A 223594-nucleotide genomic window follows, 5' to 3' on the forward strand; every position below is an offset into this window, starting at 1 on the left:
ATGGGGCCGCGCTCCGGCCAGCACCATGCCCGTGGTGGCGAACACGAGCACCATCGCCAGACAGAGGCCGGTCCAGGTGGCCAGCCCCCAGCCGGCCACGGCCAGGGGCGCCACCACGGTGATCACACCACCGGCCAGAAAAGGCTGCAGCATCAGTTGCTTGATTGAAAAGGCCTGCAGGGCGCTGCTGCGGTCGAAGGGATCGGCCATGTGCAGCAGCACCAGGCCACTCGCCGCCACGCCGGTGGCCTGGCCGAACTCGATCACTGCCCGCTCAAACCAGTCGCGGGGCAGGATCCGCGGCGCCAGCAGCAGCACCACCGCCAGGTTCCAGACCAGGCCGGCACCGATCAGCACCGAGAGGGGCAGCCAGTCGGCACGGAGCAAGGCCAGGTCGAGTCCGGCGGTGGCGGCCGTGATCAGCAGGTCGGCGGAGAGGGTGCTGAGCCGCGTCTGCACCGGCGCCGAGGCCCGGCCGGCCTGGCCCGTGCGCTCCAGCAGCAGCCGCACCAGCAGCGATCCCAGGATGGCGAAGGGGAACACGGGCAGGTCTTCCACCACGGTGTCGACGCCGCCGCCCACCAGGGCGCCACCCAGCCGCAGCAGCGCCAGCAGGGCCAGCCCCACCAGCACCGCACAGCCCGAGAGGGCCAGATTCACCAGCCAGACGGAGGCGCCAGGGCGTGGCTTGGGTTCGAGGCCGCCGGTGCGGGGCAGCGCGCTGAGACTGGCGGCGTTGTCGATCGAGAGCCAGCCGCGCTGCCGGCCCAGCAGCACCACCAGGCCCCCCACCAGGGTGGAGGCCACCAGACCGGCGGAGGCCAGGGTGAGGCCCAGAGCCTGGCCTCCCGGGAAGCCGAGGGCCGCGTAACTCGGCCCCATGGCGGCGGCTGAGCCGTGCCCACCCTCGAAGGCCACCTCAATCAGGCAGGCCATCACCGGGCTCACCCCCAGCCGCGGTTCGAGGATCCACAGCACCACCAGGCCTCCCACCAGGTACTGGCCGAAGGCGAGCACCAGCGCCAGGGACACCTGCCCCGACACCGGCCGCCAAAGCCCGGCCAGGGTGGGCAGGGGCTTGCCCAGCATCAGGCAGGCGAACACCAGGGTGAGCAGCACCTGGGGCAGCTCTGCCCAGATGTCCATCACCGGCTGGGGCAACCAGGGCAGGACTCCCGCCGGCGCCAGCAGCAGGCCGAGCACCCCGGCCAGCAGCGCCTCGGGAATGCCCCACACCATCAGCGACAGGCGCCGCGCCACCCAGCCGGCCAGCAGCAGCAGCAGAGCCAGCAGGCCCAGGGCAAGCAGCAGCCAGGCGCCCCGTTCCAGCAGCACGGCACCCCCGGCCCCGAGCACAGCCGAACCCCGCGCGATCAGTTCCGAACTCACCAACGCCTGCAGGCCCATCACATCAGCCGGTTCTGGCTGACTTCGGGATCTTAGGGCTCGGTTTCGGGCCTGGAGGGGGCGTCAGATCTCGGCGGCGGCGCGCTCCACCAGCCTTCTGGCCACGGCCTGGGTGCCGGTGTGCTGGTAGGTGTCGGTGAAGGCATCCAGGAAGGTGGCCAGCTGCTCGAAGCGTCCCTGCCAGGGCCCGAGGCTGCCCTCCAGGGCCTGCACGGCCTTCTGGCCGCTGAGGCCGAGGCTGCTCACGAAGCCCCCGGCCCAGCCCAGCCAGGAGTCGACCCCGCTCCGCAGGAGCCCAGGTGGGCCTGCTCGCCGCGGCCGGGAATCAGCGGCGCCATGGCCCGGTAGCCCGGCAGCTGGTTCAGATCGCCGCTGCCCACCTGGCCGAGCAGACCGTCGAGGCGCTCCAGGGCCCGATCGCCCAGGGGCAGCAGGGCGTCGAAGCAGAGCATGGCCGCCATCCGCACCCGGGCCTCGCCGGCGTAGTCGGCCAGGGAGGCGCTGAAGTCACCGAAGCTGTCTCCCGGCAGGCCGTTCACCTGGGTGAAGGCCAGCAGTTCGGCCGACACCTTCAGGGCCAGGTCGGTGGCTTGCAGGGTGTCGCTGGCTGGGGTGAGGTTGGCCAGGCCCTTGACCAGGGGCAGGGCGGCGCCGATGTTGGCCGCCAGCCGCAGCCCACCGCTGGCCTTCTGGGAGCGGTTGACGGCGTCGTAGAGGCTGAGGGCGCGGCCATAGCCCTCATGGCGGGCGCGGCTGAGCGTGTCGGCGCGGGCACGCACCTGGGCGATCAGCTGGGGATCGCTGCTGCCCAGCACCTCGGCGATCAGCAGCTCGGGCTGGGTGGTGTTCCGCCAGGTTCCCGGCACCAGGGTGCTGATGCCCTTGAGGGCCAGCACGGTGAGGTTGCGCCGGGGCAGGCGCTCCAGTCGTTCCAGAACGGTGCGGCTCATGCGGGGTTAGGGGCGGGATCGAGCGCCGGCCGGGCCGGTTTGAGGGCCTGGCGGGTTCCCTTGGGCTGGGGCAGGGCGGCCAGGCCGGGCAGGTCGAAGGCTTCCAGCAGCTCATGGCGCTGGTTGAGGTCCAGCCCCTTCTCCTGGCCGATCACCTTCACCTGGAAGCGCTCGGCCACCAGCAGGGCACTGGCCTGCTGGCCCTGCTCCACCAGGGGCCAGCCCTTGAGGCTGTCGGCGCTGCTCCGGAACTTCTCACGCGCCTCAGGCGCCGTGGTGGTGTCGGAGATGGCCAGCAGGGCCAGGGCCTCACCACCCTGCTTGAGGCGGGCCTGGCTGAAGCCCCGCTTCTCCTGGGTGAACACCAGCTCCTCGCCGGGTCCGGGGGTGGGGAACAGGCGGTTGAAGGCGCTGCCGTTCACCACGGCGCTGGTGGGGATGTCGCCCACCGTGCCGCCGGGCATCCACTGCGAGAACGGCAGCAGCAGCAGGCCCGCGATCAGGAGTGCGGAGCCCAGGACCAGGGCAAGGCCCCAGCGCAGCAGGCGGGACATGGCGAGGAGTGATGAGGCTGAACTGTTGCTAGTCGTCGCCAGGCCACCTGTCGGGGTGCCGGCTGGAGTCGTCACGCAAAGTGACGCCTGAAGAAGGCCTCCGTGGCCTCCAGCACCTGCACCTGCACGCTGCCGCTGCGGAAACCATGGCCTTCGCCGGCGAAGCGGTGCACCTCCACCGGCACTCCCCGGGCTTCCAGGGCGGCGGCCATGCTGTCGGTCTGCTCGGGTGGCACCACGGTGTCCTCCAGGCCCTGAAAGAAGATCACCGGGCAGTGGATCTGCCCGGCGTGCTCCAGGGGCGACCTGGCGCGATAGGTGGCTTCGGCTGCGGGCCAGGGGCCGATCAGCCCATCGAGGTAGCGCGCCTCGAAGCGATGGCTCTGCCGGGCCAGGGCCGCCGGATCGGCAACGCCGTAACGGCTTGCCCCCGCCTGGAACACCTCGGTGAAACAGAGGGCTGCCAGGGCCGTGAAGCCACCGGCGCTGCCGCCCTCGATGGCAATCCGCTCGCCGCTGGCCACGGCTGCGGCCACGAGGGCCTCGGCGGCGGCGGCGCAGTCGGCCACATCCACCACGCCCCACTGGCCATCGAGCCGCTCCCGGTAGGCGCGGCCGAAACCGGTGGAGCCGCCGTAGTTCACATCCACCACCCCCCAGCCGCGGCTGGTCCAGAACTGGATGGCCAGCTGCAGGCCCCGGCGGGCCATGCCGGTGGGGCCGCTGTGGCCCTTCACCAGCAGGGGGGAAGCAGCTGTGGCGCCCCCCCTGGGCGGGTGGAACCAGGCATGGGTGCGGGCCCCGCCGTGGCCCTCGAACCAGAGGGCCTGGGGTGGCTCGATCTGCTCGGCCTTGAGGGGGGCGGGGGCCGCAGGGGTGTGGCGCCAGCTGCCGCTGGCCAGCTCCAGCTCCAGCAACCCCTGCGGGGTGGTGGGATTGGCAGCCAGGGCCAGCACGGAGCCAGCGGCGGCATCCAGGCCCGCCAGATCGTCAAACGGCATGGCCAGGGGCTGCCAGGCCGCGGCGCTGCCGGCCTTGGGGCCCTCGAGGGCCACCTGGCCCAGCTCCCAGCTGCCGGAGCGGCAGGCCGCCGCCACCAGCACGGACCCATCCCAGGCGCTGGTGCGCAGGCCGCTCACCCATTGCGGCAGGGCGAACTCGGCCTGCAGCGGCAGCAGCGGCTGCCAGCGCGGCGGCCCCGGCTGGGCGGTGTCGAGCCGCTGCAGGTTCCACCAGCCGCTCTCATCCGAGGCCACCACCAGCGCGTGGGGGCCGATCCAGAGGGGCTGGAACACCGAGATCCCCCGGGGATCGCCAGGTCCCGAACCCGCCACGACGCGCGGCGGCAGCAGCGTTCCCTGCCCATCCAGTTCCGCCAGCCACAGCTGGCTGCGCTGCCAGGGCATGAACGGCTGCTGCCACTCCACCCAGGCGAGCTGGCCCCCATCGGGACTCAGGCAGGGGTAGGCGCAGAAGTCCTCGGCCTGGTGGAGCGGCAGGGGCAGGTGGCCTCCTGGCTGGTCGCCAGCCAGGAGGCCCGGCAGGGGCACGCTCACCAGCTGGTCGCGGCCGTCCTGCTCCAGCACCCCGATCCAGCGCCGGCGCCCCTGGTCGATCAGACCATCGGCGAGGACGGCAGCTTCCGCTCCGGAGCCATCGCCCCGGTCAGGCGGGGTGAGGCGCCGTGGTTCCGCCAGGGGGCGTCCCGAGGCCGGATCGAGGGGCAGGTGCCAGAGGCAGCGATCCCCGTCGTGCACGAACACCAGATCCCCGCCAGCGATGGCATAGGCCCCGCCGCCGTAGCCATGCAGGCGGCTGCGCAGGTTCCAGGGCGGCGGGGTGAGCTCGCTCACCGGTCCCGCGTCGCCGCAACGCAGCATGAGAGTGGTGCGCCCCTGTTCCTGGGGCCGCTGCTCCAGCCAGAGCCGATGCGGGCCCCAGAGCCGGGGCTCCAGAAAACCGGCGGTGCGGCCCACTGCGGTTGCCGCCGGCAGGGAGTCAGGGACCTGGCGGGGGGTCAAGGGGCTTGCTCCGGACTGCAGGGCCTGTCGCCCTAAACTGACATCAACTTCACAGGAAGGGGCCTTGGCTCGCAGCTTCGCCCAGATGGCGCGCTCGGCGGAACGCAACAGCCGCACGGTCCAGGTGCCCAAGGAGGCCCTGGACGAACCTCCCCTGCAGATTCACACCCTGGGCGATGCCGTGCTGCGCACGCCGGCCAAGCGCATCAGCAAGGTGGATGAATCGGTGCGAGAGCTGGCCCGCAACATGCTGCGCAGCATGTACACCGCCAAGGGGATCGGCCTGGCTGCTCCCCAGGTGGGGGTGCACAGGCAGCTGCTGGTGATCGATCTCGATCCCGAAAACCCGGCCACGCCGCCGCTGGTGCTGATCAATCCCGAGATCCGCTCCTTCGGCGGTGCCATCGACACCTACGAGGAGGGCTGCCTGAGCATTCCAGGCGTCTATCTCAATGTGGTGCGCCCTGCCGCGGCGGAGGTGAGCTTCCGCGATGAGATGGGACGGCCCCAGAAGCTCAACACCGATGGGCTGCTGGCGCGCTGCATCCAGCACGAGATGGATCACCTCAACGGGGTGTTGTTCGTGGATCGCGTCACCGATGAGCTCAGCCTCACTGAGGAGCTCCAGCAGAAGGGCTTCGACCGCCAAGCCGTTCACCCGATCCGCTGACAGCCCATGCCGATGAAGCCCCTGGCCGGGATCTTTCTGGCCCTGGCCTGCCTGCTGGGCATTGCCGCAACAGGCTCCGTGTTCGAGCTGGCCTATGGCGATCCTGATCTGGGAATCACCCCCACCCGCTGGATTCTGGGCATGAGCGCCCCTGGCACCCTGGCCGCGCTGCTGGTGGCGATCCGCATCAATCGTCCGGCGCCCTGAACGGGTGGCTGTCGGCTCTAGCCTCTCCTGAGGGCCGAACAGCCTTCGCTCTGGCCCCCCGCCCCTGGTGCCTCGGGGCCTGGCTGCATACCATGACCATCGTTCTGGTCCGAGCTGTGATGGAGATGTCCGCACTGCCCCCTTTCCAGGCTCGTCTGCTGAGCAGCGCCCTGGCCCTGGTCGGTGCCGCGGCCCTCGGCCCGGTTGCCCCGCCGGCAGTTGCGGCGTCCCTGTTCGAGGCCACTGAGGTGAACCCCCAGAGTTTCGTGCTGGTGGCTGCGCCGATCGGCAACGGTGAGCGGGCCCAGCTCAACATCTACGAGCAGATCCGCGACACCCGCCCTTGCTTCGCCTTGAGCGGCTCCCAGCCGGCTCTGGTGGAACCTCTGCTGTCCACCTTCGACTTCACCGGCATCTGCGGCCGCTTCCTCGATGCCAATGGCTACTCCCTGCGGGTGGGTGGCTCCGATCTCGGCTCCGGCTACCGCCTCAGCGTGATTCGCAGCAATGGCGACAACCTGCTCCTGGCGGTGCCCACCAAGGCGGGGGTGGGGCCTGAAATGGTGGTGGCCCGCACCCAGGGCCCCGGCAGCGGCTTTCTGCAGCTCGTGTTTGAGCCAGGCTGGGGGCTGAAGCGCCGTGCTTTCCAGGGCCGCCGGCTCGGCCATCTCTACGTCTACCGCGACACCTGGCCGGGCGAGGTGGCCGACCAGCCGAGCGCTCCTGAAGTGCCTCCCCTTGAGGCCTTGCCTCCCGCCGATGGCTGACACCCCCCTGGGGGGGTGCTTGCTAGGCTCAACAAATCTGTGCCAGCGCTCCCGCTTCATGACCCAGGTCACCGTCGGCGAAAACGAAGGAATCGAATCGGCGCTGCGCCGGTTCAAGCGCCAGGTGTCCAAGGCGGGCATCTTTGCCGACCTCAAGCGGCTCCGCCACCACGAGACCCCCACCGAGAAGTACAAGCGCAAGGCCCAGCAGCGCCGCCGCCGCCGCTGATCGGCCCGGCCCGAAACGGGTACAAACACTGGTTTCGCTCAGCCCGCGCAGCGATCAGGCTGGGTTGATTCCCCCTGAGGTACCAGCCATGGCTGCTTCATTCCTGGTTCGGATGCGTGCCTTTGCCCTCTGGTTCGGCGACAGCCTGGGCCACGCCCTGGGCAACCCTGACGAGGAGCGCCGCTTCCAGCCCCCGCTGGTGGGCGTCCAGCCCTATGGCGATCGGCCCTGCCGCGCCGTTCGCTGAACCCTTGAGGGAGCCCTGGCCGGGGCCTCAGGCCCCGCCAAGCCCCTCAAAACTGCGGTAGGTCAGAGCTTCTGCCACGGCTGCCGCCGGGATGCGCTGCCGGGCCTCCAGATCGCAGATGGTCTGAGCCACCCGCAGCACCCGCTCGCCGCCTCGGGCGGTGAGCTTTCTGTGCGCCAGGGCGGCCTCCCAGAGGTCGAGGGCGGCGCTCTCCAGTTCCAGCACTTGGGGCAGCTGCTGGGCGGGCAGCCGGCCATTGCTGAGGCCCCCTGGATTGCGCAGTGTCATGCGCTGGCGCGCCGCCTCCACCCGTGCGGCCACCTGGTCACTGGCCTCGACCCCGTGGTTGCTGTGTCCTGCCGGGGCTGGGCCGCGGTAGGGCACCACCAGGCTTGAGGCCTCAGGGCGGCGCATCACCACCTGGAGGTCGAGGCGATCCAGCAGCGGTCCTGAGAGGCGCTGCCAGTAGCGCAGACGGGCCGCCTCGCCGCAGCTGCACTCCCGGTCGGGGTCGCCGAACCAACCGCAGCTGCAGGGATTGGTGGCCGCCACCAGGCTGATGGCGCAGGGGAAGCGGGTGCGCTGGCGCAGCCGGTGGATCCAGATCTCGCCCTCTTCAAGGGGCTGGCGCAGCAGGTCGAGCACCGAGCGCCTGAACTCGGTGAGCTCATCGAGAAAGAGCACCCCGTGGTGGGCCAGGGCCAGCTCGCCGGGGCGGGGGACGCTGCCGCCGCCCACCAGGGCCGCCCCTGAACAGCTGTGGTGCGGGCTGCGAAACGGCCGCTGCCGTATCAGGCCGTCCCCTTCCCCCAGCAGGCCAGCCACCGAATGGATGCGGGTGAGCTCCAGCGCTTCGGAGCGCTGCAGCGGTGGCAGCAACCCGGGCAGGCAGCGGGCCAGCATGGTCTTGCCACTGCCGGGTGGGCCCACCAGCAACAGATGGTGCCCGCCGGCGGCGGCGATCTCCAGGGCTCGGCGGCCATGGGGCTGGCCCTGCACCTGCGCCAGGTCGGTGCCGCCGCCGAGACGAGAGGCCTGGCCGGCACCGGGTGCCGCGGCTGGGGGGGCCTCGCCCCCCTGCACCAGGGCCACGGCGCTGCGCAGGTCGGTGGCCCCCCACACCGGCAGCCCGCTCACCAGGGCGGCCTCGCCGGCATTGGCGGCCGGCAGCAGCAGCCCCCGGGCTCCCGCCCGCCGGGCCTCCAGGGCCACGCAGAGCAGCCCCCGCACCGGCCGCAGGCCGCCGTCGAGGCCCAGTTCCCCCACACTCCACAGGCCCTCGAGCAGCCGGGCCTCCAGTTGGCCGCTGGCCAGCAGCAGCCCGAGGGCGATCGGCAGGTCGAGCCCCGGCCCCTGTTTCGGCAGATCGGCTGGCGCCAGGTTCACCACCACGCGGCTCAGGGGCACCCGAAAGCCGCTGTGGCGGAGGGCCGAACGCACCCGTTCCCGCGATTCCTGCACGGCGGCGTCGGCCAGGCCCACCATCTGGAGCGCCGGCAGCCCCGGCCCGATGTCCACCTCCACGGTCACCTGCCGGGCCTCCAGGCCCCGCAGCGCCGCGCTGCTGCAGCGTGCCAACATCGCCTTGGATCAACTGAACGGCAGTGCCACCGGTGTCACATCCGCCCTCCCAGAGCGCCAGTTCGGCCGAGCCCGTGGCCGACACGATCTTCGGCCGCATCCTGCGGGGCGAGATTCCCTGTGACGCCGTCTACGACGACGCCCAGTGCCTGGCCTTTCGCGACGTGTCCCCCCAGGCGCCCGTGCACGTGCTGGTGATTCCCCGCCAGCCGATCGTCTCGCTGGCCTCGGCTGAGGCCGAGGACGCCCCGCTGCTGGGGCACCTGTTGCTGGTGGCGGCCAGGGTGGCGCGGCAGCAGGGGCTCACGGGCTTTCGCACCGTGATCAACAGCGGGCCGGAAGCCGGCCAGACCGTGTTTCATCTCCATGTGCACGTGATCGGGGGGCGGCCCCTCGCCTGGCCTCCCGGCTGAGCCCGGGCACCAGGCACAATTCGGAGATCTGTGCACCTCCATGAAACCCTTCCAGGCTCTTCGCCTTCAGCTGGGCCGGCTGCAACGGTTGGCGCAGCCCTACTTCCTGCCGGTGGAGGAGACGCGCAGCTGGCAGTTTCTGCTGCTGGTGGTGGCCCTGGTCGCCGTGGTCGTCGGCCTCACCCTGCTGCTGCTCACCGGCACCGTGGCCCTCACGGGTGCCCTCATTCCCGACCTGCGCAGTCGCTTCCTGCCGGGCGTGCCCGAGCAGGTGGCGTCGCTGTGGCGCAGTCCCTTCGGTCCGGCCGTGATGGTGACCATGGCCGCCGGCCTGGGCTGCTTCGGCGCCTTCCGCAGCAAGCTGCGTCAGGGGCGCTGGTTGCCCTGGGTGCTGCTTGGCATCATCATCCTGTTGATCCTTGTGATCAATGGCATCAACGTTGGCATCAGCTTCATTGCCCGCAATGTGGACAATGCCCTGGTGGGCTATGACCAGGAAAACTTCTGGAAAATTGTTGGAATCTACGCCTTCTGCCTGGTGCTCGCCTTGCCGATCAGGGCGATGCAGAGCTATCTCATTCCCAGGCTTGGCCTGCTATGGCGTGAATGGCTGAGCGGCAGGCTGTTGAATCGTTATCTCTCGAATCGAGCCTATTACCTGCTCAATCCGAATCATGAGTCTGCTGAAGATATTGACAATCCTGACCAACGAATCTCCCAGGACACCGCCAGCTTCACCACCACCAGCCTGAGTGTGACGGTTGAGGTGATGTCGGCCCTGCTCACCTTCTTCAGCTTCATTGTGGTGCTGTGGAGCATCAGCTCCCAGCTGGCGCTGTGGTTGTTGATCTACTCGGTGGGTGGCACGGCGGTGATCGTGTTTGCCAGCCGAAAATTGGTGGCCTTGAACTTTCAGCAGTTGAAACTGGAGGCCGACTTCCGCTACGGCCTGGTTCACATTCGAGACAATGCCGAATCGATTGCCTTTTACCGCGGTGAGAAGCAGGAATCGAGGGAGGCCGAGCGACGGCTGGGTGGCGCCATTCGTAATTACAACCGCCTGATCATCTGGGAGGCACTCATCAGTGTGATCCAGCGCTCCTACGATTACTTCTCCCGCTTCCTCCCCTGGCTGGTGATCGCTCCGATCTACTTCGCCCGGGAGGTGGACTTCGGCGTGTTTGGCCAGGCGAGCATTGCCTTTTCGCAGGTGCTCTTCTCGGTCAGCTACATCGTCAACAACATCGACAGGCTGGCCTCCTTTTCCGCCTCGATCAGCCGGCTGGAGGGGTTCCAGGGCAAGGTGGAGGAGATCAGTGGTGCCATGGCGACCACCTTCACCGGGGAGTTCCTGACCGGGCAGGGCGTCCCTGGCGACTCCATCCTGGTGAGCCATGTGGACCTGGTGCCCCCCGGCACGGGCCGCACCCTGATCCACGACCTGAGCCTGGAGGTGGATCGCCATCAGCGCCTGCTGGTGGTGGGCCCTTCCGGCTGCGGCAAGACCTCCTTCCTGCGCCTGGTGAGTGGGCTGTGGCCCCCTGGGGCCGGCACGGTGCAGCGTCCTAAGGAAGGGGAGCTCCTGTTCATCCCCCAGAAGCCCTACATGCTGCTCGGCAGCCTGCGGGAGCAGCTCTGCTACCCCCTGCCGGCGAATCGCTTCAGCGACGAGCAGCTGCGGCATGTGCTCGATGAGGTGCGCCTGCCGGAGCTGGTGCACCGCTACCCCGACCTCGACATCAAGCAGGACTGGCCACGGCTGCTGTCCCTGGGTGAGCAGCAGCGGCTTGGCTTTGCCCGTCTGCTGCTGAACAGTCCGCGCTTCGTGGTGCTGGATGAGGCCACCAGCGCCCTGGATGTGGCCACCGAGCGCCACCTCTACGACCTGCTGCTGGAACGGGAGATGGCCTTCGTGAGTGTCGGTCACCGCCCCACGCTCACGGCCTTCCACGACACCGTGCTGGAGCTCGATGGCCAGGGCAACTGGCGGCTGTTGCCGGCGGCCGGCTATGACGTGGGCCAGCCTGCGAGCGGAGCCTGATGTCCGGCCCGCGTCGATGAGCACCTCAAAAGAAGGATGACCACCCCAGAAGACAGTGCCAGCGGCAGCGCCGCCAGCCCAGCCCCCAGCGCCGCCAACGCCCCCAGCGCCACCAGCTCCGATGTGCCCGCCTTCGGCTGGAGTGCCTACGCCGAGCGGGTCAACGGCCGCTTCGCCATGCTCGGCTTTGTGGCTGTCCTGATCATTGAGGCCCTCAGTGGCGACACCTTCCTGCACTGGGCCGGCCTGGTGCCCTGAGGGCCCAGCCGTTGCCGCCCCATCCCTGGCCCGTCAGGGCAGCTGGATCAGGTCCACCTGCCACAGCCCGCTGCGGCTCACCTGCACCGCCAGTTCACGGCCATCGGCACGGATCTGCACCTGGCGAGGCACCCCGGCGGGGGCCATGGCAATCAGCCGAAGGCTCTGGCTGGAGCGGCGGTAGAGCACCAGCTCGGTGCGGCCCTCCAGCTGGCGTACCAGGGCCAGCTGCTCGCCGCGGCCATCCACCGACACGCTGATCGGCTGGGTATCTGGCCGGTTGAGCCCCGGCAGAGGTACCGGACGCCGGTTGCGCAGGTCGATCAGGCTGACCCGTTCCCTGCCCCCGTCGCCGTTGATCAGGGCCAGCCAGGGGCCGCTCAGGGAGGGGTCACGGCTGGTGCCCAGTTGCTCGAGCTGGCGATTCAGGCTGTTGTCTGGCCGGGGCTGGGGCCCAAGGCAGCCCACCAGCACCACCGCCAGCAGCATCAGCAGGAGGCCGCGTGCCATGGGCTTAGCCGCCTCCGCTGGGGTTCTGCGAATCCGCCCCGCCCCCGACCGCCGGGCTGCCACCGGGGAGGTCTGGCTCAATCACACCGCCCAGCTCCAGCACTTCCACCTGCCAGCGCCCCTGCCGCACCAGCTGCAGGGCCAGGCGGCTGGCATCGGGGGCGAGGCTCAGTCGCACCGGCGCGGCGTTGGCCGGCAGCGGCAGCCGCACCAGCCGTCCGGTGAGGCGGTCTTCCAGCAGGGCCACCCGCCGCGGGCCCTGCTGCACCAGCACAGCCATGTAGCGGCCATTCCAGCTCAGCGAAGGGGAGCTGTGGGGTTCGCGGCCGCGCAGATGGCGCAGCGGCAGCACCCGGCCCCCGGGCTGCTCCTGCAGCACCACCCTGGCGCGACCCTGATGCTCCAGCACCGAGGCCAGATAGCGGCCATTGCCGCTCAGAGCTGGATCCAGGCGGTTGCCCTGGGCCCCGAAGCCGGTTGGGGAGGCCGGCCGGCGGCCGAACCAGCCACCGCTGCAGCCGCCCAGCCCAAAGTTGAGCACCACCACCAAGACCCCGACCCAGAGCTGGCGCACGGATTCAGTGATGGTGTCGGTAGGGGATCAGTCGTCAAATCGGGAGGCGTTGTCCCGTGGCCTGGAGTCGCTGGGTGCGCCTGCCCTGGGGCCCGCCGTCGGGGCCTGCCGGGAGCGCATCGGGCTGAAGTCGGCGTCGCTGATGTCACTGGCGGCCGGCCCGGCAGCGGCGCTGCTGGAGCGGATCGGCGAGCCTTGCGGAATCCCCGGCCGCTCAGATGCGGCGGCTGGGGCGGGGCTGGAGCCCCCCGCGGCGGGACGGCGGCTGGAGCGGAGCGAGGGCTCGGCTGTGGGTACGGGCCTGGAGCCCCGCCGGGGCTCGCTCATGGCGTCGCGATCGCGGCGGCGTGCCCCGAAATCGGTGGCGGGCCTGCCACCGCCGGCGCTGTAGCGGCTGCGCTCCCCGGCGGGTTCCCGGGTATCCCAGGCCTCGGGTTCGGAGCGGCCGGCTTCAGGGCGAGGGCCCTCGGAGCGGAGGCCTTCACCACGCCTGCTGGCCGCCCGTTCGGGGATGGCCGCCCGGCTGGAGCGGCGCATCTTGTAGAGGTCGTCCTCCGCCTCCCGGTTGGGGATGCGGCGGCGTACCGGCTCTGGTTCATCAAAGCGCTCAGCGTCGGGGTCGTCCCAGGGACGCCCTCCCATGCGGGGGCGGTAGGGCCCGGCCGGCACCGGAGGTTCGTCGTCGTCGAAATAGGAGGAGCGGCGGGCCTGTTCGGTGGTCACGCCGCGCAGCCTCACACTTTCGTAGGCGAAGAACACCGTGGTGCCGGCCAGCAGGAACTGGCCGAACTGCAGGATCGGATCCAGCCGCCAGCCCTGAAAGAAGAGGATGCCGCCGCAGAGCAGGCCCACGGCGGCGAAGAACACGTCGTAGTCGCGAGCGAGGGCCGGCTTGAAGCTGCGCATGAAATAGAGCAGCGCGCCACCCACCGCCAGCACAATGCCGACGATGCTGGCCCAGTTAAGGCTGGCATTGACCACGAAGTCTCACCCAGGTGCTGCGCATCACTCTAGGCAGTTGGCCAGGATCAGGCCCCCCCGGGGAGCATCTGCTTCGGCCAGGCGGGCCTCAGGAGCGACGATCGACCTGGTCGGTCTGGCTGATCAGCACCAGGGCAATCGAGATGGGCACCACCACGATCACCGCGCCCCAGGCGAGGCTGCTGAGGAAGTTGGCGAGGGAAGGGGTCATGGGGCGGGGCCGGGCAATGGCTTCGGGCGTTGCGGAATCCTAAGCAGTGACCGCAAGTTCCTACGCTCAGCTCACCGCTGCTTAGAGCTTTGTGACGGCCTTACCCGCTTCCCCTCTGGCCTGGGCCCACCTGCTGCTGGGCCTGTCGCTGGCGCTCTGGACGCTGCTGTTCCTGTTCCGCATCGTGCTCACCTGGTATCCCCAGGTGGACATCAGCCAGGGGGCGATGCGGCTGATCGGGGCCCCCACCGAGCCGCTGCTGGCGGCCACCAGGCGTCTGATCCAGCCGATTGGCGGGGTGGATGTGACGCCGGTGGTGTGGGTGGGTCTGATCAGCCTGGTGCGGGAGCTGCTGGTGGGTCAGCAGGGTCTGGTGACCCAGGCGATGCGCCATGCCAGCGCCGTGGCCTGAGCGGGCCTCAGACCATCGGCAGCATCTCCTGCTCCACGAACTTGGTGTGCACGTCACCGCTCTGGAACTCAGGCCGATCCAGCAGCTGCAGGTGAAACTCGATGGTGGTGGGGATGCCCGTGACGGCGCACTCTGAAAGGGCCCGGCGCAGGCGCCGCAGGGCGTGGTCGCGGTCGACCCCCCACACGATCAATTTGCCGATCAGGGAGTCGTAGAAGGGGGGGATCTCGTAGCCGGTGTAGACGTGGCTGTCGACCCGCACGCCAGGGCCTCCAGGCGGCAGCCAGCCGGTGATGCGCCCCGGAGCGGGCCGGAAGTTCTGGCGCGGGTCCTCGGCGTTGATGCGCACCTCAATGGCATGGCCCCGCAGGCTGATGTCTTCCTGTTTCACGGAGATCGGCTCCCCACCGGCGATGCGCAGCTGCTCGGCGATCAGATCCACGCCGGTCACCACTTCGGTGACGGGATGCTCCACCTGGATCCTGGTGTTCATCTCCATGAAATAGAAGCGGCCGGCGCGATCCACCAGGAACTCCACCGTGCCGGCCCCCTCGTAGCCGATGGTGCGGGCCGCATTCACGGCTGCCTCCCCCATCTCACGGCGCAGCTCGGCATCGATGGCCACGCTGGGCGACTCCTCCAGCAGCTTCTGGTGGCGGCGCTGGATCGAGCAGTCGCGCTCCCCCAGATGCACCACGTTGCCGTGGCGATCGGCCAGCACCTGCACCTCCACATGCCGGGGGCGGTCGATGAATTTCTCCATGTAGAGGCCCGGATTGCCGAAGGCGGCCTCCGCTTCCCCCTGGGCGGCCTTGAACAGGCTCTCGAGCTGATCGGCGTCCGGCACCAGGCGCATGCCCCGGCCGCCACCGCCGGCGGTGGCCTTGATCATCACCGGATAGCCCATGGCCTCGGCCAGCTCGGCGGCCTGGCGGGGGTGCTCCAGCAGGCCCTCACTGCCGGGGATGGTGGGCACCCCCACCCCCTGCATGGTGATCTTGGCGGTGGACTTATCGCCCATCGAGCGGATCGCTTCGGGGGAGGGGCCCACAAAGGTGAGGCCGTGGTCGGCGCAGATCTCGGCGAAGCGGTCGTTCTCGGCCAGAAAGCCGTAGCCGGGATGGATCGCATCGGCGCCGCGGGAGGTGGCGGCCGCCAGGATGTTCGGAATGTTCAGGTAGCTCTTGGAGCTCGGTGCCTCACCCACGCACACGGCCTCATCGGCCAGCTGCACGTGCAGGGCGTTGCGGTCCACGGTGCTGTACACCGCCACGGTGGCAATGCCGAGTTCCCGACAGCTGCGCAGGATGCGGAGGGCGATCTCGCCGCGGTTGGCGATCAGCACTTTGCCGATGGACATCCGCCGCCGCTCAGCTGGTACAGGCCAGGGCGGACTGTATCAGCGCTCACTGCGGCATTCCCTGGCGGGCGCGGGGAGGAGCGTTAGGTATTGTGCTGGGCCGATGGGCCGGCTCGGTTCGTCGCAGCACCGGGATGGGCCTGACCCAACCTTTGGTGGCATCAAGCGGATGTGGTGGAATTGGTAGACACGCACGTTTGAGGGGCGTGTGGCTTCGGCCTTGCGAGTTCAAGTCTCGCCATCCGCATTTTTCTTCTCCTGCCTGTGGCCAGGGCCACTGCGGCGCCCGTCACCCCCCCTGGGACTGCCGCCGCTGCCATCGTGCTGGTCAGCAACGGCCCCGGTGAGCTGAGCACCTGGGTGAGGCCCCTGGCCCAGCACCTGCACCGCCGCCTGGGCCTGGGCTCCGCGGGCCCCAAGCCTTTCTGCGGGCTTCACCTGGTGCTGGTGCCGTGTCCCAATGGCACCGGCACGGAGCACCGGGCCGCGGCCAGCTGGGGACTGTTTGAGCGCACGCTGCCGGCGCGGCGCTTCTGGAGCCTGCTGCTGCGGCCCCGGCGCTTCGGCCCCTGGCCCCGCCAGGGGGTGGTGGTGTTTCTGGGAGGGGATCAGTTCTGGAGCGTTCTGCTCTCGGCCCGCCTCGGTTATCGCCATCTCACCTATGCGGAGTGGGTGGCCCGCTGGCCCCGCTGGAACGACCGCATTGCCGCCATGGGCCCCCGCGCCGCGGACCGGCTGCCCAGGCGCTGGCGCTCCCGCTGCAGCGTGGTGGGGGACCTGATGGCGGACCTCTCCGAGAGTGCCCGCAGCGACGCTCCTCTGCCGCCGGGCCACTGGGTGGCCCTGCTGCCCGGTTCCAAGCCCGCCAAGCTGCAGGTGGGTGTGCCCTTCCTGCTGGACACGGCTGATCGCCTGGCGGCGCTGCAGCCCGACTGCCGCTTTCTGCTCCCCCTGGCCCCCACGACCGGCGTGGAGGGGCTGTTGCGCCATGCCAGCCCGGCCAATCCGATCGCGGCGGCCTACCGCGGCGGCCCGCCCAGCCTCAGCCTGGAGGGCGATGCCCTGATCACGGCCGCCGGCACCCGCATCCGCCTGGAGCGCCAGAGCCCGGCCCACACCAGCCTCAGCCAGTGCTGCCTGGCGCTCACCACGGTGGGGGCCAACACGGCGGAACTGGCTGCCCTGGCGGTGCCGATGCTGGTGCTGGTGCCCACCCAGCATCTCGGCGTGATGCAGGCCTGGGATGGCCTGGCGGGGCTGCTGGCACGGCTGCCGCTGCTGCGCCCGCTGCTGGGAACGCTGCTCAGCCTCTGGCGCCTGCGTCAGCGCGGCTTCCTGGCTTCCCCCAACATCGCGGCCGGGCGGCTGGTGGTGCCTGAGCGGGTGGGGCCGATCACGCCGGCGCAGATCGCTGCCGAGGCCGCCGACTGGCTGGCCTCCCCGGCGCGGCTGGCGGCCATGCGGCACGAGCTGGCCCAGCTGCGCGGACGCCCCGGGGCGGTGGCCTCCCTGGCCGACCTGGTGCTGGAGCTGTTGCCGCCGGGGCTGCCGGGCTCCCGGCCCGATTCCTAGGGTTGGGCTCCATTGCGTGGTTCCCATGGCGGCCATCCCTGATCCCCAGTCCTCCGCCTGCGGCGTGGAGAGTGGCCTGGCCCGCACCACCAGTGAGGAGGTGTGGCGCCAGAGCCTCACCCCCGAGCAGTTCCGGGTGGCGCGCCAGGGCGGCACCGAACGGCCCTTCAGCGGTGCCTACTGGAACCACAAGGGCCAGGGGATGTACCACTGCGTCTGCTGCGACGCCGAACTGTTCAGCAGCGCCAGCAAGTTCGATTCCGGCACCGGCTGGCCCAGCTTCTGGGATGGGGTGAAGCCCGGCGCGATCACCACCCTGATCGACCGCAGCCACGGCATGGTGCGCGCCGAGATCCGCTGCGCCAACTGCGATGCCCACCTGGGGCACGTGTTCGATGACGGGCCTGCCCCCACGGGTCAGCGCTACTGCGTCAACTCGGCCTCGCTCAGCTTCAAGGCCGACTGACTGACAGCAGGCCTCTCACCAAAGCAGCCGTCTCACCAAGGCAGGCGTCTCACCAGGGATCGTCGAGGTCTTCAGCATCCACGTCCAGGACCTCGGAACTGCTGGGTGGGGCCGGCCGGCGGCGGGGGGCGCCGTAGCCGCGCTCGCGGCGCGCCTCGCGCCCATAGGGGTCCTGCAGCGGTTCGGGATCGCGAGCCCCTGGATCGCGATCCAGGGGCTCGTCGAGCTCCCTTCTGGTGAGCGGCCTTCGCTCCGGTTCGGAATCGAGCAGGTCGTCGTCGAGGTAGCGACGCTGGCGCAGGGGGGCCCGATCGCGGCGCTGTTCCACTTCCACGTAATCCAGCTCGGCTTCGGGCACGAAGGCCTGGCTGCTGGCGGGCTGGATGCGGCGCTGCTCCTGGGCGGCGGGCACGCCTGGGGCCAGCTGGTTCTCCACGGGCACCATGGTGCCGCGGAAGCGCTCCCGCTCCTCCTGCTCCCAGCTGCTGCCGCCGATGCCGAGCTTCTCCAGCAGGCCGGTGCCGAGTTGCTTGAGCTTCTCTTCAGCGCCCTCGTAGACCACGATGCGGTCTGGACCGCTGCTGACCACCTCCACCACCGGCAGTTCCCAGGTGCTGAGCACCCCTTCGCCCAGCAGCGGCACGCCCAGGGCGCCCAGCACCAGGGTGGTGAGTTCGCCTGTTTCGATGTCGAAACTGAAGCCCAGCACCTTGCCCAGCTGCTGACCGGCCTCGGTCACCACATCGCAGTTGATCACCTTGCTGAAGCGATCGGCGCTGAAGCTCTCGGCCAGGGAATCGGCCGAATCCACCAGGATCACGTCGCCCACCTGGCGGATGCGATCCAGGGGCATCCAGCGGGGCAGTCCGGGCAGAAAGCGGGTGAGGGGGTTGTCCCGCAGGCCGAGGGCGATCACCTCACGGCGGTCGATGTCCACCACCACCTCACCCACCACGCCGAGCCGGCGGCCGGTGTCCCGGGTGATCACCTGGGTGCCCATCAGTTCTGAGCGCAGCCAGAGGCGATCGCTGGGGGCGGCGGCGGGGTCGCTGCCGGGCGGCGGGGTCGTCGTCATCGGCGCATTCTCACCCAGCACAGGCGGCGCTGACGATGCTCAGGCGGCGGGGGGCAGGCCCACCACCTGGGTGTGGGCGCCGCGGGCCTGGGTGACGCCGATCGTGCGGGTGGCCGCGGCGATCATCGGGCGCCGGTGGCTCACCACCATGAACTGGGCCTGATCGGCCTGGCGGGCGATCAATCCGGCCAGCCGCTCCACGTTCACGCCGTCGAGGAAGCTGTCCACCTCATCGAGGGCGTAGAAGGGCGAGGGCCGGAAGCGCTGCAGGGCGAACAGGAAGCTCAGGGCGGTGAGCGACTTCTCGCCACCACTCATGGCCGCCAGGCGCCGCACCGCCTTGCCCTTGGGATGGGCCACCAGGGTGAGGCCCCCCTCCAGCGGCGCTTCCGGGTTCTCGAGCTGTAGGTGGCCCTCGCCATCGGAGAGCTCCGCGAAGATCTCGCGGAAGTGGCCATCCACTGCCGTGAAGGCCTCCAGGAAGGCCTCCTGGCGCAGGGTGCCCACGGTTTCGATGCGCAGCAGCAGCTCCTCGCGCTCCTTGCTGAGCACGTCCAGCCGCTCCTGCAACTCCGCCAGGCGGGTTTCGAGGGCTTCGAGCTCTTCGATCGCCAGCATGTTCACCGGTTCGAGCGCCTCCATGCGCGCCTGCAGGCTGGCCAGCTCCCTGGCCAGGGCCTCCAGGCCTGCCTCCCGCAGCTCAGCGGGGATTTCTGGCAGGGGGTCGGGCAGCTGGCGCTCCAGCTGCTGCAGCCGCAGCTGATCGCCGCGCTGCTGCTCGGCCAGGGCCTCGAGCTCCTCGCCGAGCCGCTGCAGCTCCCACTGGCGTTGCTGCAGGGCCTGGCGCTGGCGGGCCAGCTCAGCTTCGGCGGCATCGCGGGCGCGGCGGCGCTCCCCGAAGCGGGTCTGCAGCTCGGCCTGCCGTTCCTCGAGGGCTGAGCGGCGCTCCTGGTCAGCCTGCTGACGCCCCTTCCACTCAGCCCGCTCGGCCACCAGGGCGTTCACGGCGGCGATCAGGCGTTGCTCGTCGCTGCCAAGGGCCTCGAGCTGGTTGCGCAAGCGCTCAGCGGCCAGGGCCCGTTCGCGGCGGGCGGCGAGCAGGCCATCGCGCTGCAGCCGCGCCGCGGCCAGGGCCTGGTCGGCGGCCTCGAGCTCCCCCTGCAGCCCCTGCCAGCGGGCGGCATCGCCCGAGGCCACGGCGCCGGCCTCCTCCTGCTGCAGTGATGCAAGGGCCTGCTGCAGGGGCGCCAGCTGCAGGGCGATCTCCTGCAGCCGGCCCTGGTCGCTGGCAAGGCTGAGGCGCAGTTGAGCGAGCCGTTCTTCCAGCTGCTGCTGGCGCTGCAGCTGGGGGGCCAGGGCCTGGCGGGTGCTGCGCCGCTCGGCCTCCAGGGCCGCCTGGCGCTGTTGCAGCTGCTGCAGCTGGGGGCGTTGCTCCTCCAGCTGGCGGGCCAGGTCGGCTTCGCGGTGGCGGCAGGCCAGCAGGGTTTCGCCCAGCTCCAGCAGCCGCCGGCGCAGGGGCTCGGCCTCGTCCCCCTCCTGGGAGCGGCCAAAGCTGAGCTGGTTGCCCCGCTGCTGCAGGCTGCCGCCGGTCATGGCGCCGCTCTTCTCCAGCAGCTCCCCCTCCAGGGTCACGGCCCGGCAGCGCCCCAGCTCCTGGCGGGCGCTGGCCAGGTCGGCGAACACCAGCGTGTCGCCGAACACGTAGCGGAACACCTCGGCGTAGACGGGCTCGTGCTGCACCAGGTCGACAGCCCGGCCCAGCAGGCCCCCCGGCCCGGCAGTGGCGCCCCGCTGCAGGGCCGCCGAGCCGCTCCCCCCCCTGCCCTGGCTGCCGCCAGCGCGGATCCTGTTGAGGGGCAGGAAGGTGAGGCGGCCGGCGCGGCGCTGCTTGAGCAGCTCGATCGCCCGGGCGGCGATGCGGTCGTCGTCCACCACCACCTGGGCCAGGCGGCCTCCGGCCGCCACCTCCAGGGCGGTGCGGTGGCGTTCCTCCACCTCCCCCAGCTGGGCCACGGGGCCATGGATACCCTCCAGTCCGGCCTCCAGCAGCACCCGCAGGGCGCCGGTGCCGCGGCTCTCCTGCAGGGTGTCGCGGCGGCTGTCGAGGCGGGCGATCTCCCGCTCCAGCTGGCCCTGTTCCTGCTCCAGACGGCTGCGGGTGCGCTGCTGCAGGGCGAAGGCCTCGGCGAGCTCCTGCAGCTGCTGCTGGCCGCTGGCCACCGAGCCGCTGAGGCCCTGCCACTCCTTTTCGGCCTGGTCCAGCTGCTGCTCGGCGCTCACCTGGGTGCTGCCCTCCTGCTGGCGCTGGGCCTCCAGCTCCGCCAGCCGCTCCTGGCTCTGGCGCAGGCGCTCACTGAGCTGCTGCTGCTCGGCCTCCAGGGGGCTGCTGGCCGCGCCCAGCTCCTGGCGCCGCAGGCTGCGCTGCTTCTGCTCCTCCATCCAGCTGCCGGAGCGGCCGGCCACCTCGCCGAGGCGGCGGCGCGAGAGCTCCACGGCGGCTTCGGCGGCGCGGCAGCCGGCCTCGGCGGCCTCCAGCTCGGCCTGGTCGGCGGCGCTGTCGAGCTGCAGCTGCTGATGGCGCAGCTCCCCCTGGCGCTGGCTGAGCTCCTGGCGCTGGCGCTGCAGAGCCTCGGCCTGCTGCTGGTGCTGGTCTGCCTGGCGGGCCAGCTCGCGGCTGCCGGCCTCCAGGCCCGCCAGCTCCGCCTGCACGGCCAGCAGCTGGTCTTCCCCGAGGGCCTTCACCTCAGCCTGCAGCGTCTCCAGGGCGGCGGCCGCCGCCTGCAGCACGGTTTCCGCCTCGGCGATGGCGAGGCGGTCGGCGGCCTGCTGGGTCGTGAGGGCCTGCTGGCGGCTCACCAGCTGCCGCAGGGCCGTGCGGGCGGCCTCCACCGCCAGCACCTGCTCCTGCAGCCGCCCCTCCTGCAGCCGCTGGCGCAGGGCCTGGTAGGTGCGGGCCCGGGTGCAGTCGCGCTCCAGCTTCTGGCGGCTGCTGAGCAGCTCCTGTTGCACGATGCCGCAGCGCTCCTGCCGTTCCTGCACGTCGTCGAGCTTGGTGCGGCTCTGCTCGATGCGGCTGTCGAACAGCGCCACGCCGGCCAGCTCGTCGATGATGCCGCGCCGGTCGCGGGCGCTCATCGACACGATGCGGGTCACATCGCCCTGCATCACCACGTTGCTGCCCTCGGGGTCCACCCGCAGGCGCCGCAGCTGGGTCTGCAGCTGCTGCAGGTTGCAGGGCACGCCATCGGCGCTGAAGCTGCTGGCGTAGGTGCCCCCGGGGGCCACCCGCAGGCGGCGGCTCACGGTCCAGCTGGTCTGGCCGGTGTGGATCCAGGGGCCCTCGGCGGGGGCCTCGAGGCCGGCTTCGGCACCATCGGGCTGCCAGTCGCCCAGGTCGAAGCGCACGCTCACCGAGGTTTCGGCGGCCCGCCCCGCCTTGAGCATGGCGCTGTTGATCAGATCGGGCAGCCGCTCGGCCCGCATGCCGCGGCTGTTGGCCAGGCCGAGGCAGAACAGCACCGCATCGAGGATGTTGCTCTTGCCGGAGCCGTTGGGCCCGGTGACCACCGTGAAGCCCTCTTCGAGCGGGATCGCCATCGATCCGCCGAACGACTTGAACTGGGTGAGCTCGACCTGATTGATGTGAACCAACAGGCCCGTGCGCCGAGCACGGGAAATGTAGCGGAGGGTTCCGGTTTCACAAGCCCGTCCTTAGCTTGAAGGCAACACTGGCCCGCTGCGCCCATGACCGGCACCCCACCGCTGAATCAGCTCTCCGAGCCCCAGACCCCTGAGCCCATTCTCCAGCAGCAGCCCGAAGCGGCAGGCCAGCCCGACGGCCACCAGGAGACCTTCCGCGAGCGCTTCGAGGCGCTGATGCCCACGATTCAGCGGGAGTGGCCCCAGGTGGCCCGCCAGACCCTGGAGGCCACCCGCGGCAGCTTTGACGAGGTGGCTGAGGTGATCTCCTCCCAGACCGGCCGTACCGCCACCGTGGTGCGGCGCCAGTTGCTGGAGCTGCTGGATGTGGCCGGCACCCAGACCGGCCGGCTGGCCGACAACCTGGCGCCCCTGGAGAAGCAGCTCGAAGGCCTGCTTGACGACCTCAACGACACCCTGCGGCCAAGGCTGGAGAAGCCGGTGCGGGAGCGTCCGCTGCTGGCGGTCGGCATCGCCGCCGGGGTGGGGGTGCTGGTGGGGATGCTCCTCTCCTCCGGACGGCGCTCGGCATGACGGAGGAACAGTTCGGCGAGCGCGAGCGGCGCAACGGCGGAGCCCGCGTGGCCATGGGCCGCATCGGCTCGCTGATGACCTCGGTGATGGACCTGCACGTGCGCATCGCGCTGCAGGAGGCCGACAGCGAAAAGCGGCGCCTGATCACCGGGGCCCTGCTGCTCAGCGGCGGGCTCACCTTGATGCTGCTGTCGCTGATCGGGGCGGAGCTGGCGCTGCTGCTGTGGCTGCACGAGGGACTGCGGCTCAGCTGGATCCACAGCGCCCTGGCCATGGCGGGCCTGAATGTGGTGCTGGCGGGGGTGTTCCTGCGCATCGGCGGTGGCCTGCTCAAGGGCCCCTACCTGCCCCAGACCACCGCCGGCCTCACCAAGACCACCCGGGCCCTGCTGGGCCGCTAGCGGATCGCGTAGTGCAGCCAGCGGCAGTCGATGCCGCCATTGCTGATCGGGATGCGGCGACTCGCCTTCATCTTCAGGCGCCGGTGAGTTCGGGATTGCCGCTCAGCAGCCACAGATCCCAGCCGCTGCAGCGCTCCTTGAGCATGCGGCCGAGATCGCCGTAAAGGCCTTCCAATGCATCGGTGTGGCCGAGGCGCTCGCCGTAGGGGGGGTTGCACACCAGCACGCCGGGCTGCTCGGGGGGGATGAAGTCGCGGCAGTCGCCGCCGCTGAGGCGGATCCAGGGCGCCACCCCCGCGGCCTCGGCATTGTCTTGGGCCTGGGCCAGCACGGCGGGATCCTGCTCCAGGCCGAGCACCGGGGCCAGGGGCTGCTGATCCGCCAGGCAGGAGCGGGCCAGGGCGCTGGCGGACCGCACCTCCTGTTGCCACAGGGCGCTCTGGGCATCGGGCCAGCGCTCCAGAGCGAAGGAGCGGGCACCCTCGGGGCCGAGGCCCGGCGCCCGGCCCAGGGCCATCCGCACCGCTTCGATCAGGAGGGTGCCGCTGCCACAGAGCGGATCGGCCAGGGGGCGGCGGCCATCCCAGCCGGTGAGGGCGATCAGCCCGGCGGCCAGGTTTTCCTTCAGGGGCGCCAGGCCCACGGCGGCGCGGTAACCGCGGCGGTGCAGGCTGCTGCCGCTGCCATCCACGCTGAGGCTGGCCAGGCCGCCGCCGAGGTGCAGGTGCAGGCTGAGGTCCGGGGCCTCGAGGTCGATCGAGGAGCGCTGGCCCCACTGCTGGCGCTGCAGGTCCACCAGGGCGTTCTTCACCTGCAGGGCGCTGTAGTGACTGTGGTTCAGGCCCGGGGCGGTGCCGCTCACGTCCACGCGGAAGCTGGCGCTGGGGGGCAGCCAGGTGGCCCAGTCCACGGCGCGCTGCACCCCGTCGTAGAGGTCGTCACGGCCGTGGCAGGGAAAGCTGGCCAGCTGGCGCAGCAGCCGGAAGGGCAGCCGGGCCTGCAGGTGCAGGCGGTAGTAGCCGGCCAGGTCACTGCGGAAGCGCACGGCCCGCCGCAGGGGCGCCACGGCCCGGCAGCCGAGGGCGATCAGCTCCTCCGCGGCCGGAGCCTCCAGGCCGGGGGGCACCACCGCGATGCCCGCGATGCTGTCGCCCCCTGGTTCGGTGATGCCCACCTCTGCACCGGCGCTTGGGTGCTGCCACAATGACCGAGTCCGGTTTCGGCCGGACTAGGTGGCTCACACCAGTGCTTCGGACAGCGGTTCGATTCCGCTCAGCTCCATTCCCGTTCAGGGTTCCGTCCCTGGGGCGGATCCATCAGGGGGCTGCAATGGTTTCGACGGGGTATAAGGAGGGTGACTGAAGCCTGCTCGGTAAGAGCAAACCCGTAACAGCGAACAACATCGTTCGTTTCTCCCGTCAGCCCGCCCCTGTGGCCGCCTGACATCTCTAAGGGAGATGGGGTGAGGTCAGCCTTATCACCCAAATGACCCATGGGGCCTGGAAGGGCCCCTTTTACGTGTCTGGGGCTGGGCTCCTGGCTGGCTCATTGGATTGGTGCCCGAACCTGACCATGGTCGAGACCTGGGACATCGCCTGATCAACGACTGTGGCCTCGGCCCGATCAGCAGGCCAGGCTGCTTTGCGCAGGTGTGTCGTGCCACCAGGTTGTTCCGGGTCGTTTCGTCCGGCTTCGCACGCCAGCAGCGCCCGTTTACGGGCGAGGCCCCAGCGGTAGCCGCGCAGGGAGCCGTCACTGCCGATCACGCGGTGGCAGGGGATGGCCAGGGCGATCGGGTTGGCGCCGCAGGCCTGGGCCACGGCCCGCACCGCCTGGGGGGCGCCCAGCCGGCGGGCGAGCTCGGCGTAGCTCACGGTGCTGCCGGTGGGGATCAGGCCCAGCTCCTGCCAGACGCGCCGGCGGAAAGGCGTGCCGCGCAGATCGAGTGGCGGGAGCGGTGGGACGGCCTCTGCTGCCAGGGCGTCGGTGGTGGCAAGCACCCCGGCCAGCCAGGCTTCAAGCAGGGGATCGTCGGTGACCGCTTCGGCTCCGGGATGGTGCTGCAGCAGGTCCTGGGCGAGCAGCTCGGGGCCATCGCCCAGGGCGATGGCCAGAACGCCCCGCGACGTAGCAGCCAGCAGGATCCAGCCCAGCCAGCAGGGCCGCAGGAGAAAGCGAACAGTGTGGGAGTCCATCTCGGGGCCCTGCGGCGGCGGGTGCAACCAGGCACCACTCTGGTGGGGCGGATCGGCCCCACCAGATTCAGCTTCAGAGTGGGGACTGGCTGCCCCTTACCGCCCCCGCTTCGGTACCACCGCTGTCTCCTGCGCCTCCTCTGATTCTCCACCATGTAGCCGAAGGTTTCTGCGAAGCAGTGATTGGAGCTCGATCTCGATGACAACCGTGAGCGCCGCGATTCACCATCTCCCCTGGGTCACCCCTCGGTTTCAGCCGCCTCGGCGCCGAAGCAATGGATCAGGGCATCGGCCCAGCTGTTGATCCCAGCCAGGGCATGATCCGGCGCTGCCGTGATGGCGCGGGCGTGCTCCCGCAGCAGCACCGTCTTGTCCACGGCATGGCCGTGGGCCGCAGCGATCGTCACGATGTCATCCACGCCGGCGGCGGCATGCACCTGGCTGCGGAGATCGTCATCGGCCGCGATGCTGGCGCAGAAGGCCTTGAGCGAAGCTACGGACATGGGATCGAACGTGGCGAACCCCCTTCGTAGCAAGCCGGGGTCAAGTTGGCCGGCGCTGCCCACACCTTGAGATCTGCGGCGCATCGCCGATGGCACCCGAAGGCCCTGCCTCGAACGCGACCCGCAGGGTGACACCGGCGGCCACTGATCGCCTCCATGACCGCTCAGGCCTTGAGCTGCTCGGTTGTGTTTGGTTCGACAAGCGTTGTTCATTCTGCGCGCGACCCTACTTTTCTGGGCTGCGTCGTAGAGAACCGGCTGGCATTCCTGCTGTTGCCCGTCTCCTGTGCAGCAGTGGGTGCTTGGTGGCTGCAAACTGTTGAGAACGAGGCGGGATTGGGCTCACCAACCAAGCAGCCATGGCAGCCTGCCAGAGGGCCAGTGCCGCATCCTTGAAATCTCTGATCATGGTTCTATCGGCATGAAGAGGGTTGGCCTTGCACTCGGCAGTGGTGGAGCCAGAGGGTGGGCCCATATCGGTGTGCTCAAGGCACTGCAGGAGGAGGGGATCGAGATCAACATGATCTCCGGCTCCAGCATCGGCGCTCTCGTTGGAGCCTTCCACTGCGCCGGAGAACTCAATGACCTCGAAGACTTGATTCGGGATCTCGACTGGAAAGACGTGCTCGCCTACTTCGACATGGTGCTTCCCACCAGTGGGCTCCTGGATGGCAACAAGATCTACGAATTGCTCTCGGAACACCTGCACGAGATGCGGATTGAAAACTCCGAAGTTCCCTTCTGCTGCGTGGCTACCGATCTGCTCAAGAGTGAAGAAGTGCACCTCCGCTCAGGATCCATGGTGGACGCGGTGCGTGCCAGTATTTCAGTGCCTGGCATCTTCACACCTTTCGGCGATGGGGATCGTTTTCTGGTCGATGGCGGCCTCGTCAATCCCATTCCTGTGGATGTGGCCAGGAGCCTGGGGGCGGAGCTGGTGATTGCGGTCAATCTGAACTGTCCGGACCACGGCGCAGACGTGGAGCCCAATGGTGATCCATCGGGGGTGAATGGCCCTGAGCAGGCACTGGCTGGCCCTGCACCCAGCTCCACCAGTGAGGCGTCAAAACGCCGCATCAAGTCGTCGCAGGGCAGTGCGGAGCGCTGGTTTCCCGATGGCGACCCCAGTCCGAACATTTTCGATGTGATCGGTCTGTCGCTGAATGTGATGGAGCAGCAGGTCACCCACAGCAGATTGAATGAGCACGCCCCCGACCTGTTGATTCAGCCGGCTCTGGCTGAGTTCGCCATCTTCGATTTCCACAAGGCCGATGCGATCATCGGCAAGGGCTACACGGCGATGAAGCGGCAACTGCCTGCACTCAAGGAGCTGCTTTGATGGCGCTCTCCGCGTGCAACAGCCTGCATGACGGGCTGGATCCAAGCGGCCGCGGCGGGTCCATTCTCCCCCGCACATCAGCCCACGGTTTCGCAGAAGCCTGGGGCTAGACGGCCTGGCTGTAGCGACGCGTTGGTCCTGTCCTCAGGCTTCTGGGTGTAGGGATGAGAGGGGTGACACCTTTCCTGAAACCGGGGGCGGGCACGGTATGCACGTGCCGTTCAATCTATTGAACCGCGTAATGTGTTGAGACGCTGACACTCTGCTTCGCTTCTTGGGGAATTGCCGCAGCAAGCGACCACCACTGCTTAAATCATTTCGAGTCTAATGCAACAGGTCTTGGAAAACATTCGACAGTGGCTTTCGCTTGCTCAAGAGGTTGGTGTGGAGTTGGGGCTGAATCTTCTCGCAGCCCTCGCCATTTTTGTGATTGGCCGCTGGCTGGCCAAATTGATCTCCCGAATTGTCAAGCGAAGCTTGACCCGCAATCCCAGGATCGATTCAATTCTGGTGGGTTTCCTGACAACATTCACCTATTATGCTTTGCTTGCCTTTGTTGTCATCGCTGCCCTGAACCGGCTGGGCATTCAAACGACATCCATCATTGCCGTTGTTGGCGCCGCGGGTCTGGCGATCGGCTTGGCGTTGCAGGGGTCATTGTCGAACTTTGCCGCAGGGGTGTTGATGGTTTTCTTCCGCCCCTTCCAGATCGGTGACTTTATCGAGGGAGCAGGCACGATGGGCACCGTCAAGGAGCTGACGCTCTTCACCACGACCCTGCAGAGCCCAGATAATAAAATTGTGATTATCCCCAACAGCAAGCTGAACAGTGACAACATCACCAATTTCAACGCCCTTGGCCGCAGGCGCCTCGACTTCGTATTTGGGGTCAGTTACCAGGCCGATATTGACATCGTGAAGGCCCTCCTTGCTGACGAAGTAAAGACCTATGGCCGTTTTCTTGTTGACCCCGAACCTGTGATTGGTGTTCTTGAACTTGCAGACAGCAGTGTCAACTTTGCTGTGCGTCCATGGGTCAATGTGGATGACTACTGGCCGGCCTTCTTCGGCTTCCAGGAACAAGTCAAGAAGCGGCTGGATTCAGAGGGTATCGCCATCCCGTTCCCCCAGCGCGATGTTCACTTGATCGGCAGCAACTGAACCTTCAACGATCCTGAGCCAGCAACTGTTCGACGACTGCACGAGCAGCCTGCAGGGTCAGGCTAACTGGCCTCCCAGACAGTGGCGCCCTGATCCGCGTGAGAGCGGCAGAAGCTCTTGTTGACTCTCAATAACGTTTGGCAATTGCGAGGTTGGGCCTGGCTGGCCCGCCTTGGTTGTTGGCCTGTCTCGATCCACTGGCCCGCCGAGATGGCTTTATTCGCAACTGATCTGAGCAGAACAGCTATCTCTGGATCCCACTGATCTCCAGCCGGGGTGTTGACAAGGAGGCTGTTAGTGGTACGTTGGAAATAACGGACGCCTCATCCGCTTCCAGTCCAAATCGACAATCTGTGCTTTCTAGCGGCTGTAGCAATGGCCGTGTGAGCGCTCGATCTGGATTTCAGATGCGGATCTCGGTGATGCCTTCACGCTTTCTAGTGATGACCTGGTGTTGCCTTTGGGGCACCCCGACACGCCATGTGCAGGGGCGTATCCGTCGTTGAACTACAGGAGGAACTCCCATGAACACCACCAACATCCATACCCCGATGCCCACTGCCCCCAGCGAACTGCAGCCGAGCTCCCCGAGCGAAGTGCATCAAGAAGTCGCCAAGGTCGATCAGACCCTCGCCAATGAGCAGCTCCGCCAAGCGATCCTCGATAAGAAACAGGCCCAGATCGAGGCCTGGTCTGCCCAGATCGAGCAGATGCAGCAGGGCATGCAGAGCGTTGCCGAAAACCTGCGCGATGAAACCGAGAAACGGCTGGAGGAGCTGCGCCAGGCCCGTGATCAGGCCCGTGTTCAGCTGGAAAGCCTCCAGCAGGCCACCCAGGACAGCTGGGAATCTCTGCTTCAGAAGAGCGATCACTTTTTTCAGGATCTGGCTGAGCGTTTCCACGCCTTTGTGAGCGCGGAGAACTGATCGCCATGGCTTGGATGACGCCGCCTTCCCATCAACTGACCTCTGTTTTTCGTCACCATGACTTTCGCCAAGACGTCTTCTCACGCCGCCTACGCGGATCGATACACCTCCACGTTTGATCTCTTCCGGGCTCTGCGTGACGACTCAACCCCGGACACTCCTGCGGCCCTCACCGAGGCCCTGCTGCCGGATGTCAAGGAGTCCTTCTGGTTGCTGGTTTCCAGCAGTGCCGTGATTGATCGCGACGACATCCAAGCCCTGCGCATGATCGTGGAGCGGGCTGTACCCAGTGGCGTCTCGGTGGCTCTCACGGTGGGCTGGCAGCCACAACGTTGGAGCCTGCCGCCCCAGTCCCCACCCAGCGGCGAGGTCTTGGACCGTGTCTGGCCGTTGGTATTGGCCGCTCAGCTCATTCGCTGCACCGGAGAGGAGGCTGAAACCTTCTTTGGAACGCGGGATCCGGTGCGGATGCACGACAGGCTCCCCCAGAAACCCGCGGTGCTGATCAGCGATGCAGCCGGAGGTCTCCACTGGTGCATCGGCGGCCGTCACGGCAGCCTCGATGCCTCAATGCTGCAGGACCACGAGCTGTTCTTGGCCCAGCTACTCGACAACCTCTCGACCCATCCCCAGCTGCTGGGCAATGCCGGCCCGAGCACAGACGCCATCGCTCACCCAGACGGCCTGGCCGAACAGCTACGCACAGCCGCTGCGGCTTCCGCCAGCCCACATCAGATGACGAACTGAAGATCATCAACTTATTGCTCGTAGGTATTTCTTGCTCGTACGTATTTCATTCCTCCCAAGGGGCGAAGGCCCCCAAGCTCTGGATTCTCTGCCGCAGGTTCGATGACAGCACCAAAGGTTGCCGCCCGTACGCCCATCGCCGTGAGCCTCGAGGAGGGCAAGGAGTACGTCTACTGCGCCTGCGGCCGCTCCTCGGATCAGCCGTTCTGTGACGGATCCCACCAGGGCAGCGGCTTCAGCCCCGTGGTCTTCGAGGCGAACAAGAGTGGCAAGGTGCAGCTCTGCCGCTGCAAACAAACCTCCACACCTCCCTACTGCGATGGCACCCATGCCCGGGTTCCGGCCGACCGGGTGGGCACCGAATTTGCCCTTGACGACGACCGTGGTGAGGGAGACAGGGATGACGAGGAGCCGGAGGATGGCGGTTCAACCAGCGGCGGGATGCCCCAGCCCCGGGCCACGCAGGAAGAGCCCAGCCTTGAGCTGATCCACCAGCTGGCCGAGCACGGTCTCGAGCGGCTGGGGGCCCAGGGGCCGGTGGTGTCGATGGGGGTGCCCCGCTCCCAGCTGCCCCTCTGGGACGACATCCAGATCCTCACGGCCCAGCTGGCGCAGCGTCCCCTGGCCGAAGCCGCCCCGGTGGGCACCGAGCTGGTGATCGGCCCGAGCGCCCGGCGCCCGTTGCGGCTGGAGATTCCTCTGCTGGTGTCGGACATGAGCTTCGGTGCCCTCTCCGAGGAGGCCAAGCGGGCTCTCGCCACGGGCGCGGAGCGTGCCGGCACGGGCATCTGCTCCGGCGAAGGCGGAATGCTGCCGCAAGAACAGGCCGCCAACCACCGCTACCTCTACGAGCTCGCGCCGGCCATGTTCGGCTATCGCGAGGATCTTCTCTCCCAGGTGCAGGCCTTTCACTTCAAGGCCGGCCAGGCGGCCAAGACCGGCACGGGCGGTCATCTGCCCGGCGCCAAGGTCACCGAGCGCATCGCCGAGGTGCGTGGCATCCCCGCAGGTGAATCCTCCTGTTCTCCGGCGCGCTTCGAGGACCTGTGCACCCCGGCTGATTTTCGCCGTTTCGGCGATCGGGTGCGGGAGCTCAGCGGCGGGATCCCTGTGGGCTTCAAGCTCAGCGCCCAGCACATTGAACAGGATCTCGATTTTGCCCTCGAGGCCGGGGCCGACTATCTGATTCTCGATGGCCGCGGTGGCGGCACCGGTGCGTCCCCGCAACTGCTGCGGGATCACATCGCTGTGCCCACCATTGCCGCCCTGGCCCGGGCCCGGGCCCATCTCGACCGCTGTGGGGCCAGTGGCAAGGTGAGCCTGATCATCACGGGTGGCCTGCGCACCCCGGCCGACTGCGTCAAGGCCCTGGCTCTCGGGGCCGACGGGATCGCCCTGGCCAATGCCGCGATCCAGGCGATCGGCTGCGTCGGCTCCCGGATCTGCCACACCAATCGCTGCCCCACGGGGGTGGCCAGCCAGGATCCCGAGCTGCGCCGCCGCCTGCAGGTGGAACCTGCCGCCCAGCGGCTGGATCGCTTCCTGCGGGCCACGGTGGCGCTGATGCAGGTGATGGCGCGGGCCTGCGGCCACAACCACCTGAACCGCTTGAACCGCAACGACCTGGCCAGCTGGCAGCGGCCCCTGGCGGAGCTGGCCCACATCGCCTGGAGCGGCGGCAGCGGCGGCATGCACGAAGCCGGGGGGCCTTGAGCCGACCCTGTGGTTCTTCCGTTGGCCCGTTTCTGCCACAGGAACGACCTGGAACGATGCAGTCAGGCTCGAGCCCAAGTCATTGCCGTATCCATGTTTCAGCCAGGGCATAGTCAGCACCCTCGAAGAAACGCGTCTCAGCGTTGACGAATTGCTTGACCAGCTTTTCCGCCAGAGCCTGCCAGGCCTGGTTGCCCACCACCACCACCCGCCGGACGGCCCGTCGATGGTCCCGGATCAGAGCCAGGTGACGCCCCAAGGCACCGAGGCCGGCCCAGCCATCGAATTGGCGCAAATCCAACAGCAGTCGCACCCCATCGAGCCCCTGAAGTTCAGCATCGATGTTGGCTTCGACCCGTTCATAGACAGAACTCTCCAGCGTGCCGATGAGCTGCACCTGGATCACATCGCCTTGACGCTCCAGATGCATCGTGCCCAGCGATTCCGATAACCAACGGCGGGCCTCCTCAACGGACGCGTTGGCGAAGACACGCACGGGGCAGGGCATCACCAGGCTGAAGGCCGCCACGGCTGTGCGCACCCAGGCCAAATCGGACACCAAAGCCAGCCGCTCAAAGCCATCCCAGTGCCGTAAGGCCTCACGGCCGTCCGCCCAGGCGGCGCCCAGGTCGTAACCCTCAAAGCTGGGACCAAGCTGGGCGAGCAGCTTGAGGCGATCGTGCTGCGCCAGGGCGGCATCCAGAGCTGGGGTGAGCACGTGGTCATAATCGTCCGCGCTGATCTTCCCCTGGAAGGAAAAACCGAGTGTGCCTTCAGGCAGCCCGCTCATGCATTCGATCATGGGGAACCTCCTCGTCGATGGTTCACTCAAACGGTAGCGAACACTACGCAATCTGACTGCAGCCGCAGGGCTGTGCTCAGCCGCTCAAGGGGGGTTGCGAGGAGCCAGCTCATCTGCAACAGCACCAGGCTGAGCAGCGATTGCAACGCCATCGGCAAGGCAGCGCACCGCCACATGGTCTGAATCCACTCCCGCCTGAATGCCCAGCGGCCCAAGGCGTAGCTTCCCTGGCGGCGGAGCTCGGCGAGGAGCTGGCCAAGCTTCTGTGCCGCAGTACGAGGACTGATCTCTAGCGGCAGAGGCAAGCCGAAAAAACGATGCAGCTGCGCGAGTGTTGTCGCCGCATTGAACATCAGTAGCTGTTCTATAGGCAACGCGGGTGCTTCCGGGTCGGGATCGAACAGGCGATCAATCAAGGGCTGCAGCTTGGTGCGCATGGCCACGAAGACATGGTCGCCGGGTTCCAGGGCCGTGCTGCCGCGGGGCATGACCACCTCCCGGCCCCGCAGGATCAGTGTGACGAGCACGCCATCGGGCAGGGCCAGGTCGCGCAGGCGCTGGCCGGCCACCTGTGCCTTGGCTTTGACGGTGTAGTCGACGATCTCACCATCGACCTTGCGCAGGGCGTTGATCTCCACCGACAGGGCCGGCGTGGGATCAGCGGGCCGGCCGATGTGCAGCCATCGCGCCACCAGCGGCAGCGACCAGCCCTGGGTGATCGCCGAGAGCAGCACCACGAAGAACACCGCGTTGAAGATCAGCTGGCTCTGGGGAACACCGGCCATCAAGGGGAAAGTGGCCAGGGTGATCGGCACGGCCCCCTTGAGGCCCACCCAGGAGAGGAAGGTGAGTTCCCGCCGCCGGAAGCGAAACGGCCAGGCCGCCACACAGACGGCGATCGGTCGTGCCACCAGGATCAGCACCAGGGCAATCAACAGACCGTCCCAGGCCACCGCCAGCAGCCGGCTGGGAAAGCTGAGCAGCCCCAGCATCACGAACAACACGATCTGTCCCAGCCAGGCAGTGGCGTCGTGGAAGGAGAAGATTCCCCGCCGAAACACCAGCGAGCTGCTGCCGAGCACGATTCCGGCGACGTACACCGCCAGGAAGCCGCTGCCCCCCAGCACGGCCGCCAGGCCGAAAGCCACCAGGCCGAAGGCGAGAGCCAGGAGGGGATAGAGGCCTGGGTAGTCGAGGTTGATGCGATTGATCACCCAGGTGGCCAGGCGGCCCACGCCAATTCCAGCAAGGCTTCCCACGCCGAACTGGGCGAGAAACAGAAGGGCCAGTTCCTGGCCAGAGTTGGTGCTGCCGGTGATCACCCCGATCAGCCCCAGTGTGAGGAAGATCGCCATGGGATCGTTGGAGCCGCTCTCCACCTCAAGGGTGGAGATGAGCCGCTCAGGCAGCTTCAGGCCGCTGCTGCGCAGCACCGAGAACACGGCGGCAGCATCGGTGGAGCCGACGATGCTGCCCAGCAGTAGCCCCTGCAGGAAGGGGAGCTTCAGCACCCAGGCCGCCGCAACACCCGTGAGCACGGAGGTGAGCAACACGCCGAGGGTGGAGAGCGCCAGGGCCGGCCGCCATACCCGTCGCACTGAGGCCAGGGACGTGCGCAGGCCGCCGTCGAACAGGATCAGGGCGAGGGCGACGCTGCCGATGCTGTTGGCCAGGTCGTAGTTCTCGAAGGGGATGCGGCCGATCCCTTCTGATCCGGCCAGCATCCCCACCGCGAGGAAGAGCACCAGCACCGGCATCCCCAGCCGGGCAGAGAACTTGCTGGAGGCAATGCCCAGCAGCAGCAACACGCCGGCCAACAGCACAGCCAGATTGATCCACACGCTCCCCATCCCCATGCCCTGCCGATCCGTCTGAGGATCGCGCAACCTGGCCAGGAACGTCTCTCATTGGGTTGGCCACCGGCAGCGCGGCACTCTCGGTGGCCTGCCAATCCAGTCCTCCCTCCGAGTCCGCCGCGACTCAGGCCAGGGGTGAGCCGGGTGGTGCTGATTCGCACTGACGACCGGGCGGCTGGAACCCATCAGGCACTTGACTTGCTGCAGCCCCCAGGGCTGGAGGGCAACAGCGTGTTCCTCAAGCCGAATTCCAACACGGCGGATCCAGCGCCGGCTGCCACCGATCCGATCCTTCTGGAGGCCCTGGTGCTTGATGAACTGGAACGCGACGAATGGAGGCATGTTGCCGCTGAGGGCACCCACTGGCCCCGGGGGTACGCCTTTGCCCGCCCGGCTCTCGACGCCGGCGCCGTGGTGAACACCTGCTGCCTGAAGACCCATCGCTTCGGAGGGCAGTTCACCCTGTCCCTGAAGAACACGGTGGGACTGGTGGCTAAAACCGTGCCCGTAGATTCCCACAACTACATGGCCGACCTCCACTCCTCTCCCCATCAGCGGCGCATGATCGCTGAGGTGAACCAGGCCTGCACGCCAGCTCTGGTGCTTCTCGATGCGGTGGAAGCCTTCGTGGACGGTGGCCCTGACCGGGGCACAATCGCCAGGCCCAACGTGATTCTTGCCGGCACGGATCGGGTGGCGGTGGATGTGGTGGGGATCGCACTTCTGCGCCTGATGGGTACCACAGCCGCGCTGTCTCGTGGCTCGATCTGGGATCTGGAGCAGATTCAACGCGCTGTGGAGCTGAATCTGGGCGTCGACTCGGCGGAGCGGATCGACATCGTGACGGCCGATATGCCGGGCCAGACCATGGCCGATCAGCTTCGCCGGCTTCTTGACAAAGCCCCGGAAGCCTGACGTGACCCCGGAGGTCAGGCTCGATGCGCTGACCAGCGCCTACATCCGGCCAGCTTTGATGCCTTTTTTCACTTGTTCGATGGCCTCATCGATTAACTCAATGGCCTTCACACGGTGGCCGCCTTTGCCCGAACTGGCTTTCTCCAGGCTCTGCTTGGCCTCATTGAGGCTCGCCAGTGCAGCCTTCATGTTGGGTTGATTGGCCTGGGCGGGCAGGGCCAGCATCAGCGCCGCCGCGGCGCTGATGCTGGCGGTTGTGAGGGTGCCGATCGCGATGCGTTTCATGCTGTCTGTTGTGCTGCAGGAACCAAGGGGCGCAAAGGCCCCGATTCAACGCTAACAGGATCCAGCGTTCGCGCTCCAGCCCTCGGTAGGACGCCTCACCTCAGGGCTGGCCGGGTTCCTCACACTCCACAGCGCGGGAGAGTTCAGCCCGCGCCGCCATCACCGGCTGGGCCTTGGCCTTGAGCTGGGCGGCGGCCTCCTCGAGGGTGGTGTCCTTGCTGCTGGCCACCTGGGCTACCTCGGAGCGGAAGGTTTTCAGCTGCTCTTGAAAGGCTTTGGTGCGCAGCTCCTCAAGTTTCTGCTCCGAGGCTTCAAGGTTGGTAATGGCTGTACCCAGGGCCCCTTCAGCCTCCTTGGCCTCTCCCACCGTGGAGGCGGGGGTCAGCTGGGCCACGGTGCTGAGGGCCTGGCTGACCTCAGTGAGCTGGGCGCAGATCTTGGCTTCGGTCTTCTCCTTGCGGGCGGCCATGTCCTGCTGTTGGCATGCGGTGGTGGCGAGGGCGAGCAGGCAGGCCGCAGCAAACAGGGAGGAGCGCATGGGATCAAAGATCGTTCATGGCGAACCTTAGCCCTGAGCGATGGAATGGTCTACCCGGCACTCTTGCCACGGCACTTGAGGGCCATGACATCGTTGACCACCTGAAGAGTCTTTCTGACGCTTGGCCCGGTTCACATGCCGTTATTGAGCTGTGTAACAGCAAAACAATCAGGTGCCTTGGATCTGTTGATTTAGAGTTCAGGGCTGATAGTTTGCACCTGGCCATAGATCATTGATTTCATGGGCCTGATGTTGTGCACTAAAGCGTTCCCAGGTAATACCATTCACGTCGGTATCCTTCGAGAATTCGAGTGCCGTAGAGTCTTCCCAGCCCAAATGCCTTAACGTTCCTGCCTCGTGATCATGGGCTTTTCGCGCCGAAATGTTTAAAGATTCCGTTCGCCACAGTGCGTATTCGCCAGGAATAGTTGAGCATGGCTGAATCCCCAGGCGAGAAGAATAGTCGGCAATGGTTTCTTCTATTCTGTTTGTAGAAATGGAGATGTGAAATTTCTTCATGACTTTCCTGTTTTAACGCTGGCCATCACCTGCCTGTAGAGAGCTATTGGTGAATGTTCTCAGAGCGCATAGTGACTCTGCGGTGGCGGGTTAGGTGCATGGCCGTGTTAGGGCCCCTCTGCATCGAAGCCGGAACGTGATTCGACATATTCGCGCAAGACGGCGTCCATCCTGGATTGCCAGCCTGCACCGGAAGACCGGAAATAGTCAAGTAGTTCACAACCGTATCGGATGGATACAAGCTACTTCTTATTGGCAAGCCTGGACCGCACTCGTAACGCTTTCAAGGGGACCATCTGACCCATCTGTTCCTCGGTGAGTGGCATTGCATCAGGATCGGCACTGGCAGCATTGGTTATCTCCTGATCCTCCTCAAGTGGCGGAACCCGAATGGAGGCTTTCTTAATTCGCTCTGACATAGTGATTGACCTCTCGGCGGTTGGCTCTGCGTAGACTGATAATTCTCCTAGCCTCATCCTGATCAACGGGGACAACAAAGAGAAGCCCTTCTCCAATCGGAGCTAGAGCAACGATTCTCAGCTATCCGTAATCAGCTCGATTATCGATCCATGCCAGTGCAGCATCCCAATCCAGCCGAGCAGCAGCAGCCAATGAGACTCCGTGCTTGCTGAGATGGGCAGCGTCCTGTTGTGGGTCGAAGACGATATGGACATCTTGGCGTAGCTACGCGAAACCACGACGTCAAGCTCGGGAGCGCTAGTTGCCTTGGGTGGAGCTAACGAACAAGGATAGATCGTGGCTGCGCACGATCTATCCTTGTTCGTTAGGCGCCTACCAGGTAATCGTATAGGCCCGAATTTTTGTACCGAGCCCATATATCGTCTCCAGGTTTCCAGTTTGCCGGCATCTTAGAAGCCAATCCTGTTTCGTGCAGCAACGAGTCTTCTGTGCGAGTTATGATTACAACCGCTGCGTAGTCATCAATGTATCTCTTGTAAACACCAAGAGATGTATTGCAGGGCGTGGTCAAGACAATTGAGCGAACAAGATAGTCGAGCGGAACGACATGCTCGTGTGCGAGTTGTTTGGTTGCCTTAGAGATGGCTCCATTGTGGGACTCTAGAACGTCTAATGCTCTCCTTGACCACACTGGATGGCCCTTGTACTTGCCCTTCCCTCTTGGAGATGATGCTCTGTCGTGCAGTTTGCGAAGTGCAATATTTACTTGAGTTGCAGAAAAGTCGGGATCATATTGCGTTGGGCCAGCGTCAACAAAGTGTTTCATTAAACGTGCGACAGAATCCAGCCAAGACACTTTGTAATTCGCTCGATGGTTAAGCATGGCTCCTAACGCTTACCGCAGCGGCGCCAGAACTGCGTAGCGGTTGAGGCGTCCGGCCCCGCAGGGGCGAATTGCCAGTTCTTGTTAGTTGCATTCATTTGCACCTAGCTTCCCAATTTTTACGCCAACCTCCCGAGCGGCGGCTTGTGACCAGCCTCGCGAAAGGTGTGAAATAGGAAGTACCTTTAATGGTTGACCAAGCACATTAGTACTTGTGATCTTATTCTCGGGCAATGCTATGCCTGCAAGCGATTCGATACATTTCCGGGCGTCTTTCCCGTGAGGAACTAGCAGTACAGGCGTCAGTTTCTGTACTAGGAACTCGAAAATATGAGTTGACCTTTGATTTGCGCCAAGTTCTGCCAGTGTTTCGGTAGCTTCAGAAAACACGTTGGTCTCTAAGCATGACACAGAACTGGCTTCTTCGATAATCCAGCCAAGCCGCTGCCTCGTGTTGCTTATTCGGTTTCGCCGTTTCTTTCCTGGCTTCAATGGTGCATTTGCACGCTCAGCGAGGTACTGACTAAACCATGTTTCTTTATCGAAACCAGACGTATCGCTCCAGAAATCCCAAAAGGATCGAGACATTTCAGTTGCGGGATTTGCGCCAACCAGGAAAACATTGCACTCCAGTGGTGATCCATCACAAACGAACGGTCTGCCCCTCGGGCTTACAAGTTTTCGTAGTTCATTTGAAAAGTCTTGGATCTTGCTCATAGTGGCACCTAACGCTGGCGCTCACCTGCTGCCGGAAGCGGGAGCGACGCAGGAGCGGACGCTGGAGGCAGTCAAGTGCAGTGCTATGTTAGACGGCCTCTGGGCCAAATTCCACGTTCCTACCAGAAAGTTCGTGCAGGCAAAGACGACTGCTAACGCCCGTCCAGATAACGGAAGACTTCCTCGACCGGGAGCACATCACCATACTTACTGCCTATATCAAAGAGATTGGCGTGGTGCGGTTCTTGCGCGCGATCCCCAACCCCTTCTAGGGGGATGATGGGCCGAAGACCATGAGAGGGCGGATTCAACCGATCAATGCAACACCTGTTGCATGGTTGAGAGTAGGTGATCATCAAGAGCTTCTGCTGGCGTTCTCCAATCCAATGTTTTCCGCGGACGGCTGTTGAGTGCCAGAGCAACGGCCTCAAGGTCTTCTTTAGAGTGCCTGCACAGGTCAGTGCCCTTGGGAAAGTACTGGCGTAGCAATCCATTCGTGTTTTCATTCGTCCCTCGCTGCCAAGGGCTTTGAGGATCACAGAAATAGACTTGTAGACCAGTGTCAATGCTCAGTTGGGCATGTTGAGACATCTCCGAGCCCTGATCCCAGGTGAGTGACCGACGTAGATGGTCTGGAAGGGTCGCAATGGTGACAGTGATGGCATCCCTCACAGCTTCTGCTCCATGGCCTGTCAGTGCTGGGCCATTCTTGGCTCGACTCCCCTTCTCATGACCAGGAAGTCGAGGAAGATGCAGCAGCATCGTGTATCGCGTCGAGCGCTCCACCAGTGTTCCGATTGCAGAGCTGCCAAGTCCCAGAATGAGGTCTCCCTCCCAATGGCCAGGAATGGCCCTGTCAGCGGCTTCCACAGGGCGCGCTGTGATCATGACTTCAGCCGACAAGAAGTGCTTGCCACTCGCCTGCCGGCGTGCTCGCGGTACCCTCAGCGCCCGTCCTGTTCGCAAGCAGGCCACCAGTTCACGCTTGAGTGCCCCGCGCCCCTGGATGTACAGCGCTTGGTAGATGGCCTCGTGAGAGATCCGCATCGACCCATCATGAGGAAAATCGACCTTCAGTCGATTGGCGATCTGTTCAGGACTCCAGGCAGACGCCCAGCGACGGTCCTGACGTCGTCCATGGCGACGACCAATCCATCGGGTTTGTGGACCTACGACGGCAGAGCCGTTCGGGTGGGCGATATGACCAGCAAGACGCTCCTGGACATAGTCCCTCAGTCGATCATTGCTCGCCAATTTCGAGGTTTTTGGGCGTGTGGCACGGCGCTCAGCGTGCCACTGAGCGGTTGAGCCGCGATATGACAGGTCGCTTGTCCGCGTTGAGGCATTCCGGCGGAGTTCTCGGCTGATTGTGGATGGAGCTCGGCCCAGTGCCCTGCCAATAGCCCGTACACCCAATTTCTGAGCGTGGAGAATGGCGATCTCCTCCCTCTCTTCCAAGGACAAAAAGCGACCCGATAGCTGAGAGAGATCGAGTGGTGGCATGCCGCCGGCGTTTCGGAACCATCGTGTGCCGATGGGATGTGGTACTCCGGCCCTATCTGCGGCACCACTGCTTGACAAGCCTTCAGCGATGGCAAGCCAGAACAGAACGCGTTGCTGACGCTGCGCAACGGGAGGCCTACCGGGCGAACGCATCAAGCCGCGTTGAGCCCGCAGCTCCATCTGTCTTTGGTGTTTGCTGGTCATCGCTGGTCAGCCCTAGAAAAAAGGGGTGTTGCGACAATCCCTTGAATCCGGGGAGATAGCATCAATCACTGTGGCGCGCACACAACCACTGGTCGTACAACCCGTGACAAGCAACGTGTCTATCCCTTGCGCAGTCAACGTTGGGGCTAAGGGCGTGCCAAAAAACGCCGACGCATACTGCTTGATGATGACCAGATCGTCAGCCTGGCGCTGCAGGCGAGGGTCAATCTCAACGTACATGCTTCCGCGTGTCATGTAACGCAGCGTTGGTATCTTTTTAACCCAGAGCCCGCCATCAGCTTGATGAATCGGCTCAAATCCTATGCCGGTAAAGATAATGGGGATCGCGTGCGGTCGGGCTGCGGCAATGAGGCGATTGATGATGATGACCTCTTGATCAAGGTTTCCAGCCAATGGCGACTGCTCAGGGTCCGTAAAACCAATCTGCATATCTACGATGACCAATGCCGGCGCCCGGCCAAAGCCCACGCGATGTGTTAAACCCGCCCGCTGATACACTTCCTGCTTATTCTCTTGTCTCATAAGCTTTCTTCAGTGTGTATGGCAATGTATCCGTATAACGATTAGCTGAGCCGCACCGCCGTTCTTGACGAACGTCGTTCGGCTAGCAGGCGGTGTCGGCTCGAGCTTGCTGTTGCTTAGCCGTGCAGATATCCTAGGCACCGAGAAAACCGTAAAAACACGGTCGAAGCAACGCTCAATGGATGGGTCCGTTATCCACCTGCAGGTGAGCCCTCTTGCCAGCATAAGCTCCTCGCCATGTTCTGCCCGCAAAGTCGATTCCTTGCCAAAGCAGGCTTTTGAGGCAGAAGCTTTAAAGCCCTGGCAGCTTATGCGGACCCGTTAACGCAATGTTCCTTTGGCTACCGATGGCTGGTGGACTGGCCGGTCAGCAACACAGGCTGAACGGCGCCACCGGCGCAATGCGAGGGTTATGCCCGCCCACCTGGTTCGCCCGCTGTACCAGGGCCGTGGCCCCCTGATTGAGGAACACCTTCAGCACCGACTCGCAGGCCAGGCGTGGCAGCAGCGAACGCCAGCTGCCGAGGCCCTGGAGCAGATCGTGCAGGGGCTGGTCGTCGAGGCTGCTGCCGAGCTGAAACGACCCCCGCTGCCAGTCGCCGCGCAGGGGCGGCACCGGCAGCAGCCGGCCCCGCAGGATGCGCTCCAGCTTCAGCAAGGCGTCCAGGCGTGCGGCCTGTTCGGGATGGCGCTGCTCCCACTCCTGCAGGCGCTTCGGCTCAGCGCCGCGGATGTCGCGGTCCAGATCGCGGATGGCGGCGAACAGGGCCAGGTTGGAATCCTGGGCGCAGTTGTGGGCCGGCCCCACGAAGCTGCCGCCGCTGCCGTCGCCGATGCGGTAGCGGGCCATCATTGCCGTGAGCTGGCGGCCGAAGGCCTCCAGTGGAGAGCGCTGTCGCTCGGCGCCCGCTGGCCCGAGGCTGTAGCTGCCGGTGAAGGGCGGAAAGCGCACCAGAATGTCGGCCACGGGCCGGTAGCCGAGCCAGCCCCACTGGCGCTCGCCGAGATAGCGCCAGCGGTCCTGGGCGCCGGCCACGACGCCATCGGGGTTGTGGGCATACACCTGGCGGTAGTCCACCGCCACGGAGAGCTCGCCGCCGGCCAGGGGATTGCGCAGCACCCTGCCGAAGCCGTAGGCGAAGTGGCCCGTGCAGAGGCCGCCGCGCAGGGCCTGCTCCCGTTGCTCGCCGCCGATACCGCCGAACACGTGCAGCACCAGCAGCCGGTCGCCTTCCTGCCACTCGGCTAGCAGGGCGTCCCCATCGGCCGCTTCAGCCCGGCGCCCCGCCAGCAGCACCGAGCTGGCGGCGCCGGCGGTGGTGTCGCCCCAGGCCTGGTGGCGCAGGTAGCGCCAGGCGGCGCGGCGCTGGGGGATCAGCCGCTGGGGGGCCAGCCGCCGCAGCCGCCGCGGCAGCAGCGCCTGCACCACGAAGGCGCCACTGCCGTCCGGCACTCCGCTCACCTCCCAGCCCTCCTGGTTGAGGTCTGCCTCCGCCAGCCCATCGGCGCTGGCGGGCAGGATGCCCTCCGCATTGGCCACCGGCTGGGGAAGCCTCAGCCGCAGGGGCGGCCCCGTGAAGGCGCCGCAGGCCGGATCAAACACCAGCGCCTCCCAGGCATCGCCCTCCAGGGGCCTCACGAACCGCACCAGGGCCCGGGCCAGGCCGGCGGTCTGCAGCGGTTCGGTGCTCACCTCCAGCTGCAGCGGCTCGCCCTCCGCCGCTGGCGTCCTGTCGTGCAGCACGGCCACCGGTTCGGGCAGCCGCACCAGCATGTCGTCGTGGGGATGGGCCCCGGCCAGCGACTCCAGCGGCGTCACCTGGGCCCAGCCATCCAGCCGCAGCGGGTGCAGGTTGCCGGAGCGGGCGCTGTCGCGGGCCTCATCGCTGAAGCACACGTCCATGGTTACCTGGGCCATGGCTGGATCCCGCCAGCGCAGGGCGGCGATACGGCCGCGGCAGTGGCCCCAGCCCGGCGGCGTCTGCAGCACCTCGAAGCCCACGGAGCCATCGCGCCTGGCCGCCTCCGGCAGGATCAGCCGGCCGATCCAGTGGGGCCGCCTCTGTAGACGCGGATCCGGCAGGGGGGCCAGGTCGCGGCGGGCATCAGGCCGGTGCCAGGGGTTGGTGATGAAGCGGCTGTAGTTGCCGCCGGCCGCCGCCAGGGCCGAAGGGCCGCCGTCCGGGGTGGCGAGGATGGCGCTCACCAGGTCCAAAGTCTGTTGCATGGGCGTGCGTCCATCGGGGAGGGTGAGCCGGGTTTCCATCACCCCGCCCGGCAGCTCATGGCCCACCGGCCCCAGCGGCACCAGGCTCACCCGGCCGCGTTGCAACGCCCGGTTCCAGGGGGATAACAGATAGATCGGCCAGCGACGCGGAAACAGGATCGAGCCCAGGGGTGCCACCCGGTCGCGCTCGCCCACCAGATGGAAGAGGTGCTCCGCCTGCAGCACCCGGTTGTTGCCCGCGAACACGCCGGCCAGGGAGATCACCTGCACCGGCGCGGCGAGCATCTGGCGCACATGGGGCAGGGCGCCGAGGGAGATCTGGCCGCCGCCGCTGAAGCCCAGCAGCGTCACCGGCGTGCCGCTGCCCGGGGCATAGCCGTTGACCAGCAGGGAGCCCACGATCAGCTCCGCCATGCCGGCGTTGTAGAGCGGGCCATAGCGGCCATCGGCCGACACCGCCACCACGGTGAGGTTGCGCAGGTTCACCAGCAGCCCCAGCCAGGCCAGGGGACGGCGCACCCGCCAGGCGTCGACCCAGCGCCAGAACCCGGCCAGCCAGCGCCCCTCGGTGAGCGGCTGGTTGGTGATCGAGTAGGGCATGATCCCGCGCAGGATGGCGATGTCACCCGGCAGGGCGGCCGCTAGCCGGCGCAGGAAGTCTTCCCCCTCCGGCAGGGCCTGCTGGGAGGCCTGGCCGATGCCGTCGAGATACACCACCCAGCGCCGCATGCTGCGGCCCTCGGCCACGGGCACCGCCAGCTGCCCCAGGCTGGAGGGGCCCTCCTCGGCGTCGCCGAACCAGCCGGCCCACCAGCCCAGGGCCTGCAGCGGTGCCAGCAGAGCGGCCACCAGAAACAGCACCAGGCCGATGCCCACCAGGTCCACCACCACCCCGAAGCTGCGCACCAGGGTGTGGCGGGCCAGGGCCAGCAGCAGGCCTGCGCCCGGCAGCAGCACCGCCAGGGCCAGCAGCAGGCCGCCCAGCAGCCAGCGGCGATGGCGACGCACCCACAGCCTCATCGCCGCTGCCGGGCGCGGGGGTCGGCATCCAGCAACATGCTCAGGGCGCGGCGGTCCTGCACCAGCTGCACCCCGGCGGTGCGATTCAGCAGGCCGCGTCCCAGACGCATCAGCGGCTGACCGGCGCGGCGCTGCAGCAGCAGCATCACCAGCCAGCCGCCCAGCAGGGCAATGAAGGCCTGCCAGGCCCCCAGGCCGGCCACCTCCACCATCGCCACCACGAAGGCGACCGCCGTCCACAGGGAGAGCAGCGTGAGCCAGGGCACGCCGAGATAGGGCAGGGCGCCGAGGAAGGCCAGCAGCTCCGGCGCATGGGCCACCCCCAGCGCCAGCACCACCGTGGTGGGGCTGATCGCCACGCCGAAGCCCAGGCGCGCCACCAGCCAGGTGCTCAGGGCCCAGAACAGAAAGCCCACCACCACCAGCACCGCCTCCACCACCAGGCTGAGGCCGAAACGCAGCGGCGACACCCGATTCACAAACAGGATGAAGCCGTGGCCGATCGCCTGAGACAACCCGGCCAGCAGGGCGATCAGCACCCCCCACCAGGCCGACAGCTCGCCGGCGCCGAGTAGCTGGAAGGCGTCGGGCTGGAGGCGCAGGGTGCGCCCCACCAGCTCAGTGAAGGTGTCGATCACCTCACGGATCCAGCTCAGAGGACACTCCCATCTCCAGGGACAGCAGCTGGCCGGCCTCATCGGCGGCAGGGGCGTCCGCGTTCTGGGTGGGATAGAGCTTGACCGCCGCGACCACCAGCAGCACCAGGGAGATGACGATGGTGAGCACGCCGAGGATGACCTGCCGCAGGTTGATCTCGGACATCATTCCAGGCCTGAACGGCGGCGCAGGGTCACCTTGGGAGGCTAGGTGCGGGCTGCGCCGTCAGCGCTGTGCGGAAGGCCTCGGCAGTCGGGATCGGGGTGTTGTGGTCGAGCTCGTTCACCACCAGCAGCTCCGCCACGTCGGGCCGGAAGGCGCGGTGCAGGGCCCGGGCCCGGGCCAGCGGCACCACCGCATCGAACTGGGCCGCCACGATCGTGGTGGGGGCCTCCACCAGGGGGGCTTCGGCCGCCGCCTCCCAGCGGTCGCGCAGCAGCAGGTCCACCGGCAGCCAGGGCATGGCACCGCGCGCCACCGCCAGCAGGCTGTCGAAGGGCACCAGCAGCACCAGCCGCTGCACCGGCTGGGTGGCGGCCAGGTGCACGGCGGGTCCGGTGCCCAGGCTCCGGCCCACCACGGTCACGGCGCTGTGGCGCCGGGCCACCTCGGCGTAGAGAGCCTGGGCATCTGCGCGCAGGGCCGCTTCGCTGGGGCTGCCCTCACTGCCGCCGTAGCCGCGGTAGTGGAGCAGGTAGAGGGCGGTGTCCGGCAGCAGGGCGGCCAGCTCGGCGCGGGTGAGCGACACATCCTCAGCGTTGCCGCCGAAGTAGATCAGCGCCCGGGGGCCGGCGTGGGGCCGATGGGCCACCAGCACTCGCTTGCCTTGCACCGGCAGCTCCAGCTGTCCGGTGGGGTCGGCGGCGGGCCGGGGCAGGTAGATGAAGGAGCGCTGGGCCACGGCCATCAGCAGGCAGATCCCGCCGTAGCCCAGCGCCAGCCAGCCGGCCCAGCCCAGCCAGCGCAGCAGAGGAGTGGCCAGGGGAACCTCCGACAGGTGTGACCAGCTTGGCGACTCACCGCCCCCCATGCTCCGCTCAATGGTGTGCTTGCGGATCAGCAGGGCCAACGGATCGGGCAGGGGTTCAGGGGCTGGGGCTCAGGCCCCGCCAGCGCCTGAGATAGCCGGCCCCATGCATCACGAAGTGACTGGGATCGATCAGCCTGTAGAGCCCCAGCTTCACCGCGTCGAACACCAGGAACCACACAAAGGCATAGCCCCAGCTGGCGGCGATCCAGGCCCAGTCGATCGGGGCCATCAGCCAGCCGAACCGGGCCAGCAGGGTGGACACCGCCACCGAGGCCCCCGTGGCCCAGAGCATCCGGGCGCTCGGCTTGATCGACCAGAACGGCCCCTGGACGCGGGTGGCGTAGATGGTCATCATTCCGCCCACCGCCAGGTGCAGATACACCAGGGTGTGCACGGTGCTGAGCGGAAGCCCCAGCTGCTGGGCGGTGAACAGATAGAGCAGGAAGGTTTCCACCACACCCACCAGCCCGATTGCCGAGGCCACCAGGATCAGATAGGGCATGTTCCAACGTTGCGGCAAGGCTGGGGTGAGCGTGTTGTCGTAGGCGATCGTCACCATCGATCCGTCATTGATCACGGCCAGCAGGATCAGCATCACCACGGTCACGGGATAGTCGTTCAGCCAGAGAATGGCTGCCGTGGTGAAGATCAGGATGCGCACCGTCTCCACCACCCGGTAGAGGCAGTAGCTGTTCATGCGCAGGAAGATCTTGCGGCTCAGCTGGATCGCATCCACGATCACCGACAACCCCGGTGTCGTCAGCACGATGCTGGCCGCGGCCCGGGCCGCATCGGTGGCTCCAGACACCGCGATCCCCGCATCGGCCTGCTTGAGCGCCGGAGCGTCGTTGACGCCGTCTCCGGTCATGGCCACCACGAAGCCGCTCTTCTGCAACGACTCCACGATGTGGAACTTGTCTTCGGGGTAGACCTGCGCGAAGCCATCGGCCGCCGTGATCTGCTGCCCCAGCTGCCCCAGCTGGGTGGCCGGGGTGTGGCGGAACAGGGAGGCATCGAGCACGTTGTCGCGCAGACCCAGCTGGCGGCAGGTTTCGCGGGCGATCAGCACCTGGTCGCCGGTGACCATCTTCAGCGGCACCCCCAGCTGCTCGGCCGCGGCGATGGTGTGGGCTGAATCCGGCCTGGGCGGATCGAACAGCGAGAGGATGCCCAGCATCTGCCAGGGCCCATCCCCCACTGCCTGCCCCACCCCCAGGGCCCGCAGGCCTTTGCCGGCCAGCTCCTTGATCCGGTCTTCGACGGTCTCCTGGATGGCCTGTGGCTCCTCCACCAGGGCCAGGATCGCCTGGGGCGCTCCCTTGCTGAAGCGCAGCTTCCTCCCCTGGGGATCGGTGACGGCCACCTCGGTGCGCTTGCTCACCGGGTCGAACGGCGTGAAGTGACCCCGCTGGTAGCGCGCCAGATCCTGGTTGGCGCCGAGGGCGTTGAGGATCGTCTGATCGATCGCATCCCCCTCCTGCTGTTCACTGGCCAGGCCCGCCGCCAGCAGGAGCTGGGCTGGGCTGATGCCATCAAGGGTGAAGGGATCGCCGAGGCTGAGCTGGTTGAGGGTGAGGGTGCCGGTCTTGTCGGAGCAGAGCATGTCGACGCTGGCGAGTTCGTCAATGGCGCCCAGCTGGGTCACCAGGGCCCCCTTGCGTGCCATGGCCTGGGCGCCGATCGCCATGGTCACCGCCAGCACGGTGGGGGTGGCCAGCGGAATCGAGGCCACCGTGAGCACCAGGCAGTACTTGAGCACCCGCAGCCAGTCGTCCCCGAGCTGGATCCGCACCACCAGAATCGTGCCCACCAGCACGAGATTCACCACGATCAGGTAGTCGGAAAGTTTCAGCACCGCCGCCTGCAGGTGATCGGTGCTGGTGGCCTCCGACACCAACGTGGCCGTCTTGCCGAAGAAGGTGTTGGCTCCTGTGGCGGCCACGATCCCCTCGGCGCGGCCACGCTTGAGGATCGAGCCGGAATAGATGAGCTCGCCGCTGCGATGCTCCACCGCCAGGGATTCCCCCGTGAGGGCGGATTGGTCCACCTCGATCGGATCCTCTGTGAGCAGCACCATGTCGGCGGGGATCACATCGCCGAGGGCAATGCGGAGGCGATCGCCGGGCACCACCTGGCTGGCGGGGATGGAGGTCCAGCAGCCGTCGCGCTTCGCCAGAGACTCCAGCGCCAGCTGGGCCTTGAGGGCGGCCACGGCATCGCCGGCGGAGGTTTCCTCCAGGTAGGCGATCGCCGTGTTGCCCAGCAGCAGGGCCGAGATGATCAGGAAATCCACCCAGTCGCCCACCAGGGCGCAGAGCAGGATCGCCACCTCGATCATCCAGGGCATCGGTCCCCACAGGTAGGAGAGCAGAATCTGCAGCCGGCTGCTGCTGCGCTCCTGGAGGGCATTCGGCCCGAAGCTCTGCAGGCGCTCGCCGGCCTCGCGGCTGCTCAGGCCCTGGCCATCGCTGTGAAGCCGCTCGAACAGGGCCGGCAAGGCCGGCGCAACCGGATCAGACATAGGCCCCTGGCGATGGGCCCATCCTTCACCATTGGATCGGTCTTTGGGGTTACGTTCAGGCCAGAGGGGCTCTCCCGAGGGGGTTTTGTGAGGGGCCGCCGCTGCCAGATGTGATGAAGGATGCATCGCCAGCTCAGAAACAGCTGGTACAGGAGTATTTCCCTGGGGGATGGGGTTCTCCGGGCTGAGAGGGCCGGCTGGCCAAGATCATTGAGCACAAAATGAAAACTACTCCGGACTCCTGGGTGCAAAGTGCTAGATCTCGGACATTATTCGGGTCGTTCGCATGGCTGATCTTTTCAGTCTTTCTTTGCCAACGGGAGAGATCGTGCCATCTCCAATGATGGCTGGACGTTGGCTGCTAACCGTACCGTGAATGCGAGATGCGGCAACGATCTCGCCCGCGGCACAGCTTTCACGGGGGACGACATTTCTAATTCTGGACATATTCTGACCAGCTAGGGAAAAGATAGAATTGAGGGCGCTTCTCCTGATAATGAAAGAACCGACAGCGATAGAGGTAGGGTGATCAGTCTGGGTGCCGGCAATGATCGTGTCGTCGGCAGGGCTCAGCCTTCAGGTATTCGCTGTGATGACGGATCTGGAATTCTGATGGGTTCTGGAAGTGGAATGGTGAATGATCTTTCAGTTAATAGCCGTAGTATTTTCGTTGAGTTTGGATCTTTGATCTAAGCTAGATCTGGTAATAATCGTGTCATTGGGCGCGCTACTAGTGCGTTATTGGGTATTTCCCATGGCATTGATAATGACGTGGACTCACACATCTAAACGGGCAACGGCAACGACAAAATTGCGGGCCAGAATACCGGTCCCGGAAGTGAGAATCATGGCAACTTCAACAATGGCTTGATTGACAGTGGCAAGGGCAAAGATCGGGTGAATGGCCTCAGGGGTGGCTCCGGTGGCTCGGGCTCCACCCTCATGGGCAAGGGCAAGGACACCTTGACGGGATTCGGCACCGGCAACTTTGATGGCGGTGGCGGCAAAAAAGACAAGATTGAGCTCGGCACGGGCACCTACAGCATCGACCGGGCCGCCGGAACGATCATCCTCGGTGGCGACACTATGAACATCCGGCGTTTCGAGCGCATCAGCGGCACCCGTGGCCGCTCCTTCGCGCTGCGCACCGGCACTCTCGATGTGAACGGGGCCGGGGTGGCCAGCTGCTTCTGAGATTTCCTCGCCGCAGAGCCAGCAGGGTCAGATCACCTTGTGGTGCCGTACCTGGAGTTCAGAGCCCACTTGGAGTTTTTGTTGTGGAGATCCAGGCCGCGCACCGAGGCCACCTCGCCCTGGAGGCCCTGGGCGGCCATCTGTTCCACAAGTTGCTTGATCAGCTCGATTTCCACCTTGCTCTGGTCGAAGCCGCTGGGGGTGAGATCAGCCAGGAATCGGCCAATGCGAGAAGCCACGACGTCGGAAGGATTGCTCACCTTGATGATGATCATCAGGCCCATGATGCAGGAACCTGATCGTAATCGGCCAGAGCTGCGAGGGGATCCCAGGTTGGCAGTTCAGCGCAGACCAACTGCTCTCAGCATGGCGCCATGGCACAGCGCACCATGGGAGCAGTAGGGCACCAGGCGGCCGTTGATGCGGGCGCCGCTGACGGCTGGTGCCGCTGCCGCTGCAGGGGCGCTGGCGGCGGTGGCCGGTGCGGGTGGGGGCTCAGGTGGGGGCACCATGTCACCGGAGGCTGATCCATTCAGCGCATTGAAGGCCGCTCTGTTCCGCTGCACCCGATTGAGAGTGGCTTGGGCGCCTGGCACAGGCACGGTGTTGAGGCTGCCCTGGATCGCGGCCGCTCCGGCGCTGCCCGCCAGGCCCTGGGATTGGGCTGCCGTGGGTGAGCACAGCGCTGCCAGCAGCACTAGTCGCGGCCAGGCTTGTGGGGAACAGAGGGCCATTCAGGTGGGAAGAACGAAGGGCAAGCAGGACATGGCAGGTCGCCCTGGGCCTTGGCTCCCATCCTGAACCAGATCAGGGCTGGGAGGCGCGGCTGGCACTGCCGTAGTCGCTCCAGGCCTTGAGCTCGTCGAGGCTCTGCACCCCCTCCAGCCGAGGTTTGCCCTCCAGATCCCAGGTGGGGAAGGCGCGCACCTCTGCGGCCTGGCAGCGCTGGCGACCCTCGTCGCTCTTGTCGCACTCCACATAGGGGAGGCTGTTGCCAGCCTCCTTGCCGAACAGGTTTTTCTGCTGGAAGCAGGCCGGACACCACCAGGCCCCATAGAAGATGGCTCCTTGGGCCGCCAGATGGGCGCTCAGCGAGCGCTGCTCCGCCGTGGACTTGTTCAGAGCTTCGCCCACATGGGGGGAAGTGGACCCTGAGTTCGCCACCGCGCTGCCTCGGGCATCGGCGCAGGCTGTCAGCACCCCCGCCAGCAAGCCCAGGGCCAGGCTGCCGAGCAGGGCCGAATGACGAGGAGGAGCGCTCACCTGAGGTGCAATGAATCAGGCAGCAAGCTAGACGGGCTGCCCTGCTGCTGGCTCGGCCCCGTTCGGGCTTCCGCCCCGTGCGCCGGCGCCGGATCGCCGCTGCGGCTGAGAGACTGAACGCACTGGTGGGCCGGATCCCGTCCATCTCCTCCGCCTTCCAGCCTGCCTTCGAGCCCCAGTTGATGACCGCCAACGGCTACCGCGACTACTTCAAGGTGCTGGGTGTGGAGCGGGGCGCCGATGCCGACGCGATCAAGCGTTCCTTCCGCAAGCTGGCCCGCCAGTACCACCCGGATGTGAATCCCGGCGACAAGAGCGCCGAGGCGCGCTTCAAGGAGATCAGCGAGGCCTACGAGGTGCTCTCTGACCCAGACAAGCGCCGTCGCTACGAGCAGTTCGGCCAGTACTGGAGCCAGGCCGGCGCTGGCGGCGGCATGGGCGGCATGGATGTGGACTTCGGCCGCTACGGCAACTTCGACGATTTCATCAACGACCTGCTCGGCCGCTTCGGGGCCAGCGGCGGGGCTGCCGGCGCGCCGGGGGGCTTTGGTTTCGGCAGTGGTTTCCCAGCCGGTTTCGGGGGCAGCGGCTTCGGTTCCGGTGGCTTCGCCGGCCCCGGCGGCCGCGCTGCGGCGGTGAACCTCGATGCCGAGGCCAATCTCTCGCTGGGCTTGTCTGATGCCTTCCGGGGCTGTGAGCGCACCCTGGCGGTGAACGATGAGCGGGTGCAGGTGCGCATCCCGGCCGGCGTCCGCCAGGGCAGCCGCCTGCGGCTCAAGGGCAAGGGCAACCTGCAGCCCGGCACCGGCCGTCGCGGCGACCTCTACCTCAACCTCCAGATCCAGAGTCACCCGGTGTGGAAGCTCGATGGCGACCAGTTGCGCTCCGAACTGCCCCTCAGCCTCGATGAACTGGCCCTCGGCGGTGAGGTGCGGGTGGCCACCCCCGATGGCGAGGCCTCCGTGCAGGTGCCGCCGGGCATGACCCTGGGCCGCAGCCTGCGGCTGAAGGGCAAGGGCTGGCCCCTCAAGGACGGCCGCGGCGACCTGCTGCTCACCCCCGTGCTGCGCCTGCCCGAGACCCTCAGCGAGGAGGAGCGGCAGCTGCTGCAGCAGCTGCGCAGCGCCCGCAGTGCCGACCCCCGGGCCGGCTGGATGGAGGCGGCCAGGCTCTGAGGGCGCTCAGCGGATTCTGCGCTGGAGCGGCGACCTGCCCCTCCCTAGGATCCGCCTCAGCACATCTGGTTCCATGGAGCTCAGCTACCGCCCCCGCCGACTGCGCCGCACGCCGGCCCTGCGGGCGATGGTGCGGGAGCACCAGCTCAGCGCTGCTGACTTCATCTACCCGCTGTTCGTGCATGAGGGAGCCACGAACGAGCCGATCGGCGCCATGCCCGGCTGCCAGCGCTGGAGCCTGGAGGGGCTGGTGGAGGAGGTGGGCCGCGCCTGGCAGCTGGGCATCCGCTGCGTGGTGCTCTTCCCCAAGGTGGCCGATGGCCTCAAGAGTGAAGACGGCGCCGAGTGCTTCAACGAGCACGGCCTGATTCCCCGCGCCATCCGCCGTCTCAAGGAGGTGCACCCGGAGATGGCGATCATGACCGACGTGGCCCTCGATCCCTACTCCTGCGACGGCCATGACGGCATCGTCAGCCCCGAGGGCGTGGTGCTCAACGACGACACCGTGGAGATCCTCTGCCGCCAGGCCGTGGCCCAGGCCCGCGCCGGTGCCGATCTGATCGGCCCCAGCGACATGATGGACGGCCGTGTCGGCGCCATCCGCGAGGCCCTCGATGAGGAGGGCTTCGAGCATGTGGGCATCATCAGCTACACGGCCAAGTACGCCTCCGCCTACTACGGCCCCTTCCGCGAAGCCCTCGATTCCGCCCCCCGGGCGGCCCCGGGCAAGCCGATCCCCAAGGACAAGAGCACCTATCAGATGGATCCGGCCAATGGCCGCGAGGCGATCCTGGAGGCCCAGCTCGATGAGGGTGAGGGGGCCGACATCCTGATGGTGAAGCCTGGGCTGGCCTATCTCGACATCATCCACCGGCTGCGCGCCGAGAGTGAGCAGCCGATCGCCGCCTACAACGTGAGCGGCGAATACGCCATGGTGAAGGCTGCCGCCGAGCGGGGCTGGATCGACGAGCGGGCCGTGGTGCTCGAAACCCTGCTCTGCTTCAAGCGGGCCGGAGCCGATCTGATCCTCACTTACCACGCCTGCGACGCCGCGGCCTGGCTGCGGCAGGCCTGAGGCCGCCACGGCGGGCCATCCGCTCTCGAGAGAATGGCGTCCACGTTCTCCGTTCCCACTCCGCATCCCACGGATCGTGTTGCTATGGCCGGCTCCCATCGAGCGCCCCTGCCCTCCGAGCGTTCCCCGGCGGCTGCCCCCAGGGATCCAGGCGGCGCTGCCGCTTCCCACCGCCTCGGCCATGTGGCCCTCAGGGTGCAGGACATGGAGCGGGCCACGGCCTTCTACGTGGGCCTCGGCCTGCGGCTCACCTGGCAGGCCGAGGATTGGGCCTACCTGCAATGGCCCGGCAGCGGCGAGGGCATCGCCCTGCTCAGCCCCACCTACACGGCTGCCGGTCCCCACATGGCGCTCCACTTCCGCGATCGCGCTGAGGTGGACGCCGTGCATGGCGCCCTCAGCGCTGCCGGCCACGCCTGCGGTCCGGTGCATGACCACCGCGACGGCACGGCCAGCTTCTACCTGCGCGATCCCGAGGGCAACTGGCTCGAGATGCTCTACGAACCCCCCGGCGGCATCCCCAGCAATGTGGCCGGCCAGGCGCCCATTCCGCCCCCTCTGCCGTGAACGGCAGAGGGCCTGAGCTGCTGAGAGGCATTGAGCAGGAGGCGCTTGAGCTGCTGGAGTGGCCGCGGCTGGCCGAGCAGCTGGCGGGGTTCGCCAGCACCGTGGCCGGTCGCAACCACTGCCTGGAGTTGCCCCTGGCGGCCAGCCTGCCGGAAAGCCGCGCCCTGCTGGCCGAAACCACGGAGCTGCTGGGCCTCGACGGCCTGCTGGAGGGGGGCCTCAGCTTCGAGGGCGTGGCTGACATCGCCTCCCTGGTGCTGCTCTGCGCCAAGGGCGGCTGCGCGGCGGGCGAGCCGTTGTTGCAGCTGGCGGCCACCCTGGCGGCGGCCCGTCGCCTGCGCCGCCAGCTCGCGACCCCCAGCTGCGCCCGGTGTGCGCGGCGCTGGTGGCCGAGCTGCGCACCCTGCCGGAGCTGGAGCAGCGGCTGCGGTTCTGCCTCGATGAGGGTGGCCGGGTGGCCGATCGCGCCAGCCCCGAGCTGGCGGGGCTGCGCCGCCAGCTGCAGGGGGTGCGCAGCGATCGCCGTGATCGCCTCGCCGAGCTGCTGCGTCGCTACGCGCCCCTGCTGCAGGACACGGTGGCGGCCGAGCGGGCCGGCCGGCCCGTGCTGGCCGTGAAGGCCGGGGCCGCGGCCCGGGTGCCGGGGCTGGTGCACGACAGCTCCGCCTCCGGCAGCACGGTGTTTGTGGAACCCCAGGCGGTGATTGGTCTGGGCAACCGGCTCAGGGAGCTGGAGGGGCAGGAGCGGGAGCTGGAGCAGGCCGTGCTCAGGGAGCTCAGTGGCCTGGTGGGCCAGGAGGCCGAGGCGCTGGCACAGCTGCAGCAGGTGCTGCGCCGCCTCGATGCCGGCCTGGCCAGGGCCCGCTACGGCGCCTGGCTCGGGGCCGTGCGGCCCGAACTGGAGGCCGACCCCCTGGCGCCCTTCTCCCTGGTAGACCTGCGCCACCCGCTGCTGCTCTGGCAACAGCGGCGCCAGGGAGGCCAGCCGGTGGTGCCCGTGACCCTCGCCGTGGCGCCGGAGCTGCGGGTGGTGGCGATCACCGGCCCCAACACCGGCGGCAAGACCGTGACCCTCAAGAGCCTGGGGCTGGCCGTGCTGATGGCCCGCGCCGGCCTGTTCCTGCCCTGCTCGGGCACGCCGCGGCTGCCTGGTGCGGCCAGGTGCTGGCCGACATCGGCGATGAGCAGTCGCTGCAGCAGAACCTCTCCACCTTCAGCGGCCACATCCGGCGCATCGCCAGGATCCTGGCCGCCCTCAGCAGCCCCGCTCCGGGCGCTTCGCTGGTGTTGCTCGACGAGGTGGGCGCCGGCACCGATCCGGTGGAGGGCTCAGCCCTGGCCGCCGCCCTGCTGCGCCACCTGGCCGAGCGGGCCCGGCTCACCCTGGCCACCACCCACTTCGGTGAGCTCAAGGCGCTCAAGTACGCCGATGCCCGCTTCGAGAACGCCTCGGTGGCCTTCGACGTGGAGACCCTCTCGCCCACCTACCGCCTGCAGTGGGGCATTCCCGGTCGCAGCAATGCCCTCGCCATTGCCCGCCGCCTCGGCCTCAGCGAGGCCGTGCTGGAGGAGGCCCAGAGCCAGCTCGGCTCCCTGGGTGAGGGGGAGGTGAACCAGGTGATCGTGGGCCTGGAGAGCCAGCGCCAGCGGCAGCAGGAGGCGGCTGAGGAGGCGGCCGCCCTGCTGGCCCGCACCGAGCTGCTGCACGAGGAACTGCTGCTGCGCTGGCAGCAGCAGCAGCAGCAGAGCGCCGAGCTGCAGCACCAGCGCCGCCGCGATCTGGAGCGCTCGATTCGCCAGGGACAGCAGGAGGTGCGCCGCATCATCGCCGCTGCGCCAGGGGGGGAGGCCAGCCGCCCGCTCGGCGAGACGGCCCGCCAGGCCGGCCAGCGGCTGCGGCAGCTGGAGCTGGAGCACCGGCCGGAGCCTGAGCGCCGCAACCATGGCGGCTGGATGCCGGGGGTGGGAGAGCGGGTGCGGGTGCTTTCGCTGGGCAAGGCCGGCGAGGTGCTGGCCCTGAGCGAGGCTGGCCGGGAGCTCAGCGTGCGCTGTGGCGTGATGCGCCTCAACGTGCCCCTGGAGGGCATCGAAGGCCTGAATGGCGAGAAGCCCTCGCCACCGCCGCCCCCCGAGGTGCAGGTGCGGGCCCGCTCGGGCCTCGGCGGCCGGGGCGCCGACGTGCGCACCGAGCGCAACACCGTGGACGTGCGCGGGCTGCGGGTGCATGAGGCGGAAGCCGCCGTGGAGGAGCAGCTGCGCCGGGCCAACGGGCCGGTGTGGGTGATCCACGGCATCGGCACCGGCAAACTCAAGCGCGGCCTGCGCGAGTGGCTGCGGGGCGTGGCCTACGTGGAGCGGGTGGACGATGCGGCCCAGGGCGACGGCGGCCCCGGCTGCAGCGTGATCCATCTGCGCTAGAGAGCCGCCGGCGCTAGAGATCCGGCAGGCTCAGGGCCGGCTGGCTCTCCGGCGCCAGGGCGTTGCCGGCGGCGTCGAACAGGCGCCAGCCCGCCGGCTCTGGATCGAGATGGATGGTGTGCCCCGCGGCCAGGCGCTCCTCCGGCGCCACCCGCACCTGCACCAGATGGTCGCCGGCCTCCAGCCGGCAGCTCAGCAGTTGCTCATTGCCCAGGGCCTCCACGTGCTGCACCTCCGCCGCCAGGTTGCGGTTCGTGGCCGGGGCCAGCCGCAGGTGCTCCGGCCGCAGCCCGGCGGTGAGCTCCTGGCCAGCCTTAGCAGCAAGCACCTCGGCCATGGGCCCCTCCACCGGCAGCTTGCGGCCCCCCAGCTGCAGCTGCCCCGCCGCCACGGCGGCGACCGGCAGCAGATTCATCGGCGGGCTGCCGATGAACTGGGCCACGAACAGGTTGGCGGGCCACTGGTAGAGCTCCAGCGGCGTGCCCAGCTGCTGCAGCCTGCCGCCATTGAGCACGGCGATGCGGTGGCCCATCGTCATCGCCTCCACCTGGTCGTGGGTCACGTAGAGGGTGGTGGTGCCCAGGGAGCGCTGCAGCTCCACAATCTGGGCGCGGGTGCCAGCGCGCAACTTGGCATCGAGGTTGCTGAGCGGTTCATCCATCAGGAACACGGCCGGCTGGCGCGCGATCGCCCGGCCCAGGGCCACCCGTTGCTTCTGCCCCCCGGAGAGTTCCTTGGGCAGGCGCTGCAGCAGCGAATCGAGTTCGAGGCTGCCGGCCACCTGGCGCACCCGGGCGGCGATCCGTTCCTCCCGGGGCGAGCGGACGCGCAGGGGGCGGGGCAGATGCTGGCTGGCCAGGTGCAGCCTGTCCTGCAGCTGCTGGATGGCGGTGCGGGGCCGGCTGCGCCGCAGCCCGAAGCTCAGGTTGCCGGCCACCGTCAGATGGGGATAGAGGGCATAGCTCTGGAACACCATGGCCACATCGCGCTGGGCCGGCCGCAGCCCCGTCACGTCGCGCTCCCCCACTGAGATAATGCCGGAAGTGGGCTGCTCCAGCCCGGCCAGCAGGCGCAGCAGGGTGCTCTTGCCGCAGCCGGAAGGGCCCACCAGCACCAGGAATTCGCCGTCGTGCACATGCAGTTCCAGCTGCCGCAGCACCTCCACCGGCGCTCCGCCCCGGCGGGGTGGATAGATCTTGCCGACGCCGTGGAACCGAACCTCCGCCAAACCTGCTCCCACGTGGCCCGCTTTCAGCTGGAATCCTAGGTTTGGGCCATGCAGTTCATCGATCAGGCCCGAATCGCCGTCAAGGCCGGCCGCGGTGGCGATGGCATCGTGGCTTTCCGACGGGAAAAATACGTTCCAGCCGGCGGCCCCTCCGGTGGCGATGGCGGCCGCGGCGGCGATGTGCTGCTGCAGGCCGACGCCAACCTCCAGACCCTGCTGGACTTCCGCTATCGGCGCCTGTTCCAGGCCATCGATGGCCGCCGCGGCGGGCCCAACCGCCGCAGCGGTGCCGGCGGCGATGTGCTGCGCATCAAGGTGCCCTGTGGCACCGAGGTGCGCGACTCCCGCACCGGCATCCTGTTCGGCGATCTGACGGCCCCGGGCGATGAGCTGCTGGTGGCCCTGGGCGGCCGCGGTGGCCTGGGCAATGCCCACTACCTCAGCAACCGCAACCGGGCGCCGGAGAAGTTCACCGAGGGCAAGGAGGGCGAGGAGTGGCTGCTGCAGCTCGAACTCAAGCTGCTGGCCGAGGTGGGGATCATCGGCCTGCCCAATGCCGGCAAGAGCACCCTGATCTCGGTGCTCTCAGCCGCCCGGCCGAAGGTCGCCGACTACCCCTTCACCACCCTGGTGCCCAACCTGGGGGTGGTGCGTCGCCCCAGTGGCGATGGCACCGTGTTTGCTGACATCCCGGGCCTGATCGCCGGGGCTGCCCAGGGCGCCGGGCTCGGCCACGACTTCCTGCGGCACATCGAGCGCACGCGGCTGCTGGTGCATCTGGTCGACGCCGCCTCAGCTTCGGTGCTCGAGGACCTCAAGGTGGTGGAAAGCGAGCTCAAGGCCTATGGCCACGGGCTCAGCGAGCGGCCTCGGCTGGTGGCGCTCAACAAGATTGAGCTGCTGGATCCGGAGATCCTGGCAGGCCTGAAGGAGGAGGTCTGCGAGCACTGCCGCCCAGATGGCACCACCTTCAAGGCTGGAATTCAGGAAGTACTCGCCATCTCCGGCGCCACATCCCAAAACCTGGACCAGCTGCTGGCTGTGGTGTGGCGAGAACTCGACGCCGCCGCTGCGGTCCGTAGGGATGAAGAGGCAGCCGCTACGGCTCTGGAGGCAGTGAAGCGGCCAGAAGCTCTGGCCCTGGCGGCTCCACCTTCAGCACGGTCTGAGTCCTGAGGGGCTCAGTCGTCGTAGACCCGGCACTCGGGGGCTTCGGGGTTCAGCTCGCAGTACACCTCGAGCGGTGAGGGATCGTGGCTGTCTTCGGGGTGGTGGGCCTTGTACTCCTGGAGCCCCTTGAGCTCATCCTCCAGATGGCGGGCCTTGCCGAGGTTGCCGGCAGCTTTCGCCGCTTCCATCTCGGTCTCGTCCTTCTGGATGTGCTCGTCGATGTTGTTCATGCAGTTGCCGGCCGGGTCGGTCCGAAGCGCATTGACGCCCACCTTACGGGCCATGCAAGCCCGGATGCCTGCTGACCGTGGCTCTGTGGTGGGCCGCTGATGGAGTCCTGGCGCCGTCAGCCGGCCAGCTCGCTGAGCTCGAGCCAGCGCTCCTCGGCCCTGGCGATGCGGCCGCTCAGCTCCGAGAGCTCCTGGGTCAGGGCCTCCAGGGCGGCGTAGTCGCTGCTCGCTTCGGCCATCCGCCGCTGCAGCACCCGGCAGTGCTCCTCCCACACGGGGAGATCGTGATCGATCTGGCTCAGCTCGCGGCTTTCCCGGAAGCTGCGCCGTCGCTTCTGCTCTGGGATGGCGCTGGTTGTGGTCTCGAGGGCCTTGGGCTCGGGCGCAGCGGTGCGGGGGCCGTCCTGTGCTGGTGGGCCGACCAGCGAGGCCTCCGGCTTCGTCCGCGAGCTGTCCCGGGCTCTGCTGCGCCGTTGCTGCTGCTGCTCCAGGTAGGCGCTGTAGTTGCCCTCGAAGCGCTCCAGCACGCCGTCGTGGAAGGCGAACAGCCGGTCCACGCTGCGATCGAGGAAGTACCGGTCGTGGGACACCACCACCACGCAGCCGCGGAAGTCCTCGAGGAAGTCTTCCAGCACCGTGAGGGTCTGGACGTCCAGATCGTTGGTGGGCTCATCCAGCAGCAGCACATTCGGGGCCTCGATCAGCAGCCGGCAGAGGTGCAGCCGCCGCCGCTCGCCGCCCGAGAGCCTGCTCACCGGCTGATGCTGCTGGGCCGGGGGGAACAGGAAGCGCTCCAGCAGCTGGGAGGCGCTGATCCGGCTGCCCTCCACCTCCACGCTGCTGGCCGCCTCGGTCACCACGTCGATCACCTTGCGCTCGCGGCCGGCCGCATCGCGCTCCTCCCCCAGCACGTCGCTGTGCTGGTCGAAATAGGCCAGCTTCACGGTGGAGCCCAGCTCCAGGCGGCCCTCCTGCACCGGACGCCGCCCGGCGATCAGGTCCAGCAGGGTGGATTTGCCCGAGCCGTTGGGGCCGATGATCCCCACCCGGTCTTCGGGGCTGAAGTCGTAGCTGAACTCCCGCAGCAGCGGGGGCTCGCCCCGCTGGCGGCAGGCCTCGTTGGCCCAGATGCTCAGGGCCTCCGCCTCGATCGCCCGCTTGCCCAGCCGGCGCTGGTTGCTGGCCAGGCTCAGCTGGCCGCGGCTCTGGCGGCGTGGCGCCTCCTGCATCGCCTCGATCCGCTGGATGCGGGCTTTCTGCTTGGTGCTGCGGGCCTGGGGACCGCGCCGCAGCCACTCCAGCTCCCGCCGCAGCACCCCCTTGAACTTGGCCTCGCTGGATGCGGCTGAGGCCTCGTCCTCGGCCTTGCGGGCCAGGTAGGTGGCGTAGTTGCCGCCGTAGCTCCTGGCCTCGCCGCGGTCCACCTCCACGATCCGATCGGCCACCTGGTCGAGCACGTAACGGTCGTGGGTGATCAGCACCAGGGCCCCGGGGAAGCGCCCCAGGTAGCCCTGCAGCCACTGGATGCAGTCGGCATCGAGGTGGTTGGTGGGCTCGTCGAGCAGCAGCACATCGGGTTCGGCCACCAGGGCGGAGGCCAGGGCGAGGCGCTTGCGGAAGCCCCCCGAGAGCTCCCCCACCCGGCGCCCCACGCCGTCGACGCCGAGACGATCCAGCACCTCCCGCACCTGCTGCTCGAGGCCCCAGGCCTGGCTCTGGTCCATGCGGCTGTTCAGCTCGCCCAGCTCCGCCAGCAGGGCCGTGGCGTCGTCGCCCCGGGCGTGGGCCAGAGCATCGCTCACCGCCGTGTAACGGCGCAGCAGGGCCAGTTTTTCGCCACTGCCCTCGAACACCTGGTCGAGCACGGTGCGCTCCGGATCGAGCACCGGGTCCTGGCTCACCAGCACGACGCGGGCCTGGGGCAGGGTGCGGCGCTGCCCGGCGCCGGGGGGCTCCTCGCCGGCCAGCAGCTTCAGCAGGGTGCTCTTGCCGGCGCCGTTGGGTCCGATCAGACCCAGGCGCTCGCGCCCGCCGATGTGCAGGGTGAGCTGCTCGAACAGGGTGCGGATGCCGAAGTCCTTGCGGACGTCCACCAGGCTGATCAGGCTCACGTCAGGCTCCGGCGCCCTGGCGGCGATCCTGCAGCGCGGCGAAGACGCTCTTGTCGCCCACATCCGCCGCGGCGGGCATGGGGAACTTGCGCAGGCAGAGCACCAGCAGCAGCGCCGCCTCGACGGCCAGCAGGCTGCCGCTGGCCGTCGGCGATAGCAGGCCGCTGAGCTGGCCGAGCAGGGCCAGGGGCAACAGCAGGGTCACGCCGATCGCCTCGGGCCGCTGGAAACAGAAGAACTCCTTGAAGCCGATCCCCGCCAGGGCCGCGAAGAAGGGCCCAACGGCCCAGATCCAGCGACCGTCGGCCTGCAGGGCCGCGGCCATCGCCCCAGGGCCGGCCTGGACCCCCAGGGCCAGGAAGCCCAGGCAGCCCAGCAGCCAGAAGGCCCGCAGGGCCTGATGCAGGGGTTTCAGATAGATGTGGATCCAGCGCAAGGCCAGCCCCAGGCCCGCTGCCATCGGCAGCAGCCAGGGCCAGAGCCAGCCATCCCCCAGCCAGCGCCACTGGGCCAGCAGGGCGATCTGACCCAGGGCCACCAGCAGCAGGCTGAGCCGGTAGCCCAGCACCTCGCGGCGGTCCTCGGCCGTGATCGTGAACGGGCCATAGACGCCCTGGAACACCGGCTCCGCTGCGGAAGGCCCGGTGGGATCAATGGCTGAGTCCGTCATGGCGCCCCAGGTGCGGGTGGATCTCCCACCAGTGTGGCCAGGGGCGGGCCGGCCGGGACGATCCCCGAGGGATGCAGCGGAAACAGGGCGCCGAAGTAGTCCTGTCGCCAGGCGTCCGGCCAGCAGGTGTCCGCCACCCCGGGCAGGGCGTGGAAGCGCGAGCGCCAGCGCCACAGCGCCGGCAGCTGGTTCAGGGGCAGCCGGCTCACCCCGAACAGGGGGGCGTACACCAGCTCCAGCCGGATCAGGGTGGGGAACAGCTGCACATCGGCCAGGCTGGGGTTGGGACCGCTCAGCCAGGGGCTGGTGGCCTCGCTCTCACCCAGCTGCCGCTCGGCCTCGGCGAGGGTGCTGAACAGGGCGGCTTCGGCGCGGTCGTAGGCCTCCTGGTTGCGGGCAAAGCCGCAGCGGTAGACGCCGTCGTTCACAGCGTGCTGGAGCCGCTGCCGCCAGGCCTGGCTCAGCTCCTGCTGGGCGGCAGGGTCGAGGTCGCAGTCGCCGGGGGAGGGCCAGCGGTTGAGCAGTTCGATCAGCCGGGCGCTCTCGCCCACCAGCACCTCGCCCCGCCGCGGCGACACCAGCACCGGCACCGTCGCCCGCACCCGGCCGGGGCCCCGCAAAGGCGGTAGAGCTCCTGCAGGCTGTCGCAGCCCAGGAACGGCTGCCGGAAGCGCCAGCGGCCCGCCTCCGGATCGGGCTCCGCCACCTGCAGGCTGATGCTGCCGCCGAGCTGGCGCAGGCTCCACACCAGCCAGGCCCGGTGCGCCCAGGGGCAGCTCCTGCCCACGATCAGCACATGGGCACCGGGTTCAGCGGCGTCCGGCGGCGGCGGGGGTGGGGAGGTGAACACCCCCTCAGGGCGGCGGTAGTTGCCGGCCGCATCGGCGGGCGCCAGGCCCCCCATCAGCTGCCGCCACTGCCACTGCCAGGCGCAGCGGGCGCTGCGCACCAGGATCGGTGCTGGTGCCATCGGCCTGCCCTCACTGCTGCTTCGACTCTGCGCCAGGCTGGGGCCAGACGCCAGGGAGAGGCCCGTGCAGGAGCGTTCAGGTCAGGCCGCCGGCGTGCTGGTGGTGGCGGGCACCCATGGCAATGAGCGCAATGCCCCCTGGCTGCTGGAGCACTGGCAGCAGCGCCCCGAAACCCTCGCCTCCGCAGGACTTCCCCTGCACCTGGTGCTCGGCAACCCCGCTGCCTACGCCTGCAACCGCCGCTATCTGGAGCGCGACCTGAACCGCTGCTTCCGTGAGGCCTTGCTGCAGGACCCCGCCGAGCAGGGCCTCGACGTGCGCCGCGCCCGCGAGCTGATCGCCAGCCATGGTCCCAAGGGCAGCGCGCCCTGTGGGGCGGTGATCGATCTGCACAGCACCACCAGCGCCATGGGCAACTGCCTGGTGGTCTACGGCCGGCGCCCCGCCGATCTGGCCCTGGCCGCCGGCATCCAGGGCCGTCTTGGCCTGCCCATCTACCTGCATGAGGGGGATGCCAGCCAGACGGGCTTTCTGCTGGAGCAGTGGCCCTGTGGGGTGGTGATCGAGGTGGGCCCCGTGCCCCAGGGGGTGCTCCAGGCCCGGATCTGCCGGCAGACCCAGCTGGGCCTGGAGGCGGCCCTGGCGGTGCTGGCGGCCGCCCGGGCCGGCACGCTGCGGCTGCCCCCCGAATTGGTGGTGCACTGCCATCTGGGCAGCCTCGATGTGCCCCGCCGCGCCGATGGGTCGCCCCGGGCCTGCATTCACCCGGCGCTTCAGTCGCGCGACTGGGTGCCGCTGCACGACGGCGATCCCCTCTTCCTCGATGCCGATGGCACGGTGTTGCGCTTTGAGGCCGAGCAGAGCGGCGAGCCGCCGGTGGCGGTGTTCATCAATGAGGCCGCCTATGGCGAGAAGGGCATTGCCCTGAGCCTCACCCGGCGGCAGCTCTGGAGTGTCGAGGAGTCCTGGGGTCAGGCCCTGGCGCAGGTGGCCGCTGGGCTGGGTTTGAGCTGAGCCGCGGCCGCCGCTGAGCCAGAGAATCAGAATGCAGGATTGCCGGCATCAGGAGCGGCCGCCTCAGGCGTGGGGGCAGGCTCTGGCCTGGGGAAGCCGTTGTAGAGGATCTGCACCACGCTGCGGCCGTCGGGGGAGATCACCAGCTCGGTTTCCACCGTGGCAGGAAGTTGCAGCTGCTCCCAGCCAGGGCTGCCCCCCAGGAAGCGGAAGGTGAATCCCGCCTCGGAGCGATCCACCAGGCAGGGGTTGTTGCTGACCCCCTGGAACATGCACACCGCTGGGCGGTAGGCGCTCAGGCCGCCGTTGAGTTTGGCGGCGGTGCCGCGGGCCAGGTTGATGCCCCGCTGCAGGCCCGCCGCCTCGCCCATGATCTGCTCGATCCGTTGCAGGGTCTGGCCCGTGAGGCTTCCCGGTGATGGCTCCTGGGCCCGGCCGAGGGGGGCCTCCAGCACGCTGACGGCCAGCACGAGGCCTGAGCTGAGCAGGCAGCGGGTCACCAGCCGCCCCGCGCGCCTCAGCAGCGGGCCGGTCATGGCCTGGGTGGCCCGACAGGACCTCTGGAGATGGCAGGTGATGGAGCGCCCCATGGAGGAAGGCCTGCGGCTCTTGGAATCACCAGAGGCTGGAGCCTTCGCCGCTCCTGCGGAAGCCTCGATCAGCCACAAACGAGGGTGGCCTGCTCCTCGGTGCAGGGCAGATCGCTCTTGGTGCCGTCGGCCCAGTAGATGCGCAGGCGGTCGTCACTGGTGCCGCTCCTGTAGGTGAGCGACTTCACCGGTCCGGCCGGGGGCTTGCCGCTGCTGTCGGCTGCTCCCCTGGGCGTCACCGCATTGAGCTTCTGCTCCAGCTGCTGGATCTTGAGGTCCTGCTGCTCGAGGCGCTGCTGCAGTTGCTGCAGCTCGGCGGAGGGCTTCTTCTCACAGGCGCCCAGGGCGAAGGCCGCCGCCAGCGTCAGCGCCAGGGCCAGCGGCAGGCGGACCTGAAAGCGGGCCGGGTGGGCTGGCATGGCCATGCCTTGATCGCAGGAGGGTGTCGCAGACATAGCGGAGAGGCCATCGCTGGGGGCCGATCGCCTCCCACCGCGACACTCCTCTTCACAAACCTGGACATCCCTCTTCACAAACCCCGCAACGTTCTGTTACGTTAGACAGCGACGGGGTTCCGTCCCGCGGCCGACTCTGCTTCTGGGCTTTGCCCATGAGAGCTTCTGCCGTCCTACTTACCTGCTCTTTCGAGCACCCATCACCTGTTCTCATGACCACCACTCTCCAGCAGCGCTCCGGCGCCAGCAGCTGGGCGCAGTTCTGCGAGTGGGTCACCTCCACCAACAACCGCCTCTACGTGGGCTGGTTCGGCGTGCTGATGATCCCCACCCTGCTGGCTGCGACCATCTGCTACATCGTGGCCTTCATCGCCGCTCCCCCTGTCGACATCGACGGCATCCGTGAGCCGGTCGCCGGTTCGCTGATCTACGGCAACAACATCATCTCCGGTGCTGTTGTGCCCTCCAGCAACGCCATCGGCCTGCACTTCTATCCCATCTGGGAAGCTGCCAGCCTCGATGAGTGGCTCTACAACGGCGGTCCTTACCAGCTGGTTGTCTTCCACTTCCTGATCGGCATCTTCTGCTACATGGGCCGCGAGTGGGAACTCTCCTACCGCCTGGGTATGCGCCCCTGGATCTGCGTCGCCTACAGCGCCCCCGTGGCTGCTGCTTCGGCTGTGTTCCTGGTGTACCCCTTCGGTCAGGGCTCCTTCTCCGACGGCATGCCCCTCGGCATCAGCGGCACCTTCAACTTCATGCTGGTGTTCCAGGCTGAGCACAACATTCTGATGCACCCCTTCCACATGCTGGGTGTGGCCGGTGTGTTCGGTGGCTCGCTGTTCTCCGCCATGCACGGTTCACTGGTGACCTCCTCGCTGGTGCGTGAAACCACCGAGAGCGAGAGCCAGAACTACGGCTACAAGTTCGGCCAAGAGGAAGAGACCTACAACATCGTGGCTGCCCACGGTTACTTCGGTCGCCTGATCTTCCAATACGCCAGCTTCAACAACAGCCGCAGCCTGCACTTCTTCCTGGCTGCCTGGCCGGTGATCGGCATCTGGTTCACCGCCCTGGGCGTGAGCACGATGGCCTTCAACCTGAACGGGTTCAACTTCAACCAGTCGATCCTCGACGGCCAGGGCCGTGTGGTGAACACCTGGGCCGACGTGCTGAACCGCGCCAACCTGGGTATGGAAGTGATGCACGAGCGCAATGCTCACAACTTCCCGCTCGACCTGGCGGCTGCTGAAGCCACCCCCGTGGCTCTGACCGCCCCGGCGATCGGCTGAGGCTTCAGCCCTCTTCAGCTCCAGACCTGACGGAATCCCCCCAGCCCCCCTCTCAGCAGGGGGGCTTTTTGATGGTTTCACCTGCAAGGCCCGAGCGGATGCATTCAGACCCTGAGATCGCTGCCCTGGTGGAGCAGCTCCAGCTCCAGGCCCACCCGGAGGGTGGCTGGTATCGCGAACTGCACCGCAGCAGCCTGGCGGTGAGGCGGCCCGATGGAGCCAGGCGCTGCGCGTTCACTCAGATCGTGTTTCTGCTCGCTGCAGGCGGGGTCAGCCGCTGGCACCGTGTCAGGCAGGCGGAAGAGTCGTGGCAGCATCTCGGCGGCGACCCCCTCGATCTCTGGCAGATGCCGCCCACGGGGGGACAAGCCAGCGTGTCGAGCCTCACGGCCCTGGCCCGGCCTGGCGCCACGAGCCCGCAAGCCAGCCCGCCCAACCCCGTGACTGTCGTGCCGGCCGACTGGTGGCAGGCCGCCTGCAGTTGTGGGGGCTGGAGCCTGGTGGTCTGCACCGTGAGCCCCGGTTTCGAGTTCGACGACTTCGAACTCCTTGCCGAGAGTTCGGAGCGCATCGACCTGCCCGCTGAGTGCGCCAGGTTTCTGTGAGCACTCCGCATGCCGGCGCTACTGGCCCGGTTGGCCACCCTGGCCAGCCACGACCCCTTTACAGTCTGTTACACTGGTTGCAACACTTCGTGATCTCCATGGACGACACCACCACCCGCTTTGGCTTCAGTGCCTTCGCAGAAACCTGGAACGGCCGCCTGGCCATGCTCGGCTTCGTGATCGGCCTAGGCACCGAGCTGCTCACCGGCCAGGGCATCCTTTCCCAGATCGGTCTGGGTTGATCGCCATGAGCACCGACTATTCCGCAGCCATCGCCGGGCTCACTGGCCTCGTGATCGTGCTCACCGCCATGGTGGGCTTCGTTCTCTCCCGCCCCAGCGATCTGGCTCCCCACAACCCCCGCTGATTGCATCCAGCGCCACTGATGCGCTGGAACTGCAAACGGCTGGTGCTCCCAGCCGATGCATCAAGATCAGACAGGCACTCCACGACAACAGCCCCCTGTAGAAGGGGTTAATGGAATGGTGGCTCATAGGGTTATCGGAGCGGTGCCTGGATGACTCTCTTCTGGAGCGATCAGGCCGTTTGCCTGCATCTATCCGTGATTGGATGGAGGATTGAAGCTCTACTATTACGGCTGACTGATCTGATGGCCTGTGATTAGTGTCCTCGAGCCATGCTGAGCCGTGGTTCAGGTGTTCAACAGGCTTCTTTTCTCCGTTGTGGTCATGATCTCAAGCGCGTCTCTTGCTCCCGGCGCTCTCCCTTAAGGCGCCCTGGATCAAGGGTGAAAGGTGAGCCGCCTTGGAGACGACTTCCACCCCAGCGCCTGTCACCATCAGGCTCCTGAAGCTGCTGAGCACGGTGCGTCTGATTCAAGCTGCTTGGGATGGCTGAAGCCGATGATCGGATTTGAACCGATGGCCTACTGATTACGAATCAGTTGCTCTACCGCTGAGCTACACCGGCACCGGATCGAAATTAGCATTGTGGGGTCCGCTCCAACCAGGCCGCCCATGGGGAACCAGCCACGCCCGATAGACCCAGAGCTCAGGGCTCGGTTGATGCAGGAACTGCGCACCCCCTGGCGCGGCCTACGCCGTGCCCTGTGGCTGGCTCTGGCGGCCTCCGGCGCCGTGGGCCTGGCCACGATGGCGATGCGCGGGGCCTCTGGAGCCGAGGTGGCCTCAGCTGACCTGCTCATCCAGATCAGTGCTCTCGTCCTGTTCGGGGGATTGCTCTGGTTCGATCGCAACCGCACTGTCGCCGCCGATCCCGACTGAAACCAGCGGGCCCAGCAGCAGCAGGGGCAAGCCCAGAGAGAGGCGTCGTTGCGCCAGCTCCGCGGCGCTGAGCGGCACCGCCTGCTCCAGTTGCTCCTTGCTGCGGCTCAGCAGCCAGAAGCCCTGGATCAGCTGATGCCACTGCCAGAGCAATACCGCCAGCAGCGGAACGCTCAGCAGCAGCACCACCAGGCGGTTGCTCTGGGCCAGGGGAGAGAAGCCCGAGACGGCAGCGGCCCTTGCGTCCAGTGTCCAGAGCAGCGGCAGCAGCCCCAGGGCACCCAGAGCACCGAGCAGCCTGGCCGGCAGAGCGTCCTGCAGGGCAGCGAGCCGGCTCTGCAGCGGGCTGCGTCCCCCCGGAGGCACCTGAACCAGCAACAGCGAACAGCAGTCGGCCGGCTGCCGCCAGAGCAGCAGCGAGGGGGCCAGAACGCCAAGACCCCAGACCAGAAGACGCTCCAGGGCAGGAGCCGGGCCCGGGTCGGCCCCCGCCAGTAGCAGGAGCAGCAGCACCAGCTCCAGGGGGATGGCCCCCAGGGCGATGAGCTGAAGCCAGAGCAGGGGCTCGCTGCGGGGGGTCAAGGCTGGAGGGCTCAGGAGAGGGCGGCGCTCAGGTGCTGAGCGTGCGTCGCTGGGTGACCAGTTTGTACGCCTCCACCCGATCCCCTTCCTGCCAGCCGGTGAAACGATCACAGCCGATGCCGCACTCGAAGCCGGTGGCCACCTCCTTCACATCGTCCTTGTTGCGGCGCAGGGAGTCGAGATCGCCCTCGTAGGCCACCTCGCGGCCACGGCGCACCCTGATCTTGCAGTTGCGCTGCAGCTTGCCCGTGGTCACGTAGCAGCCCGCCACGGCGCTCTTGCCGATGGTGAACACCGCCCGCACCTCGGCTTCGCCGAGGGCTTCCTCCACCAGCTCCGGCTCCAGCAGGCCCTCCATGGCCAGTTGGATGTCCTCCAGGAGCTTGTAGATCACGTCGTAGTCGCGCACGTCCACGCCGGTGGCGTCGGCAGAGCGCTTGGCACCGGGGGCCATCGAGGTGTTGAAGCCCACGATCACCGCGCCGGAAGCGGCGGCCAGATCCACGTCGGTTTCGGTGATCTCTCCTGGCGCCGAGAGCAGCACCCGCACCTGCACCTCGCCCTGGGGCAGCTGTTCGAGGGAGCCCAGAATCGCCTCCACCGAGCCCTGCACGTCGGCCTTGAGGATCAGGTTGAGTTCCTTGAGCTCGCCTTCGCTGGCCTGGCCGGACATCGAGGCCAGGGACACCCGCCTGGAGGCCATCTGTTGGGCCAGGCGCGTCGCCCGGGCCTCATTGGCCCGATCGCCCACCACGGCCCGGGCCGACTTCTCATCGGCGAACACCTCGAACTCATCGCCCGCGGTGGGCACTTCGCTGAAGCCCAGCGCCTCCACGGCATAGGAGGGGCCGGCTTCCTTGACCCGCTTGCCGGTGTCATCCACCATGGCCCGCACCTTGCCCAGGATCGGGCCAGCGGCGAGCACATTGCCGGGGCGGAGGGTGCCGTTCTGCACCAGCAGGGTGGCCACCGGACCCTTGGCCTTGTCCAGGTGGGCCTCGATCACGGTGCCCTTGGCGCGGCGATCGGGGTTGGCCTGAAGGTCCTCCACTTCGGACTGCAGCAGGATCATCTCCAGCAGCTTGTCCACGTTCTCGCCCTTGATGGCGCTCACGGGCACCATCACCACGTTGCCGCCCCAGTCTTCAGCCACCAGCTCGAGACCGGAGAGCTCCTGCTTCACCCGTTCCGGCGAAGCCCCTTCCTTGTCGATCTTGTTGATCGCCACCACGATCGGCACCTTGGCGGCCCGGGCATGGCTGATCGCTTCCAGGGTCTGGGGTCGCACGCCGTCGTCGGCGGCCACCACCAGCACGGCCACGTCGGTCACCTTGGTGCCCCGGGCCCGCATGGCCGTGAAGGCCTCGTGGCCTGGGGTGTCCAGGAAGGTGAGCTTGCGCGGCTCCCCCTCGTGCTCGATCTGCACCTGGTAGGCGCCGATGTGCTGGGTGATGCCCCCGGCCTCACCAGCGGCCACCCTGGTCTTGCGGATCGCATCGAGCAGGCTGGTTTTGCCGTGGTCCACGTGGCCCATCACCGTCACCACGGGGGGCCGCCGGATCAGGTGCTCAAGGTCGCTCGCCTCGATCATCTCCACCGTCTTGGCGGCGGCTTCCTCGGCGTCGTCCTGCAGCACAGGCACACCGAATTCCTCGGACACCGCCTCAATCGTGGAGAGATCCAGGCTCTGGGTCACCGTGGCGATGATGCCTTTGAAGAAGAGGCTCTTGATGATCTCGGAGCTCTCCAGACCGAGTTTTTCAGCCAGTTCCTGCACCGTGAGGTTGCCCTCCGGCACGATCAGCATCTCGGGCCGCTGCTGCTTGGCCTCGCGGGAAGCGCGCAGTTCCATGGCACGGCGTCGCTGGCGTTGACGGGTGGTTTCCTTCTTGCGTTTGCGCGCCGCCACCGTGGGCCTGGGCGCGGCTGCGGTGCGCACTCTGGCCTTGGAGGGGCGGGCCAGGCTGGCCTGCAGCACCACCGCCTCCTGTTCACCGGCGTAGCCGCCGGTTTCGGCCGTGAGGGCGTCGTCGTTGTCGCCAATGATGTGGACTTTGGGCCGTTGCCGCTGGGGTGCACGACTGCGCAGGGCCTCGAGCTTGGCGCTGTCATCCCAGTCGGGACGCCGCGGGCGCCCGGCGGGCACGGGGGCGCGGAAGCCGGGGCGGCGCGGGGCTGCTGCCGGCGCGGCGTTCGGGCGGACCAGATCGGGGGTGTTGCCGCTGCCAGTGCCGCTGTCCGCGGGGCGATCCCCGGGGCGGCGCGGTGGCGGAGCCGGGGTGCGTCCACCGGGCTTCTGGAGCTGCATCAGCTCGCCTGGGGCCACGGGCTTGCGCATGCCGGCCGGCATGCCGGGACGGCCGGGACCGGCGACCCTGGGGCCAGCGGGCCCGCTGCTGTCGCGGCGGATGGGCTTGCCCACCAGTTCCAGCGGGGTAGGGGCGGGACGCCCGCCACCGCCGCCTGGCCGGGGCGGATCGGGGCCGGCGCGCCGGCCCGCTGGGGTGGGGCGGGACGTTGGCCCTGGGGCGTCCTGCTGCCTGGAGGGGAGGGTCGCGTGCCCGGGCCCGGCGGCCTGCTGCTGCCGGCCGTGGGACTGATGGGCCTGCCGACCAGCTGAGGTCTGCCGCTGCCTGGACGGGCAGGAGCTTCCTGCTTGCGGCTGGGGGCTGGGGTGCTCGGCCGGGCCGGCCGTGAGGCAATCACCACAGGTGGTCGAGCCGGCGTACCCGGCCGACCTGGAGCGGCCGCCGGTCGCGATGGATTGGCTGCCGGCTTGGCGGCGGCAGGCCGGAGCGGCGCGGCCGCCGGGCGGGCGGGCTGGGCGGCTTGAGCCTTGGACCCAGCGGGCATGGCTGCCGGCTTGACCACCGGCTTGAGCGGGGCCTTGTCGGTTGAGCCGGAGGCGGAAGGCGGGGCGGCGGGCTTCACCACCGGCCTGGTGTCCGCTGTCACGGCGGGCTTCTGCAGGTTGGGCCGGGGCTGGCGCGACTCGGCGCCAGGTGGCTTCGGCGAGGCGGGCGGCTTGGCAGGAACTGCGGGCCGGGCCGGTGCTGCCGCGGCACGACTGGGAGCCGCTGCAGCGGGAGTCGCCGGGCGTGCAGGAGCGGCTGGTGCCGCCTTCTGCACAGCGAGGATGGCCTTGCCGGGTCGTGGGGCAGCTGCCGCGGCTGGCTGGGGAGCACCGTTGGTGCCCTGCTGGATCAGCCGGCGAATCTGGCTGCTTCGCCGTCACTGATCGAACTGCTGTGGCTCTTGGCCGCCACCCCCAGCTTCTCGGCAGCATCCAGCACGTCCTTGTTCTCCAGGCCCAGGTCCCGGGAAAGCTCATAGATTCTGACTTTGCCGCTGCTGGTCATTCAAGTCTCCAATGGTCCGGGCTCCGGCCTCTCGAGGGGGCCGTGGGCACGAGGCTGCACGCAAGCTGCAGCCAAGGTTCATCTTGCCTCAGAGCTGGCCCCGGGGGCTGGCTGAGGCGTCGCATCCAGACGCTCGCGCAGGACATCGAGCAGAGCGTCGGCCCCCTGGCAGCGCAGGGATCGCTGCAGACGCCGCCGCCGTCGGGCCTCCTCCAGGCAGTCGCTGCAGGGGCAGAGATAGGCCGAGCGGCCCATCCCCTGATCCAGCTGCAGGCCCCCGGAGGCCAGGCGGACCACTCGCCAGAGTCCACGCCGATCGGCGAGGACCCGGCAGGCCACGCAGCGCCGCAGCACCACTGGCGGGGCTGAGGAGGGGCTCACCGGGCTTCCGCCTCTGCGGGCTCCGCGTCTGCAGGTTGCGTGTCTGCGGGCTCGACGGCCTGGGGATCGGTGGCCCCAGCCTCGGCCTCGTCCAGGTTGCCCCCGCCATAGCCATAGGGGCCACCCTCTTCGTCCTCAGGCAAGGGGTAAAGCTCCCTGAGCCGAGCATCTTCCTCGGCGCGGGTGGCCTGCTCCACCGCCAGCCGGGCCTCGGCCTCGGCCTGCAGCGCCTCATCCTCTTCCCGCAGGGCAATCAGTTCGGCCACGGCCGCGTCCTCACCGGCCTGGTCGTACTCATGGGCATTCTTGATGTCGATCTTCCAGCCGGTGAGCCGGGCCGCCAGGCGGACATTCTGGCCCTCGCGGCCGATCGCCAGGCTGAGCTGATCGGGGGGGACCAGCACGTGGGCGTGTTGCCCGTCGGGGTCCACCAGACGCACGGCCTCCACCCGGGCCGGGCTGAGCGAATTGGCGATGTACTGCCCCGGATCGTGGGACCAGCGGATCACATCGATCTTTTCGCCGCGCAGCTCGTTGACCACCTGCTGAATACGCGAACCACGAGCGCCGATGCAGGCCCCCACGGGATCCACCTCCCGCTCCACTGAGTCAACGGCCACTTTGGTGCGTGGTCCAACCGAACGGCTGGGCGGATTGGCTTCCCGGGCCACGGCAACGATGCGCACGGAGCCCTCCTGGATCTCGGGCACTTCGTTTTCAAAGAGATAGACCACCAGCCCGGCATTGGAGCGGCTCACAAACAGCTGGGGGCCGCGTCTGGGCACCTCGCTCACTTCCTTCAGAAACACCTTGAAGGTGGCGTTGGCGCGGTAGTTGTCGTTAGGGAGCTGGTCACGGCGTGGCAGTTCGGCTTCCACCTCGGGGCGCCCGAGGCCGCTGCTCACGGCCATGATCACGCTCTGGCGCTCGAAGCGGATCACCCGGGAGGTCAGCACAGGGTCTTCCAGATCGGCGAACTCCTCCTGGATCATCCGCCGTTGCTGGTCGCGCAGCTTCTGGGCGAGCACCTGCTTGGTGGTGGCTGCGGCCATGCGCCCGAAGTCGTCTTTCTCCGGAGTTACATCCAGCACCACGGTGTCACCGATCTGGGCATCTTCAGCAACCTGCTGAACCTCAGAAAGGGCAATCTGGTGGTCTTCGCTCTCCACTTCCTCAACAATGATCTTGGAAGCCAGCACCCGGTAGCCTTCTTCGTCGAGGTCCAGCTGGACATCGAAATTGGAGAAGTAATCCTCTTCGAATGGATCTTCGCTGATGCCAAGATACAGGGTGCGGCGATAGCGCTCATAGCCCTTCAGCAGGGCCTCTCTGAGCGCCGCGTCGACCACCGAGGCAGCCAGCTTCTTTTCTTCGCTGATGTCCTCGATCAGATTGTTCAGGCCGGGAAGTAAGACCAGGGCCATGGTTTTTCGGTTGTGGGTGATTCAGTTGTTGGGGCTCAGCTCTCAACGGCCGGCGTGACCAGGAGCACCTGGGTCACGGCTTCGCGGGGGATCCGCCTGGTGCGGCCGCGCTGGTTGATCTGAAGCTCGCTCGCGGTGCGCTCCAGAAGAAGGCCCTCGCAGCGGCTTGCCGATCCCTTGGCGTCGCGGAAGTGCACGGCCACAGGGAAGCCGCGAAAGCTGCGGAAGTCCCGGTCGTCGTGCAGTTCCTCGCCGATGCCGGGGCTGCTGACCTCCAGAACATAGGCCTCGTCGGTCAGCAACCCCTCGGATTCAAGCGCCTCGGCAAGCGGTGGGGACAGCGCTGCACAGTTGTCGAGCGTGATCTCGCCGCCTGAAGCCCGCTGCACCAGCACCTGCAACGTCATCGGAATCCGATGGCTGAGCAGTGCCACCCCCCTGAGCTCACAGCCATGGGCGGCACAGGTCTGCCGCGCCACGGCTTCCAGTTTGGGCAGCAGGGGATGGGGCACCGAAGGGGAGACCGTGGGAGACCGGAACCAGGCCTGGCCCAAAGACCTCAGGGCCTACTTTTCACCCTAGGGGATCCCTGCCGCCATCAGAAGGGGCAGACAGGGCCCCCAGATCGATCACGGGGGCCTCGGCGTAATAGTCACTGCGCTGAACGCTGCCGCGCCGCTCCGCGTCGAGGTTCATGCATTGGGCTTTCTGCTCATCGCTGCGCAGGTACTGGCAGACCCTTGCCCAGAGCTTGGCGCGGGTGCCCGGCGCTCCCTGGCTGAAGTGCACCAGGTCGGCACCACCGGCCATGCCCTGGATCTCCACCTGACAGAGGCTGCAACGCTGCCGGGTGCCGGGGGGGATTGCTGCCATGGCGGCCTCGCTGTTCAGGGGGCAACTTAGGCCTAGGTGCTGGAGGTGTGAATGCGCGTGTTGCAGCTGAGCGATCTGCATCTGCTCGCCGATCCTGGCGGCGTCTATCGCGGTCGCCAGCCCCTCGCCTGCCTGACCCATGGGCTGCGGCAAGCCCTGGCGGTGGCCCCGGCCCCGCCGGACCTGCTGCTGCTCAGCGGCGACCTCTGCCAGGACGAAAGCCTGGCGGGCTATGTCCATCTCCACACATCGTTGCAGTTCCTGGGCCTCCCCCTGGCCCTGCTGCCAGGCAACCACGACCATCCCCAACTGCTGCGCTCCGTTCTGGGTCGCCACGGCCCGATCGCGCCGGCGTTGGTGGAGGGGCCTGGGGCCAGGCTGCTCCTGCTCGACAGCCACAAGGCCGGAGCTACCGCCGGTTGGCTCGGAGCCAGCCAGCTCGCCTGGCTGGCGGGCGTTCTCCAGCAGCTGGAGCAGGCCTTGCCCCGACCCCTGCTGGTGGCCGTGCACCATCCCCCCGGGGCGATCGGCGACCCCGAAATGGATGCCATCGGGCTGCTCGATGGGGCGGCCCTGCTGCAGCTGCTGGGACAGGCCAGGGACCTGGAGGCTGTGGTGTTCGGCCACATCCACCAGCACTGGCGCGGCAGCCTGCCCGGCCGTCCGCAGGTGCCCCTGCTCGGTTGCCCTTCCACCCTCTGCGGCTTCGGACCGGTGCAGCCCTGCCCCTTGGGCCGCCCTGACGACCCCGGCGGCCGCTGGCTGGAGATCGGTGCACCGGGCGGTTTTCAGGAGTCCCTGCTGCGCTGGTCCCCTCCCTAGCGTCAGCACAGCAGTGCTGGCCCGCCCGTGCCCCCTGATCTGAAGCCCTCTTCCGCTGATTTTCTGGTCATGCTGCGCCGCTGGCTCCGCCGGTGCCGCCCTGCCGCTGCCGGGCTGCTGGCCCTCTCCCTGGTGGCGATCCACCTGGTTGGTGCCCCCACCGCCTGGGCCCTTGAGGCGACCGCCCCTGACCAGGCGGCCCACAGTTTTGTGGCTGAGGCGGCCCGCTCGGTGGCCCCGGCCGTGGTGCGGATCGACATCGAACGGGACGTGGAGCGGCAGGCCTTCGATCCGGCCCTGCTGGATCCGCTGCTGCGCGATCTGTTCGGCGACCCTTCCGGCAGCAGGCGTGAGCGCGGCCAGGGCTCGGGGGTGGTGATCGATGCCCGCAGGGGGCTGGTGCTCACCAATGCCCACGTGGTGGATCAGGTGGATCGGGTGGAAGTCACCCTGGCCGATGGTCGCCAGCGCGATGCCACCGTGGTGGGCAGTGATTCCGTCACCGATCTGGCCTGGTGCGGATTCGCGGTGTCGACGATCTGCAGGCGGCCTCCCTCGGCGATTCCGAGGCTCTTGAGGTGGGCGACTGGGCCATCGCCCTGGGCAGCCCCTATGGCCTGCAGCGCACGGTCACCCTGGGCATCGTCAGCAGCCTGCACCGCGACATCAACAGCCTCGGCTTCTCCGACAAGCGCCTGGATCTGATCCAGACCGATGCCGCGATCAACCCCGGTAACTCCGGCGGACCGCTCATCAACGCCGCCGGTGACGTGATCGGCATCAACACCCTGGTGCGCTCCGGTCCGGGAGCGGGGCTCGGCTTCGCCATCCCGATCAACCTGGCCAGGCAGGTGGCCGGCCAGCTGGCCGAAGGCGGCCAGGTGGTGCACCCCTATCTCGGCCTGCAGCTGGTGCCGCTCACCGCCCGCCGCGCCCGGGACAACAACCGTGATCCCGATGCGGTGCTGCAGCTGCCCGAGCGCGACGGTGCCCTGGTGCAGCGGGTGCTGCCGGAGAGTCCCGCCGAGCAGGCCGGCATGCGCCGCGGCGACCTGGTGGTGGCCGCGGCCGATCAGCTGGTGGCTGATCCCGCCAGCCTGCTGCGCCAGGTGGAGCACGCTGCGGTGGGCGAACCCCTGGCCATCACGGTGGTGCGCGGCCGCCGCGAGCTGAGCCTCTCGATCCGGCCGGCGGCCCTGCCCAGCGCCGGCTGAGGCCGCTGCTACGGTCGCGGCCCGCGTGAGGGGTTGGTGCCGATGGCCGAGCTGCAGGACCGGATGAAGCAGGCGGTGGCCCTGGCGGCCACCGACCAGATCCGCAGTGGCATGGTGGTGGGGCTGGGATCGGGCTCCACGGCCGCGCTGATGATCCAGGCCCTGGGCGCGCGGCTGCAAAGCGGCGAGCTCAGCAACATCACCGGCGTGACCACCTCCTTCCAGGGCGAGGTGCTCGCGGCTGAGCTGGGCATCCCCCTCGCCAGCCTCAATGCCATCAGCCGCATCGACCTGGCCATTGACGGAGCCGATGAGGTGGATCCCTCGTTCCAGCTGATCAAGGGGGGTGGCGCCTGCCATGTGCAGGAAAAGCTGGTGGCCCGCCGCGCCGACCGCTTTGTGGTGGTGGTGGACAGCACCAAGCTGGTGGACACCCTCAACCTCGACTTCCTGTTGCCGGTGGAGGTGCTGCCGGGCGCCTGGCGCCAGGTGCAGGCGGAGCTCCAGGCCCTGGGCGGCGCAGCCAGCTGCGTATGGCCGTGCGCAAGGCCGGACCGGTGGTCACGGATCAGGGCAATCTGGTGCTGGATGTGCGCTTTGCCGGCGGCATCGCCGATCCAGAGGGGCTGGAACGGCAGATCAACAACCTTCCCGGGGTGCTGGAGAACGGCCTGTTCGTGAACCTGGCCGATCAGGTGCTGGTGGGCCAGATCGAGGCGGACATCCCGGGCGTCCGAGATCTCGACAAACGCTGAGCCCCCGCCAGACACATCGACCCCGGGGGCTTTCAGCCGAGTCGCCGCCGCACCGACTCGGCGTGGCTGTGCAGACCCTCACTCTCGGCCAGGGTGATCACGGCCTGGCCCGTGGCCTCGAGGGCGGCCCGGTTGAAGTGGATCAGCGAGGTGTGACGCAGGAACGTTTCGACGCTCAGGGCACCGGCGAAGCGGGCCGTGCCGGAAGTGGGCAGGGTGTGGTTGGGGCCGGCCAGATAGTCGCCCACCGCCTCCGGGCTGTGGGGGCCCATGAAGATCGCGCCGGCGTTCTGGATCTGCTCCGCCAGCGCCTGCGGCTCTTCCACCAGCAGCTCGAGGTGTTCCGGGGCAAAGCGATCGCTGAGGGCGGCGGCACTGCTGAGATCGCGGCAGATCACCACCAGGCCCCAGTCCTGCAGGGCCGAGCGGGTGATGGCGGCGCGCGGGTGACCCTGGAGCTGGGCTTCCAGAGCCTGGGGCAGCGCGCTGGCCAGCTCCTCGCTGGTGGTGAGCAGGATGGCGGCCGCCAGGGGGTCATGTTCGGCCTGGGCCAGCAGGTCGGCGGCCACCTGCTCCACCCGGGCGGTGTGATCGGCGATCACCAGCACCTCGCTCGGCCCGGCCAGGGAATCGATCGCCACCTGGCCGTACACCGCCTTCTTGGCCAGGGTCACGTAGAGGTTGCCGGGGCCGCTGATCACATCCACGCGGGGAATGGATGCGGTGCCGTAGGCGAGGGCAGCGATCGCCTGGGCGCCGCCCACCCGGTAGACCTCGTTGATGCCGGCCAGATGGGCCGCGGCCAGCACGGTGGGGTTCGGCTCACCGCAGGGGCCAGGCGGCGTGACCATCACCAGCCGCTCCACCCCCGCCACCACGGCAGGCACGGCGTTCATCAGCACCGTGCTCGGGTAGGAGGCCCGGCCGCCAGGCACGTACAGCCCGGCGCGTTGCACCGGCCGCCAGCGCCGGCCCAGGCTTTCGCCATGGGGACCGGTGACGCTCAGGTCGGCCGGCAGCTGGCGCCGATGAAAATCCAGGATCCGTCTGTGGGCCAGGCCCAGGGCCTGCTGCAGGGGCGGCGGGCACTGCTCCCAGGCGCTGGCCAGCCGCTCCGGCGGAATCCGCAGCGGATCAGGGCGCACCCCATCAAAGCGCTCCGTGAGGCGGAGCAGGGCGGTATCGCCCTCGCGCCGTACCTGCTGGAGGATGTCGTCCACCAGGGCTGCAGCCTGCTCGCTGGCCCCGCCCTGGGTCCGCGCGGCGATGGCCTCAAGCCGTTCGGCTGCGGCAGCCGGATCCCGCAGGCAGGGGAGGAGCAACGCTGTGGAGGGGGCGGCCACGGAAGTCACGCGAGGCAGAACCTCAACCTAGAGGGCCACAGCAGGGCTCCCCGGCCCGGGGCCTTGGGGGAGCCTGGAAGGCGCCGAGGTAAGATCATCGATCGCTGAACCAGTCCTCCACCGCCTGTGGCCAATAACAAGTCTTCGAAGAAGCGCATCGAGATCGCCGAGCGCAACCGGCTGCGCAACCGCACCTACAAGTCGTCCCTGCGCACCCTGATGAAGCGCTGTTTCACGGCTTGCACGGCCTACAGCCAGGGTCCCGATGCCACCGCCAAGGAGGCGGTGCAGCTGTCCATGCGGGCTGCCTTCAGCAAGATCGACAAGGCCGTGAAGGTGGGTGTGCTGCATCGCAACACCGGTGCCCACCAGAAATCGCGCCTGAGCACAGCGGTGCGCCAGGCCGTGGAGCCTGAAACCGCCAGCAGCTGAGTCTCCAGCCCGGATCGGGTGGCTGCTGAGCCAAGCCTTCAGCCTGGCCGCTTCTGAGCCAGCATGCCCACGGCCCTGAAGCCCCATCGCCATGACGCCGCCGTCTGCCGTCCAGAAGGCCGCCACTGTCCAGACTGGCCATCCAGCCGAGCCCCTGGACCATGGCGGGCTGGTCGACTCCCATTGCCACATCGTCTTTCGCCAGTTTGACGAGGATCTCGATGAGGTGATTGCGCGCTGGCGGCAGGCCGGGGTGGTGGCCCTGGTGCATGCCTGCGTGGAGCCTGCCGAAATCCCGGCGATTCGGGCCCTCGCCGATCGCCTGCCCGAGTTGCGTTACTCGGTGGGGGTTCACCCGCTCGATACCGAGCACTGGAGCAGCGACACCGCCGCCGTGCTCGAGCAGGCGGCCGTGGATGACCCCAGGGTTGTGGCCATCGGCGAACTGGGCCTGGACCTGTTCCGTGAGCAGAACCTGCAGGCGCAGCTGGCCGTGCTGCGTCCCCAGCTCGACCTGGCCTGCCGGCTGGATCTGCCGGTGATCGTGCACTGCCGCGATGCCGCCGAGCCGATGCTCGCCGAGCTGCGTCAGCGTCGCAGCGAGGGCCTCTGCCCCCGGGGGGTGATGCACTGCTGGGGCGGCACGCCCGAGGAGATGGAGGCGTTCCTCGAGCTCGGTTTCTACATCAGTTTCAGCGGAGTGGTCACCTTCGCCAAGGCCGAGGCCACCCACGCCTGCGCCCGGGCCGTGCCTGCCGATCGCTACCTGGTGGAGACAGACTGTCCCTTCCTGGCTCCGGTGCCGCGCCGGGGCAAGCGCAATGAGCCGTCCTATGTGGCCGCTGTGGCGGAGCGGGTGGCGCTCCTGCGCGGCGAGAGCCTCGACATGGTGGCCCGCACCAGCACGGCCAATGCCCGAACCCTGTTCAGGCTTCTGGGTGACGGTGTATGATCCTTTATTGGCCTGGATGCGAAAGCGCTCCTTGTTGTCGACGTCTGCAGCCTTGATGCGATCTCGTTAGATGCCTCCTCCTGGGCAGCCGTTCCCCTCTGGGGAGCGGCTGTTCGCGTGGGCGGCCGCGAGCGATCAGCCGGCTGATGGACCGACAGGCCACCTCGTCAATTATCGATCCTGCAGGTTCACCGCATGAGCAGCGCGATCCAGGTCGCCAAGACCGTCACTTACCTGCCCGATCTCGTGGAGGTACAGAGGGCGAGCTTCAAATGGTTCCTGGAGAAGGGCCTGATCGAAGAGCTGGAGAGCTTTTCGCCGATCACCGATTACACGGGCAAGCTTGAGCTGCACTTCATCGGCAGTGAGTACCGGCTGAAGCGGCCACGCCACGACGTGGAGGAAGCGAAGCGGCGTGATGCCACCTTCGCTTCACAGATGTATGTCACCTGCAGACTGGTCAACAAGGAAACCGGTGAGATCAAGGAACAGGAAGTTTTCATCGGCGAACTGCCATTGATGACCGAGCGCGGTACCTTCATCATCAATGGTGCAGAGCGTGTGATCGTGAATCAGATCGTTCGCTCCCCGGGTGTCTATTTCAAGGAGGAGCCCGATCCCAAGACCGGCCGCAAGACCTACAACGCCAGTGTGATCCCCAACCGGGGAGCATGGCTGAAGTTCGAAACCGATAAGCACGAGCTGATGCATGTGCGGGTCGACAAGACCCGCAAGATCAACGCCCACGTGCTGATGCGCGCCATGGGCCTCTCCGATGTGGACGTGCTCGACAAGCTGCGCCACCCCGAGTACTACTCCAAGACGATCGAGTCCGCCACCAGTGTGGATGGAATCACCTCCCAGGATCAGGCTCTGCTGGAGCTCTACAAGAAGCTGCGTCCGGGTGAACCGCCCTCAGTGAGTGGCGGCCAGAGCTTGCTGGATTCCCGCTTCTTCGACGCGAAGCGCTACGACCTCGGTCGCGTCGGCCGCTACAAGATCAACAAGAAACTGCGGCTCACCGTGCCGGATGAGACGCGGGTGCTCACCAAGGAGGAGCTGCTCGCCACTCTCGATTACCTGATCGGCCTGCAGCTCGGCCAGCCCGGCTATGAGATCGACGACATCGATCACCTGGGTAACCGTCGCGTCCGCTCCGTGGGCGAGCTGCTGCAGAACCAGGTGCGCGTGGGTCTCAACCGGCTCGAGCGGATCATCAGGGAACGGATGACCGTCGGCGAGACCGAGTCACTCACCCCGGCCCAGTTGGTGAACCCCAAGCCCCTGGTGGCGGCGATCAAGGAGTTCTTCGGCTCCAGCCAGCTGAGCCAGTTCATGGATCAGACCAACCCCCTGGCTGAGCTCACCCACAAGCGCCGCATCAGCGCGCTCGGCCCTGGCGGCCTCACCCGGGAGCGGGCCGGTTTCGCCGTGCGCGACATCCACCCCTCCCACTACGGCCGCATCTGCCCGATCGAAACCCCGGAAGGTCCTAACGCCGGCCTGATCGGTTCGCTCGCCACCCACGCCCGGGTGAACGAATACGGCTTCATCGAGACCCCCTTCTGGAAGGTGGAGGAGGGGATCGTGATCAAGCAGGGCGACCCCATCTACCTCTCCGCCGATCTGGAAGACGAGTGCCGCGTCGCCCCCGGCGACGTGCCGACCGACTCCGACGGCCGCATCACGGCTGACCTTGTGCCCGTGCGCTACCGCCAGGATTTTGAAAAGGTGCCACCCGAGCAGGTGGATTACGTGCAGCTCTCGCCGGTGCAGGTGATCTCCGTGGCCACCTCTCTGATCCCCTTCCTGGAGCACGACGACGCCAACCGCGCCCTGATGGGCTCCAACATGCAGCGCCAGGCCGTGCCGCTGTTGCGTCCGGAGCGGCCCCTGGTGGGCACGGGCCTCGAGACCCAGGTCGCCCGCGACTCCGGCATGGTGCCGATCACCCGGGTCAATGGCACGGTCACCTATGTGGACGCCACGGCGATCGTGATCCGCGATGAAGACGGCTTGGACCACACCCACTACCTGCAGAAGTATCAGCGCTCCAACCAGGACACCTGCCTGAACCAGCGCCCGATCGTGCGCCAGGGAGACCCGGTGATCGCCGGCCAGGTGCTGGCGAATGGATCGGCCTGTGAAGGCGGTGAAATCGCCCTGGGTCAGAATGTACTGATCGCCTACATGCCTTGGGAGGGATACAACTACGAGGACGCCATCCTCGTTAGCGAGCGGCTCGTCACCGACGATCTCTACACCTCCGTTCATATCGAGAAGTACGAGATTGAGGCCCGGCAGACCAAGCTCGGCCCTGAGGAGATCACTCGTGAGATCCCTAACGTGGCTGAAGAAAGCTGGGTAATCTCGATGAGATGGGCATCATCCGTGTCGGTGCCTTTGTGGAAAGCGGTGACATCCTGGTGGGCAAGGTGACTCCCAAGGGGGAGTCCGACCAGCCGCCTGAGGAAAAGCTCCTGCGTGCCATCTTCGGCGAGAAGGCCCGCGACGTGCGTGATAACTCCCTGCGGGTCCCCAGCACAGAGCGTGGCCGCGTGGTGGATGTGCGGATCTACACCCGCGAACAGGGTGACGAGCTGCCGCCGGGCGCCAACATGGTGGTGCGGGTGTATGTGGCCAAGCGCCTGAAGATTCAGGTGGGCGACAAGATGGCCGGTCGCCACGGCAACAAGGGCATCATCAGCCGCATCCTCCCCCGTGAGGACATGCCCTATCTCCCGGACGGCACACCCATCGACATCGTGCTCAATCCGCTGGGCGTGCCCAGCCGGATGAATGTGGGCCAGGTGTTCGAGTGCCTGATGGGCTGGGCTTCGTCCCACCTGGACTGCCGCGTCAAGGTGGTGCCCTTCGATGAGATGCACGGCGCCGAGAAATCGAAGCAAACCGTGCAGGCCTTCCTGGAGGAAGCCGCCAGCCAGCCCGGCAAGGACTGGGTCTATGACCCTGGGAACCCCGGCAAGATCCAGCTGATCGATGGCCGCAGTGGCGAGGCTTTCGACCAGCCGGTCACCGTGGGCTATGCCCACATTCTCAAGCTGGTGCACCTGGTGGACGACAAGATCCACGCCCGCTCCACCGGTCCCTACTCCCTGGTCACCCAGCAGCCCCTGGGCGGCAAGGCCCAGCAGGGTGGTCAGCGCCTCGGTGAGATGGAAGTCTGGGCCCTGGAGGCCTACGGCGCGGCCTACACCCTGCAGGAGCTGCTCACCGTCAAGTCCGACGACATGCAGGGCCGCAACGAGGCCCTCAACGCCATCGTCAAGGGCAAGCCCATCCCCCGCCCCGGCACGCCGGAGTCGTTCAAGGTGCTGATGCGCGAGCTGCAGTCCCTGGGCCTCGACATCGCTGTGTACACCGATGCGGGCGAAGAGGTGGATCTGATGCAGGACGTCAACCCCCGCCGCAGCACGCCAAGCCGGCCCACTTACGAGTCCCTCGGCGTTGCGGATTACGACGACGACTGAATCGACCCTGTGTCGCTGCTCCCCAGTCGATGCCTCCCCGTTGAAGCCACCCCTTTCGATCTCCGCGCGTTAGTCACCCCCATGTCCAACAGCAATCTCCGCACCGAAAACCACTTCGACTACGTCAAGATCACGCTGGCTTCGCCGGATCGGATCATGCAGTGGGGGCAGCGCACGTTGCCCAACGGTCAGGTTGTGGGTGAGGTCACCAAGCCCGAAACCATCAACTACCGCACGCTCAAGCCGGAGATGGACGGCCTGTTCTGCGAGAAGATCTTCGGACCGTCCAAGGACTGGGAGTGCCATTGCGGTAAGTACAAACGGGTGCGGCACCGCGGCATCGTCTGCGAGCGCTGTGGCGTGGAGGTCACCGAGAGCAGGGTGCGCCGTCACCGCATGGGCTTCATCAAGCTGGCCGCCCCGGTGAGCCACGTCTGGTACCTGAAGGGGATTCCCAGCTACGTGGCGATCCTGCTCGACATGCCCCTGCGGGATGTGGAGCAGATCGTTTACTTCAACTGCTACGTGGTTCTCGATCCGGGCGACCACAAAACCCTCTCCTACAAGCAGCTGCTCACGGAAGACGAATGGCTTGAGATTGAGGATGAAATCTACGCCGAAGATTCCGAGATCGAGAATGAGCCCATCGTCGGTATCGGTGCCGAGGCGCTCAAGAGCCTGCTGCAGGACATCAACCTGAGCGAAACGGCCGAGCAGCTGCGTGAGGACATCGCCGCCAGCAAGGGTCAGAAGCGGGCCAAACTGATCAAGCGTCTGCGGGTGATCGACAACTTCGTGGCCACCGGTGCAAGTCCGGATTGGATGGTGCTGGATGTGATTCCGGTGATCCCGCCTGATCTGCGTCCCATGGTGCAGCTCGATGGCGGCCGTTTTGCCACGAGCGATCTCAACGACCTCTACCGCCGGGTGATCAACCGCAACAACCGCCTGGCCAGACTGCAGGAGATCCTGGCGCCGGAGATCATCGTCCGCAACGAGAAGCGGATGCTGCAGGAGGCTGTCGATGCCTTGATCGACAACGGCCGCCGCGGCCGCACGGTGGTGGGCGCCAACAACAGGGCCCTCAAGTCGCTCAGCGACATCATTGAGGGTAAGCAGGGGCGTTTCCGTCAGAACCTGCTCGGCAAGCGCGTCGACTACTCCGGTCGCTCAGTGATCGTGGTGGGCCCGAAGCTGAAAATGCACCAGTGCGGGCTCCCCAAGGAGATGGCCATTGAGCTGTTTCAGCCCTTTGTGATCAACCGGCTGATTCGTCAGAACATCGTCAACAACATCAAGGCCGCCAAGAAGTTGATTCAGCGGGCCGATGACGAGGTGATGCAGGTGTTGCAGGAGGTGATCGAGGGACACCCGATCATGCTCAACCGGGCTCCGACATTGCACCGCCTTGGCATTCAGGCCTTCGAGCCCAAGTTGGTCGATGGTCGAGCCATTCAGCTCCACCCGCTCGTCTGCCCCGCCTTCAACGCTGACTTCGACGGCGACCAGATGGCCGTGCATGTGCCCCTGGCGATTGAAGCTCAGACGGAAGCCCGCATGCTCATGCTGGCCAGCAACAACATTCTCTCGCCGGCCACAGGCGAGCCGATCATCACCCCCTCCCAGGACATGGTGCTCGGCGCCTACTACCTCAGTGCTGAGCAACCTGGGGCCAGCAAGCCCGACTTCGGTGACCGCTCCCGCACCTTCGCCGGCCTTGAGGATGTGATCGCCGCCTTTGAGGAGAAGCACATCGGCCTGCACCACTGGGTGTGGGTGCGGTTCTCCGGCGATGTGGACTGTGACGACGAGGAGAGCACGCCGCTGGAGCAGAACACGCTCAGCGATGGCACCCGCATCGAGCAGTGGAACTACCGCCGTGACCGCTTCGATGAGGACGGCGCCCTGATCAGCCGCTACCTGCTCACCACTGTGGGTCGGGTCGTGATCAACCACACCATCATCGACGCCGTGGCTGCGGTCTGAACAGGCTTCTGACCGGTCCAACGTCTCCACCTTCGTTTCGCCTTCTCACCAGCGCCCAGCCGCCCCATGACCGCCACTCCCGCCAAGAAGTCCAAGTCGTCCAAGAAAGCCGCTGAGCCAAGCGTGGACACCACGTCTGCCGTGGTCACCCCGCCCCTCAGCCGCGAGGCGCCGCTGTTCCGCAACCGCGTGATCGACAAGAAAGCGCTCCGCAACCTGGTGGCCTGGGCCTACAAGCATCACGGCACGGCGGCCACGGCCGCCATGGCGGATGATCTCAAGGATCTCGGCTTCCACTACGCCACCCAGGCGGCCGTGTCGATCTCCGTCGACGACCTGCGCATCCCCGGGGACAAGGCCGCCCTGCTGGCGGAGGCCGAGGAGCAGATCACGCAAACCGAAGAGCGCTATCGCCTCGGTGAGATCACCGAAGTGGAACGCCACACCAAGGTGATCGATACCTGGACGGAAACCAACGAACGCCTCGTTGCTGCTGTGCGCCGCAACTTCAACGAGAACGATCCACTCAATTCCGTCTGGATGATGGCCAACTCAGGCGCCCGGGGCAACATGTCTCAGGTGCGCCAGCTGGTGGGCATGCGCGGCCTGATGGCCAACCCCCAGGGGGAGATCATCGACCTGCCGATCCGCACCAACTTCCGTGAGGGGCTCACGGTCACCGAGTACGTGATCTCGTCCTACGGCGCCCGCAAGGGCCTGGTGGACACCGCCCTGCGCACGGCGGACTCCGGCTACCTCACCCGGCGCCTGGTGGACGTGGCCCAGGATGTGATCGTCCGCGAGGACGATTGCGGCACCACCCGCTTCATCCCGATTGATGCTGACGAGCGCGGTCGCTTTGCCAGCAAGCTGGTGGGTCGCCTGGCCGCCCAGCCCGTGGTCGACGCCGCTGGCGTTGTGCTGGTCGACCGCGATGGCGAAATCGACATGCCTCTCTCACGCCGGATCGAAGCCGCTGGTGTGCGCACGGTGAATGTGCGCTCGCCCCTCACCTGTGAGGCCTCCCGTTCGGTCTGCCGTAAGTGCTACGGCTGGGCCCTGGCCCACAACCAGCTGGTGGATCTCGGCGAGGCCGTCGGCATCGTGGCGGCCCAGTCGATCGGTGAGCCCGGAACCCAGCTCACCATGCGCACCTTCCACACCGGCGGTGTGTCCACCGCCGAAACCGGCGTGGTGCGCTCCCTGGTGGATGGCACGGTCGAGTTCGGTCCGAAGTCCCGGGTCAGGGCATTCCGCACCTCCCACGGCGTGAATGCCCAGATCGCGGAGACCGACTTCCTGCTCACCCTCAAGCCCACCGGAAAGGGCAAGATCCAGAAGCTGGACATCACCACCGGTTCGATCCTGTTTGTCGCCGACGGTGACATCGTGCCTGGAGACATCATCCTTGCCCAGATCTCGGCTGGTGCCACAGTCAAGAAGAGCGTTGAAAAGGCCACGAAGGATGTGATCTGCGACCTGGCGGGCCAGGTGCGCTACGAGGATGGCATTCAGCCCAAGGAGGTCACTGACCGCCAGGGCAACATCACCCACAAGGCCACTCGCCTGGGCCGCCTCTGGGTGTTTGCGGGGGATGTCTACAACCTCCCCCCCAACGCCCTCCCTGTGGTTGAAGGAAACAAGGCCGTCACCACCGGTGAGGTGCTGGCCGAGAGCCGCCTGGTCTCGGAGTACGGAGGCGCCGTGCGCCTGCGCGAGAGCGCCGGAGCTCCCGGGAGGTTCAGATTGTCACCACCAGCCTCACGCTCAAGGACTGCAAGCTCCTGGGTGAATCCACCCATTCAGGTGAGCTTTGGCACCTGGAGGGCAAGGAGGGCAACCGCTACCGCCTCAACACAGCTCCGGGCAGCAAGATCGGTAACGGCGAGGTGATCGCCGAGCTCGCCGATGACCGCTTCCGCACCCAGACAGGTGGCCTCGTCAAGTTTGCCCCCGGCCTGGCGATCAAGAAGGCGCGCAGTGCCAAGAACGGTTATGAGGTGAGCAAGGGCGGCACCCTGCTGTGGATCCCCCAGGAAACCCACGAGATCAACAAGGACATCTCCCTGTTGATGATCGAGGATGGCCAGTGGATTGAAGCCGGCACTGAGGTGGTCAAGGATATCTTCAGCCAGACGGCTGGGATCGTGACGGTCACCCAGAAAAATGACATCCTTCGGGAGATCATTGTGCGCTCAGGTGTGCTGCACCTGGTGCCCGACAGCAAGGTGATCAGCAAGTTTGCCGATGGCCGCATGGTCATGCCCGGCGAAGAGATCAGCAAGGGCCTCAAGGCTGAGGCGATGGTCTATGTGGAAACGGCCGAGACCCCTGAGGGCAGCGCCCTGCTGCTGCGGCCGGTGGAGGAATACGCCATTCCCGATGCGGCTCACCTGCCGGAGCTCACCACGGTGAAACAGTCTGGGGGCCCGTACATGGGCCTCAAGGCCACCCAGAGGCTGGCCTTCAAGGATGGCGAGCTGATCAAGAGTGTCGAGGGCGTCGAGCTGCTGCGCACGCAGTTGATTCTTGAAACCTTCGATACCACGCCCCAGATGACCGTGGATGTGGAGGCCCTGCCGGACAAGCGGGCCAAGACGATCGAGCGCCTTCAACTCACCATCCTTGAAACGCTCCTGGTCAGGCGCGACACCCTCTCCGACGCCAGCCATGGCTCCACCCACACGGACCTGCAGGTGCAGGACGGCACCTCGGTCAAGAAGGGCGAGGTCGTCGCCACCACCCAGATTCTCTGCAAGGAGGACGGTGTGGTTCAGCTCCCGACTCCGATTGATGGGGAGCCGATCCGGCGCCTGATCGTGGAGCGGGACCTCGATACCCGCAGCATTGATCTCGGTTCGGCAACCCCGCTTGTTCGCGTGGATCAGCGCCTGGTGGATGGCGATCTGCTGGCCGAGGGCATGCCCTCCCCCTGCTGTGGTGAGGTGGAAGCGATCGAGGGCTCCAACCTGATCATGCGCCTGGGCCGCCCCTACATGGTGTCCCCCGATTCTGTGCTGCATGTCCGGGACGGTGAACTCGTGCAGCGCGGCGATGGTCTGGCCCTGCTGGTGTTCGAGCGCCAGAAGACCGGCGATATCGTGCAGGGTCTGCCTCGAATCGAGGAGCTCCTGGAGGCCCGGCGCCCCCGCGATTCCGCTGTGCTCTGCCGCAAGGCCGGCACCGTGGACATCAAGCAGGGTGACGACGACGACTCGATCACCGTCACCGTGATCGAGTCTGATGACGCGATCACTGAGTACCCGATCCTGCTCGGCCGCACTGTGATGGTCAGCAATTCCCAGCAGGTCAAGGCCGGTGAATCGCTCACCGATGGCCCGATCAATCCCCACGAGCTGCTGGAGTGCTACTTCGAGGATCTGCGCAGCCGCAAGCCCACCCTGGAGGCTGCCCAGGAATCGATTTCCAAGCTCCAGTTCCGCATGGTGCAGGAGGTGCAGAACGTCTACAAGAGTCAGGGCGTCTCCATCGACGACAAGCACATCGAAGTGATCGTCCGTCAGATGACCAGCAAGGTCCGCATTGAAGATGCCGGCGACACCACCTTCCTGCCCGGTGAGCTGATCGAGCTGCGCCAGGTTGAGCAGGTGAATGGCGCCATGGCCATCACTGGCGGTGCCCCTGCGGAGTTCACCCCGGTGTTGCTCGGCATCACCAAGGCCTCGCTGAACACCGACAGCTTCATCTCGGCGGCCTCCTTCCAGGAGACCACCCGGGTGCTCACCGAGGCGGCGATCGAGGGCAAGAGCGATTGGCTGCGGGGCCTCAAGGAGAACGTGATCATCGGCCGCCTGATTCCGGCCGGCACAGGCTTCAGTGGCTTCGAAGAGGAGCTGAGGTCGGAGGCCGGCCCCCATCCCGACATCCTTGAGGAGGACGGCATGGGCTACCGCCGCATGCAGAATCTGCGTCCGGACTACACGGTGGAGACCCCCGCTCCGCCGGCTGCCACCGCCGTGCTCGACGACCCTTCTGAGGAAGACCTGGAGGCCACCCGCAGCCGCCATGGCCTGGAGGCCACCGCCAGCACCACGGCTGCCTTCACCCGGCCGGCAGTGGAGGAGGGGCTCGAAGAGGAACTGGTTGCCGATCCCGCTGCCCTCGAAGGGCTGCAGGAAGAAGGGCTGCTCAGTGAGGAGTGAGCCCTGGCCAGGAGTCCTGGGGCTCCTGGCATGTCACCTTCCCCCGCCATGATGGCCCGATGCCCACACCAGTCCCGATCACAGCCAGTGCCACCAGCCCTCGGGCCGGGGGCAACGGTGCCGCCGCAGAGCGGCCGCTGACCGCCCTGGGCACACCGGTGCCCCAGCGCAGGCTGCCCCGCTTCGGCTTCCATACCCATACCGAGCGGCTCAATGGCAGGGCCGCAATGCTGGGCTTCATGGCCCTGCTGGCGGTGGAGTGGTGGCTGGGCCATGGCCTGTTGATCTGGCCTTGACCCCCTGATGACGGCCCCCCCCGCCTCCCCTGCCCACCTTCTGGGCCGCAGCCTGAGCGAGCTGGAAGCCTGGGCAGAGCAACAGGGTGAGAAACCATTCCGCGGCCGCCAGCTCCATGACTGGATCTATGCGAAGGGGGCCCGCAGCCTTGATGGCATCACCGTGCTGCCCAAGGCCTGGCGCCAGCGCCTGCTGAGCTCGCCTCCGGCCGGATCCCCCGACTGGATCGGCCGCTCCCAGGAGTTGCATCGCAGCATCGCCCGTGATGGCACCACCAAGCTGTTGCTGGCCACGGCCGATGGCCTCAGCCTGGAAACCGTGGGCATCCCGGCTAAGGGACGCCTCACGGCCTGCGTCAGCAGCCAGGTGGGCTGTTCGATGGCCTGCCGCTTCTGCGCCACCGGCAAGGGAGGGCTGCAGCGCTCCCTGGCAGTGCACGAAATCGTGGATCAGGTGCTGGCTGTGCGCGAGGCCATGGATGAGCGCCCCACCCACGTGGTGTTCATGGGGATGGGTGAGCCGCTGCTCAATCGTGATGCGGTGCTGGCCGCCATCCGCTGCCTCTGCGCTGATCTCGGCATGGCCCAGCGTCAGATCACGGTCAGCACGGTGGGTGTGCCGCGCACCCTGCCCACCCTGGCGGAGCGGGCCCTGGCGGAGCTGGGCCGCGCCCAGTTCACCCTGGCCGTGAGCCTGCACGCGCCGGATCAGCGGCTGAGGGAGGAGCTGATCCCCACGGCCCATGCCTATCCGATTGAGGCACTGCTGGACGACTGCCGCCGTTACGTGGCGATCACGGGCCGGCGGGTGAGCTTCGAGTACATCCTGCTGGGTGGGCTCAACGACCAGCCCCACCACGCCGAGGCCCTGGCACGGCTGATCCGGGGCTTCCAGAGCCATGTGAACCTGATTCCCTACAACCCGATTGAGGAAGAGGAGTTTCATCGCCCTGCCCCGGCAGCAGTGGAGGCCTTCCGCCGCATCCTCGAGGCCCGCCATGGTGCGGTGAGCGTGAGGGCCAGTCGAGGACTGGATGCCGATGCGGCCTGCGGTCAGTTGCGGCGGCGCCTGTCGCCCGGCATCACGCTCACGCCTGAATCTGGAGCGGCCCCAGCCTCCTGGACTTGATCCGCTGCCGCCAAGGGGTGCCACGGTCCTGCTGTTGGCTGCGTGGATTGGCTGACTTCAGTGGCTGTAAAGTCAGGCTTGGCTGATTAGGCGGTTGCCTTGCTGTTTGTTGCTGGTTGTCACCGCTCAGGCACATCCTTTCTGTCTGGCCTTCTGCATGAGATGGCCAATCAGCTAGGCCTTGTCAACCCCCTGTTTGCCGACTCTGCTGCCCTGCCTGCCACGTTCGAGAACTCCAAGGGATATTTTGAATCCCGTTCTCTGCTGCAGGCGAACGATCGCATTCTTTCGTTTTTTGAATGCTCCTGGGATTTTCCCTGGTTAGGTCAGCCTGATTTCGCCGCGGCCCAGAGCCGTGCCTTCCTGGCCGGACTGCGTGCCGATCTGCCGATTCATACCCGTGATCACTTCTGGATCGACAAGGACCCACGTCTCTGCCTCACCAGCGAGGCCTACCGTCATGTGCTGTTACGGCAGATTCCCCTGATCGCCATCGTGCGGCACCCCATTGAGGTGGCCGCCTCGCTGCAGGCCCGGGATGGCATCCCCCCCGACCGTGGCCTTGCCCTCTGGGCCGCTTACAATCTGGCCCTGCTCGGCCAGGAGAGCGGAGCTCCTCGGCTGTGTCTGTCCTTCGAGAGTTTCGCCTCTCCGGCCACCTGGCCGCTGCAGCGACTCAGCAGTGTCCTGTCCGCGCTCTGGGACGAATGGCTGGAGCCGGCCCAGTTGGAGCGGCTTTCCCCCGCTCTGGTCGAGCAGGTGATCGGCCGTTCCTATGCGGACGGCCAGGTCCGTCAGCGAGCTGTGCTGCAGACCCGACTGACCCTGCCACCTGGGGTGCTCCTGGTCGAGACAGCCGTGGAGGCCTGGCAGGGGTTGCAGACACGGCTGCTCGCGGGCGACCTCACCCCAGGGGTGGCCCAGGCCCTGCTCGGTCCTCTGGTCGCGCGGGTGCTGGCCTGCCCAGGGGCGATTCCGGGCTGGCGTTCGGGTACCGATCAGCTGGGCGCCCTGCGCGCCGAGTGCAGGCAACGTGAACTCGAACTGGAGGCCGCAAGGTCAAGCCTCAGAAGCCAGACCCAGGTGCTCAGCGAGCTCAACGCCGCCCAAACCAGGCTGCAACAGGAACGGGATGCCCTGGAGGGGCGGCACAGCGCCCTGTCTCAGCAGCAAGAGCACACCAAGGAGCGGCTTGCGGCCCGACGGGAGCGCAACGCCGCTCTCCAGCTGAAGCTCGATCGCAAGCGGCAGCTGATCAGGCAGCTGCGGCATCAGCGAGATCACGCCCTGGCGCTGCTGGGCGCTCTGCGGCAGCTGATCGCTCGGGCGATCCGCCAGATCTGATCAGGGTTTTTCTCGCCCTCGGAGATCAGCATCACCACACGTTTTCAATCACATTCATGGCGCGGAGATAGGCCGGAATCTCCTCGCTGGAGCTGCCGTCATCGGCGTTGCCGTCGTCGGGAATGGCCCGCCGGGCGTTGTCGGCCACCACGGCATTCGCGAGCAGATCGAGGCTTTCGGGGCGCTCCAGGCTCTGCAGTGCCTCCGAGTAGCGCCGGCTGTGGGAAGGGCGCACCGACTCCTGACAATAGTTGGAGAGTTCGCGGCTTTCAGTCATCACCCGAAAGGCAATGGCCTTGGTGTCGCTCTTGCCGAAGATGGCCATGTAAAGGAGGTTCACCATCGATGCGTCGTGCACCTGTATGCCGTAGTTCACCAGAATCTGAGGCCAGTAGCGCAGCGCCTTCAGACCCTCGAGGCCGCCTTTCTTGACGCCCGATTGCTCACACCACTGCTCGAACTCGTCCACATCCACGGGACAACGGCCCAGTTTGCGCATGCCCTCAGCCAGGATCTGCCCAGCCTGAAAGTTCCGCGTGGGCTTGCCGCACACTGGCAGCATCATGCTGCCGCGCACATCCGCCACCATCGCCGTGAGCTGGGTGAAGGTGTGATCGCGCACCTTCTCCATTTCGCCTCCGCGGCTGAGGGTGGCTTCGATCCGCTGCACCCCGTAGCCCAGTTCGGTGAGCGGAAAGGGCTGCCTGCCGTAGAGGCGCTGCCGGTCGCGGCGCCGCATGGATACCGAGGAGGCCTGGTCCAGGCACTGGTCGAGCAACAGCGTCAGCAGGGTGGGCAGGATTCCGGTGTTCTCGGCGTGGAAGGTGTAGCCGAATCCGGCGAAAATCGAGGAGATGTTCTTGGCGGCCTTGATGTACTGAGCCTCGACGTTATGGACTCCAGGTGAGACCTGAATGTTGGGGGAGAGCCGATCCATCAGCCGCGCGCCGATCATCGCGGTGATGCCGTTGGGATGGCAGAAGTTGGCTGTGAAGCTGTCCACGGGATCGCGCAGGGCACCGTGCCGGTGGAAGCCTGAGAAGAAGGCCAAGTTGGGCTGCCGTTCACACAGCACGTAGGAATCGTTGCGGAGCGGGTCGTGGCTGAAGGAACCCGCCAGGCAGGCCATCACCACCTGTTCACGCCCCAGCTCCCGGCGCAGTTCACAGGCCTCGTGCAGGTCCTGTTCGATGTGGTTGCTGTTGGCGGTGAGCACCACCAGATCGCAGCGCTCGATCAGGGTGCGCAGGCTGTTGGGCCGCAGCTGGCCATCGTGCTCGTGCTGGAGCATCTTCTCCATCGTGGCCACATGGAGAGGGTCCATGCCGGAGAGATCCCGCGGGGTGAAGGCTCCGAACAAGGAGCGGCCCGGCCGGGGGGCCAGCAGCAGGCGGTCGCCGCCGCCGTGCATGGCGCTGTTGTAGGCCAGTGATGCCGGGTAGAGCCCGATGCTGTAAAAGCCCACCCGGCCGTCCTCCAGATCCAGGATCCGCCTGCGCACGGTGTCCTGGTCGAGCGAGTCGGCAAAGAAGCTGTTCAGCATCGGGCAGGTCGCAGCGGCCGGCAGAGATCACGCCTTCATACTGCGCCCACCAGCGCCGCTCGCCGTGCACACGATCGACTGGCTGATCCTGATCGGCTATCTGGTATCCAGTCTGCTGCTGGGCCTCTGGCTGGCCCGTCGCAACCGCGACCAGTCGGATTACTTCGTGGCCGGACGCAGCCTCAAGGGCTGGCTGGCCGGCGCCTCCATGGCCGCCACCACCTTCTCGGTGGACACCCCCCTCTACGTGGCCGGGCTCGTGGGGGTGCGCGGTCTGGCCGGCAACTGGGAGTGGTGGAGCTTCGGAGTGGCGCACGTGGCGATGGCCGTGGTGTTCGCGCCCCTCTGGCGCCGCAGCGGCGTGCTCACCGATGCTGCCTTCACGGAATTGCGCTATGGCGGAGCCACGGCCGCCTGGCTGCGAGGCATCAAGGCCTTCCTGTTCGCCCTGCCGATCAATTGCATCGGCATCGGCTACGCCTTCCTGGCCATGGCCAAGGTGAGTGAGGCTCTCGGGCTGGCCCCTACGCCTGAGGCCCGTCTCACCCTGCTGGGGATCGTGGGGGTGCTGGTGCTGATCTACACGGCGGCAGGCGGCCTCTGGGCCGTGGTGGTGACGGACATGGTGCAGCTGGTGCTGGCCCTGGCCGGTGCCACGGCGGTGGCCGTGGCGGCCGTGCACGCCGCCGGGGGCATGGATGCCCTGCTGGCCAGCCTGCGGGCCCTCGAACGCCCTGAGTTGCTGTCGATGGTGCCCTGGCAGGTCGAGGGCGGCCGCATCCGCTGGCTGGAGGGGGCCGGCATCTCTGTGCCCACCTTCACGGCCTACATCGCCCTGCAGTGGTGGAGCTTCCGCCGCAGCGACGGTGGCGGCGAGTTCATCCAGCGGCTGCTGGCCACCCGCAACGAGCGCGAAGCCCGGGTGGCGGGATGGGTGTTCCTGGGGGTCAACTATCTCCTGCGCAGCTGGCCCTGGATCCTGGTGGCCCTGGCGGCGGTGGTGCTCCTGCCCGACCAGACCGACTGGGAACAGAGCTATCCCCTGCTGGCGGTGCGGCTGCTGCCACCAGTGGCTCTGGGGCTGGTGGTGGTGTCCCTGGTGGCGGCGTTCATGAGCACGGTGAGCACAGCGGTGAACTGGGGGGCCAGCTACCTCACCCACGACCTCTACCAGCGCTTCATGCGCCCCCGTGCCAGCGAGCGCGAGCTGTTGCTGATCGCCCAGCTGGCCTCGGTGTTGCTGGTGGTGCTGGGGGTGATCACGGCCCTGCTCAGCAACAACATCGGCACGGTGTTCCGGTTGGTGATCGCCATCGGCACCGGTCCCGGGGTGGTGCTGGTGCTGCGCTGGTTCTGGTGGCGGGTCAATGCCGCCGCCGAGCTGGCGGCGATGGTGGGAGGCTTTCTGGTGGGCTTCGCCACGTCGGTGGTGCCGTTGCTGCGCATCGACGACTACGGCGAGCGGTTGCTGGTCACCACCGCCGTAACTGGAGTGGTGTGGATCGGGGTGATGGTCTCCACGCCGCCGGAGTCTGCAGAGGTGCTGGAGCACTTCGTGCGCCAGGTGCGGCCGGCGGGGCCCGGCTGGCGAGGCTGGAGGCAGCGCACCGGCGTTGAACCCGAAGAAACGCTGCTGCAGCTGCTCACCCAGCTGGTCAGCAGCTGTGCCGTGCTGTTCGGCGCCCTGCTCGGCATCGGCGGCTTCCTGCTCAAGCTGCCCCTCTGGGGTTGGGGTGGCCTGGCGGTGGCCGTGCTGGGGGCCCTGGCGCTGCAGCAGGGACGTCGGCTTCAGGGCCAGTTGCGCGGACTGCTGGGGCAGACCCCACAGGGGTGATGATGGCCTCGGTGGTGGGCCTTCTGCCCCCAGTCCCTGCCGGATCCCAGTGCAATTCCTCCGCTCCACCCTGCTGCCCGCCGCCATCGTGGTGCTGTTCGGCCTGGCGCTGTTTGCCGTCAGCGCCCGCATCTGGCTGCCGGGCGACATGGCCGCCCCCGCTCCGGTGGGTTGAGCAAGATCCGTGAGTGTGTCCCCGTCCGATCCCTGGCCCGAGCTGCCAGCCACACCGGGCCCCTATCCGGAGAGCCCCCAGGAGCTGTATCTCGACCCTGACGTGCTGGCCCAGGAGCTGGCCCAGGAGTTGCTCGGCGATCCCCTCGATGAGCTCGATGGCGCCGAGGACAGCACGGTGGACGTGGTGGCCGAATGCCAGCTGGGCCTGACCCTGCTCGCCGGGGCCCACGAGCAGCGCATGCAGGGCCTGCGCATCTTCTGCGAGCACCGCGACCCCCGCTCGGTGCCCCTGCTGCTGCCCTTGCTGGAGGCCTCCTGCCCGATCCTGAGGATGAGCGCGGTCTACGCCCTGGGCCGCAACCCCAGCCCCCAGGCCGTGGCTCCGCTGCTGGCCCTGCTGGCCAGCGACGACAACGGCTATGTGCGCAAGGCCGTGGCCTGGAGCCTCGGCAACTACCCCGAGGCCCCGGTGCTCAACCCCCTGATCCGGGCCCTGCAGGTGGATATTGCGGCGGTGCGCCTCTGGGCCGCCAGTTCCCTGGCGGATGCCGGCAGCACCGGGCCGGCCAAGGCGGATCCGGCGGCCGCCCAGCTGCTGCTGAGTCTGCGCATCGATAGTGAGCCCGCGGTGCGCAGCAACAGTGCCTGGGGCCTGGGCCGCCTCTTCCCGGATCTGGTGCAGCCGCGCCAGCAGGAGCTGGTGGAGTGTCTGCTCCACACCATGCTTCACGACGCCGAGTCGGGCGTGCGCGATGAAGCGCGGCTCGCCCTCGAGCAACTGGAGCAGCCCGAGGTGCTGGAGCGGCTCCAGACCCTGGTGGATGAGGGGCTGCTGGCCTGATCCCAGCCAGCCTCAGATCACGGTTAACATCGCCCCATTCCGAACCGTCACGGGATGGCGCAACTCACCATCCGCTTCCGCATCCGGCCTGACGGCCGGGTCGAAGAGCTGGTGGAGGGCGTTCAGGGTCAGGGCTGCGAGCAGCTCACCGAGCGCATCGAAGCCCGGTTGGGCAGCGTCCAGCAGCGAAGCAGCACCGCGGAGGCCTACCAGCCGTCCCGGCAGCTCCAGAACGAATCCCAGACCACCCAGCTCACCTGAGGCCATGTCCCACTTCAGCACCGTCAAGACCGAGCTCCGTGACCGCGGCGCCCTGCTCGAAGCCTCAGCGACCTGGGCCACGATCCCCGCGAAGGGGAGTTGTCGGTGCGGGGTTACCGCGGCCAGAGCGAACTGGCCCAGGTGGCGATCAGCCAGTCCAATGGCGCCGACATCGGTTTCCGCTTCAATGCCAGTCAGGGGCGCTACGAACTGGTCACCGACCTCGACCTCTGGAAGCAGCAGGTTCCCGTGGAGCGCTTCCTGGCCCAGCTCACCCAGCGCTACGCCCTGCGCACCGTGCTCTCTGCCAGCCTCAACGAGGGCTTCCAGGTGAGCGAACAGGCCAACCAGGCCGATGGCAGCATCGAACTGGTGGTGACCCGCTGGAGCTGACCATGACCACCGGCATCGATCCAGCCCTGGCCTTCACGGCCCCGAGTCAGCGCGAGCAGCCAGCCGCCACGGGGCATGAGCCCGTTCTCGGCGGTGCCCTGCGCCAGCAGGCCGTGTGGGTGGATGAGGCCGTCTGCATCGGCTGCCGCTACTGCGCCCACGTGGCCGGCAACACCTTTCTGGTGGAGGAAACCTGGGGACGCTCCAGGGCGATTCGCCAGGACGGTGACAGCACCGACAGGATCCAGGAGGCCATCGACACCTGCCCCGTGGACTGCATCCACTGGGTGGCCTATGAGGCGCTCCCCTCGCTTGCCGAGCAGCTCTCCCAGCAGGACATCCAGCCCCTCGGTTTCCCCAACCCTTCCCGGGTCCGGCGCACCCTGCCCCGTCGGGAAGCCCGTCCATCGGCCTAGGGCTCGCCCTTCAAGCCGCTTCCCCGATGATTCCCACCCGTCGCTTCGGCCGCACCGAGCTGGCCATGCCGGTGCTCTCCCTGGGGGGCATGCGTTTCCAGCAGAGCTGGACAGACCTTCCCGCCGAGCAGATCAGCGCTGAGAGCCAGGCCAATCTGGCCGCGACCCTGGATCAGGCCAGGTCGAGGGGGTTGCACCACATCGAGACCGCCCGCCATTACGGCAGCTCCGAGCGCCAGCTGGGCTGGTTGCTGGGCCAGCGGCCCGATCCCTGCCGCATCCTCCAGACCAAGGTGCCCCCCCAGGAGGATCCGGCCGCCTTCGAGGCCGATCTCAGCCTCAGCTTTGAGCGGCTCGCGGTGGAGCGGGTCGATCTGCTGGCCATCCATGGCGTCAACCTGCCGGAGCATCTGCACCACACCCTGCGCCCGGGCGGTTGCATGGAGGTGGCGCGGCGCTGGCAGCGCCAGGGGCGCATCGGCCATGTGGGCTTCTCCACCCACGCCAGCCTGGAGCTGATTCTCGAGGCCATCGCCAGCGACGCCTTCGACTACATCAATCTGCACTGGTATTTCATCCGCCAGGACAACCAGCCCGCGCTGGAGCTGGCCACCCGCCACGACATGGGCGTGTTCGTGATCAGCCCCACGGACAAGGGAGGCCATCTGCACACCCCCTCCTCGCGGATGCAGGAGCTGTGTACGCCCCTGCATCCGATCGTGTTCAACGACCTGTTCTGCCTCTCGGCCGCTGGGATCCACACGATCAGCGTGGGGGCCTCCTGCCCGGCAGACCTGGAGCTGCATCTGGAGGCCGTGGGTCTGCTGGATCAGGCCGAGCGCCTGCTGCCGCCTGTGCTGGAGCGGCTTGAGCAGGCCCGCCGCGAGGCGCTTGGGCCGCGCTGGTTGGAGAGTTGGCAGGAGGGACTGCCGGACTGGTCTGAGGCACCCGGAGCGATCAACCTGCCGGTGCTCCTGTGGCTCCACAACCTGCTGGAGGCCTGGGATCTCGAAGGCTTCGCCAGGGCCCGCTACGGCCTGCTGGGCAGCGGTGGCCACTGGTTTCCTGGCGCCAATGCCGATGCTCTCGACACCACCGTCAGCGCACAGGCCCTGGATAGGGCCCTGGCCGGCAGCCCCTGGAGAGAGGAGATCCCGCCGCTGCTGCGCCGCCTGCGGCAACGCCTCGGCGGCGCCCCGGTGCAGCGGCTCAGCTCGGCCGCCTGAGGCCCGAAGCTCCCGCTGGTTCAGCTGCTGCCCAGGGGGTGCCGGCTGGGTACCCCCACGGCCCTGGGATAGGCCTGCGGGCATGGGGCCGCAGGGCTGAGCCACACCGCATGGCGGATGCCCCGCCCAGCGGGCAGATCGCAGGACGTCACGGCGCTGACTTCCGCCTTGAGGGCTCTAGCGGCCCGTTCCAGTGGCTCCTGGTCGGTCCCGCTCCACTGGCCGCGGTACAGCAGGGCCTGGCCCCCCGGAGCCAGCAATGGCACCAGGTATTCCGCCACCACCGGGGCTGCCGCCACCGCCCTGGCCATGGCCAGGGCAAAGCGGCCGCGGCACTCCACGGCCCGGCCGCTGAGCTCGACCCGCTCCAGACGTACGGACACCCTGGAATCCAGTCCCAGGGCCGCAACCATGGCTGTCACGGCCTCCAGCTTGCGTCCCACGGAGTCCACCAGGGTGAGACGGGCCCGGGGCAGGGCCAGGGCGATGGCCAGGCCGGGAAAGCCGCAGCCGGTGCCCACGTCGATCATCTCCAGGGGCTCAGCGGCGTGAGGGCTCTGCAGCAGGGCTCGCAGGGGCCAGAGGCTGTCGAACACCTGCGAGATCCAGTAGTCGTCACCCTCCACCAGCCGGGTGAGGTTGCGGCGCCCGTTCCAGAGCCGCAGCTCGTCCTGGAGGTGCTCAAAACCCCTGAGCTGGTCAGGGTCGGGCCGCCAGCCCAGCCGGCTCCAGAGGGCCTCAGGCTGCAGGCTCCCGGCAGCCTGGAGTCCGGGGGCAGTGGGCATGGGCGATCAACGGGTGCAAGATTCCTAGGATCTCCCATCCTGGGTTTCCTGTCGTTGCCGCCCTCCGGCTCGCGTTCCAGCCATTACGCCCTGCTGCAGCTGCCCTCCACAGCCACGCCGGAGCAGCTGCGGCAGGCCTTCCGCAGCCTGAGCAAGCTGTACCACCCGGATACCACCGCCCTGCCCAAGGATCAGGCCGCTGAGTCCTTTCTGCAGCTGCGCCAGGCCTATGCGGTCCTCAGCAACCCCGAGAGCCGTCGCCAGTACGACGCCGAGCTGCGTCAGGAGCTGCTGCTGGCAAGCCGCAGCGTCGCTCCCCCCGCATTGCGGCTGCAGCAGCCCGGACGGCCCCTGCCCGTGCGACGCGCCCTCTCCGGCGGTGAATGGCTGGCCCTGCTGCTGTTGGCGCTGGCCCTGGCGCTGAGCCTCCTGCTGGGGGTCGGCCTGGCCCTGGCCCGCGGGGTGGAGCTCGCTCGCCTCCCCAGCTGGTGGCCTCCGGCCTGAGGGTTGCTCCACCACCTGTTGCCGTTTCCATCCCCGCTTCGCATGCCCGAGCTCCCTGCCGACCACACCCCCCTGTACCACCATCCGCTGCCGGATCTGGAGGCCTGGCTCCGCCATCTCGGTGCCGTACAGAGCCCCTCCAACACCTGCCTCTGGGATCTGCACCGGCCCGCCTGGAGTGCCCAGATCGAATTGGAGGTGGAGGATCTCAAGGTGAGCTGGCAGGCCGATGGCCGCGACTGCGTGCGCCAGTTCCCCTATGGGCTCTCGCGCGCCGACGTGGAGGCGGCGATCCTGGCCGGCCCCTGAAGCGAGCCGGGGCCGAGCCAGGCCGGCCGCTTCCCGGCGCTCACTGGCAGCGGTCGCTGCGACGGCTCTCCTCAGCGGCCAGCGGCCCGCAGTTGACCCAGCGCACCAGCGTCAGCTCCACGTCGGTGAACAGGGCCAGGATGGCACCGCACACCACCACCAGGGCCAGGCTCACCAGGGCATCGCGGCGGATCCTGGTGTTCGTCAGCGGCATCACGGCCCCTCCGGTGGGATGGCTGGGGTATGGCTGCGCAATCTATGGCCCACCTGCTGGCGGTGCCATTCGGCTGCCAGGGCCTCCCGGGTCAGTTGCGTGAGAGCGGGCAGTTGAGCGATCACCGGGATGCCGCCCAGCTGTTCGAGGGTGCGGGGGTTGTCCTGGTGCTCCGGGCCGTTGAGGATCAGTCCCAGCACCGGAATCCGGCGCCGGCCCAGGGCCTCCAGCGACAGCAGGGTGTGGTTGAGGGTGCCCAGGCCGCTGCGGGCCACGAGCACCACCGGCAGTTGCCACTGCAGCAGCTGCTCGATCTGGAGCCAGTCGCGCCGCAGCGGCACCAGCAGCCCCCCCGCGGTTTCCACCACCAGCGCCCCCGCCACCGCAGGCAGGGCAAGGCGCTGCGGATCGATCTGCACAGCCTGCTGCTCGGCGGCCCAGTGGGGAGACACCGGCGCGTCCAGGCGGTAGGCCTCCGGCAGGAAGCGACTGTCGGGCAGCTGCAGCAGGGCCTGCACCCGGCCGCGGTCGCTGCCCCCCTCCAGGCCGCTCTGAATGGGCTTCCAGTAGCGGGCGCCCAGGCCCTGCATCAGCCAGGCACTCACCACCGTCTTGCCCACGTCGGTGTCGGTGCCGCACACCACGAGCTGCAGAGCTTCGGTCATGGTCTCTGACCCACCAGGATCAGCACATTCCACGTCACCACGCCTTGGTCGGGCCACTGCCGCAGCAGCCGTCGCAGCTGACCGGTGGCCAGCGGCGTGCCGCTGACCAGGCCGGCGCCCAGCTGCTGCAGGTGGCGCAGAAAGCCCAGACCACTGCCGTAGGAGCGGCTGAAGCGCAGCTGGTCGCGCCGCTCCAGCTGCAGGTGCCGCGCTGCCGCAGCCTCCAGCACCGCGGCATCGGGCAGGGGCCAGCGGCTGTGGGGCACCGCTGCTCTGGTGGCGGCCTGTTCCCACTGGGGGAAGCTGCCTGCCGTTGGCACCGCCAGGGCCAGCCAGCCCCCGGGCGCCAGGCTCCGGCACCACAGTTCGAGCTGCCCCGGCGGGTCCTGCAGCCACTGCAGCGCAAAGCTGGAGGTGAGCAGGCCGCACCCGTTCAGATTCCGGGGCAGCCCTTGGTCAAGGTTCCAGATGAGCTGGCCATGGCTGGCTGCCAGGGGGTTGTGCGCCAGCAGGGCGCGGCAGCCATCCAGCTGTTGCAGGCTGCCCCGGAAGCCCTGCTGTTCGAGAGCCCGCCCCAGCAGTCCGCTGCCTGCCCCCAGATCAGCCATCGGGCCCGGGGGCAGGGCCAGGCTCAGGCAGTGCCTGGCCAGCCGCCAGGCGACCGCCCGCTGCAGCTGGGCATGCCGGTCGTAGCTCGAGGCCTGGCGGGCGAAGCCCTGCGCTGCCCTGGCGTCCGCCACGCTCTCATCTCCCATGCTCAGAGCTCCCGGAGCCAGCCGATCACCATCTCCAACCAGGACGGCACCAGCAGGGCATGGCCTGCCCCCTCCACGCTGATCCGCTCGGCTGCGGGCAGGGAACGCTGCAGCCAGGCCCTGGCCTCGGGGACCACGATCTGATCCTGTTCAGCCTCCACCACGAGGCAGCGGGCCTGGGTGGGGAACCCCTCGGGCAGCGCCTCGCAGTGCTGGAGCAGGATCAGATCGTGCAGCAGCCGCTCGCGCCCCTCGGCGCTCAGCGGGCTGTCGAGGATCGACACCGGCAGAGCGCTGAGCGGCTGCGGTGCCGCCGCCTTCTCCAGAAAGCGGCGCAGCATGGCTTGGGCCTCCGGCCCTTGCAGCTGCTGGGCCATGGCCCTGAGGGCGCTGATCAGGGGCCGTCCGGCGGCACCGGAGGGCACGAAGCGCCCGAAGCTGGCCAGCAGCACCACGGCATCGGCCTGGCGCAGCAGGTCCGCCGGCAGCAGGTGGGGCCCGAGCGAATGTCCCACCACCACCCGCGGCCCCTCCGCGTCCAGCCACTGCGGCTGCACGGGTGCGCTGGGGCCGTAGCCCCGATCAGCGCTCTGCCACGGCCAGCCCTCGCGACGGGCCGCTGCTGCCAGGGGGGCCCAGCCGCGGCTGTCCCCCAGCCAGCCGTGCATGGCGATCACTTGCATGGACCGTCGGGGGATGGAGGACCAAGGGCCTGGAGCAGCCGCGGCAGGCTGCCGCGGGGAAGATCGTGGCGCAGCACCAGCCGCAGCCTGGCGGTGCCCCGGGGCACCGTGGGGGGCGGATCGCCACCGTGAGCAGGCCGGCCGCCTCCAGCCGGGTCTGCAGGGCCAGGGCAGCGCCGTCCTCACCCACCAGCAGCGAGAGGATCGGCCCCTCCCCAGCCGGCCGGGGCCAGCCCGCCGCCTCCAGAGCCTGCCGCCAGCGCTGGGCGCGAGCCAGCAGGGCTGGCCCTCGATCCCGCTGCTGGATCTCGTCCAGGGCGGCCAGCGCCGCAGCGGCCAGCGGCGGGGCCAGGGCGGTGGTGTAGCGAAAGGCGCCACTGCTCTGCAGCAGCCATTCGATCGTGAGCTCGTCGCCGGCCAGGAAGGCCCCGCCGCTGCCGAAGGCCTTGCCCAAGGTGCCGCTGATCAGGGCGATGGATGGCAGGCCATGGCCCAGACCCCGTCCTGTCTGCCCCAGCACCCCCAGGGCGTGGGCCTCATCCAGCACCAAGGCTGCGCCGTGGGCGGCGCAGAGCGCGGCCAGGTCCGCCACGGCTGGGCTGGTGCCCTGCATCGAGTACAGGCTCTCACTGAGCACCACCAGGCGTTGAGCGGGATCGATCCGACGCGCTCCGGCCAACCGTCGCTCCAGATCGCTGAGGTCGTTGTGGCGGAAGCGTCTCAGCTGGGCTCCGCTGGCCCTGACGCCCATCAGCAGCGAGTGGTGGATCAGCCGATCGGCCAGCACCAGGCTGTGCCGATCGGCCAGGGCCGTCACCGCGGCCAGGTTGGCCTGGAAGCCACTCGGGAAGAGCAGCGCCCGCTCACGACCGAGCCAGGTGGCCAGCTGCTGTTCGAGGGCCGTGTGCACGGGCCGGGTGCCACTCACCAGGCGCGAGCCGCCTGCACCGACACCCTGCTCGTCCATGACCTGCCTTGCCGCTGCCACGACCGCGTCATGCTGGGCCAGGCCCAGGTAGTCGTTGCTGGCCAGGTCCAGCAGGGGTGGGCCCTGGTCTGGCGTCAGGCGGGCTGCACCCCGTGCCGAGAGGCTGCGCAAACGACGCAGGCCGTCAGCAGGGATGGCGGCCAACGCCTGGTGGAGCTCCTCCTGCCAGCTCGACGCGCCGGCCTGAAGCGCCCCCTCAACCTGATTGGCCATCACTGCAGATTAAGGTTCCGACCCCACTGTTCCGGCATTCCCCTGGAGCGCTTCACCGTTCTCTTTCCCGTCTGGACCCTGCTGGCTGTGCTGCTGGCCCTGCCGTTCCCGGGGCTGTTCAGCTGGCTGCAGGGTGGCTGGATCGTGGCCGCCCTGGCCCTGATCATGCTCGGCATGGGCCTCGATCTGGAGCCGGCTGATTTCCGTCGGGTGCTGCTGAGGCCGCTTCCGGCGCTGATCGGCGTGGCCGCCCAGTTCCTGGTGATGCCCCTGCTGGCCGCCCTGGTGGCCTGGTGGTTGCAGCTCCAGCCCCCCCTCGCCGTGGGATTGATCCTGGTGGGGTGCTGCCCCGGCGGCACGGCCAGCAATGTGGTGGCCCTGATCGCCCGGGCCGATGTGGCCCTCTCGGTGGTGATGACCACGGTGAGCACCCTGCTGGCCGTGCTGCTCACGCCGCTGCTCACCAGCGGATTGGCCGGCCGCTACGTACCGGTGGACGGCTGGAGGCTGCTGCTGGATGTGCTGCAGGTGGTCTTGCTGCCGGTGGTTCTGGGGGTGCTGCTCAAGCGGATCAGCCCACCGCTGGCCAGGCGGATCGCACCGGCGATGCCCCCTCTGGCGGTGCTGGCCATCGTGTTGATCGTGGCCAGCATCGTCGGCAGCCAGCGCGATGCACTGGTGGAGCAGGGCCGCCTGTTGCTGCTGGCCACCCTCCTGCTCCACGCCGGTGGTTTTCTGCTGGGCTGGTTGATCCCGGCGTTGCTGCGTCAGCCGCAAGCTGTGAGGCGCACGGTCAGCCTTGAGGTGGGGATGCAGAACTCTGGATTGGCTGTGGTTCTGGCCCGCTCCGGCTTCGCCATCTCACCGCTCACCGCCCTGCCCGGTGCGATTTCTGCCGTCGTCCATGCGGTGCTGGGCAGTGTGCTGGCCGTGATCTGGCGCAAGACGCTCTGCAGGGCAGGGAGATGTGCCGATGATGCTCAGTCCATCACACGCAACTGTGGCAATGTAGGGCAATCTCCTGACAAAAATCCACACAACTAAAGCAACGGCTTGATCATCAACGAGATGGCCATCAGGGCAATGATAATCATTTGGATGATCTCGCAGCTCCAGTAAAGCTGAAGCAAGTGGGCAGTGGCGAGATGAGTGGTAAAATAGATGAGATTAAGGACGGGATGGGTCAAGCCTCCGCCTTTCTAGACCTAATCCCCTAGGCTCAATGCGTAGACTATTCAAGATCATTCAAAAGCTCTATAGGGGAATGGTGCTACGATTGAGTGTTCGTGGCCACAGAGAAAGCAAAAATTTGCGGCGTGGTGAACTGGCCACTGAATCCAAGATCATTGGTCTTGACAAGCTTGCCACATCCTTGTCAACAGTGACGGTACTATTTATTCACTATCATCACAGGGGATTGATCTCTGCAGGATACCTGAAAGTCATTTCCTCCGCCATCGAATGTGGCTACCGAGTGGTGTTAGTCTCCACAAAGCTATCGGACCTTTGGTGTGAAAAGCTTGTATCGATGTCGGTGGCTGTCATTCAAAGAGGAAATAGTGGTTATGACTTTGGCTCTCTTCAAGCGGCTCGAAAGATTTTGATGGAGCACGGTCTTTTTGGCTCCAAGCGATATGTTGTGATCAATAGCAGTATGCTGAATATCGCCAGCCATGGCTTCCATGGCGATCCTTTCCTTGACGCCTTGGTGGATCCACCGGATGAGGCTGATCTAGTAGGAATCACAAGCTCCTATGAGGATCGCACCTTTCACATTCAGACGTTCTTCTTCAGCATGTCGCAACGTATGTTTGAGGCAAAAACCTTTGGCAGGTTCCTTGGTGACTATCTTCGTGGCCTGAGCTCAACGAAAGAAGCGTCTCGCACATATGCAATCAAAAACGGAGAATTGAAGCTAACGAGATTTGCCCTTTCACAAGGTTTGCTAGCCAGATCCTTGCTATTTCATCATGGCCTTCCCGATGTGGCTGCTTTTGAAGAGATGAAGGTACTATCACGTAAAATGGTGGGCATTCTTGAAGATGAAGATGGGCTGGTCTGTGCGAATAATATTAAATCATTGATTAATGATTTTTCATCTGAGTGGATTCCCAAGGCAGGTCTGCAATACAATCCATCCCAGGCCTGCTGGGCTTTATTGATGTCGCGAGGCTTTCTTTTTCTCAAGCGTGAGGTTTTAGAGCTCAGTGAAACCCGCTCTATCCATGCTCCTTCAGTGTGTGCACTGCTCATGCCATTGCTGAGTTTATTGACCATTGATATTCCCGAATGGTCAGACTTGAATCAACTTCCAGAGATAATCTATGCTCCACCCCTAAGATCGAGTAAGCGATGATCAAGACATGAGATCTGAGCCAAGCAAGAGCCATCCATTGTTGCCATCTGAGTTTGATGCTCAGTTCTATCTTTCGACGTGTTCCAAGGATTTGCAGTCGTTGGATCCAGATGCGGCCTATCAGCACTTTCGATCGCGCCGTGACGATCAAAACGTCTTCCCATCGGCTTCAGCATTCCTTAAGGATAAGCTATCGGATTCAAAGTTTCGAGGAGATGCAAAAAGAATCTGTGTATCATTTAACTGGAGAGACTATCGAGATCTGAATGAAGACTTGCGCTCCTTGAGCCCTCTTGAGGTTGTCAAGCATTATCTCGCAAATGGAATCTATGAGCCAAGGCAAATCCTAAGCTCGGCAAGATTGTTGGATCGGCGATTTGCAGTGCAAGCAAAGTTAGATCGGGTTGCCCCTGATGTTTCCATTCAAGTTGTCGTTCACTGCTATTATTATGACATTCTTTGCGGTTTGCATCTCTATCTCCGAACGCTGGCTCGGCTTGGAGCGAAGATTCTTGTCTTGGTTGTGAATGATCGTATTCAAGATTCAGTTATGGATGACTTCCTCGGCTCTCTCTGTACGGGGGGGCCTAATCATGAGTGGTTTCGCATGACGAATTATGGCGAGGACTGGTCGTCATTTCATTTGGCATTCCAGCAGGGCCTGCTCATCAAGTCTGGCGTAATTTACAAGATTCAGACTAAGAAGTCTGCCAATCTTGGCCCAGATGGCGGTGTTGCATGGACAGACGAAGCCCTTCAGCCAATCTGTGGCTCGTATTCAAATGTATTTGATACAACTGAGCTGCTGACACATGGTATGCGGTCCATTGTCGCGAGTTCCCTTTGCAGGCAAACAGGTTTTGGAGCCAATAAGAACATGCTTTATGACTATTTGGAGCAACTTGACTTGTCTGTGGATGCGGCCCGCAATGATTCTTTCTGCATGGGCTCCATGTTCGCGGCGGATGCAGGCTTTCTCCATCGCTACTTCTCAAGGCTTGGCCAAGTTGATTATAAGCAGGAGTCTGCCGGCGGAACAAAATTCTGCGGGCGCTATGTTGGCCATGCCATTGAGCGAACAATCTACTATTTCGCTAGTCAGGTAGATGGCAGTCAGGCCGTGGCTTGGGTGGATTGATCCATTTTGGATTGAAGTAACCTGGGCTTTGGTTGGTAATGCATTAGGCCCTCCTCAAACCCAATGGCAATGCTGGGAGGCAGCAACGAATCGGTTAGGATAGGTGAGCATCGATTGCGGTTTGCTTTGAACGCAGGACCTTTAGGCGCATTCAGCGATGGTCTTGTTCTGGATGACTTCCAGATGGCTGCAGTTGAAGCCTTGAATAATGGCCTTTCCGTTGTTGTCAGTGCTCCCACTGGAAGCGGCAAAACCCTGATTGGGGAATACGCCATTCATCGGGCACTCTCCCATAGTCATCGGGTGTTCTACACTACCCCCCTGAAGGCCCTATCAAATCAGAAGCTTCGGGATTTCAAGGAACAATTTGGTGATGATCGAGTTGGTCTGCTCACAGGTGATCTCAGTCTCAATCGAGATGCGCCAATTGTCGTGATGACAACCGAGATCTTTCGTAATATGCTCTATGCCGAAATTGATCATCCTGATGATGACCCGTTGCGGGATGTAGAAGCTGTTGTTCTGGATGAATGTCACTACATGAATGACACCCAGCGGGGCACCGTCTGGGAAGAGTCGATCATTCATTGCCCCCCATCGATTCAACTTGTGGCCCTCTCCGCCACAGTCGCCAACGCTGATCAACTCACTGATTGGCTCTGCCGCGTGCATGGTCCTACCCAATTGGTCATCAGCACCCACCGTCCTGTGCCATTGCACTTCAGCTTCTGCAGCGCCAAAGGCCTGCATCCTCTGCTCAATGATGCAGGTACGGATCTGCACCCGAACAGCAAAGTTTGGCGGGCCCCCAAGGGTGCTCGCCGCAAGGGCCCTGGCGCTGCCAGGTCTCCGCAGCCGGAGCCTGCACCGCTGGCTTTTGTGGTTCAGAAGTTGGCTGAGCGAGACATGTTGCCCGCGATCTACTTTATTTTCAGCCGACGCGGCTGCGATAAGGGAGTGCGTGATCTGGCCAGGCTGAATCTTGTGTCAGATGAAGAGCGCTTGCGTCTTCAGCAGCAATTGGATTCCTTCGCTGCCTCCAGCCCAGAGGCTGTTCGGGATGGCTATGCCGAGCCCCTCTTGCGGGGCATTGCCTCTCACCATGCTGGAGTGCTGCCGGCCTGGAAGGAATTGATTGAGGCTCTGTTCCAGCAGGGACTTATCAAGGTTGTCTTTGCCACGGAAACCTTGGCTGCAGGCATCAACATGCCGGCCCGAACCACAGTGGTGTCTTCACTCTCCAAGCGCACGGAGCGTGGCCATCGCTCACTGACGGGCAGCGAGTTTCTGCAGATGGCAGGACGGGCAGGTCGCCGAGGTCTCGACGTGCAGGGGTACGTGGTGACAGTGCAGAGCCGCTATGAGGGCGTGCGCGAGGCTGGTCAGCTGGCCACCGCACCAGCCGATCCACTGGTGAGCCAGTTCACGCCCAGCTACGGCATGGTCCTGAACCTGTTGCAGCGCTATGACCTCGCCAAGGCGAAGGAGTTGGTTGAACGTAGCTTTGGCCGCTATCTCGCCACGCTTGATCTGGTGGAGGATGAGGCTCGCATCAACGAGTTGATGCTCCAGCTCAGCGCCCTTGAAACCAATGCTGACGATGTGCCGTGGGAGGCTTTTGAGGACTACGAAAAGCAGCGGGGCAGGCTCAGAGAGGAGAGGCGCCTGCTGCGTACCTTGCAACATCAGGCCGAGGAGACCCTGGTCCATGAGCTTACGGCAGCGCTGCAGTTTGCCAGCGTGGGCACGCTGGTCAGCCTCAAGGCACCGCCGCTTCGGGGTCGAATCACCCCGGCGGTGATTGTGCGCAAGCCACCCGGGCCTGGCCAGTTCCCCTTGTTGCTTTGTCTGACGGACGACAACGTTTGGATTCTGGTACCTTGCAGTGCCGTTGTCAGCCTTCATGCCGAACTGAGCTGCCTTCAGGTGAGCGACCTTGAGACCACGCAACTCGTCCATACCGGCGAGATTCGCCATGGTGATCAGCAGAGTGGGGGGCTTGCCTTGGCCGTGGCCTCCATGGCGCGCCGGCACGACATGACCACTCCCCACTACGACCTGGCGGCCGAGGTGCGCAATCAGGCTGAGTGTGTTGAGGCTTTGGAGCGTTCCCTGACGACCCACGCCGCCCACCGTTGGGGGGATCGCAAGCAACTCAAGCGCCATCGCCGTCGCATGGAGGAGCTGAACGAGGAGATCGCGGAGCGCCAGAGGCTTTTGCACTTCCGCTCCAACCGCCATTGGGACACGTTCCTGGCACTGATTGAGATTCTTCGCTTTTTCGGTGCGCTGGCCGGTTCAGACGGGTTGCAACCTACGGATGTGGGGCTCACCGTGGCTGCATTGCGGGGCGACAATGAGCTCTGGCTGGGCCTGGCCCTGATCAGCGGCCATTGTGACGAGCTCGATCCAGCCGAGCTGGCCGCCACGCTTGAGGCCATTTCCACCGAGGTCAACCGGCCTGATCTGTGGTGCTCCTGGGGGCCACCGCCTGCGGTGGAGGAGGCCCTCCACAGCCTGCGTGGGATGCGCCGTGAGCTCGGTCGACTGCAGGAGCAGGCCGGGGTCGTGGTTCCGATCTGGTGGGAACCTGAGCTCACCGGACTTGTCCATGCCTGGGCGTCTGGAACCCCCTGGGCCGACTTGATGGCCAACACGTCACTCGATGAGGGCGATGTGGTGAGGGTGTTGCGCCGCACGGTGGACCTGTTGGCCCAGATTCCCTATGGGGTCGCCGTCAGCCAGCGGCTCCGTGACAATTCCCGCTCCGCCCTGAAGGCCATCAATCGCTTCCCGGTCTGTGAGCTTGAAGACCTGCTCCCTACGCTGCCATGAGCCGTGAACTGCTCCGGCTGAGTGAGTCGCGTCACTGTCTGGTCGACCTGTTCGGTGCGGCGCCGTTGGCGCAGCAACGCCCTCAGGCAAGCGATGCCCTCCTGCGTGCCTACCTGAGCCACCCTGGTCGGGTGTTGACGGCCCTGCTCAGCCGTCAGCGACTGAAGAGGCTGTCCGCGGGGCGTTTCCACTACTCCTCCAAAGCCATTGTGGCGGGTCCATGGCAGCTCCAGCCCCAGTTCTGGTTTAACGCCAGTTGGAGCGGTGACAGCGTGCAGATCCAACTCGTGGACTGTCAGCTCCAAGGCCTGCCCGATTCGGGCCCCGGGCAGGGAGTACGCCTCGAACTTGAGGCTTGCCTGCGGGCTGAGAACGCCATGCTGGTGGCCTCAGCCACGGCAGCCCTTGAGTTGCAACCGGGGCCGCTCACCGGCTGGCTGCCCAGGCCGCTGTTCGCGCTGTTGGGCAGGCAGGCCCTGCTGGCCTGCCTGTCAAGGCTTGAATCCCGCTGCCAGAGGCGGCTACCATTAAGCGCCCTTGCCTGGATGGACCGTGGCGAGCTCGCAGTTCAAGGCATTGCGGCTCCTGCCAACCAGGAGCCCTTCCGATCTCGAACAGGGCACTGTCGTCTTTGACCAGGTCAGCAAGCGGGTTTCTCTGGGCGGTGGCCGCACGCTTACAGTGCTGGATGATCTCTCCCTCACGATCGAGGCAGGAAGCAAAATCGCCCTTTTTGCGGCCTCAGTGGAGACCAGTCGTGCCTTTCTGAACTGCCTGGCGGGGCATGAAATGGTCAACGGCGGCGACCTTCTGGTGGGAGGTTCGTCGTCCTGGTTGATCGGCTCCAGAATGCCTCTGATGCCTGTACTCACGGGCCGGGCTAATGCAGAATTTCTCGTTTCTGTTTATGGGGTCTATGAAGACGATGAGCGAGAGGTTGATTTCATAAGGAAGCTTTGTGGCTTGGGTAGTTCTTTTGATGAGCCCCTTGAAAAGTATACCTCGGGCATGAAAGATAGGTTGAAGCTGGCGTTGTCTTTGGCTTTTCAGTTTGATGTCTATCCCGTGATGCGATGGGATGGTTGGAATTGTCGGGCTGATGTCCCTTTCATGAATCAAGTCAGGCGACTGGTTGATCGCCGCTTGGAGGGGAGAACATTGGTTGCAGAGGCATCAAACTCTCAAAACTTTGCATTGGACTACTGCAATGAAGGCATTGTACTGAAGGATGGAGCTATCATTTACAGGGGATCACTTGATGATTGTGCTGTCTTGGCAAAAGAAGCCCAGGCAGCGCGAAAGGAGAGATCACTGTCTCGGCATTTAAGGCAGCATTCAGATGTTGAAGAGGATCTTCAGGGCACCATGGATGATCTGCTTGAGGCACCGATCTTTGATGGACTACAATCTCCGCAGCCGAGTCAGACAGTGCGGCAACCTGCTCGGGAGGTTGGCTGACTGATGATTATTCAGAAACTACTTCTTCAAGTTCGGATTGTCAACGCGATTGCCAGGCGCGAACTGCAAATGAGAGCGGCAAAAGGTCCGATGGGTGTACTGGGAGTGTTTGTAGAGCCACTTCTCTTTATCGCTATCTTCATGTCATTTCGCCTTTTTGGTAGTCAAGCGAGTCTCCAGCCAGACTATATCAACCCCGTGCTATGGATGGCCATTGGGTTTGTCGGATTTTTTATGTTTTCGGAAGTGGCGCTGAAAGCTCTTGGAGGAGTCAAAAAGAGCACAAAACTCACCTATTACAGCCGAATTCGCCCTATCGACTACCTACTTGGCTCTGCCATTCTTGATACCCAGGTCTTCTCGCTTTTGTTGCTTGCATTTATATTTTCCTCATTTGTGTACGAATGGAAGCCAATCGTTGAGGAGCCAGGACTTGCAGTATTTTACTTTATCATGCTCTCGTTACTTGCCTTTGGCGTTGGCTTGGTCACACTGATCATCGGACATCGTTTGCCATTTGTTGCCAGTATTGCCAGGACGGCGGTGAGGCGTCTACTCCTATTCACGTCTTGCATCTTCTTTTCGATCAGCACCATCCCCAACATCTTCCGAGGCTGGATTCTCTGGAATCCGTTGGCCCATGGCATTGAACTACTGCGACATTCGTTCAATAGTGACTATCCCATACCTGGCGTTTCAGCCGTTTATCTGATAGGCTCTACATTGTTTTTGCTGGGGCTTGGATTCTTTATCTATGGCAACAATGAAACTCTTTTGCTGGCAGACGAGGAGTAGATTCCGTGTCCAGTTCTTCTAAATATTCTGCACTTCATTTTACCTTGAGTCTCTCTCTTCCCTCTTGCCTGTGGCCTATGTACTTGCCCTCAGGTTTAACCGCCAGAGGGATGAATGTGCCAAGCTTTGCTGCTGATTCTTTTGTGATACAGTATTTGGAATGATCTACGATCGCTCTCCCAATTCTGCACCTCTCCCTAGGCCGGTGCGCGCCAGGCGAGAGCGTCGGCTCAGCTGGCGCGATCGTAGCGAGATGCGTGCCATGGAGATCGGCATGGTGGCGGGAGGTCTGGCCAGTCGTGTCGGCCACTCCCTGTCAGGCATCATGCGTGCCATCGGTTTTGCCGAAGACGAGCTTCCCAATGTGGGCCGCCCCCCACGCCATGAACCGTCCGGGTCTCCCGTCGATTCTGCCCAGGATGAAGGGCGACGTTGGAAAGGGCTGACTCCCGAGCAGCGTCGCTGGTTGATCCCTGGGCCAAAGCGGATTGCCGCCTTGGTTCTGGCGGGCGGGGTTCTCTACTTTGGAGTGATCGGCCGCAATCGCTATCAGGTCACGTCGGATTTCATTGTCCGATTACCACAAGCCCCTAACAACGTTACTCCCTCCCTGCTGGGTACCGTTCTTGCCGGTCCCACGATGCTGGGTTCCCTCGAGGATGGCCGATTCCTCTCTGTCTATCTCACATCGCCAGAAGTGATGGAGAGAGTCTTCCTGAGCTTGAAGCCTGAGCAGACTTACGCCAGAAATGGCACTGATCCTTTTGCAGGCCTTCCCAAGAACGCAGCCTTTGACCAGCAGCTGGCATTCTTCCGTCGTCAAGTGAGTGTGGTGCCGCAGGATCTGACGGGCGTCATTCAGATGACGACCACCGGCTTGAACCCAACGACGGCCTTCAAGCTTAACCGCTTACTTCTGGATGAGGCGGAAAATTTTCTCAACACCTCCAACCAGAACATCAGCCGGAATCAGCAGACGTTTGCTGAACAGGAACTTGAAAATGCCCGTGAGCGGCTTGCCAAGGCGCAGCAGGCTTTGGCTGCTTTCAATGACCGTCAAGGCGAGATCAATCCCGAGGCTGCTGCTGAAGCCACCAGCCGCTTCATTGCTGCCATGGAAGCCAGGTTGATTGATCTTCAGGTGGAAGAAGGTCGCCTGAAGCGACAGTTTCTTGATCCAAATGGCCCCGAAGTATCCTTTGTTGCTGACCAGATTGCTGAGCTGAGGCAACAAATAGATGTAGAGCGCTCCAAGCTCGTTGGCTCTGATGCGAAGAACTTCAACCAGAAGTTGGTCGAGTCTAGAAATCTCACCACCGAGGTTGAGTTTGCAGAGGCTTCTGTCAAGGCCGCCCAGCTTGCTGCTGACAACAGTCGTCTTGAAAGTCAGCGCCAGCTGAAGTTCCTGGTCCTGCTCAGTAATCCGGAAACTCCATCGGGGCAGTCCCTTGATTGGCGGTGGAAGGGGTTGCTCTCCCTCGTGGGTCTGCTGCTCGTGGGTTGGGGTGTGGCCAGCTTTGTGCTTGGTATCTCCCGGCGTCAGTAACAGCGCTTGTTTGGTCGCCGCCGCAGCCAGCAGGATTTTGATCGTCTGCGCGATCAGAGGGATCTGGCACGTCGCCAGAGGGACCGACTGGCGCAACGTCTTAAGCGTGTCTCCAAGCAACTGTCAGAGGAAAAGGCGAAAGCCCTTCTCCCTCCCTACGCACGCCTGGATCTGCTCACCTACCGCGATGATGGCCCGCAGCGGTATTGGCCGCAGAGAGACTCGGTTCTGACCCTTGCTGTAGACCCCGGTTCCCACGTGGCCTTTGCCACTGTAGCCAATGACCGCTTCCTGCCAGGTCTGCGCGGTTTGCTGTTGTCCTTGCTGTCGGTCTATCCGGATCTGTCCAGTCCATTTGTGGTGTTTCACGATGGCTCACTGAATCAGCTGGATCAGGCTGAACTGCTTGAGCTTTATCCCCGTATCAGCTTTGAGGCGCCGGATCCGAGCTGGGTCTCCGTCCTGCCGCGAGACTCCGCAAACCGCGAGCGGATTGGTGTCCTCGGCTATCTCAACACCTATGCCCTGAGCCTTCGCGGTTATGAGCGCGTCATTGTGCTCGATTCCGATGTTCTGGTGTTCGGATCGCTGGATCGCCTCTGGGCTCCAGGCTCGGCCTTCCGGGTAGTGATTGATTGTGGTGCCAACCCATATGGCGTTGTCAGTGGTCATACCGGCCGGCCTGTGATCAATTCGGGGCTGATCTCGATTCCGGGATCTGCTCTGACCGACACCATGTTCACCCGCATGCAGGCCCTGATTCGATCGAGTGCTGATTCCGTCTGCCCTCATCTGGATTTGTTTGCCGACCAGAAAGTGTGGAATCAGTTGCTGATGGATCAGCCGGTTGAACTGCTGCCGATCAATTTCAACTGCAACATCAAATATGTTGTTCAGTTTCTCGAAGGCTGCATTGAAGGCCTGGCGCTGGTGCACTTTGCCGGGCCCAAGCCCTGGCTGCGGCATGAGCAGCTCCGCGGCCGTTCCAAGTCGGTCACCGATCACTGGCTGTGGATCAGAACCACCCGCCGGCTCACGTGGGCCTGGCGCCTGCGCCAGTTTCAGGCCTGCAGCGGAGGGCTGACTGACTGGGCTGACTCAGGCGACTGGAAGGGCACGACCCGCCCCGCTGTGGCTGCTTTCCACCCGCAGGCTCTGCTTGATTCGGGTCAGCAAGCCGCCTCCTGGCACCTTGTGATCCACAGTGCGGAGCAGCTCTGCCCTGCCTGTGGCGGCCAGCCCCGGTGGCCAGCGGACTGGATACCAGGCCTGAACAGCCTGGCGCAACAGCAGCCGCTGACGCTCTGGGCGCCGTTTAGTCTTCGCCACCTGCTCCAGGTTGCAGGGATGCCCGCTGGCGCCGAGTGCCGCTTCATCCTGATGGAGTTGCCCTTCAGCGCTGTCGACCTCACCGCGTCAGCGCAGCCAGGCTTTGCTCCCTGGTCGGGCTCAGCCGAAGCCTCTATGCGCCGGGCCGTCAGCCAACAGCTGGGCGCCTCGAACCTGCACTGGCTGGTTTGAGGGACGACCCGCTCGGCTGGCCCTGCTTGCCGCTGAGGGGGTAGATGCTCGCATCCATCAGTCGCTCGAGTACGGCGTCATTGCCGCCCCGCTTGTTGATCGTCAGAAACAGGCTGTGGGGCGCCTGGCTGTTGCGGTGAGGGCGGATGCGCCGACCGGCAGCGGTGAGTTCAGGAAATTCGAGGCTGAGGGAGGCATTCAACAAGGCGCTCGGCACCCCCAGCAACAGGGTGTGGTGCTTGAACCAGAGGTCGTCGGCATGGCCCGCCAACTGCAGGGCCTGGCGCCAGTTCAGCACGTCGCGATGCAGCTGGCTCAGTCGATAGCAGATGCCGTCCTTGCCCGTGGGCACGGTGAGCGGGTGGGGCTCGGTGAGCGTGGGATCGTGTTTGATCCAGCGGTGGTACGGGGCAATCCTCCCCTCTTCCACCACCATGCGGCGGCCCCGGAAGCCCACCACGCAGTTCAGCCTGTCCTGGGCATTCAGCAGCCGGCGCAGCCAGTTCCGGGGATACAGGGTGTCATCGTCGGCCGTGATCAGGTAGGGATCCAGGGCTTTTATTCGATCGTCGAGCAGGCCGATCAGGGGCAGCAGTTTGCGATAGGAGCCGGTGTTCTCCACAAAGTGGCAGTGCAGCTTGATCCCCCGCTGGCGCGACTGGCGTTGGCGGTCTTGGAGGAAGCGTGGAAGCGCTGTGAAGCCCAGATCCAGCAGGTAGGGGTCATGGGAGAGGAACAGATGCAGGGAGACGGGCCTGGCGTCAGGGGGCAGGGACTGCCGCAGCAAGCTGTCCAAGGTGCGTTTCAGCGCCCTTTCCCGGCCCCGGATCGAGGTGAGTCCGATCAGCACGGGTGCGGTGCTGCGGCTCCCTGCGGCATCGCCCCTGGCTGCGGCGTTCCGCATCGCTGCTGCTGAGGGTGTCACACCAGGTGCTCCCGTCTGATCAGCCGACGCCAGGTGGACATCCGCAGGCTGCAGCCGTATTCAAAGCCAGAGGAGATTGTGTCGGCTCCACCGCGCATCAGATAGAGCGGTTGGCCCAGCCGGGCGATGGCCCCCTCGCCGAACTGGCGTTGCAACCTGCTGCGGAACTCCACATCGCCGCGGGAGCGTACGGGGTAGAACCCCCCCAGGGCCACCGCCGTGTCCCGTCGCACCATCAGGGAGGTGATGCCATCGCCGATGGCACGGAAGCCGTCGCCATCGGGTTGGGGCTGGCCACTGAGCTCCTCGAAGCGCACATGCTGGCTATAGCAAGCCAGGGCCCCCTGTGCCAGGGCCCTCGCCTGGTGGTCCAGGCGCAGGGGGTGAGAGAGGTCGTCGTCGTCCTGAATGGCGAGCACCTCCGAGCGGCAGGCGGCAAGGGCCAGGTTGCGGCAGGCGTACTGGCCCTGGTTACGTTCCTGCCGCAGCAGGAGCACCGGCAGCCCGTGGCCGTAGCGGAAAAGATCCAGGAGCTGCTCCAGGGCTTCACCCTCCCCCGCCGGCGAGCCGTCATCCACCACCAGCACCTCGGCTGGGGGAAGGGTCTGGAGGCGCAGGGCCTCCAGGCTTGCCTCAGCCGACCCAGATCCGGGCGGAAGGTGGTGATCACCACGGCAATCCGCACGGCTCCGGGCGCGGCGGATCCGGGTTGGGGGCCGTGGCGCCGCCAGTGCTCCAGGATCCGATCAAAGGCCTGAGCCACCCCCTCGCCTGGGGGGAGCAGCGGCATCAGATCGGGCACCCCGCAGGCCTCGCCATAGAGGCGCAGCAACGAGGTGGTGTACGTGCCGAAGCCCGAGCAGGCCGCCGCCAGAAGCGGCTCCTCAGCCCCAGCCAGCCAGCAGCGGCTCGTGTCGCCGGGGTTCATCTCCTGCACCCGCCGCAGCAGATTCGTGCGGTCCCTGACTCCGCTGGTGAGGCGCAGCAAGGCCAGAAGCTGCAGCCGCAGCAGTTCCTTGCCCTGCGCTTCCGAATCCGCGCCTGGCTGACCGGCCGTCTCGGTCGGTGGCACGAGGTAGCGATGCAGGCGCATGGTGCCGGCCAGCACGGCACCGCCATGGCTGGACAGCCAGCTGACATCGAGTCGAAACCGGCGCAGGTCTCGTAGCAGGGCTTCCAGCAGATCGGCCTGCCACCACACGCGCGGCAGCAGTCGCTCGAACAGCTGCACCAGGGCCTGCTGCCGCTCCAGCGGCAGCAGGGTCACAGCGGCGCCGTCCAGCAGCAGCAGGCCCTTGAGCAACAGCAGACAGGCTGAGGGTGGCTGCCGCTGGGGTAGTTGACTGCAACTCTCCAGACTGAGTTGCAGCACCAGCTCGCGCAGCAGCTGCAGGTTGCTGCCGGCTCCCCGCACTGCTTCGGCCAGTTGACGTTGCAGCAGGCGTCGCCGCTTGCCATCGCCGCGGCTTGAGGCCAGATCAATCTCCTGGACCACGCTGTCGATGGCTGCGGCCAGCGTCGGCACGGCGGTGGTGGCTTCGCTGCTGCAGGTCTCACTGTCGATGCAGCGGATCAACCTGGCAGCTCGCTGAACCGGGTCTGGGAGCTGCAGAGCCCGCTCCAGCATCCGCCCCCGCAGTTTGCAGGCGATGGCGCTCAGCTCGGGGTCGCGGCTGTTGAGGGCGCCGACCAGCGTTTCGGCCAGGTCCCAGACCCAGTCGAGCCTGCAGGCCTGCTCTGGTGCAGTCGCTTCAGGGCCAGCCTGCCTGAGCAGTGCCTCCAGGTCTGAGGCGAGCGCGGCCGTGAACGCCGCCTGCTCGTGCTGGGGGAGCAGGTGCACCAGGGCCGCAAGTTGATCGGCCTGTTCCGGGCTGAGGGGAACGTCGGTCCGGATCCAGCCGGCGGCGTCAACCGGCGGGCGCCAGGGGGGCGTGGGCCAGCTGCGCGGGGCGATCTGGCGCAGCAGGCGACGCTCGCTCTGCAGCAGGGCCAGGGCGGTGGGGATCACCTCGGCTGTTGGCGGTGCCAAGGGCCCATCAGGCTCGTGCAGCAGCGGCTCCAGCAGGTTCAGCCAGAGATCCAGCTGGGCGCGGTAGGCCAGGAGCTCCTCCTCCAGATGGGACCGTCGCTCGGCGGTGGCTGTTGCGGCAGACCAGCTCAGCGCGTTCAGGGTCAGGCAGGTTCCACCGGCAGCCACCAGAAGCTCTTCCAGGCTGGGGACCAGCTCGGCCTCCGCCAGCCCACGAGCCCAGCTCAGGGGCAGCAGGGCGATCAGAGACGGGGAGGAGGGGCCGGCGTCAGCCCCGGGGCCAGGCGGCAGGGTCAGCTCCAGGCTGCGGGCGGGCTGCTCCGGCCCCAGGGCTGCCCCTGGGAGCAACAGCACCGCGTCGAGGCCTGAGCAGAAGCGGTACCTGCTCACCCCAGGCAAGGCATGGAGCCGCTGGATCAGTCCTTGCAGGTTCAGGCGTGTGTGAACGTCCAGAACGGGGGCGGGAGAGGATGGCAATCCATCTTCGCGCCCCGATTGAGGTCCCTCGACCTGCTGATCGCCGCCCCGAGCGACCCCGCCGGCCTGGCGGGCTGGGGGGATGTGGCCTTCGCCCAGAGCCTGCAGCGGGCCCTGCGCGGCTGTGGCCTTGCCACACGCCTGCTGTTTCGCGACACCTACGAAAGCGCCACCCCCCCTCCCGCCGGCACCGGGCTGCTGCTGCTGCGGGGCAAGTTCCGTCCCCGCCCCGAGTGGCTCAGCGAGGCCACCTACTGCACCCGGCTGCTCTGGCAGATCAGCTGGCCGCTGGACATCAGCGCCGCGGAACTGGCCAGTTACGACAGGCTGTTCGTGGCTTCAGCCCAGGACCGGCAGCGCCTGGCCTACCTGAGCGGCAAGCCCACCCATGTGCTGCCCCAGGCCACGGACTTCCGGATGGCCGGTTCCCCGCGGCTGCCCAGCCGGGGGTTGCTGTTCGTGGGCAACACCCGTGGCTTGGTCCGGCCCCTGGTGCTGGGCTTCGGCCGCAGCGGGCTGCCGCTCACCCTGATCGGCAGCGGCTGGGAGGCCTACGGCCTGAGGGCGGAGCGGCAGAGCATCAGCAACCACGCCCTCCCGGCTCTCTACGGCGAGAGCCTGGCGGTGCTCAACGACCACCACGGCGCCATGCGTGATTTCGGCTATCTCAACAACCGGGTCTTCGATGTGCTGGCCTGCGGGGTGCCCGTGATCACCGACATGGCGCCAGGCTGCCCTGAAGCGCTGCTGCCGGGGATCGTCGTGCATGGCCCCGATGACGACCCCCAGGCCACGCTGGCTGAGGTGATGCGCCGCCGCTCCAAGCCTGGACTGCTGCAACGGGTCAGCCGGGTCGTGGCCCGTGAGCACAGCTTTCAGGCCCGGGCCGAGGCGTTGCTGGCGGCCTGCGGCCTTGGCTCAGGATTGGTTGACGCTGGCGGCTGGACGCGAGGGGCTGCCCTGGCTGCCCCCGCCGATCTCTGGCCCTGAGGGAAAGCCGGCCTGTTGGAGCAGCTGCTCCACTTCGGCGATGTAGAGCTGAAACCCCTCCAGCTGCAGGGCCTGGGCCCGTAGCTCTTCGGGGAATTCGACAATTGGATCAGGCTGGCCAGCCTTGACGTCCCGGCGCAGTTTGAGGCTGGCGGCCTCGGCCATGAGCTCGTCAAACCTGGGGAAGTCCGGGTCCTGAAGCAGGGCTCGGCTCAGCTCCCTGGCCGCGACCACGCCCTTTCTGTTGGCCAGAAGCTCCTGAACGCGGGTCAGCTTGGCCTTGCGCCAGCTGCGCCAGGCTTCAGGCGCACGCCGCTCAGGATGCTCCAGAAGGATCGCCAGCCGTTGGTGGGGCGTAAGGGGTCGCAAGAGCCTGAGCCGCCGAGCGATCTTCTTCAGTGGCCAAAAAAAGCCGCGTCGGCGCGATGCCTCTGGTGTGGCTCTAGCCATGGTCTTTAGGGATGGCATTTCAGCCGACTCAGGCTACCGAGAACATGTGATGGCTACCTGGCCCGCCAGAAACTCCCTACCCAGCCTTTCGGCCCGGTCCCGACATCCCCACCGTTTGTATGGTCACCGCAGGCTGGTTGATGAGCAATCTGCCAGCGGCGGCCACCTGCACCTGTAGGAATCCTGCCCTCTATGGCTCCCCACCAGCATGGGTTGCACAACAACGCCATGAGCTGAGGGCCTAACCCCTGGCATCGCTACTCCTAACTGCCGGTGAATCTCCTGATCAGTTCTATGCTGTGTTGATCATCAAGTGGTCCAGATGACTATTGTCTGGTTCGCCTATCGCTTTCTCTTCTGTAAAACAATGAAGACGGCGGGCGCTGCGCTCGAGGTGTCCAGTGCCTCACGTCTGCCTGCCACGGATGTGGTGACACCACTGGTACCCCTTGAGCCATCGGCCCAGAAACTTCAGGCACCAAGGCGTCAGATTGCGTAACCATGTTCCCTTTGCCAGAAGCAGAGATGTCTTCGGCAATGATGTTGAAGGCTTTTCAGTCTTTTGCATTGAGCGTCATCCGGTGAAAAATGTCTTTCTCACTATGCCATGGTTCGGCATTCGCCCAAGCATCTGAAACGCAGTGAGTTCCAGGGGATGTCTTGGTCGGATTATATGCAACACGGTGTTTTCCCGATTGATTTGGCGCGGTATGCTTCGCCGGATCAGTCTGGTGGCTGAGTCCCAGATATGTTTGTGATAATCAATTTTACCAAGCTGTAAAATGGCGTTGCCAAATTTCTGCTGGAGTGCGGATTGCGTGATTCTAAGATGATTCCTAAGGCGAAATCGGGATTGAGGAAAAGGGCGGGGGCCCTCGGTTGCAAGATGTTTCAGGGGCACAGGTAGAGACCATCATGCGGAAGTTTCAGGTCTCCAACGATTTCTTGGCCAAGCACTTTGGAATTGTTTATGGCGCCTGCCCCGGTTAGGTCTCATGCCGGCTGGCCAGCATGTTGGAGGGCCTTTTTCAGCTTGCTGTTTTCCGCTGCTTTCTGGGCCATTCTGTGAAGCACATGAAGACTGAGAGCATGGTAGGCCTCGGTCGAAATATTTTCCACAAGATAGGCAACTTCTTGAAGGGCGCCGGTGAGATCACTGGCAGGAGGGGAAGGGACTCGCGGTGGTGAGAGAAGGGCTTGCCTGAGGCGATCATAGTCAATCTGTTGATAGTTCAATCCAAACTCCGTGGACAGTTGGAGAAGCTCCTGAGCGTGACAATCTTCAATGAAGTGGCGCCACTCCTGGTGAAGGCGAGGCGGTTCAAACCGGTCCATGCCACTGCACTCCTGCAAGATAAGAATGAGCTGACGGGTGTCAGGAGTAAAGATATTTGCTTTCTCCCTGTGAAACATTCGTCGATAGTTCAGCAGCAGGGCCATTCCCTCGGCAGTCATCGACAGATTTCGGTTGCTCTTGGTTGTTGTCGCAGGGTTCTTCTCGCGGCTTTGATCAGCATCAAGGCCAAAAATTGATTGCAGGAAATCATCCACCACAGAACTCTGAACAAGGCTGCTGCGCTCGTAGGCGCGGTACAGAGTGCAGCCGGGGAATACGGAATTCCAAGTTCTCAGTACATGGGAAAAATGTTGCTTCCAGCCTATGGGTGATGGCAGCTCATGATGGGCTTTAATAGATTGTTGAGCGCTGGATAGAAACAAAGAGCCTGGATCTCTGACGTAGGCGAGGACTAGGAACTGTGTGACGCCGTGGCACTCCAGAAATTGTCTTAGCTCTTGAACACTTGCGGCATCAAGCCGAGTGAGGTATTCATCACTGAAGATCAGGGTGTTACAGGAGTCGTGGCAAGCAATCTCTTGGGCGAGTAGTTGTTGTTGTAGTCGGCGATGGTGATCGTACTCAGTATCCGAATGAAAGCGCATGCGATCCACGCGACTGATGCTGCCCCGATGGAATGAGAAATACAGCGTGCGGTGGTTGAGGCCAGTTTTGGCACCGGTCATCCCTAGGCTCAGGATGCCGTGATCTTGCCACCGCTCGTAGTGAGCTTTGAGGAAGGTCTGGATTGAGGATGATCCAGCCTTGGGGGCACCTATATGGATGATGGCCCTGCGTTCCTGCTGCATACTCGCTGATCACCTGCCTATGGTTCGACCAGTCAGGACGGCTCTCTTGTCGGTGTCTTGAGATGTATGCCGGCCGGAGAGAAGCTGTTGGCTGGTTAGCCTTGGGACTATATCATTTAGACGGCATCATGATCATGCCTTGGAGTCGTCCCTGGCTTGTCTACGGCTGTGAAGCCCATCGCCTTGAGCCTTTCTGTACGGTTCAGCGCCGAGGCTTTCAACATGTTACATTGCGAAATCTCTTCTAAAAGCAGCGCTTCTGATGAGATCTCTTGAGAGATCAGTAGGATAGGTAGGGTTAGTCCATTTCTACGGTCTGTAGAGTGTTCCCCTCATGAATGCCCCAGTCCAATGACAGTGTTTGTGCTGCGTCCAGCCCGGCAGGGACAGAAAGTGACGCGACGCATTCTGAAGAGTCTCGGCTTGGCTGTCACGGAGGCATCTCCTGGGGCAGAGGGTGTGGCGGACTACGACGTGTTCATGGGGGCGGGGCTTGTAGGACAGTATCAAGACCTCGCCGAGCGCTTCCCCTCCGCTCGGTTCATTCTTCTGTGCCACTTCGGCGGTGATGCTCAAGACAGGCCTATCAGCCAGCGCGTCAGTGCATTCTGTGACGATGTTAAGTCCTTTTTTGCGGCTGAGCCCGAGCGCTTGCTGACCGTGGATTTACCGAGTCCTGAGGCAAAGGCGGCCCTCAAGCAGTTCCTGCACCTGCCAGAGCCCAACCCCGTCGTGCTGCCGCCCCAGAGTCGGGCCGCCAGGCGTCTGCGGCAGCAACGCCGTCGCCGCACGAGCACGAAGGTGTTCTGCATCGGCTTCCATAAGACCGGCACGACCAGTCTGGAGCGGGCTCTTGAGTATCTAGGCTATCGGGTGATTGGACGCAAGCGGCTCAAGGGGCTTTACAGCCATGCCGACTTGTTTGAGGCATGTTGTGATCTCGTCCCTCGCTATAATGCCTTTCAGGATAATCCTTGGCCGTTATTCTATCGAGAGCTGGATCAAAGATTTCCAGGCAGTAAATTCATTCTTACCGTTCGTCCCCCTGAGGCGTGGTTGCGTAGTCAGGTGAAGCACTTTGGCGTAAAGATGTCACGAATGCGCCAATGGATCTATGGAAAGGGATGCCCTGAGGGTAATGAGGCGGTTTACCTCACCCGCTACAACAACCACAATGCCGCGGTCGTTGACTATTTTCGCGAGCGCCCAAGAGACCTTCTTGTGATTGATCTCACAGCCGGAGCTGGCTGGACGGAAATCTGTAGGTTTCTGGGCCATTCGCTGCCAAATGTTCCCTTTCCTCGCTCCAACACGGCGGCTGATCGGAAAGAGCGCAGCACATTTACAGACGCGTGGATTCCCCCTGGGCAAATTCCTTAGCCACCTGCTGGATTCCCAGTGGCAGTGACACCTTGGCCTGCCAGCCGAGGCCCTTCAGTCGCGTTACATCCAGAAGTTTGCGAGGAGTCCCATCCGGTTTGCTCGTGTCCCACTCAATGTCTCCCTGAAATCCCACTGCATCGGCCACCATCTCTGCCAACTCCTTGATCGGCTGGTCTTCACCGGTGCCCACATTCAGGAAGCTAAGCAACTGCCCATCGCTTCGCTGTGGAGCCTCTTCCGCTGAGGGATTCCAATGCTCAAGGCAGTACACACAGGCATCGGCCAGATCGTCCACATGCAGAAACTCTCGGCGCGGCTGGCCTGTGCCCCAACAGGTCACGGAGTCGGCGCCGCTGATGCGAGCCTCATGAAACCGACGAATCAGGGCTGGCAGAACATGGCTGTTCTGCGGGTGATAATTATCGCCTGGGCCATAGAGATTGGTAGGCATCAAGCTGATGGCATCAAAGCCATGCTGAAGCCGCAGTGCTTCGCATAACTTGATGCCGGTGATCTTGGCAATAGCGTACCACTCATTGGTGGGTTCAAGTGGGCCATTCAGCAATTCCTCCTCTCTGATGGGCTGGGTGGCAAACTTTGGATAGATGCAACTGCTGCCGAGAAACAACAGGCGACGCACACCGTGTTGCCAGGCAGCCTCAATCACATTGAGCTGAATCTTGAGATTGTCCAGCAGGAAGTCGGCGGGATAAGTGGAGTTGGCCACAATGCCGCCAACCTTGGCGGCGGCGACTACCACCACATTCGGCTTCTTCTGCTGAAACCATGACTTGACGGCCTCGCCGTCGCTGAGGTCGAGGCTGGAGCGATCAGCGGTGAGCAGATTGGTGAAACCCTGCCGCTCAAGGGCCCGGCAGACGGCGCTGCCGGCCATGCCCCGGTGTCCTGCCACAAAAACTTTGTCCTGTCGATGGAGCAACCCACCGGATGCCTGGCCGGTGCTGGTGCTCATGCCTTCACCTTCGGACTCACGGCATTGGGGTTGGTTGGGGGGTTCTCCATCGACCCCACCACGGTGAACCCTTCCCGCTTCAGGGTGGCTTCCTTGGAGGCCTCCAGCTTGTCGCAGGCGACCATTTCCTCCACCAACTCCTCGAGGCTTGTGGTCGGAGTCCAGCCGAGTCTTTCATGGGCCCGGCTTGGATCTCCCAGCAGGGTTTCCACCTCTGCAGGCCTGAAGTAGCGGGGGTCGATCCGCACCACGGTGGCACCGGTGTCGGTGCGGCGGCCCACTTCTTCGAGACCTTCCCCCTGCCAATCGATGGCCGGGCCACCGGCTGAACCCTGCCAGCCCACCGCTGCTGCGGCCAATTCGATGAATCGGCGCACACTCTCCTGCCTTCCGGTGGCGATCACGAAGTCTTCAGGAGGGCCTTCCTGTTGCAGCATTCGCCACTGCATCTCGACATAGTCGCGGGCATGCCCCCAGTCCCGCAGGGAGTCGAGGTTGCCCATGTAGAGGCATTGATCCAGGCCTGCATCAATTCTTGCCAGCCCCCTCGTGATCTTGCGTGTCACAAATGTCTCACCCCTGCGCGGCGACTCATGGTTGAACAGAATGCCATTACAGGCATACATGCCATAGGCCTCCCGATAATTGACCGTGATCCAGTAGGCATAGAGCTTGGCGACTCCATAGGGACTTCTGGGGTAGAATGGTGTGCTCTCCTTCTGGGGAATCTCCTGCACCAATCCGTAGAGTTCGCTTGTGCTCGCCTGGTAGATTCGGGTGCGTTCAGAGAGCCCGAGAATCCTCACGGCTTCGAGAATTCTGAGCGTGCCCAGGCCGTCGCTGTTGGCAGTGTACTCGGGCGCTTCAAAACTCACTTGAACGTGGCTCTGGGCCCCCAGGTTGTAGATCTCATCAGGCTGAACCTGCTGGATAATCCTAATCAGGTTGGTGCTGTCAGTGAGATCGCCATAGTGCAGCACCAGGCGCGGATCACCGACATGGGGATCTTGGTAAAGATGGTCGATCCGGCTAGTGTTGAAACTGCTAGATCGGCGCTTGATGCCATGCACTTCGTAGCTCTTATCAAGCAGCAATTCGGCCAGATAACTTCCATCCTGGCCTGTGATCCCGGTAATCAAGGCTGTCTTGCTCATGCCGTTGCTGGGGCCTCAGTGATCCTCTGCCCGCCATTGTGGACTGTGCATGGCCAGCCTCCAGACAATGCGGAACAGCGGCCTTGTGTTGGTGATGGCCGGGGTGGGGAGCAAGATAGGTCGGTGAGCCTGGGTGGCCTGTGAGTGCACTTCGGATTGCCCCCCCTCCCGGGGCTGCGGATCCCGTGCTGGAGCCGGTCCTGCAACGGGTGCTGAACGTGCTGCTTGCCGCCGACCTGCCTGTGGAGCAACTGGAGTCCTGGGAGGCCGTGGAATTGGGCCTGGGCCCCGTGGCCGTGCTCTACCCCACCCCCGACCAGGCCCTCTGCGCCGACCTGCTGCAGTCCGAGGGCGGCCTGGCCGGCCACTACGCCCGTCTGGCCGCTCTGGCCTCGACCTGGGCGTCGACAGAGCCGCAGCTGCGTCTAGTCAACCTGGCCCTTAGCTCCGTGCCCCAGCTGGTTGGCTGGGCGGTGGCGGCGCTGCAGGGGGGACCGCTGACGGACCCCCCACCGGCATGTCGCGACGGCTATGGGGCTGACCTGTTCGGCCAGGATCTGTGGTTTCGACCTCAGCCCGAAGCCCTCAACGCCGTGATTGCTCTGGACCTGCTCCAGAGCCAGCCGCAGATCCTGCCGACCTACCTCAGGCTGGACGGCCATTCCCTCGCTGCTGGTGCTGAACGGCGCCCACCCGACCATGACTGCCTCTCGCGCCTGGAGGCGTCGGCCCAGCCAGAGCGGTTGCTGGAGCAATGCCAACGCTTGGCCCGCTTTGAGGCTGACCTGCACGATCTCGGCCTGGAGCTCGGAGCAGCTCGCGCCGAGCTGATTGATGCCGCCTGGATCCGGGAGCAGCTGGCGGAGCAGCTGCAACAGATGGAGGCCGCCCTGGCGGATCTGGCGACGTGCCAAAGCGACCGTCTCCACCTCAGGCAACAGTTGGAGGCCGAGCAGCTCAACCAGGCGGAGCTGCTGGCCAACCAGCAGCAGATCCAGGCCGCCCTGGAGCAGGCGGTTCAGTTCTCCCGCAGCCAGGACGCTCTGCACGACTCGGCCCTGAAGGTGATCAGGGGGTTGCAGCGTCAGCAGAGCTTGATCGGCAGGGCCTGACCACCGGACGCGGCGAGCGCAGCCAAGCGGGCCGGTCCGGCCGGTCGTTGTCCAGATAGCCCACCAGTTCCAGAGCATCGGCGGCAGCAGCACTGGCCAGGGAGCCCTGCTCGGGGTGGGGCCAGCGGGCGATCAGCCTGCTGCGGTTGGCCTCGATGAAGCGATAGCGGCCCGGACTCGACCCTTCCGGGTGGATGACCAGGCTGCCCGGCTCCACACTGAAGTCACCACCAAAGCGCTGCCTGAGCCGGTGGCAGAGATCGGTGTCTTCCTGGCCGTTGAGATAGCCCACATCGAAGCCCTGCACGGCGGCGAACTCCCGAGCACGCAGCAGTAGACAGGCTGCTGTGGCGGCCGGGGTGCGGCGACGCTGCAAGAGGGGCGCTGCGGCGGCGCTGCATGCAGGGCCAGGCCCAGGGGGCTGGCCTGGCCGAAGACGATGCCCAGGCACTGCACCTGGCCTGCGGGGGTGAGCAGGGCCGGTTGGACGCCGCGGCACCGCGGGTCCTCCAGGGCACTCAGCAGCGGGGGCAGGGCCCCAGCTGCCATGCGGGCATCGCTGTTCAGGAACAGCACCCTGCTGCCGCGGCTGGCCGCGAAGCCGAGGTTGCATCCCAGCGCGAAGCCGAAATTGCTGGGCTGCCGCAGCACCCGCACGCGGCGATCGAGCCTGGGTGCCTCATCCAGAACGGCGCAGGTGCCTGCATCGCCGTTGCCGTTGTCCACCAGCAGGATCTCCAGCTTCTGGGAGCCCTGCATTTGCCCCAGGTGCTTCAGGCAGTGGCCTAGTTCCGTCCCCGCGCCCCACACGGGAATCACCACGGACACCAGCTCGTCATCTCGGCTCTGCTCCTGGACTGAGCTCCAGCAGAGCCGCCGCCGTTCCTGCAGCAGGTTCTCGTGGCAGCGGCGCCGGGCCTCCTGCCAGTGGCGGGGATGCTCGGTGGGCTCCAGGGGGGCCTCGAGCTCGATGGCCAGGCCGGGCAGCCATGGCCAGCGGTGCCAGCTGAGCAGCCAGTCGCGCCCCAGGGCCAGGCGAATCCCCCGCTCCAGGCGGGCCTGGGGTTCTTCGCGGCCGTTGAGGGGGTGGTACCGGCCATGGCCATCGGCGATCAGCTGGCCATCGAGCCAGAGCAGGGCGGGATGCGGGTCTTCGCCAGGGGCCTCGCCATCGAGCACCGCCACCACGGTGCTGTCCCAGACCAGCAGATGCAGCAGGCCCAGCCGCAGGGTCGACGGGCTGGCCGCCGAGAGCTCCAGCTGGTGGGCCGGATGGGCCAGCACCCAGGCCAGCAGGGCCTCGGGGGTTTCCGGCAGGGGCCCCTGGGTGCGCAGCCGTTCCACGCCGTCACGCTCAAGCTGGGCGATGAGGGCCTGGCGGGCCTTCCGGGTGCACAGGGGCCGCAACCCCGGCGACGCTTCGGCCACCTGCAAGAGCTGCTGCAGGGCCCTGCCCGGCTCACCTGAGCCCATCAGCCGCGAGGCCTGCAGCAACCGGCGGCTGGCCTCGGGCAGCCAGACGAGATCGGGAGGGGCAGCAGCCATGGCTTCAGGCGCGGCGGGGGGCAGAGGTGTTCAGCCGCGGGCATCGGAGCCGTGGCCACCACGGCTTAAAGTGCCACCACGCCTGGGTTGCCGCATGAAAGCTGTCATCCTCGCAGGCGGTTTGGGCACCCGCTTCTCCGAGGAGACCCAGGTGCGTCCTAAGCCCATGGTGGAGGTGGGCGGACGGCCGATCCTGTGGCACATCCTCAAGATCTACAGCGCCTTTGGCATCAACGACTTTGTCGTGTGTTGTGGCTACAAGGGCTACATGATCAAGGAATACTTCGCGAATTATTTTCTTCACACCAGCGATGTCACGTTCCACATGGATGAGGGCAATCGCATGGAGGTGCACCACCAGAAGACCGAGCCCTGGAAAGTGACCCTGGTGGATACGGGAGAGAGCACCCAGACCGGCGGGCGGCTGGCCAGGGTGCGTCCCTATCTGGGGGATCAGTCGTTCTGCTTCACCTATGGCGATGGTCTCGCCGATGTGGATGTGGAGGCCCTGGTGCAGCACCACGCCAGCCAGGGCCTGCAGGCCACGCTCACGGCCGTTCAGCCACCAGGGCGCTATGGCGCCCTCCATCTCGAAGACCAGCGGGTGCGCCAGTTCCAGGAGAAGCCTGATGGCGACAATGCCTGGATCAACGGTGGTTTCTTTGTGCTGGAGCCCTCGGTGTGTGATCTGATCGGCGATGACGCCAGCGTGTTCGAGGCCGACGTGCTGCCGCGTCTGGCGGCGGCTGGCCAGCTCTCGGCCTTCCGCCACAGCGGCTTCTGGCAGCCGATGGACACCCTCAGGGAGCGCAACCGTCTCGAAGCGCTCTGGCAGGGCGGGCAGGCTCCCTGGAAGCGCTGGCCATGAGCATCGATCCGGCCTTCTGGGCCGGCCGGCGGGTGCTGCTCACCGGCCACACCGGTTTCAAGGGGGCCTGGCTGGCCCTCTGGCTGCTGCAGCTCGGGGCGAGGGTCGAAGGGCTGGCCCTGCCGCCTGAAGCCACCACCAGCCTCTATGGCGCTCTGGAACTCGAGCACCGCTTCCCGGAGCAGCTCCAATCCCACCTGCTCGACCTGCGCGATGCCGAGGCCGTGGCTGCAGCGGTGCGGCACGCCCGCCCCCAGGTGGTGCTCCATCTGGCGGCCCAGGCCCTGGTGCGGCGGGGCTACGCCGATCCCCTCGGCACCTGGGCCACAAACGTGCAGGGCAGCCTGCATCTGCTGGAAGCCCTCAGGTGCCTGCCCCATCCCTGCGCTGTGGTCATGGTGACCACCGACAAGGTGTATGAGAACCGGGAGTGGCTGCATGGCTACCGGGAGCCCGACCGGCTCGGAGGCCATGACCCCTACAGCGCCAGCAAGGCGGCCGCCGAGCTGGCCATTGCCTCCTGGCGCAGCAGTTTCTGCGGGTCGGGCGCCCATCAGACCCCCCATCTCGCGATCGCCACGGCCAGGGCTGGCAACGTGATCGGCGGGGGCGACTGGGCTCCCGATCGGATCGTGCCCGATGCGATGCGCGCCTGGGCTGCAGCGGAGACCCTGGACCTGCGCCACCCCCGGGCCACCCGTCCATGGCAGCACGTGCTCGAACCCCTGGGCGGCTACCTGCAGCTGGCGGAAGCGCTGAGCCGGCATCCGGCGGCTTTCGCCGAGGCCTGGAACTTCGGACCGGGGCTGGAGTCGAACCGCACGGTGCAGGAGCTGGTGCTGGCCCTGCAGCCCCACTGGCCTGGCCGCTGGCGCGATTGCAGCGGCCCTGGGGCTCCCCATGAAGCCGGCCTGCTGCACCTGGCTATCGACAAGGCCGTCAGCCGGCTGCTCTGGCAGCCCCGCTGGGACTTCGCCACCACCGTGGCCCGCACGGCCGGCTGGTACCGACAGGTGTATGAAGGGGCGTCACCCCTGGCGTGCTGCCAGGCCGACCTGGAGGCCTATGGGGCGGGCTGAGCCATGAATGACCACGTTCAGAGTGTCTTTGCCGAACGCCATCAGCTCGACCTGCTGATGATGCGTGGGAACAGGATTCCCTCCCCCACCGCCCATCGCCGGCGCAGCGATCCCTATGGGGTTCATCTGGGCACGGGAGCCACCCCGGAGGCGTTCGATGGCAGGGTCGACGCCCTGCGCATCCACCGCCTGGAGCGCTTCTCCAACAGCCTCGCCCAGCTCTGCCATGCCTCTCACCTCGCCCGTCGGATCGGTGCCAGGGTGCTGGAGGTTCCGGATGCCTGGTACCTCCGCCGAGGCTCCACGCGTCTGGCCAATGGCCTGGAGGTGATCAATGGCCTCAGCCATTTCCCCCCCGAGCACACCCGGCTGGAGGGGCGCTTCTTCTACTGCCATACCCTCGGCGCCCTGGCCCATCCGATGCCCGGCTTCCGCAGCCTGCTGCAGCAGTTACGCCCCGCCATGACCCTGGCGCTGGAAGGGCAGGCTCTGCCGGACGACCACCTGGTGGTGCACATCCGCTGCGGTGACATCTTCGATCGCCACCCCCATCCAGGCTACTACCAGCCACCGCTGGCCTTCTACACCCTGGTGCTGCAGCAGCGGGCCTGGGCCCATGTGCACCTGGTGTTCGAAGACTTCGGCAATCCCGTGGTGCTGGCTCTGCAACAGCACTGCCGCTCCCTGGGCCTGGAGGTGACTCTGCACAGCTGGGGCCTGGAGCGTGACATCGCCTTTCTGGTGCGCGGGCGGCATTTCGTGGCGGGACGGGGGACCTTCATGCAGGGGGTGGTCGCCCTCTCCCCCCATGCGCGAACCGTCTACAGCTTCTGGCCCTTCGATCCCGACCATGGCTGGGGACTCGACGGCGTGACCAATGTGCTGATCGAAGACCGCAAGGGTCGCTACCTGCGCAAGCTGCGGCCATGGCGCAACTCCCGCCTGCAGCGGGCCTTCATGCTGGCTTACCCCGAGCGTCTGCTGGATCAGCGAACGGCCTGATCAGCGGACCTGATCAGCGGGCTGGCTCAGCCGACGACAGATTGATCGACCGCCTCCTCTCGACGACGCAGGGCCTGGAGGGAAGCACGGCCTGGAGGCTTGCAGAAGCGGTGCCGTGAGAGGGCCAGGGGGAGAGCCGCCGGCGTGATCGGCCCCTGGGCCGGCCAATCCATACCCCAGACCCTCAGCCCAAACCGTTGCTGGGCCTCGGCGAACTCGGCGGCGAGGGAGGGCGCGTCGAACAGGTCGGCCCAGCTGGTCTTCGGCGCCTCATCCAGGCTCGATCCCGCGAGCTGGGCCTTGAGCTTCCGGCGCAACTGCTGACGCCGTTCGCCTCGGGGGGGTTGATTGAGGCCCTGGAGGCATTGCTGAGCGAGTGCCACAGCGCGCGGCGAGAGATCTGGGGAGATCGGCAGTCCGGCCTGCCATGGCGGCGGGGCTGTCATGGACTCACCGCCGGATGCAGGCAGGTCGGAGCAGCCGGCACCTCCAAACAGGCTCAGGGTGGTCCAGGTGCTGGCCAGGCGGTGACCCCCGCCAGGCGGGTGCAGGACAAAGCGCAGCCCTCGGGCGCCGCACCATTCCAGCAGCGGTTCGAACAGGCGATCCAGCCGGTAGCGCTGGGGATGGCGCTCCAGTTGGCGTGCGGCGAAGGCGTCATAGGAGCCTGCACAGCGGAAGGCCATCAGACAACGGGCGAAGTCGCGCGCCAGTTGTTCGCGGCCGTCAAAGAGATGCACCACGATGGCCAGCTGGAAGCCCCGTTCGTCCACCTGCTGCCGCAGGCGGCCGAAGCGGCGTTCCTGAAGCAGCGACGGCACCAGGCCGGGGGCTACAGCCCACAGGTGTTCATGGCGCCGCCAGGGCTTCCACAGGCGCCCTCGCTCGAGGCGGTTCCAGGCGCTCCAGTCGTTGCGCAGCACCGCCGGCAGCAGCGCCTCGCCCGGGTGGGCCCAGATGCCGTGCTGCCGCAGCTGCCGGCGGTTGGCCGCGACATCCGCGGCCAGCTCGGCCATCAGGCCGCCATCCAGACCGGTGTGAAGCAGCAGCTCGCGGGGAGCCTTGTAGTCACGTCCTGCCCCGGACTTCACCATGTGCACCACCCAGGCCCCTGCACCCTACGGGTGAGGGTCTCTGGCAGGCTGTCACCGCCGCAGCGGCACCTTCTCCATGGCGCAGCGATTGGCCCAGGCCCACCCCACGGCCATCGAGGGGCTGGTGGAGCTGGCTTCATCGCCGTTTCTCGATGACCGCGGCAGTTTCCTGAATGCCTTCCGCCGTGAAGACCTGGCGCCCTGGTGGGGGGATCGGCCTGTGCACCAGATCAACGTGAGCCGCACGGAGCGGATCGGCGCCCTGCGTGGTCTGCACGTGCAGCGGGGAGTGACTCCGGAAGCCAAGCTCGTCCGCTGCCTGCGGGGCAGGGTGTTTGACGTCGCCCTGGACGGTCGACAGGGTTCCCCCACCCGGGGGCAGTGGCTGGCCCTGGAACTGAGTGCTGAGGCGGGCAATGCCTGGTTGATCCCCGAGGGTTGCCTGCACGGCTTTCAAGTGTTGGAGGCTGGCAGCGAGCTCCTCTACGTGCATTCCGCTCCCTACCGGCCTGCTGATCAGGTGGGTGTGGTGTGGAATGATCCAGACCTCGGCATCGCCTGGCCTCTGCCAGTGGTGGATCTCAGCCCACGCGACCAGCAGCTTCCGCGCCTGGCCGACCTTTGAGCCTCCTCTGAATCGTTTGTTCCCGTCCCGTGATCCAGCACCGCTGCCGCCACTGCCAAGCGCCGCTGGAGCAGGAGGTGATCGATCTGGGCCATCAGCCCCCCAGCAACGCCTACCTCACCGCCGAGCAACTGCTGCAGCCTGAGATCACCTATCCGCTGAAGGTGTCGGTGTGCACCAGCTGCTGGCTTGTGCAGTTGCCGGCCCACGCGGCGGCCACGCAGCTGTTCACCCCTGACTACGCCTATTTCTCCAGCACCTCAACGAGTTGGTGCGCTCATGCCGAGCGCTTTGTGGCAGCTGCCTGCGAGCGCCTTGGTCTTGGGGTTGAGACACTGGTGGTGGAGCTGGCCAGCAACGACGGCTACCTTCTCCAGTACGTGCAGGAGCGCGGCATCCCCTGCCTCGGGATCGAGCCCACGGCGGCCACCGCAGAGGCGGCGCGGCAGAAGGGCATCGCCACGATCGAACGTTTTTTCGGCGTCAGCCTGGCCGAGGAACTGGCCTCCGAGGGGCGTCGGGCCGATCTGATCGTGGCCAATAACGTGTTGGCTCACGTGCCTGTCCGACGACAATCTGGTTGAGGGGTCGCGCCAAACAGGTTGACCGCTCTGGAGTGGATCAGCTGAATCCGGTTGCCATGCGCAGGGCACCGGGCCATGCCTGCTCCCCTCAACGCTCACCAGATTGCGCTGTACATGTCCAAACGACGAGCCGGCAGCCGCCAGGAGGTGGCTGCCGCAGCGGCGGGCATCTCGGTGAGCAGTGCTCACCGGATCGACTCAGGCCGCCTCCAACCCCAAGCTGCCAAGCCCCGCAGTAGGCGCCGACCAGATCCTCTGGCTGAGGTGTGGGAGCCTTTGCTGCTGCCGCTGCTGGAGCGGCATCCAGCCCTGACGCCCACCACCTTGCTGGAGCACCTGCAGGAGCAAAGCCAGATCAGGACTTGAGTTCGGTGAAACGCACCCTGCAGCGGCGGGTGCAGCAGTGGAAGGCGCTGCATGGCCCGACGCCGGAGGTGATGTTTCCGCTGGCGTATCAGCCGGAGAGATCGGCTTCTGCGACTTCACCAAGGTCAAACGGGTCGTCATCACCTTGAGAGGAGAGCCCTTTCCCCATCTGCTGTTCCACTACCGCCTGGCCTGGAGCGGCTGGGCCTATGGCCAGGTGATCCACGGCGGCGAGAGCTTTGTGGCCCTCTCAGAGGGGCTGCAGAACGCCCTGGCCGCCTGTGGTGGTGTGCCGCGGGAACTGCGTACCGATCGGCTCTCGGCCGCCAGCCGCAACCGTGACGGCAGCTATGCCCTCGACATCACCCCCCGCTACCAGGCGCTTTGCGCCCACTACGGCCTGAGCCCCAGCCGCAACAACCGGGGGGTGGCCCATGAGAACGGCATCGTCGAGGCACCGCACGGCCATGTGAAACGGCGGCTGGAGCAGAAGCTGCTGCTGCGCGGCAGCTGCAATTTCGACGAGCCGGCCGAATACGGCGAACTGCTGGCCGAGGTGTTCAGCGCCCTCACGCCCCCAGGCAGCGGCGCTACGAGCAGGAACTCGAGCATCTCGGTGCTTTGGCGGCCTTCCGTTTTGCGGACTACGAGCTGCTCAACGTTCGGGTGCGCAGCACCAGCACGATCGAGGTGCGGCAGGTGATCTACTCGGTGCCGCCCACCCTGATCGGCCGCCAGGTCACGGTGCGGCTGCACCATGACCGGCTGATCGTCTACCTCGGCAGCGATTGGGTCTGCCAGCTGCCCCGTGCCTATGGCACCGGCAGCCATGGCCCGAGGGCCTGGTGCATCGATCTGGAGCACCTGATCGATGGCCTGCGCGCCAAGCCACGGGCCCTGCTCCATTGCCGCTACCAGCGCCACCTCTTCCCCGACCAGCACTGGTGGAACTTCTGGCAGCGCCTGCTTGCCAGCGGTGACCGTGACGCGGCAGCCCGGCTCATGGTTGAGGCCCTCTATGTCGCCGTACGGGTGGCCTCATTTGCGCTGGTGCTCGCCTTCCTACAGCAGGCGCAGCAGCGTCAAATCCTGTCTCTCTCGCTCTTGCAGCAGCGATTCCGCGTACCGCCTCGCCCCAGCGCCCTGCCTGATCCCGTCATTCCCCAACACCTGCTGGCCTCCTATGACCACCTCCTCCCCGGTGCCCCGCTCAGCAGCTGTGGAAGCGGCGCTGCCGCTGCTGCTCAAACAGCTCAAGCTCGCCCGCTTCCGCAGCCATTGGCAGCGGCTCGCTCAGCAGGCTGAGGCCGAGGGCTGGAGCCCTGGGCAATTCCTCTATGCACTCTGCGAGCAGGAAGTGGATCACCGTCAGGTGGCACGGCGCCAACGGCTGCTGCGGGATGCCCACCTGCCCTGGCAGAAGGGGATCGACGGGTTTGATCAGCAGCAGATCGAGGCCAAGCACTGGCAGGAGCTGCAGGTGCTCTCCCGCAGCCACACCTGGCTGCTGCAGGCCGAGAACCTGCTGCTGTTTGGCCCCAGCGGCGTGGGCAAGACCCACCTGGCCATTGCCATCACGATGGCGATGATTGAGCAGGACCAGGCCTGCCGCTTCTTCCCGGCCACCGCCCTGGTGCAGCTGCTGCAGAAGGCCAAGGCCAGCTTTGAGCTCCCAGCCCTAATCCAGAAGCTGGATCGCTACGCCCTGCTGGTGATCGACGACATCAGTACGTACGGCGCAGCGAGCTGGAAACCTCAGTGCTGTTTGAGCTGATCTGCCACCGCTACGAGCGCCGCTCCCTGCTGGTGACCTCCAACCAGCCGTTCCGGGAGTGGGACACGATTTTCCAAGTGGATCGATGACCGTGGCGGCAGTGGACCGGCTGGTGCACCATTGCCACATCGTGGGTATCAAGGGCGAGAGCTACCGGCAGAAGCAAGCGGCCGCAAGGGTTTCCAGCGTCTCCAGCCACCCACCTACGTAATTGACGCGGACGTCATGGCCGTCACGATCGAGGCCAGCAACCACTCTGCCCAAAAGAAGCATTGCGGCGACACGAAAACTGGCCCACCCGCCTTGAGATGGCCGCCGGAACCACAACTTGATTGACGCGCCGCGACAGCCTGGTCACGATCCCGATCCCCGCTGCGATCTCAGGCTCCAGCGGGCTTCCGAACAACCACTCTCTACCGGTCAACCAGATTGACGCCACCCGTCAACCTGATTGACACGGGACACGTGCCTGACATCAATGACTTTCTGGCCGGCATGGCCATCTTGCTGAAACCCAGCGGCCATGTGTCAATCGAGTTTCCCCATCTGCTGGAGTTGCTGCTGGGCAACCAGTTCGACACCATCTATCACGAGCACTACAGCTACATCGGCCTGGCCACCCTGCAGCTGATCGCAGGCCAGGCCGGCCTCCAGCTGATGGACGTGGAGAAACTTCCCACCCATGGCGGCAGCCTCAGGGTCTGGCTGGCTCGCCGCGACGTGGACCAACAGCCGTCAACCCAGGCTCAGGCCAGGATCGACACCGTGCTCGCGGCCGAGGCCGCCGCAGGACTCTGGTCTGTGCAGGCCTTTCGAGGTTTCCAGCAGCGAGCCGAAGCGACCAAGCATGCCCTGCTGAGGTTCCTGCTGGAGGCCCGGCAGCGGGGCGAGACGGTGCTGGGCTATGGAGCGGCGGCCAAGGGCAATACCCTGCTGAACTACGCCGGCGTGCGTGCCGATCTCCTGCCCGTGGTGGCGGATAAGGCAACCAGCAAGATCGGTCGCTTTCTGCCAGGCAGCCACATTCCGGTGCTCTCGCCAGAGCAGTGGCTGGCTCTGCAGCCGAGCCAGGTGCTGGTGCTGCCCTGGAACCTGGCGGCTGAGGTCAAGGCCAGTTTTCAGGCCAACCCGGAGATGCTGTTCTACCGGGCAATCCCTACCCTCGAGAGCATCTGAAGCTCCGAGGCCTCAAGCCAGTTCTCAAGCGAGCCAGTTGTCTCATGACAACGGTCACCCCTGGGGGGGATCGGTGTACATGGCCTTGCGAAAGCACAGGGGATAGTTCTTCTGGCGCAGCCAGTCGCGGGCAGCCTGTTCAGAGGCGATGGCTTCCTCCACGGAGAGGGTTTCTTTCCAGGCGCCAAAGCGGCCATCGGTGATGTGATTGGTGGTGATGAATGTTTCCAACCGCACCGATTGATCGCCTGTGCTCACCCGCTGGGAGCGCTGCCGCTGCTTATCTGGCGCAGCCTCTTCCACCAATTCCTGTTTGAGGGCAGTGGAGACGGATAAGTCCAGAAAACTTTCCAGATCATTCACGAGGCTGGGGATGTCATTAACAATGGTTTCGTAACGCCCTATCCAGCAGTGATGACGATCTTCGAATACCGCCCCGATCTCGATCTCCTCGCGAACGAACTTGGCTGCAATCGTTGGACCACGATCTTCGCTGCCAAACAGGAAGCGATTCTTGCGCCAGGCTGAGGCCAAGGCATCCCGGACATCGCGGTAGGTGTAGAGGTAGAGAGCACCTTGATCGGGAAGCGCACGGCGCAGCTCCCGCCGCGGGATATGAACCTTTGCGAGCCAAGTGTGAGCAGGATCACTGGCTCTGGCATGCATCTGCTCCACTGAGCTGCCGAGACCATTACTGCTGACGGTCAGCTCACAACTAGCGCTCAGCAGGCCCTTGGCCAACTGAGCTACCAAGGTTGAGCCAGATCGGTGCATCCCACAAACCACGACCAGCATGACTCGCATCCAAAACCATCTGTAGACTCTAGAATGCAGAGTCACCAGCCCCCTGACAAATCTGTCAGGCAACTGGTGAGAGAGGGTGAGGGTTTGGAGTTGAGCTCAAGGCTATGTTGTCATGGCATAGCCATAGCCATGAAAATCAAGCCCATAGAGTTTGTTGATGCGCTCTACTGAGCGCCGATCAACGCGTAAAGCAGGATCTACTCCATACTTTGCAGCCATTGCATGTTGCAGCTGAGGAACTGGAAGCAAAAGCCTGTAGGCAATGTCTTCCACGGCAGCGTCGAGGTCTTCGAACTTATAGATCGCATTGAGCTCCTCAGTTAGGATATTCCCGTAAACGCAATTGGGACGGTAAGCACGTGTACACTTTGATTCGAGAGCTAGTAGGTCCGAAACCGCATGAAAGCGAGTGTCATGCTCCAGCGTGATAGGAAATCCAAACTTCTGCTTGTACCGGCAAAAGTTAATGCAATGGTTCTTGGTGCCCACTCCGTAATATCGACTGAATTTGGAGAGAAATGAGAACGATTTACAGTATGGATCGCGGACAATCGTAAATTCAAAATAGTCTCTCCAGAACTCGGAATAGATTGTTTTTGCTTGGATGGTCGTTAGACGTTTCTCGTTGGGACTACAAAGGAATTGTGGATTAGTCTCAAGCTATGATTCGATGCTGGTCCCTGCGGTGCGTGGAATATGAATAAAAATACAACGATGTTCATGGGAGATCATAGGTTGAATAGGGTCTTCTAGTCGGCAGCTAGCTTTTCTATGGACTGAACCACAGTATTTATATTAAAATTGTTGCTGCGTTGAAAGCCTTCGTCGGCATTGAGACGCATGGAGATGTCCGGATGGCAGTCCACATAAAAATCTTCGAACTTGCAAGCTGCATCAATATTCACCCAGTTGGTGCTGAGGGTTTTCGCCCCTGCTAGGAACATGACCTGCCTAGCAGGAGGATGGCCTTCTGTCTGCGGCACAAAGACCTTGAGATTCATGCAAGCTTGGGGAAAACCGATCACCCACTCGTACTCGCGATAGACGGCAAGCTTCTGCTCAAAGCTCAACTCTTCGGGACAAATCACATCAACTTGACGTAGTCTCCCGATGCGGTCTACCACATCAGCTTCTCCTGGAAACTTGGTTGTTCCTGCGCTCAGTTTGTGGCGGGAAAGATAAGCAATCTTCTGTTTGTGTTTAGTATGGATTAGCTTTTCGCGCAGCTGGGGGCACAAGGCAGCAAGGCAAGCGTGGTGAAAGTCGCTGGTGACAAAGCAGCGATCCCTGTAAAGCACGCTGCTTGATACCAGTGTTTTAGCTCTGATCGGTCTGCGGACAAGCCTTGCCCTCTCCCGGATGCCCAGGCACTCCAGCCACTGGGTGAGCAAAGGCTCATTCGCAAGGGTTTTCCCCTTACGCAGTCGGTGATAGTGAAACCAGATAGGAGCATCAAGATCTCGAAACAACCGTAATAACTGATAGGTTCGGGTTAGATCCAGAAGTAAGTGACCGAAATGATCAAATAGAGTGCCACCATAAAGTACCAATTCTTTATCCATGGGTTGGGCGCCGATACCCCGGCCTTGGCTGATCTCCCGAAGCCGGTCTTCTTGGGGGTAATTAAAGTGTCGTGCACCGCGTTTGTCGTTCAAGGCTTCAATGAGTGCCCCATCTTTGTTCACCACGCCATGACTCATATTGAGCCACCAACGTTTTGAATAATGCTGGTGACGACTAATATCGAGAACCAAAGCATCACTTTCAACGATCATCTGACTTGGTTGCCCGACTGAAGCCCTTCCCCACCATGAGGGATGGCGTTTCGTAACGGTGCCAATCAGGTTAAGGGCTGGTTGCATGATTCAAGTCAGAGAGGCCAGCCAGCCAGGTGGGCAGCACATCATCATAATTTCCAGTAGTCGGCTGGTTTGTCGATGTAGCCCAGGAATTTCCTAGTGTCCGCTTTGAGGCGACGGGCTACACGCCATTTCATTAGCCATGGCCACTCAGGCTTGTCAACGTAGCGACGACCCTGCTGGCCCGCTTCATTGACCAGGGGCAAGTGGGTGCCATCATTGAGAAGTTGCCCTGCTTCACCTGGAATGGCTAAAAAATCAAGCACAGTCTGGAGGGTATGTTGGGGTGATGTCAGCAGATCTTCAAAGGTCAGACACAAAATCTGTTCATCAGGAAAGTATCTTCTGAAACTGCTGATGCGCTGATAGTAAAGCGAGCATCCGATCAGAAAATGTTGCAACCTCGAGGTTTCAAGTAGTTGGTAAAACTCCCTGGTAGCAGGATGCTTCCCTTTGATGTGACGCCATTGCGATACCAGACGATCTAGAGGGTGTCTGGTCATGTAAATGATCTTGGTGGCCGGTAGATAGGTTTGCATCAAGGCGGCTGTGTGCTCAAAGCTGGGCAGGGTGCTGCTGTACATTGTGCTGCCTTCTCCGCGTAACCTGGCCTGGCTGCCGTCCTCGAAGAGCTTCGCGTACCAGTTCCAGCCTTTGTCATAACGTCTACCGAAGAACTTCGGTTCCTTTGGCTTGGCCATGAAAATGTCGGGATGTCTGCCTAGCACTCTGGTCAGCGTGGTGGTGGCTGACTTGGCTGCCCCAATCACGATGAAGTTGGGAAGTGTGTTGACTGGAATCCGGGCCACAGTGTCATGGTCGGCGCCATCCAGCCCGCGCGCGATCGACGCGAGCAGCTCCTCCATGTCAGGTTCAGCGGCTGCGCTAGATCCAGCCCACAGTGCGGATGGTTGCGGCATCAGTTCAGCAGGGAAGCTTGGGCACCAAGCGTGCGTTCCGCTGCGGCCAAGCCGGAGGGCACCGCGGAGCTCTTGGGTTGGTCATGACGTTCAAGACGCTCGAGTGCAATCCAGGCTCCCTCCCCCTGGTTCTTGTGGCCTTGCCAGATCTCGGGGATGAACGAGGCTGCGGGTGCGTGGTGCCGTAGCATTCGAAACAACAAAGGCCAGTCGATTTCGCCTTCGTCGATTTGAAGGCCTTCCCCGTCCACGCCACTGGCATCGGCCAGATGCAGGTGGGCCGTGAACGGCAGAATCCGTTCCAGAAAGCCATGAAATGACTGGCCAAGGTGGTTGCAGGCCAGTTTCGAGTGGGAGGCATCCAGGCAAACCCGATAGTGATGCTCTTTGCAGAACGACTCAATAAAGTCAGGGTCAACAAACAAATTGTGGAATCGTTGCCCGCCGAAATGCCAGGGGAAAGGAGGCATGGTCTGTGGGATGATTTCCACACCATCACAGCGCAGGGCTGACAGACTCGCCTCAAGCGCATCCAGCATCGGCTGCCTGGCTTCTGGCAGCAGGTGCTGATGAGCTGAAAACCCTCCCATGTTGGTCACCAGCAACACGTCTTCTGGACAGTTGAAGCGTTCGCGCAAGTCCTTCGCCAGATCCAGCACCCGTTGCAATTGCTTGATCGAATGCTGCCTGTAGTCGCTGTCGATGTTGCAAAGATCCAATGTGTGATCCCCAGCGAACAATTCAGGGGCATGAACCACGAGGCCCAAGGGGATGTGGTTCGGAATGGCTTTGGTAATAGGGATTTCGAGGTCTTTGTAGCTGAGGTGAATCTCCACCAGGTCTAGATTGCTAGCCTTGCTGAATAGATCGAGATCGTGATAGCGAACAGGCACTCCAAATCGATTGCCGAACTGATAGTGACGTGCCTGGACGGCATCCTGCCCTAGGTCAGACTCGAAGAAGAAGTCGCCGGGATTCTTGTCGCTACTGAGCGTGTGCCCCAGCAGATCATTGAGCCGGTAGGGCTGCAGGCCTTGGCCAGGGCTCTGAACCCGCACCATGGAAGCCTCGATCACCGTGCCACGGGGGATCGGGCAGGCTGCCACCAGGCTTTTGGCCAACACTTCGCGGTTCATCAGCTCTCCCTGGCTGATGGCGCGCTCGGCATCGCTGCCCATGGAGTCTTCCACAGCTCGAATAGCCTCCACCATCCGACGAAACTCATCTGGCAGCAGGCTCACTTTGTGATCGTTGCCCTCCATGCCCGGATCAAGGGTGATGTGTTTTTCCACCACGGTGGCTCCCAGAGCCACTGCGGCGATGGGCACCTCAATGCCACGTTCGTGGCCCGAATAGCCCACCGGCCCGCCGGAGAGTTCGCGCAAGCGCGCGAGATAGCGCAGATTCACATCCTTGTAGGGAGTGGGATAGGTGGAATTGCAGTGGAGCAGGGCAAACGGGGCGCCTTGCTGGCGCAGGTGTCGAATGCCGCTGCTGATCTCCAGCTCCGTGGCCATGCCGGTGGAGCAGATCAGGGGCTTGCCCGTGGCGGCGATGGCCGTGAGCAGGTCGTGATTGGTGAAGTCCGCCGAGGCCACCTTGAAGGCCTCCATACCCCAGCGCTGCAACTTTTCGAGGCTGCTGACATCCCACGGTGTGCACAGGGGAATCATGCCCTTGCGGGCCGTGTAGTCAAAGCAGCGGTAGAGCTCGTCGTCTTTCAGCTGGAATCGCTCCAGCAGATCGAGGGTGTACTGGGTACCCAGATCAGAGGCCATGTCATTGCTGTCGCCAGCATTGACATAGAGATTCCTCATTTCCCGCATCTGGAACTTGGCACAGTCCACGCCTGCTGCGGCCGCCGCATCGATCAGCTTCAGGGCCAGCTCGAAGCAGCCATTGTGGTTATTGCCGATTTCCGCAATCAGGAAGCTTGCACTGCCATCCCCGATCACACGACCTGCGAGTCGCAGTTCACGGGCTCCTTCAATGGCCACGGCGGTGATGCGTCCGTGGCTGTCGAGCAGTGGCACCAACTGGATCTGGGGGCTGAACAGCGGTGCCAGATCGGCTGGGCTCATGCCGACCAGTCCGGAGCGGCACTGGGGATTCATGGCCCGCGTCACCGGCGCGTTCAGATCGATTGGGCTGCAGTCCGCCACCCAGCGGCGAAAGTCACCGTCGCTGAGCACGCCCTGAAGGATGCCACTTTCCGAGACGACAAAAATCAGCCGTGACTTATTGGCCGTGATTTTGGCTAGGGCCGACAGAACAGTGTCTTCTGCGAAGACCACAAACTGAGTAAAATTCTGCTCGATCTGCATGGCCTTACCCCTCTAACAACAGCATCGACGATTCAAGCGTTTTGGAATCCCAGTCTGCTGACCCAGTTGCTCAGCCCAGTTTGTCATCCAAGCGGGCCAACTCAGCTGCTGTACTCTCGTCCGCTTTGCGAGAGAACAGTGTTTAATCCTCATAGCAGTGGCCAGCTTACAGGCTGAACCTGGGGCTGGCCAGCAGCAGCAAGCGCCGCCCGAGGCGACTGGGGCAACGCACCGCCTTCAGTCTGCGCTGGATGTTGCCATTGTCAGGCCGCTGCAGGGCGGCCATTTCCAGCAGCTTCCCCGCCTCGGCGTAGTCGTGGGCCGCGATGGCCGTCTCTGCTGCGCGCCGCAGCTGGTTGCTGGAGATGTCGGCGGAATTCACCACATAGCCCCGATGCTCCAGTTCCACTGGGTCTTGAGCAGGGGCGCCAGCCTGTTGGAGCCGGTGGCGCTTGATGGCGTCGAACAGCCGGCTCGGGCTGCAGCCCTCGTCGTAGCCCACCCAGTGGAGCCAGGCCGAATCCCCCTGGAGTCCTACCAGGCGTCGAGGTCGCCGATGGCTGCCAGGCTGCGCACCAGTCCCGAGCCCCCGAAGAAGTCGCTGCCCAGGTCGCCGCGCAGGCCGAAGTCGCCCATCACCAGCGCTGAGCAGCCATGGTCGAGGGCGTCGAACAACGCCGTGGAGGACAGCGTGGCGAACAGGCGGCTCTCCGCCAGCAGTGCGGCCAGGGGGGCGTAGGAGACCGTCAGGTTGGCCGGACGACGACGGCACGCCTGCTCGAGGGTGGTGGTGATGTGCTCGCCGATCTCATGGAAGGTGGCCTCATGGGGCGCCACCCGGGGCTTCAGCACCACCTGCCAGTCGCTGAACCGCTGGGCCAGGTCCACCACCAGCCTGGCCAGCTGGCGCCGCTCCTCCAGGCTCGCGGGCATGGCCACCTGTTCGGCGAACACCAGCTGCCGTGGACGTTCGGCCAGGGGCCTCACCTCAGCCACCCTGGCTCGCCGCAGCCCGGTGAGCACCGTGCGCTGGCTCCGGAAGGGCGTGTGACGCAGGAAGCGCTCGAAGCGCGCCTGGTCGCGCGGGCCGTTGAGACAGATCAGGTCGTAGCCCAGGCGCCAGGTGACGGCCTCCTCGAAGCGCTCCAGCACCACGCCGTTGAACCCGCAGAAGAGCAGGGCCCTGGGTTGGAGATCGTGCTGACGTGAGCGGAGGTAGGCGCTGCGGAAGCCGGCGATCTTGCTGCCGGTGAGGAACACCCCGATCGCTGCGAAGCGGCTGAGACCCGGGTCCTGCAGCAGCGTGCTCAAGCTGCCCTGTTGCACCGTGCCCAGCTGTTCCATCCGCCGCTTCACCGCCTCCGGGGTGCCGTCCCGGGGGATCAGGTGGATGGTGAGCTCAAGGCCGGCGGCGCGGTGCCCCCGGGCCAGGGCCTCGCAGTACAGCATCTGGCTGTCCGAGTCGGCGATCAGCAGGACGGCGCTCATGCCTGCTCCGCCAGGTCGGTTGCCTGCGTTGCCCCGCCCGCCAGCCACTGGATCAGGGCACTGGGACCGGTGCCGATCTCCCAGCCCAGCTCCCTCAGCCAGCCGGGATTGGGGGACGGCAGATGCAGCAGCTCCTCGAGGTTCTCGCAGCTGGTGATCCGGCCCATCACCCCGGAGCCGAACAGCAGGGGCCCCTGCATGTCGGAGCGGATGCCGTAGTCGCCCAGCAGCAGCAGCGGCAGCTCACGGCCCAGCACCTCCCAGAGCAGGGGACTGCTGATCGTGGCGCAGACGCCGGCCCGATCGAGGCTTCGGGCCCAGTCCGAGGGCGGGGCCAGGCGCAGGTTGGCCAGGGGGGAGCGCTGCTCCAGCAACGCGCCCAGGCTGGGTTCGCTGTCTTCGACCGCGGCGGAACCGGCATGGTTCCCTGCATGGCCCAGCCCATCCTGTAAGGGATCGCTCTGAAGGATCACCTCCCAGTCCGGAGAGCTGGAGCAGAGGCGCTCCAGCACCTCCAGCAGCCGCAGACGCGCCCCTGGGGCGGGCGGCAGCATCGCCTGCTCCAGGAACACCAGGCGCCGCGGCCGGGATCCTGGGGCTGCGGCAGGGAGCTTCGGCGCCAGCCCCCACAACCCCAGCAAGGCCGTCGGCGGGGGCGATTGCCCGCACGTGCGCACCAGGTCTGCCAGCTCCTCCTGCTGACGCGGGCCCTGCAGGCAGAGCAGGTCGACTCCGAGCCGTGGCAGCAGATCCATGGCCAGGTCATCGCCCACCAGGGGCGTGGACGGTCCACTGAACACGGCCACCGGCGTACGGCCCCTCAGGGCGGCAGCCTGCCGCAGCCGTTGCAGGAAGGGGGGCACCTGCAGGGGGTTGATGAACAGCCCCACGCCGTCAAGATTGAGCAGCAGATCGCTGCAGCTCAGGGCCTCCAGCCCCAGGGGCGCATCCATCAGCACCTCCGCTCCTGCCGACTCCAGCGCGGTGGCGAGGGCCCCGCAGGCGGAGCGGGTCGCCGGGCTGTCGCTCACCAGCAGCACCCTCATCGGCCGCGGACGAAGTTCTCAACCCAGTGGAGACCGAGCACGAGGTCGCGCAGATAGCGCATCACATTTTTGCCGCGGTGGCTGGTCTTGAGGCGTGAACGGTTGCCAGCGCTGCTCAGCATCCGCCGGCCGCCGTGGCGGAGGGCGTACTGCTGCCAGGGCTCGGCCCCCCAGCCCGGCGGGCCCGGGGAGCTGGAGGGCCTGCTGGGCTGGGAGGCCTCCCTGCCCCGTTCGAGCAGCTGGGCCATGGCCTCGATGAAGCGTTCGCGGCCGTCCTGACAGCGGCCGTGGCTGTCGAGCCAGGCCTCGTCGTGGATCGGCGTGAACGGATCGGCGATGATCGCCTCGAAGCTGCGCACCGTGTTCGAGGCCACGAAGTAGTGGTTGCCAAGCGTTTCGTTCACCCCCAGGTCGGCCACGATGCGGGTGCTGATGCCCAGGGCCATCGCCTCCATGGCCGCCGTTGACGACACGGTGATGGCGCAGCCGCACTGGCGCAGCAGGGCAAGGCTCGGCTTGTAGTTGATCTGCAGGTTCGGTGATTTGCGCATCAGCTTCTCGATGCGGCTGGCCATCTCCCCGTGGCGCCTGTGCAGGGTGCGCTCCACTCCGGAGGTGCGCGGCTTGAAGATCACCGTGTGGTCTGGCCAGCGCTTGGCGAGGTCGTTGAGCCGGTTGCAGACGTAGTGGCGCTGCAGAGGATTGCCGGGCACCGAAGGCTGCTCAAAGAAGACGATGCTCGGCTTCTCCACGGGGCCGCGGCGGCCTGGGTGCAGGCTCCAGAGGATCGGCAGGCCCGTCACCACGGCATTGCTGGCCGAGATTCCCAGAGCCTGGCAGGCGTGGCTGTAGAGCGCCAGGTCCACCGGGGAGTTGAGGCAGAGCAGATCGGCACCGGAGCGATCCATCATCCCCTCGATCTGGTGGCGGAAGAGGATGCCGGGGTAGGCGCTCACCGTCAGGGGCCAGCGCCCATCAGGCATCTCCGATCGCAGCAGCATCTGCAGCTCACGGGTGCGCTGGCCGTCCAGGCCCAGCACCAGGGCATCGAGCTCGGCGAGGGTGGCGCGGATCTGGCGGAGGGTCTGCCAGTCCTGGCGCACGATTGTCACCTTGGCGTCGATCCGCTGGATTTCAATCAGCTGCCGCCGCGACAGACGGCGGCCCTGGATTTCCAGCAGGAACAGGGTGGTCGTTGCCCCCTGCTTGCGGCACACCGACAACATCGCCATGGCGGTCTTGCCAAAGGAGTCGAAGCTCGCGATGGCGGCGATCTGTCGGTCCTGCAGGCGGCTCATCCGCCCAATCCTCCGGGAACGGCGCCCTCCAGCAGCGGGGCCAGCTGGCGGCAGAGGGCGAGATCGGCCGGGGTGTCAATCTCTGGGGAGAGCGCCTCGATCTGTACCGGCAGCAGAGGTGGCACGAAGCGGCTGCCGGCACTCAGGAAGGCCTGGGTACGCAGGGCATAGATGGAGCCTGTCTCGAGAAAGCAGGGCTCCAGATCCTGGCGCCTCTGGCGGGGGCGGCTGGCGTCGTGGTTGAGGCCCACCCCCCAGCCGTCAGCATCGCGGCCCCACAGGAAGCCGTGCCACGGCGTCACGGCAAAGGCCAGGTTGGCCTCCGACCCCTGCAGACTCCGCACCACCTGGTCAATCTGCTCGCCGGTGGTGAATGGTGAGGTGCACTGCAGAAAGACGAACACGGGGGGGAGGGCCCCCTGCAGGCCCAGGTCGCGCAATGCGTGCACCAGGGCCGACTCCGACGACGCCCCGTCGCCTGCCAGCTCCGCAGGCCGGCTCACCAGCTCGGCGCCTGCTGCGGCGGCGGCCTCAGCGATCGCCCCATCGTCGGTGCTGACCACCACCCTGCCGATGCACGTGGCGGCGAGGGCGCACTGAACCGTGCGACCCACCAGGGGTAGCCCACCCAGGGGCTGGAGGTTCTTGTGGGGTATGCCCTTGGACCCGCCCCTTGCCGGAATCAGGGCCAGGGGCGGGAGAGCGGGATCGATCAGCGGTTCGGACCAGTCGTGGCGCGGGATCGGCAGTTCCATCCCCAGGACTCCGGGGTCCGCACTGAGCCCGAACCTAGCAGCGCCCATCGGGGCTCCAGGCACGCAGCCGCGCTCGGATCTGGGCCAGCCGGAAGTGCAGCTTCGGCGGTGGATTCAGCCCCAGCAGCTCCAGCCAGCGGGGCAAGGGGGTGGGGAAGGTGCCGGGATCGCGGCGCAGCAGCCCCAGCTCCTCCACGACCCGCTCCGGTGTGGTGAAGGCGCCTGAAGCCTGGCTCAGATAGATCGGGTAGTGGATCAGGGCGCCGTAGACAAGCTCATCGAGCTCCAGATCCCGGCCCCGCCGCTCGCACTGCAGCTGGTCGCGGCTGAGCCCCCAGCCGGCATAGAAGGGCAGGCCCCAGGTCTCCACCGGGATGCCCCGCAGCAGGGCTTCGAAGCCGGTGATTGAGGTGCGCACGTGCACGCTGTCCACCTCCTGGAGCAGATGGTCCATCGGCGCCTCGGCAAGCACCAGATCGCAGTGGCGGTGAGCCTCCGCTTCCCCTGGGCCGGGTTTCTGACGCCCGGAAACCACATCCGGATGGGGCTTGTAAATCAGGAAATCGTCCGGATAGGCCGCGCGCACCGCCTGCAGCAGCTGCAGATTGCTGCGCACGCTGGCCTGCTCCGGCACGCCATAGCGGATCGAGAGGTCCACCTCCACCTGGCCGGGCACCAGGCGCACCTGCCTGCGCCCCAGGTCTGAGGGACGGCTCCACAGGGGCGCGCGCAGGTTGTATTTCGTCACCCCCGCCGCCACGATCCGCTGCCGCAGGGCCGCGGCCCGCTGTCGCTGGGCAGCCGTGAAGCGGTGTTGGGCCAGGAAGGTCTCCAGGTCGCAGGCGCAGGAGGCGTCGTAGTAGATGCCGGAGTGGTCCACCACCCAGGACACCGGCGGCACCCAGCGCAGCCACCATCCCTGCCCCACCGACCGCAGAAAGCCGTCTTCGGCGTGGATCAGGGGGCTGCCGGCCTTCCGCAGACCCAGCCCCACCCGGTTGCCCCACACCAGGGATCTCCAACCGGCCTCCCGGGTCGGCCTGGCATGGAAGGGGCGAAAGCGCAGCCGTCCGGGGCTGAGGGAGCGCTGAAAGCGCCGCACGGCCTGGCGTTTCCAGCCGGCGATCCCAAACACCTCCAGGGCCGGTGGCACCGCGGCCCGCTGGCGCCGCTGCAGTCCGACATGGGCGATCAGTGCCTCGGGACTGGTGAGCTGGCGGGTTTCGGGATTGAGGTAGCGGGCGTACCCCACCAGGCAGGCATGCACCAGATCCTCCAGCTGTGCACCTCCTGCGCGGGCTTCCCTTGCCCGGGCCGGGTGATCCGTGGCTGGCAGCCGGTCGTGGGTGAGCCCCCAGCCGGCATAGAAGGGCATGCCGAAGCAGTGCACGGGCCTGCCCCAGATCAGGGCCTCGAAACCCATCTGGGAGGTCACCACATACACGGCGCTGGCGGCTTCCAGCAGGGCCGCAGGATGGCCGCCATCAGCACAGGCCAGCACCCTGGGGTGCTGGAAGACCGCCGCCGGGACATGCCCCCGGCGCCGCCCGCTCACCACCTCGGGGTGGGTCTTCAGCACGACCTGGTGCCCGGGGAAGTCCTGCAGCGCGGCCTCGAGCATCGCCAGGAAGCTGGCTGCGGAGGCGGCGCCGTGGCGGATGGAGACATCGCCCGCCACCTGATCCACCACAAGCACGAACGGGCCATCGGGGGGCGGCGACTCCCGGGCCCCGTTCAGCTTGCTGACCCGGTGCTGCCGCCAGGCCGCCGCCAGCTGCCGGGCCCGCTGCTGCTGGGCGGGATCCAGGCCCGAGGCGATCAGCCCCTCCAGCCTGCTCGGCCGGGAGGCGTCGTAATGGATCCCCCGATCGTCCAGCAGGATGCCAAGCGGCGGTGAGCCCGGTCCTGGATCCACCGAGCGCAGGAAGGCGTCCTCGACCCGCCACAGGGGCAGGCCCCTGCGCACGGCCTCCCGTTCGCCCCAGAGCCCGCTGCGGCGCCGTCCCCACACCAGCAACGCGTCGGGGTCAAGGCGCCTGCAGGCACGGCGTCCCACCACAACCTGCGCTGGAGCCAGCAGCGCCTCGAGAGTGGTGTGGGCCAGCACAAGGGGATCGGGAAGGCCGATCAGAGGTTCCGGCCCGCCCAGGGCGGCGGTGGTTGCGGAGGTGCCTCCTGCAGGGGCGGGACTGGGGCTGGGCAGGAGCGGGAAAGCGGCCGGCTGCGGGCTGGTCGCCATCCTTTGTGCCGGAGGTTGGTGAGGCAATCTTACGCCTTGCTCCCTGGATCCATCACCTGTCTCAGTGCCTGTCTGCACTGGGTTTCAGCCCGACCTAGCCGCTGCAGCATGGGAGAATCGCCTCGTCCGGCCGCAGGGGTGGCATTGGCCAGCGTTCAGATTCAGATCGAAGGCCCGGTGCTGCTCCTGATGGGCCCGATCGGTCTGTTCTTCTCGCGCCTCTGGCGGTATCTGCACGACTGCGGCGTGCCGGTCTACAAGATTTCCTATCCGCTGCACGAATTCGGATTTCCTCGGCAGGCCAGGATTCCGTTTTCAGGTTCCATGGAGGAATGGCCAGCATTCCTGCGGGAGGTGATCCAGGAAAAGGGGATCCGCCACCTGTTCATGTATGGCGACTTCATTGATCCGCATCGCCTGGCCATTGAAGTGGCCCAAAGCCTGAACGTTGATGCCTATGTGTTTGAGCTGGGTTACGTCAGGCCGAACTATGTCACTCTGGAGCGTGATCGCGTCAACTGCCGCTCCAATCTCAACCAGCCGGTGAGCTTCTATGAGGCCCTGCCAGCGGTGGCCCATCTGCCCCAGGCACGCCTGGATCCTGGTTGGCGCTGGCGCAAGATCTGGAAAGCACCCACCTTCATCCAACACGCCTTCACGCGCTACAGGATCATTGAAGGGGAGCACAAGTTGCAGCCCTCGCCAGCCTTTCTCTGGTGCCAGGTGCGGGGCTCCGTGCGCTACTGGATGTATCGGCTGCAGGAACGCAAGCTCAAGCACCTGTTGGTCGAAAACCTGTCGTTCTTCCTGGCGATTCTTCAGGTCTCCAGTGACTCCCAGATCACCACAGGGTCAGGATTCCGCGGCATGCACGATTTCATTGAAACGGTGATCGTGTCATTTGCAGCCCATGCCCATCCCTCAGATCATCTGGCTTTCAAGCACCATCCCCGCGATCGTGGTTACAACAACTATAAATCACTGATTCACCTGCTGGCCGAGAGGGAAGGTGTCGCTGGCCGGGTTCATTACTTCCACGATGGTCCCCTCAGCGCCTTTATTCGAACCTGTCGCGGCGTGGTCACCGTGAACAGCACCGTGGGGCTGCAGTCTCTTTTCCATGCGGCAGCCACCAAAGTGATGGGGCAGACGTTCTATAACCTGCCGGGCCTGACGGATCAACAGCCATTGGATGGGTTTTGGGCCGCGCCCCAAACCAGCAGTCGGCCTTTGTTTTACCGCTTCTACAACCACCTCGTCACCACCACCCAGATCAACGGCAACTTTGATGGTGAATTCCCTTTCCGCGAGACCTTGCCGGTAGCCCTTTCGGCGCGCTCCAGTCCAGCGCAGCTGGGGCGGGCTCAGGCCACCAGCCTGGGCTGGGTGGTGCCGCTGCGGGTGATCTATCGCCTGTTCTGCTTCTGGGCCATGTATGTGGCCTATGCCTTGGAGCTGATCGCTCTCACCCTGAGGCTGCGGCGACTGGCCCGACATTTGCTCACCGCGGTCGCCCGCTTCGGCCTGCGCGCCGTGGGCATCGATGTGATTGTGGACGACAGCCTGTTGCTGCAGGATGATCAGTGCCGACGCATCCATATCTGGAATCACAACAGCCCCTTTGATGTGTTCGCCATCCAGGGCTATCTGCAGATTCCCGCGGTCACCACCTCCGGGTTGCATCTGAACCGGTTGCTGCCGTTCTTTGATCGTTCCGCCACCAATGCCGGCCATGTGCTCCTGGATCATCGTCAACCCGATCAGCGACGCAGCACGCTCTGGAAGTCGTCGCAGGTGCTGGAGCGCCACGGCCAGTTGATGATTGCGCCCAACGGTTCCCTGAAGACGTCGATCCTGCAGCGCGCTTCCGCCAGTGCCTATCTGCTGGCCCGCCGCCATCGGGCCACGGTGGTGCCCTGGTGGTTTGAGTACAGAGGGCTGGAGGGCATCGAGGCTGGGGTGCTCTACAGACCACTGCGCCTGCTGGCCCAGCGACTCACGGCCCCACGGGTTGTGCTCCACTGTCGCCAGGGTCGTCCCGAGGATCTCGGCTTGCCGGTTGAGGAGAACCATCGGGAGGGTTTCTCCCGCCGCGTGATGGCGTACTACTCCCAGGATGCGGCCGGCTGGGCTGAGCGCCATCACCATCGGGCCAGTTGATCAGGCCCCCTGCAGCACCAGGGAAATGTTGTGCCCACCAAAGCCAAACGCATTTTTGAGCACATAGCGTTGCTCAACCGGCACCGTGAGCCGGGTTGGTTCCCCCCGCACTAAGTGGAGCTGAACGGCGGGATCCTGGGGCTGACTGTTGGCGCTCACAGGAACCTGCCCGCTGGCCAGGGACCTGATGGCCATGATGGTTTCCACCGCGCCGGCCCCGCCGAGCATGTGGCCGAACTGTCCTTTCGGTGCCGTCACCGCTAGAGCCGCGTTGGCTTCTCCCAGAAGCCCACCGATCGCCTGGCTTCCGCCAGATCACCCATGGCGGTACCCGTGGCATGGGCCTGGATGAAACTCAGATCGGCCACGGCCAGACCGCTGCGCTGCAGGGCCTGCTGCATGGCGGCCCGGGCCTGGGTGCCATGGGGTTCGGGCGACACCATGTGATGGGCATCGGCGGTGCTGCCCGCATCCAGCAGGTACGCCTCACAGAGGGCGCCGCGGGCGTTGGCATCGGCCTCGCGCTCCAGAACCAGAATGCCGGCCCCCTCAGCGATCACGAAGCCATCCCGATCCAGGCCATAGGGGCTGGAGGCCAGTTCCGGAGTGCTGTTACGGGTGGAGAGGGCGCGCATGGCACTGAAGCCGGCCAGACCCAGTTGGTTCACGGGGGCCTCCGAGCCCCCCGCCACCACCACATCGGCGCGGTCATCGCGCAGCAGCATCAGGGCCCAGAGCAGGGCTTCGGCGGAGGAAGCACAGGCCGAAACGGGAGTGTGGGCGCCGCCGTGGGCACCGAGGGCAATGCTGATCTGGCCTGCCCCCGCATTGGGAATCAGCATCGGCACCGTCACCGGATTCACCCGCGAGGGGCCCCGTTCCAGCAGGATCCGGTACTGCTGTCCCATGGTCTCCAAACCGCCGATGCCGCAGCCCACCACCACCGCAACCCGGCGTTCGGACAGACCACCAGGAGCGTCGAGGCCCGCCCCCTGCCAGGCCTCCCTGGCCGCGAGCAGGGCCAACTGGGAGCAGCGATCGAGGCGGCGCCTGAGCAGGGGCTCCAACTGGGCCGTGGGCTCGTCTGGGATCATCCCCGCCACCCGGGATGGCAAGTCCTGAGCCCACCCGTCCGCCAGAAGGCTGATGCCTGATCGGCCTGCGAGGTAGGCCTGCCAGCAGCTCTCTACCCCGGCACCCAGAGGCGAGAGGGCTCCCATGCCCGTGATGGCGATCCTCTCCTTGGCCACGGCTGGGTTCAGCGCTGTGCGCGAAACATGGCCAAACCTACGTGGTGGGGCCTGCGCCTACGGAGCCCCAACCGTGCTCAGTCCCCGGCCCTGGGGCATTCAGCGAGGGGCTGGCTGGGTCGCGGTGAGTGCACGGGCAGTGACGTAATCAACGATGTCGCGCACAGTCGTGAAGGTAAGGAGATCCTTTTCTTCGATTTTGATGCCCATGGTTTCATCGGCCTCAATCAGAATCTCATAGAAACCAAGGGAGTCAACACCGACATCATCAATGATGAGGGCATCCAGCTCAATACCCGCGGGATCCACCCCGGCGATCCGGGCCAGAATATCTTTCAAACCGGCCAGAATCTCTGCCTCGGTGAGCACGGGGCTGGGCTCTGATTGCAGGTGGCCTGCGCAGGATGGCAGCCCTTCGTTGGATTCTGGGGTGACTGAATCTGTCAAGAGTTTGCGACTACGACGAGCTGGAGCGGGGTCTGACCGGATGCTCTATGAAGATTATTTTATCACTGACTCAAGGGTTTGCCAGCACGGCCTGGACCACTGGGGTCAATCTCAGAAGGACCACGGAACCAGGGAAACTGCCGGTACACCGGCGCGTGGGAAAAGCCAATGAAATGCTGCAGCCGTCGGCGGGGTACCTTTGTGAGGTCGGCTGTCATTAAAATCTCGGTGATCTGGTTGAAGTCTTTGGCCACTGAGATATCATGACTTTTGGCACCCATGAGATTGATGTATTGTCGTAACAACACCGGGAGCTTGAAGCTGCCCAGCTGTTTCTGGGTTTCACCTTCCAGTCTCTGGATGGATTGGCAGCTGCCACCCGCGTGGCGTTCATCACCGCGGAAGCCCCTTGGGTAGCGGGCCGGGGGGATGTCAGTGTTGTCGTCCCTGAACGGAGAGAGCATCAGGGAACGAAGAAAGTAATCATTCACACTGCCTGGATATTGGAAGTGATTATAGGATACTAATCCATAGATAGCAGTGTAACCTGAGGCAATGGCTGCTTGAAGGCCTCCTCGGAATAGGGTCATCAGCGAAGCAGGTTGCCTCTGAAATGCTGGCGAAATTGCGACCCTGCCGATCTCAAGATGGCTGCCACGGGTGATCAGAAAATTTTTGATTCCTGGGTAGACGTGCTCAAGATATGATGTTGCAGAGCTGTGGGCAAGACCGCAGGGGCTGGGGTCAGTAGAAGGGGTTTCAACAGGCACAAACTGGAGGCGGGCTGTCCCTGCAAGGGCAAATGTTGCATCGTCAACCAAAATAAAGTGATCGTAGAATGGATCTCTGCCATCCAAGTCTTTGTTGTTCCCGGAGCCGGAAAGCTTCTGTCTGTAGGTCAGCTCTCGCAATAGGCCGACTTCATCTGAAAAGTTTTCGAACGTGTTGCCAGGAATAAGAAAGAGGGTTAATCCGTAGTTGGAAAAGAAATAAAATGGCTTGATGTCGTCAATCAGTGCACGGCTCAGGGGGATCATCGGTCGCTGGGGCTGAGCGCGGTGGACGGTCGTGCTGCCCATGAAACCACCTTGGCAGGCTCAGAACCAAGGCCCAGGCTGAGGCCCTGAGGCCCCGCCGGTTCTGAGGCTGTCACCTGGATCCGAACGGACTCTGCCCTTACAGTGAGCGACCAATGCTGAACCGCCAGTAGCGGCCGGAGGTCAGCGTGTTTGTCGAGGTTTCGATGCTGCTCTCCGTCCGTGTCCATTTGACAGCCGCCGCCCAGGCACCGCTGCGGATTGGAGCTGCGGGGCTGCTGCTCGCCAGTCCTGGACTGATGGTTCTCGGCATCCCTGCTCAGGCAGGCCAGCGGCAGCCTTTCGCCCCGCAGGCCGCTTCCGGTGCTTGGCTGGCCCAGCGCCAGGCTTACCCGATGACTGGGGAGAAAGCTGCGCCCCAGTCAGATCCCTCGGTTCCCAGCGCCTTCCCGGGTCAACCCGAGGTGCAACAGCAGCGGCAGACCAGGCAGGCCCGCGCGCGCCGGGCCACCTTCAGCCCGGAAACCAGCAATTTCCGCTACCGCCTGGCGCCCGGAGATCGGGTGAGGATTTCTGTTTTCAAGGTTGAAGGCTATGCCGCAGAAACGGAAGTTCTCAGCGACGGCACGGTGAACCTGCCTCGGATCGGGTCAGTCAATGTGTGGGGTTTGACGCTGGATGAATCCAACCAGCGCATCACAAGTCTCTACTCCACGATCCTGCGTCGACCCCTGGTCTACATCGACCTGATCGCGCCCAGGCCGGTGCGGGTGTCGTTGGTGGGTCAGCTGGAGCGGCCAGGCTTTTATACCCTCAGCCGTGATCCATCGACGTCAACGTTGCGAGCGGCAGGCCCAGGTGTGGAGGGCACGGTGGTGGCAACCTCTGGTTGGCCCACCATGGTGGATGCGATCCAGCGGGCAGGCGGCATCACGGCCATGGGGGATCTCTCCAATCTGGTGCTTGTGCGCCAGGGCAATGTTCCTGGAGAGGCGCCGCGTGAATATCACTTCGACTATCTCAGCGTCCTGATGAACAATGTACAGGTGGTTAATCCCCTGATTAATGACGGTGACATGATCAGGGTCGGCAAGTTGGAAGGCGCTCGATCCAATGAAGCCTTGATTGCTACTGGTGCTTCCAACTTCGCTCCCGATGCCATCTCGGTGAATGTCGTTGGTGAAGTAGAGGTTCCTGGTATCAAGCAGGTGAAGTCAAATAGCCCCCTGACCAATGCGGTGATGGCCGCCGGCGGACTTGACCCCCAGCGCGCCAGGGTCTCCAACGTCCGCCTGCTGCGGTTGGAGGCCGATGGTTCGATCCTTTCCCAGGAGGTGGCCTTTGACCCTTCAGCCGAACTGGGTTCGGAGGCCAATCCCCCCCTGCGGAATGGTGATGTGATCGTGGTGTCCCGTAACAACTGGACCCGTTTCAATGACACTCTGTCGCAGGCGGTGGCGCCCCTCGGTCCCCTGTTGAATGCCGCCTCCCTTTACAACATCCTGACTCGCTGAGGCGTAGTGTTGAATGCTGGGATCGCTCAGATCCCCAGTCGCTGCCAGATCACATTCAGATTCTCCCGGTGCAGTTCCGTGGAGAAACAGTCCGCCAAAGCCTCTGCCTTCAGGAGCTCTGTGACCGCCGGGTCGCCCTCGAGGTTGTCTCGGAAGTTACCGGTTTCGGAATTCCAGGCTGCGTGGGCATGAGTCTGAACAATGTGGTAGGCCTCTTCGCGGCTGAGACCCGATTCCACTAGGGCAAGCAACACACGCTGACTGAACACAACGCCGCCATAGATGTTCATGTTGCGGGTCATGTTTTCGGGGTAGATCCCCAGACCCCCTACCACCTCAGTCATCTCCCTCAGCATGAACTGCAGGGTGGCTGAACAATCGGGCAACATCATGCGCTCTACCGAGCTGTGGCTGATGTCGCGTTCATGCCAGAGGGCGCAGTTTTCCAGGGCCGCCACGGTGTAGCTGCGCAGCACCCTGGCCAGACCGCTGATCCGTTCGCTGCGGATTGGATTGCGCTTGTGGGGCATGGCCGAGCTGCCCTTCTGGCCCTTGGCGAAGTTCTCTTCCACCTCCAGCACGTCAGTGCGCTGCAGATTGCGGATCTCGGTGGAGAAGCGCTCCAGTGCGGTTCCCACCAGGGCCAGGGTCTGAACGTATTCCGCATGGCGATCGCGGGCGATCACCTGGGTGCTGGCCGTGTCCGGCACCAGGCCCAGCTGCCTGCAGGCGATGGCCTCCACCTCAGGGTCGGTGTTGGCGTAGGTGCCCATGGCGCCACTGATCTGACCCACGCTCACCACCTGCTCGAGCCGCTCGAGCCGCTCCTGGTTGCGCAGCGTCTCGGCCAGCCAGCCGGCCACCTTGAAGCCGAAGGTGATCGGTTCGCCGTGAATCGCATGGGAGCGGCCGATCATCACCGTGTCCTTGTGCTGTCGGGCCAGGTTGCGCAGCGCCTTGGCCAGCTGATCCAGTTCCTGGCGCAGCACCTGCACGGAGGCCTTCATCTGCAGCGCCAGCCCCGTGTCGAGCACGTCGGAGCTGGTCATGCCCACGTGGATGTAGCGCCCCGCATCGCCCACGTGTTCATTCACATTGGTGAGGAAGGCGATCACGTCATGGCGTACCTCGGCCTCGATGCTGAGGATCCGCTCCACGCTGAAGCTGGCCTTGTCCCTGATCTGGGCCAGAGCCTCGGCGGGCACCCGACCCAGCTCGCTATTGGCGGCTGTGGCGGCGATTTCCACGTCAAGCCAGCTCTGGAACTTGGCCTGCTCGCTCCAGATGGCGCCCATCTCAGGCAGGGTGTAACGCTCGATCAAGGCCCAGCGGGTGGGAACGGCCCATCCAATGTATGGGTCGGTATGGATGGGGCCGTCCAGGACGCGGCTGTAAGGCCCACCGGGATCAGGCCAGGACCCTGAGCTGACGGTGGGCCACCTCCCACTGCACCATCGCCCCCCAGCTCTGTTGGCGTACCCAGCAGCGCCCACCCCGGCACTGGATCAGCTGGAAGGGGGGGAGGTCGGGGGGCTGGTTGCGCAGCGTGACAAAGCTGCCAGGGCTCAGGGCCTCGATGAGCTGGGCCGACTGACGGTGGCGTTCCAGGTCGGCCACCTGGGCTGTGGCTGGAATGCTGGCTGCGCTGGACTGCATACTGCCGCTCGGGGGCTGGGGCCATCTTCAGGCGGCTGAGGGCGCCGCCGTGGACAATCACGCAATCTGTTCCGTTTGCTTTGTGGTTTGATCAGGGAACGGCAACACCTGTCCGCTCCCGGAGTCGTGGCTTCGAAACAGCGCCTGGATCTAGAACTGGTGGCCCGCGGCTTGGTGGAGACACGCCAACAGGCCCAGGTGCTGATCCGCGCCGGCCGCGTGCGCAGCGGCGAGCGCATCCTTGACAAACCCGGCACTGAGGTGGCGCCTGCGTTGCCGTTGAAAGTGCTGCAGCTGCCCCGTTACGTGTCCCGCGGTGGCGAGAAGCTGGAGCTGGCCCTGGCCAGCTTCCCGATCCCTGTGAGCGGTCGGGTGTGTCTTGATGGCGGCATCTCGACGGGCGGCTTCACCGACTGCCTGCTGCAGCACGGGGCTGCGCGAGTGTACGGCATTGATGTGGGTTACGGCCAGACGGCCTGGCGGCTGCGCTGTGACCCGCGGGTGGTGCTCAAGGAGCGCACGAACCTGCGCCATCTCACCCCTGAAGCGCTGTTCGGCGCGAGCGACCCCAGACCGGATCTGGCCGTCGCCGACGTGTCGTTCATCTCCCTGGCCCTGGTGCTGCCGGCTTTGCTGGCGCTGCTGAGAGGATCATCAGCCACTGCAGGGCGCGATCTGATCCTGCTGGTCAAACCCCAGTTCGAGGTGGGGAAGGGCCAGGTGGGCAAAGGCGGTGTGGTCCGCAGTCCGCAGGCCCATCTCGGGGCGATCACGGCGGTGCTGGCGGCTGCTGAACAGCTGGGCCTTCAGGCCTCAGGCCTTGTGGCCTCTCCGATCACAGGCCCTGCCGGCAACCACGAGTACCTGCTCTGGCTGCGTTCGGCGGCATTGGAGAGCGTTCCAGCGCTGGCGAACTGGGCCTTGCCGCAGCATCCGAAGGACAGGATTGCAGCGATCAAAGCGTGCGTTGACCTCGCCCTGGCTATCCCCTGAGCCGGCGTCGTGGGAAAGGGGGCCGCACTGGCCCCCTTGTGGTCTGGTGGTGGAGGGGGCAGAACTGAGCTGGCGTGCTCAGGGAAGAGAGGTCAGAGCCTGATGGGCTCAGATCGCGCCGCTGTCGCGATCACCGGTGCGGATGCGGATCACGCCGTCGATGGTGCCCACAAAAATCTTGCCATCGCCAATTTCGCCGGTGCGGGCAGCGTCCTGGATGGCATCGACCACGGTGTCCACCTTGTCGTCATCTACCACAATTTCGAGCTTGAGCTTCTGGAGGAATTCCACCGTGAATTCGGAACCCCGATAGCGCTCCACCTGACCTTTCTGACGACCAAAGCCGCGAACCTCGCTGACGGTCATGCCCACGATGCCGGCATTGACCAGCGCAATCTTGACGTCTTCAAGCTTGAAGGGCCGAATGATGGCCTCGACTTTTTTCATGGATACCGGTGGGCTGGACGATCAGGGTCTCATGGCTCGCCGCTTTTGGCGGAGAGGGGTCCATTAGGCCTGAGCCAAGGGGGTGTTGTCGTAGCCAATGTTACTTGGCCAGCGCCTCGACAGGATCCCCGCTTCTGGGCCGGAGCGGGCCCCAGGCCCTCAGATGCTTTCAGCCATCATGGTCGTGACCCGCTCAGTGCCCTGCCGTGTCCACGCCATCTGCCACGCCCGAGGCGAGTGCCGGCTCCGCCCCGGGCCGCACCCAGACCCCCCTCTACGGCGAACGGGCCATCGCAGAATCCCGGTTGATCTGCTTTGACAATCCCCGGCCGGGGCGTCCTTACGACATCGCCATCACCCTGCCGGAATTCACCTGCCTTTGCCCCTTTTCGGGCTATCCCGATTTCGCGACTCTGCGCCTGCTCTACCAGCCTGGTCCCCGGGTGATGGAGCTCAAGGCGATCAAGCTCTACGTGAACAGTTACCGCAATCGCAGCATCTCCCATGAGGAGGTGGCCAACCGGATCCTGGACGACTTCGTGGTGGCCTGCGAGCCGACATGGATGCAGCTGGAAGCTGATTTCAATCCGCGCGGCAACGTCCACACGGTGGTCACGGTTCGCCACGGCAGTCGTCAGGCCTGCTGAGGCGGGTTGAGCAACTCCGGCAGCTCCCGTGCGAAGGCCGTGAGATTGCGGTTGCAGAGGCCGGCCACGTGCAGCCTCCCGGCCTCGCTGATCGCCCAGAGCTGGCGCGTGGCCAGCAGGCTCAGGCCACCGCCGGCCAGGGCGATGGCAAAACCCGCGTACACCAGGGGCACTCCCGGATCACGCTTCAGCAGGATGCCGCTGGCCGGCAGCACCGAAGCCACCCGCACCGGCAGGCCGTTGACCTCCAGTGGGGAGGCGCCGATACCCAGCTGCCCGAGCCTGGCGCCATCAGCCCCGAACACCTCCACCGGACCCTGCTCGCTGCTGAGGCTGAGCAGGACAGGATCGGAGCCATCGGGTCGGGTGGGCAGCACCAGGCCCCACACCTGCTCCCCCAGCTCAGGGAAGCTCTGCAGGGGAAGTTGCAGCAGCGGGCTGCGGCCCAGTTGAACAGTGATAGCGGCCAGCCCCCAGTCGGCCTGGTAGAGGGTGACGCCCTGGAAGCGCAAGGGGTGGTTTACGCTGATCTGGGAAGCCTTCAGCAGCGTGCCGGTCTCGCCGTCGCCTTCCAGCAGCCGCAGGTCGGAGCGGAACTGTTCCGGCCGCCCGGCGGGATCGCGCTCCACGGCGAAGCTGTCGAGGGCGAGGGTGAGGGTGCTGTGGCCGCGGCTGTCCACCAGCTCCAGGCTGCGCCCAGGTGCCAGGAATTGCTCAGCCCGCTGGCCCCCGAGGGCTCCCCAGGCGGCCCCCAGCATCAGCACCACCATGCCGGCATGCACCAGCAGGGGGCCCACCCGCCCCAGCACGCCCCGCCGGGCGGCGAGGCGATCGGGCTGGCGCTGCACCTGCCAGCCCTCGGCCCGCAGCCGATCCTCCAGGCGTTGCAGATCGGCGCTGGCATCGTCGCAGGCCCGCGTTTCGGCCACGTTCAGCTTGCTGAGCTGACGCGGGCTGCGGTAGTCGACCCAGCGCAGCGAGGCCCGCAGGGCGGGCCACTGACGCCTCCAGCTGCAGAGCAGAAGCGAGAGGGCCAGCCAGGCCAGCAGGGCCAGGAACCAGTGGCTGGAATACACATGGTCGAGTTCCAGGGCGAGCACCCTGTCGGCATTGAGTACCCCCAGCCAGGGCTGGGGGTCGTAGAGCTGGTGGTAAAGGCCCTCCGGCTCCTTCTGCGGAATGGCCGTGCCGACACCGCTGGCGATGGCGATCACGATCAACAGACCGATGGCCAGACGGAGATCGGCAATCCAGCCAGCCAGGCGTTGCAGGGCACTCATGGGGTCAGGTCCAGTTGGCGACCAGCATCACCAGACCCGTGGCCAGCAGCACGGCGCCGCTCAGGGGCGGCACCCATTGGCCCAGGCGCCGCAGTCTGAGCAGACCCTGCAGGCTGGCGGCCACAGTGCCGGCCAGCAGCAGGGGCACCACCTGCCCGGCCCCGAAGCTGGTGAGCAGGAGCATGCCCACCAGGGGCTTGCCCACCTGGGCCATCCAGGCCAGCAGCACCGCCAGCACGGGCGTGGTGCAGGGCGTGGCGGCCAGGCCAAAGGCCAGGCCCGCGGCCAGGGGGGCCAGGGGTGCTGGAACATGCTGGCGCCAGCGTTCGGGATCCGGGCCGGCAGGAAGCTGCAAAGGCAGCCAACCCAGCAGGTTGAGGCCCATGGCCAGGGCGATCAGGGCCACGACGGTGGGAATCAGGCCGGGAATCTGGCCGTAGATCCTGCCGAGCAGCCCGCTGGCCAGGCCCAGCAGCACCAGGGCGGCAACGATTCCGGCAGCGAAGCTGGCACTGCGCAGCCAGGGCCGGCCTGCCTCGCTCTGGTCGCTGAACCCGGCCAGGTAGGCCAGGGTCACCGGCAGCAGGGAGAGGGAGCAGGGGCCGAGGCTGGTGAGAACCCCGCCGCCGAACACCACAAGCAGGGTGGCGGGCCCGGGATGCTGGAGCGAGTTCTGGAGCAGCAGCTCACTGTTGCGGGCCCAATCGGCCAGTGCTGGGCCAGCTTCGATCATGGAACCAGCCTATCGGGCCGGCTGGGGGCGACGCCGGCGGGGTTCGGGGGCGAGGCCTCCTGATTCCAGCGAGCAGCGAATCAGCAGGCCGCAGATCAGCAGGCTGGCGAGCAGGGAATTGCCCCCATAGCTGATCAGGGGCAGCGGCAGCCCCGTGGTGGGCATGGCCCCGCTGGCCACGGCAATGTTGAGAATCGACTGCCCCACCAGCAGGGTGGTGGCGCCCATGGCCACGAGTCGCTGCTGGTTGCTGCGGCAGCTGAGCGCCACCCGCACCCCCACAAAGCCGAACAGGAGCAGGAACAACAGCAATGCCACCGAGCCCACGTAGCCGAATTCCTCGGCATACACGGCAAAGATGAAGTCGGTGGTCTGGATCGGCAGGTACTGGAGCTTCTGGGTCGAGAGGCCGAATCCCTCTCCGAGCAGCCCACCGGAGCCGATGGCCAGCAGGCTCTGCACAAGCTGGTAGCCGTCGCCCTGAGCGTCCCGCCAGGGGTCCAGGAACGAGATCACCCGCAGGCGTTGGTAGTCGTTGATCAGAATGCTGACCGAGCCCACCAGGCCCCCCGCGGTGGCGGCCCCCAGCAGCAGGGGCAGTCCAACCCCGGCAGCCAGGGCCATCAGCCAGAGCAGGAGTCCGGTGAGGGCGGCGGTGCTGAGGTTGGGCTGTTTGAGCACCAGCAGGATCAGGGTTCCGAACACGCCCAGCCACAGGAGCTTCTGGTCGAGGCTGATGCGGCGCCAGTGGGCGAACAGGGCGGCCCCCTGCAGCACCACGAAGGGCTTCACCAGCTCGGAAGGCTGGATCTGGATGGGGCCGAGCACCAACCAGCGACTGGCGCCATTCACGGTGCTGCCCACCACCAGGGTGGCGGCCACCAACAGGGTGCCGATCAACAGGGCGAGGGGAGCCAGATGCAGCCAGCGCCGCAGACTGGTGCGCACGGCCATCCAGAGCAGTCCCCAGCTGGCCACCGTCCAGATCAGTTGGCGCTTGAGATAGAAAGCGCCATCGCCCATCTCCCGCTCGGCCACCCACCAGCTGGCGGAGGCGAGCACCAGCAAGCCCATCAGGCTCCACAGGGCCACCAGGGCCAGCAGCAGCCTCGCTTCCGCAGGCCACTCGGCCCATGGCCAAGGCCGAAGGGGCCGCCCAGGTTGAACGGTGTGGGGCCGGCGGCCCGGCCGTCGTGGCCGTGCGGCTTTGGTCGCAGCAGTGGAGGTCACGGAGTGGGCAACGGTGCCTGGCAGGACCAGGAAGGACTCCTATTGAGACGTGTCTCACCCCTGCTTGTCGAGTCTTGAGGCCGCCCATGCAGCTGTCCTGTCATGGATCGCTGCGCGTTGGTGAGCATGAAAAAGCCCGGCACGTGGCCGGGCTGGTGAGGTGCTGGGTGAAGCGAGAAGACAGAATGAACCAGGATTCACTCAGTTGCCGACGTTCACTTGACGGCCGCCGGTAGCCAGTTCAACTTTGAGAATCTTGCCGCCCTGCTTCATGATTCGCTGCTGTTCAGCAAACCAGCTCTCGTAGGGCACCCACTTGGTGAAGTAGGTGTTTTGAAGTTCGCGCTGGGTGCGCGACTTCTCTGGGCAAGGGATGCAGGCAGTGATTTTGAACAGGCGCATGGAGTGATCCGCAGGGATAGACGGAAACTCTGGATCAGTTGCCCAGACCCGAGCAGATGTAGTCGAAGTAGACGGCCATTTCACGGCCGGCATCGGGGCCCACCAAGGAAGCGGTGACTTCCTTCATGGCCTGAATTGACTGCACCGTGGCGCCGATGGGCACACCCAGGGAGTTGTAGGTTTCCTTGAGGCCGTTGAGAACCCGCTCATCCAGGATGGAAGTGTCACCCGCGAGCATGGCGTAGGTGGCGTAGCGCAGGTAGTAGTCGAGGTCGCGAATGCAGGCCGCATAACGACGGCAGGTGTACATGTTGCCGCCCGGACGGGTGATGTCCGAATACAACAGCGACTTGGCTACAGCCTCTTTGATGATGCCGGAAGCATTGGCGCTGATCGTGGCGGCGGCACGGACGCGCAGCTCACCGCTGGCGAAGTACTGCTCCAGACGACCCATGGCGGAGCCGTCGAGATACAGGCCTTGAACGTCGGCCTGATTGATGACGTTGGTGATGGCGTCTTGCATGAATCCTGCTGAAGGCGTAGGAGGAAAAGGGAAAGAGCAGCCTCAGGAGAGGGCGCCGATGACGTAGTCGAAGTAGAAACCAGCTTCTTCGGCGTCACCACCCGTGAGCATGCCGGTGGCCACGTTCTTCATCTCGCGCACAGCCTCGGCCATGGCATCGAGAGGCGTGCCCAGGGAGCGGTACATCTCCTTGGCACCGATGATCCCGATTTCCTCAATGGGTGTCACATCACCGGCCACAACGCCGTAGGTGACCAGGCGCAGGTAATAGTCCATGTCCCGCAGGCAAGACGCGGTCATCTCCTCGCCATAGGCGTTGCCGCCAGGGGAGATGACGTCGGGACGCCGCTGGAACAGCGCACCCCCGGCCGTTTTGACGATGCGTTCGCGGCTCTCGCTCAGGACCTGGGCCACGCGCACACGGCGCTGGCCTGCGGTCACGAAGGATTTGATCTGGTCGAGTTCGCCAGGGCTGAGATAGCGGGCTTCGGCGTCCGCGTTGATGATCGAGTTGGAGACGATGCTCATGCAGTTCTGCCTCGAAACAAGCGGCCGCCTTGACGGAGACCGGTATCCGGTGGGTAAGGGAGTGATCGACTCGCGCCGATCGCCGAATCATTCTGCGCCAAGGCCCCGCCATGGCTCCTGCTCCGGTAACAGTTCTTCATGGCCTGACGTTGAAGGAAAAGCACTGGGGCGCAAGGGGTTTGGTGGATGTTTCCAATAGTGAATAAACCCTGCGACGCTCCTGGCTGGGGTCGTCTGCAGGGGTGGGTGTTGCCTCCATCGGCTCCAGCAAAGGTTGGTGTGCAGGCATAGTTTTGCTGCGATCAATCACCTCTCTTTGAAGTTCTAACCAGCAGAGGATGTTGCGCTCATGGGTGTTATCGCCTCAGCCCCTCATCCAGCAAGGATCGACGGATGTGGGACGCAAGGCTTGCTGCGGCAATCTGATGGCTACCGTTCAGCCGATTGATCAATGGCTGCCTCAGTGGCGGTGATGTGGCCCGGAGCCTGGGGCATCTGGCCCTGGCGTGCTCATGGGTCCAGGCTCCTCCAGAGCCTTGGCCCCAGCTCAGGAAGGGTCTGAGGCCTCCGCTAAATGGCTCCGCCCGGGGCTGGGTTCAGCCCTCCGTTGCCACCATAGAGAGCCGCCGTGCGGTTCACGGTGCTGAGGGGAATGCCATCAGCTGTGTCCAGACCGCGCACGTAGGGAACCGTGTCCTGGCCAAAGGCCTCGGCGTATTCCTGGCTGTTCAGCAGCTCCTGCACGGCAGCAACCTGACCGGCGGCGCCCCTCGTGGCCAGATAACGGCTCACTTCCTGGGGCTGGGCCGCCCGTCCCAGCAGCGCCAGGTAGGCCGCTGAAGCCGCCCGCAGCGGTGCCATGCGGTTGAGCCGCTGCTGGAACAACTCACCGGTGGCCACCTGGGCCACGAATTCGGCAGCTGTCAGCTGAACGTTGCGGAACTGGGACTCGGCATCCTTGAGGCGCTCGACCCCCAGGGGAATGCGGTTGAGCAGTTGGCGGTAGGTGGTGGTGACGGCTTCCTGCACCTGGGCCTCGCTGGCGGTGCGGCCCACGCGCACCGGACGCCCGAGGCTCTGGCGCCGGCGGAAGCCCTGGGGCTGGCCGGGACGCAGGGCCCGTTGCATGGCCGCTCCAGGTTGCAGGGCGGGCGCTGCCGCCAGGTTGCCAGCAACGGCCTTGCTCCAGCCACCGGCGACCGGGGCCTGGGCCGCAGAGGGGCTCTCAAAGCCCTGGCCACCGGGGGTGCTCCAGAAGGCATTGACTCCAGGGGCACGCCAGGTGCGTTGCGGCGCAGGCTGCTGGCGGACACTGGCGCTGGAGGTCTGGGGGCCGGCTGGCCGGTTGACCTCGCCACCGACAAGCTTGGCGGTCCAGACACCGCGGATGACCTCGATGCGCTGCGGCAGGTTGCGCGGGGTGATGTCGCCCACGGTGCGCACGGCCAGGGGCGGAGCCACCTCGGGGCGCTTGGTGGGCGTGAGGTCCGGGTAGGCGGCCGCGTTGAAGGGCCGGTTCAGACCAGGCACCTTGCGGGCGGTGCGATCGGCCGGGGTGACGAAGCGCTCAAAGGGAACCGTGTCCTCGCCGAAGCAGTCGTTGTACTCCCGGCTGTTGAGCATGGCGTCGATGACGCCATAGAAGCCCTGGCGAGCTGCCGTGTCGAAGTAGGCATCGATTTCCCAGCGGCCGAAGCTGGGGCGGCCCAACAGGCGCCGATGCATCACTTCAATGGCCTTGGTGATGTAGAGGCCGCTCCAGTAGCGCCGGCGGAAGGCGTTGGAGCGGGCCACCTGGCGCACGAACTCCCTCAGGCTGATGTCGCCGTTCTCCAGCTTGATCTCTTCCACCTTGTTGCGCTCGCCGGCATAGCCGCTGTTGCCGAGCACCTGCACATACACCGCATTGATCACGGCCTGGGTGCTGGCTTCGGTGCCGCGGATACTGGGCTGGCCGCCGCGGCGGGGCACGGAGTTGCCACCGGTGGCGATCTGCTGCAGGCGCACCACCTTGGGGCCGACCCGCCGGGGAACGGCCTTGCGGAACTGGCGGCTGTCCATCTGGCCGGGCTGGTTCAGGCCGTTGCCGATCAGGATGCGTCGGCTGTCATAGCCGAACGGGGCGGGACGGGTGGCCACCTTGGCGGTGCTGGAGGGGAAGATGGCGCCGTAGGTGAGGCCCAGCGGATCGTTGCTGCCGCCGTAGGGGTGCTGATCGGGATAGGGCTGGCGGTAGGAGGCGTAGAGGGTGACGTACTGGGGGGCTCCCTCAAAGGGTGCGCTGAAGCGGAAGAGCTTGCGGTTCGAACCCCAGCCGGCGCTTTCCTGGGCTTCCTCGCCGAGGTCACGCAGGTAGGGAACGGTCTCTTCACCGAAGACCCGGGCGTACTCCATCGAGTTCACCAGGCAGTCGACCAGACCGGGCAGGCCCTGGGCGCTGACGATGTCGAAGTAGGCAGTGAACTCTTCTCTTGAGCTGAGGCCCCGGCCAAGGAAGTGGCGGAAGGCCAGCTCCACGGCCCGGCTGTTGGAAAAGCGGCCGTAAAACTGCTTCTGGTAGTCGCGGCTGCGGCCGAGAGCGCGGATGAACTCGCGCATCGAGAGCTGGCCCTGGCGCGTCTGGGTGGCCTCCACGGAGCAGACCTCCTGGCCGTAGCCCTTGACGATGTCGCGCTCGAAGACCTGGCGGTAGGCCGCCCGGATCACCTCGGCCTTCTGGGCACCGGTCATGGCCGGCTTCATCACGAAGCGCAGGGCCTTGCCCTGGGCGCCGAGGGCGTAGGTGGCGGGGAGCTGCAGCCCCTGGGTCACGGAGCTGCCCAGCCGTTGGCGAGCCGAGGGCGTGGGAATCGCCAGCTCGGCGATGAGCACATTGAAATACTGGATCACCAGCTGGCGGCTGCCAGGCTCGGCCTTGAACAGGCCGGCAGAGGCCGCCCGCATTTCCTGCAGGGCCACGTTGGTGGCCGTCAGGGAGCAGGCCTTCTCCAGCACATCGCGGAGGCCGCGGGTGTTGACGGCCAGGATGCTGGGGTCGCCGGCCACCAGGGCGTAGCCACGTAGCGCAGGAACCAGGCCAGGTCGCGGATCGATTTCCGCATCCTGGCGGTGCCGTACAGGCCCACCGAAATTGGCGAAAAGCCGGTCGGCAGCACCACGCGCACGTCGGCGTCGCCACCAGCTCCCTCCAGCAGGCGGCTGATCAGGTTGCCGCGGCCGGTGCTGCCGCTGGCCCCTGCGTAGGTTTCGACCGAACGGCGAAAGGCGGCCTGATCAGCGGCCAGCACGGCGGTCTGGCTGCCCGAGCGGGCCCCAGGACTGAGGGGCGCATCCAGGTAGGAGAGCGGCGTTCCACCCGAGAAGATCCTGTTGGCCGCCTTGGCCACGATGAAGTCGGCATTGTCCGAAATGCGACGGGCTGCCTCCACCCGCCTCTGGCCGCTCTGAAAGAACGTGACCAGGTTGTTCAGCTCACCCCCATCCGGGAAGCGGTCTTCCTGCTCCGCCTGACGGACGCTGGACAGCGGCAGGGTGTCGTAGCGCTGGGGAGCAACCCTGGTGCTGCCGCTGCTGGCGGTCACGGTCATTGACGAGAGCGAACCGGGCCGCGCCAACCTACGGCTCGTTGCCAGGAGCAACGGGAGCTGTTGAACAAATGTTTGCAGCCCCGGCAGCTCCGGCCGTCCCCCCGGTGCGGCCCTGCGGCTGGGGCCGCCGTGAAATGCTCGCCCCCAGATCGCCCTGCTGCCGTGTCCGCCACTGATGCCGCCACCCCTGTGGTGAGCGCCTTCTACGACCGCTTCCCCTACCCCGCCGACCCGCTCCAGGACGGCCCTCCGCCTGGGTACAACTGGCGCTGGTGCGTCGACAGCGCCTGGGTGGCGGCCACCGGTGCCCTGCCGCCGCCCGGCGCCTCAGGCAGGCGGGCCTGGCGGATCCTGGACGCCGGCTGCGGCACCGGGGTGAGCACCGACTACCTCTGCCATCTCAACCCGGGCTCGTCGGTGCTGGCTGTTGACATCAGTGCCGGTGCCCTGGACGTGGCCCGGGAGCGCACCCGCCGCTCCGGCGCTGCCCAGCAGGTCGGGGAACTGCGCATCGAGCAGCGCAGCCTGCTCGACCTGGCCGGCGAGGGACCCTTCGACTACATCAACTCGGTGGGTGTGCTCCATCACCTGCGTCAGCCGGAGGCCGGGCTGAAGGCCCTGGCGGGCCTGCTCAGGCCCGGCGGCCTCCTGCACCTCTTCCTCTATGCCGATGGGGGACGCTGGGAAGTCCACCGCATCCAGCGCAGCCTCGGCCGTCTGGGGGTGGGCAGCGGCAGCGAGGGGATGCGGCTGGGGCGCCAGCTCTTCGCCGACCTGCCCGAGACCAACCGGCTGCGGCGGCACCACGAGCAGCGCTGGGCCCTCGACACCGCGGCCGAGGCCAACTTCGCCGACATGTACCTCCATCCCCAGGAGACCAGCTACAACCTGGAGCGATTGATGGCCTTCGTGCAGAGCGCGGAGCTCTCGTTTGCCGGCTTTTCCAATCCGGGCGTCTGGGACCCGGCCCGGTTGCTGGGCGGCGAGCTGCTGGAGAGGGCCCAGGCCCTGCCGGACCGGGAGCGCTGGGCTCTGGTGGAGGATCTGGACCCTGAGATCAGCCACTTCGAGTTCTTTCTCTCCCGGGGGCCCCTGCAGCGGCGAGGCTGGGAGGACGATGGTGCACTGCTTGCGGCCGGCGGCATCCGCAACCGCTGCCTCTGGGGCTGGCCCTCCACGGAGCTGCTCGATCCGGATCTGATGCCCCTGAGCCTCAGCAGCGAGGCTCTGGCCCTGATGCAGGCCCTGGAGGCCGCCCCCCCGGGCACGGCGATCGGTGCTCTGCCTGCTGAGAGCTCGACAGCCAGCGCGACTGACGACACAATCGACGCATCGAGCCAGCGCAGGCTGTGCGCCGCCCGGGAGCTCTTGGCCGCCCGGGTCTTGCTGCCACTGGCTTCTGGGGCTGCGTGATAGATTCCGCGCGCCTTCTAGGGTTGGCTCGGTTGTCGGTTTCTCCACCTTGCCTGCCTGGGCAGCCCTTGGCTGATCAGGTGACAGGACCGGTCGACGCCGTCCAGCCGGCAGCGGACGTGGACCCTGCTGCCGAGCCTGACAACGGCATGGCCGAGTACTACCGGCTCCAACGGAAGCTGCAGCAGTTCACCCTGGTTCTCAGCGGTGTGGCCGTTCTGGTCACCGCTCTGCTGTTGAGCTCGAGCGCAGCGTTCGCTGTGCTGGTGGGGGCTACCGCGGCCCTGCTCTATCTGCGCCTGCTCGGGCGCAGCGTCAGCCGGCTGGGTGGTGAGCGACGCGGCATGGGCAAGGCCCAGCTGCTCGTGCCCATTCTCCTCGTGCTGGCAGCCTGCCGCCTGCCCCAGCTTGATCTGCTGCCTGCTTTCCTGGGGTTCCTGCTCTACAAGCCCGCAGTGATCCTGCAGGCCGTGCTCGACGCCTGACTTTCCCGTTCCCCTGATCTCCCCGATGCTTGCGCTGCCCTCCAGTCTTCCTTTCGCCGAGCTTGAGGTGGGTCAACACCTCTACTGGCAGCTGGGCAACTTCAAGATCCATGGCCAGGTGTTCCTGAGCTCCTGGGTCGTGATCGGTGCCCTGTTGGCTCTGGTGATCGCCGGAACCCGCAAGCTCGAGCGAGACCCGCGCGGCACCCAGAACCTGCTCGAGTTTCTGTGGGATTACATCCGCGACCTCTCGCGGGAGCAGATCGGTGAACGGGCCTATCGAGACTGGATGCCCTTCATCGGCACGCTGTTCCTGTTCATCTTCGTGAGCAACTGGGGTGGAGCGCTTGTCCCCTGGAAGCTGATCCACCTGCCCAGTGGGGAGCTTGGCGCCCCGACAGCCGACATCAACACCACCATTGCCCTGGCACTGCTGGTATCGCTTGCTTACTTCTACGCTGGCCTGAGTCGGAAAGGACTGCGTTACTTCGAGTATTACGTGGAGCCCACGCCGATCATGCTCCCGTTCAAGATCGTTGAGGATTTCACCAAGCCACTTTCGCTCTCCTTCCGACTTTTCGGCAATATCCTTGCTGATGAATTGGTGGTGGCCGTGCTGGCTTTCCTTGTGCCCCTGCTGGTGCCACTTCCGGCCATGTTCCTGGGCCTGTTCACCAGCGCGATCCAGGCTCTGATTTTCGCCACCCTTGCCGCTTACTACATCGGTGAGGCGGTCCACGAGGAGCACCACTGAGGCTCCACCGCTGGCCCGGTCCGCCGGTCTGCCAAACTCACTGCGCGCAGGTCCGGTAGCCACCGGGCCCGTTGCCAACCCCAGGCAACGTCCCAGGCGCAGGAGACTTTCATCCCTCCGTCCACTCAGCGCTGTTCCAGCGCATCCATCTTTTCTTCCCCCATGGATTCCATCACTTCCGCAGCTTCCGTTGTGGCCGCTGGTCTGGCCGTCGGCCTGGGCGCCATCGGCCCTGGCATCGGTCAGGGCACCGCTGCCGGCGGCGCCGTTGAAGGCATCGCCCGCCAGCCCGAAGCCGAGGGCAAGATCCGCGGCACCCTGCTGCTCTCGCTGGCCTTCATGGAGGCACTCACCATCTACGGCCTCGTGGTCGCCCTGGTGTTGCTGTTCGCCAACCCCTTCGCTGGTTGATCGGCTTCTGAGTGGACGGTTGGTGGGGGCATCACGCCCCTGCCATCTGGCAGCTCGGCCCCCCTTTCCATCCCGATCCTTCCAGCGCATCGATTCCCATGACCAGCTGGCTTCTGCTCGCCGAAGCAGGCGCACCCGAGGGAGGTCTCTTCGACCTCGACGCCACCTTGCCGCTGATGGCTGTGCAGGTGGTTCTCCTCACCTTCATCCTCAACTCGCTGTTCTTCCGTCCCGTCGGCGGGCCGTTGAGGAGCGCGAGGGCTTCATCAGCACCAGTCGCGCCGACGCCAAGCAGAAGCTGGCCCAGGTGGAGCGGCTGGAGGGCGACCTGCGCGAGCAGCTCAAGGAGGCCCGCCAGCAGGCCCAGAAGCTGATCGTGGAAGCCGAGCAGGAAATGGATCAGCTCTACCGCTCTGTGCTGGCTGCAGCGTCCGCAGAGGCCAACGCTCAGCGGGAAGAGGCCCGGCGTCAGATCGATGTCCAACGGGATCAGGCCCTCGTCCGCCTCAGCGGAGAGGCCGATGGCCTGGCCGATCTGATCGTCTCCCGTCTGCTGGCCCCAGCGCCATGATCCCCATGTTCCCTCTTTTCGCCAGCCACGGCAGCTTTGGTCTGAACCTCGATCTGTTCGAGACCAACATCATCAACCTGGTGATCGTGATCGCCGCCCTCTGGAAGTTCCTTCCCAGTTTTCTGGGCGGAATCCTGGAGCGCCGCAGGGCCGCCATCCTCGGCGATCTCGACGATGCCGAGCAGCGCCTGAGTCAGGCCAATGCCAGTCTGTCCGAGGCTCAGGCGGCCCTGGCCTCAGCCCAGCAGAAGGCCGAGCAGATCCGGGTGGATGGCAAGGCCCGGGCCGCCGCCATCCGAGCTGAGAGCGAGGCCCGCACCGTCGATGAGATGGCCCGCCTCAAGCAGGGCGCCATGGCCGATCTCGATGCGGAGGCCGCAAGGGTCACCGAGGGCCTGCGCCGGGAAGCCGCCAGGCAGGCGATCGACAAGGTGCTCGCCAGCCTTTCTGGGAAGCTCGATGCTGCAGCCCAGGCCCGTCTGATCGATCAGTCCATCCAGAATCTGGGGAACGTCTGATGCCTCTGCTCAACAGTCTTGCCAGCCCTTACGCCGAGGCCCTGCTTCAGGTCACCGAGGCTCGCCAGGAAACTGACGATGTGGCCGAACAGGTCCGTGACCTGCTCGGCATCTGGAAGTCCTCTCCCCAGCTGCGGGAGGCCATGGGCTCTCCGGTGCTGGAGCCTGAGGCCAAGAAAGCTGCCCTTGACGCCCTGTTTCAGGACCAGACAGCCGCGTCCCTCCAGAATCTGCTCAAGGTTCTCGCTGATCGCCAGCGGATCGCTGCCCTTGATTCGGTGCTGATGCGCTTTCTCGAGCTCTACCGCGAGCTCCGCAACATCGCCATGGCCACCGTCACCTCAGCCACGCCCCTGAGCGAGGAGCAGCAGCAGCAGCTCACCGCCAAGGTGCAAGGCCTGGCTGGCACCGAGGCCGTGGAGGTTGATCTGCAGATCGACCCCGCCCTGATCGGCGGTTTCATCGTCAGCGTGGGCTCCCAGGTGGTAGACGCCAGCCTCTCCGGCCAGGTCCGTCGCCTCGGTCTGGCCCTGGCCAAGGTCGGCTAACAACCCAGAACCTGCGCTTCGGGAGTCTCCCCTCCCGCTCCCTTCACTCCCCCCCAGTTCCCTCCATTCCCCCTGCGGGGATTTCTCCCATGGTTTCCATCCGTCCTGACGAGATCAGCGCCATCCTCAAGCAGCAGATTGAGGACTACGACAAGTCGGTGGCCGTCAGCAACGTCGGCACCGTGCTGCAGATCGGCGACGGCATCGCCCGTGTCTACGGCCTGCAGCAGGCCATGGCCGGTGAACTGGTCGAATTCGAGGACGGCACCGAGGGGATCGCCCTCAACCTCGAAGACGACAACGTCGGCGTGGTGCTGATGGGTGAGGGCCGGGGAATCCAGGAGGGCAGCACTGTCAAGGCCACCGGCAAGATCGCCTCCGTGCCTGTGGGCGACGCCATGCTCGGCCGGGTGGTGAACTCCCTGGGTCAGCCGATCGATGGCAAGGGCGACATCGCCACCACCGACACGCGCCTGATCGAATCGATGGCGCCTGGCATCATTCAGCGCAAGTCGGTGCACGAGCCGATGCAGACGGGCATCACCGCCATCGACGCCATGATCCCGATCGGCCGGGGACAGCGGGAGCTGATCATTGGCGACCGGCAGACCGGCAAGACGGCCATCGCCATCGACACGATCATCAATCAGCGTGGCGAAGACGTGGTCTGCGTCTACGTGGCGGTGGGCCAGAAGGCCGCCTCGGTGGCCAACGTGGTGGAGGTGCTGCGTGAAAAGGGCGCTCTCGACTACACCATCGTGGTGGCGGCCAGCGCCTCCGAATCGGCGGCCCTGCAGTACCTCGCCCCCTACACCGGCGCAGCCCTGGCTGAATCGTTCATGTACAAGGGCAAGGCCACCCTGGTGATCTATGACGACCTCACCAAGCAGGCCCAGGCCTACCGCCAGATGTCCTTGCTGCTGCGTCGTCCTCCCGGGCGGGAGGCCTATCCCGGCGACGTCTTCTACTGCCACAGCCGCCTGCTTGAGCGTGCCGCCAAGCTCTCCGATGCCATGGGCAAGGGGTCGATGACGGCCCTGCCGATCATCGAAACCCAGGCTGGTGACGTGTCGGCCTACATCCCCACCAACGTGATCTCGATCACCGATGGTCAGGTGTTCCTCAGCTCCGACCTGTTCAATTCCGGCCTGCGGCCTGCCATCAATGTGGGCATCTCGGTGAGCAGGGTGGGTGGTGCCGCCCAGACCAAGGCGATCAAGAAGATCGCCGGCACCCTGAAGCTGGAGCTGGCCCAGTTCGATGAACTGGCGGCCTTCTCGCAGTTCGCCTCGGATCTCGATGCTGCAACCCAGGCCCAGCTGGGACGCGGCAAGCGTCTTCGCGAAATCCTGAAGCAACCCCAGTTCAGTCCCCTGATCCTTGCCGAGCAGGTGGCCGTTGTCTATGCGGGCGTCAAGGGCCTGATCGATGAGGTTCCCGCCGATGCGGTGGCCCAGTTCTGCCGTGAGCTGCGGGAGTATCTGAAATCCAACAAGCCTGACTACATCTCGAAAGTGCAGACCGAGAAGGTTCTCAGCGAGGAAGCTGAAGCCATGCTCAAGGAGGCCATCGCTGAAGTGAAGTCCACCATGCTCGCCTCGATCTGAGCAGGAGAGAACGAACCGATGGCCAACCTCAAAGAAATCCGGGACCGGATCAGTTCGGTCAAGAACACCCGCAAGATCACTGAGGCGATGCGCCTTGTGGCTGCGGCCAAGGTGCGCCGCGCCCAGGATCAGGTGCTGCGCAGTCGCCCCTTTGCCGATCGCCTGGCTCGCGTGCTGGAAAACCTTCAGTCGCGCATGGGCTTTGAAGATGTGGACGCTCCTCTGCTGGAGTCCCGCCCGGTTGATCAGATCACCCTGCTCGCTGTCACGGGTGATCGTGGTCTCTGCGGCGGCTACAACGCCAACATCATCAAGCGCACAGAGCAGCGCCACGCTGAGCTTGTGGGCCAGGGCTTCAAGGTGGACCTGGTGCTGATCGGCCGCAAGGCCATCAGCTACTTCCAGAATCGCGCCAGCATCTACACCATCCGCGCCACATTCACAGGCCTTGAGCAGGTGCCCAGTGCGGAGGAAGCCAGGGCCATCTCCAATGAGATCCTGGCTGAATTCCTCTCGGCCTCCACCGACCGCGTGGAGATCATCTTCACCAAGTTCATCAACCTGGTGAGCTCCAGGCCTGTCATCCAGACACTCCTGCCCCTGGACCCCCAGGGCATCGCCACCCCCGAGGATGAGATCTTCCGGCTCACCACCCGCGAAGGTCGCCTGGTGGTGGAAGCCGGCAACTCCGGCAACGTGCCCCTGCTCTGCCTTCAGACATCATCTTTGACCAGAGTCCGGAGCAGCTGCTGAACGCCCTGCTGCCGCTCTACATGCAGAACCAGTTGCTGCGTTCCCTGCAGGAGGCGGCCGCCTCGGAACTGGCCAGCCGGATGACGGCCATGAACAATGCCAGCGACAACGCTAAGGCTCTCGCCAAAACGCTGACGCTGGACTACAACAAGGCCCGCCAGGCTGCCATCACCCAGGAGATCCTGGAGGTTGTGGGCGGTTCTGTCGCCATGGCCTAGGCCCGCCAGGCCTCAGCTGCTGAATCCTCCCCTTGGATTGTCCAGGCTCAGAGCTCCATCTCAGGCCGCTGTTCCCGGTGGCCATCGCCGAGGTGCAGCGACGCCCTGATCCGCTTGAGCTGGCCATCCAGCTGCAGGATCTGCTGGCCCTGCGCGGTGACGCCTGCAGCAATCCTGACCCCGGATGCGCCTGGACCGGCGATCTGCAGGGGGTGTGGCAGCTGCATCGCCACGCCACCTTTGCGCCCCTGGTGCGACAGCTGTGTGGCCATGCCGCAGAGTTTCTGGAGCAACTTGGTTTCGCGCCAGAGCGGGTGGCCCTGCAGGTGCAGCGCTGCTGGCCGGTGCTCAGCGAGTTCGGCCAGGTGGTGGGCCGCCACCACCACCCCAATGCCCATCTCAGCGCGGTCTATTACTTCACCGGCGATGGTGGCGGCGAGCAGGGCAGCCTGCGCCTGTTTGCGCCGACCACGGGCAATGAGTTGGTGCCTGGCATGGCCGTGGGCCATGACGGACCCTTGCGGGCCTCGGCCTGGACCCAGCCGTGGGTGGATGTGGCTCCCCGCGCCGGCCTGCTGCTGCTGTTCCCAGCCAGCCTCGATCATGCGGTGCTGCCGAACCGCGATCCCGACAGCCTTCGCTGCTCCCTGAGCCTGGACCTCGTGCTCAGCGCTCCCGCCGGAACCGCCCCACCGGAATACCTCGCACCCCATCCAAGCCACTGGCAGGATCTCGGTTCCGGACCGATCGGCTGGGAGGATGGACAGCACCAGCCCGACGACGGACGCCTCCGTGACTGACGCGCCCCAGACTTTCACGATCACAGCTGAGATCGACGGCACCAGCCACACCTTCCCCTGCCGGGCCGACCAGACCGTGCTGGCGGCGGCCGAGCTGGCCGGAGTGCCCCTGCCCAGTTCCTGCTGTTCCGGGGTCTGCACCACCTGTGCGGCTCTGATCGGCTCGGGCCAGGTGCGCCAGCCCGACGCCATGGGGGTGAAGCCGGAGCTGCAGGAGAAGGGCTATGCGCTGCTGTGCGTGTCCTTCCCCACCAGTGACCTGACCCTCAAGGCCTGCATGGAGGACGCTCTGTACGACCTCCAGTTCGGCCAGTACCAGAAGTGAGCGCCCCATCCAGCGCCGAGTTCCTCACCCCCGGCTCGCTTGAGCTCAGATCTGTCGAGCTGCGGTTGCAGCGCTGTCCGGGGGCCCTGCTCCCCCAGGTGCTGGCGGCCCTGGCCTTGCACGGCCGGCCGCTGCGCTGGGCCATCACTGGAGTGTGCGGCGATGGCCTCACCCTTGAAGCTGTCGTGATCGGCCCGTCCGGCCGGCCGTGATCGCCCCTGAAGCGGTGCTGTCGCCACCGCTGCCCACCCTGTTGGTGGTGCCCACGGGCATCGGCTGCGCCCTCGGGGGCTATGCCGGCGATGCCCTGCCTGCCGCCCGACTGCTGGCAGCGGCCAGCGGCTGTCTCATCACCCATCCCAATGTGATGAACGGGGCGGCGCTCTATTGGCGGGACCCCCGCATCCACTATGTGGAGGGCGCGGCCCTGGATCGCTTCGCTGGCGGCAGCCTGGCCCTGCGACCGGTGCGGAGCCAGCGGCTCGGGGTCCTGTTCGACGACGGCATTGAACAGCCCCTGCTGCAGCGCCATCTCCAGGTGGTGGACGCTTGCAGGGCCACCCTGGGGCTCACGGTCGGCCCGGTGCTGGGCACCGCTGGGCCGCTGCAGGTTCGCCTGGAGCGGGGCCCCAGTGGGGCCAGCTGGGGCGGCCTGGGCCGGCCTGATCTGCTGCTGCAGGGGGCGGAACGGCTGCGGGCCGCCGGAGCAACGGCCATCGCCGTGGTGGCGCGCTTCCCGGACGATGCCGATGCTGAGGCCCTGGTGGCCTACCGGGGCGGCTCCGGCGTCGACGCCCTGGCCGGTGCCGAGGCGGTGATCAGCCACCTGCTCACCGATCAGCTGGGGCTGCCCTGTGCCCATGCCCCCGCCTTGGCTGGCCTGCCCCTGAACCCGGCCCTCGACCCCAGGGCTGCCGCCGAAGAGCTCGGCCACACCTTCCTCCCCTGTGTGCTGGTGGGCCTCAGCCGGGCCCCCGACCTGGTGCCGCTCTGCAACGGCCGCCCGGCCTGGGCCGATCCGGGCCTGCTGCTGCCCGAGCAGATCGGAGCGGTGGTGGCTCCGGCCGGTGCCCTGGGGGGAGCGGCGGTGCTGGCCTGCGCCGAGCGGGGTGTGCCCCTGATCGCCGTGGAGAACCCCTGCGTGCTGCAGGTGGATGGGGCGGCCCTGGGGCTGGAGGTGCTGCCGGCGCGCAGCTACAGCGAGGCCGCCGGCCTGGTGCTGGCCCTGCGGGAGGGGATCTGCCCCACGGCCCTGAGTCGGCCCCTGCCGCCCCTCAACCCGGGGGGGTGAACCTCTGGGGCCTCACTCCCGGTGGTAGGGCCCGCCCTGGAGGATGGTCTGGGCCCTGTAGAGCTGCTCCACCAGCAGCAGCCGGGCCAGCTCATGGGGGAAGGTGAGGGCCGAGAGGCTCAGCTGCCAGCTGCCTCGGTCTTGAGCTGGGCATGCAGACCATCGGCACCACCGATCGCGAAGGCCAGCCTGAGGGAGCCGCGCTGCAGCAGCTGAGTGGCCAGTTGGCGCGACGGCAGGACCTGGCCCTCCTCGCTGAGGGCGATCAGCTGCTCATCGTGGCGCAGCTGGGCGCGGATCGCCTCCGCCTCGCGCAGGGGATCGCTGTCCTTGAGCTCCACGATCGTGAGCCCCGGCAGGCGCTTGGCGTAGTGCGCCAGTCCATCCCGCACCCAGCTCCTGCGCAGCTTGCCCACTGCGAGGATCCGGATCCGGCTCGGATTCAGCATGCGGGGGGCTCGCCGCTCAGCGCAGACAGGCCATCGGGTGCCGCGGCGACACGCCGAGGGCCCTGGCGACGCCGGGATGGCAGACAGCCCCATCCACCGTGTTCAGCCCGGAGAGCAGCTCCGGCCGGTCGGTGACGGCCTCCGCCAGCCCCCGGCCCGCCATCACCAGGATGTAGGGCAGGGTGACACTCATCAGGGCCTCGGTGGAGGTGAAGGGCACCGCCCCGGGCATGTTGCCCACGGCGTAGTGCTGCACGCCGTGCACGGCATGCACGGGTTCGGTGTGGGTGGTCTCCCGGCTGGTGGCGATGCAGCCCCCCTGGTCGATGGCCACATCCACGATCACCGAACCCGGCTTCATCCGCTGCACCAGCTCCTCCTCCACCAGGGTGGGGGCCCGCCCCCCCGGGGTGAGCACGGCCCCGATCACCAGGTCGGCACCGGGCACCAGGCGCTCCACCAGGCTGCGGCTGCTGACCAGATTCACCAGCCGGCCGCGGCGGTCGGCCTCCAGCTGGCGCAGGCGCTGGGGCGAACGGTCCAGCAGGAACACTTCGGCGTCCATGGCGGCGGCGATGCGAGCGGCGTTCCAGCCCACGGTGCCGGCCCCCAGCACCACCACCCGGGCCGGCCGCACACCGGTGCAGCCGCCCATCAGGATGCCGCGGCCGCCGTGGGGCTTCTCCAGCAGATGGGCGCCCACCTGGGCCGCCAGCCGACCGGCGATCTCGCTCATCGGCGCCAGCAGGGGCAGGCTGGTGTCTTCCAGCTGCACCGTCTCGTAGGCCACGGAGGTGGTGCCCGCCTCCAGCAGGGCCCGGCCCACGGCCGGGTAGGCGGCGAGGTGCAGATAGGTGAACAGCACCAGGTCGCTGCGCAGGTAGACGAATTCCTCGGGCTGGGGTTCCTTCACCTTCACCACCAGGTGGGCGGCCCAGGCCTCCTCGCAGCTCACCAGCCGGGCGCCGGCGGCACTGAAGTCGGCATCCTCCATGCCGGCGCCGAGGCCGGCGCCCTGCTGCACCCGTACCTCCATGCCCTGGCCCACCAGCTCCCGCACCCCATCGGGGGTGAGGGCCACGCGCCGCTCGTCGCGCTTGATTTCCGTGGGCACACCGATGCTCGCCATCGGCGCTGTGAGGGGAAGGGACGAAGCCTGGGCAGCCATGCAGACGCGGTAGGCGTGTCCCCAGACTGGCTCAGCCAGCGGCGATCGGCATCCGCCAGCCGCTGCCGAAGGCGTGACCGCTCACTTTGAGCACCGGTGCCGCCTGGCGGCGCTTGAACTCCGCCCGCTGCAGCAGCCCATGCACACGGGCGGCCAGGGCGGGGTCGCTGCCCTGGGCCACCAGCTCCTCGGGGCTGCGGTGCTCCTCCACCAGGGCCTGGAGCAGGGGGTCGAGCTGGCCGTAGTCGGGGAGCGAGTCGCTGTCGCGCTGGTCGGGGCGCAGTTCAGCGCTGGGGGGCTTCTGGCGGATGGCCGCCCCGACCAGCTCCCCCTCGGCCGGCAAGCCCAGGGCCGCGCGGCAGGCGGACGATTCCGGGCTGTCGAGCCAGGCGCACAGGGCAAAGACGGTGCTCTTGTAGAGATCGCCGATCACGGCCAGGCCCCCGTTCATGTCGCCGTAGAGGGTGCAGTAGCCCACGGCGAGTTCGGATTTGTTGCCCGTGGAGAGCAGCAGCGGGCCGTCCTGGTTGGCCACCGCCATCAGCAGGGTGCCGCGGATGCGCGATTGCAGATTCTCGGCTGTCAGCCCCGCCGGCTCCTGCCCCAGGGCTGGTGCCAGAGCTGCATCGAAGCCGCCCATCAGCTCGGCGATCGGCACCGTGTCGGTGTCCAGGCCCAGGCGGCTGGCCAGGGCCAGAGCATCGGCCAGCGAACCCTCGGAGCTCCAGGGGGAGGGCATCAACAGGGCCCGCACCTGGCCCCCCCCCAGGGCCGCCACCGCCAGGACCGCCACCAGGGCGGAGTCGATGCCGCCGCTGAGGCCGAGCAGCGCCCGCCCAAAGCCGCACTTGGCCGCGTAGTCGCGCACCCCCAGCACCAGCGCCCGAAACAGCTGCTCGATCGGTTCAGGCAGAGCCCTGACCAAGCCAGTGCTGTGCAGGGGGTTCCAGGGCTCCAGGGCCTCCTGGCAGCTCGGCAGCTGACACACCACGGCCCCCGCCCGGTCCACCACAAAGCTGGCCCCATCGAAGACCAGCTCGTCGTTCCCTCCCACCTGGTTCACGTACACCACCGGACAGCCCAGCCGCCGGGCCGCCCGGGCCCCCAGGGCATGGCGCAGGGCGGCCTTGCCTGGGTTGAAGGGGGAGGCCGAGAGGTTGATCAGCAGGTCGAGCTCCTGGTGCTCCAGGGCCGCCAGTGGATCCGGTCCCGCCAGACGGTGACCCTGGAGCTCCTCCTCGACCCACAGGTCTTCGCAGATGGTGAGCCCCAGCCGCAGGCGACCAGCCTGGCCGTTCAGTTGCAGCACGGCCGGCGCCGCCCCCGGGCGGAAGTAGCGCTGTTCATCGAACACGTCGTAGGTGGGCAGCAGCTGTTTGCGCGCCACCACCCGCCAGCTCCCCGCCTGCACCAGGGCCAGGGCATTGAACAGGCTGGGCAGGGCTGAGCTGCCACTCGGCTCGGCGATGCCCACCAGCACAGCCACCCCCGGGCAGTGGGCAGCCAGGTCTGCCGCCAGCTGCCCCAGCACCCGGGCCTGGCTGGCCAGGCGCGACCCTTGCAGCAGCAGGTCCCGCGGCGGATAGCCCCAGAGCGAGAGCTCGGGGGTGAGCACCAGCTCAGCCCCGCCGCTGGCCGCTTCGCGGCAGGCCCGCAGGATGCGCTCGCCATTGCCCCGCAGATCTCCCACGAGGGGATTGAGCTGGGCGAGGGCGAGCTGCATCAGGCTGGGGATGGCCATAGAGATTCTGCTGCTGCAGCACAGGCCAGACGCTGTCGGGCACCTGGGCGCGATCCGGCTGGAGGCGCAGGGACGAACTGGCGCTGGCCGGAATCGCCAAAGGCAGCACCTCAATCTGGGCGCCGAGTCTGTGCAGGGGGCGCAGATCGGTCTCTGCCACGGGCCAGCCACCCGCGGCACGATTGCCAGCCGGCAGCGCTGCAGCAGCTTCTCCGCCTCTTTCCAGCGCGGGATCTGGGGGGCCAGGTCACTGCCAACCACAAACACCAGCTGAGCCCCAGGCCAGGTGGCGGCGGCCCGCTCCAGGGTGGTGATCGTCCAGGGACTGCTCAGCTCCTGATGCTGCTCCAGCCGCGGTTCATGGAGGCCCCGCACCAGGGCCCCCAGCAGCGCGGCCCGCTGGGCCAAGGGGGCACCATGCTGCTTCATCGGATTGTCACTGGCCCAGGTGGCCACCCGTGGGAAGTGCTGCAGCAGCCCCTCCAGCAGGGCCTGGTGGCCCCGGGTGGGGGGGTCGGCACTGGTGCCGAACAGGGCGATGGCGTCGCCCCCAGCGTTCAGGCCAGGCCGGCTCATGGCAGCAGGCCCTGCCAGGGGGGCGGGCTGGAATCCCCAGGCGTGGCGGCCTGGGAGCGCTCCGGCCAGGTGCCCAGCCACAGGCGCACCTCCGGGTCACTGGCGGCCAGCCTTCGCAGCAGCGAACCAGGCCGGCCCCCGCCCCTGGCGGCCCGGACCAGTTCCAGCGCCGCCAGCCTGCCGGTGCGGCGGGTGGTGTGCACCGCCAGGGCCGCCTGGGCCACCGCCACCGGCGCGGCAGGGACAAGGCTCAGGCCGCCACTCAGGGGCGCCGCCGCCAGCAACAGCTGCTTCAGGCCCCCCAACAGGGCCTGGAGGCCGAGCTGGGCGCCGCCCAGCAGGGCGTTGTGGCCACTGAGCCGCGTCAGCAGCTGCCGGGCCCGGGCCCCCTCCATCGGCAGGCCGTACAACTGGCAGAGCTGCATCACCAGGGCGGTGTCGCTGGCCAGGCCACCGGCCAGATCGAGCAGCACCAGTGGATTGGCCGCCACCCCCGCCGCCTTCAGGGCCGCGAACCTGCCGATCAGCCCCTGGGCCGCCCGGCGGCTGTGCCCCAGCCGCGCGGCCTGCAGAGCCCGGTGGAACCGCTCGGCGGCCCTGAGGCTGTTGATGGCCAGCAGCAGCTCACCCTGGCTCTCCAGCAGGGCGATCAGCAGCCGCTCCAGCGGGGCCACGGAGGGCTCCAGGGGCTCGCTGCGCACCCGCCCATCGGCCAGCAGCCGCGCCCGCCGCGGCGCCGCGGCCACGGCCACCAGCTCCAGCTGCCGCGCCTGGGGCGGCAGCCGCCGCCGGATGCTCTCCAGCAGGCCTTGGCGCTGCTCGGCGGGCCAGCAATCGCACCTGTTGAGCACCAGCAGCACGGGCTTTCCAGCGGCCAGCAGCACGTCCAGGGCCTGGCGCTCGATGGCGCTGAGATCGGCGTCCAGCACCATCAGCACCAGATCGCAGCCCAGGGCCACCCGGCGGGCCAGCCGTGCCCGCGCGGGCGCTCCGATCTCGTCGAGCCCTGGGGTGTCCACCAGTTCCGCAGCGGTCAGGCCCGCCAGCGGCTGGGGCCACAGTGCCGCCTGCTGGTGGCGCGTGCAGCCGTGGGCCACGTCGGTGGCGAAGGCCTGGCGCCCCAGCAACGCGTTCAACAGGCTCGACTTCCCCACGCCCACCCGGCCGTAGACGGCCAGCCGCGGTTGCCGCTGGCGCAGCCGCTGCAGCTGGCGGTCGAGGGCGGCCAGCTGGCCCTGCAGCACGCTCGCTTCGCGGCCACTGAGGCTGAGCGATCGGCGCCACTGGTCCAGCAGCAGCCTTGCCCGCTCAGGGGAGTCCGGTGGCCGCTGCCGCTGGGCGGGAAGGGTGGGGCTCATGGCGCCGAGGCCTCAGCACTCCCCTGGGGGCGACGCCACCAGCCGGCCAGCACGGCGAGCACGGCCTCGGCGCCGATCACCCCCACGAAACCGCCGAATTCATCCACCACCACGCGCACACCGCCGCTGTTGCGGCGAAAGCCGGTGAGCAGGCGGTCGGCGCGAATCATCTCCGGCACGTACTCCACCGCCTCGCTGAGGTCGGCAGGCGTGCGCTCGCCATGGCCCTGCAGCAGGGCCGTGAGCAGCTGTTCCCGGCTCGCCACGCCGAGAATTTCATCCACCTCCTCGCCGAGCACCACCCACCAGGGGGCGTTGGTGGCCAGCAGTTCCGCGCGGGCCTCGGTGAGGGTGGCCGCCCCGCGCAGGGTGGGAGCGGCCACCCTGGGGGTCATCAGATCCCTGGCCGTGAGGTCGTTGAGCTGAAACACCTTGGCGATCATCGCGGCCTCATCGGCTTCGATCTGTCCCTTCTGGGACCCGAGTCTGGCGAGCAGGCGAATCTCCTCCTCATCCGTGCTGATCTCGCTCTCCGCCGTGATCGCCGGCAGGACCAGCTCCAGCAGCAGCACCAGGGGAAGCATCAGCCGGCCCAGCAGGTAGAGGGCCGGGGCGCTGGCCAGGGCGACCGGCAGGGCCATGCGGCTGCCCAGCGCCTTGGGCAGGATTTCCCCCAGCAACATCACCAGCAGCGTCAGGCCCACCGAGAACAGGGGCAGGGCCACGCCCTCCACGCCGTACCGGGAGAACACCTGGGCGGCATAGCCCCCCAGCATCAGGCTGCCGAAGATGTTGAAGCCGTTGTTGGCGATCACCAGCACCGAGAGGGTGCGGCCGAGGCGCTGGCGCAGCTGGGCCAGGCGTCGGGCGCCCCGCACCGGTCTGCTGCGCGCCTGCAGCTCGTGCACCCGCAGGGGGTTCACGGTGAGCAGGGCGGCCTCCACCCCGGAGCAGAGGGCCGAGCCCACCAGCACCACCAGCACCAGCAGGGCCAGAGCCACCAGGTCGTTCATTCAGGTGGGGGCAGGCCCGTTGCCATCGAAGGGGTGGATCGCTCCATTAAATCCGCCTGCGCCACCGCTGTCGCCCACGGACCGTCAGCATGGTCGCTGCGCAGGGTTCGTCAGCATGGCCGCAACGGCTCTTCCCGATGTGTCGATTCATGCCGAGCGGCGCGCCCGCTTCCTGCAGCAGCTCGGCGGTGCCGCGGCGGTGATCCCGGCGGCCCCGCTGGTGACCCACCACGCCGACTGCGAGTACCCCTTTCGGCAGAACAGCGATTTCTGGTATCTCACCGGCTTCGACGAACCCGATGCGGTGGCTTTGTTCCTGCCCCACCGCCCAGACTCGCCCTTCGTGCTGTTCGTGCAGCCCAAGCAGCCCAGCGCTGAAGTGTGGACCGGCGTGCGCTGGGGCACCGAGGGCGCGGTGGACCAGTTCGGGGCCTCGGCGGCCCATCCGCTCTCGGAGCTGCCGACCCGACTGGCCGACTACCTCGAGGGCGCCGAGGGCATTGCCTTCCGGGTGGGTCGCCACCCGGCGGTGGAGCCCCTGGTGCTGCAGGCCTGGGGCCAGCAGCTGGACCGGGCGCCGAGGCGGGGGGGCGCTGCCCTCGGCCTGGTGGCCCCCTGCCCGCTGCTGCATGCCCTGAGGCTGCGCAAGGGGGAGGATGAACTCGAGCGCCTGCGGGAGGCCGGCCGTATCTCGGCAGAGGCCCATGAACTGGCCCGGCAGGTGGCCCGCCCCGGCCGGAATGAGCGGCAGGTGCAGGCGGTGATCGAGCAGCATTTCCTGGAGCAGGGGGCCCGGGGACCCGCCTATGGCTCGATCGTGGCGGGCGGCGACAACGCCTGCGTGCTGCACTACACCGCCAACAGCGCTCTCCTGCGGGACGGCGATCTGCTGCTGATCGATGCCGGCTGCAGCCTGGCCGACTACTACAACGGCGACATCACCCGCACCTTCCCGGTGAACGGACGCTTCAGCGCCGAACAGCGCGAGCTCTATGCCCTGGTGCTGTCGGCCCAGGAGGCGGCAGTGGCCGCCGTGGCCCCGGGCCACACCGCCGAGGCCGTCCACATGACCGCCGTACGCGTGCTGGTGGAGGGCCTGATCGAGCTGGGCCTGCTGAGCGGCAGCGTCGACGGCGTCATCGAGCAGGGCGCCTTCCGGCACCTGTACATGCACCGCACCGGGCACTGGCTCGGCCTGGACGTCCATGACGTGGGGGCTTACCGACTCGGCGAGCACCCGGTGCAGCTGGAGCCGGGCATGGTGCTCACGGTGGAGCCGGGGCTGTACGTGAGCGACCGGCTGGCCGTGCCGGAGGGCCAGCCCGCCATCGCGGAGCGCTGGAAGGGCATCGGCATCCGCATCGAGGATGACGTGGCCGTCACCGGCCGGGGCCATGAGGTGCTGACGGCCACAGCCCTCAAGAGCCTCAGCGCGATGGAGCGCTGAGCGACGCCAGCAGGCGCTCCAGGCGCTCCGGCAGGGCCTGGGTGCTGGGGATCACGGCGTCGGCCCCGGCCTGGAGCAGGGAAGCCTCGTAGCGGCGGAGTGCGGCTGGATCGCTGCGCAGGTGGGGAGGTGCCACCCCGAGGGCGAGAAGGGGCTGCTCGGGCAGCTGCTGCCGGGCCCGCACCACGGTGAGCACGTCCGCCACGGTGTCGCCCAGGTAGAGCACCGGTGGGCTGGAGGCCAGGCCCAAGGGTGCTTCGGCCAGCTGGGCGGCCAGACGCAGCAGGCCTGTGGGATCGGGTTTGTCCGGAGCATCGCCCATGGCGAGCAGGGGAGGCTGCTCCAGGCCCAGCCGCTGCTCCAGCACGTAGCGGGCGGAGGGGGGTTCGGCACCGCTCACGAAGCCCCAGGCCACCTGGGCATGGCTGAGCCACGTGAACAGGGAGGCGTCCACCAGCAAGGGCTCCTGGCCGATGAACCCCTGCCACAGGCCCGGATCTCCGTGGGGGTCGCCGCCGAAATAGTGACGGCTGAACACCTCCACCAGGGCCTGCCGCTGGGGCAGGGGGGTGTGGCCGTGGCGGCGCAGCAGCTCCAGGGAGGCATCCCAGTCGTTGTTCCAGCGACCCTCGCCCTTGAGGGCGTCGATCGTGGTCGCATCCGGCCGCCAGCCGGCGTAGTGCTGCACGGTTTCGGCCAGGGCGCGGCGGTAGCTGCCGGACACGTCACGGATCACACCGTCGATGTCGAAGAGCTGGACAGCGCGAGGACTCAGGGGGCTGCGGAAGCTCGGCTGATAGGTTAGTTGTTTGACTTTCTGCCTTGAGCGCCGACACCATGCCAGCCACCGAAAGCGCCGCCGGCGCTGCCGTGAGCGATGCGCCCGAGGTGGCCACCGCCACTGAAGACACCGCCTCTCAGGGACGTCCGGTGATGCGTGGTGGCAGCGCCGCCCTGGCCTCAGCCACCATCGATGAGGACGGTGTTCCCTCGGGATACACCCCCAAGGCCGATGAGGGCCGCTTCCTGCTGAAGATCCTCTGGCTTCCCGACAACGTCGCCCTGGCGGTCGATCAGATCGTGGGCGGCGGGCCGAGCCCCCTCACCGCCTATTTCTTCTGGCCCCGGGAAGACGCCTGGGAAACCCTCAAGAGCGAGCTCGAGGCCAAGAGCTGGATCACAGACAATGAGCGTGTTGAGATCCTCAACAAGGCCACCGAGGTGATCAATTACTGGCAGGAGGAGGGCAAGGGCAAGAGCCTTGATGAGGCCAAGCTCAAGTTCCCCGATGTCACCTTCTGCGGTACCGCCTGAGGCGCTGCGGCGGCTCTTCTGCTTCCGTCACCATCGTCAGATGCCTCCGTCAGGTCATCAGCGTCCCGGTCGGGACGCTTTTTTGATGGCCGGGGGGATCACGCCAACTGGTGCCTGTGGCTTGACGGCCCCATGGAACCATCACTCCATGGGGCCTCAGCCTCGCTGAGCGCCGAGGCTCAGGACTGGCCCCGGGTGGCCTGGAGCCAGGCCCGGGCCTTGGCGAGGGCCTGCTGAGCTTTCAGCTTTTCCGTGCTCGGAGTTGTGCCCTCAAAGCCGGCGGCGGCGGCCTGGGCCGCTTCGAACTCAGCCTCGGCTGCGGTGGCGTCGATGCTGGCGCCCAACTGGGCGCCGTTCACCAACACCGTGACCTCGTCGGCTTCCACTTCGGCAAAGCCACCGAGCAGGGCGATCGAGCTCCAGGAGCCTCCCGCCCGCAGGCGCATCACCCCTGTGTCCAGGGCCGCCAGCATGGTGACGTGGCCGGGCAGGATGCCCACCTGGCCTGTGGTGCTGGGCAGAATCACCTCTTCGGCGCTGCCATCAAAAACGCTCTGGTCGGGCGCCAGAACTCGGAGAGTCAGGGACATGATGAAAACCTCAGGGTTGAAGGAGCGGGATCAACCCTTGGCATCCGCTTGATCTTCTCAGCCTTGGCCTTCACCTGATCGATGTTGCCCACCAGGTAGAAGGCTGCCTCGGGCAGGTCATCGAGCTCGCCAGCAAGGATCATGTTGAAGCCCTTGATCGTTTCTTCCAGCTTCACGTACTGGCCGGGCATGCCGGTGAACACTTCGGCCACAAAGAAGGGCTGGGAGAGGAACTTCTCGATCTTGCGGGCCCGATCCACCGTGCGACGGTCGTCTTCCGAGAGTTCGTCTAGACCAAGAATCGCAATGATGTCCTGGAGCTCCTTGTAGCGCTGCAGGGTGCTCTGAACGGCACGGGCGGTGCGGTAGTGCTCATCGCCGACCACGGCGGGCTGGAGCATGGTGCTGGTGGAGTCCAGGGGATCCACGGCGGGATAGATGCCCTTGGAAGCCAGGCCACGGCTCAGCACCGTGGTGGCATCCAGGTGAGCAAAGGTGGTGGCGGGGGCGGGGTCGGTGAGGTCGTCGGCAGGCACGTACACCGCCTGGATTGAGGTGATCGAACCTTCCAGGGTGGAGGTGATGCGCTCCTGCAGCATGCCCACATCGGTGCCGAGGGTGGGCTGATAGCCCACCGCAGAGGGCATGCGGCCCAGCAGCGCGGACACTTCGGAGCCGGCCTGCACGAAGCGGAAGATGTTGTCCACGAACAGCAGCACGTCCTGCTTGTTCACATCGCGGAAATGCTCGGCCATGGTGAGTGCCGAGAGGCCCACGCGCATGCGGGCGCCGGGGGGCTCGTTCATCTGGCCGTAGCAGAGAGCCACCTTCGACTTCGAGAGGTCATCGGCGTTGATCACGCCCGACTCCTTGAACTCTTCGTAGAGGTCGTTGCCCTCACGGGTGCGCTCACCCACGCCGCCGAACACCGATACGCCGCCGTGCTCCTTGGCGATGTTGTTGATCAGCTCCTGGATCAGCACGGTCTTGCCCACGCCGGCGCCGCCGAACAAACCCACCTTGCCGCCCTGGCGGTAGGGAGCCAGAAGGTCGATCACCTTGATGCCGGTCTCGAACACCTTGGGCTTGGTTTCGAGCTCGGTGAGCTTGGGAGCCTCGCGGTGGATCGGCGCCGTGAGGGTGGTGGTCACAGGACCCTTCTCGTCCACCGGCTCGCCCAGCACGTTGAAGATCCGGCCCAGGGTGGCTTCACCCACAGGGACGGAGATCGGAGCACCGGTGTCGAGGGCTTCCATGCCCCGCACCAGACCATCAGTGCCGCTCATCGCCACGGCGCGGACCCTGTGGTCGCCGAGCAGTTGCTGCACTTCGGCGGTGAGGGCCACGTCCTGGCCGGCGGAGTTCTTGGCTTCGATGCGGAGCGCGTTGAAGATCTTGGGCAGCTGTCCGGCTGGGAATTCAACGTCAAGCACGGGGCCGATCACCTGCCGGACGATGCCTTTGGTGCCGGAGGCAGTAGCAGCAGCCATATGGGAGGAAGTCGTGGAGGGCGCTGGGCGGGTGGGGTGCTGGAACGATCCCTGCCCGCTGGGAGCCGGGCAACCTTACCACCGGGCCGCTCAGCAAAGGCGCCTGGCGGGCTGAGCAGGGTTCGGTGACCCGCACACCGGATGGGGTGGCTGGAGGGCGGTCGCGCCGCATAGGTTGGCACTCGCAGGGCCAGAGTGCCAACTCGGGTCTTGCATGGCGTCTCTGGCGCCATGTCGTTGCTATCGCATCTATCCATGGCTGCTGTTTCCCTCAGCGTCTCCACGGTTAAGCCCCTCGGAGATCGCATTTTCATCAAAGTCTCTGCCTCAGACGAAAAAACCGCCGGCGGCATCCTTCTGCCCGACACCGCCCAGGAAAAGCCCCAGGTCGGGGAAGTGGTTCAAGTGGGTGCCGGCAAGCGCAATGACGACGGTTCCCGCCAGGCTCCGGAAGTGAGCATCGGCGATCAGGTGCTCTACAGCAAGTACGCCGGTACCGACATCAAGCTCGGCTCCGATGAATACGTGCTGCTGTCCGAGAAGGACATCCTCGCCGTCGTCAGCTGAATTCCAGCTCCACGCTGAGTGCTGTGGCGCGCTGACGCGCTGAACACTCCTTTCACTGTTCTTTCCTACGACCTTTGCCTCCCATGGCCAAGCGCATCATCTACAACGAGCAAGCCCGTCGGGCGCTCGAAAAAGGCATCGACATCCTTGCCGAATCAGTGGCTGTCACCCTCGGTCCCAAGGGCCGCAATGTGGTGCTCGAGAAGAAATTCGGTGCCCCCCAGATCATCAACGACGGCGTCACGATCGCCAAGGAGATCGAGCTGGAGGATCACATCGAGAACACCGGTGTGGCCCTGATCCGTCAGGCCGCTTCCAAGACCAATGACGCTGCCGGTGACGGCACCACCACCGCCACCGTCCTGGCCCACGCCATGGTCAAGGCGGGCCTGCGCAACGTGGCCGCCGGTGCCAACGCCATCACCCTCAAGAAGGGCATCGACAAGGCCTCCGACTTCCTCGTCAAGAAGATCGAGGAGCACGCCAAGCCGATCTCCGACTCCAACGCCATCGCCCAGGTGGGCACCATCTCCGCCGGTAACGACGAAGAAGTCGGCCAGATGATCGCCGACGCCATGGACAAGGTGGGCAAGGAGGGGGTGATCTCCCTGGAAGAAGGCAAGTCGATGACCACCGAGCTGGAGGTCACCGAGGGCATGCGCTTCGACAAGGGCTACATCTCGCCCTACTTCGCCACCGACACCGAGCGGATGGAAGCGGTGCTCGAAGAGCCCTACATCCTGCTCACCGACAAGAAGATCGGCCTGGTGCAGGACCTGGTGCCCGTGCTCGAGCAGATCGCCCGCACCGGCAAGCCTCTGCTGATCATCGCCGAGGACATCGAGAAGGAAGCCCTCGCCACCCTGGTGGTGAACCGCCTGCGCGGTGTGCTCAACGTGGCCGCCGTCAAGGCCCCCGGCTTCGGTGACCGCCGCAAGGCCATGCTCGAGGACATCGCCGTTCTCACCAACGGTCAGCTGATCACCGAGGACGCCGGCCTCAAACTGGAGAACACCAAGCTGGAGATGCTGGGCACCTCCCGCCGCATCACCATCAACAAGGACACCACCACCATCGTGGCCGAAGGCAACGAGGTGGCGGTGAAGGCCCGCTGCGAGCAGATCCGCAAGCAGATGGACGAAACCGACTCCTCCTATGACAAGGAGAAGCTGCAGGAGCGTCTGGCCAAGCTGAGCGGTGGTGTGGCCGTGGTCAAGGTGGGCGCCGCCACCGAGACCGAGATGAAGGACAAGAAGCTGCGCCTCGAAGACGCCATCAACGCCACCAAGGCGGCTGTTGAGGAGGGCATCGTTCCCGGCGGTGGCACCACCCTGGCCCACCTGGCTCCCGCCCTCGAGGAGTGGGCCGCGGCCAACCTCTCCGGCGAAGAGCTGATCGGCGCCACCATCGTGCTTCCGCCCTCACCGCTCCGCTCAAGCGGATCGCTGAGAATGCCGGCGCCAATGGTGCTGTGGTGGCCGAAAACGTGAAGAACAAGCCCTTCAACGAGGGCTACAACGCGGCCACCGGCGACTACGTGGACATGCTGGCCGCCGGCATCGTGGACCCCGCCAAGGTCACGCGCTCCGGTCTCCAGAATGCCGCCTCGATCGCCGGCATGGTGCTCACCACCGAGTGCATCGTGGCTGACCTGCCCGAGAAGAAGGAAGCAGCTCCCGCCGGCGGCGGTGGCATGGGCGGCGACTTCGACTACTGATTCGCCACGGTGTCATCCGGGCGGGATGCTGTCATCCCGCCTCCAGCAAGCGCCCCTCCGGGGGCGCTTTTTTTGGTCGTCCTTGCCGGCTGTTGGGCTGTGGCCCTGCCAGCTTTCTAGGGGCCGGAATGCACTGGCGGCGATTGCGGCGGGGGCTCGAGGGGCTGGATCACTGAGGGTTGGAACACCGGCGGCGGGGACTGGGCCGGCTCGGATGGCCCGGCAGATTGCTGGGACGGCCTTGATGGCTCTCGTGGTGTGGGAGTGGGAGCCTCAGGCTCAGGTTCGAGGGACCTGTCGAGCAATTGCTGGTTGAGCTGCTCTCTGAGGGTTTGAATCTCCTTCTGATTCTGCAGCTCGCGCTGCCGCTGATTATCAACAAAACGGTAGACCGTGACAACAGTGAGGGCAATTGTGCCGATCGCTGCAAATGTGGAGATTGTTGCTTGAAACCTGCTCATCTTTCAGGATTGCCCTGATGACATTACTCTAGCTGTTGCCAGGTTGGCCGCCCTCATGCTCGCCTTCTGCTGCTGTAGCTGAACCCTCAACAGCGGCTCCAGCTGGTTGACGAACAGCCGCTGCCAGTACGCATCCGACATGTGCACGCAATCGTCCCCTGATCTGTTGCGGAGATAACGGGGCATGGTCACCAGGTCGCGATCCAGGGTGTCTGAGGCCTGGGGACAGAGAAGGATGCCGGCCTCCTGGCAGAACGCCTCCAGATGGGTCTGGAAGCGCCGTTTCACCGCCGTTGGCACCAAGCGGTAGTGCTCCATGCGGGCCTCGGGGTCGCGAATCAGGATCACGGGGGCCTCGGTGAGCTGGGGAAACAGGGCCAGGGGCTCATTGAACCAGCGAAACCGCTGGCCCTGACGGGTGATCCAGGGATGCAGGGGCAATCCCTCCAGGCTCAGCCGCAGCAGGGCCTCCGAGAGTGGAAGGCCATCCCGGAAGGCGAACCAGGGCTGAATCCACTGGCCGACGAAGATGATGGCGGCATAGAGGCTCAGATCACGCCGCTCTGTGGGCATGGTGCGATTGCCAAACACCGTGCTGCCTTCCACGCCGTAACGCCCACCCCTGGCACTCCAGTTGCGGTTGGCGGGGGCAGCGGTGATATAGAACTCGGCGCTGTAGTCGCGTAGCAGCCCTTCGTGCAGGCGGCGAATCGCTGAATTCTTGGTATTACCCAGGTGGGAGCCTCCGCACCAGAGGACCCGCTTCATGGGCCGAAGGCCTCCAGCAGGGCCTCTTCGCACTGCAGATCGCCGCTCCGCTGTCGCTGGTTGGTCTGTCGTTGGGCCCGTTGGCCCTGGCGCCGCACCCGGGAGGCGCTTTTGCCCCGCACTCTGGTAGGCATCGTCGCCCCTGGGCTGGTGTCAGCTCCCAGGCCATTGCGGTTGAGGGCCTCGGACCTGTGGGCTTCCAGGAAGGTGTCCATCGCCACGCTCACGCCCTGGCTGCGCACCGAGCGCAGATTGGCCTCGTAGAAGACACCGCGGGCCGCCTGGTTGGTGATGATCTCGTAGGAAGGGAAATAATCGATGGCCTCAGAGCCGGCCGCCAGATCACCTGCCGCCGCCCGCAGCACGGCCTTGGAGTAGGTGGTGGCAGCGAGCACGTGGTCACCACTGGCTGTGGCCGTGAGCGGCACCGGCGACACGGTGAGCAGCATCTGAAAGGAACGGCCGCGCCGCAGGCTCAGCACCACCCGACGGAAGCTCTGCAGCGCCTGAATCACATTGGCGCAGCCGTAATTTCTGAAGGCATACCGTTGTGGCTCGAACTGGCCGGCGATCGTGCCAGGAGCGGTGGGGTACACCGTGTCCTGCAGCCCGCCGGGGCTCACCCAGGCTTCCGTGAGGCCGAGGGTGAAGATGAACAGATCCATGCGCTTGAACATCAGTCTCACCCGGGTGAGGTGATGGCGGCGATGCTCCCTCACGGCATCTGCACTGTCCAGGCCTTCAGGTTCGACGCCCGGCCGCTGGGCATCAAACCAGCGGCCGTCCCGCTCCCAGGCGGGTTCCTGGGGCTGAAAGCGGCCCCGTGCTTCCTGGGCCAGCTGGAGCAGCTGCTGGGCGGTGTAAATGTTGCCGTAGCGGCAGGAATAAAGCGAGAATCCGAAACGCTGATGGTGTTCTTCCGCCAAGGAAAAGGGCGGTCTTTCCAGGTCGAGGACGTTGAAGCGATGCGCCCTCAGATGGCTGGTGATGTGCTGAGCAAAGCAGCTGCCAGCGGTCGCAATCTTGGTTTCTGGGCTGATCTTCCACTTGGGTTGATAGAGATCGCTCTGATCGAAGGGGGAGGCCTCCACCACCGCCTTGCGCCAGAAAGCCCTGCTCGGCAGGGCGCTGTAGGGACTCGTCACGGGCAATCAGCACGGTTTGCGGACAATCAGCTGGGCACGAAGCGCAGGGCGACACCGTTGTTGCAGTAGCGCTTGCCCGTGGGCCTGGGGCCGTCAGCGAAGACATGGCCCTGGTGGCCGCCGCAGCGACGGCAGTGGTATTCGGTGCGGGGCACGATCAGCTTGAAATCCTTCTTGGTGCCGATGGCGTTGGGCAGGGGGTCCCAGAAGCTCGGCCAGCCGGTGCCGCTGTCGTACTTGGTGCTGGAGCTGAACAGGGGCAGGTCGCAGCCGGCGCAGCTGTAGGTGCCCTGACGCTTTTCGTCATTGAGCGGGCTGGAGAAGGGGCGCTCGGTGCCCTCCTGGCGCAGCACCTTGAAGGCCTCGGGGCTCAGTCGCTTGCGCCACTCCGCTTCGCTCAGTTGCCAACTCGGGTCGTTGGCCTCTGCAGAGGCATCCGCCCGGCATCCTGTGGCCAGCAGACCGGCCAGGCCCGAGGCGACGCCGGTGAGCAGGTTGCGACGGGACATCGGCATCAGAGAGGGGAAGGCAAGGGGCGGGCTCAGGCCAGCCAGCCGGCACTCAGCACCACGGCCAGGGCCAGGAACAGCACCAGCAGGGTCCAGGTGACGCGGTTGAGGGTCTGTTCAGCGCTGCGGGCGCTGGTGAACATCGAGCCGCCGCTGGACGCCAGGCCACCCATGCCGTCGCCTTTGGGGCTGTGCAGGAGAATGGTCAGGATCAGGAGAATGCCGGTGGCGGCCCAGACCCAGGCCATCACGGAAGCAACCATGGCTGCGGGTGCGGTTGCCGCAGGCTAGACGCTCAGGGTCTGCGGCACCCGGTTCTCCGCCACGGTGACGGTGCTCGGCTCCACCAGGGAGGTGCCGGTCATCAGGCTTGGCTTGGGAAGCCCCAGGATCTCCAGCAGGGTGGGGGCAATGTCGGCCAGTCCGCCGTGCTCCCGCAGGGTCACGGCGTTGCCGTGGCCGGGCAGCTTGCGCCGCTCCCCCTCCACCAGGATCACAGGCACCGGGTTGGTGGTGTGAGCTGTCCAGGGGCGGCCATCGCTGCCCACCATCACCTCGGCATTGCCGTGGTCGGCGGTGATCAGCAGCGTGCCGCCCATGCGATTGGTGGCTTCCATCAGGCGGCCCACGCAGCGGTCCACGGTGCCGATCGCCTCGGTGGTGGCCTGGATCTGGCCGGTGTGTCCCACCATGTCGGGGTTGGCGTAGTTGATCACCACCAGGGCATAGAGGCCCTTGCGGATCGCCGCCACGCAGCTCTCGGTGAGCTGTTCGGCCGACATGGCCGGAGACTGGTCGTAAGTGGCGACCCTGGGCGAAGGCACCAGGTGCCGGTCTTCCCCCGGGAAGGCCTGCTCAATCCCGCCATTCATGAAGTAGGTGACATGGGGGTATTTCTCCGTTTCTGCGGTTCGGAACTGGCGCAGGCCCGCCTCCGACACCGCCTGCCCCAGGAGGCCATCGAGGGATTCCGGTGGGAAGGCCACCTCAACCGGCAGGCCCCGCTCGTACTGGGTGAATGTGACCACCTGCAGCCTGGGGGGATCGGCGCGGGGGAAGCCCTCGAAGTCGCTGAGCACCAGAGCGCGGACCAGTTGCCGCACCCGGTCGGGACGGAAGTTGAAGCAGATCAGGCCGTCGCCGGACTTCAGATGGCCCTCGCTCAGCCGCACCGGCTCCAGGAATTCATCGCCCACGTCGGCCCCATGGGAGGCGGCGATGACCTCCGCCGCTGACTGACCCGTGGGCTCTCCGGGCTCGGTGTAGAGGCGATAGGCCCGCTCGGTGCGCTCCCAGCGGCTGTCGCGGTCCATGGCCCAGTACCGCCCGCAGGCGGTGGCGATGCGGCCGACCCCTGCCGACGCGATCTGGGCCTCGACCATCGCCGCGTAGGTGAGGGCGCTGGTGGGGGCCGTGTCGCGGCCATCGGTGATCAGATGCACACACACATCGCTCAGACCCCGTCCGGCGGCCCACTGCAGCAGGCCTCCGAGGTGGCTGATGTGGCTGTGCACCCCGCCATCGGAGCAGAGGCCCAGCAGGTGCAGGGTGCCGCCGCTCTGAAGCAGGGAATCGGCCAGGGTGTTGAGGGTGCCGTTGCGGGCCAGGGAGCCATCGCGGACGGCCTGGGTGATACGCACCAGTTCCTGGCGGATGACCCGACCTGAGCCAATCGTGAGGTGGCCCACCTCGGAATTGCCCATCTGATCATCCGGCAGGCCCACGGCGGCGCCGCTGGCCTCGATCAGGGTGTGGGGATAGGCGTGCCAGAGGGCATCCATCACCGGTGTGTCGGCGAGGCGGATGGCGTTGTTGGTCTGTTCGCGGCGGTGGCCCCAGCCGTCGAGGATGGCCAACACCACGGGAGCCACGGAGCCGGAGCCATCAGCTGAGCGCCCCTGCAGCCTGGAGGCCGACGCACCCTCCCTGGAACCCACGGCTGATTGCTGGGAGGGCTTTGCTGACACCCGGCTCACCTCACATGCTGGAAAGTGTCTTCGGGAGTCAACTTACAGCCCGTTTGTAACGGTCTTGCGTTGCTTCCATTCAGCGTCAGGTTTTGGTCACACTCCTGACGATGGGCGGCCCTGCCAGTTCTCCGATAGCCGGGCTGGCTGGAGCCTCGCTCTGCCTACGATTCAGTTTGAGTGCCCTGGAGCTTTCTCTGCGCATGGCCAGGCTGGCACTTCTCTCCAGCGGTGAGCTGGCCCGCACCCTCGATCGGCTGGCCACCCAGGTGCTGGAGGCCGAGCCGGACGCTGAGGCGCTGCTGTTGCTGGGAATCCCCACCAGGGGCGTGGCCTTGGCCGAGGTGCTGGCCTCAAGGCTGGAGCAGCTCAGCGGCCAGTGCGTGGACCGGGGCGCCCTCGATCCCACCTTTCACCGGGACGACCTGGATCGGGTGGGCACCCGTCTGGTGCAGCCCACGGCCCTGCCGGTGGCCCTGGAGGGACGCCATGTGCTGCTGGTGGATGACGTGATCTTCACGGGCCGCACGGTGCGGGCTGCCCTGGAGGCGCTGCAGGCCTGGGGGCGCCCCAAACGGGTGAGCCTGCTGGTGATGGTGGACCGGGGGCACAGGGAAGTGCCGATCCAGCCCGACTTCTGCGGCCGCGTGGTGCCGACCAGCCGCCAGGAGTCGATTCAGCTCTGTCTGCGCGGCATCGACCCGGAAGAGGGTGTCTTTCTGATCCGCCCCTCAACCTGAGAGAGCGCGGCCCGGACATGGGCCCGGCTCAGGCGGCTTCGAGCTCGTCGGGGCGGAAGTGGGCCCTGAATTTTCCGAACACGACGATCACGGGCAGGGTGGGGCTGATCACCCGTCCTTTCCATTCGTTCAGCACCGTCTTCACTTCACCCTGCTGACCCTTCAGATCAAAGGCCTCGCCGCGGTGTTCGGGATGGTGATACACCACCACGCTCTGGCAGACCCTGACCTGATCCCCTGGCTGCATGAACGACCCGACACTCAAGGGCACAATCTTGTCATGGCGCGCCTGAGCCTTCCTCAGCGCTGACAACCGCTCTCCGGCCCGGCCTCGACCACCTCGCCGCCGAGGGCCCGGCAGGCGGCCTCGAAGGCGGCCCATTCATCCATGCCGGCAGCGATGCGCTGCTGCACTTGCCGGTCCAGCTGCTCAAGGGGTACCGAGTGGGGCAGGGCGCCATGGCCATCCCGTTGGCGATCTGGACCGCGCAGGCTGCCGATGCCCACCTGGACCTCCTCCCTGACGGCCTCACTCTGCTGCTTCCACCAGGGATGGTCGATGCGGTTGAGGGCCTCAAGGGCCTCCCACCAGCGCTTCTCCTGACTCAGGCGCTGGGCCCGCTTCAGCTGCTGCTGGTTGCGGCTCCAGATCTCCCTGAGCCGGTTGCCCAGGGACCGCCGGTCGGGGCGCTCGTGCTCGCCCATGGGTTCGAGCAGGGCGAGGCTGCCCTCGAGATCGCCGGCTTCAAAGCGGGCCATGGCCCGATCCTGAAGGGCCACCTGCCAGGCGTCGAGGCGTTGGCGGTCTTCCGGCCGGGCCGCTTCGGAATTGACCAGCTGCAGCTGCAGCCGCAGGGCCTCGCCCCACTGCTCCTCCTCCCACAACTGGCCGGCTTGACGCCGGCGGCACTGGCCCTGCTCCTGAGCAGCGCCGCCGCCCAGCCAGCGCAGGGCCTGCAGCTGGGCGCCATAGCGCAGGCAGGCGTCCAGGTCGCCGCGTTCGGCGGCCGTCTCAAGACGGCCAGGCAGCTGGCGTTCCCACCACCAGGCCCCCCCCGCCATCGCGGCCACCAGCCCGACAGCAACAGCAATCCAGACGCGAGGTCGCCGAAGCGGACGCAGGGCCAAAAGGGGGCAGATCCCAGCAATGCAGTTCCCATGTAAGCGCCCCCGCTGCGCTCTGGCAGGCCCTGCCAAGGACTGGGGGCCTGGGCCATGCAGAGCCGATCCGGTGAATCCGTCTCAGCGGACCGGCCCCAGGGGCCGCTCTGGGCCCTGCTCCTCGGTGAGCAGGTCCGTGACGCGCAGCACCAGCTGCCCCTGGGCATCGATCCCGAAGCTCAGGCGCAGCCGATCCACCCCCTGGCTGCCGGGCGGATCGAGGGGCAGGGCCACCAGCGGCTGGCTCCAGCGCCGCACGCCGGCCTCGCCGGCCTGGCGTCGGCGCAGCACGGGCAAGCCGTCTTCGAACAGCACTTCGCGCCGTTGCTCGTCAACGGGCTCCCCGAAGATCAGCTCCAGTTCCCGCTGCCCGTCCTGACTGCAGGCCAGCACCAGCTCCAGGGGGCGTTCCGTGGGCCAGCTCTGGCCTGCCACGAACAGGGCATGCCAGTGGTGGCAGGCGCTGCGCCGATCCCAGCAGCGCAGGCTCACGCCATGGCTGAGCACGTCATTGACGCGGACGCCCGGGGTGAGGGCGAGGGCGCCGAGGGCGACGGCCTCCACCGGCCGCTGGTCGCGGATGGTCACCCCTGGGCAGCGTCTGGCCAGCCACTCCCTCACGGCTCCCAACTGGCTGCCTCCCCCCACCGGCAGCACCGCCCCGATGTCGCCCAGGCCCATCCCGGCGCGGCGTCCGGCGGCCAGGACCTGCTCCAGCAAGGCGTCGAGTTCCTCCAGCAGGCCCTGCTGCTCCAGCAGCGCGTCGAGTTCACTGCGGTTGAGCCGCCACTCCAGCGGCGCCCCGCCGGGTGAACTCACCAGCACCCGCGCCTCGGGCACCTGGCTGAGACGGCACTTGAGCCGTTCGGCCCCATCCAGCAGGGCCGGCTCGGCCTGGCCGTCGCTGCCCAGCTCGCCGCAGAGATGGTGGGCGATCCAGCGATCGATGTCGCGGCCGCCCAGGGCCACGCCGGCCTTGCCGATCACCGTGGCGCAGCGCAGGGCCTGGCGGCTGCTGCCGAGGTCGCGGCCCGCGAAGCGGAGCAGCTGGGCAATCGGCATCGCCCGGCCCTCGCCCCCCTCCAGCCGCACCAGGGAGAGGTCGATCGTGCCGCCTCCCACGTCCACCACCAGCACGGTGCTGCCGGCCGCCAGCCCGGCGCCGATCGCCGCTGCGGTGGGCTCATCCACCAGGGCCACCTCGGCCACATCCAGCGCGCTGCAGGCCTGCAGCAGCCAGTTCCGATAACCCCGGTAGCCCTCGATCGGGGCGGTGAGCACAAGCCGGCCGGGTTCCAGGTCGGGCGGCAGGGCCTCCCAGAGCAGCCGCAGCAGAAGGCTGGCGCTGGTCTCCGGGGCCAGCGGCAGGGCGCTGGCGTCGTTGCTAGCGGCAGCGGTCGGCGCCGGGCCAGCGCCGATCCGGCGTTTGAAATCCCGCTGCAGCTCCACTCCGGTGGACTGGGCCAGACCTGCCTCCAGCACCTGGCGGCCCACCAGGGGTCTGGGACTGTCGGCGCTGGCCAGCCACAGCAGCGAGGGGATGACCGGCGGCTCCTCCAGGCTGAAGGGGGAGAGGGCCAGCAACACCGGAACCCCCCCTGGTGCCTGATAGGCCACCACGGTGGTGCTGCTGCCGAGATCAATGGCGAGCGTGCCAGCCATGGCGTCCTTCTAGACGGTCGGAGTGGGGGTACGGGAGTTCCCGGGGTAGTGGCCTACGCTTGATGCTCTGTGGTAATCGATCCGATGCAACGTGGTCTGGACGTGAATGCCAAGGAACTGGCCCAGCGGGCGGAGAGCCTGATCCGCCACTCCAGCAACCGCTACCTCACCACGGTTCGCATCGCCTTCCGCGCCAAGCAGCGTCGTTTTGACGACTTCGACGGTCTGCTGGACGAGTCGATGATCAAACCCGTGCAGCGGGCGATTGTCGAACTGAGCGACGAGCAGGATCAGCCGGCCCTGTTGCCTGGCTGACCGACGCAGTCCCCCTGGCTGTGGAGGTTCTCGAGGGTCAGGGATGGCGGTTGGTGGTGGACCCCTGCCGCGCCCCCTGGCCCGTGCTGATCGGCGCTGAGGGGTGGGCCGCCGAACTCAGTGCTGGCGAGGCCCGCCTGCTGGCGAGCGGTGTGCAGGAGCTCGCTGCCCAGCTGGAGGCCCTGGCCGATCAGCTGATGGCGGAAGAGTCCATCACCCTGGAATTGGAGCGACCCTGTGGCGCCGGCTCCCTCTGGCTGGAGATCGAGGGCCACCGCAGGGCCTGGGCCCTGCGGCTCGTGCTGGCCCCGGGCCCGGAGCGGCGCGGCATCGAGGGGCGCTGGTGCCCTCAGGGCAGCGCCGCCATCGCGGCAGCCCTGGAGCAGGCCCTGCAGGGCTTGGAGCTTCAAGCCCCAGAGCTTTCAGCTTCCCAGCAGGGGCCCGTGAGCTCATGCAGGGCGCTGTAGTCGAGGCCATCAAGGGGGCTGCCGGCTGCCCGTTCCAGCAGCGCCGCCAGGCCCGCCAGCCCTTCGGTGTGCAGGCCCTGGCGCTGGGCTGCCTGCAGGAACAGGTTCAGGTCCTTGCGCAGGTGGGCGGTGGGGAAGTTGGGATTGGCGTAGTCGCCAGCCACCATCCGGGGGAGCTTCTTGTCGAAGGTGGGGGCATGCAGGGCACTGCCCCGCAGCAGGGCGAGAAAGCTTTCCCTCTCCACCCCGGCCGCCTGAACCAGCTGCAGCGAGAGGCTGAAGGCATGGGTGAGGCTGGCGATCAGCTGGTTGAGGGCCAGTTTGGTGTGCATGGCCCGGCCCACCGGACCCAGATGGATGGGCTGGGGCCCCAGCTCCCGCAGCAGGGGCAGGGCCTCGGCAAACAGCTCGGCCGGCCCCGCCGCCATCACCTGCAGGCGGCCGGCCAGGGCTTCCGGCCTGCTGCCCAGCACCGGTGCCTCCAGGTAGCGGCCGCCACGGCCCGCGATCGACTCCGCCAGCTCCTGGCTTTCCCATGGCCCGATGGTGCCCATCTGCACCACCCGCAGGCCTGCCAGCTCCAGCTCTGGCTGCTCCAGCAGCACCTGGCGGCAGGCGCTGGCATCTGACAGCACGGTGATCACCCAGCTGCAGCCCTGCGTCGCGGCGGCGGGGCTCGCGCAGGCCAGGGCACCGCAGGTCTCCAGGGCCCGCAGCCGGGCAGGGCTGCGGTTCCAGGCCTGAACGCTGTAGCCCTGCCGCAGCAGCCGTTCGGCGATGGCGCCTCCCAGCAGTCCGGTGCCGAGCAGGGCGATCGGGGCGGCAGTAGGCATCGGCGGACTCCGGGGGCCCCCAGCTTGTGCCGCTGATCCCGGCTGAGACGGTTCCGGTTCAGCCTGAGGTGATCAGCAGTGCTGATTGTTCCTGCCCTGCTGGAGATCCCCCAGGCCAGCCCCTCTTTTTCCACAGGTTTTCCCGGGGGGCCTGTCGCCCCGGCCTGGCACCTGCCCGGTCCTGGGGAGAGGGGGCGCAGTGAGGGGCTTGGCGCCTCGCTCCCCTTGACAGGTCGCTCTCGAGGCTGGCGAGCCTTGGCAGGGGAGCGCCGTGGCGGGAGCACCCCTGCTGCAGCAGGCGATCTCAGGGTGGGAGCCCCTCTGCGTGGCCCGGACCGGCGGCATTTGACCCTCCGCACGACCTATGGGCTACTGGGTGACGATCGCCGGGCTGAAGCCGCTATGACCAACGCCGATGGCAGGGATGGTTCGGTCGACGCCTCTGCCCCTGAGCCCTCCCCCACCGTGAGCCTGCAGGCCTGCGTCCCCGAAGGTTTGCTGCGCAGCATGCGGCTGTTCATCGAACGTCACCCCCACTGGGATCAATACCGCCTGGTGCAGGCGGCCCTGGCGGGATTCCTGGTGCAGAACGGAGAGCCGAGCCGCGAGCTCACCCGCACCTACCTGGCCACCCTGTTCCCGACTCAGGCGGAGTTCAGGGGCCGTTGAGCCGGGATGCCGAAGAGCTGGCGGTAAGCGGCGGTCTGGATGCAGGTGGCCACCGGCAGGGCCACCACCAGCCCCAGCAGCAGGCCCAGGAACCCTGCCAACACCACCAGGATCAACACCAGGGTGAGCCCGAGGGCCTGGAGCCAGTGGGGATCAATCGCCCGGCGCCCCTCTCGGAAGGCCCCAAGCGGCGAGGCCTGGCCGAGCACGCTGATCGGCAGGCAGAGCAGTTGGTCGGTGGCCAGGTACACCGTCACGGCCCAGCCCGCCAGCAGCGGCAGCCACGACAGCAGCGGTTGGATCAGGGCCAGCAGCCAGCCGCTGGCCTGGGCGAGCCGGGCAATGGCGCCCAGCACCAGCAGCACCAGCCCCAGGGTGCCGGCTCCCCGCAGCATCGCCCGGCCATCGGGCCGCAGCATCCGGCGCAGCCGGGGTCGGCCATGGTCCAGAGCCGTGCTGGCGCCGTGCAGCAGCCCCACGGCCAGCCAGAGATTGCTGAGTCCCCAGCAGAACCACGCGATCACGAGCAACAGCTGGGCGCCGGCGTCCGGCTGGCCGAAGGGCGTCAGCAGCTGGTCCTGCTGAAAGCGGATCGCCAGCTGGCAGAGCAGGTTCGCTGTTCCCAGCACTGTGGTGAACAGCACGAAGGGAACAGGCGTTCTGATGAAGGCCTGCCAGCCCTCCTCCACGGCCCGTCGGATTGCGATGGCGGGTGTGGCCGCGGCCACCGGATCAGCCATCAGGTTTCCCCGGGGCCGGCGGCGAGGAGCGTCTCGAGTCGCCGGGCGGTGGCCTCCGGCACGGGCAGGATCGACAGCCGGTTGCCCCGTTTCACCACGCCCAGCGCCTCAGGGGTAAAAGCCTGCCGCAGGGTATCGAGGCTCAGCATCCGGGGGTAGGTGGTGCGATAGCGCAGGCGGACGCAGTCCCAGCGGGGGGTTTCCGGGGAGGCGGCGGCATCGAAATACTTCGAGGCCGGATCGAACTGGCTGGGATCCACCAGGTGGGTTTCAATCACCTCCATCAGGCCGACGATGCCCGGTGGCTTGGTGTTGGAGTGATAGAAAAAGGCCAGATCTCCCGGCACCATGCTGCGCATGAAATTGCGCGCCTGGTAGTTGCGGATCCCATCCCAGAGCGTGGTGCCTTCCCGCCGCAGGTGGTCGATGCCGTAGACCTCGGGCTCGCTCTTCATTAACCAGTAGGCCATCGCACCGCCAGCCAGAAACCCATGCTAGAGGCAGCGCCGGAGGGTGACAGGGGCCGGCATGATCAGGTCTTGAGGTTGAGCACCAGCTCGCGGAAGTGGTTGCCGCGCGCCTCAAAATCGCTGTACTGATCGAAGCTGGCGCAGGCTGGTGAGAGCAGCACGGCCCGGCACGCCAGGCTCTCGGCGGCCTGCCGAGCCAGGGGCACGGCGTCCTCCAGTCCCTCACAGTGATGCACCACGCCTGCGAATCCTGCCTGCTGCAGCAGGGTCCCGAACCGCTCACGGGCCGCGCCGAACAGCACCACCGCCAGGGCCTTCTGCCGGAGGGCATCCAGCCACTGGCGGGCCTCACCGAGCTTGGCCTGCCCCCCGGCCAGCACCACCAGGGGACCCTCGAGGGCTCGCACGGCCACCACGGCGGCGTCGTAGTTGGTGGCTTTGCTGTCGTTGTAATAGGTGATGCCCTCCAACACCTCGATGCGTTCCAGGCGGTGCGGCACCCCCTGGAACAGGCGGAAGGCCCGCTCCATGCTGGGGCCGTCGAGGCCGGCTTCCAGGCCGACGGCGGCGGCAAGCAGCATGTTCTGAAGGTTGTGCTGCCCTGGCATCTGCAGACAGGTGGCGTCCATCAGATCGTGGGCGTGGCCGCCTCGCTCCTGCCAGATGCGGCCCCGCTCGATCCAGAGCAGGGGCTGGATCGAGGGCGGCAGGGCCTGTCGCGGCCCGGCGCTGACCCAATGGGCTCCCGGCCAGCTGTCGGCATGGCGGCGCAGATCGGGGTCGTCGGCATTCAGCAGGCGCACGGCGCTGTGCTCCAGCAGGCTCCGCTTGATCGCCCGGTAGGCCTCCAGGCTGCCGTGCCGTTCCAGGTGGTCAGGGGTGAGCGTGGTCCAGAGGCCCACCCGGGGCGCCACCACCTGAGCCGCCTCGATCTGATAGCTGCTCAGTTCCACCACCATCCATTGCGGCAGCCCCTCGGGGGCGCTCAGCCGCTCCAGCACCAGCTCCGCGGCGGAGAGGCCCACGTTGCCGGCCATCGGCGCATCGATGCCGTTGCTGTTGAGCAGGTGGTGCACCAGATGGGTCACCGTGGTCTTGCCATTGGTGCCCGTGATGCCGATCCAGGGCACCGGTCGGCTGGCCTCCCAGGCCGGCACCAGTTCCCCATCCACGCGCACGCCGCGGCGCCGCAGATCCTCCACGGCCGGATGGTCCCAGCGAATGCCGGGGCTCAGGATCAGCCGCTCCAGCTGGGGTCCCAGGCTGTCGAGCGCCTTGGCCTCCAGGGGGATGCCCAGGCGTGCCTCGATCCCCAGCTGCCGCAGCTGTTCAGCACGCCGGCGCTGCTCGGCGTCATCGGCCGAATCGATCACGCACACCCGATGGCCCTCCCGGTGGAGCAATCGAGCGGCGCCAGAGCCGGAGCGTCCGATCCCCACCACGGCGGTCAGACCCTCACGGCGCAGGGGCGTGGTGGACATCGGGGGCGGCGCTGCAGGGCGCCGGTTCAGACAAGTGGGCGATACTGGAATCGAACCAGTGACTCCTACCGTGTCAAGGTAGTGCTCTACCTCTGAGCTAATCGCCCGTAGGACGGGTTTGAGGTGTGACGGTTCAAGCCTGAAGCTGGATGCTGATCGGCTTGATGTTGAACGGCTTGATGCTGAACGAAACCCTGAACGGATAGCTCAGCCCAGGAACGTCAAACAACGAAATGACGACGACGCTGGTGGTGAGCAATGACCAGGCCGGAAGCCTGGATTCAGTGATCAACGGATCCCGTTCTGGAGCGGGATGCCATCGCTGCCGTGCCCTGCCATGACAAGGTGATTGGAACCTAGCAGTCGGAGCTCCTGCAACCAGCCGCCATCAGCGGCGCTGCAGGGTGATGCGGAAGCGGTCGCGCTTGGTGGGGCTGATCGCCTCCACCTGCAGCTCCCCCTTGCCGCTCAGCTGCACCCGGTCGCCCTCCACCAGTTCGTGGCCGGGGCGGGTCACCGCGGCCCAGTTGAGCCGCACCTGTCCGGCGCGGATCCAGCTGCCCATCCGACTGCGCGAGACGCCGAAGCCGGCGGAGGCGACCGCGTCCAGCCGCCTGGAGGCCTCCACCGTGTCGATACGGCGCGGCAGGCGGCGCCCCGGAGGCTGCAGTTGCTCCAGGGGCAGGGGCTCCAGGCTCACCGGCACGCTGCGCACCCTCAGGTCCACCGCCTCGGGGAGGGCCCAGCTGGTGGCGATCACGGCCTGGGCGCCACGGTCGCCGCGCAGCCAGAGATCGCCGAGGGCTTGCGGCGGTAGCCCCGCGGTGGTGAGGCTGGCGCGGAAATCGGCTGGTTCAGCCGGATCGAACAGGAAATTGCCGTTCAGGCTGAGGCCACCCAGGCCGGCCTCCACCGGATCGCACCCCTGGACACCGTCCCGCCGGCTGAGCAGCAGCCGGCGGCGCTCCGCCCCGCTGTAGCCCCCCTCGGCATGGAGCTGCAGTTCGGCCAGATCGCCCAGCCGCTGCTGGGCCTCCTCCAGCACCGAGCCCTCCAGAAAACCGCTCCAGAGGGGCTGCCAGGTGTGCAGCACCCGTTCGGCGCTGGCGATCAGGGCCTCCAGCTCGGCCGGATGGCGGCTGCCCGACAGCAGGTCGCGGCGGGGCAGCATCAGCGGTCTGCCAGGCGCACCACCGCCAGGGGCCGGTGCTGCTGCAGCAGCAGCCAGGGCATGTCCACGCCGCTGGCGGTCTCAGCCAACAGCAGCCAGCTGCCTTCCTCCAGCCGGTTGCGCAGGCCGCGGATCCTGTCGTCGTCCTCGGAACTCACGCTGGCCGCGGCGGCGAAACTGCCCATCCAGCCCGACACCAGACCCAGCAGGGCTCCGATCAGGTGCTGGCTCCAGGCCCCCGCAAAGGCGAAGGTTTCGAGATCGGTGATGTAGGTGAAGGTGAGCCCGGCCATGAAGCCGAAGGGCAGCAGCCAGCGGGCCATGCTGCGCTGCCTGTTGCGGCGCGCCACCGCTGGATTGAGGCGGGGCACGTCATCGAGGCTGCTCTCCTGGGCCCCGATGGCCACCAGCTCCGCCAGGGGAGGCTGCCGCTCGGCCAGGCACTCCTGGCACTGCTTCAACCGCTTGCGGTCGTTGAACACCACCACCACGCTCGTGCCCACGCCGCCTTGCCTCAGAAATTCGGTCTGCGCGGCATTCTCGCTGCTCACTACACTTCACCTCCGGCTTACCCACCCCACCTGCCGGGCATGACAAAGGTTCTCGTCTCCGATCCCATCGACCAGGCGGGGATCGACATCCTCTCCGAGGTGGCCCAGGTGGACCTACGCTCCGGTCTCTCGGCCGCGGAGCTCAAGGCCTGCATCGGTGGCTACGACGCTCTGATGATCCGCTCCGGCACCACGGTGACCGCCGAGGTGATCGAAGCCGCCGACCGCTTGCGCATCATCGGTCGGGCCGGCGTCGGCGTCGACAACGTGGACGTGCCTGCGGCCACCCGGCGCGGCGTGCTGGTGGTGAATTCGCCTGAGGGCAACACGATCGCGGCCGCCGAGCACGCCCTGGCCCTGATGCTGTCGCTGTCGCGCCACGTGCCCCAGGCCCACGCCAGCACCCTGGCCGGTGGCTGGGACCGCAAGACCTACGTGGGCAATGAGCTCTACAAGAAGAAGCTCGGCGTGGTGGGCCTCGGCAAGATCGGCTCCCACGTGGCCCGGGTGGCCAAGGCCATGGGCATGGAGCTGCTCGCCTACGACCCCTTCGTCTCCCCCGAGCGGGCCCAGACGATGCAGGTGAAGCTGCTGCCCCTGGCCGAGCTGTTCGCCGAGGCCGACTACGTCACCCTGCACCTGCCCCGCACGCCGGACACCGAGAATCTGGTGAACGCGGCGTTGCTGCGCACCATGAAGCCCACGGCCCGCCTGGTGAACTGCGCCCGGGGGGGCATCGTCGATGAGGCGGCCCTGGCGGAGGCCGTGGAGGCCGGCGTGATCGCCGGCGCCGCCCTGGACGTGTACGCCAAGGAGCCCCTGGCTGCCGACTCGCCCCTGCGGCTCGTGAAGGAACGTCTACTGCTCACCCCCCACCTCGGGGCGAGCACCGCCGAGGCCCAGGAGAACGTGGCCATCGATGTGGCCGAGCAGATCCGGGACGTGCTGCAGGGCCTGCCCGCCCGCAGTGCGGTGAACATCCCCGGCCTCAACGCCGAGGTGATGGAGCAGCTGAAGCCCCATCTGCAGCTGGCCGAGACCCTGGGGCAGCTGCTCAGCCAGCTGGCCGGCGGCGGCATCAGCGAACTGGAGGTGCGCCTGCAGGGGGAATTCGCCAGCCATCCGGCCCAGCCCCTGGTGGTGGCCGCCCTCAAGGGAATGCTTTCCACCGCGCTCGGGGATTCCATCAACTATGTGAACGCCAGCCTGGAGGCCAAGGAGCGCGGCATCCACGTGCTTGAGGTGAAGGATGACGCCGCCCGCGACTACGCCGGCGGCTCGCTGCAGCTCAGCTCCCGCAGCAGCCTCGGCAACCACAGCGTCACTGGAGCTGTGTTCGCCGATGGGGAGTTACGGGTCACCTGCATCGACGAGTTTCCCGTGAGCGTGAACCCGAGCCGCCACATGCTGTTCACCCGTCACCGGGACATGCCAGGCATCATTGGCCAGATCGGTTCGGTGCTGGGCGAGAACAACGTCAACATCGCCTCGATGCAGGTGGGCCGCCGCATCGTGCGGGGGGATGCGGTGATGGTGCTCAGCCTCGACGATCCGATTCCGGCCAGCCTGCTGGCCCTGGTGCATGAGATCACCGGCATCCAGGAGGCCCATCCGGTGACCCTCTGAACAGGCCTGTTCCCCCGCCGCGATCAACCATGACCCTGTGCTGGTGGCGGCTGGAACTCCCTGTGCCGCCCGAACTGGAGGAGTCGCTGCTGTGGAAACTGCAGGACCTGGGCCTTCCCCGGGTGGCGATCCGGCATCGGCCTGAGCGACCAGACCAGCGCCTTCTGCAGGCCTGGCTGCCGGCCATCGACTGGCCTGAGCCGGAGCGGCGCCAGCTGGAGGCTGCCCTGGCCCAGCTGGCCGATCCCTTTGGGCTGGTGTTCCCGCCCGTGTCCTGGCAACAGCAGGCCGACGAAGACTGGAGCAGCAGCTGGAAGCAGCACTGGCGGCCCGATCCAGTCGGGCAGCGGCTGCTGATTCTTCCCGCCTGGCTGGATCGCCCTGCGGAGCACGCCGACAGGCTCGTGATCCGCATGGACCCCGGCAGCGCCTTCGGCACGGGCAGCCATCCCACCACCCGCCTCTGCCTCGAAGAGATCGAGGCGCTGCTGGCGCAGCAGGGGGCGGCGGGCTTCAGCCCGGCAGGGGAGGTCAGCGTGGCCGACCTGGGCTGCGGCAGCGGCGTCCTCGGCATGGCGGCCCTGCTGCAGGGCGCCACCCGGGTGGCCGCCGCCGACACCGATGCCCTGGCTGTGCGCGCCACCCGGGCGAACGCCACCATGAACGGCTGTGGCGAGCAGCTGCAGGTGGTGCAGGGCTCAGCAGCGGAGCTCGCGGCCCTGCAGGCCGGCCAGCGGGCCGACCTGCTGCTCTGCAACATCCTGGCGCCGGTGCTCGAGGCCCTCTGCCCCGCCTTCAGCAGCCTGCTGGCTCCTGGGGGGGTGGGCGTGCTCAGTGGCCTGCTGGAGGATCAGACACCACGCCTGCAGAGGGTTCTTGCGGCCGAAGGCTGGCTCAGCAGCCTGGCGCGCCGGCAGAGCGGCTGGGCGCTGCTGCGGATCCGCAGGGCCTGAGGCCGGGGCCTGATGTCGCATAAGGCACGCTGATCTGTGTCTGCCCTTTGATTGGCCTTCCAGCCCTCGGGCCCCGAAATCGACAGGAACGGCCTGTGGCGGATGTATGAAGGGCGGGTCCTACAGGCCCGGTTGCCCGGGTGCCTGTGAGCCCCAATCCCTTCCATGGCTTCCTACAAGGTCACCCTCATCAACGAGAGCGAAGGCCTCAACAAGACCATCGAGGTTCCTGACGATCAGTACATCCTCGACGCCGCTGAAGAGCAGGGCATCGACCTCCCCTACTCCTGCCGCGCCGGTGCCTGCAGCACCTGCGCCGGCAAGCTGTCCTCCGGAACCGTTGACCAGTCTGACCAGAGCTTCCTCGACGACGACCAGATCGAAGCTGGTTTCGTGCTCACCTGCGTGGCTTACCCCACCAGCGACTGCACCATCAAGACCCACTCCGAAGAAGAGCTCTACTGAGTTCTCAGGCTGTCTGACGGCAGGCCTCAGGCCTCTCGTCTTCCCGTTCTGACCATGCCACCCTGATGGGTGGCTTTTTCATGCCCTCCCAGCCGCCTCCCGCCTTGATGCTCGGTTCTGGTCGTGCCTCCACCAGCGCCCCGCTGCCTCGGCCCGATCAGGAGCTGCTGGAGCCAGGCAGTGTGCACGCCAGTCCAGGCGGCCAGTACAGCTATCGGGTGCTGGGGGCCTGCTGCCGGCTGTTCGACCGGGAAGACCTGCCCTGGCCGTGCTGCCGGCTGGCCTGGCGCAGCAAGGAGCCCAGCTGGCGGCGGGTGGGCCGGCGCTTCGTGGCCGACCTGGCCGCCCGCCGCTGTCCTTCCTATGCCGTGGAGCTGCTCCAGCCTGGCTCCCGGCCCACCGCCACGGTGATCACCCTGTTCCCGGTGCGCCTCGCCGGCGGCCTGCAGGAGTGGTGGTACAGCAAGTTGCCCAGTTCCTTCGACCCCACCAACCAACAGCCTCCAAGGGCCGCTCCCCCGCCGTCCAGCCAGCAAAAAGCCGGTGTGGGGGACACCGGCTGAGGCTTCACAGGACCGCTGGAATCCAGCGGGCTCAGAAGTAGATCTTGCCGCCGCCCCACTGCAGGCCCTGGGCCTTGGGCGCCACCAGGATGTAGCCGGCCATCAGGCGCAGGTCGTCGTCATCGAGATCGCGCATCTTCACGAACACGTCGCTGCTGCGCATGCTGGGATGCAGGTCGGCAATGCTGTATTCACCGTCGTAGCTGGTGGGGTCTTTCATGTAGTCCACCAGGGCCTCGACGTTGTCGCGGGCCGGGGTGGCCAGGGCCAGGGTTTCGGGATCGAGCCCCACGTTCTGGTTGGTCTTGGTGATGCCGCCGGCGTGGCACTCGCCGCAGCTGTTGTTGAACAGCTTGCGACCGCCCTTGATCTCCGCTTCGCTGAAGGTCACCGCGGTGCCGTCAGGGCTGGCGGGAACGGTGAGCTGCTCGCTGGTCCACTGGGCGGCCAGGGCCTGGCCGCCGAAGCCGAGGCAGAGCAGCAGGGCCAGGGGCAGCGCCAGCAGGGCACGGGCAGCGGCCCGCAGCACTCTGCGAAGGGCCGATGGGGAGAAGGTTGAGGCCATTGGGGGAAGCCGGCGGTGTGGCAGTGGGAGGTGGGGCGACGGAAACCGCATCGGAGACCTTGTATCACGGGCAACGGGGCCGTAGCGGCGCAGTCGGGAGAACTGTTGCAGGGCTAGGGCTGTGGGGCCGCCCGTGCTCGGCGTCTTGGGCTGGCCCTGGGGGCGGCGGCGCCGCTGCTGGGGGCAGTCGCGGCCTCGGCCGGTGGCTCGGCGGGGCCGGGCACCACGTCGAGCGTCAGAAAGTCCTTGGCCAGAAGCGTGTTGGCGAAGATGGCGCGTGCTTCCTCCACGAGGTCCTCGGCGCTGATCGCGTTGCCGGCCACGTAGCGCGGGCTCAGATGGGTCAGTGCCAGCTGCTTGACCCCGGCGGCCAGGGCCGTCTGGGCGGCCATGGTGCTGGTGGAGTGCTGGCGCTGGTAGGCGAGCTCCGCCTCCCCATTGGAGAAGGTGCTCTCGTGGATGAGCAGATCGGCGCCGCGGGCCAGCTCCACGGCGGCCTCACAGAACACCGTGTCGGTGCAATACACCATGCTGGCGCCGGGCTGGGGCGGGCCGCAGAGGCTGCTGCCGCGGATGATCCGGCCGTCCTCCAGGCTCACAGTCCGCCCCTGCTTCAGCTCGGCATAGACGGGCCCGGGCGGGATGCCCAGAGCCTGGGCCCTGGCCACGTCGAAGCGCCCCGGCCTCGGTTTCTGGTCCACGCGGTAGCCGAACGCCGGCACCCGGTGGGTGAGGGGGGTGCAGCGCACGGTGAGATCTCCGTCGTCCAGCAGCAGATGGCCCTGCTCGGCCGCCTGGCGCACCTGGTGATGCCGCAGGGGATAGCCGATGCGGGTGGAACTGGTGTGCAGCACCCCCTCCAGGTAGTCGCGCAGGCGATCGGGGCCGTAGAGGTCGATGCCGCTGCAGCTGCCGGCCATGCCAAGGCTGGCGAGCAGGCCCGGCAGGCCAAAGATGTGGTCGCCATGCATGTGGGTCACGAACACCCGGCGCAGCTGGCTCACGCGCAGGGAGCTGCGTAGAAACTGGTGCTGGGTGCCCTCGCCGCAGTCGAACAGCCAGAGCTCGCTGCGCTGCGGCAGGCGCAGCGCCACGGCGGAAACATTGCGGCTACGGGTGGGAACGCCGGAGCTGGTGCCGAGAAACGTGACCTGCACGGGCCTTGTGCCTCCTGCGCATGCTGCCACGCCGGGGCTGGCGGGCTGCCAACAGCATCGCCACAATGGGGGGCCTTCTGCCGGCCCACCTGTGGCGCTGCACTCCCTGATCTCCCGCCGCTCGGCTGTGATCCTCCCCCTGGCCCTGGCGCTGCCGGTGGTCGCCCTGGTGCCCAGTGGCAGCGAGCTGCAGGCCCAGCAGGGGGAGCCAGAGATCCGGGTGCTGTTGGCTGAGGGCAACGAAATCCGCCTGAGTTCGCTGCGGCAGCCCCTGGTGCTGCGCAGCGGGGCCCGCTCGCCCGCGCTGCTGGAGCTGGCTCCGGCCACTGCCTTGGTGCTACGGCTGCAGGGGGGGCGCCTGCAGGTTGAGAGCGAGGCGGGCTCCAGGGAACTGCCGGCCGCCACTGGCCTCTGGCTGGAGGCCAAAGAGCCCGGCGTGGGCGCCCGGGAGGCCTTGTTCCAGCTGCAGAAACGGCACTACCGCGGAAGGTTGATGCTGCGCCGCGAGGGCCAGACCCTCCAGGCCATCAATCACATCGGCCTCGAAACCTATCTCCCGAGTGTGGTGGGTAGCGAGATGCCGGCCAGTTGGCCCCAGGCCGCCCTGCGGGCCCAGGCCGTCGCGGCCCGCACCTACGCCCTGCGCCAACGCAAGCCAGGCTCCGCCTTCGACGTCACCGCCACGGTGAGCAGCCAGGTGTACAAGGGTGTGGAGGCCGAAACCGACTCCACCCGGAGCGCCGTGGCCAGCACCCGCAGCCAGGTGCTCTTCTACCAGGGCAAACTGGCCACCACGGTGTTCCACAGCAGCAGTGGCGGCCGCACTGAGAACAGCGGCGATCTCTGGACACGCCAGCTTCCCTACCTGGTGAGCGTGCCTGATTTCGACCACAACAGCCCTGTGCACCAGTGGGAGAAGCCTCTGCCCCCGCAGGCTCTGCGCCAGGCCTTCGCCGAAACCGGGGGGGTGCGGCGCATCGATGTGCTGGCCACCACGGCCACCGGCCGGGTGCGGCAGGCCAGGGTGATCGGCCCGGCCGGCACCCTGGTGGTGACCGGCCCCCAGCTGCGCAGCCGCCTGGGCCTGCGCAGCACCAAGGTGCGTTTTGAGGTGGTGGAGCCCAGCCGTCCCCTCACCCGGGGCCTGCCCACGCCGCCGCCGCCTGTGCTGGCGGTCTCCAGGGTCTCCACGACCCCCTTGGCTCAGCCGTTCCCCGCCGTGGATTCGGCCACCGAGGCCCCTTCCCTGCTGGCGATCGGTCGAGGCTTCGGCCACGGGGTGGGCATGAGCCAGTGGGGCGCCCTGGCCATGGCGGAACAGGGCCGCAGCCATGAGACCATCCTGAGCCACTACTTCAGGGGCACTCAGTTGCGCCGCTACCCCTAGCTTGAGCCGCTCTGAGGAGCTGGAGCTGATCCGGTTTGAGAACGCCGCAGCCGTGGCGGACCATCTGGCAGAGCGCCTCTGGCAGCAGCGCCTGGCGACTCCCCAGCAACCCCTGGGGCTGGCCACAGGACGAACCATGGAGCCGGTTTACGCCGCTCTGGTCAAGCGGTGGCACCGGGCACCCGAAACGGAGCGCCGCTCCGTGCGCCGTTCCTGGCTCAGCTTCAATCTGGATGAGTACGTGGGCCTGGCCCCCGGTGATGGCCGCTCCTTTGCGGCTTTCATGCAGGAGCGGCTGGCCGGCCCCCTGGGCCTGAAGTCCAGCCAGGTGCGGCTGCCCGATGGCCTCGCCGCCGACCCCGCTGCTGCGGCCGCGCGCTATCGGGCGTCTGTGGCCGCTGCGGGGGGGATCGGCCTGCAGGTGCTTGGGCTTGGCCTCAATGGTCACGTGGGCTTCAACGAACCTCCCTGCGCTGCCGATGCCCCCTGCCGCTGTGTGGCCCTCAGCGCCACGACGCGTGAGCAGAACAGCGGGGCTTTCGGCGGCGACCTGGCGGCCGTGCCGGCCAGGGCAATCAGCCTTGGACTGGCGGAGATCCTCGCTGCCCGCGCGATTGTGCTGGTGGTCACGGGCGGCGCCAAGGCGGCCGTGCTGCGGCGGCTGCTGCAGGATCCCCCCAGCGCCCTGCTGCCGGCGAGCTGGCTGCGCAGGCACCCCGCCGTCACGCTGCTGGCCGACCAGGCCGCCCTCAGCCTGGCCTGACCGGGCGCCAGAGCGGGATTCACTCCGCCATCAGGGCCTCCAGCAGGGCGTCCTCGGCCTCCAGGTTGGAGGTCACGTCGCGCACGTCATCGAGATCCTCCAGGGCATCGAGCAGGCCCAGGCATCCCCGCAGCTGCTCGGCCTCGTGCAGCGGGCAGGGGGTCTGGGGAATCCAGCGGTGCTCCCAGCCTTCCACCGTGAAACCTGCTCCCTGCAGAGCCTCCTGCAGGGCTTCCAGGGCACTGAAGTGGCACTGCAGCTCCACTCCCCCTGCCTGGAGCTCGTAGTCCAGGGTTGGGGGACCACCGGCGGCCTCGATCGCCTCCAGCCCCTCCAGCAGGGACAGCTCCAGCCGTTCCGGGGCGAGGGGTGAACCGAGGCTCACCACGCCGCGCTGCTCGAACAGATAGCTGACGCAGCCGCTTTCCCCCAGGTTGCCGCCGTGCTTGTTGAAGGCCAGGCGCACGTCGGCGGCGGTGCGGTTGCGGTTGTCGGTGAAGGCCTCGATCAGCACCGCCACGCCGCCTGGCCCGTAGCCCTCGTAGCGCACGTCAGCGAACTGCTCCCCGCCACCGCTGAGCTGCCCTGATCCCTTCAGGATTGCCCGCTCGATGTTGGCGTTGGGAACGCCGGCGGCCTTGGCCTTCTCGATCGCGGTGCGCAGCTGGAAGTTGCCACTGGGGTCGGCGCCGCCGCGGGCGGCCACGCTGATCTCCCGGCCCAGACGGGTGAACACAGCTCCCCGCTTGGCATCCACCACCGCCTTGGTGCGCTTGATCTGGGCCCATTTGCTGTGGCCGGCCATCGGAGCTGGGAGGTGGTCGAAGGAGAGGAGCGAGCCGGCTCAGCCGAGCGCATCGAAGACCAGCTTCGGTTGCAGCCGATCAGCGGCGCAGGCCAGGGCCATGCCCACCAGGTTGCCATCTGGACCGAGCACCGCCACCGGCTGCCCGGGTGGCCAGTCCGCCTGGCCCTCCAGGCTCCGGCCGCAGCGCCAGCCCTCCAGTTCGCCCGGCGCCAGCTGCCGGCGCGGCAGATGGCCGAGGGCCGCGAGCGGGTTCAACAGCGGTGGCAGCGGCGGCTGCTCCAGGGCTTCAAGGGGCATGGCCTGGGCCAGGTCGAAGCCCAGCGCCCCGGTGCGCCGCAGCTCCGCCAGGGCGCCACCGCAGCCCAGGGCTGTGCCGAGGTCCCGCGCCAGGGAGCGGATGTAGGTGCCCGCCGAGCACTGCACCTCCAGCTGCAGGCGGCCCGTGGCCGGCTCCCAGCGGCGCAGCTCCAGCTGTGTGATGGTCACGGCCCGGGGGGGCAGGCTGAGGGCCTCGCCCCGGCGGGCGCGGGCGTAGGCCCGCTCGCCCTGCACGTGCACGGCGGAGACCTGGGGCGGCACCTGCAGGATCGATCCGCGGAAGGGCGCCAGGGCCCGCTCCAGGGCGTCGTGTGGCAGTGGCGGCAGGGGGTGGCGCTCCAGCACGGTGCCGCTGAGATCGTCCGTGTCGGTGCACAGCCCCAGCTGGATCGTGCCCTCGTAGTGCTTGTCACCCACCAGGTAGGGCAGCAGCCGGGTGGCCGGTCCGAGCGCCAGGGGCAGCACGCCGGTCACGGCGGGATCGAGGGTGCCGCCGTGGCCCACCCGCCGCAGGCCGTAGGCCCGCCGCACCCGGGCCACGCAGCCGTGGGAGGTGAGTCCGGCGGGCTTGTCCAACACCAGAAATCCACAGGGCTGGTCAGCCATGCCGGCACCCATCAGCCTGGAACAGTCCCACGCCACCCTCCCCGATGACCCTGCAGCAGCGCCGCGACCTGGCGTTCCTGGTGCTGGCCGGCCTCTTCCTGGGCAGCATGGCGATGCTGAACATCCTGGGCCTCACCCGCTTTCTGCAGCTGGGGGCGATCGGCTCCTGGCCAATCGTGGTGGCGGTGGGCGCCCTGCCCTACCCGGTGACCTTCCTCTGCACCGACCTGATCAGTGAGCTCTGGGGCGAGCAGAAGGCGACCCAGCTGGTGTGGGTGGGGCTGGCCCTCAACGGCTGGGTGGTGCTGATCCTCTGGCTGGGGGGCGTGCTGCCTGGCCTGGCGGGGGCACCGGAGGCCACCTTCTTTGAGGTGCAGCACCTCGCCTTCGGGGCCGTGGGGGCCTCGATGCTGGCCTACCTGGCCGCCCAGTTCGCCGATGTGCGGCTGTTCCATTTCTGGAAGCGCTTCAGCGGCGGCGGTGCCCTGTGGCTGCGCAACAACGGCTCCACCCTGGGCAGCCAGCTGGTGGACACCACGGCGGTGGTGCTGGTGAGCCACTACGCCAGCCATGTGCTGCCGATCCGTGCCGACGAGGCCGTGCTGCCCCAGCTCGGCAGCTACATCGCCAGCGGCTATCTGTTCAAGGCTCTGGCCGCCCTGGTCGACACCCTGCCCTTCTATGCCCTCACGGCCTGGCTGCGGCGCTGGCTTGAGGTGCCCGGCCAGGGGGCGGAGATCGGCTGAGCCCCCGCCAACTAAGTTGGCGCCACCGATACCAGCGCAGCAGTGACGACGGCAGTGGGCACGGGGCTTGGAGTGGAGCACTTCCTGGCGGATGGCTTTTCGCTCAAGCAGCACCTGGCCGACTACCTGCGCCTCGAGCCCAGTGAGCTGGAGCAGCGGCTGCCCAGCAGCACCGAGCAGCTGGCCGCCCTCCACCCCGGCGCCTTCGACTTCGCCCAGGCCGGCCGCTTCTATGAAGACACCGTGGGCACGGCCCACCTGCTGGAGCTGGCCGCCTGGCACCTGGGCAGCGCTGAGTACATCGCCGACACCCTCAGGCTGCAGCAGCGCTTTGCCGAGGGCCAGGTGCTCGACTTCGGCGGCGGCATCGGCAGCCATGCCCTGGCCGCCGCCGCCTTGCCGCAGGTGGAGCGGGTGTGGTTCGTCGATCTCAACCCCCACAACCGGGCCTGCGTGCAGGCGCGGGCCGACAGCCTGGGGCTGGGAGCGCGCCTCTCCTGTCACCGCGACCTGGACGACGCCAGGCTGCCAGGGCGGTTCGACACCCTGGTGTGCCTGGACGTGCTGGAGCATCTGCCCGATCCCGCAGGTCAGCTCGAACAGTTCGCCCAGCGCCTGGCGCCCTCTGGAACCGCTCTGCTCAACTGGTATTTCTTCAAGGGCTTCAACGGCGAATACCCATTTCACGTGGATGAGCCGGCCTTGGTGGACCGCTTCTTCCACACCCTCCAGGAGCGCTTTCTGGAGGTGTTCCACCCCTACCTGATCACCACCAGGGCCTACCGACTGCTCTGAGAGCACAGCCGATAGGCCCAGAGGGCTTGGGGCTCGCGTCAGACGGCCAGGGCCACGTTGATGCGCTTGCGGGTGCGCAGGCCGCGCTTGATGGTGTCAAAGCCCACGACGCCATCGCTGAGGGCAAACAGGGTGTCGTCAGAGCCGCGGCCCACATTGAGGCCGGGCAGTACGGAGGTGCCGCGCTGGCGGATCAGGATGGAGCCGGCGCTCACGCTCGTGCCGCCGGAGGTCTTGACGCCCAGGCGCTTGGAGTTGGAGTCGCGGCCGTTGCGGGTGGAGCCTGTGCCTTTCTTGTGGGCCATGGATCAGGGGGGCGATGAACGCGGAGAGGGTGGATGGAAACGATCGTGGGGATCTGGTCAGCTTGTTCTGGCCAGAGGACCTCAGCCCAGGGCCTTGCCAGCCACGGTGATGGCTTCCACCATCACACGGGTGAGCTCCTGGCGGTGGCCGTTCTTGCGACGGGTCTTCTTCTTGGGACGCATCTTGTAGACGATCAGCTTGGGACCGCGGCGGTGAGCCATCACCTTGAGCGTCACGCTGGCTCCGCTCACGTAGGGCTGGCCCAGGGTGGCGGCCTGTCCGTCGTTCACGAGCAGCACGCTCTCGAGAGTGACGGTCTCATCGACGGCGGCGGGCAGGCGGTCGAGGTCGTAGTAGCGGTTGGCCTGAAGCCAGAACTGCTGGCCGGAGGCCTCCACGATGGCGTAGGGCGCCGGGGCTGCGGCGGGGTCTTGGGTCATGGGGATGGGGCGTGGTCAGGCTGACCGGCGGGTGACCGCCGGCCGATTGGGCCAGACGCACAATCGAAAGACAATGGCAAATCCTCCGATTCCAAGCTGCCTTTCGTCAACATTGGGGCACCTGTCCGCCAGATTCCCCTGGCTTCGGACCGCCCCTATGCCCAAGTCGGCCCTCACCGTTGCCTCCCTTGTCCGCGATCCCACCATGCAGGCCGGGGTGTCCCGTTGGCTGGCCGCTGGCCGCTACACCCTCGTCAGCGTCGACCCCCTGGCCGACCCTGTGGCCGACCTCGACCGCCTGCGCGAGGAGTTCGACGCCCTGCTGATCGAGGCCGATGCCGTGGATGGTTCGGTGCTGAGCGGTCTCACCGAGCGGGGTCTGGTGCTGCCCGCGGTGGTGATCGGTGCGGTCAATGGCGAGGTCAGCTTTCACGAGGCGGAGGTGAGGCTGCAGGCTGATCAGCTGGAGCAACTCAGCTACTGCCTCGATGCTGCGGTGTCGCGTTTTCTGCGTCAGGGCCTGGGCAATCCCGCTGAAGCCAACCCTGGACCCGGCTTCGCCGTCAGTGTGTCGTCCCCGACCGGGGGCCAGGATGATCAGCCCTCCGCCGCGAAGGCCGGAGCCGCTGTCGCGACCAGCGAGGCCCCCCGGCCCTGGCGACTGGATGGCCGCCTCAAGGAGCGGCTGGGGCTGCTGGGGGTGTTCTACAAGCGTGATCCCTCCCGCTTCCTGCGCAACCTGCCCAAGGGGGAGCAGGACGACCTGCTGCGTTCGCTGGAGCGCAGCTATCGGGATCTGCTCATCCATTACTTCCGCAACCCCTCGGCGGCCAACCAGGCGCTGGAGAGCTTCGTGAACACGGCCTTTTTCAGTGATCTATCCATCACGACAACCGTTCAAATCCACATGGACCTGATCGATCTGTTTTCCAAGCGTCTGCAGTTGGAGGGTCACAAGAGTGATTTTCTTCAGGATTACAGACTGGCTCTGCTGGATGTGATGGCCCATCTTTGCGAGATGTACCGACGCTCAATCCCTCCCGATGTGCCGCTGATGCCATTCGCTTCAGAGGCTTGAGGCGCAGATGCATTCGCACACCTGGACATTCCTGTCATGACACCCCGTAAAACTTACATTCTGAAGCTGTATGTGGCTGGCAACACTCCCAACTCGATGCGCGCGCTGAAAACGCTGCGCGACATTCTGGAAACCGAATTCAAGGGGGTCTATGCCCTCAAGGTGATCGATGTGCTCGTGAACCCACAACTGGCCGAGGAGGACAAGATTCTGGCCACGCCCACCCTCACCAAGATCCTGCCACCCCCGGTGCGCCGCATCATCGGCGATCTCAGCGACCGCGAACGGGTGCTGATCGGCCTGGATCTGCTCTACGACGAGCTGACCGACGATGGTGAGCTCAATGAGCTTCTGCACGCCAGCCAGGGCCTGGCTGCTTCGCGCCTCTCTGGAGAGGATGATGCTCTGGCTGATCTCGTTCAGGAAGGATCGCTTCCTGATGATGGTCTGAATCCCCGAGCTTGATCAGGGCATTGATCTGCCCCCAGCCCTTTTGTCCACGTCTCCCCAGGTCATGCAGGAAAACAGTCCAATCGACGCTCAGTTGATGCAGGTCCAGAAGCTGCCCACCGGCATCGATGGCTTTGACGATGTCTGCCATGGGGGGTTGCCGATCGGCCGCTCGACGCTGATCAGCGGCACCTCGGGAACCGGGAAGACCGTGCTGTCGTTGAATTTTCTCTACAACGGCATCCGACAGTACAAAGAAGCCGGCATCTTTGTGACTTTTGAGGAGTCGCCGCTCGATATCATGCGCAATGCGGCCAGCTTTGGCTGGGATCTTCAGGAGATGATCGAACAGGACAAATTGTTTGTTCTGGATGCATCACCAGACCCAGATGGCCAGGACGTGGCTGGAAACTTTGACCTTTCCGGACTGATTGAGCGTATCAACTACGCCATTCGCAAATACAAGGCCAAGCGGGTAGCCATCGATTCGATCACCGCTGTCTTCCAGCAGTATGACGCCGTTTCGGTGGTGCGCCGGGAGATCTTCAGACTGATTGCCAGGCTCAAGGAGATTGGTGTGACCACCGTGATGACCACCGAGCGCATTGATGAGTATGGGCCGATCGCTCGCTACGGAGTTGAAGAGTTTGTGTCCGATAATGTGGTGATTCTGCGCAATGTGCTGGAGGGCGAACGGCGCAGGCGCACCGTGGAGATTCTCAAGCTGCGGGGTACGACCCACATGAAAGGCGAGTTCCCGTTCACGATGGGCAGCCATGGCATGAGCGTGTTCCCGCTGGGGGCGATGCGGCTCACCCAGCGGTCTTCCAATGTGCGCGTGAGCTCGGGTGTCCCCCGGCTGGATGCCATGTGTGGCGGTGGCTTTTTCAAGGACTCCATCATCCTGGCCACCGGAGCCACCGGTACGGGCAAGACACTGCTGGTGTCCAAGTTCATCGAAGACGCCTGCCGCAGCAAGCAGCGCGCCATCCTCTTCGCCTATGAGGAATCCCGGGCCCAGTTGCTGCGCAATGGCACCAGCTGGGGCATTGACTTTGAGCAGATGGAGCAGGATGGCCTGCTCAAGATCATCTGCGCCTATCCGGAATCCACCGGCCTGGAGGACCACCTCCAGATCATCAAGACCGAAATCAGCCAGTTCAAGCCCTCGCGGATGGCCATCGACTCGCTCAGTGCCCTGGCCCGCGGCGTCAGCCACAATGCCTTCCGCCAGTTTGTGATCGGGGTAACCGGCTATGCCAAACAGGAGGAGATTGCCGGATTCTTCACGAACACATCAGAGGAGTTCATGGGCAGTCACTCCATCACTGATTCCCATATCTCCACGATCACCGATACCATCCTCCTGCTCCAGTATGTGGAGATCCGTGGTGAGATGGCCCGCGCCCTGAATGTGTTCAAGATGCGAGGCTCCTGGCATGACAAGGGGATCCGCGAATTTGTGATCACCGATAACGGCCCTGAGATCAAAGACTCCTTCTCCAACTTCGAGCGGATCATCAGTGGTGTGCCCCACCGGGTCACCACCGATGAGCGCAGTGAGCTCTCCCGGATTGTGCGCGGCGTGGCTGATGAGCGCTGAGCACCAGCGCTGAGCCTGGCCTAGAGACTCACCGGCTGAGCAGCCAGGGCTGGGAGCGGCGCAAGCTCCAGGCTCTGGGCCCTGCGCTCGGCGCTGAGCTGCAGTTCATCCTGGTCGGATTCTTCAAGGGAGAGATCAAACCAGAACACGCTGCCAACCTCCGGCTCGCTGGCCATCTTCACCTGGGTGCCGTGCTTGTCGAGGATGCCACGCACGATCGAGAGTCCAAGGCCCGTGCCCGCCTCGATGTGCACCGCATTCTCGACCCGGAAGAAACGCTCGAAGATGCGGGCCTGGTCGGCTTCGGAGATGCCGCAGCCGCTGTCACCGATCTCGATCCGCAACCGCGGCAGCGGTGAGGTGAGCTCGCAGCGGGGGTTGTCTTCCCTGGGCACCTGGTCGTCGTGGAGCAGGCAGAGATCGGGCCAGGGATAGGCCCTCAGCACGATCTGTCCACCGGGCGGGGTGAACTTGAGGGCATTGCCCACCAGGTTGCCGAACACCTGCAGCAGCAGGTCCCAGTTGCCGAGCACCCTGGGCAGCAGCGTTTCGGCTTCGAACCGAAGCTTCACGCCTCGCTCCTCGGCATTCAGCCGGTAGGTGCGCAGGATCTGCTCGATCGCCTCGGCCACATCCAGCGGTTCAAAGCTCCAGGAGCGCTCCGATTCCAGCCGCGACAGATCGAGCACGTCGTTGACCAGCCTGGTGAGCCGGTCGGTTTCGGCGTTGGCGATGCCGAGGAATTCGTGCTTCTCCTGGTCAGAGAGCTGGTCGCCCAGGTCGTAGAGGGTTTCCACGTAGCTCTTGATGTTGAACAGCGGCGTGCGCAGCTCGTGGGACACATTGCTGATGAAACGACTCTGGGCGGCGTTGAGCTCCACCTCCCGGGTGAGGTCCTGGATGGTCATGGCGATGCCCTTGAGCGATTCGCCGCTGGCATCGCGCACCGGCTGCAGCACGATGCGCAGGGTGCGGGCGGGATCGCCGACGCTGCAGCGCACGTCGGCGGCATCCTGCTGGCCGATGATCATGTTGTCGAGGGCGGAATGCAGCTCCAGGGCCAGCCGTTCCGGCAGCTCGCCGATCAGTTCCTGGCCCTCGAGATTGCGGCCCTCCCAGCGGAACAGGCGCCGGGCGGTGGGGTTGGCCAGCACGATGCCCCCGGCGGCATCGAGCAGCACGGCGCCGTCGGCCATGGTGGCGATCAGCGATTCCTGCTTCACCTGGGCGGCAGTGAGCTCCTCGATGTTGGCCGCCTTGTACACCTCCAGCTGGGAGGTCATCGCGTTGAATCCCTCCAGCAGTTCCCCCAGTTCTCCCCCCATCGGCAGGGCGATGCGGGTTTCGAAGTCGCCCACCGCCACCTGGCGCACGCCCCGCAGCAGCTCCTTCACCGGCTGGGTGATGGTGAGGGCGTTGAACACGGCCCCCAGGATCACCAGCACCCAGATCGAGATGAACACGGCCACCGTCACCTCCCGGGTGAGGGCCGCGCTGGCCAGCAGGGTTTCGTTGGGGTTGATGCCCATGGCCATCACCCCAAAGAAGCGCCCCTCATTCACCAGCGGCACGAACACGTCCGTGACCTGGCCGTCGGGGGTGAGGTGCTGGCGCACCAGGGGATTGTCTGGTCGCTTCTGGATGTCGGGGGGAAGTTCCAGACGCCGACTCAGCAGCAGTTCGCTGCCCCCCGAGGTGCCGCCGATCGGGATGCCCAGATAAATGATCCCGTCAGGATCGGCGAAGAAGATGTAACGCAGGCTGCGGCTGGTCTGCCAGAAGCGCTCGGCCACCATGGCCAGCTCGCGGTCGTTGCCCTCCGCCACCAGGGGCGTCACGTTGGCGGAGAGCAGCAACCCCAGGTCGCGGGCATAGCGGGTGTCGCTCATGCGGGCGTCCCGCTGGATGCCGTTGAGCGCCAGGAAGGTGATGCCGGTCATCAGCAGGCTCACCACCAGGGTGGCCACCGCCAGCAACTTGGTCTGCAGGCTGAACTCGGCCCACCAGCGCGCCAGGGCCTGGCGCCAGGAGAACGGGGGGGGAGCGGTGCTGCTCGACGGGCTCATCGGCGACGCACCTGGTGACCGATATCGCGCCGGTAGGTCATGCCGGTGAAGTGCACCTGGGCCAGTCCTTCATAGGCCCTGGCGAAGGCCGCGTCGAAATCCTCCGCCT

208 protein-coding genes, 3 tRNA genes and 19 pseudogenes (2 of these 230 running past the window's edge) are annotated in these 223594 nt (G+C 66.3%); 110 read left to right on the forward strand and 120 right to left on the reverse strand.

All coding sequences use genetic code 11. The features are described from left to right. The 5 genes from IQ220_RS08120 to IQ220_RS08135 all read right to left on the reverse strand — a co-directional run. Positions 1-1389, reverse strand: partial view of a sodium:solute symporter gene (locus IQ220_RS08120; protein ID WP_370566384.1) — the 5' portion only. 12 nt of this gene lie to the left of the window's left edge; the window shows 1389 of its 1401 coding nt (coding positions 1-1389); the start codon lies at positions 1387-1389; its stop codon lies off the left edge, out of view. A gap of 81 nt (positions 1390-1470) precedes the next feature. Continuing rightward, complete coding sequence (locus IQ220_RS15720; RefSeq protein ID WP_228009025.1) at positions 1471-1653, reverse strand: hypothetical protein; 183 nt, start codon at positions 1651-1653, stop codon at positions 1471-1473. Further along, a complete protein-coding gene (locus IQ220_RS08125) occupies positions 1650-2357 on the reverse strand; it encodes a hypothetical protein (RefSeq protein ID WP_228009026.1) in 708 nt (235 codons plus the stop codon). The genes IQ220_RS15720 and IQ220_RS08125 overlap by 4 nt, the downstream gene beginning before the upstream one ends. Then, entirely contained in the window at positions 2354-2911 is a 558-nt protein-coding gene (locus tag IQ220_RS08130; RefSeq protein WP_193914282.1) for a hypothetical protein, read from the reverse strand. The genes IQ220_RS08125 and IQ220_RS08130 overlap by 4 nt, the downstream gene beginning before the upstream one ends. A gap of 71 nt (positions 2912-2982) precedes the next feature. Next, positions 2983-4932: a prolyl oligopeptidase family serine peptidase gene (locus IQ220_RS08135; RefSeq protein ID WP_228009027.1), complete on the reverse strand. Its 1950-nt coding sequence runs from the start codon at positions 4930-4932 to the stop codon at positions 2983-2985. A gap of 64 nt (positions 4933-4996) precedes the next feature. Between IQ220_RS08135 and def the strand changes: the two genes are divergently transcribed. The 5 genes from def to IQ220_RS08160 all read left to right on the forward strand — a co-directional run bounded on the left by def (position 4997) and on the right by IQ220_RS08160 (position 7052). Continuing rightward, complete coding sequence (gene def, locus IQ220_RS08140) at positions 4997-5602, forward strand: peptide deformylase (protein ID WP_186698572.1); 606 nt, start codon at positions 4997-4999, stop codon at positions 5600-5602. Between the two features lie 6 nt (positions 5603-5608). After that, positions 5609-5809: a hypothetical protein gene (locus IQ220_RS08145; protein WP_186698574.1), complete on the forward strand. Its 201-nt coding sequence runs from the start codon at positions 5609-5611 to the stop codon at positions 5807-5809. Positions 5810-5934: 125 nt separating this feature from the next. Further along, positions 5935-6576 carry a DUF3747 domain-containing protein gene (locus tag IQ220_RS08150; protein WP_228009028.1) on the forward strand — a complete coding sequence of 214 codons (642 nt, stop codon included), beginning with the start codon at positions 5935-5937 and terminating at the stop codon, positions 6574-6576. A 58-nt stretch (positions 6577-6634) separates the two neighbouring features. Then, complete coding sequence (gene rpsU, locus IQ220_RS08155) at positions 6635-6805, forward strand: 30S ribosomal protein S21 (protein WP_006172073.1); 171 nt, start codon at positions 6635-6637, stop codon at positions 6803-6805. Positions 6806-6893: 88 nt separating this feature from the next. Further along, entirely contained in the window at positions 6894-7052 is a 159-nt protein-coding gene (locus IQ220_RS08160) for a hypothetical protein (RefSeq protein WP_186700902.1), read from the forward strand. Between the two features lie 27 nt (positions 7053-7079). On the opposite strand, the gene IQ220_RS08165 is transcribed toward IQ220_RS08160, so the two are convergent. Further along, positions 7080-8633, reverse strand: a complete 1554-nt coding sequence (locus IQ220_RS08165) for a YifB family Mg chelatase-like AAA ATPase (RefSeq protein ID WP_193914286.1) — start codon at positions 8631-8633, stop codon at positions 7080-7082. A 32-nt stretch (positions 8634-8665) separates the two neighbouring features. Here IQ220_RS08165 and IQ220_RS08170 point away from each other — a divergent pair, with 32 nt between their 5' ends. The 3 genes from IQ220_RS08170 to IQ220_RS08180 are packed head-to-tail and all read left to right on the forward strand — an operon-like array spanning position 8666 to position 11345. Further along, complete coding sequence (locus IQ220_RS08170; protein ID WP_370566385.1) at positions 8666-9046, forward strand: histidine triad nucleotide-binding protein; 381 nt, start codon at positions 8666-8668, stop codon at positions 9044-9046. Positions 9047-9086: 40 nt separating this feature from the next. After that, complete coding sequence (locus IQ220_RS08175; protein WP_193914287.1) at positions 9087-11087, forward strand: ABC transporter ATP-binding protein/permease; 2001 nt, start codon at positions 9087-9089, stop codon at positions 11085-11087. 36 nt (positions 11088-11123) lie between these two features. Then, positions 11124-11345 (forward strand): chlorophyll a/b-binding protein, encoded by a 222-nt coding sequence (locus tag IQ220_RS08180; protein WP_193914290.1) that lies wholly within the window; start codon positions 11124-11126, stop codon positions 11343-11345. Positions 11346-11378: 33 nt separating this feature from the next. Here IQ220_RS08180 and IQ220_RS08185 read toward each other — a convergent pair whose 3' ends face one another. The 4 genes from IQ220_RS08185 to psbX form a co-directional block, all read right to left on the reverse strand. Continuing rightward, positions 11379-11855 (reverse strand): hypothetical protein, encoded by a 477-nt coding sequence (locus tag IQ220_RS08185; RefSeq protein ID WP_193914292.1) that lies wholly within the window; start codon positions 11853-11855, stop codon positions 11379-11381. Between the two features lie 4 nt (positions 11856-11859). Beyond that, entirely contained in the window at positions 11860-12429 is a 570-nt protein-coding gene (locus tag IQ220_RS08190; RefSeq protein ID WP_370566386.1) for a Tol biopolymer transporter periplasmic protein, read from the reverse strand. Between the two features lie 27 nt (positions 12430-12456). Beyond that, a complete protein-coding gene (locus IQ220_RS08195; protein ID WP_193914294.1) occupies positions 12457-13410 on the reverse strand; it encodes a Ycf66 family protein in 954 nt (317 codons plus the stop codon). 88 nt (positions 13411-13498) lie between these two features. Continuing rightward, positions 13499-13621, reverse strand: a complete 123-nt coding sequence (gene psbX, locus IQ220_RS08200; RefSeq protein ID WP_186698588.1) for a photosystem II reaction center X protein — start codon at positions 13619-13621, stop codon at positions 13499-13501. A 91-nt stretch (positions 13622-13712) separates the two neighbouring features. Here psbX and IQ220_RS08205 point away from each other — a divergent pair, with 91 nt between their 5' ends. Then, entirely contained in the window at positions 13713-14033 is a 321-nt protein-coding gene (locus IQ220_RS08205; RefSeq protein WP_193914296.1) for a YggT family protein, read from the forward strand. Between the two features lie 7 nt (positions 14034-14040). Here IQ220_RS08205 and accC read toward each other — a convergent pair whose 3' ends face one another. After that, positions 14041-15393 (reverse strand): acetyl-CoA carboxylase biotin carboxylase subunit, encoded by a 1353-nt coding sequence (gene accC / locus IQ220_RS08210; protein ID WP_193914298.1) that lies wholly within the window; start codon positions 15391-15393, stop codon positions 14041-14043. Between the two features lie 165 nt (positions 15394-15558). Between accC and IQ220_RS08215 the strand changes: the two genes are divergently transcribed. The 3 genes from IQ220_RS08215 to msrB (IQ220_RS08225) all read left to right on the forward strand — a co-directional run bounded on the left by IQ220_RS08215 (position 15559) and on the right by msrB (IQ220_RS08225) (position 17431). Further along, positions 15559-15640: transfer RNA gene (locus tag IQ220_RS08215), tRNA-Leu, on the forward strand. Positions 15641-15651: 11 nt separating this feature from the next. Further along, entirely contained in the window at positions 15652-16965 is a 1314-nt protein-coding gene (locus tag IQ220_RS08220; protein ID WP_370566405.1) for a glycosyl transferase, read from the forward strand. 25 nt (positions 16966-16990) lie between these two features. After that, positions 16991-17431 (forward strand): peptide-methionine (R)-S-oxide reductase MsrB, encoded by a 441-nt coding sequence (gene msrB / locus IQ220_RS08225; protein WP_186698595.1) that lies wholly within the window; start codon positions 16991-16993, stop codon positions 17429-17431. 49 nt (positions 17432-17480) lie between these two features. On the opposite strand, the gene IQ220_RS08230 is transcribed toward msrB (IQ220_RS08225), so the two are convergent. After that, positions 17481-18506 carry a PRC-barrel domain-containing protein gene (locus IQ220_RS08230; RefSeq protein ID WP_193914302.1) on the reverse strand — a complete coding sequence of 342 codons (1026 nt, stop codon included), beginning with the start codon at positions 18504-18506 and terminating at the stop codon, positions 17481-17483. Positions 18507-18545: 39 nt separating this feature from the next. After that, a complete protein-coding gene (gene smc, locus IQ220_RS08235; protein ID WP_193914304.1) occupies positions 18546-22157 on the reverse strand; it encodes a chromosome segregation protein SMC in 3612 nt (1203 codons plus the stop codon). Positions 22158-22250: 93 nt separating this feature from the next. On the opposite strand from smc, the gene IQ220_RS08240 reads away from it, so the two are divergent. Together IQ220_RS08240 and IQ220_RS08245 are read left to right on the forward strand one after the other, a co-directional pair. Then, complete coding sequence (locus IQ220_RS08240) at positions 22251-22739, forward strand: DUF883 family protein (RefSeq protein WP_193914306.1); 489 nt, start codon at positions 22251-22253, stop codon at positions 22737-22739. Beyond that, the gene (locus tag IQ220_RS08245) at positions 22736-23140 is read left to right on the forward strand and encodes a phage holin family protein (RefSeq protein WP_193914308.1); all 405 of its coding nucleotides are present in this window, start codon (positions 22736-22738) and stop codon (positions 23138-23140) included. The genes IQ220_RS08240 and IQ220_RS08245 overlap by 4 nt, the downstream gene beginning before the upstream one ends. Here IQ220_RS08245 and IQ220_RS08250 read toward each other — a convergent pair. The 3 genes and pseudogenes from IQ220_RS08250 to IQ220_RS08265 all read right to left on the reverse strand — a co-directional run bounded on the left by IQ220_RS08250 (position 23137) and on the right by IQ220_RS08265 (position 25838). Continuing rightward, positions 23137-24314: pseudogene (locus tag IQ220_RS08250) on the reverse strand (class I SAM-dependent RNA methyltransferase). The gene IQ220_RS08245 and the pseudogene IQ220_RS08250 sit on opposite strands and share 4 nt — an antisense overlap. Positions 24315-24654: 340 nt before the next feature. Further along, on the reverse strand, positions 24655-25335 hold the full coding sequence (locus IQ220_RS16225; RefSeq protein ID WP_193914310.1) for a methylated-DNA--[protein]-cysteine S-methyltransferase: 681 nt from the start codon (positions 25333-25335) through the stop codon (positions 24655-24657). Positions 25336-25574: 239 nt separating this feature from the next. Continuing rightward, the gene (locus IQ220_RS08265) at positions 25575-25838 is read right to left on the reverse strand and encodes a Nif11-like leader peptide family natural product precursor (RefSeq protein WP_193914312.1); all 264 of its coding nucleotides are present in this window, start codon (positions 25836-25838) and stop codon (positions 25575-25577) included. Positions 25839-26124: 286 nt separating this feature from the next. Between IQ220_RS08265 and IQ220_RS08270 the strand changes: the two genes are divergently transcribed. From IQ220_RS08270 to IQ220_RS08290, 5 genes are all read left to right on the forward strand, one after another. Then, positions 26125-27177 carry a patatin family protein gene (locus IQ220_RS08270; protein ID WP_370566387.1) on the forward strand — a complete coding sequence of 351 codons (1053 nt, stop codon included), beginning with the start codon at positions 26125-26127 and terminating at the stop codon, positions 27175-27177. Between the two features lie 327 nt (positions 27178-27504). Continuing rightward, complete coding sequence (locus IQ220_RS08275) at positions 27505-28338, forward strand: mechanosensitive ion channel family protein (protein ID WP_193914313.1); 834 nt, start codon at positions 27505-27507, stop codon at positions 28336-28338. A 524-nt stretch (positions 28339-28862) separates the two neighbouring features. Then, positions 28863-29264, forward strand: coding sequence for a hypothetical protein (locus IQ220_RS08280; protein WP_228009029.1), 402 nt, complete (start codon positions 28863-28865; stop codon positions 29262-29264). A 57-nt stretch (positions 29265-29321) separates the two neighbouring features. After that, on the forward strand, positions 29322-30011 hold the full coding sequence (locus tag IQ220_RS08285) for a fructokinase (RefSeq protein ID WP_193914315.1): 690 nt from the start codon (positions 29322-29324) through the stop codon (positions 30009-30011). A gap of 102 nt (positions 30012-30113) precedes the next feature. Next, positions 30114-31724: a glutamate synthase-related protein gene (locus IQ220_RS08290; RefSeq protein WP_193914317.1), complete on the forward strand. Its 1611-nt coding sequence runs from the start codon at positions 30114-30116 to the stop codon at positions 31722-31724. Between the two features lie 79 nt (positions 31725-31803). Here IQ220_RS08290 and IQ220_RS08295 read toward each other — a convergent pair whose 3' ends face one another. Both IQ220_RS08295 and IQ220_RS08300 read right to left on the reverse strand, forming a co-directional pair. Continuing rightward, the gene (locus IQ220_RS08295; RefSeq protein ID WP_193914319.1) at positions 31804-32514 is read right to left on the reverse strand and encodes an STAS/SEC14 domain-containing protein; all 711 of its coding nucleotides are present in this window, start codon (positions 32512-32514) and stop codon (positions 31804-31806) included. 38 nt (positions 32515-32552) lie between these two features. Beyond that, positions 32553-34376 carry a potassium/proton antiporter gene (locus IQ220_RS08300; protein WP_193914321.1) on the reverse strand — a complete coding sequence of 608 codons (1824 nt, stop codon included), beginning with the start codon at positions 34374-34376 and terminating at the stop codon, positions 32553-32555. Between the two features lie 204 nt (positions 34377-34580). On the opposite strand from IQ220_RS08300, the gene IQ220_RS08305 reads away from it, so the two are divergent. After that, positions 34581-35297: a DUF362 domain-containing protein gene (locus IQ220_RS08305; protein ID WP_228009030.1), complete on the forward strand. Its 717-nt coding sequence runs from the start codon at positions 34581-34583 to the stop codon at positions 35295-35297. A gap of 39 nt (positions 35298-35336) precedes the next feature. On the opposite strand, the gene IQ220_RS08310 is transcribed toward IQ220_RS08305, so the two are convergent. From IQ220_RS08310 to IQ220_RS08365, 11 genes are all read right to left on the reverse strand, one after another. Next, positions 35337-35582 carry a hypothetical protein gene (locus tag IQ220_RS08310; protein ID WP_193914322.1) on the reverse strand — a complete coding sequence of 82 codons (246 nt, stop codon included), beginning with the start codon at positions 35580-35582 and terminating at the stop codon, positions 35337-35339. 100 nt (positions 35583-35682) lie between these two features. Beyond that, positions 35683-36120: a hypothetical protein gene (locus IQ220_RS08315; protein WP_193914324.1), complete on the reverse strand. Its 438-nt coding sequence runs from the start codon at positions 36118-36120 to the stop codon at positions 35683-35685. A gap of 198 nt (positions 36121-36318) precedes the next feature. Beyond that, on the reverse strand, positions 36319-36639 hold the full coding sequence (locus IQ220_RS08320) for a hypothetical protein (protein ID WP_193914326.1): 321 nt from the start codon (positions 36637-36639) through the stop codon (positions 36319-36321). A gap of 107 nt (positions 36640-36746) precedes the next feature. Then, the gene (locus IQ220_RS16530) at positions 36747-36872 is read right to left on the reverse strand and encodes a BrnA antitoxin family protein (RefSeq protein ID WP_370566406.1); all 126 of its coding nucleotides are present in this window, start codon (positions 36870-36872) and stop codon (positions 36747-36749) included. Between the two features lie 2102 nt (positions 36873-38974). Beyond that, on the reverse strand, positions 38975-40342 hold the full coding sequence (locus tag IQ220_RS08335) for an IS30 family transposase (RefSeq protein ID WP_193914557.1): 1368 nt from the start codon (positions 40340-40342) through the stop codon (positions 38975-38977). Positions 40343-40378: 36 nt separating this feature from the next. After that, positions 40379-40909 (reverse strand): isochorismatase family protein, encoded by a 531-nt coding sequence (locus IQ220_RS08340; protein ID WP_193914328.1) that lies wholly within the window; start codon positions 40907-40909, stop codon positions 40379-40381. 367 nt (positions 40910-41276) lie between these two features. Further along, a complete protein-coding gene (locus IQ220_RS08345; protein ID WP_193914330.1) occupies positions 41277-44156 on the reverse strand; it encodes a CAAX protease in 2880 nt (959 codons plus the stop codon). Continuing rightward, positions 44153-44794 carry a hypothetical protein gene (locus IQ220_RS08350; RefSeq protein WP_193914332.1) on the reverse strand — a complete coding sequence of 214 codons (642 nt, stop codon included), beginning with the start codon at positions 44792-44794 and terminating at the stop codon, positions 44153-44155. The genes IQ220_RS08345 and IQ220_RS08350 overlap by 4 nt, the downstream gene beginning before the upstream one ends. A gap of 1 nt (position 44795) precedes the next feature. Further along, positions 44796-44978, reverse strand: a complete 183-nt coding sequence (locus tag IQ220_RS08355) for a hypothetical protein (RefSeq protein WP_193815041.1) — start codon at positions 44976-44978, stop codon at positions 44796-44798. Positions 44979-45006: 28 nt separating this feature from the next. Further along, entirely contained in the window at positions 45007-45882 is an 876-nt protein-coding gene (locus IQ220_RS08360) for an alpha/beta hydrolase (protein ID WP_193914334.1), read from the reverse strand. Between the two features lie 16 nt (positions 45883-45898). Next, complete coding sequence (locus tag IQ220_RS08365) at positions 45899-48364, reverse strand: plasma-membrane proton-efflux P-type ATPase (RefSeq protein WP_193914336.1); 2466 nt, start codon at positions 48362-48364, stop codon at positions 45899-45901. 867 nt (positions 48365-49231) lie between these two features. On the opposite strand from IQ220_RS08365, the gene IQ220_RS08370 reads away from it, so the two are divergent. Continuing rightward, on the forward strand, positions 49232-49558 hold the full coding sequence (locus IQ220_RS08370) for a hypothetical protein (RefSeq protein ID WP_193914338.1): 327 nt from the start codon (positions 49232-49234) through the stop codon (positions 49556-49558). Between the two features lie 32 nt (positions 49559-49590). Here IQ220_RS08370 and IQ220_RS08375 read toward each other — a convergent pair whose 3' ends face one another. From IQ220_RS08375 to IQ220_RS08385, 3 genes are all read right to left on the reverse strand, one after another. Beyond that, positions 49591-49797, reverse strand: coding sequence for a hypothetical protein (locus IQ220_RS08375; protein ID WP_370566388.1), 207 nt, complete (start codon positions 49795-49797; stop codon positions 49591-49593). Positions 49798-49899: 102 nt separating this feature from the next. Then, positions 49900-50070: a hypothetical protein gene (locus IQ220_RS08380; protein ID WP_193914339.1), complete on the reverse strand. Its 171-nt coding sequence runs from the start codon at positions 50068-50070 to the stop codon at positions 49900-49902. A 295-nt stretch (positions 50071-50365) separates the two neighbouring features. After that, a complete protein-coding gene (locus IQ220_RS08385; RefSeq protein WP_370566389.1) occupies positions 50366-50821 on the reverse strand; it encodes a hypothetical protein in 456 nt (151 codons plus the stop codon). 182 nt (positions 50822-51003) lie between these two features. Here IQ220_RS08385 and IQ220_RS08390 point away from each other — a divergent pair, with 182 nt between their 5' ends. From IQ220_RS08390 to IQ220_RS08405, 4 genes and pseudogenes are all read left to right on the forward strand, one after another. Beyond that, on the forward strand, positions 51004-51996 hold the full coding sequence (locus IQ220_RS08390; protein ID WP_193914341.1) for a DnaJ C-terminal domain-containing protein: 993 nt from the start codon (positions 51004-51006) through the stop codon (positions 51994-51996). A 73-nt stretch (positions 51997-52069) separates the two neighbouring features. Next, positions 52070-53071 (forward strand): porphobilinogen synthase, encoded by a 1002-nt coding sequence (hemB, locus tag IQ220_RS08395; protein ID WP_193914343.1) that lies wholly within the window; start codon positions 52070-52072, stop codon positions 53069-53071. An 84-nt stretch (positions 53072-53155) separates the two neighbouring features. Next, on the forward strand, positions 53156-53638 hold the full coding sequence (locus IQ220_RS08400; protein WP_186698645.1) for a VOC family protein: 483 nt from the start codon (positions 53156-53158) through the stop codon (positions 53636-53638). A gap of 20 nt (positions 53639-53658) precedes the next feature. After that, positions 53659-56056 (forward strand): annotated as a pseudogene (locus tag IQ220_RS08405) (endonuclease MutS2). Between the two features lie 13 nt (positions 56057-56069). Here the strand turns inward: IQ220_RS08405 and IQ220_RS08410 are convergent. Next, the gene (locus tag IQ220_RS08410; RefSeq protein WP_193914345.1) at positions 56070-57284 is read right to left on the reverse strand and encodes an ABC transporter ATP-binding protein; all 1215 of its coding nucleotides are present in this window, start codon (positions 57282-57284) and stop codon (positions 56070-56072) included. Positions 57285-57332: 48 nt separating this feature from the next. On the opposite strand from IQ220_RS08410, the gene obgE reads away from it, so the two are divergent. Next, a complete protein-coding gene (gene obgE / locus IQ220_RS08415) occupies positions 57333-58460 on the forward strand; it encodes a GTPase ObgE (protein ID WP_193914347.1) in 1128 nt (375 codons plus the stop codon). 5 nt (positions 58461-58465) lie between these two features. Here the strand turns inward: obgE and IQ220_RS08420 are convergent, their stop codons facing one another. From IQ220_RS08420 to IQ220_RS08435, 4 genes and pseudogenes are all read right to left on the reverse strand, one after another. After that, positions 58466-58684: a Calvin cycle protein CP12 gene (locus IQ220_RS08420; RefSeq protein WP_186700128.1), complete on the reverse strand. Its 219-nt coding sequence runs from the start codon at positions 58682-58684 to the stop codon at positions 58466-58468. Positions 58685-58800: 116 nt separating this feature from the next. Then, positions 58801-60795, reverse strand: a complete 1995-nt coding sequence (locus tag IQ220_RS08425) for an ABC-F family ATP-binding cassette domain-containing protein (protein ID WP_193914349.1) — start codon at positions 60793-60795, stop codon at positions 58801-58803. 1 nt (position 60796) lies between these two features. After that, positions 60797-61465: a DUF2301 domain-containing membrane protein gene (locus IQ220_RS08430; protein WP_193914351.1), complete on the reverse strand. Its 669-nt coding sequence runs from the start codon at positions 61463-61465 to the stop codon at positions 60797-60799. Beyond that, positions 61462-62435 (reverse strand): annotated as a pseudogene (locus IQ220_RS08435) (glutathione S-transferase C-terminal domain-containing protein). Before IQ220_RS08435 ends, IQ220_RS08430 begins: the two are co-directional and overlap by 4 nt. Before the next feature lie 64 nt (positions 62436-62499). Between IQ220_RS08435 and IQ220_RS08440 the strand changes: the two are divergent. After that, positions 62500-63450: an aspartoacylase gene (locus IQ220_RS08440; protein ID WP_370566390.1), complete on the forward strand. Its 951-nt coding sequence runs from the start codon at positions 62500-62502 to the stop codon at positions 63448-63450. Between the two features lie 26 nt (positions 63451-63476). Here the strand turns inward: IQ220_RS08440 and IQ220_RS08445 are convergent, their stop codons facing one another. Next, the gene (locus IQ220_RS08445; RefSeq protein WP_228009031.1) at positions 63477-63986 is read right to left on the reverse strand and encodes a hypothetical protein; all 510 of its coding nucleotides are present in this window, start codon (positions 63984-63986) and stop codon (positions 63477-63479) included. Between the two features lie 122 nt (positions 63987-64108). After that, entirely contained in the window at positions 64109-64465 is a 357-nt protein-coding gene (locus tag IQ220_RS08450; RefSeq protein WP_186698655.1) for a hypothetical protein, read from the reverse strand. Positions 64466-64707: 242 nt separating this feature from the next. Here IQ220_RS08450 and psbA point away from each other — a divergent pair, with 242 nt between their 5' ends. The 3 genes from psbA to IQ220_RS08465 all read left to right on the forward strand — a co-directional run bounded on the left by psbA (position 64708) and on the right by IQ220_RS08465 (position 66634). Then, on the forward strand, positions 64708-65787 hold the full coding sequence (gene psbA, locus IQ220_RS08455) for a photosystem II q(b) protein (RefSeq protein ID WP_186697343.1): 1080 nt from the start codon (positions 64708-64710) through the stop codon (positions 65785-65787). A gap of 98 nt (positions 65788-65885) precedes the next feature. After that, positions 65886-66392, forward strand: a complete 507-nt coding sequence (locus tag IQ220_RS08460) for a cupin domain-containing protein (RefSeq protein WP_193914353.1) — start codon at positions 65886-65888, stop codon at positions 66390-66392. Between the two features lie 98 nt (positions 66393-66490). Then, entirely contained in the window at positions 66491-66634 is a 144-nt protein-coding gene (locus IQ220_RS08465) for a high light inducible protein (RefSeq protein ID WP_186698658.1), read from the forward strand. Positions 66635-67250: 616 nt separating this feature from the next. Here IQ220_RS08465 and IQ220_RS08470 read toward each other — a convergent pair. Continuing rightward, a tRNA-Thr gene (locus tag IQ220_RS08470) sits at positions 67251-67322 on the reverse strand. Between the two features lie 95 nt (positions 67323-67417). On the opposite strand from IQ220_RS08470, the gene IQ220_RS08475 reads away from it, so the two are divergent. Further along, positions 67418-67636 carry a photosystem II assembly family protein gene (locus tag IQ220_RS08475; RefSeq protein ID WP_370561646.1) on the forward strand — a complete coding sequence of 73 codons (219 nt, stop codon included), beginning with the start codon at positions 67418-67420 and terminating at the stop codon, positions 67634-67636. Here IQ220_RS08475 and IQ220_RS08480 read toward each other — a convergent pair. The 6 genes and pseudogenes from IQ220_RS08480 to IQ220_RS08505 all read right to left on the reverse strand — a co-directional run bounded on the left by IQ220_RS08480 (position 67541) and on the right by IQ220_RS08505 (position 74255). Further along, positions 67541-68218 carry a low-complexity tail membrane protein gene (locus IQ220_RS08480; RefSeq protein WP_193914355.1) on the reverse strand — a complete coding sequence of 226 codons (678 nt, stop codon included), beginning with the start codon at positions 68216-68218 and terminating at the stop codon, positions 67541-67543. The genes IQ220_RS08475 and IQ220_RS08480 overlap by 96 nt on opposite strands. 28 nt (positions 68219-68246) lie before the next feature. Further along, a pseudogene (gene infB, locus IQ220_RS08485) lies at positions 68247-71577 on the reverse strand (translation initiation factor IF-2). A gap of 78 nt (positions 71578-71655) precedes the next feature. After that, positions 71656-71958, reverse strand: coding sequence for a YlxR family protein (locus tag IQ220_RS08490; protein ID WP_370566391.1), 303 nt, complete (start codon positions 71956-71958; stop codon positions 71656-71658). Continuing rightward, the gene (gene nusA, locus IQ220_RS08495) at positions 71955-73382 is read right to left on the reverse strand and encodes a transcription termination factor NusA (protein WP_193914357.1); all 1428 of its coding nucleotides are present in this window, start codon (positions 73380-73382) and stop codon (positions 71955-71957) included. The genes IQ220_RS08490 and nusA overlap by 4 nt, the downstream gene beginning before the upstream one ends. A 35-nt stretch (positions 73383-73417) precedes the next feature. Next, a complete protein-coding gene (locus tag IQ220_RS08500) occupies positions 73418-73894 on the reverse strand; it encodes a ribosome assembly cofactor RimP (protein WP_193914359.1) in 477 nt (158 codons plus the stop codon). A 61-nt stretch (positions 73895-73955) separates the two neighbouring features. Continuing rightward, positions 73956-74255 (reverse strand): hypothetical protein, encoded by a 300-nt coding sequence (locus IQ220_RS08505; RefSeq protein ID WP_186698670.1) that lies wholly within the window; start codon positions 74253-74255, stop codon positions 73956-73958. 51 nt (positions 74256-74306) lie between these two features. Here IQ220_RS08505 and IQ220_RS08510 point away from each other — a divergent pair, with 51 nt between their 5' ends. From IQ220_RS08510 to rpiA, 3 genes and pseudogenes are all read left to right on the forward strand, one after another. Further along, the gene (locus IQ220_RS08510; protein WP_193914361.1) at positions 74307-75077 is read left to right on the forward strand and encodes a metallophosphoesterase; all 771 of its coding nucleotides are present in this window, start codon (positions 74307-74309) and stop codon (positions 75075-75077) included. A gap of 69 nt (positions 75078-75146) precedes the next feature. Further along, a pseudogene (locus tag IQ220_RS08515) lies at positions 75147-76291 on the forward strand (trypsin-like peptidase domain-containing protein). 42 nt (positions 76292-76333) lie between these two features. Next, positions 76334-77046: pseudogene (gene rpiA, locus IQ220_RS08520) on the forward strand (ribose-5-phosphate isomerase RpiA). 32 nt (positions 77047-77078) lie between these two features. Here rpiA and hisD read toward each other — a convergent pair. After that, entirely contained in the window at positions 77079-78389 is a 1311-nt protein-coding gene (gene hisD / locus IQ220_RS08525; RefSeq protein WP_193914565.1) for a histidinol dehydrogenase, read from the reverse strand. Between the two features lie 126 nt (positions 78390-78515). Between hisD and rpsT the strand changes: the two genes are divergently transcribed. The 8 genes and pseudogenes from rpsT to IQ220_RS08565 all read left to right on the forward strand — a co-directional run bounded on the left by rpsT (position 78516) and on the right by IQ220_RS08565 (position 92182). After that, positions 78516-78821, forward strand: coding sequence for a 30S ribosomal protein S20 (rpsT, locus tag IQ220_RS08530; RefSeq protein WP_186698677.1), 306 nt, complete (start codon positions 78516-78518; stop codon positions 78819-78821). 91 nt (positions 78822-78912) lie between these two features. Next, the gene (locus tag IQ220_RS08535; RefSeq protein ID WP_193914363.1) at positions 78913-79773 is read left to right on the forward strand and encodes a TatD family hydrolase; all 861 of its coding nucleotides are present in this window, start codon (positions 78913-78915) and stop codon (positions 79771-79773) included. Positions 79774-79968: 195 nt separating this feature from the next. After that, positions 79969-83264: pseudogene (gene rpoB, locus IQ220_RS08540) on the forward strand (DNA-directed RNA polymerase subunit beta). A gap of 81 nt (positions 83265-83345) precedes the next feature. After that, positions 83346-85250: a DNA-directed RNA polymerase subunit gamma gene (locus IQ220_RS08545; protein WP_193814344.1), complete on the forward strand. Its 1905-nt coding sequence runs from the start codon at positions 83346-83348 to the stop codon at positions 85248-85250. A 66-nt stretch (positions 85251-85316) separates the two neighbouring features. Beyond that, a pseudogene (locus IQ220_RS08550) lies at positions 85317-89413 on the forward strand (DNA-directed RNA polymerase subunit beta'). Positions 89414-89559: 146 nt separating this feature from the next. After that, entirely contained in the window at positions 89560-89709 is a 150-nt protein-coding gene (locus IQ220_RS08555) for a high light inducible protein (RefSeq protein WP_186700139.1), read from the forward strand. Between the two features lie 7 nt (positions 89710-89716). Then, entirely contained in the window at positions 89717-90838 is a 1122-nt protein-coding gene (gene rlmN / locus IQ220_RS08560; RefSeq protein ID WP_193914365.1) for a 23S rRNA (adenine(2503)-C(2))-methyltransferase RlmN, read from the forward strand. A gap of 162 nt (positions 90839-91000) precedes the next feature. Continuing rightward, on the forward strand, positions 91001-92182 hold the full coding sequence (locus IQ220_RS08565; RefSeq protein WP_193914367.1) for a hypothetical protein: 1182 nt from the start codon (positions 91001-91003) through the stop codon (positions 92180-92182). 31 nt (positions 92183-92213) lie between these two features. Here the strand turns inward: IQ220_RS08565 and IQ220_RS08570 are convergent, their stop codons facing one another. Next, positions 92214-93725: a hypothetical protein gene (locus tag IQ220_RS08570; RefSeq protein ID WP_193814859.1), complete on the reverse strand. Its 1512-nt coding sequence runs from the start codon at positions 93723-93725 to the stop codon at positions 92214-92216. 64 nt (positions 93726-93789) lie between these two features. Between IQ220_RS08570 and IQ220_RS08575 the strand changes: the two genes are divergently transcribed. The 7 genes and pseudogenes from IQ220_RS08575 (at position 93790) to IQ220_RS08600 (ending at position 98873) form a co-directional block, all read left to right on the forward strand. Next, positions 93790-95559 (forward strand): sodium:solute symporter family protein, encoded by a 1770-nt coding sequence (locus tag IQ220_RS08575; RefSeq protein ID WP_193914369.1) that lies wholly within the window; start codon positions 93790-93792, stop codon positions 95557-95559. A 49-nt stretch (positions 95560-95608) separates the two neighbouring features. Beyond that, a complete protein-coding gene (locus tag IQ220_RS16045; RefSeq protein WP_255460123.1) occupies positions 95609-95734 on the forward strand; it encodes a hypothetical protein in 126 nt (41 codons plus the stop codon). A gap of 42 nt (positions 95735-95776) precedes the next feature. Further along, positions 95777-96577: a HEAT repeat domain-containing protein gene (locus IQ220_RS08580; protein ID WP_225875893.1), complete on the forward strand. Its 801-nt coding sequence runs from the start codon at positions 95777-95779 to the stop codon at positions 96575-96577. A gap of 54 nt (positions 96578-96631) precedes the next feature. Further along, positions 96632-96838 carry a DUF2997 domain-containing protein gene (locus tag IQ220_RS08585; RefSeq protein ID WP_193914371.1) on the forward strand — a complete coding sequence of 69 codons (207 nt, stop codon included), beginning with the start codon at positions 96632-96634 and terminating at the stop codon, positions 96836-96838. A gap of 4 nt (positions 96839-96842) precedes the next feature. Next, positions 96843-97231: pseudogene (locus IQ220_RS08590) on the forward strand (DUF1257 domain-containing protein). A 2-nt stretch (positions 97232-97233) separates the two neighbouring features. Beyond that, positions 97234-97647: a ferredoxin gene (locus IQ220_RS08595; RefSeq protein ID WP_186698702.1), complete on the forward strand. Its 414-nt coding sequence runs from the start codon at positions 97234-97236 to the stop codon at positions 97645-97647. Positions 97648-97673: 26 nt separating this feature from the next. Continuing rightward, positions 97674-98873 carry an aldo/keto reductase gene (locus IQ220_RS08600; protein WP_193914373.1) on the forward strand — a complete coding sequence of 400 codons (1200 nt, stop codon included), beginning with the start codon at positions 97674-97676 and terminating at the stop codon, positions 98871-98873. Positions 98874-98893: 20 nt separating this feature from the next. Here IQ220_RS08600 and IQ220_RS08605 read toward each other — a convergent pair whose 3' ends face one another. Continuing rightward, entirely contained in the window at positions 98894-99658 is a 765-nt protein-coding gene (locus IQ220_RS08605; RefSeq protein ID WP_193914375.1) for a 16S rRNA (guanine(527)-N(7))-methyltransferase RsmG, read from the reverse strand. Positions 99659-99712: 54 nt separating this feature from the next. Between IQ220_RS08605 and IQ220_RS08610 the strand changes: the two genes are divergently transcribed. Together IQ220_RS08610 and IQ220_RS08615 are read left to right on the forward strand one after the other, a co-directional pair. After that, positions 99713-100162 (forward strand): J domain-containing protein, encoded by a 450-nt coding sequence (locus tag IQ220_RS08610; RefSeq protein ID WP_225875771.1) that lies wholly within the window; start codon positions 99713-99715, stop codon positions 100160-100162. A 42-nt stretch (positions 100163-100204) separates the two neighbouring features. Then, the gene (locus tag IQ220_RS08615; RefSeq protein WP_186698707.1) at positions 100205-100471 is read left to right on the forward strand and encodes a DUF3143 domain-containing protein; all 267 of its coding nucleotides are present in this window, start codon (positions 100205-100207) and stop codon (positions 100469-100471) included. A 40-nt stretch (positions 100472-100511) separates the two neighbouring features. Here IQ220_RS08615 and IQ220_RS08620 read toward each other — a convergent pair whose 3' ends face one another. The 5 genes and pseudogenes from IQ220_RS08620 to IQ220_RS08640 all read right to left on the reverse strand — a co-directional run bounded on the left by IQ220_RS08620 (position 100512) and on the right by IQ220_RS08640 (position 103989). Continuing rightward, on the reverse strand, positions 100512-100685 hold the full coding sequence (locus IQ220_RS08620) for a hypothetical protein (protein ID WP_193914377.1): 174 nt from the start codon (positions 100683-100685) through the stop codon (positions 100512-100514). After that, positions 100685-101350 carry a dethiobiotin synthase gene (gene bioD / locus IQ220_RS08625; protein ID WP_193914379.1) on the reverse strand — a complete coding sequence of 222 codons (666 nt, stop codon included), beginning with the start codon at positions 101348-101350 and terminating at the stop codon, positions 100685-100687. Before bioD ends, IQ220_RS08620 begins: the two co-directional genes overlap by 1 nt. Next, entirely contained in the window at positions 101347-102105 is a 759-nt protein-coding gene (locus tag IQ220_RS08630) for a methyltransferase domain-containing protein (protein WP_186698713.1), read from the reverse strand. The genes bioD and IQ220_RS08630 overlap by 4 nt, the downstream gene beginning before the upstream one ends. Positions 102106-102107: 2 nt before the next feature. Next, positions 102108-102788: an alpha/beta fold hydrolase gene (locus tag IQ220_RS08635; protein ID WP_225875772.1), complete on the reverse strand. Its 681-nt coding sequence runs from the start codon at positions 102786-102788 to the stop codon at positions 102108-102110. Further along, positions 102779-103989: pseudogene (locus IQ220_RS08640) on the reverse strand (aminotransferase class I/II-fold pyridoxal phosphate-dependent enzyme). Before IQ220_RS08640 ends, IQ220_RS08635 begins: the two are co-directional and overlap by 10 nt. Before the next feature lie 36 nt (positions 103990-104025). On the opposite strand from IQ220_RS08640, the gene IQ220_RS08645 reads away from it, so the two are divergent. The 9 genes from IQ220_RS08645 to IQ220_RS08685 all read left to right on the forward strand — a co-directional run bounded on the left by IQ220_RS08645 (position 104026) and on the right by IQ220_RS08685 (position 115638). Beyond that, positions 104026-105033: a bile acid:sodium symporter family protein gene (locus IQ220_RS08645; protein ID WP_193914567.1), complete on the forward strand. Its 1008-nt coding sequence runs from the start codon at positions 104026-104028 to the stop codon at positions 105031-105033. Between the two features lie 232 nt (positions 105034-105265). Next, complete coding sequence (locus IQ220_RS08650) at positions 105266-106345, forward strand: hypothetical protein (RefSeq protein WP_193914381.1); 1080 nt, start codon at positions 105266-105268, stop codon at positions 106343-106345. Positions 106346-106352: 7 nt separating this feature from the next. Continuing rightward, positions 106353-107483, forward strand: coding sequence for a rhamnan synthesis F family protein (locus IQ220_RS08655; protein WP_193914383.1), 1131 nt, complete (start codon positions 106353-106355; stop codon positions 107481-107483). Positions 107484-107546: 63 nt separating this feature from the next. Beyond that, positions 107547-110318 (forward strand): DEAD/DEAH box helicase, encoded by a 2772-nt coding sequence (locus tag IQ220_RS08660; RefSeq protein ID WP_370566392.1) that lies wholly within the window; start codon positions 107547-107549, stop codon positions 110316-110318. Further along, positions 110315-110953 (forward strand): DUF1997 domain-containing protein, encoded by a 639-nt coding sequence (locus IQ220_RS16535; RefSeq protein WP_193914386.1) that lies wholly within the window; start codon positions 110315-110317, stop codon positions 110951-110953. The genes IQ220_RS08660 and IQ220_RS16535 overlap by 4 nt, the downstream gene beginning before the upstream one ends. Further along, positions 110871-111776 carry a hypothetical protein gene (locus tag IQ220_RS08670; protein WP_193914388.1) on the forward strand — a complete coding sequence of 302 codons (906 nt, stop codon included), beginning with the start codon at positions 110871-110873 and terminating at the stop codon, positions 111774-111776. The genes IQ220_RS16535 and IQ220_RS08670 overlap by 83 nt, the downstream gene beginning before the upstream one ends. Before the next feature lie 3 nt (positions 111777-111779). Further along, positions 111780-112571 carry an ABC transporter permease gene (locus IQ220_RS08675; protein WP_193914390.1) on the forward strand — a complete coding sequence of 264 codons (792 nt, stop codon included), beginning with the start codon at positions 111780-111782 and terminating at the stop codon, positions 112569-112571. A gap of 262 nt (positions 112572-112833) precedes the next feature. Beyond that, positions 112834-114117 carry a sugar ABC transporter gene (locus IQ220_RS08680; RefSeq protein ID WP_193914392.1) on the forward strand — a complete coding sequence of 428 codons (1284 nt, stop codon included), beginning with the start codon at positions 112834-112836 and terminating at the stop codon, positions 114115-114117. Positions 114118-114123: 6 nt separating this feature from the next. Further along, positions 114124-115638 (forward strand): glycosyltransferase, encoded by a 1515-nt coding sequence (locus IQ220_RS08685; RefSeq protein ID WP_193914394.1) that lies wholly within the window; start codon positions 114124-114126, stop codon positions 115636-115638. Here the strand turns inward: IQ220_RS08685 and IQ220_RS08690 are convergent. The 3 genes and pseudogenes from IQ220_RS08690 to IQ220_RS16540 form a co-directional block, all read right to left on the reverse strand. Then, positions 115595-116542, reverse strand: a complete 948-nt coding sequence (locus IQ220_RS08690; protein WP_193914396.1) for a hypothetical protein — start codon at positions 116540-116542, stop codon at positions 115595-115597. The two genes, IQ220_RS08685 and IQ220_RS08690, sit on opposite strands and share 44 nt — an antisense overlap. 17 nt (positions 116543-116559) lie before the next feature. Further along, on the reverse strand, positions 116560-116880 hold the full coding sequence (locus tag IQ220_RS16050) for a hypothetical protein (RefSeq protein WP_255510892.1): 321 nt from the start codon (positions 116878-116880) through the stop codon (positions 116560-116562). A gap of 24 nt (positions 116881-116904) precedes the next feature. Beyond that, positions 116905-117150: pseudogene (locus IQ220_RS16540) on the reverse strand (glycosyltransferase family 2 protein); the annotation flags it as partial. A gap of 1937 nt (positions 117151-119087) precedes the next feature. Here IQ220_RS16540 and IQ220_RS08700 point away from each other — a divergent pair. After that, positions 119088-120059, forward strand: coding sequence for a glycosyltransferase (locus IQ220_RS08700; protein WP_193914398.1), 972 nt, complete (start codon positions 119088-119090; stop codon positions 120057-120059). On the opposite strand, the gene IQ220_RS08705 is transcribed toward IQ220_RS08700, so the two are convergent. Beyond that, entirely contained in the window at positions 119988-120428 is a 441-nt protein-coding gene (locus tag IQ220_RS08705) for a hypothetical protein (protein WP_193914400.1), read from the reverse strand. The two genes, IQ220_RS08700 and IQ220_RS08705, sit on opposite strands and share 72 nt — an antisense overlap. Before the next feature lie 1074 nt (positions 120429-121502). Beyond that, entirely contained in the window at positions 121503-122654 is a 1152-nt protein-coding gene (locus IQ220_RS08710) for a hypothetical protein (protein WP_193914402.1), read from the reverse strand. Between the two features lie 351 nt (positions 122655-123005). Between IQ220_RS08710 and IQ220_RS08715 the strand changes: the two genes are divergently transcribed. After that, complete coding sequence (locus IQ220_RS08715; RefSeq protein ID WP_193914404.1) at positions 123006-124034, forward strand: sulfotransferase family protein; 1029 nt, start codon at positions 123006-123008, stop codon at positions 124032-124034. On the opposite strand, the gene IQ220_RS08720 is transcribed toward IQ220_RS08715, so the two are convergent. Together IQ220_RS08720 and gmd are read right to left on the reverse strand one after the other, a co-directional pair. After that, positions 123997-125010: a GDP-L-fucose synthase gene (locus tag IQ220_RS08720; protein ID WP_193914406.1), complete on the reverse strand. Its 1014-nt coding sequence runs from the start codon at positions 125008-125010 to the stop codon at positions 123997-123999. The two genes, IQ220_RS08715 and IQ220_RS08720, sit on opposite strands and share 38 nt — an antisense overlap. After that, positions 125007-126164, reverse strand: a complete 1158-nt coding sequence (gene gmd / locus IQ220_RS08725) for a GDP-mannose 4,6-dehydratase (RefSeq protein WP_193914408.1) — start codon at positions 126162-126164, stop codon at positions 125007-125009. The genes IQ220_RS08720 and gmd overlap by 4 nt, the downstream gene beginning before the upstream one ends. A 185-nt stretch (positions 126165-126349) precedes the next feature. Between gmd and IQ220_RS08730 the strand changes: the two genes are divergently transcribed. After that, positions 126350-127276 carry a hypothetical protein gene (locus tag IQ220_RS08730; RefSeq protein ID WP_193914410.1) on the forward strand — a complete coding sequence of 309 codons (927 nt, stop codon included), beginning with the start codon at positions 126350-126352 and terminating at the stop codon, positions 127274-127276. A 132-nt stretch (positions 127277-127408) separates the two neighbouring features. On the opposite strand, the gene IQ220_RS08735 is transcribed toward IQ220_RS08730, so the two are convergent. Then, entirely contained in the window at positions 127409-128821 is a 1413-nt protein-coding gene (locus IQ220_RS08735) for a glycosyltransferase family 2 protein (protein WP_193914412.1), read from the reverse strand. A gap of 94 nt (positions 128822-128915) precedes the next feature. On the opposite strand from IQ220_RS08735, the gene rfbF reads away from it, so the two are divergent. From rfbF to IQ220_RS08750, 3 genes are read left to right on the forward strand one after another with little or no spacing between them, the layout of a single operon-like run. Further along, positions 128916-129689, forward strand: a complete 774-nt coding sequence (rfbF, locus tag IQ220_RS08740; RefSeq protein WP_193914414.1) for a glucose-1-phosphate cytidylyltransferase — start codon at positions 128916-128918, stop codon at positions 129687-129689. Continuing rightward, positions 129686-130768: a CDP-glucose 4,6-dehydratase gene (rfbG, locus tag IQ220_RS08745; protein WP_193914415.1), complete on the forward strand. Its 1083-nt coding sequence runs from the start codon at positions 129686-129688 to the stop codon at positions 130766-130768. The genes rfbF and rfbG overlap by 4 nt, the downstream gene beginning before the upstream one ends. 3 nt (positions 130769-130771) lie before the next feature. Beyond that, positions 130772-131770, forward strand: a complete 999-nt coding sequence (locus IQ220_RS08750; RefSeq protein WP_193914417.1) for a hypothetical protein — start codon at positions 130772-130774, stop codon at positions 131768-131770. Positions 131771-131796: 26 nt separating this feature from the next. Here IQ220_RS08750 and IQ220_RS08755 read toward each other — a convergent pair whose 3' ends face one another. Continuing rightward, positions 131797-132864, reverse strand: a complete 1068-nt coding sequence (locus IQ220_RS08755; protein WP_193914419.1) for a hypothetical protein — start codon at positions 132862-132864, stop codon at positions 131797-131799. Positions 132865-132940: 76 nt separating this feature from the next. Between IQ220_RS08755 and IQ220_RS08760 the strand changes: the two genes are divergently transcribed. The 8 genes from IQ220_RS08760 to IQ220_RS08780 all read left to right on the forward strand — a co-directional run bounded on the left by IQ220_RS08760 (position 132941) and on the right by IQ220_RS08780 (position 137389). After that, entirely contained in the window at positions 132941-133489 is a 549-nt protein-coding gene (locus tag IQ220_RS08760) for a dTDP-4-dehydrorhamnose 3,5-epimerase family protein (protein ID WP_186698755.1), read from the forward strand. A gap of 29 nt (positions 133490-133518) precedes the next feature. Next, positions 133519-134073 (forward strand): methyltransferase domain-containing protein, encoded by a 555-nt coding sequence (locus tag IQ220_RS08765; protein ID WP_370566393.1) that lies wholly within the window; start codon positions 133519-133521, stop codon positions 134071-134073. A gap of 511 nt (positions 134074-134584) precedes the next feature. After that, the gene (locus IQ220_RS08770; protein WP_228009033.1) at positions 134585-135142 is read left to right on the forward strand and encodes a hypothetical protein; all 558 of its coding nucleotides are present in this window, start codon (positions 134585-134587) and stop codon (positions 135140-135142) included. Further along, on the forward strand, positions 135061-135744 hold the full coding sequence (locus IQ220_RS15735) for a hypothetical protein (RefSeq protein ID WP_228009034.1): 684 nt from the start codon (positions 135061-135063) through the stop codon (positions 135742-135744). Before IQ220_RS08770 ends, IQ220_RS15735 begins: the two co-directional genes overlap by 82 nt. Beyond that, positions 135659-136213: an ATP-binding protein gene (locus IQ220_RS08775; RefSeq protein WP_370566394.1), complete on the forward strand. Its 555-nt coding sequence runs from the start codon at positions 135659-135661 to the stop codon at positions 136211-136213. The genes IQ220_RS15735 and IQ220_RS08775 overlap by 86 nt, the downstream gene beginning before the upstream one ends. Continuing rightward, positions 136198-136302, forward strand: a complete 105-nt coding sequence (locus tag IQ220_RS16545) for an ATP-binding protein (protein WP_370566395.1) — start codon at positions 136198-136200, stop codon at positions 136300-136302. The genes IQ220_RS08775 and IQ220_RS16545 overlap by 16 nt, the downstream gene beginning before the upstream one ends. After that, complete coding sequence (locus IQ220_RS16550) at positions 136299-136424, forward strand: ATP-binding protein (RefSeq protein WP_255510896.1); 126 nt, start codon at positions 136299-136301, stop codon at positions 136422-136424. Before IQ220_RS16545 ends, IQ220_RS16550 begins: the two co-directional genes overlap by 4 nt. Before the next feature lie 284 nt (positions 136425-136708). Further along, a complete protein-coding gene (locus IQ220_RS08780; RefSeq protein WP_193914423.1) occupies positions 136709-137389 on the forward strand; it encodes a methyltransferase C-terminal domain-containing protein in 681 nt (226 codons plus the stop codon). Positions 137390-137443: 54 nt separating this feature from the next. Here IQ220_RS08780 and IQ220_RS08785 read toward each other — a convergent pair whose 3' ends face one another. The 11 genes from IQ220_RS08785 to IQ220_RS08830 form a co-directional block, all read right to left on the reverse strand. After that, positions 137444-138184 carry a sulfotransferase domain-containing protein gene (locus IQ220_RS08785; RefSeq protein WP_193914425.1) on the reverse strand — a complete coding sequence of 247 codons (741 nt, stop codon included), beginning with the start codon at positions 138182-138184 and terminating at the stop codon, positions 137444-137446. 111 nt (positions 138185-138295) lie between these two features. Then, the gene (locus IQ220_RS08790) at positions 138296-138466 is read right to left on the reverse strand and encodes a hypothetical protein (RefSeq protein ID WP_193914428.1); all 171 of its coding nucleotides are present in this window, start codon (positions 138464-138466) and stop codon (positions 138296-138298) included. Between the two features lie 476 nt (positions 138467-138942). Further along, a complete protein-coding gene (locus tag IQ220_RS08795) occupies positions 138943-139968 on the reverse strand; it encodes a glycosyltransferase 61 family protein (protein WP_193914430.1) in 1026 nt (341 codons plus the stop codon). Positions 139969-140099: 131 nt separating this feature from the next. Then, the gene (locus tag IQ220_RS08800) at positions 140100-140918 is read right to left on the reverse strand and encodes a sulfotransferase (RefSeq protein ID WP_228009035.1); all 819 of its coding nucleotides are present in this window, start codon (positions 140916-140918) and stop codon (positions 140100-140102) included. A 53-nt stretch (positions 140919-140971) separates the two neighbouring features. Beyond that, a complete protein-coding gene (locus IQ220_RS08805) occupies positions 140972-143296 on the reverse strand; it encodes an N-acetylneuraminate synthase family protein (RefSeq protein WP_193914434.1) in 2325 nt (774 codons plus the stop codon). Between the two features lie 166 nt (positions 143297-143462). Continuing rightward, a complete protein-coding gene (locus tag IQ220_RS15740; RefSeq protein ID WP_228009036.1) occupies positions 143463-143798 on the reverse strand; it encodes a hypothetical protein in 336 nt (111 codons plus the stop codon). Positions 143799-143830: 32 nt separating this feature from the next. Beyond that, positions 143831-144784 carry a DUF6716 putative glycosyltransferase gene (locus IQ220_RS08810; RefSeq protein ID WP_228009037.1) on the reverse strand — a complete coding sequence of 318 codons (954 nt, stop codon included), beginning with the start codon at positions 144782-144784 and terminating at the stop codon, positions 143831-143833. Continuing rightward, positions 144781-145830 (reverse strand): DUF6716 putative glycosyltransferase, encoded by a 1050-nt coding sequence (locus IQ220_RS08815; protein ID WP_193914436.1) that lies wholly within the window; start codon positions 145828-145830, stop codon positions 144781-144783. Before IQ220_RS08815 ends, IQ220_RS08810 begins: the two co-directional genes overlap by 4 nt. After that, positions 145827-147128 (reverse strand): DUF6716 putative glycosyltransferase, encoded by a 1302-nt coding sequence (locus IQ220_RS08820; protein WP_193914438.1) that lies wholly within the window; start codon positions 147126-147128, stop codon positions 145827-145829. Before IQ220_RS08820 ends, IQ220_RS08815 begins: the two co-directional genes overlap by 4 nt. Continuing rightward, positions 147125-147883, reverse strand: coding sequence for a cytidylyltransferase domain-containing protein (locus IQ220_RS08825; protein ID WP_193914440.1), 759 nt, complete (start codon positions 147881-147883; stop codon positions 147125-147127). The genes IQ220_RS08820 and IQ220_RS08825 overlap by 4 nt, the downstream gene beginning before the upstream one ends. Before the next feature lie 34 nt (positions 147884-147917). Beyond that, positions 147918-150122 carry a capsular polysaccharide biosynthesis protein gene (locus IQ220_RS08830; protein WP_193914442.1) on the reverse strand — a complete coding sequence of 735 codons (2205 nt, stop codon included), beginning with the start codon at positions 150120-150122 and terminating at the stop codon, positions 147918-147920. Positions 150123-150230: 108 nt separating this feature from the next. Here IQ220_RS08830 and IQ220_RS08835 point away from each other — a divergent pair, with 108 nt between their 5' ends. Beyond that, a complete protein-coding gene (locus IQ220_RS08835; RefSeq protein WP_228009038.1) occupies positions 150231-152282 on the forward strand; it encodes a 1-acyl-sn-glycerol-3-phosphate acyltransferase in 2052 nt (683 codons plus the stop codon). On the opposite strand, the pseudogene IQ220_RS08840 reads toward IQ220_RS08835, so the two are convergent. The 3 genes and pseudogenes from IQ220_RS08840 to IQ220_RS08850 all read right to left on the reverse strand — a co-directional run bounded on the left by IQ220_RS08840 (position 152283) and on the right by IQ220_RS08850 (position 155016). After that, positions 152283-153502, reverse strand: a pseudogene (locus tag IQ220_RS08840) (beta-ketoacyl synthase). It abuts the gene before it with no gap. Between the two features lie 129 nt (positions 153503-153631). Beyond that, complete coding sequence (locus IQ220_RS08845; protein WP_193914444.1) at positions 153632-153901, reverse strand: acyl carrier protein; 270 nt, start codon at positions 153899-153901, stop codon at positions 153632-153634. A 140-nt stretch (positions 153902-154041) separates the two neighbouring features. Then, positions 154042-155016 carry a GNAT family N-acetyltransferase gene (locus tag IQ220_RS08850; RefSeq protein WP_228009039.1) on the reverse strand — a complete coding sequence of 325 codons (975 nt, stop codon included), beginning with the start codon at positions 155014-155016 and terminating at the stop codon, positions 154042-154044. Between the two features lie 299 nt (positions 155017-155315). Between IQ220_RS08850 and IQ220_RS08855 the strand changes: the two genes are divergently transcribed. After that, the gene (locus IQ220_RS08855; protein ID WP_228009040.1) at positions 155316-156530 is read left to right on the forward strand and encodes a polysaccharide biosynthesis/export family protein; all 1215 of its coding nucleotides are present in this window, start codon (positions 155316-155318) and stop codon (positions 156528-156530) included. Positions 156531-156556: 26 nt separating this feature from the next. On the opposite strand, the gene purB is transcribed toward IQ220_RS08855, so the two are convergent. Together purB and IQ220_RS08865 are read right to left on the reverse strand one after the other, a co-directional pair. Beyond that, on the reverse strand, positions 156557-157852 hold the full coding sequence (gene purB, locus IQ220_RS08860; RefSeq protein ID WP_193914448.1) for an adenylosuccinate lyase: 1296 nt from the start codon (positions 157850-157852) through the stop codon (positions 156557-156559). Positions 157853-157937: 85 nt separating this feature from the next. Further along, the gene (locus IQ220_RS08865; RefSeq protein ID WP_228009041.1) at positions 157938-158186 is read right to left on the reverse strand and encodes a hypothetical protein; all 249 of its coding nucleotides are present in this window, start codon (positions 158184-158186) and stop codon (positions 157938-157940) included. 126 nt (positions 158187-158312) lie between these two features. On the opposite strand from IQ220_RS08865, the gene IQ220_RS08870 reads away from it, so the two are divergent. Then, positions 158313-159179 (forward strand): TlyA family RNA methyltransferase, encoded by an 867-nt coding sequence (locus tag IQ220_RS08870; protein ID WP_193914449.1) that lies wholly within the window; start codon positions 158313-158315, stop codon positions 159177-159179. Between the two features lie 108 nt (positions 159180-159287). Here IQ220_RS08870 and IQ220_RS08875 read toward each other — a convergent pair whose 3' ends face one another. Further along, entirely contained in the window at positions 159288-159626 is a 339-nt protein-coding gene (locus IQ220_RS08875) for a P-II family nitrogen regulator (protein ID WP_193914451.1), read from the reverse strand. A gap of 206 nt (positions 159627-159832) precedes the next feature. Between IQ220_RS08875 and queF the strand changes: the two genes are divergently transcribed. Continuing rightward, complete coding sequence (queF, locus tag IQ220_RS08880) at positions 159833-160273, forward strand: preQ(1) synthase (protein WP_193815252.1); 441 nt, start codon at positions 159833-159835, stop codon at positions 160271-160273. Here the strand turns inward: queF and IQ220_RS08885 are convergent. From IQ220_RS08885 to IQ220_RS08915, 7 genes and pseudogenes are all read right to left on the reverse strand, one after another. Next, positions 160261-161553, reverse strand: coding sequence for a cytochrome c biogenesis protein ResB (locus tag IQ220_RS08885; RefSeq protein WP_186698788.1), 1293 nt, complete (start codon positions 161551-161553; stop codon positions 160261-160263). The two genes, queF and IQ220_RS08885, sit on opposite strands and share 13 nt — an antisense overlap. A gap of 4 nt (positions 161554-161557) precedes the next feature. Further along, positions 161558-162286: a cytochrome c biogenesis CcdA family protein gene (locus IQ220_RS08890; protein ID WP_193914453.1), complete on the reverse strand. Its 729-nt coding sequence runs from the start codon at positions 162284-162286 to the stop codon at positions 161558-161560. Positions 162287-162295: 9 nt separating this feature from the next. Continuing rightward, positions 162296-163393, reverse strand: a complete 1098-nt coding sequence (locus tag IQ220_RS08895; protein WP_228009068.1) for an FtsW/RodA/SpoVE family cell cycle protein — start codon at positions 163391-163393, stop codon at positions 162296-162298. Between the two features lie 324 nt (positions 163394-163717). Then, entirely contained in the window at positions 163718-163918 is a 201-nt protein-coding gene (locus IQ220_RS08900) for a phycobilisome linker polypeptide (RefSeq protein ID WP_186698794.1), read from the reverse strand. Between the two features lie 34 nt (positions 163919-163952). After that, complete coding sequence (apcB, locus tag IQ220_RS08905) at positions 163953-164441, reverse strand: allophycocyanin subunit beta (protein WP_186698796.1); 489 nt, start codon at positions 164439-164441, stop codon at positions 163953-163955. 42 nt (positions 164442-164483) lie between these two features. Next, positions 164484-164969, reverse strand: a complete 486-nt coding sequence (locus tag IQ220_RS08910) for an allophycocyanin (protein WP_186698798.1) — start codon at positions 164967-164969, stop codon at positions 164484-164486. A gap of 570 nt (positions 164970-165539) precedes the next feature. Further along, positions 165540-168556, reverse strand: a pseudogene (locus IQ220_RS08915) (phycobilisome rod-core linker polypeptide). A gap of 162 nt (positions 168557-168718) precedes the next feature. Between IQ220_RS08915 and IQ220_RS08920 the strand changes: the two are divergent. The 13 genes and pseudogenes from IQ220_RS08920 to IQ220_RS08980 all read left to right on the forward strand — a co-directional run bounded on the left by IQ220_RS08920 (position 168719) and on the right by IQ220_RS08980 (position 178250). Beyond that, a complete protein-coding gene (locus IQ220_RS08920; protein ID WP_193914457.1) occupies positions 168719-169969 on the forward strand; it encodes a class I SAM-dependent methyltransferase in 1251 nt (416 codons plus the stop codon). Positions 169970-170049: 80 nt separating this feature from the next. Next, positions 170050-170454 carry a hypothetical protein gene (locus tag IQ220_RS08925; RefSeq protein ID WP_370566396.1) on the forward strand — a complete coding sequence of 135 codons (405 nt, stop codon included), beginning with the start codon at positions 170050-170052 and terminating at the stop codon, positions 170452-170454. A gap of 25 nt (positions 170455-170479) precedes the next feature. Beyond that, entirely contained in the window at positions 170480-171208 is a 729-nt protein-coding gene (atpB, locus tag IQ220_RS08930; protein ID WP_186698806.1) for a F0F1 ATP synthase subunit A, read from the forward strand. 162 nt (positions 171209-171370) lie between these two features. Further along, positions 171371-171619, forward strand: a complete 249-nt coding sequence (gene atpE / locus IQ220_RS08935; protein WP_010315318.1) for an ATP synthase F0 subunit C — start codon at positions 171371-171373, stop codon at positions 171617-171619. A gap of 98 nt (positions 171620-171717) precedes the next feature. Beyond that, positions 171718-172190 (forward strand): annotated as a pseudogene (locus IQ220_RS08940) (F0F1 ATP synthase subunit B'). Beyond that, complete coding sequence (locus IQ220_RS08945; protein WP_193914459.1) at positions 172187-172708, forward strand: F0F1 ATP synthase subunit B; 522 nt, start codon at positions 172187-172189, stop codon at positions 172706-172708. Before IQ220_RS08940 ends, IQ220_RS08945 begins: the two are co-directional and overlap by 4 nt. Next, a complete protein-coding gene (atpH, locus tag IQ220_RS08950) occupies positions 172708-173256 on the forward strand; it encodes an ATP synthase F1 subunit delta (RefSeq protein WP_186698811.1) in 549 nt (182 codons plus the stop codon). Before IQ220_RS08945 ends, atpH begins: the two co-directional genes overlap by 1 nt. A gap of 89 nt (positions 173257-173345) precedes the next feature. Next, the gene (gene atpA, locus IQ220_RS08955) at positions 173346-174863 is read left to right on the forward strand and encodes a F0F1 ATP synthase subunit alpha (RefSeq protein WP_193814660.1); all 1518 of its coding nucleotides are present in this window, start codon (positions 173346-173348) and stop codon (positions 174861-174863) included. Positions 174864-174881: 18 nt separating this feature from the next. Next, positions 174882-175834: pseudogene (locus IQ220_RS08960) on the forward strand (F0F1 ATP synthase subunit gamma). Between the two features lie 77 nt (positions 175835-175911). Continuing rightward, positions 175912-176634, forward strand: coding sequence for a TIGR02466 family protein (locus IQ220_RS08965; RefSeq protein WP_370566397.1), 723 nt, complete (start codon positions 175912-175914; stop codon positions 176632-176634). Next, positions 176594-176959 carry a 2Fe-2S iron-sulfur cluster binding domain-containing protein gene (locus tag IQ220_RS08970; RefSeq protein WP_186698819.1) on the forward strand — a complete coding sequence of 122 codons (366 nt, stop codon included), beginning with the start codon at positions 176594-176596 and terminating at the stop codon, positions 176957-176959. The genes IQ220_RS08965 and IQ220_RS08970 overlap by 41 nt, the downstream gene beginning before the upstream one ends. Next, a complete protein-coding gene (locus IQ220_RS08975) occupies positions 176956-177171 on the forward strand; it encodes a hypothetical protein (RefSeq protein ID WP_186698821.1) in 216 nt (71 codons plus the stop codon). The genes IQ220_RS08970 and IQ220_RS08975 overlap by 4 nt, the downstream gene beginning before the upstream one ends. Beyond that, positions 177168-178250 (forward strand): DUF3326 domain-containing protein, encoded by a 1083-nt coding sequence (locus IQ220_RS08980; RefSeq protein ID WP_370566398.1) that lies wholly within the window; start codon positions 177168-177170, stop codon positions 178248-178250. Before IQ220_RS08975 ends, IQ220_RS08980 begins: the two co-directional genes overlap by 4 nt. A gap of 12 nt (positions 178251-178262) precedes the next feature. Here IQ220_RS08980 and IQ220_RS08985 read toward each other — a convergent pair. The 6 genes and pseudogenes from IQ220_RS08985 to IQ220_RS09010 form a co-directional block, all read right to left on the reverse strand. Continuing rightward, positions 178263-178696: pseudogene (locus IQ220_RS08985) on the reverse strand (23S rRNA (pseudouridine(1915)-N(3))-methyltransferase RlmH). A 19-nt stretch (positions 178697-178715) separates the two neighbouring features. Beyond that, entirely contained in the window at positions 178716-179828 is a 1113-nt protein-coding gene (gene ald / locus IQ220_RS08990) for an alanine dehydrogenase (protein ID WP_193914463.1), read from the reverse strand. A 70-nt stretch (positions 179829-179898) separates the two neighbouring features. Continuing rightward, a complete protein-coding gene (locus IQ220_RS08995; protein ID WP_193914465.1) occupies positions 179899-181590 on the reverse strand; it encodes an NAD+ synthase in 1692 nt (563 codons plus the stop codon). A gap of 13 nt (positions 181591-181603) precedes the next feature. Continuing rightward, positions 181604-182184, reverse strand: a pseudogene (locus IQ220_RS09000) (nicotinate-nucleotide adenylyltransferase); the annotation flags it as partial. Then, positions 182181-183542 carry a DUF697 domain-containing protein gene (locus IQ220_RS09005; protein WP_193914467.1) on the reverse strand — a complete coding sequence of 454 codons (1362 nt, stop codon included), beginning with the start codon at positions 183540-183542 and terminating at the stop codon, positions 182181-182183. The pseudogene IQ220_RS09000 and the gene IQ220_RS09005, both read right to left, overlap by 4 nt. Further along, complete coding sequence (locus IQ220_RS09010; RefSeq protein WP_186698832.1) at positions 183539-184555, reverse strand: CNNM domain-containing protein; 1017 nt, start codon at positions 184553-184555, stop codon at positions 183539-183541. Before IQ220_RS09010 ends, IQ220_RS09005 begins: the two co-directional genes overlap by 4 nt. 115 nt (positions 184556-184670) lie before the next feature. Here IQ220_RS09010 and IQ220_RS09015 point away from each other — a divergent pair, with 115 nt between their 5' ends. Next, positions 184671-186002, forward strand: coding sequence for an aminopeptidase P N-terminal domain-containing protein (locus IQ220_RS09015; protein WP_186698834.1), 1332 nt, complete (start codon positions 184671-184673; stop codon positions 186000-186002). Here the strand turns inward: IQ220_RS09015 and IQ220_RS09020 are convergent. Then, positions 185983-186738, reverse strand: a complete 756-nt coding sequence (locus tag IQ220_RS09020) for a TIGR01548 family HAD-type hydrolase (protein WP_255460124.1) — start codon at positions 186736-186738, stop codon at positions 185983-185985. The genes IQ220_RS09015 and IQ220_RS09020 overlap by 20 nt on opposite strands. An 86-nt stretch (positions 186739-186824) precedes the next feature. Between IQ220_RS09020 and IQ220_RS09025 the strand changes: the two genes are divergently transcribed. Then, complete coding sequence (locus tag IQ220_RS09025; protein WP_186698835.1) at positions 186825-187316, forward strand: 30S ribosomal protein PSRP-3; 492 nt, start codon at positions 186825-186827, stop codon at positions 187314-187316. A 179-nt stretch (positions 187317-187495) separates the two neighbouring features. Here the strand turns inward: IQ220_RS09025 and atpC are convergent, their stop codons facing one another. Then, positions 187496-187906 (reverse strand): ATP synthase F1 subunit epsilon, encoded by a 411-nt coding sequence (gene atpC / locus IQ220_RS09030; protein WP_186698837.1) that lies wholly within the window; start codon positions 187904-187906, stop codon positions 187496-187498. Beyond that, a complete protein-coding gene (gene atpD, locus IQ220_RS09035; RefSeq protein ID WP_193914469.1) occupies positions 187897-189396 on the reverse strand; it encodes a F0F1 ATP synthase subunit beta in 1500 nt (499 codons plus the stop codon). Before atpD ends, atpC begins: the two co-directional genes overlap by 10 nt. 255 nt (positions 189397-189651) lie before the next feature. On the opposite strand from atpD, the gene groES reads away from it, so the two are divergent. Beyond that, a complete protein-coding gene (gene groES, locus IQ220_RS09040; protein ID WP_186698842.1) occupies positions 189652-189963 on the forward strand; it encodes a co-chaperone GroES in 312 nt (103 codons plus the stop codon). Between the two features lie 83 nt (positions 189964-190046). Continuing rightward, positions 190047-191680, forward strand: a pseudogene (gene groL, locus IQ220_RS09045) (chaperonin GroEL). A 464-nt stretch (positions 191681-192144) separates the two neighbouring features. Here the strand turns inward: groL and IQ220_RS09050 are convergent. The 5 genes from IQ220_RS09050 to gpmI are packed head-to-tail and all read right to left on the reverse strand — an operon-like array spanning position 192145 to position 196425. Next, positions 192145-192909 carry a hypothetical protein gene (locus IQ220_RS09050; RefSeq protein WP_193914471.1) on the reverse strand — a complete coding sequence of 255 codons (765 nt, stop codon included), beginning with the start codon at positions 192907-192909 and terminating at the stop codon, positions 192145-192147. Beyond that, complete coding sequence (locus IQ220_RS09055) at positions 192906-194054, reverse strand: GSCFA domain-containing protein (protein WP_370566399.1); 1149 nt, start codon at positions 194052-194054, stop codon at positions 192906-192908. Before IQ220_RS09055 ends, IQ220_RS09050 begins: the two co-directional genes overlap by 4 nt. Before the next feature lie 26 nt (positions 194055-194080). Continuing rightward, the gene (gene msrB, locus IQ220_RS09060; protein ID WP_186698862.1) at positions 194081-194563 is read right to left on the reverse strand and encodes a peptide-methionine (R)-S-oxide reductase MsrB; all 483 of its coding nucleotides are present in this window, start codon (positions 194561-194563) and stop codon (positions 194081-194083) included. Between the two features lie 32 nt (positions 194564-194595). Continuing rightward, a complete protein-coding gene (gene secG, locus IQ220_RS09065) occupies positions 194596-194826 on the reverse strand; it encodes a preprotein translocase subunit SecG (protein ID WP_186698864.1) in 231 nt (76 codons plus the stop codon). 24 nt (positions 194827-194850) lie between these two features. After that, positions 194851-196425 (reverse strand): 2,3-bisphosphoglycerate-independent phosphoglycerate mutase, encoded by a 1575-nt coding sequence (gpmI, locus tag IQ220_RS09070; protein ID WP_193914579.1) that lies wholly within the window; start codon positions 196423-196425, stop codon positions 194851-194853. Between the two features lie 308 nt (positions 196426-196733). Between gpmI and pyrR the strand changes: the two genes are divergently transcribed. Beyond that, a complete protein-coding gene (gene pyrR, locus IQ220_RS09075; protein WP_193914474.1) occupies positions 196734-197270 on the forward strand; it encodes a bifunctional pyr operon transcriptional regulator/uracil phosphoribosyltransferase PyrR in 537 nt (178 codons plus the stop codon). 28 nt (positions 197271-197298) lie between these two features. Here pyrR and IQ220_RS09080 read toward each other — a convergent pair whose 3' ends face one another. The 3 genes from IQ220_RS09080 to IQ220_RS09090 form a co-directional block, all read right to left on the reverse strand. Continuing rightward, positions 197299-197517 (reverse strand): ferredoxin-thioredoxin reductase variable chain, encoded by a 219-nt coding sequence (locus IQ220_RS09080; protein ID WP_186698868.1) that lies wholly within the window; start codon positions 197515-197517, stop codon positions 197299-197301. A 53-nt stretch (positions 197518-197570) separates the two neighbouring features. After that, positions 197571-198332, reverse strand: a complete 762-nt coding sequence (locus tag IQ220_RS09085; protein ID WP_225875895.1) for a hypothetical protein — start codon at positions 198330-198332, stop codon at positions 197571-197573. 180 nt (positions 198333-198512) lie between these two features. Continuing rightward, on the reverse strand, positions 198513-200093 hold the full coding sequence (locus IQ220_RS09090; RefSeq protein ID WP_193914477.1) for an Hsp70 family protein: 1581 nt from the start codon (positions 200091-200093) through the stop codon (positions 198513-198515). Positions 200094-200177: 84 nt separating this feature from the next. On the opposite strand from IQ220_RS09090, the gene IQ220_RS09095 reads away from it, so the two are divergent. Together IQ220_RS09095 and IQ220_RS09100 are read left to right on the forward strand one after the other, a co-directional pair. Continuing rightward, entirely contained in the window at positions 200178-200408 is a 231-nt protein-coding gene (locus IQ220_RS09095) for a DNA-directed RNA polymerase subunit omega (protein ID WP_186698872.1), read from the forward strand. Positions 200409-200428: 20 nt separating this feature from the next. Then, a complete protein-coding gene (locus tag IQ220_RS09100) occupies positions 200429-200875 on the forward strand; it encodes a DUF1818 family protein (RefSeq protein ID WP_186698874.1) in 447 nt (148 codons plus the stop codon). Here IQ220_RS09100 and IQ220_RS09105 read toward each other — a convergent pair. Next, entirely contained in the window at positions 200815-201708 is an 894-nt protein-coding gene (locus IQ220_RS09105) for an NAD(P)-dependent oxidoreductase (protein WP_193914479.1), read from the reverse strand. The genes IQ220_RS09100 and IQ220_RS09105 overlap by 61 nt on opposite strands. A gap of 345 nt (positions 201709-202053) precedes the next feature. Between IQ220_RS09105 and IQ220_RS09110 the strand changes: the two genes are divergently transcribed. Continuing rightward, a complete protein-coding gene (locus tag IQ220_RS09110; RefSeq protein ID WP_370566400.1) occupies positions 202054-202377 on the forward strand; it encodes a DUF2811 domain-containing protein in 324 nt (107 codons plus the stop codon). Here the strand turns inward: IQ220_RS09110 and IQ220_RS09115 are convergent. The 7 genes from IQ220_RS09115 to IQ220_RS09145 all read right to left on the reverse strand — a co-directional run bounded on the left by IQ220_RS09115 (position 202353) and on the right by IQ220_RS09145 (position 206790). Next, a complete protein-coding gene (locus tag IQ220_RS09115; protein ID WP_186698879.1) occupies positions 202353-203117 on the reverse strand; it encodes a hypothetical protein in 765 nt (254 codons plus the stop codon). The two genes, IQ220_RS09110 and IQ220_RS09115, sit on opposite strands and share 25 nt — an antisense overlap. Further along, positions 203117-203587, reverse strand: a complete 471-nt coding sequence (locus IQ220_RS09120) for an EVE domain-containing protein (RefSeq protein WP_193914481.1) — start codon at positions 203585-203587, stop codon at positions 203117-203119. The genes IQ220_RS09115 and IQ220_RS09120 overlap by 1 nt, the downstream gene beginning before the upstream one ends. Positions 203588-203649: 62 nt before the next feature. Then, complete coding sequence (murD, locus tag IQ220_RS09125) at positions 203650-205068, reverse strand: UDP-N-acetylmuramoyl-L-alanine--D-glutamate ligase (protein ID WP_193914483.1); 1419 nt, start codon at positions 205066-205068, stop codon at positions 203650-203652. A 35-nt stretch (positions 205069-205103) separates the two neighbouring features. Further along, positions 205104-205175, reverse strand: a tRNA-Val gene (locus IQ220_RS09130). 26 nt (positions 205176-205201) lie between these two features. After that, a complete protein-coding gene (locus IQ220_RS09135; RefSeq protein WP_193914485.1) occupies positions 205202-205360 on the reverse strand; it encodes a hypothetical protein in 159 nt (52 codons plus the stop codon). A 96-nt stretch (positions 205361-205456) separates the two neighbouring features. After that, positions 205457-206239, reverse strand: coding sequence for a photosystem II S4 domain protein (locus IQ220_RS09140; protein WP_193914487.1), 783 nt, complete (start codon positions 206237-206239; stop codon positions 205457-205459). Then, entirely contained in the window at positions 206239-206790 is a 552-nt protein-coding gene (locus IQ220_RS09145; RefSeq protein WP_370566401.1) for a hypothetical protein, read from the reverse strand. The genes IQ220_RS09140 and IQ220_RS09145 overlap by 1 nt, the downstream gene beginning before the upstream one ends. 39 nt (positions 206791-206829) lie before the next feature. Here IQ220_RS09145 and serA point away from each other — a divergent pair, with 39 nt between their 5' ends. The 4 genes from serA (at position 206830) to IQ220_RS09165 (ending at position 210397) form a co-directional block, all read left to right on the forward strand. Further along, positions 206830-208416 carry a phosphoglycerate dehydrogenase gene (gene serA, locus IQ220_RS09150; RefSeq protein ID WP_193914490.1) on the forward strand — a complete coding sequence of 529 codons (1587 nt, stop codon included), beginning with the start codon at positions 206830-206832 and terminating at the stop codon, positions 208414-208416. A gap of 29 nt (positions 208417-208445) precedes the next feature. Next, the gene (gene prmA, locus IQ220_RS09155) at positions 208446-209369 is read left to right on the forward strand and encodes a 50S ribosomal protein L11 methyltransferase (protein WP_193914492.1); all 924 of its coding nucleotides are present in this window, start codon (positions 208446-208448) and stop codon (positions 209367-209369) included. A 165-nt stretch (positions 209370-209534) separates the two neighbouring features. Further along, positions 209535-209834, forward strand: a complete 300-nt coding sequence (locus IQ220_RS09160; RefSeq protein ID WP_186698895.1) for a ferredoxin — start codon at positions 209535-209537, stop codon at positions 209832-209834. A gap of 107 nt (positions 209835-209941) precedes the next feature. Next, positions 209942-210397: a hypothetical protein gene (locus IQ220_RS09165; protein ID WP_193914583.1), complete on the forward strand. Its 456-nt coding sequence runs from the start codon at positions 209942-209944 to the stop codon at positions 210395-210397. Between the two features lie 31 nt (positions 210398-210428). Here IQ220_RS09165 and psbV read toward each other — a convergent pair whose 3' ends face one another. Next, positions 210429-210962 (reverse strand): photosystem II cytochrome c-550, encoded by a 534-nt coding sequence (gene psbV, locus IQ220_RS09170; RefSeq protein WP_186698899.1) that lies wholly within the window; start codon positions 210960-210962, stop codon positions 210429-210431. A gap of 218 nt (positions 210963-211180) precedes the next feature. Beyond that, positions 211181-212119: pseudogene (rnz, locus tag IQ220_RS09175) on the reverse strand (ribonuclease Z); the annotation flags it as partial. Between the two features lie 91 nt (positions 212120-212210). On the opposite strand from rnz, the gene IQ220_RS09180 reads away from it, so the two are divergent. Together IQ220_RS09180 and IQ220_RS09185 are read left to right on the forward strand one after the other, a co-directional pair. Continuing rightward, positions 212211-213506 (forward strand): SpoIID/LytB domain-containing protein, encoded by a 1296-nt coding sequence (locus tag IQ220_RS09180; protein WP_193914496.1) that lies wholly within the window; start codon positions 212211-212213, stop codon positions 213504-213506. 1 nt (position 213507) lies between these two features. Continuing rightward, the gene (locus IQ220_RS09185; RefSeq protein WP_228009042.1) at positions 213508-214269 is read left to right on the forward strand and encodes a glucosamine-6-phosphate deaminase; all 762 of its coding nucleotides are present in this window, start codon (positions 213508-213510) and stop codon (positions 214267-214269) included. 19 nt (positions 214270-214288) lie between these two features. On the opposite strand, the gene IQ220_RS09190 is transcribed toward IQ220_RS09185, so the two are convergent. Beyond that, entirely contained in the window at positions 214289-215074 is a 786-nt protein-coding gene (locus tag IQ220_RS09190; protein WP_193914498.1) for a YebC/PmpR family DNA-binding transcriptional regulator, read from the reverse strand. 39 nt (positions 215075-215113) lie between these two features. Beyond that, positions 215114-216001 carry a tRNA pseudouridine(55) synthase TruB gene (gene truB / locus IQ220_RS09195; RefSeq protein WP_193914500.1) on the reverse strand — a complete coding sequence of 296 codons (888 nt, stop codon included), beginning with the start codon at positions 215999-216001 and terminating at the stop codon, positions 215114-215116. A 44-nt stretch (positions 216002-216045) separates the two neighbouring features. On the opposite strand from truB, the gene IQ220_RS09200 reads away from it, so the two are divergent. Together IQ220_RS09200 and IQ220_RS09205 are read left to right on the forward strand one after the other, a co-directional pair. Next, entirely contained in the window at positions 216046-216747 is a 702-nt protein-coding gene (locus IQ220_RS09200; protein WP_186698907.1) for a queuosine precursor transporter, read from the forward strand. 42 nt (positions 216748-216789) lie between these two features. Then, positions 216790-217542: a methyltransferase domain-containing protein gene (locus tag IQ220_RS09205; protein ID WP_193914502.1), complete on the forward strand. Its 753-nt coding sequence runs from the start codon at positions 216790-216792 to the stop codon at positions 217540-217542. Positions 217543-217580: 38 nt separating this feature from the next. Here the strand turns inward: IQ220_RS09205 and rpmA are convergent, their stop codons facing one another. Then, positions 217581-217847 carry a 50S ribosomal protein L27 gene (rpmA, locus tag IQ220_RS09210; RefSeq protein WP_186698911.1) on the reverse strand — a complete coding sequence of 89 codons (267 nt, stop codon included), beginning with the start codon at positions 217845-217847 and terminating at the stop codon, positions 217581-217583. An 81-nt stretch (positions 217848-217928) separates the two neighbouring features. Then, positions 217929-218288 carry a 50S ribosomal protein L21 gene (gene rplU, locus IQ220_RS09215; protein WP_186698913.1) on the reverse strand — a complete coding sequence of 120 codons (360 nt, stop codon included), beginning with the start codon at positions 218286-218288 and terminating at the stop codon, positions 217929-217931. A 157-nt stretch (positions 218289-218445) separates the two neighbouring features. Here rplU and IQ220_RS09220 point away from each other — a divergent pair, with 157 nt between their 5' ends. From IQ220_RS09220 to kaiC, 3 genes are read left to right on the forward strand one after another with little or no spacing between them, the layout of a single operon-like run. Continuing rightward, positions 218446-219366: a circadian clock protein KaiA gene (locus IQ220_RS09220; protein WP_193815373.1), complete on the forward strand. Its 921-nt coding sequence runs from the start codon at positions 218446-218448 to the stop codon at positions 219364-219366. A gap of 36 nt (positions 219367-219402) precedes the next feature. Further along, positions 219403-219831: a circadian clock protein KaiB gene (gene kaiB / locus IQ220_RS09225; protein WP_225875782.1), complete on the forward strand. Its 429-nt coding sequence runs from the start codon at positions 219403-219405 to the stop codon at positions 219829-219831. Positions 219832-219880: 49 nt separating this feature from the next. Beyond that, positions 219881-221419, forward strand: coding sequence for a circadian clock protein KaiC (gene kaiC, locus IQ220_RS09230; protein ID WP_228009043.1), 1539 nt, complete (start codon positions 219881-219883; stop codon positions 221417-221419). Between the two features lie 20 nt (positions 221420-221439). On the opposite strand, the gene IQ220_RS09235 is transcribed toward kaiC, so the two are convergent. Next, positions 221440-223485, reverse strand: coding sequence for an ATP-binding protein (locus tag IQ220_RS09235; protein ID WP_193914504.1), 2046 nt, complete (start codon positions 223483-223485; stop codon positions 221440-221442). Next, on the reverse strand, positions 223482-223594 hold the 3' portion of the coding sequence (gene purD / locus IQ220_RS09240) for a phosphoribosylamine--glycine ligase (RefSeq protein WP_193914506.1). Its footprint extends 1186 nt past the window's final position; the window shows 113 of its 1299 coding nt (coding positions 1187-1299); its start codon lies off the right edge, out of view; it ends in the stop codon at positions 223482-223484. The genes IQ220_RS09235 and purD overlap by 4 nt, the downstream gene beginning before the upstream one ends.

The sequence above is a fragment of the Cyanobium sp. LEGE 06113 genome (assembly GCF_015207615.1).

What these genes read in the sequence shown, in the direction of transcription:
- IQ220_RS08465 (WP_186698658.1), top strand. Translation starts at nt 66,491, where the DNA reads ATGGACGACACCACCACCCGCTTTGGCTTCAGTGCCTTCGCAGAAACC.
- IQ220_RS09120 (WP_193914481.1), bottom strand. Translation starts at nt 203,587, where the DNA reads ATGGCCTACTGGTTAATGAAGAGCGAGCCCGAGGTCTACGGCATCGAC.
- IQ220_RS08445 (WP_228009031.1), bottom strand. Translation starts at nt 63,986, where the DNA reads ATGACCGGCCCGCTGCTGAGGCGCGCGGGGCGGCTGGTGACCCGCTGC.
- rplU (WP_186698913.1), bottom strand. Translation starts at nt 218,288, where the DNA reads ATGACCCAAGACCCCGCCGCAGCCCCGGCGCCCTACGCCATCGTGGAG.
- IQ220_RS09190 (WP_193914498.1), bottom strand. Translation starts at nt 215,074, where the DNA reads ATGGCCGGCCACAGCAAATGGGCCCAGATCAAGCGCACCAAGGCGGTG.
- IQ220_RS08150 (WP_228009028.1), top strand. Translation starts at nt 5,935, where the DNA reads ATGTCCGCACTGCCCCCTTTCCAGGCTCGTCTGCTGAGCAGCGCCCTG.
- IQ220_RS08595 (WP_186698702.1), top strand. Translation starts at nt 97,234, where the DNA reads ATGACCACCGGCATCGATCCAGCCCTGGCCTTCACGGCCCCGAGTCAG.
- IQ220_RS08780 (WP_193914423.1), top strand. Translation starts at nt 136,709, where the DNA reads ATGGCCATCTTGCTGAAACCCAGCGGCCATGTGTCAATCGAGTTTCCC.
- apcB (WP_186698796.1), bottom strand. Translation starts at nt 164,441, where the DNA reads ATGCAAGACGCCATCACCAACGTCATCAATCAGGCCGACGTTCAAGGC.
- IQ220_RS16225 (WP_193914310.1), bottom strand. Translation starts at nt 25,335, where the DNA reads ATGGACTCCCACACTGTTCGCTTTCTCCTGCGGCCCTGCTGGCTGGGC.
- IQ220_RS08420 (WP_186700128.1), bottom strand. Translation starts at nt 58,684, where the DNA reads ATGAACAACATCGACGAGCACATCCAGAAGGACGAGACCGAGATGGAA.
- IQ220_RS08315 (WP_193914324.1), bottom strand. Translation starts at nt 36,120, where the DNA reads ATGCGCTCCTCCCTGTTTGCTGCGGCCTGCCTGCTCGCCCTCGCCACC.
- IQ220_RS08785 (WP_193914425.1), bottom strand. Translation starts at nt 138,184, where the DNA reads ATGCTGGTCGTGGTTTGTGGGATGCACCGATCTGGCTCAACCTTGGTA.
- psbA (WP_186697343.1), top strand. Translation starts at nt 64,708, where the DNA reads ATGACCACCACTCTCCAGCAGCGCTCCGGCGCCAGCAGCTGGGCGCAG.
- IQ220_RS08795 (WP_193914430.1), bottom strand. Translation starts at nt 139,968, where the DNA reads ATGATCGTTGAAAGTGATGCTTTGGTTCTCGATATTAGTCGTCACCAG.
- IQ220_RS08800 (WP_228009035.1), bottom strand. Translation starts at nt 140,918, where the DNA reads ATGGAGGAGCTGCTCGCGTCGATCGCGCGCGGGCTGGATGGCGCCGAC.
- IQ220_RS08165 (WP_193914286.1), bottom strand. Translation starts at nt 8,633, where the DNA reads ATGTTGGCACGCTGCAGCAGCGCGGCGCTGCGGGGCCTGGAGGCCCGG.
- IQ220_RS08830 (WP_193914442.1), bottom strand. Translation starts at nt 150,122, where the DNA reads ATGGCGACCAGCCCGCAGCCGGCCGCTTTCCCGCTCCTGCCCAGCCCC.
- atpB (WP_186698806.1), top strand. Translation starts at nt 170,480, where the DNA reads ATGCTTGCGCTGCCCTCCAGTCTTCCTTTCGCCGAGCTTGAGGTGGGT.
- rlmN (WP_193914365.1), top strand. Translation starts at nt 89,717, where the DNA reads ATGACGGCCCCCCCCGCCTCCCCTGCCCACCTTCTGGGCCGCAGCCTG.
- IQ220_RS08565 (WP_193914367.1), top strand. Translation starts at nt 91,001, where the DNA reads ATGGCCAATCAGCTAGGCCTTGTCAACCCCCTGTTTGCCGACTCTGCT.
- IQ220_RS08285 (WP_193914315.1), top strand. Translation starts at nt 29,322, where the DNA reads ATGACTTTCGCCAAGACGTCTTCTCACGCCGCCTACGCGGATCGATAC.
- IQ220_RS08145 (WP_186698574.1), top strand. Translation starts at nt 5,609, where the DNA reads ATGCCGATGAAGCCCCTGGCCGGGATCTTTCTGGCCCTGGCCTGCCTG.
- bioD (WP_193914379.1), bottom strand. Translation starts at nt 101,350, where the DNA reads ATGACCGAAGCTCTGCAGCTCGTGGTGTGCGGCACCGACACCGACGTG.
- atpA (WP_193814660.1), top strand. Translation starts at nt 173,346, where the DNA reads ATGGTTTCCATCCGTCCTGACGAGATCAGCGCCATCCTCAAGCAGCAG.
- IQ220_RS08875 (WP_193914451.1), bottom strand. Translation starts at nt 159,626, where the DNA reads ATGAAAAAAGTCGAGGCCATCATTCGGCCCTTCAAGCTTGAAGACGTC.
- IQ220_RS08345 (WP_193914330.1), bottom strand. Translation starts at nt 44,156, where the DNA reads ATGAGGCTGTGGGTGCGTCGCCATCGCCGCTGGCTGCTGGGCGGCCTG.
- IQ220_RS08240 (WP_193914306.1), top strand. Translation starts at nt 22,251, where the DNA reads ATGACCGGCACCCCACCGCTGAATCAGCTCTCCGAGCCCCAGACCCCT.
- IQ220_RS09200 (WP_186698907.1), top strand. Translation starts at nt 216,046, where the DNA reads ATGACCCTGCAGCAGCGCCGCGACCTGGCGTTCCTGGTGCTGGCCGGC.
- rfbG (WP_193914415.1), top strand. Translation starts at nt 129,686, where the DNA reads ATGAGCATCGATCCGGCCTTCTGGGCCGGCCGGCGGGTGCTGCTCACC.
- IQ220_RS09090 (WP_193914477.1), bottom strand. Translation starts at nt 200,093, where the DNA reads ATGGCTGGCACGCTCGCCATTGATCTCGGCAGCAGCACCACCGTGGTG.
- IQ220_RS08130 (WP_193914282.1), bottom strand. Translation starts at nt 2,911, where the DNA reads ATGTCCCGCCTGCTGCGCTGGGGCCTTGCCCTGGTCCTGGGCTCCGCA.
- IQ220_RS08535 (WP_193914363.1), top strand. Translation starts at nt 78,913, where the DNA reads ATGACGCCGCCGTCTGCCGTCCAGAAGGCCGCCACTGTCCAGACTGGC.
- IQ220_RS08390 (WP_193914341.1), top strand. Translation starts at nt 51,004, where the DNA reads ATGACCGCCAACGGCTACCGCGACTACTTCAAGGTGCTGGGTGTGGAG.
- IQ220_RS08815 (WP_193914436.1), bottom strand. Translation starts at nt 145,830, where the DNA reads ATGAGGGTGCTGCTGGTGAGCGACAGCCCGGCGACCCGCTCCGCCTGC.
- IQ220_RS08835 (WP_228009038.1), top strand. Translation starts at nt 150,231, where the DNA reads ATGGGAGAATCGCCTCGTCCGGCCGCAGGGGTGGCATTGGCCAGCGTT.
- IQ220_RS08805 (WP_193914434.1), bottom strand. Translation starts at nt 143,296, where the DNA reads ATGCAGATCGAGCAGAATTTTACTCAGTTTGTGGTCTTCGCAGAAGAC.
- IQ220_RS08460 (WP_193914353.1), top strand. Translation starts at nt 65,886, where the DNA reads ATGCATTCAGACCCTGAGATCGCTGCCCTGGTGGAGCAGCTCCAGCTC.
- IQ220_RS08585 (WP_193914371.1), top strand. Translation starts at nt 96,632, where the DNA reads ATGGCGCAACTCACCATCCGCTTCCGCATCCGGCCTGACGGCCGGGTC.
- rfbF (WP_193914414.1), top strand. Translation starts at nt 128,916, where the DNA reads ATGAAAGCTGTCATCCTCGCAGGCGGTTTGGGCACCCGCTTCTCCGAG.
- IQ220_RS08275 (WP_193914313.1), top strand. Translation starts at nt 27,505, where the DNA reads ATGCAACAGGTCTTGGAAAACATTCGACAGTGGCTTTCGCTTGCTCAA.
- IQ220_RS08545 (WP_193814344.1), top strand. Translation starts at nt 83,346, where the DNA reads ATGTCCAACAGCAATCTCCGCACCGAAAACCACTTCGACTACGTCAAG.
- IQ220_RS09005 (WP_193914467.1), bottom strand. Translation starts at nt 183,542, where the DNA reads ATGAGCCCCACCCTTCCCGCCCAGCGGCAGCGGCCACCGGACTCCCCT.
- nusA (WP_193914357.1), bottom strand. Translation starts at nt 73,382, where the DNA reads ATGGCCCTGGTCTTACTTCCCGGCCTGAACAATCTGATCGAGGACATC.
- ald (WP_193914463.1), bottom strand. Translation starts at nt 179,828, where the DNA reads ATGGCGAGCATCGGTGTGCCCACGGAAATCAAGCGCGACGAGCGGCGC.
- IQ220_RS08290 (WP_193914317.1), top strand. Translation starts at nt 30,114, where the DNA reads ATGACAGCACCAAAGGTTGCCGCCCGTACGCCCATCGCCGTGAGCCTC.
- obgE (WP_193914347.1), top strand. Translation starts at nt 57,333, where the DNA reads ATGCAGTTCATCGATCAGGCCCGAATCGCCGTCAAGGCCGGCCGCGGT.
- IQ220_RS08945 (WP_193914459.1), top strand. Translation starts at nt 172,187, where the DNA reads ATGATCCCCATGTTCCCTCTTTTCGCCAGCCACGGCAGCTTTGGTCTG.
- IQ220_RS08300 (WP_193914321.1), bottom strand. Translation starts at nt 34,376, where the DNA reads ATGGGGAGCGTGTGGATCAATCTGGCTGTGCTGTTGGCCGGCGTGTTG.
- IQ220_RS08825 (WP_193914440.1), bottom strand. Translation starts at nt 147,883, where the DNA reads ATGGAACTGCCGATCCCGCGCCACGACTGGTCCGAACCGCTGATCGAT.
- IQ220_RS08715 (WP_193914404.1), top strand. Translation starts at nt 123,006, where the DNA reads ATGACAGTGTTTGTGCTGCGTCCAGCCCGGCAGGGACAGAAAGTGACG.
- atpE (WP_010315318.1), top strand. Translation starts at nt 171,371, where the DNA reads ATGGATTCCATCACTTCCGCAGCTTCCGTTGTGGCCGCTGGTCTGGCC.
- atpH (WP_186698811.1), top strand. Translation starts at nt 172,708, where the DNA reads ATGCCTCTGCTCAACAGTCTTGCCAGCCCTTACGCCGAGGCCCTGCTT.
- murD (WP_193914483.1), bottom strand. Translation starts at nt 205,068, where the DNA reads ATGTCCACCACGCCCCTGCGCCGTGAGGGTCTGACCGCCGTGGTGGGG.
- IQ220_RS08635 (WP_225875772.1), bottom strand. Translation starts at nt 102,788, where the DNA reads ATGCAAGTGATCGCCATGCACGGCTGGCTGGGGGACAGCCGCGGCTGG.
- IQ220_RS08510 (WP_193914361.1), top strand. Translation starts at nt 74,307, where the DNA reads ATGCGCGTGTTGCAGCTGAGCGATCTGCATCTGCTCGCCGATCCTGGC.
- atpC (WP_186698837.1), bottom strand. Translation starts at nt 187,906, where the DNA reads ATGTCCCTGACTCTCCGAGTTCTGGCGCCCGACCAGAGCGTTTTTGAT.
- IQ220_RS09165 (WP_193914583.1), top strand. Translation starts at nt 209,942, where the DNA reads ATGCTCGGTTCTGGTCGTGCCTCCACCAGCGCCCCGCTGCCTCGGCCC.
- kaiC (WP_228009043.1), top strand. Translation starts at nt 219,881, where the DNA reads ATGCAGGAAAACAGTCCAATCGACGCTCAGTTGATGCAGGTCCAGAAG.
- IQ220_RS08380 (WP_193914339.1), bottom strand. Translation starts at nt 50,070, where the DNA reads ATGGTGCCCCCACCTGAGCCCCCACCCGCACCGGCCACCGCCGCCAGC.
- IQ220_RS08890 (WP_193914453.1), bottom strand. Translation starts at nt 162,286, where the DNA reads ATGATCGAAGCTGGCCCAGCACTGGCCGATTGGGCCCGCAACAGTGAG.
- serA (WP_193914490.1), top strand. Translation starts at nt 206,830, where the DNA reads ATGACAAAGGTTCTCGTCTCCGATCCCATCGACCAGGCGGGGATCGAC.
- IQ220_RS08280 (WP_228009029.1), top strand. Translation starts at nt 28,863, where the DNA reads ATGAACACCACCAACATCCATACCCCGATGCCCACTGCCCCCAGCGAA.
- prmA (WP_193914492.1), top strand. Translation starts at nt 208,446, where the DNA reads ATGACCCTGTGCTGGTGGCGGCTGGAACTCCCTGTGCCGCCCGAACTG.
- IQ220_RS08885 (WP_186698788.1), bottom strand. Translation starts at nt 161,553, where the DNA reads ATGAGTGCCCTGCAACGCCTGGCTGGCTGGATTGCCGATCTCCGTCTG.
- accC (WP_193914298.1), bottom strand. Translation starts at nt 15,393, where the DNA reads ATGTCCATCGGCAAAGTGCTGATCGCCAACCGCGGCGAGATCGCCCTC.
- IQ220_RS08430 (WP_193914351.1), bottom strand. Translation starts at nt 61,465, where the DNA reads ATGACGGACTCAGCCATTGATCCCACCGGGCCTTCCGCAGCGGAGCCG.
- IQ220_RS08760 (WP_186698755.1), top strand. Translation starts at nt 132,941, where the DNA reads ATGGCGCAGCGATTGGCCCAGGCCCACCCCACGGCCATCGAGGGGCTG.
- IQ220_RS09015 (WP_186698834.1), top strand. Translation starts at nt 184,671, where the DNA reads ATGGCCGCAACGGCTCTTCCCGATGTGTCGATTCATGCCGAGCGGCGC.
- truB (WP_193914500.1), bottom strand. Translation starts at nt 216,001, where the DNA reads ATGGCTGACCAGCCCTGTGGATTTCTGGTGTTGGACAAGCCCGCCGGA.
- IQ220_RS08680 (WP_193914392.1), top strand. Translation starts at nt 112,834, where the DNA reads ATGGAGATCGGCATGGTGGCGGGAGGTCTGGCCAGTCGTGTCGGCCAC.
- IQ220_RS09105 (WP_193914479.1), bottom strand. Translation starts at nt 201,708, where the DNA reads ATGCCTACTGCCGCCCCGATCGCCCTGCTCGGCACCGGACTGCTGGGA.
- IQ220_RS09085 (WP_225875895.1), bottom strand. Translation starts at nt 198,332, where the DNA reads ATGGCGGGGGGGGCCTGGTGGTGGGAACGCCAGCTGCCTGGCCGTCTT.
- IQ220_RS08910 (WP_186698798.1), bottom strand. Translation starts at nt 164,969, where the DNA reads ATGAGCATCGTCTCCAACTCGATCATCAACGCGGACGCCGAAGCCCGC.
- IQ220_RS08855 (WP_228009040.1), top strand. Translation starts at nt 155,316, where the DNA reads ATGGTTCTCGGCATCCCTGCTCAGGCAGGCCAGCGGCAGCCTTTCGCC.
- IQ220_RS09115 (WP_186698879.1), bottom strand. Translation starts at nt 203,117, where the DNA reads ATGGCTGATCCGGTGGCCGCGGCCACACCCGCCATCGCAATCCGACGG.
- IQ220_RS08750 (WP_193914417.1), top strand. Translation starts at nt 130,772, where the DNA reads ATGAATGACCACGTTCAGAGTGTCTTTGCCGAACGCCATCAGCTCGAC.
- psbX (WP_186698588.1), bottom strand. Translation starts at nt 13,621, where the DNA reads ATGACCCCTTCCCTCGCCAACTTCCTCAGCAGCCTCGCCTGGGGCGCG.
- IQ220_RS08820 (WP_193914438.1), bottom strand. Translation starts at nt 147,128, where the DNA reads ATGAGCCGCCTGCAGGACCGACAGATCGCCGCCATCGCGAGCTTCGAC.
- IQ220_RS08660 (WP_370566392.1), top strand. Translation starts at nt 107,547, where the DNA reads ATGGCAATGCTGGGAGGCAGCAACGAATCGGTTAGGATAGGTGAGCAT.
- IQ220_RS08450 (WP_186698655.1), bottom strand. Translation starts at nt 64,465, where the DNA reads ATGGCCATGCCAGCCCACCCGGCCCGCTTTCAGGTCCGCCTGCCGCTG.
- IQ220_RS08230 (WP_193914302.1), bottom strand. Translation starts at nt 18,506, where the DNA reads ATGACGACGACCCCGCCGCCCGGCAGCGACCCCGCCGCCGCCCCCAGC.
- IQ220_RS08615 (WP_186698707.1), top strand. Translation starts at nt 100,205, where the DNA reads ATGCCCGAGCTCCCTGCCGACCACACCCCCCTGTACCACCATCCGCTG.
- IQ220_RS08125 (WP_228009026.1), bottom strand. Translation starts at nt 2,357, where the DNA reads ATGAGCCGCACCGTTCTGGAACGACTGGAGCGCCTGCCCCGGCGCAAC.
- gmd (WP_193914408.1), bottom strand. Translation starts at nt 126,164, where the DNA reads ATGAGCAAGACAGCCTTGATTACCGGGATCACAGGCCAGGATGGAAGT.
- IQ220_RS09160 (WP_186698895.1), top strand. Translation starts at nt 209,535, where the DNA reads ATGGCTTCCTACAAGGTCACCCTCATCAACGAGAGCGAAGGCCTCAAC.
- IQ220_RS08365 (WP_193914336.1), bottom strand. Translation starts at nt 48,364, where the DNA reads ATGTCTGATCCGGTTGCGCCGGCCTTGCCGGCCCTGTTCGAGCGGCTT.
- hemB (WP_193914343.1), top strand. Translation starts at nt 52,070, where the DNA reads ATGGAGCTCAGCTACCGCCCCCGCCGACTGCGCCGCACGCCGGCCCTG.
- IQ220_RS08710 (WP_193914402.1), bottom strand. Translation starts at nt 122,654, where the DNA reads ATGCAGCAGGAACGCAGGGCCATCATCCATATAGGTGCCCCCAAGGCT.
- IQ220_RS08245 (WP_193914308.1), top strand. Translation starts at nt 22,736, where the DNA reads ATGACGGAGGAACAGTTCGGCGAGCGCGAGCGGCGCAACGGCGGAGCC.
- IQ220_RS09095 (WP_186698872.1), top strand. Translation starts at nt 200,178, where the DNA reads ATGCAACGTGGTCTGGACGTGAATGCCAAGGAACTGGCCCAGCGGGCG.
- IQ220_RS09235 (WP_193914504.1), bottom strand. Translation starts at nt 223,485, where the DNA reads ATGAGCCCGTCGAGCAGCACCGCTCCCCCCCCGTTCTCCTGGCGCCAG.
- IQ220_RS08180 (WP_193914290.1), top strand. Translation starts at nt 11,124, where the DNA reads ATGACCACCCCAGAAGACAGTGCCAGCGGCAGCGCCGCCAGCCCAGCC.
- IQ220_RS08320 (WP_193914326.1), bottom strand. Translation starts at nt 36,639, where the DNA reads ATGAAGAAATTTCACATCTCCATTTCTACAAACAGAATAGAAGAAACC.
- IQ220_RS16550 (WP_255510896.1), top strand. Translation starts at nt 136,299, where the DNA reads ATGACCGTGGCGGCAGTGGACCGGCTGGTGCACCATTGCCACATCGTG.
- IQ220_RS08735 (WP_193914412.1), bottom strand. Translation starts at nt 128,821, where the DNA reads ATGGCTGCTGCCCCTCCCGATCTCGTCTGGCTGCCCGAGGCCAGCCGC.
- IQ220_RS09010 (WP_186698832.1), bottom strand. Translation starts at nt 184,555, where the DNA reads ATGAACGACCTGGTGGCTCTGGCCCTGCTGGTGCTGGTGGTGCTGGTG.
- IQ220_RS16535 (WP_193914386.1), top strand. Translation starts at nt 110,315, where the DNA reads ATGAGCCGTGAACTGCTCCGGCTGAGTGAGTCGCGTCACTGTCTGGTC.
- IQ220_RS08655 (WP_193914383.1), top strand. Translation starts at nt 106,353, where the DNA reads ATGAGATCTGAGCCAAGCAAGAGCCATCCATTGTTGCCATCTGAGTTT.
- IQ220_RS08505 (WP_186698670.1), bottom strand. Translation starts at nt 74,255, where the DNA reads ATGGCAGCAATCCCCCCCGGCACCCGGCAGCGTTGCAGCCTCTGTCAG.
- IQ220_RS08265 (WP_193914312.1), bottom strand. Translation starts at nt 25,838, where the DNA reads ATGTCCGTAGCTTCGCTCAAGGCCTTCTGCGCCAGCATCGCGGCCGAT.
- IQ220_RS08720 (WP_193914406.1), bottom strand. Translation starts at nt 125,010, where the DNA reads ATGAGCACCAGCACCGGCCAGGCATCCGGTGGGTTGCTCCATCGACAG.
- IQ220_RS08850 (WP_228009039.1), bottom strand. Translation starts at nt 155,016, where the DNA reads ATGATCCCCCTGAGCCGTGCACTGATTGACGACATCAAGCCATTTTAT.
- IQ220_RS08475 (WP_370561646.1), top strand. Translation starts at nt 67,418, where the DNA reads ATGCAGGAACTGCGCACCCCCTGGCGCGGCCTACGCCGTGCCCTGTGG.
- IQ220_RS08570 (WP_193814859.1), bottom strand. Translation starts at nt 93,725, where the DNA reads ATGCTGAACAGCTTCTTTGCCGACTCGCTCGACCAGGACACCGTGCGC.
- groES (WP_186698842.1), top strand. Translation starts at nt 189,652, where the DNA reads ATGGCTGCTGTTTCCCTCAGCGTCTCCACGGTTAAGCCCCTCGGAGAT.
- IQ220_RS08185 (WP_193914292.1), bottom strand. Translation starts at nt 11,855, where the DNA reads ATGGCACGCGGCCTCCTGCTGATGCTGCTGGCGGTGGTGCTGGTGGGC.
- IQ220_RS08755 (WP_193914419.1), bottom strand. Translation starts at nt 132,864, where the DNA reads ATGGTGAAGTCCGGGGCAGGACGTGACTACAAGGCTCCCCGCGAGCTG.
- msrB (WP_186698862.1), bottom strand. Translation starts at nt 194,563, where the DNA reads ATGTCCCGTCGCAACCTGCTCACCGGCGTCGCCTCGGGCCTGGCCGGT.
- IQ220_RS09220 (WP_193815373.1), top strand. Translation starts at nt 218,446, where the DNA reads ATGCCCAAGTCGGCCCTCACCGTTGCCTCCCTTGTCCGCGATCCCACC.
- rpsU (WP_006172073.1), top strand. Translation starts at nt 6,635, where the DNA reads ATGACCCAGGTCACCGTCGGCGAAAACGAAGGAATCGAATCGGCGCTG.
- IQ220_RS08295 (WP_193914319.1), bottom strand. Translation starts at nt 32,514, where the DNA reads ATGAGCGGGCTGCCTGAAGGCACACTCGGTTTTTCCTTCCAGGGGAAG.
- secG (WP_186698864.1), bottom strand. Translation starts at nt 194,826, where the DNA reads ATGGTTGCTTCCGTGATGGCCTGGGTCTGGGCCGCCACCGGCATTCTC.
- IQ220_RS08630 (WP_186698713.1), bottom strand. Translation starts at nt 102,105, where the DNA reads ATGGGAGATGAGAGCGTGGCGGACGCCAGGGCAGCGCAGGGCTTCGCC.
- rpmA (WP_186698911.1), bottom strand. Translation starts at nt 217,847, where the DNA reads ATGGCCCACAAGAAAGGCACAGGCTCCACCCGCAACGGCCGCGACTCC.
- IQ220_RS09080 (WP_186698868.1), bottom strand. Translation starts at nt 197,517, where the DNA reads ATGCAGCCAGGGGATCAGGTCAGGGTCTGCCAGAGCGTGGTGGTGTAT.
- IQ220_RS08810 (WP_228009037.1), bottom strand. Translation starts at nt 144,784, where the DNA reads ATGAGCGCCGTCCTGCTGATCGCCGACTCGGACAGCCAGATGCTGTAC.
- IQ220_RS08160 (WP_186700902.1), top strand. Translation starts at nt 6,894, where the DNA reads ATGGCTGCTTCATTCCTGGTTCGGATGCGTGCCTTTGCCCTCTGGTTC.
- IQ220_RS08600 (WP_193914373.1), top strand. Translation starts at nt 97,674, where the DNA reads ATGATTCCCACCCGTCGCTTCGGCCGCACCGAGCTGGCCATGCCGGTG.
- pyrR (WP_193914474.1), top strand. Translation starts at nt 196,734, where the DNA reads ATGGCCAGGCTGGCACTTCTCTCCAGCGGTGAGCTGGCCCGCACCCTC.
- msrB (WP_186698595.1), top strand. Translation starts at nt 16,991, where the DNA reads ATGGCGGCCATCCCTGATCCCCAGTCCTCCGCCTGCGGCGTGGAGAGT.
- IQ220_RS08400 (WP_186698645.1), top strand. Translation starts at nt 53,156, where the DNA reads ATGGCCGGCTCCCATCGAGCGCCCCTGCCCTCCGAGCGTTCCCCGGCG.
- IQ220_RS09050 (WP_193914471.1), bottom strand. Translation starts at nt 192,909, where the DNA reads ATGAAGCGGGTCCTCTGGTGCGGAGGCTCCCACCTGGGTAATACCAAG.
- IQ220_RS08310 (WP_193914322.1), bottom strand. Translation starts at nt 35,582, where the DNA reads ATGAAACGCATCGCGATCGGCACCCTCACAACCGCCAGCATCAGCGCC.
- IQ220_RS08175 (WP_193914287.1), top strand. Translation starts at nt 9,087, where the DNA reads ATGAAACCCTTCCAGGCTCTTCGCCTTCAGCTGGGCCGGCTGCAACGG.
- IQ220_RS08335 (WP_193914557.1), bottom strand. Translation starts at nt 40,342, where the DNA reads ATGGAGCTGCGGGCTCAACGCGGCTTGATGCGTTCGCCCGGTAGGCCT.
- IQ220_RS08340 (WP_193914328.1), bottom strand. Translation starts at nt 40,909, where the DNA reads ATGAGACAAGAGAATAAGCAGGAAGTGTATCAGCGGGCGGGTTTAACA.
- IQ220_RS08675 (WP_193914390.1), top strand. Translation starts at nt 111,780, where the DNA reads ATGATTATTCAGAAACTACTTCTTCAAGTTCGGATTGTCAACGCGATT.
- IQ220_RS08970 (WP_186698819.1), top strand. Translation starts at nt 176,594, where the DNA reads ATGGACAGCACCAGCCCGACGACGGACGCCTCCGTGACTGACGCGCCC.
- kaiB (WP_225875782.1), top strand. Translation starts at nt 219,403, where the DNA reads ATGACACCCCGTAAAACTTACATTCTGAAGCTGTATGTGGCTGGCAAC.
- IQ220_RS08900 (WP_186698794.1), bottom strand. Translation starts at nt 163,918, where the DNA reads ATGCGCCTGTTCAAAATCACTGCCTGCATCCCTTGCCCAGAGAAGTCG.
- IQ220_RS08355 (WP_193815041.1), bottom strand. Translation starts at nt 44,978, where the DNA reads ATGTCCGAGATCAACCTGCGGCAGGTCATCCTCGGCGTGCTCACCATC.
- IQ220_RS08605 (WP_193914375.1), bottom strand. Translation starts at nt 99,658, where the DNA reads ATGCCCACTGCCCCCGGACTCCAGGCTGCCGGGAGCCTGCAGCCTGAG.
- psbV (WP_186698899.1), bottom strand. Translation starts at nt 210,962, where the DNA reads ATGGCCTCAACCTTCTCCCCATCGGCCCTTCGCAGAGTGCTGCGGGCC.
- IQ220_RS08690 (WP_193914396.1), bottom strand. Translation starts at nt 116,542, where the DNA reads ATGCGGAACGCCGCAGCCAGGGGCGATGCCGCAGGGAGCCGCAGCACC.
- IQ220_RS09140 (WP_193914487.1), bottom strand. Translation starts at nt 206,239, where the DNA reads ATGCTGCCCCGCCGCGACCTGCTGTCGGGCAGCCGCCATCCGGCCGAG.
- atpD (WP_193914469.1), bottom strand. Translation starts at nt 189,396, where the DNA reads ATGGCTGCTGCTACTGCCTCCGGCACCAAAGGCATCGTCCGGCAGGTG.
- IQ220_RS08995 (WP_193914465.1), bottom strand. Translation starts at nt 181,590, where the DNA reads ATGCAGCTCGCCCTCGCCCAGCTCAATCCCCTCGTGGGAGATCTGCGG.
- IQ220_RS08865 (WP_228009041.1), bottom strand. Translation starts at nt 158,186, where the DNA reads ATGCAGTCCAGCGCAGCCAGCATTCCAGCCACAGCCCAGGTGGCCGAC.
- IQ220_RS08620 (WP_193914377.1), bottom strand. Translation starts at nt 100,685, where the DNA reads ATGCCGCTGACGAACACCAGGATCCGCCGCGATGCCCTGGTGAGCCTG.